The sequence below is a fragment of the Octadecabacter sp. SW4 genome, from assembly GCF_008065155.1.
Lineage (GTDB): Bacteria > Pseudomonadota > Alphaproteobacteria > Rhodobacterales > Rhodobacteraceae > SW4.
Genome location: NZ_CP042819.1, coordinates 2377396 through 2602425, shown reverse-complemented (window position 1 = coordinate 2602425; position 225030 = coordinate 2377396). Strand labels below are relative to the sequence as shown.

Below are 225030 nucleotides of genomic sequence, written 5' to 3'. Positions count from 1 at the left end.
GCAACATCCCGCGCATACGGGCGCGTTTGCGATGGGCCGCACTGTCCATGCGAGCATTCACCAGCGCAAGAGGAATGCCGCGCGCATGGGTTTGATGCACAAGGCGGGGCCAGAGATCCTGTTCACTCCAGACCGCCAGATCGGGGTGCCAGTGATCGAGAAAGGCCGTGACCGGACCGGCCAGATCAAGCGGCAGGAACTGATGCGTGGTGCGCGGTGGCAGGTTGTCGGCGAATACCCCGCCGGACGACCGCGCCGTCGAGGTCACGAGGAACGACAGATCGGGGCGGGCGGCGTGCAGCGCGGCGATCAACCCGCGCAGGGCCATGACTTCGCCCAGTCCCACGGCGTGCAGCCAGATCAGCGGACCATCGGGGCGGGGCGCAGATGCACGGCCGCGTTTTTCAGACCAGCGCGCCGGGTCTTCCTTGCCGCGTTTCAGGCGGCGGCGCAGGATCAGCGGGCAAAGCGGGCTGATCAGGGCCGTGAGCGCTAGATAGGCCCGCAATCCCGTTCCCGTTTCAGCCGGTGTGGTCATGGAACCGCTTTTGCATGCTGGCCGACCAGAACCCGTCATCCTTCAAGATCCCGACAAAGCGCTGGGCGGCGCTGCCGCTGCCAAAGGCGGTGTGGCGTGGATAGGTTTTGCCCCATTCGTCGTTCAGAAAGCCCGCGATTGTCGCCGTGTCTGACGCCTGCGCGGTGAACAGCGACGGGGCCTGTGCACGGTTTGACTGGCGTGTGCCAATATCAAGGCTGGGCGTGCCAAGAAACGGAGCCTCGCGCACGCCTGCACTGGAGTTGCCAACCATGACGGCCGCGTTTTTCATCAGTTCGGAAAAATGCGCGAAACGCATGGAAGGGATCACGCGAAAACGATCACGCGGCAGGGCATCAATCGCCGTAAAAATTTCGTCGGACCCCGGGTCATTGTTGGGCGCGATCAGTACGAAATTGCGCCCTGATGCGTCAAGGGCACCAAACAGGTCGCGTGCCTGCTGGCCCATTGTTGCGGCTTCGCTGGTGACCGGATGAAAGACACAAATGCCAAAGTCGCCCGACGGAATATCGTAGTGAGCACGCACGTCATCCATGCTGACACCCGACGGGGTTGAATGAAAATCAAGCTCGGGGGAGCCGATCACATGGATCGCCTCGCGCGGTTCGCCCAAGGCCATGACCCGGCGCGCGGCATCCTCGGAGCTGACGAAATGATGGGCGGCCAGTTTGGTGTTACAATGGCGGAACACCTCGTCGATGGTGCCCGAAACCTCGCCGCCCTCGATATGGGCGGACCGGATATAGTTGGTTGCCGCCACAAGGGCACAGGCCAGGGCCTCGATCCGGTCACCGTGGACAACGATCAGGTCAGGCTGATGCTCGGCGACAAAATCGGAAAATCCCATCACGGTCTTGGCCAACACCATATCTTGCGGATCGCCCATGCGCTGGTTGAGGAATTCATGCACGGCAACCCCCGCCATGCGCTGCACTTCCAGTTTCGTCATCCCATAGCGGTCAAGCGTGTGCATCCCGGTGACGAAAAACGATACATCAAACCCCGCATCACGGGTTGCGGCGGCCAGCGGTTCGAGTTTGCCAAAATCGGCACGCGTACCGGTGACGAAAAGGATGGATTTGGTCATGGTTCGCCTTACTTGGGACACGCGGGGCGACCATAGCTGGGCACCGCAAGACTGGCAACGCACGGCGTGGACAATCAAAAAACGCAGGCATAAGGTTCGCCCGAACACACCGGAGGCCAAAGTGACCCAGACCCGCACAGTTATCTGCATGAAGTGGGGCACGCTTTATTCGACGGCTTATGTGAATGTGCTGTATCGTGCGGTGCGCGCGCAATTGACTGGCCCGTTCAGGTTTGTCTGCTTGACCGAGGACGCAGCGGGTCTTGATCCGGCGATTGATGCCTTTCCCATTCCCGAAATGGGCCTTGCGGAAAGCCATTGGAAAAAGGGCGGCTGGGCCAAGCTGAGCGTCTTCAAAAAAGAGTTGTATGACATCACCGGGCGCTGTCTGTTCATTGATCTGGACAGCGTCATAACCGGTCCGCTGGACGACCTGTTTGATTACGGTGGCGATATTGCGGTGATCGATGTTGGCGAAAACTGGATCAAAAGCCGGCACAACGCGCGGCCGATGGCCGGGACGGGCGTATTTACCTTTACGGCAGGCGCACACCCCGAGTTGTTTGACCGCTTTGTCGCCGACCGCGACGCGATGGTCGCGAAATACCGGATCGAACAGATCTATTTGCAGGGCGAGGTGGCCGATGGCACGCTTGCGTTCTGGCCGCTGGAGTGGGTGCTGAGCTTTAAGTATCACCTGCGCCGCCCCGTGGGTCTGGGTGCAGTGTTGCGACCCGCACCGCCCCCCGCCGCCACGCGGATCGTCGCATTCCACGGCGAACCGCGCCCGATTGATCTGGTGCGCGCGGGGTGGTGGGGAATATTCCCGCATGTGGGTCGCGGCCGAGTGAAATGGATGATGGATTATTGGGCGCGCTATGGTGGCGATCTGGATCAAGACTAATTATGTTGAGTGAACGGATCAGCTCATTCCCACGCCGCTATCTTTGGCAGGCACCGCGCGCATTTTTTTTCAAATTGTCTCGCAATTCCGATGCGCGGATGGGACTTGCACTGAAAGGGCGGACCGTTGCGTTGATTGGGAACGCCCGCAGTCTGCTTGCGCATGATTATGGTTCCGAAATTGACGCACATGACCTTGTTGTTCGCCTTAACCGTGGGTTCGTTGTTTCGCCAAAAGCGCAAGGCACGCGGACGGATATTGTTTCACTAACGCCGACCCTGACCGAAGATGAAATCGAACAGCAATTTGATCCAACCTATATGGTGTTGTTGACACCCAAGTTGCGCCACCTTGTCATTGTGCGCGGATCAAACCTCAAGAAAGTCTTGTTCTATCCGCACCGCTACTGGATTGCGGACCGCCAAAAAATTGGCCGCCGTCCATCGTCGGGGTATATGATGCTTAGCTATATGTTACGCCTTGATTGCGCGGCATCAATCACCCTTTATGGGTTCGACTTTGGCGCTACCGAAACCTATTACAACCCACCCAATTACGAGACACCGCATGATTTCGCCGCCGAGGGACGGATTATCCAGGGCTGGGAGTCTGAAGGCCGCATTCGGATTGTCCGCAGCTAGCTTTTGCGCCCGGATTTTCGGGCGCGGTTCCATTCGCGCAAGCGGGCATAGCGTTTGTCACCGATTACGTTGTGCAACCAGTCGCCTAATCGCTTCCCCGCTTTGCGTTTTGCGGCGATGCGCGCGCCGACGGCCTTGCCGCGTTGCAATAGATCGGCGGGTGCCTCGCCTTGCACGGCGGCTGTTTTGATCGCGCCCCAGCTGGGATGCGAGGCGTAATTTATGTCCGGTTCGACCTCGGTGGTCATGTAACCTTCGAAACCAGTGTAATCCAGAAAACGGTCCACGGCTTCTTTCACCAATGGCCAGTCATCGTGGTAGTCATCGCCTGCGATCAGGCCGCCGATCTTTACCTTGCGCGCCCATTGCCAGATCGTTTCGCCGCCTTCCTGACCGGAATGTGCGTAGCCGTCGATGTAAATGAAATCGAGGCTTTCGTCTTCGAACAGATCATAGGCCTCGGCAAAACTCATCCGAAGGAGTTTATATGGCCCGTGTAGCCCGACCTTGCGCAGGGCTGTCTTGTACTGGTCAACATCATGGGTGTCGGCATACATATCGACGCCAAAGAATTCCGCGAACCGCCCCGAGGCGACCATGCGGGCGGAATAGTCGCCTGCCGCAACGCCCAGTTCGACACCAATCAGACCGTCACCTTTGATCAGGTTCAATATGTCATGGCGATGGTACCCGGCCAGTTCACGCATCGCTCAAATCATCCCACGTCAACTGCTGGTTCCGAGCCACCGCGATTTTCAGCGTTTTGCCCACGACCTTGTCGAAGTCATAGCCCGGGATGGCGCCTGATCCGGGGCGGCGCGCCCAGATGTCGGCTTCGGTGATGACGTGGCCGGCGGACAGGTCGGCGTCGGCGACGACGGACGCGCGCGCAAAGCGGTAGACGTCTTCTTCGGGGCCGGTGCGCTGCTTTTCGTTGTGCAGGGCGGTGTGGATTTCGCGGGACCGGTCGATCAGGTATTTCAGCTCGGCCGGGTCCATCGAGCAGATCACATCGGGGCCCTTGCGATAGCGCGTGTCGGTGTAGTGGCGTTCCAGAATGCAGGCGCCCAAGGCGACCGAAGCCAGCGCCATATCCGGCCCGATCGAGTGATCGGAAAAGCCCACATGCGCCTTTGGAAAGGCGTTTTGCAGCTCTGTCACGCCCTTGAGGGACACGATTTCGGGTGGTGAGGGATAAAGGTTGGTGCATTCCAACAGCGCATACTCGACCCCCGCAGCATCAAGGATCGCGACACTTTCGCGCATCGTTTCAATGGTCTGCATGCCCGTTGACATGATGATCGGCTTGCCGAAACCGGCGATATGGCGGATCAGGGGCAGGTTGTCGGCCTCGCCCGAGCCGATCTTGAAGGCCGGCACGCCGATCCCGTTGAGGAAATCCGCGGCGGCGCGGCTGAACGGGGTCGAGATATAGATCATCCCCAGGCTTTCGGCGTAGTCCTTGAGCTTGATTTCGTCCTTAAGCGGCAGGGCGCATCGGGCCATGACCTCCCAGATGGAGACATCGGCGTTGGGCGGAAATATCTGTTTGGCTTCGTCAGTCATTTCGTCTTCGACGATGTGGGTCTGGTGCTTGATACATTCGCAGCCCGATAAATGCGCAAGCCGCACCATTTCCTTGGCCACGGCCAGATCGCCGCCGTGGTTGATGCCGATTTCGGCAATGACCAATGGCGGGTGTTGGGCGGAAATTTCGCGGTGTGCAATCTTCATTGGGCGCTCCGGTGGTTGTTGGCATGGTGATGCCACGGCGCGCGCAGCGGTGCAATCTTTGGCTATTTGCGCCAGCGTTTGTGCACCCAGAACCATTGATCCTTGTGAGCGGCGATACGCGCCTCGAGCCGGGCCGTCATATCACGCATCATCGTCACCGGATCACTGTGGGCGATGGGGGCTTCGATCACGATATCAAAGGTTACGCCGTCGGCGCGGCGTGTGCCAAAGATGGGCACCACCAGGGCATTGACCCGCAACGCAATGTCAGCCGCGGATGTGGCTGTCGGGGCGGGGTGGCCCAAAAAGTCGATGTCGTCAAAGGCTGTGCTGCGCACATCAAATAACAACACGCCCATGCCGCCATCACGCAGCATACGCACAAATCCCATCGTGCCGCGCCGTCCTTGCGGAAAGACGGGGCCGGAAATGCCTTCCATCGTGCTGGCATAATGTGCGTTGAAATAGGTGTTCGACATGGGCCGGTATAGGCCGCCGACCGTATAGCCCAAAGCGTGAAGGGCATGGCGCGGGGCCTCGAAGTTGCCAAAATGGCCGGTGACGAAAATAACCGGCCGCCCTTCGGCCTTGGCCTTGGCCACGGCGGCAAGGCCGGGACCGGACACCGGCATCTGCGCCACCCGTTCACCAAATGCAGGGTGCGAATAATTTTCGATCAGGGTGCGGCCAAAATTGTTGCAGACGCGGCGCGCGATGGCGCGGCGTTCATCGGCAGGCATTTCGGGATAAACCAGCGCCAGTTGGTCTTCGGCGCGCTGGCGGTATCCGGCAAGAGGGGCGACGATCTGTTCAACCGCCCAGCCCAGAAACCGCAGCCGCACATTGTACGGCAGCACGAGCGCCGCGCCGATCAGGCCACGCAGGAACAGGTTGGTAAGCCACTGGCCCCACGTTCCTTGCGGGGCAGATGTGTCGCTGGTGTCGCGCATGAAAACCGTGCCTAAATTCAGTTCCTCAGGACTTAGGCAAGCTGGCGGGTAAGGGCAATACTAACGACGCAGGGACATGCGCGCCAAAAGCCCGTCCTTGCGCACATACTGGTGGTAGATCGCCGCGCCAATATGGCCGATGATCAACACAATAAGGGCTGTCGAGGTAATGCCGTGCAGGGTGCGCGCCGAACCTGTGAATATGTCGGGCAGGGGCGCCCCTGATCCGCCGAACACGATATCAGGCAGGTCCGCGCCCCGCGCTGTGACGATGCCGGACACTGCCATGATGAACACCAGAGCATAAAGCACCCAATGCGCCCAAACCCCTGCTTTATTGAGGATTTCATTCCCGATATCGGCATGGGGCGGCGCTGCGCTGCGCCAGCGGACGATCACGCGCAGGGTCATCAGTGCCAGGATCGCCAGCCCCAGCGACAGGTGCAGGCTGAGGCTGAACAGCTTGCCGGGGTCGCTGTTGGGCGTATTTGCCAGCAGCACTTTGCCACCAAACAGCGCGCCGATGATCATCAGCGCAAGCAGCCAGTGCAGTGTGGCAAGGGTGCGGGAATAACGTGTTGGCATGGGCGCAGTCCTTATGTGGTTTGCCACATCATATCGCAAACATGCCATTTCTGAAAAAATAAAAGCCGCCCACGGCGGGGCGGCTTTCGGATGCGCTGTGGCGTCGTTTAACGGCGGCGGTCGCGGCGCGACGACATCGGCTGGAAAGCCACGCCGACATGCGCTTCGCAATAGGGTTTGCCCGCTTGCGAGGGCAGGCCGCAGAACCAGAAATCTTCGGTCGCGGGGTCGCCCACGGGCCATTTGCAGGTCTTTTCGGTCAGTTCCATCAGGCTGATCTTTTTGGCCGTGCGTTCCACGGCGTTGACCTTGGCCAATGCCTCGGGCGAAATTTCGTTCGCGCTGGGCTGGGGCGGCAGGGGCTGACCGGCAGGGATGATCGCGCGGCGTGCGGCGGACATCGGGCGCGGAGCGGCGGCCTGTGTCTGCATGATCGGCTTGCCGTCATCCTCAGCTTCAGCTTCGGGTTCGACGGCGGGGGCCGCTTTGGCCTTGGGGGCGGGCTTGGGCTTGGCAGGTGCCTTGGCCTTGGCATCGGCCTTGGGCGCGGCTTTGGCGGCGTTTCCGCCCGATCCGGCGCGGTTGGACAGGCCAAGGCGGTGCACCTTGCCGATCACGGCATTGCGCGTCACGCCGCCCAGTTCCTTGGCGATCTGGCTTGCGGATTGGCCTTCGCCCCACATTTTCTTGAGGGTTTCGACCCGATCATCGGTCCAGGACATGCGGTTTCCTTTGCTTGGGCAATGCCCTGCGCGCGCGTTGGCAGCAATTGGGGCTTGAGAATTCTTACGATCCCCTATTCTAAGCACACAAGCGCGGGATACAAGGACCGCTGACGCGAAAATCCGAGGAATGACATGAACAAGACACAAGATCACAGCCCCAGCCCAATGGGTGTGCGCCGCTTTGGGTGGCTGAACTGGCTTGGGACGTGGACACTGGCCCAGCGTGAAGTGCGCCGTTTCATGAATGTCTGGAGTCAGACCATCATGGCCCCGCTGATCAATGCCGGCCTGTTCCTGATGATTTTCACCATTGCGATCGGTCCACAGCGCGGCGATGTGATGGGCGTGCCTTTCATGCATTTTCTGGCACCGGGCATTTTGACGATGACCGTGATTCAGAACGCCTTTGCCAATACCTCGTCGTCGCTGGCCAGCGCCAAGATACAGGGCAATATCGTCGACACCCTGATGCCGCCCCTGTCCGCGGGCGAACTGGTGGCGGGCTATGTTGCAGGCGCGGTTGTGCGCGGAGCGATGGTTGCGGTGGTGATCGCGCTGGGCGTTGTGCTGTTTCTGGGCGTCGGCATGGCGCATCCGGTGTGGGTGGTCGTGTTCACGCTGTTGGGGTCGGTTTTCATGGGCGGATTGGGGCTGATCGCGGCGACATTCGCCAACAAGTTCGACCAGTTGTCGGCCATCACCAATTTTCTCGTGACTCCGCTCGCCTTTTTGTCGGGCACATTCTATTCGATTGATGCCTTGCCCGCGCCGCTTCAGGCCGCAAGCCATTGGAACCCGTTTTTCTATATCATCGACGGCGTGCGGTTCGGGATGCTTGGTGTGTCGGATTCATCGCCATTTCTGGGGTTGGCGGTGGTCAGTGCGGCGGCGGCCGTCGTGCTGGCGATCTGCTGGAACTGGTTTCGGATCGGTTACCGGCTCAAGGCCTAAGTGCGCCCGCCAAGGGTTGCGGCGACGCGCCGCAGTCTTGCGCGGGTCACGCTTTCGCGCCACGCCAGCAGCCCCGCGCCACCCACGATGATTGCTGCACCAATCCACGAGACCGCATCGGGCACAACATCGAATATCAGCGCGTCATAAAGCGTGGCAAAGATCAGCGTCATATAACTGAAGGGCGTCACAAACGAGGCATCCGCCCGCGCCATCGCGTTGACAAAACAGGTCTGCGCCGCGGCCATCATCACGCCCAATCCGGCCAGTGCCGCCCATTGGCCTGCGGTGGGCATCACCCAGACAGGGATCACGGCCAGCGAGGCAATGCACAGCCCGATCGCATTATTGACCAGCAGGATCTGAAAGGGCGGTTCGCGGTCGGCCAGCTTTTTGATAAAGATCAGCTCCAGCCCCATCACCAGCGCCGCACCCAGGGCGAGCAGGGCCGCTGCCTGAAACGTATCCGGCCCCGGGCGCAGCAGAATGACCGCGCCGAACATGGCCAGCGCGGCGGCGATCCAGCGCCATTTGCCAACCTTTTCACCCAGCAGCGGGATGGCCAACAGCATCCCGAACACGGGGTTCAGGAAGCTGATCGCCGTGGCGTCCGACAAGGGCACATAGGCCACAGCCGCAAACATCAGCGTGACCCCGCCCCAGCCGCTCAGGGTGCGCGCAATATGCAGTGGCAGGGCAGGGCGGCCCAGTTTCGGGCGCATCACGAGAGCGAGGCTGGCCAGCGCCAGAAAGGCAAAGACAAACCGCCCGTGGCTGATCTGCAGCGGGTGCAGGGGCGGGCCAAGCGTATCAGTGCCAAGGGATTTCGCCATCAAAGTCGTCCCCGCGATAAAGGCGGTGGCAAGCAACATCAGCGCCACGGCGGTCGCAGGGTTCTGGGGCGTTCTGGACATGAGCCAGCAATGACGTGGCGCTGGCGGCGCGGCAAGCGCGAAATGATCCTGCACACGGCGCTTGGTGACATTGTCAGATTACGGTGCACCGGCCTGACAGACATTCAGTCCCGGTACCCGTGGCACGCACCGGACGCTGCCTTGGTGGCACAGCACGTCTGGCACTGACGGGTGCGCCGCAATGCGTGGTCCGTTGCTTTTGCCGCGTGGCACAGGGCACCTCACCTGATGAATTAGGGCTTTTCTTGCGGTGCGGTTTGCCCTAACCCTTGCCCCATGACCAACGCACTGACCCAGACCAGCACCCGACGCCGACGCTAACCGCGTCGTCTTTTTCGCTGTCTGGTGGTCTGCGCCGTCATTCACCCTCGTAAATCCCGTCATAAACATTGACTTGGCCTTGCCGCTCCGGCACCAACGGGCCTTCATTTTTGCAAAGGTTTCACGCGATGATCCCCTCTGTTTTGCCTACCTATAACCGCGCCCCCCTGACATTCGTCAAAGGCGAAGGCAGCTGGCTGACCGAGGCCGACGGGCGACGTTTTCTTGATCTGGGGGCTGGCATTGCGGTGAATTCGCTGGGTCATGCACACCCTGATCTGGTGCAGGCGTTGACGGATCAGGCGGGCGCGCTTTGGCATACCTCGAACCTTTACCACATTCCCGCCCAGCAAAAGCTGGCGGATGCGCTGGTGGAACATACCTTTGCCGACACGGTGTTCTTTACCAATTCGGGGACCGAGGCCTGCGAATTGGCCGTCAAGATGGCGCGTAAATACTGGCATGATCAGGGGCAGGAGCGCACGACGATCATCACCTTTGAAGGGTCGTTTCACGGCCGGTCGGCCGCAGGCATCGCTGCGGCAGGGTCGGAAAAGATGACCAAGGGCTTCGGCCCGCTGCTACCCGGTTTCAAGAGTCTGCCCTGGGGTGATCACGATGCGCTGAGCGCGGCTGCGGCTGATCCATCCGTGGGCGCGATCCTGATCGAACCGGTGCAGGGCGAAGGCGGTATCCGCCCGCTGCCCGATCAATGCCTCAAGGGTTTGCGCGATCTGTGTGATGAATACGGGTTGCTGCTGATCCTCGATGAGGTGCAATGCGGCATGGGCCGCACGGGGCGGTTGTTTGCCCACGAATGGGCGGGCATCGCACCCGACATCATGATGGTCGCCAAGGGCATCGGCGGCGGCTTTCCCCTTGGTGCGGTGCTGGCCACTCAAAAGGCCGCGATCGCAATGACTGCTGGCACCCACGGGTCCACCTACGGCGGTAACCCCCTGGCCTGCGCCGTGGGGGCTAAGGTAATGGAGATCATCGCAACGCCCGTGTTTCTGGCCGAAGTGAACCGCAAGGCCGGCCTGCTGCGCCAGAAACTTGAAGGGCTGGTCGCGGCGCATCCTGACGTGTTTACCGGCGTGCGTGGGGCGGGGCTGATGTTGGGGCTGCAATGCAAGGCCACCAACACCGATATCGTCACCGCAGGCTACGGCGCGGGCGTCCTGACCGTGCCTGCCGCAGATAACGTGATCCGGCTTTTGCCCGCACTGACCATCGCGGATGATGATATCACCGAGGCCGTCGCGCGACTTGACCGGGCCGCGACACAGGTTGCAGGCAATGGCTGATTATACCTTCCGCCCCCTTTCCCGCGCGGACAGAACGATGTTCTGTGACTGGCTTGCCCAACCGCATATCGCAGGCTGGTGGGAAGACGGCGTAACCGAATGGGCGCTGATTGACCGGGACTGGGACCTGCCCTGTCTTGCGATGCGCATCGTGGAAACCGGCGGCACGCCCTTTGCCTTTGTGCAGGACTATCCTGCCCACCACTGGCCCATGCCGCAATATGACGATCTGCCTGCCACGGCGCGCGCCCTTGATACCTTTCTGGGTGATCCCGCCTATCTGGGGCTGGGCCACGCCAGCGGCTATCTGCGTGCGCGCGCGCAGCATTTGCGCGGCTCATGTCCGGTCGTTGCGGTTGATCCCGACCCCGCCAATACCCGCGCCATCGCCGCCTATCGGCGCGCCGGGTTCACGGCCCATCGCAAGACCCCTTCCGAGGACGGCGATCCGGTGCAGGTCATGCTCTATCACTAGCTTCTTCTGTTCAGAAAAACTCCGGGGTCCGGGGCAGCGCCCCGGACCGACATTCCAGGAAAGTCCGACATGAACCATTTTCTCGATATTCTCAAAACCGATCCCGCCGACCTGCGGGGCATGATCGACGGCGCACGCGCCATGAAAACGGCGCGGGCGGGCAAACCCAAGGGCACGCCTGATGCGGACCAGCCGCTTGCGGGGCATATGGTTGCGCTGATCTTTGAAAAACCCTCGACCCGCACACGGGTCAGCTTTGATGTGGGCGTGCGCCAGATGGGTGGTGAAACGATGGTCCTGTCGGGCGCGGATATGCAGTTGGGCCACGGCGAAACCATCGCCGATACGGCGCGCGTGCTGTCACGCTACGTTGATCTGATCATGATCCGCACCTTCGAGGAACAGACCCTGCTGGACATGGCCGAATATGCCACGGTGCCGGTGATCAACGGGCTGACGGACCGCACGCACCCCTGCCAGATCATGGCCGACATTCTGACGTTTGAGGAACACAACGGCCCGATCAAAGGCAAAAAGGTTGTCTGGTCAGGCGATGGCAACAACGTTTTTGCCAGCTTTGCCCATGCGGCCAAACAGTTCGACTTTGACCTGACCTTTACCGGCCCCGAGACCCTGCAACCCGAAGCCGCGCTTGACGGGCTCTATACGACCGAACGTGACCCGATGAAGGCGGTGCAGGGGGCTGATCTGGTGGTGACGGATACCTGGGTTTCCATGCACGATCCGCAATCGGCGCGCGAACGCCGCCACAATCAATTGCGCGGCTATCAGGTGAATGATGCGCTGATGGCGCAGGCCAAGCCTGACAGCCTGTTCATGCATTGCCTGCCCGCGCACCGCGACGACGAAGCCACAAGCGCCGTGATGGACGGCCCCCATTCGGTGATCTGGGACGAGGCCGAAAACCGGCTGCACGCGCAAAAGGCGGTGATGCGCTGGTGTCTGGGCGTCTAGGGGGCGTTACGGTGTCACGCAGCCGTTTCGCCGACGCCTAAGCGTCAGACAAAGACCGCACTCAGCCCTAGAAAGATCAGCGCCGACATCAACGCGGCGGCGGGCACCGTGATGACCCAGGCGGCGACGATTGTCATGAAATGGCTGCGGCGCACAAGTTTGCGGCGGCGGCGCTCCTCGGGGGCGATGCGCATGACGTCGGGGTGTTTGGCGTTGGTGCGGCGAATGCGCCGCTCGGCATGCCATTCACGGTAAAAGCCAACGCCGAAAATGCCACCCACGGCGATGTGGGTCGATGAGACGGGCAGGCCCAGCCAGCTTGCGATGATAACGGTGATGGCCGCCGAAAGGGCCACGCAGTAGGCCCGCATCGGGTTCAGCTTGGTGATCTGGCTGCCGACCATGCGGATCAGCTTGGGGCCGAACAGCACAAGGCCGAAACTGATCCCCATCGCGCCGATCACCATGACCCACAGCGGGATCGTCACCTTGCCGGCGAATTCGCCGAATTGTTCGGCATGGACAATCGCGGCCAGCGGGCCAACCGCGTTGGCCACATCATTGGCACCATGCGCGAACGATAGCAGGGCCGCGGAAAAAACCAGCGGCAGTCCGAACAGTGCCTTGAGGGATTTGTTGCGGTTTTCCATCCCCTCGGATTGGCGGCGGATCAGCGGGGCGGCCGCCACATAGGTCGCGGCCCCCACCGCCAAGCCGATCAGCAAGGCGATGCCAAGGTCGATCTGAACGACCCGCTTGAGGCCTTTCATTGCCAGATAGGTGGCAAAGACGCCGGCCATGATGCCGATCAGAACCGGCACCCATATGCGCGCGGCGGCGATCTTGTCGTCGCGGTAAACGATATTATGCTTGATGAAGGCCAGAAACGCGGCGGCGATCGCCCCGCCCAAAACCGGCGAAATCACCCAACTGGCAGCAATCAGCCCCATGTTGGGCCAGTTGACGGCGGCAAATCCGGCGGCGGCAATCCCGGCCCCCATGACGCCACCCACCACCGAATGGGTCGTGGAGACCGGCGCGCCGACCCATGTCGCAAGGTTCACCCACATCGCCGAGGAAATAAGCGCGGCCATCATCGCCCAGATGAAGACGCGCGAATTCGAGACGCTTTCAGGGTCGATAATGCCTTTGGAAATGGTTGAAACCACGTCACCGCCCGCAAGCAGCGCGCCGGCACTTTCAAACAGGGCCGCGATGACAATCGCACCGCCCATCGTCAACGCATTCGCGCCCACGGCCGGCCCCATGTTGTTGGCCACGTCATTGGCGCCGATGTTGATCGCCATATAGGCGCCAAAGGCGGCCGCGGCGATCACGATCAATGAGGTCGGCTGTTGGCCAAAGAACAGCGCCGCACCAAGGGCCGCTACCACGATGAACGCCAAAGCAACGCCAAACCCGACCATAGGCCGCGCCACATATTGGGTGGCGTATTCCACATGGGCGATGCGGCCCAGATCCTTGTCCAGTGTTTTCCACTGATTTCCGGGCGCGCCGTTTGTCATCCTGTCCCCCGACCCGTGGCCCTTTGCGGGTGCTGTCACACGGCTGTTACATTTCCTTAGGCGCGGGCCTAGCGGGACTTGGAAGGGATTTCAACGGATTCGGTGCGGATCGCGGCGCGGTCGTGCGCTCAGAAGTTGCGCAAGATGTCGCGCAGCCCTTCATCGTCGACCATTTCGGCAGCAACCTGGGGTGAAACCCAGCGCCGTTTGCGCTTGTCGGCCTCGGGGAAGTCATTTGCGACCTTGATCGCGCGGGCCGCATAGACCGAAGTTTCACAATTTGCCTGCGCGCCGGAATCGTATCGCTTGAGTGAGGCATAGCTGCCAATCGCGTCCGGGTCGGCATCGGCCTTTCTGACGCCGCCTTCTTCCCAGGCCTCCTGAACGGCGGCTTCGGCCGCATCCAAGCCGTCAATCGGCCACCCCTTGGGCAAAATCCAGCGGCCACGGCTGCTGGTGACGAGTAAAACCTCGCGGCCATCCTTGCCATCGCGATAGCAAAGCGCCGCCACCTGCAATTGTGGCGGGCGGCGCAGGAACGGGGCGATCACTTCGGCAAAAGCCGAGCGGAAAAGAGAAGTCATATCGAAAACTGCCGTTTCATTTTTTCTTTATTAACCGACATATAACACCAAAACGTTAATATTACAAATAACGGCCCGGTGAAGGGCTTGTGCGCAATGGTCAGCGGGTTAGGTTTGCGGCCACGCAATGGGGAATCGCATGGGCAAATCACTGGCAAATCTGGGTCTTTATGGCCTTGGCACGATGGGGAGCGCGCTGGCGCTGAATATTCTCGACAACGGCTTTGCGCTGCATGTGTCCAACCGCACTGACAGCGTGGTCGCCGATTTCGTCGACGAGGCGGGTAACTTGGCCGCGCGCCTGACCCCGCATAACGATCTGGACCAGATGGCACGCGATATGCCCAGCCCGCGCGCGATCATCCTGATGGTGCCAGCGGGCGCGCCCGTGGATGACGCCATTACCCGGCTGATTCCGCTTCTGGACAAGGGTGATACGATCATTGATGCGGGCAACGCCGATTTCAACGACACCCGCCGCCGCACCGAGACCGTCGAGGCCGCTGGTCTGACATTTATCGGCATGGGCGTGTCGGGTGGCGAGGAAGGCGCGCGTCACGGTCCTTCGATCATGGTGGGTGGCACTGCGCAGGCCTGGGATGCGATTCGGCCGATGATTGATGCGATCGCCGCGAAATTTGATGGCGCGCCCTGCGCCGATCACCTTGGCCCCGACGGGGCGGGGCATTTCGTCAAAACGGTTCACAACGGCATCGAATACGCCGATATGCAGCTCATCGCCGAAGTTTACGGGCTGATGCGCTATGGCGCGGGGCGCAATCCGGCTGATATCGGCAAGGTCTTCGCGGCGTGGGACAAGGGCCCGTTGCAAAGCTACCTTGTTGAAATCACAGGGATTGTCTTGCAGGCGGTGAGTGGTGACAAGCCCGCCGTCGATATCATCCAGGACAAGGCCGGTCAAAAAGGGACGGGCCGCTGGACCGTGATTGAAGCGCTGAAAATGGGCCAATCCGCCAGCACCATCGAAGCGGCTGTGGCCGCACGCGGCTGGTCGGCGGAAAAGGAAACGCGCAGTGTGGGCGAAGGTATTTTGGGTGGCCATCGCGGCGCGGTGTCCTTGCCCGATGGCGATTACGAACAGGCGCTGCTGGCGGCGCGCATCATCGCCTACGCCCAAGGGTTCCGCATTCTGTCCGCCGCGTCCGAAACCTATGACTGGGCGCTGGATTTCGCACGGATCGCCGAGATCTGGCGGGCGGGGTGCATCATCCGGTCGGCCTTGCTTGATGATATTTCGGCGGCCTTTCGCGGGGACATGCCACAGGGGCAGTTGTTCCTGACCCCAGCCTTTGCCAACACATTGAAAGCCGCCATCCCGGCCCTGCGGCGTGTGGCCGGAGCGGCGATCGCGGCGGGCCATCCGGTGCCCGCCCTGACGGCGGCGCTGGCCTTTGTCGATACCATGGCGCAGGCGCGTGGCACGACCGATCTGGTGCAGGCACAACGCGACTTTTTCGGGCGGCATGGCTTTGAACATATCGATGGGCGCAAGGGCCAGCACGGCCCTTGGTGGGACTAAAGAAAGCGCTGGAAAAAGCTGTAGCCGCCGCCGACAAAGAATGTCGCGGCGGTAAAAAAATAGGCCCCGGTCGCCAACAGGGCGCGTTTGCGTGACAGCGGGTGCTCAACCTGGGCCAGCATGTCGGACGATGCAAGGCTGTGCACCCCCAGCAGCGCAAAAAAGAGCAACACATAAGACTGCATGCCGATGGCCGTAATTACCAAGGCGGCGGACATGGCGATGGCCAGCAAATAGGCCAGCGGCGGCCAGAACGCATGGGCGATCACCCGCATCATATGCCCCCCATCGAGCGGCCAGACGGGCAGCAAGTTAAAGAAATTCAAAGCGCCCGTGACCACCGCGAAGGTGGACAGGAATACCGCAGCCTGTTCGCTGATGTCCCACATGATGCCTGACAGACCAAGGGCCAGTATCATCGGTCCCAACCCGATGGCGGGCCCCATGAGCGTGATAAAGAAATCCTTTTCCTGACTGTCGGGCATCGTGTCGGAAATCGCCACGCCGCCCATCAGCGGGATCAGGCGAAACCGTGCGTCGGCATGGCCTGCCACCCGAAAAGCCGCCACGTGGCCGTATTCATGGATCACGACGGCAATGATGATCGCGATGCCAAACAGTGGCCCGAAAAACCACATCGCCGCGGCGACAGACAGCGCGCCAAAGGCCAGCCCCCGCAGGTCCATCCCGACAATTTTCGTTTTGCGCGGGGCGAACAGCCCGCCGCGCAGGGCATAGGCTGTGGCAAGGCACATCAGAACGCCAACGACGATCATCAGCGTTGCCATTGTGTCAGAGGTTCTCGATCTGGGGCATGCCGATGACATGCAGGCCGCCGTCAACGTGGATTACTTCGCCTGTCGTGAACGCGCCTGCGTCCGAGGCCAGGTAAACCGCCGTGCCGCCAATGGATGCCAGCGTGGCGTTGGCCTTCATCGGCGCGTTGGCCTCGGCGTATCGGAATGTGCGGCGCGCGCCTGCGATGGCCGCGCCCGCCAGCGTTTTCATCGGACCCGGTGATATAGCGTTGACGCGAATACCTTGCCCGCCCAGATCGGTTGCCAGATAGCGTGTGGCGCTTTCCAGTGCTGCCTTGGCCACGCCCATGACGTTGTAATTGGGGGTGACCCTGGTGCTGCCCTCATAGGTCAGCGTCAGCAGCGTGCCGCCATCGGGCATGATTTCGGCCGCACGGCGCGCCACGTCGATAAAGCTGTAGCAACTGATCGTCAGCGAGTTCTGGAAGTTCGCGCGGCTGGTGTTGGTGATCCGGCCCGTCAGTTCCTCCTTGTCGGAATAGGCGATGGCGTGGACCACGAAATCAATCTTGCCCCATTCCTGTTTCAGCATCGCAAAGGCGCGGTCCATCGAGGCATCGTCGGTCACATCGGTTTCGACCAACAGGGTGCTGCCGATACTTTCGGCCAGTGGCCCGACCCGTTTCAGCAGATTTTCACCCTGATAAGAGAACGCCAGCTCCGCACCTGCCTCGGCCATCGCCGCAGCAATTCCCCAGGCAATCGAGCGTTCGTTCGCGACACCCATGATCAGGCCGCGTTTTCCGTTCATTGTTATCATTATCCGCTCCTCGCCAATTGGAACAGGTTTGCGCCGGAAAGGGACGCAAGGTCAAGGTTTCGGCGTGGGATTGGGGTTGGGGGATGTATGGGGCGGGCTGCTCATCAGACCGGCGCCTGCGGCTTGAGGCCGGTCTGGGTGTTGGCCGGGTTGCGGGTTGGGCTGGCGACCTTGGTCCGTCGGGAAGCGAAGGTCGTCCTTGAGCCCAATCCGCTAAACCGCAGATCCGGGCTCGATTGTTTGCGCTCTTCAGGAGTTCGCACCGGCGGGGCGCGGACGAATGGGTACGAACAAGTACGATACCTCCCGCCGATCGCTTGCATGGATCGCACCGGTTACGGTCATGTCGGGCGTCGATGCCGGCCTCGTGCAAACATAGAACTCTGTTCCCGTTGCTTCGATGATCCGGTCATCACCGTGGGAAAGCTGGGTCTTGAGACCACTCACATAGTACCCGTCGGGGTTCTCAAGCACTGGTCCTGTGAGTAGTATTTCGTTTGAATGTCCGACACCGCAAAACGTTTCGGTCGCCGACTGTGCGGTCGCTTGAGTTGAAATGACTGCTGAGGTGATTAAGCTAAAAATTGCGCGTTTCATCTTATGTCCTTTCCTTGTTTCAAATGCCTGGATCGAGCCCGTGCTTGTCGATGAGCCGACCGGCCTGTAGTAATGATGGTGCTAATCGTGAGGTGAAATGTCCCGAAACCGCGACGAAATCGCGACGAAATTTGCTGGTACTCTGTTGCTGGGTGCCTTTGTTTTTGAATGCGCCAACGGGGAACTGCGTGAAGGCACAGGTGCATCGGTGACACTCCGGAATCAAAGCATTCAGGTTTTGCAATTTCTGGCACAGCACAACGCGGCAGCAGTTGGGAAGGAAGACTTGATTGCGGCGGTTTGGGGTGACACACATGTCACCGATGACAGCCTTGTTCAGTGCATCTCGGAAATTCGGCGAGCGCTTAAGGATACCAACCAAACCATCATTCAAACGCTACCGCGGAAAGGCTACAGGCTGAATGGCACATGGGTGCCAGATGCACCTGTTCTACCCAAGTACGCCCATCATCGCGGCGTCTTCATCCGGGCATTCAAAAGCATTGTCAGCAACAACGAACATGTGGCGTTTGCGGAAGGCTTAAGCGAGGACTTGATTACGCGCCTTTCCATGCTGCGCAATCTCGACGTTACAGCCGAGCATTCAGGATATTCCTTCAAGAACAGAAACGCGCCGTCACGCGATGGCAATCCTGATTCTGAGACGGTTCTTATGGGTTCGGTTCGTATTTCTGGCAACAAAGTGCGCGTAACCGCTCAGCTATTGAAGCAAGCGACCGACGAAATCATCTTCTCGCGCCGCTATGACCGGGAGCTTGAAGACATATTCGAAATTCAGGACGACATCGCTGGAAACATTATAGCGGAAACTCAGATCGCGTTGACCGAAGGCGAGGCTGCCAGGATGGCTCATCGTCGCACGCGAAGCGTTAAGGCCTGGGAACGATTTCATCAGGCTGTGCTTGAACATTTCAAATACACTGCAAGCGGCAATACCGCCGCCCGGCATTTGTATCGTGAAGCCCTTCGTCACGATCCCGCCTATCTTGATGCGCGGGTTGGGGAAGCATGGACCTATTGGTTTGATGGGCGTTCAAGCCACGTCTTTGATCCCGATCAGTCCCTGAGGAAGTGCCGTAATCTTGCGGACTCACTTGTCACTGTCGCCCCCGACATGCCGGATGTAATTCAATTGGACGCCGCCCTTCTTGTGTTGGAGGGCGACTTTGATCGGGCGACCAAGCGGGCCGATGAAGCCTTTCGGGCGGGGCCAAGCTTCTTGTACACGCGTGCGATAACGGCTTGGGTTCACCTCTATGCCGGAAACTTCGAACGGGCCCGGGAAATATATCGCGAACACATCAGTGCCTCAGAATACGTCGCCGATGACACGCTGTTTTATTTTGCGCAATGTCTCAGCCTACTTGGTGAACATGACGAAGCCGTCTCGCTTGCGGAGGATTATCGTCGCCGCGTTCCAGGCACGGTCTATGGGTATACCTTGCTGGCAACGGCACTTGGGCTTGCTGGCCGGAAGGAGGCTGCGCGGGCGACCATCACCCAATTGCAGGCAGCACATCCAAGTTTTTCGCTTGAGACGTTTTGTCGGCACGAGCCGTTTAAGGATCAGTCATTAACCGAAATGCTGGAGTCCGAGCTTCGCGAGGCTGGACTTACCTAGGGGTCAATGTTCGTTTCGTCCGCTCACCAGACCTTGGCTCCCCGCACGGAGTCAAGGCGTAGCCGCCGTGCATCGACAGGCCGCCCCGCCGGGTTGGGGATTTGGTTGATGTAGGCACGATGCTGATAAGTAGGATGTGCTTGGCGACCATAAAGTGCCGCGTAGATAGGTCAAATCGTCACCCCGGGGCCTGTCGCTGCACGGCGCGCGTTGGACCTAGCCGCGAAACCTGCTCAGCAACATCGATCCGTTGGTGCCGCCAAAACCAAAGCTGTTCGTCATTACCGTATCCAGCCCTGCGTTTTCCACCAGCGATGTCGCGATTTCGGCAGCGTCCAGCGCGGGGTCAAGCGTTTCCACATTGATCGAGGGCGCGATGAAGTCGCCTTGCAACATCAGCAGGCAATAGATGGCTTCCTGCGCGCCGGTCGCTCCCTGCGAATGGCCGGTCATGGATTTGGTCGAACTGATCGGCGGTGTGGCGCCTTGGCCAAAGACGCGGCGCACGGCCTCGACCTCGCCCACGTCGCCAACGGGGGTCGATGTGCCGTGGGCATTGATATAGCTGACGCTGCGCCCTTCGGGGATCGTTTCAAGGGCGAGACGCATCGCGCGTTCGCCGCCTTCGCCGCTCGGAGCGACCATGTCGTGGCCGTCAGATGTGGCGGCATATCCGGTGACTTCGGCGTATATTTTGGCACCGCGGGCCTGGGCGTGTTCAAGGCTTTCCAGCACGACGATCCCGCCACCGCCCGCGATCACAAAGCCGTCGCGGCCCGCATCAAACGCGCGCGAGGCCTTTTCCGGTGTGTCATTGTATTTGCTGCTCATCGCGCCCATCGCGTCAAACAGGCAGGACAGGGTCCAGTCCAGTTCTTCGCCGCCGCCCGCGAACATCACGTCCTGCTTGCCCATCATGATCTGTTCGGCGGCGTTGCCGATGCAGTGCAGGCTGGTGGAACAGGCGCTGGTGATCGAATAGTTGATGCCCTTGATCTTGAAGGCCGTGGACAGGTTCGCGCTGATCGTCGAGGACATGCATTTGGGCACGGCAAACGGCCCGATCCGTTTGGTCGCACCGGTGGTTTCCACGACTTTGTGGGCGGCAAACATTGCGCTGGTCGATGGCCCGCCGGACCCGGCGACCAGCCCCGTGCGCGGGTTGCTGATCGTGGTCTCGTCAAGGCCCGCATCGGCGATGGCCTGGGTCATGGCGATATGGGCATAGGCGGCCCCCGGACCCATGAAGCGCAGGGTGCGTTTGTCCACATGTTCGGTCACGTCGATCTTGAGGGTGCCGGCGATCTGGCTGCGAAACCCGTGTTCGGCCATTTCCGGGCTGGCGACGATGCCGGATTTGCCTGCACGCAAGGAGGCTTCGACCTCGGCGGCGGTGTTCCCGATGGGGGATACGATCCCCAGACCTGTGACGACGACGCGGCGCATGGCTGCTCCCTTACTTGGCTTCGACTTTGTGTAGGCGAGAGGGGAAGGCGGGGCAAGTGGGGTGGGATGTTTCCCCTCGTTGCTAAACGCCACCTGCCAAATCAAGGATTTGGCAGCGCCCGAACCGCCCCCACGGGGCGGGCGCTTACGCCCACCCCTCGGTTCGGGCGCGGCGGTGCGGTTTTGAGAAAGATCTAGTCAGATGGTTAGAGTGGATTTCGATCTCACAAAAAAAGTGAGGTGAAAACTCGCCCTACAGCGTTAAGAAAAGCAGCTAAAGGGGAAGTCTCTAGCAGGGATCGCCGTGCTAAATACTATCTTGGAAAGCGAAACCAAGCGCGAAAAGTAGTGCAACGCTACAGGCAAGCCACAACACTGCACGGGACCATTTCCAGCGCAAGTCCGGCCAAATCTCACCGTTAATAAAACGCATCAGATTGGCTTGGACGCTATTTGAATCGCCGATGCCCATCCCATTATTGGAAGCTCTCATCACTTTCAACAACAGGACGGCTTGAAGATAGAAAGCGACGGCGAAAGCAAGCAATGCGTTTCCAAAGAGAACATACATGAAGAACTTCATTGCTTGTTGCTCCTATCTTGGTTGCACGGGCTGCCCTCAACTCTCACTCAACGCCACCTTCATATCCTTGACCTGATAGATCACCTCACCGTCGGCCTCGACGATGCCATCAGCGACGCCCATTGTCAGGCGGCGGGTCTGGATCGCTTTGGTGAAATCAATCTTGTAGGTCAGCATTTTGCGGTCGGGGCGGACCATGCCGGTCAGTTTGACCTCGCCCACGCCCAAGGCATAGCCGCGCCCCTGCCAGCCGCGCCAGCCAAGGTTGAAACCGGTCAATTGCCACAAGCCGTCAAGACCCAGACAGCCGGGCATGATCGGGTTGCCGGGGAAGTGGCATTCAAAGAACCAAAGGTCGGGGGTGATGTCGAATTCGGCGGTGATGTGGCCCTTGCCGTGGGCACCGCCATCGGCACTCACATCCGTGATCCGGTCCATCATCAACATGGGCGGGGCGGGAAGCTGGGCATTGCCGATCCCGAACAGCTCGCCCCGGGCGCATTTCAAAAGGTCGTCTTTGTCAAAGCTGCTTGGATAGGTGGACATATACGGCCCCGTTTTGGTGTTACATTCCAAGGCGGTCTAGCACCGTGGCGCGCGCTGGCGCAAGGCTGACTGCGGGTGCCGCCTGGCGGGCGTGGGTCGATTTACAATTGAAACTGTCAGGTTTTCGCCCATATTGTCAGGCGACAGGAGCGCAGGATGCCCATGACACAGGACACAATCACACGCGGAACGCAGTGGCTGACGGACGCGGGCCTGCGCCCCACCCGTCAGCGGGTGGCGCTTGCGACCTTGCTGGTGGGCGACGGGCAAGACCGGCATGTGACTGCCGAGAGCCTTTTTGACGCCGCCGGTGCCGGCGCCGAAAGCGTGTCATTGGCCACTGTTTACAACACCTTGCGGGCGTTTTGCGATGCCGGGTTGTTGCGTGAAATCACCGTGGACGGCGCGAAGAGCTATTTTGACACCAATATGACGGATCATCCGCATTTCTATTGGGAAGATACCGGCACCCTGTCGGATGCGCCTGCGGACCAGCTTGAAATCAACCGCCTGCCGCGCGCGCCTGTAGGGGCCGAGATAGCGTCGGTCGATGTCGTGATCCGGCTGCGGCGGGGGTAACGTGGGTCAAGACCCACCTTACATTATTAACCCGCCGTTTACCAAATTAACCCGCCGTTTACCAAACGCGCGCCATCCTGCCCCGATGAGCCGTTATCGCCGTCTATACGTTCCCGGTGCGACCTACTTTTTCACCGCCCGCCTACTTGATCGCCGCTCGGATCTACTTGTGCGCGAGGTGGGGTTGCTGCGCACTGCCGTCGCGCTGACCCGCAAACGCTGGCCATTCCAGATTGACGCGGCGGTGGTCCTGCCCGAAGTCGTGCATATGATCTGGGTCATGCCCGCAGATGACGCGGATTTCTCGAAACGTTGGCGGTTGTTGAAATCGGCGTTCTCGCGCCATGTTGCGCCCGCTATCAATCTGCCCGCAGGATATGCGGCGCGCGGTGAAAAGGGGATTTGGCAGCGCAGGTTCTGGGAACATATGATCCGCGACGCTGCCGATCTGGACCGTCACCGCCGCCTTATCCATAGCGCACCCGTGCAGGCGGGTCTTGTGGCGCGGCCGCAGGACTGGCCGTTCAGTTCCGTGCACCGGGATGGGGTAGTGCATGACCAGCGGCATGCGTTGCTGGCGTAAGGTGGGTCCTGACCCACGTTACCCTAAAACCACTGCCCCGGTTCCATCAGCCCCAGATCCAGCAATTGCTGCGAATGCCAGTTGAACTGCGCCGAGTTATGCCAGCGGAAGGTCTCGATATCAAAGGTGCTGCCCGGATTGCGTTTCAGCGCCTTGGCAGTGCGAAACGAACAGATCGCCGCTGTCAGGTTATGGTGCCAGAGGCAGGCGTAGGTGTTGTATTCAGGATCGTTGAAGGTGTGATCGGCACTGATTTTCAGGCCCGGTTTCACCTTGAACAGCGCAACCCGGTCGATCTTGCGGCGCGGCGCGGGGATATGTTCCTCGAACCGCCAGCGCAGCCCGCCAAAGAAATCAAGCTGGCGTTCAAGATCATTGCTCCAGCGGTCCTTGCGCGCCAGGGCGTAATAGCCCGACTTGTCCAGATGCGCGTCCTCAAGCGACACAGCCGACGGATGCTGCCCCAGATCGCCGGCATATAGATCGACGACATAGGTCAGGATCGTGTCGCGCCGTTCTTCGACGTTAAAGGCGATCATTTCACCCACGGTCCGATTTTCGCAAAACGGATGAAACAGGTATTCGGCGTTATAGCAGTAATAAAGCCAGACATTCGGCCCGGCGATGCGGATCGTTCCGTTGACGACCGTTTCAAGGGCCGCGTCGGACAGCGGGTCAAAGGTTACGCGGTGCACACGGTCACGCAGGTCCTTGGCGATGGTGATATCGTCGCTTGCAAAGGCGATCACCGATTTGAAACCGGCGTCCAGATGGTGGCGCAGGGTTGAATCAACCTCGACGCTGTCTTCGATCAGGATCAGCGCAACGGGGCCTTTGACCACAAGCGCCTGACCGGATTTGAAGAAGGCATCTACACTGTCGAATTGCATCGGGTTATTCTGTTTCCGCGTCTTTTCGCCAAAGTCTGTCAAATCGGCCTGCATTGCAAGCGCTCGCCGCTACCTGTAGGAACGCCGCCAATCCTGCCAGTGTTATCAGAGACCCATATCATGTCCGACCCTAAGAAGCTGTTTATCAAAACATACGGCTGCCAGATGAACGTCTATGACAGCGAGCGTATGGCCGAGGCGCTGGGCGGGAATGGCTATGTGCAGACCCAGTCGGCGGATGAGGCGGATATGATCCTGCTCAATACCTGCCACATCCGCGAAAAGGCGGCCGAAAAGATCTATTCCGAGCTGGGCCGCCTGAAAGGGTTGCATGATGCCAAGCCCGATCTGAAAATCGGTGTGGCCGGGTGCGTTGCGCAGGCCGAAGGCGAAGAAATCATGCGCCGCCAGCCGATGGTTGATCTGGTTGTCGGGCCGCAAAGCTATCACCGCCTGCCCGCGATGGAACAGGCCGTGGCGCGTGGCGAAAAGGCGCTCGATACCGAGTTCCCCGAGGAGGACAAATTCACCGAACTGGCGTCGCGCCCCAAGGCTGCCCGCGGCCCCACCGCATTTTTGACCGTGCAAGAAGGCTGCGACAAGTTTTGCGCCTTCTGTGTGGTTCCCTATACACGGGGTGCCGAAGTCAGCCGCCCCGCGGATCGTATCGTGCAGGAAGCCCGCGATCTGGTGGCCGCTGGGGTGCGCGAAATCACCCTGCTGGGCCAGAACGTGAACGCCTATCACGGCCACGCGGATGGTCTTGCCGGGCTGATCTGGGAAATGGACAAGATTGACGGTTTGGCGCGTATCCGGTTTACCACCTCCCATCCCAACGACATGGACAGCGCGCTGATCGACGCCCATGCAAGCTGTGACAAGCTGATGCCCTATCTGCATCTGCCCGTGCAGTCGGGCAGTGATCGCATCCTCAAGGCGATGAACCGCAAGCATACGGCCGCCGAATATATCGACCTGATTGCCCGTATCCGCGCCGCCCGTCCCGACCTGTTGCTGTCGGGCGATTTCATCGTCGGGTTTCCGGGCGAAACCGATCAGGATTTCGAGGAGACGATGGCGCTGGTCCGCGCCGTGAATTACGGGCAGGCCTATTCGTTCAAGTATTCCACCCGCCCCGGCACGCCCGCCGCCGAAAAGCCGCAGATTGATGACGGATTGGCGACCGAGCGCTTGCACAGGTTGCAGGCGCTTTTGACCGAGCAGCAGCGCGCGGCGCAGGATTCAATGGTCGGGCGCGACGTGTCGGTCCTGTTCGAAAAGAAGGGCCGCCTTGCGGGCCAGCTGATCGGAAAATCCGAATACCTTCATGCGGTTCACGCCATCGCCCCCCCGAAGCGATCGGCGAGATTCGAAAAGTGAGAATCGTCGAGTCGGTCACGAATTCGCTGCGTGGCGCCTTGGTGGCCTAGTTTCACATTGTGTTAACTTTGGCGCGCAAACCATTCGGATTGTGGCGTTATCCGGGTTGTCCACAGGACAATCTGGCGCGAATATCGCGATTGTTGCGAATTGAGACACAATATGTGGTGAATAGTCCTTTCTTTTCGACTCAAAATTGCTAACCATTGGACACGTATAGAGTTTGTCTTGCGAGGGCGTGGTAACAGGCGGCCGTGCCGGACGTTTTTCGAAGGGGTGTGCCAAGATGAAGTCAAGAACCGGCAACATAATGCCGACCAGGGGCAACCCTGACACATCAAAGGCACGCGCAATGGCTGTCATGGGGGATCTGGAATGCCAAATCTAATGAAATATCTCAGGCTGGGCCTCGCGGCCATAGCCGTAATCGGGGCCTTGACGCCCGCTTTGTCGGCGCAGCAGCGCGGCGAGCAATCGGGACGCATTCAGTGGGGCATCTGGGTCGATCCGGATGGCTGCATGCACTGGATGGCCGATGGCGGCATCGAACAATATCAGGTGAACCGCCTTGATCCGGAAACAGGGCGTCCGGTCTGCATGAAGGTGAACAGCTGCTTTATCGGCAACACCGATACCATGTTCGAAACCGACAGCGCCCGATTGACGCGTGCTGCGCGCGCCCGCCTCCAAGAGGTCTTTACCCAAGCTGGCGTCGGCGGTTATGCCGTCTACGGTCACACCGACAGCCGCGCATCGCTTGCCTACAACCAGTCCCTGTCCGAGCGTCGCGCACGCGCCGTGGCCGATGTTGGCCGCAGTGTCGGTGCCGTAATCGAACGCGAAATGGGGTTCGGTGAAACACGCCCGATTGCCACGAACGGCACTGCTGCCGGAATGGCGCAGAATCGTCGTGTCGAAGTAATCTGCTACAGGTGGTAATCATGAAAAATATGAAAATAGCAGCTTTTGGCGTGGTGGCATTCGGTCTTTCGGCTTGTGTGACGTCTGAAGGTTTCGAAGGCGTGCGTGGATTCCAGGGCCCTAACGATTACATCGCGGTTGCGGGCGATCTGGGGCGTGACGCGGGCGGCAACTTCAATGACAATGCCGGGATAGCGGTCACACCTGACGGCTGTCAGGCGTGGATCATTGATGACGGTGTCGAGGGGCGCGCAAGTAACCGTCTTGATCCGGTTTCCGGTCTGCCTGTCTGCATCGGTGAGCCTGGCGTGGTTTACGGACCATACCAGAGCGGCACGCCGGGCATTCCCGATCGGGTGCCCGGTGAACCGGTCCCGGTCCGCGTTGAAACGGTGCCTGTGCTGCCCTACACGGGCCAGTATCAGGCGGTTCACTAGGTTTCGATGTCGCACCAGTGACGCGTTCGTGTTAATCGCAAGAAAAGGGCCGCTGCGGATGCTGCGGCCCTTTTTCGTTTCAATTATGTGACAATTTCCGATGGGTGCTTGCGCCCGCCTGCGCATCTTGCCACGATGAAAACAGGCACCTGATCCAAGGAGATATGATTGGCCACGCGCACCCATCCCGCCGACACCGCCCCGCCCGCCGAGGTGCTTCTTGAATTTCCCGACAACTTTTTGCTGATTGATTTATGTGGCGAATATGATCGCAACCTGACGGCCATTGAATCCCGTCTTGGGGTGCAGATTTTGCGTCGTGGCAACCAGCTTGTGATCATGGGCGAAGACGACGTGCGCGCGGAAGCCGCCGATGCCCTGCGCGGCCTTTATGCGCGCCTTGAGGCGGGCAAGACCCTTGAGACAGGCGATATTGACCGTGAGTTGCGCATGGGCAGGTCCGAAGCGGGAACAGGCCCGCAATCGGGTGACCAGATGGATCTGATCCCCGCGACACGCGTCGAAATCAAGACCCGCAAGAAACTGGTCGAACCGCGCACGGATGCGCAAAAGGCCTATGTGAAATCACTGTTTGCCAATGAGTTGGCGTTTGGCATCGGCCCTGCCGGCACCGGCAAAACCTATCTGGCTGTGGCCGTAGGTGTGAACATGTTTATCAACGGTCATGTGGATCGGATCATTTTGTCGCGCCCGGCGGTCGAAGCGGGGGAAAAGCTGGGCTATTTGCCCGGCGATATGAAGGACAAGGTCGATCCCTACATGCAGCCGCTTTATGATGCGCTGAACGATTTTCTGCCGGGCAAACAGGCCGCCAAACTGATCGAGGAAAAGCGGATCGAGATTGCACCGCTGGCGTTCATGCGCGGTCGCACGCTGGCCAATGCCTTTGTGGTGCTGGACGAGGCGCAGAACGCCACAACCATGCAGATGAAGATGTTTCTGACCCGTCTTGGCGAAGGCTCGCGCATGGTGGTCACAGGGGACCGCACCCAGATCGATTTGCCGCGCGGTGTGCCGTCGGGCCTGCGCGATGCCGAACGTCTGCTGAACAGCATTCCCAGCATCAGCTTTAACTACTTCACCTCCAAGGATGTGGTGCGTCACCCGCTGGTCGCCGCCATCATCGAGGCCTACGAGGCGGATGACCCAGCCACATGAGCGTTGACGTCATCATTGAAGACAAACGATGGCAGGCGGCGGGTCTTGCCGGGTTGGCGAGCGAGGCCGTGGCGGCGACCTTTGCCGATCTCGGTGTGCCGGATGCCTGCGAGATCAGCCTGATGGGCTGCAATGACGCCCGCATCGCCGATCTGAACGCCGATTTTCGCGGCAAGCCCACCCCGACCAATGTGCTGTCATGGCCGTCCGAGGAACGCGGTGCCGACATTGACGGGGACCAGCCCAAACGCCCCGCCGATCCCGAACTGGGCGATATCGCCATCGCCTATGACACCTGTGCGCGCGAAGCCGCCGATGCCGGGCGCACGATGGCCGCCCATTGCACCCATCTGATCGTTCACGGAACCCTGCATTTGCTGGGCTATGATCACGAACGTGACGCGGATGCCACCCTCATGGAAGGCTTGGAAACACAAATACTTGGCAAACTGGGCATTGCCGACCCATATAGGATCACGTAACGCATCACGCTTGGCCGCATATTCGGCCCTTTAACTGGTAGGAGAAGATGGGCGACACGACCGAGGGGTCCTCTAGCGCTGCGCAAAGCGCGCAGACCGACCCGACAGAGATAAGTAACCGCGGCTTTTTCAGCCGCATTATTGATGCGCTGAGCCCAGCCGAATCCCAAGAGGATGATGCCAGTAATGGCGCGCGCGCCGACAGGTCTGGCGCCCCTGTTCCGGGCATGTTGAACCTGCGACGGATGCGGGTCGAAGACGTTTCGATTCCCAAGGCCGATATCGTGGCCGTGCCCGCAACGATTTCCAAGAACGATCTGGTGCAGGTGTTTCGCGAAAGCGGGCTGACCCGGCTGCCCGTCTTTGACGGAACACTGGACACGCCCATCGGGTTTGCCAATCTCAAGGATTTTGCGCTGACCCACGGATTCAACGGCAAATCCAAGGTGTTTGATCTGCGCGCGCTCGTGCGCCCTTTACTGTTTGTTCCGCCGTCGATGCCATTGGGTGTGCTGCTGCAAAAGATGCAGGCAGAGCGCATCCACATGGCCTTGGTCATTGATGAATACGGCGGCACCGACGGGCTTGTGACCATCGAGGATCTGATCGAACAGGTGGTTGGCGAAATCGAGGATGAACACGATCTGAACGAAGACGAACTTTGGCTGCGCGAAAAGCCGGGCGTCTACATGGCCGAGGCCAAGACCCCGTTGGAGGATTTCGAGGACGAGATCGGCATGACCCTGACCGATCACGATGAAATCGACGAGGAAGAAATCGACACGCTTGGCGGGTTGGTCTTCATGCTGGCCGGTCATGTGCCATCGCGCGGCGAGATCATCGAACACCCCGATGGGCCCGCATTCGAAGTGATCGAGGCCGACCCCCGCCGTATCAAGCGCTTGCGCGTGCGTTTGCCCAGCGCGGCTGATGGTTGATCCTGTGTTTGCCACGCGTGTGATGGGCTTGCATTGGGCCGCGCGCGGCGCAGGCTTTGCGGTCTTGGGTGCTGTCATGGCCCTGGGGCAAGCCCCCTATGATCTGCCCGTCGTGTTCGTGATCGGGCTTGGTCTGGTCTTTGCCCTGTTTATGTCCACCCGCAGCGCGCGGGGGCGGCTTGGCTGGGCTGGGCCCTGGGCTTTGGCTATTTTGCCCATGCGCTGCGCTGGATCGTCGAACCCTTTATGGTTGATGCCGCACGCTATGGCTGGATGGCCCCTTTTGCGTTGTTCCTGATGGCGGCGGGTGGTGCGTTGTTCTGGGCGGTGGCGTTTTGGCTGGCGCGGCGGATGGGTGGCAAGGGGCTGCGCCTTGTCATTGCCTTGGCTGTTGCGCTGACGGCGTTTGAATACCTGCGCGCCACGATATTTACCGGCTTTCCCTGGGCCAATATCGCCCAAGCCATGCTTGATACCCCGGCGGCGCCATTGCTGGCGATCATCGGGCCGCACGGTGTGACGCTGGCCCTGCTGTTGGTAATCGGCCTGTCCATATGGGCGGCCCGCGAAATCAACACCTTGGTTTACCCACTCGCGATTGTTGTCGTGGTCGCGGTCATTTATTTGTCGCCGGCCCCGCAACCCGTTGTCGCTGCCGTTGATGCGCCAATTGTGCGCCTGATCCAGCCCAACGCACCGCAGGACCAAAAGTGGGATCCGGCCATGGCGCCGGTGTTTCTTGAACGGGCCGTCAGGATGACGGCCGAAGGCGCGACGCCTGACCTGGTTGTCTGGCCCGAAACCTCGGTGCCCTATCTGCTCGAATATGCCACGCCTGTGCTTGCGGATATCTCGGATGCCGCGCGCGGCGCCCCCGCAGTGATTGGTATTCAGCGCCGCGAAGGGGTCGGGGAATTTTACAATTCGCTGGCTGTGCTGGGCCGCGCGGGCGAGGTGCGCAGCCTTTACGACAAGTCCCATTTGGTGCCGTTCGGGGAATATGTGCCCTTTGGCGATCTGATGTCGCGGTTCGGGATTTACGGGATGGCCGCCACCGAAGGCGGCGGTTTCAGTGCCGGTGCTTCGGGCCAGATCGTTGATCTGCCCGGTATCGGTCTGGCCCGCCCGCTGATCTGCTACGAGGGGATCTTTGCCGAGGAAATGAACGCCACCGATCCACGCCCGCGTCTGCTGTTGCTCATCACCAATGACGCATGGTTCGGCACCGGGGCGGGGCCGTATCAGCACCTTGCCCAGGCGCGGATGCGCGCGATTGAACAGGGGCTTCCTATGGTGCGGGCCGCAAATACCGGTGTGTCTGCCATGATCGACCCCCGTGGCCGTATCACCGGACGGATCGCGCTGAATGAAACCGGATCGCTTGACGTGGCGCTGCCGCCCGTTTTGCCGGTCACGCGTTATGCCCGCTGGGGTGATTGGCCGGTCGTGGTGTTGCTGCTGATCGCCAGTTTGATCGGGATTGCCACGCGCAAGCGTTTGACCATTGACGAAGGCACTGACGCCCCCTAGGTCCGATTCAGTAATAACGTTGTCACAACGGCTTCCTGACGTGGCAACCTGAACCTAACGGAGCACTTCCCATGACACGTCCCAACCATATCTTTACCTCGGAATCTGTGTCCGAGGGCCACCCCGACAAGGTCTGCGACCGCATTTCGGATGCCGTTTTGGACGCCTTTCTGGCCGAAGAACCCGAAGCCCGCGTCGCCTGCGAGACATTCGCCACCACCAACCGTGTCGTGATTGGCGGCGAGGTGGGCCTGTCTGACAAGGACAAGCTGCACGACTATATGGGTCGGATCGAGGATATCGCCCGCGCCTGCATCAAGGATATCGGCTACGAGCAGGAAAAGTTCCACCATGCGACCGTCAAGGTCACGAACCTGCTGCACGAACAATCCGCGCATATTGCGCAGGGTGTTGATGCGGCGACGGGCAAGGACGAAGGCGCAGGCGATCAGGGGATCATGTTCGGCTATGCGACAACGGAAACCGATGCGCTGATGCCCGCGCCGATCCAGTATTCCCATGCCATCCTGCGCCGTCTGGCCGAAGTGCGCAAGAACGGCACCGAACCCACGCTTGGCCCCGATGCGAAATCGCAGTTGTCGGTGATCTATCGCGACAGCAAGCCGGTTGGCGTGAGTTCGATCGTGTTGTCCACGCAGCATCTGGATGAAAACATGACCAGCGCCGATGTGCGCGCCGTCGTGGAACCCTATATTCTGGACGAGCTGCCCGATGGGTGGGTCACGCCCGACACCGTCTGGCATGTGAACCCCACCGGCAAGTTCGTGATTGGCGGGCCGGATGGCGATGCGGGCCTGACGGGGCGCAAGATCATCGTTGATACCTATGGCGGCGCCGCACCCCACGGCGGTGGCGCGTTTTCCGGCAAAGACCCGACCAAGGTTGACCGATCAGCCGCCTATGCGGCGCGCTATCTGGCGAAAAACATCGTCGCGGCGGGTATGGCGGAACGCTGCACGATCCAGTTGTCCTATGCGATTGGCGTGTCGCACCCGCTGTCGATCTACGCCGATACGCACGGCACTGGAGATATTGACGCCGCTTTGATCGAGGCGGCAATTCCGCGCATCATGGATCTGACCCCGCGCGGTATTCGTGAGCACCTCAGCCTGAACCGCCCGATCTATCAACGCACCGCAGCCTATGGCCACTTTGGCCGCGCACCCTCGGACGACGGCGGCTTTAGCTGGGAGCGCACCGATCTGGTCGAGGCGCTGAAAAAAGCGGTCTGAGCCAAAGCACAAAAAGAGATTCCCAATCGCCCCGTGCCCGTCTAGGTTCGGGGCGTTTTCGGAGGCGATAATGATCACAGGTGCGTGCCATTGCGGCACCGTTACATGGCAGCTTGCCGGCACCCCCGACAGCGCGACCGCGTGCAATTGCACGGTCTGTCGCCGCTACGGTGTGCTCTGGGCCTATGATTACGACGGGATCGGTATTCACCACACAGGCGACACGCGCGCCTATATTCGTGGTGACCGCGAGATCGCATTTCACTTTTGCCCGACTTGCGGCTGTGTCGCGTTTTGGCGCGGTATCCCGCCTGACGCGCTGGGCCGCCACCGGATTGCGGTGAACCTGCGTTTGGCCGAACCGGATGCGGTCGCCGAAATCCCGATCCGGCATTTTGACGGCTTAGGCAACTTTGTCGATTTGCCAAGCCGTGGCAAATGCGTCGCGGATTATTGGAGCTGACAAGATGAAGAAATCGCTTGGCTATTACATCGGCTATTTTGCCATCTGCTATGCCTTCAGTCTGATCGCCGTGATCGCACTCGCCGCCGCGATGTTCCGGTTTGCACCCGGTGTCGCGTATTATCTGTTTGGCGGCTCGGCCAGCATCGGGATCGTCGTCGCCTTGTTGATTGCTGCGCCGATGCTTTTGGCGGGCAAGTTCTTTCGCACCGAAGCCCGTGGTTTTGGTCTGGGCGAGGGGTGGAAACTGGCGCTGATCGGGGCAGGGGTGATTATCTCAATGACGGTTGCGGCGATGGTCGTTGCGAACCTGATCGCCTTTGGAACGCCAGCGGGGCGCAGCGATTGGCGCGCCCTGGCACAAGATCCCGCCACAACGGCGCTGTTCGTGGCGATCGTCTATGTCGTGATCACCCTCACGACCCGGCTGTTCATGTGGCTGGGTATGCGCAATGAGGTCAAGCGCGCGGGCTTGTAACGCGTCACCCCTTCGGGCTAAGGGCTGCGCCATGACTGATAAACACCCCTCGGGCGCCCCGTGGCGCAATTTCTATGGTCGCTTCAAGGGGAAATCCCTGCGGCCCAAGCAAGAGGTCTATCTGCAGGAAGACCTTGAGGCGCTGTCGCCCGGTGCGATTGGCTGGGATGTGAACCCCGACCGCACCAGGATTGACCCGGCGGCGCTGTTTGGTGGCAAGGACGTCTGGCTCGAAATCGGGTTTGGCGGTGGGGAACATCTGGTGCATCAGGCCGCGACCTACCCCGAGATCGGGATTATCGGCTGCGAACCCTATATCAACGGCGTTGCCATGCTGTTGGGTAAAATTCGCGCGGCGGGCGTTGATAACCTGCGCGTCCATCCCGGTGATGTGCGCGACATGTTTGACGTGCTGCCGGATGCATCGATTTCAAAGGCGTTTCTGCTTTATCCTGACCCCTGGCCCAAGGTGCGCCACCATCGTCGCCGGTTCGTCACACCCGAACATCTGGAGCCGCTGGCGCGGGTCCTGAAACCCGGCGCGGAGTTTCGCGTGGCGACCGACATTGCCGATTACGTGCGCCAAACACTGGAGCAGGTGCCGCAGTTCGGCTTTGACTGGCTGGCCGAGGGGTCGAATGACTGGCGCCGGCCGTGGTCCGACTGGATATCGACGCGCTATGAACAAAAGGCGATCCGCGAGGGCCGTCCGCAGCATTATCTGACATTTCGCAAGCGATAGGGCGGACCCTTCGGGGAAAGCTATTCTGGAAGAAAAAGCGGTGATGGACCCTGCCGCAACGCTGGTCTAAACCTGCGCCACCTGAATGAAAGAGAGTGATATGTCTGGCCACGGCACCCCGATCCCGATGACGTCGCGCAAGTCCGGCCCCCTCAAGGGTGTGGCCGATGTGCCCGGCGACAAGTCGATCTCGCACCGGTCGTTGATCCTGGGCGCGATGGCCGTGGGCGAGACGCGGATCACCGGGTTGCTGACAGGCGAGGATGTGCTTGATACCGCCAAAGCCATGCGCGCCTTTGGGGCGGATGTGACGGATCATGGCGATGGCAACTGGTCGGTTCAGGGGGTCGGTGTCGGCGGGTTTGCCGAGCCCGAGCAGGTCATTGATTGCGGCAATTCCGGCACCGGCGTACGCCTGATCATGGGGTCGATGGCCACTTGTCCGATCACAGCGACATTTACCGGTGACGCTTCGTTGAACGGGCGGCCAATGGGGCGGGTCACGGACCCGCTGGCGCTGTTTGGCGCACGTGCATATGGCCGCGTGGGGGGCCGTTTGCCGATGACGATCGTCGGTGCGGCTGATCCTGTGCCGGTGCGCTACGCCGTGCCGGTTCCGTCAGCGCAGGTGAAATCGGCCGTGTTGTTGGCGGGGTTGAATGCACCGGGCCAGACGGTTGTGATCGAGAAAGAAGCGACCCGCGACCATACCGAGCGGATGCTGGCGGGTTTTGGTGCCGATATCACCGTTGAAGATACCGATGAGGGGCGCGTGATCACCCTGACGGGTCAGCCGGAACTGAAACCGCAAGACATTATCGTGCCGCGTGATCCGTCTTCGGCGGCGTTTCCGGTGTGTGCGGCGCTGATCACGCAAGGGTCGGATGTGCTGGTTCCCAATATCGGGCTGAACCCGACCCGCGCGGGTCTGTTCACCACGCTTCGCGAAATGGGCGCCGATCTGACCTATGAGAACGAGCGCACGGAAGGTGGCGAGCCTGTCGCCGATCTGCGCGCGCGCTTTTCACCCGATATGAAGGGTATCGACGTGCCCCCCGCCCGTGCGGCGAGCATGATTGATGAATATCCGGTGTTGTCGGTGGTTGCGGCTTTTGCCAGCGGCCAGACCGTGATGAAGGGCGTCAAGGAACTGCGCGTCAAGGAAAGCGACCGGATTGATGCGATGGCCAAGGGGCTGCGCGCCGCCGGAGTCACCGTAGAGGAGGGCGAGGACTGGTGGACCGTGACCGGAGCCGGTCATGGAAACGTTGCGGGCGGTGTGACAGTTGCCAGCGTGCTGGACCACCGTATCGCGATGTCGTTCATGGTGCTGGGCATGGCGACCAACGAACCCGTTTCGGTGGATGATGGCGGCCCGATTGCCACGTCATTTCCGATATTCGAACCGCTGATGGCCAGCCTTGGGGTGCAGATCGTGCGCACCAACCGCTGACATGCCCCAGGAGCCGTCAAAACCGAACTGGCGCGCCCGTGTTGTCGTGGGTGTGTTGGTGCTGATGGCGGGGATTCGCGCGTTTGAAATGTGGGTCGGTGGCGGGCAGCCATTCTAGGGGGCGTTATGGCGTTTACAGTAGCGATTGATGGACCTGCGGCAGCGGGCAAGGGCACGATCTCAAAGGCTGTGGCGGCGCATTTCGGCTTTGCCCATCTGGATACCGGTCTGCTTTATCGCGCCGTCGGTGCGCGGGTTTTGGACGGGGCTGATCCGGTTGTGGCAGCCCGGGATTTGCAGGCCCAGGACTTGGATGGTGATGCTCTGCGCACCGCCGAGATTGCACAGGCTGCCAGTCATGCCGCGGCGATCCCCGATGTGCGCGCGGCGTTGGTGGATTTCCAGCGCGCTTTTGCGGTCCGCGATGGCGGGGCGGTGTTGGATGGGCGCGATATCGGCACGGTGATTTGCCCCAAGGCGGATGTGAAGCTGTTTGTGACGGCCAGTGCCGAGGTGCGCGCGCGCCGCCGGTTTGCCGAGCTGACGGGCAAAGGGGCGCGGACGGATTACGCGACAGTTCTGGCCGATGTGAAGGCGCGCGATGACCGCGACAGCAGCCGCGCCACCGCGCCTCTGTTGGCGGCAGATGATGCCGTGCTGATTGACACCTCTGACCTGTCGATTAATGCGGCGGTGGCCCAAGCCATCAAGGTGGTGCAGGCCGCGCTAGATATGTGAACGGGCGCTGGCGTGTTCAGGCGCGTCAAGGTGCGGGATGGTGTTGAACGACACCAGATAGGTGCCATCCTCGCGGATGCGAAAGCGGTGCAGCGACGAATTCCAGATCGGCAGCAGCACATGCGCCATCTGTGCAGGTCCAAGCCCCAAAGCCTGGCGCATGACCATCGCGATCACCCCGCCCGAGGTGACGCAGATGACCCGCTTGCCGGGTTTTGCCGCCGCAGCCAGGGCATCGAAAATCCGCGATTCAAACAGGGCAAAGGGCTCTGTGCCATTGATCGTTGCCGCGTGCCACGCCGCAAGGGTTTGCGGGATGTGATCGGCGAAATCATCCTGTGAATTTGGCGGGGCTACCCCATGCGTGATTTCGATATCGCGGGCGAGGGCGAAGTAATCCATCTCGTTGAGGCGCGCATCTTCGATGTCTGGCAGCAGCCCCATTCCGGCGGCGGTTTCACGGTGGCGGCGCATCGCCCCGGTCAGCGTCAGATCGAACCCGTCTTCATGGGCGCGCAGCCAGTCGCCCAGCAGGCCCGCCTGTCGATGGCCAAGGTCCGAGAGGCGGTCATACTCTGCCTCGCTTGTTGCGCCGGTATTGGCCTGTCCATGCCTGACTAAGTAAAGTTCACCCATGCCGCCGTCATGGCACAACCCGCCGTCAGGTGGTAGGGGAGAAGCGGAAAATTGGCCAGGAAAGGGGCGTCATGGCTGAACATATCGTTGATCTGGATACATGGCCGCGCGCGGCGCAGTTCCGGTTTTTTCGCGCCTATGCACAGCCACATTACGCAACTACCGTGCGGATTGATGTCACCGATCTGATGCAGGTGCGCAAAGGGCAGGGGGTGAACGTGTATCGCGCCTGTCTTTATGCCATCGGCGCCGGGCTGCACGCTGTGCCCGAACTGTGCATGCGTTTTCGCGGCGATGACGTGGTGCGCCACGACCGGATTGCCCTGTCGATGACGGTGCCGACTCAGGCGGGGGCTTTCAACTATGCCTATGTCCCGTTTGCGCCGGATTTTTCAGCGTTTGACGCGCAATGCAAATCGCTGATCGCGGCGGCTGCGCAGACCAGCGCGTTGGGAGCCAATAGCGGTCAGCGCGATGATGTGGCCTATCTGTCTTGCCTGCCGTGGCTGGATTATACGAGCATCAACAACGCCTTGCCCGGCCCCGATGACTGCATTCCGCGGGTGTCATGGGGCAAGATCGTGCCGCGCGGCGATGGCTGGGACATGGCGATGACGCTCGAGGTGCATCACGCGCTGGTCGACGGGGCGCAGGTCGGGGCGTATTTTGATGCCGTGCAGGGGGCGTTGGACGGGATTTGAAAAATCGGAGGGAGACGAGATGAGCGACATTGACGAGATCACCAGAGAGGTTTTGGATTTCTGGTTCGTGGAAACGCCAGCCGCCAAGCGTTTTGCCACCGACCCCGCCTTTGATGCGGACTTGCACATGCGGTTTTACTGGATTTACGAGGATATCCAGACCGGCGGGCATGAACGCTACATGGGATCGGCCAACAGCATCCTTGCGGCGATCATCGTTCTGGATCAATTCAGCCGGAACATGTTTCGCAACCAGCCGCAGGCCTTTGCCGAAGATCACCGCGCGATTGCCTTGGCGATCTACGCCGCCGATAACGGGTTGGACCAAGAGATTGCCGAGGGGCGGCGCGCGTTTCTTTACATGCCCTTCATGCATTCCGAAAACCCCGCCGACCACGACCGCGCGGTGATGCTGTTCACGGGGTTGGGCAACGACACGTTCCTTGAATTCGAGCTCAAGCACAAAGCGATCATTGATCAGTTCGGACGATACCCGCACCGGAACGCGGTCTTGGGGCGCGAAAGCACCGAGGCAGAGCTGGCGCATGTGGCGGAGCATGGGGGGTTTTGAGGGGGACTAGTCGCGACACTGAACGATCTAAGAGCCAGGAAATTGACGCTGCCTTGCCGTTCAGTTCGCGCGAACACCGCTTCGGTTGCATTTTTGGCACCTTCACGCGACGATTTGGATCGTTTCGCCTAAGTGCCACCGAAATGTTTGGCGTTTGCTGAAATGGACAGCTTATAAGTTGGTGCATAGCAATATCGGGATAGTGACAATGAACAAATTTCTTTCTTCGACATGTTTGATCTTGCTGGCGACGACGGCGCAGGTTTCCGCGCAGTCAATGATCGATGCAGAGCTTTCCTTTGCCTACATCAACGCGCCGGATGATAGTTTTGACTATCAATTGCAGGGGGGTGGGTCGGCCGAATTCAGCGCCGGACCGATTTCGTTTCAGACCGACGTCCTCTTTTACAAATACGAGGGGGTAAATGATTGGGCCCGGTCTTATGGCCTGCACGCCTTCTATGAAGTTGCCCCCGGCCTTGACGTTGGCCTTGCCTACGCAGATGACGACTACGATTATGGGATCGCATATTTGGAGGCAAAGTATGTGTCGGGCAGCAATGCCTTTGAGGGATATTATGGTGTGGTCGTCGACAACGAAGACGATACGTATTTCGGCATAGAATACACACGCAGCCTTGGTGCCATCGGCTCGATGACCGATGTCGACGTGATTGTCGGCTACGCGGTCAACTACTACGAAGGTTCGCCCAGTGTTACGAACCCCTATGTTGGCACGTCGATCGGGCTGGGAAGCGGGTTTTCCGTGGATGCGCGATATGCGTCGATGGACAGTGGCGACTACCGCTACGTTACGCTGGGTGTGACCAAGACATTTGGCGCAGGCACAACCTTTGGCCAACGTGGTTTTGCAGGGACATTCCCGGGCTATTAATCAAGGCGAACGCCGGCAATTTGGGGCGTGGCCGTTTTGGCCGCGCCTTTTTGCTGCGGCGTGGCTGCCCCCTTGCCCCCATCCGCAAAAGCGCCTATACGCGCGCCTGTCAAAGCAGCGGAACAGTTGCAAGGCGGGCAGGGTCGGAACTTCCGGCCCTTCGTTCGTTTCGAAAGCCTTGACAGATTGAAACCCAAAGTCCGGCGGAGACGACCGCTTGGCCAACAACGACCGTAGGAATTACACGCCACATGGCTCAGAACACATCTATGGAGGAATTCGAAGCCCTTCTGAACGAAAGCTTCGAAATCGACACACCGTCCGAAGGCTCGGTTGTCAAAGGCAAGGTTATCAGCATCGAAGCTGGTCAGGCCATCATCGACGTCGGCTACAAAATGGAAGGCCGCGTTGACCTCAAAGAATTCGCAAACCCCGGCGAAGCGCCCGACATTTCCGTTGGCGACACTGTGGAAGTGTTCCTGCGTCAGGTCGAGAACGCCCGTGGCGAAGCCGTCATTTCGCGCGAAATGGCCCGCCGCGAAGAAGCCTGGGATCGTCTTGAAAAAGCATACGCTGACGAAGAGCGCGTCGAAGGCGCAATCTTTGGCCGCGTCAAAGGCGGCTTTACGGTTGATCTGGGCGGCGCGGTTGCGTTCCTTCCCGGGTCGCAAGTGGATGTGCGCCCGGTGCGCGATGCCGGCCCGCTGATGGGCCTCAAGCAGCCGTTCCAGATTTTGAAAATGGACCGTCGTCGTGGCAACATCGTTGTGTCGCGCCGTGCCATCCTTGAAGAATCCCGCGCCGAACAGCGCGCCGAAGTCATTGGCAACCTGACCGAAGGTCAGGAAGTTGACGGCGTGGTCAAGAATATCACCGAATATGGTGCGTTCGTTGATCTGGGCGGCGTTGATGGTCTGCTGCACGTCACCGACATGGCATGGCGCCGTGTGAACCACCCATCGGAAATCCTGTCGATTGGTGAAACGATCAAGGTGCAGGTCATCAAGATCAACAAAGACACGCACCGCATCAGCCTTGGCATGAAGCAGCTGCAGGACGATCCCTGGAATGCCGTCGAAGCAGCCTATCCGCTCGAGAGCGTGCACACGGGCCGCGTGACCAACATCACCGACTACGGCGCATTTGTCGAACTTGAGCCCGGCGTTGAAGGTCTGGTTCACGTGTCGGAAATGTCATGGACCAAAAAGAACGTGCACCCCGGCAAGATCGTGTCGACCTCGCAGGAAGTCGAAGTCATGGTGCTGGAAATCGACAGCGCCAAGCGCCGCGTTTCCCTTGGCCTCAAGCAGACCCAGCGCAATCCTTGGGAAGTGTTTGCAGAAACCCACCCCGAGGGCACTGAAGTCGAAGGCGAAGTCAAGAACATCACCGAATTCGGTCTGTTCGTCGGCCTTGAAGGCGACATCGACGGTATGGTTCACCTCTCTGACCTGACATGGGAAGGCCGCGGCGAAGACGTCATCGGCGATTTCCGCAAGGGCGACATGGTGCATGCGAAAGTCACCGAAGTGGACGTCGAGAAAGAGCGCATCAGCCTCTCGATCAAGGCGATGGACGGCGATCCGTTTGCCGAGGCCGTTGGCGGCGTCAAGCGCGGTTCGATCATCACCGTCGAAGTGACCAAGATCGAAGATGGCGGCATCGAAGTGTCCTACGAGGGTATGACATCCTTCATCCGCCGTTCTGATCTGTCGCGTGACCGTGCCGAACAGCGCCCCGAGCGTTTCGGCGTGGGCGATAAGGTCGACGTGCGCGTGACCAACATCGACCCCAAGACACGCCGTCTGGGTCTGTCGATCAAGGCACGCGAGATCGCGGAAGAAAAAGAAGCCGTCGAGCAGTTCGGATCCTCGGATTCCGGTGCGAGCCTTGGCGACATTCTTGGTGCGGCTTTGAAGGGCGACGAGTAATCGTCACCCGCCAGATTTTGGAAACGCCCCGCGCCGCAAGGTTGCGGGGCGTTTTCCGTTTCAGGTGCGAATCGCCTGAATTTGCTGCGTTGCGGCAAGCGCGCGATGCCAAGGCTCCGCTAGGTCAAGGCCGCCGTTCAAACGATCTTCCCCTCTCAAAAATGGCCCAAAGGCGGAAATTTATGGATTTCGGGTGAAAACGGACTATTCCTTGCGTGCCCTCTTGGGCCTATAGTCAGGCAGGACAGGCGGGGCCAACCCGCGGCACAAAAATCCTGCCTAGGGGGGCAATCATGATCCGCTCGGAATTGATCCAACGTATTGCAGACGAAAATCCACATTTGTATCAGCGGGATGTCGAAAAGATCGTCAATACGATCTTTGATGAAGTCATCGAAGCGATGGCAACCGGCGACCGTGTTGAACTGCGCGGCTTTGGCGCATTTTCCGTCAAGAAGCGCGATGCCAGAGTGGGGCGGAATCCGCGCACCGGTGAATCGGTCAACGTCGAGGAAAAGCACGTGCCTTTCTTCAAGACCGGCAAGTTGTTGCGCGACCGTCTGAACGACAACTAAGGACGACCACATGACTTACATTCGCTATGGCTTTTGGGCCGTCGTTGGCCTGTGCCTGATCGCTGTCGGGCTTGCCAACCGCGCCCCCACCGAACTCAGCGCGATGCCAAGGGCTCTGGCGGATGCGCTGGGCCTGTCGCCGACCGTGACGCTGCCGCTGTTCGTGCTGCTGTTCCTTGGCGTCGGCCTTGGTCTGTTGATCGGTTTCCTGTGGGAATGGATCCGCGAATACAAAGAGCGCGCCGCGTCGCGCGCCAAGGATCGCGAACTTGCCGCCCTGCGCCGCGAGATTGCATCTCTCAAGGATGAAAAGCACGAAGGCCAGGACGAGGTTCTGGCCCTGCTCGACAAGGCCGGCTAGCGGCCGATGACCTCTGGCATTCAGGTCAAGATTTGCGGGTTGCGGGACAGCGATGGTGTACGCGCGGCCGTCGATGCTGGCGCGCGCTATCTTGGCTTTAACTTTTTCCCGAAATCGCCCCGCTATGTGACCCCGCAACAGGCGGGGGAACTGGCGGTGCAGGTTCCCGTTGGCGTTGCCAAGGTCGGGTTGGTGGTGGACGGTGATGATGCGCTGCTGGATCAGATCACGGCACTGGTGCCGCTTGATTTCATCCAGTTGCACGGCCACGAAACCCCTGAACGCGTGGCCCAGGTGCGTGCGCGCTATGGCCTGCCGGTGATCAAGGTTCTGGGCGTTGCGCAGGCAAGCGACCTTGATCCGATAGACGCCTACAGCGCCGTCGCCGACCAGTTGCTGATTGATGCAAAGCCGCCAAAGGGGGCTGTGCTGCCCGGTGGCAATGGCGTGGCCTTTGACTGGAAACTGCTCGCGGGGCGCAAATACTGGACGAAACCCTGGATGCTGGCCGGCGGGCTGACGCCCGAAAACGTGGCCGAGGCGATCAAGCTGACGGGCGCGCGGCAAGTGGATGTGTCCAGCGGCGTTGAAAGCGCGCCGGGGGTCAAGGACGCTGCCCGGATTGCGGAATTTTGTGCCAAGGCGGGCGTGACTTGACCGGCGATCAAAACACTACGGGCACGACTGCTCGGATCACACATGCAGTGATCCTGATGACGCCGGGCAGGTTATCGTGTTCTGTACTGCCGAACCGATCCGCGTAACGGTATCGCCCGTCAAATCCTCCTGGCGTATTTGACGCAGACTTTCGATGAAAGTCTGATGCGCTTGCGCTTTACCACTGCGGCACAGCGCGCTACATCTCGCGCTAACCCCCGGGAGAAGCGCGATGAACGATCTTTTCAATTCCTTTATGACTGGCCCAGACGAAAATGGCCGATTTGGCGATTTTGGCGGCCGCTTCGTGTCCGAAACCCTGATGCCGCTGATCCTCGCGCTTGAGGCGCAATACGAACACGCCAAGACGGACGAGACATTCTGGGCGGAAATGCACGATCTCTGGACCCATTATGTTGGCCGCCCCAGCCCGCTTTATTATGCCGAACGGCTGACGCAGCATCTGGGTGGCGCCAAGATCTATCTGAAACGGGACGAGCTGAACCACACCGGCGCGCATAAGATCAACAACGTGCTGGGCCAGATCATTCTGGCCCGTCGTATGGGCAAGACCCGGATTATCGCCGAAACAGGTGCGGGCCAGCACGGCGTTGCCACGGCCACGGTCTGTGCGAAATTCGGGTTGAAATGTGTGGTCTACATGGGTGCGCATGACGTTGAACGCCAGGCCCCCAACGTGTTTCGCATGAAGCTGCTGGGCGCTGAAATGGTCCCTGTGACCAGCGGGCGCGGCACCCTCAAGGACGCGATGAATGACGCGTTGCGCGATTGGGTCACCAACGTGCGCGATACATTTTATTGCATCGGCACGGTCGCGGGCCCGCATCCCTATCCGGCGATGGTGCGCGATTTTCAGGCTATCATCGGCAAGGAAGCCCGTGAACAGATGCAAGCCGCTGAAGGACGCCTCCCCGATACGATCATCGCCGCCATTGGTGGCGGGTCCAATGCGATGGGCCTGTTTTTCCCGTTCCTTGATGACAAGGATGTCAACATCATTGGTGTCGAGGCAGGCGGGAAAGGCGTGAACGCCAAGATGGAGCATTGCGCATCGCTGACGGGGGGGCGCCCTGGGGTGCTGCATGGCAACCGCACCTATTTGCTGCAAGACGATGATGGGCAAATCCTTGAAGGGTTTTCCATCAGCGCGGGCCTTGATTACCCCGGTATCGGCCCCGAGCACGCCTGGCTGCACGAGATCGGGCGGGCGCAATACGTCTCGATCACCGACAAAGAGGCGCTCGAGGCGTTTCAGCTTTCTTGCGAGATGGAAGGGATCATTCCCGCGCTTGAACCCAGCCACGCGCTGGCCCATGTGATGAAAATCGCACCTACTCTGCCCAAGGACCACCTGATCATCATGAACATGTGCGGCCGTGGCGATAAGGATATCTTTACTGTCGCGCGCGCCCTGGGCTTTGATATGGGCGACTTCTAGACCCTTCAGCACGCGCAATACGGGCCGTTGCATCACGCTGCAGCGGCCCTTTTACTGTCTAAACTTCGGTTTAGCTGTGTCGATCATGGGTTTACCTGGCGCTGGATAAACGGATGATCAATGGCGCAATGCCGCCAGACGTCTTTTGTTTGGTCCAAGACGTGCACCCCGCATGTCCAACCATGGAGACTGACATGAAAAAGACCCTTCTTTCGACAACCGCCGCGCTTGTTCTTGGTGCGGGCATCGCTTTTGCACAGACATCAAGCGATCAGATTATCGCTGACCTTCAGGCCCAAGGCTTCACCCGGGTGGAAATCACCAACGGCCCGACGCAGATCAAGGTCGAAGCAATCCGCGGCACCGAAAAGCTTGAAGTCATCTATGACGCGGCGACAGGCACAATCATCAAGCAAGAGATGGAAACGGTGGGTGCCGGTGATGACACAACCCCCGGCGTGGAAATCGATAGCGAGTCCGAAGACTTTCTTGATGATGACGACGATGACGATCACGACGATGATTACGACGACGATTACGATGATGATCGCGATCACGACGATGACGACGATGACGATGACGACGATGATGACGACGATGACGATGATGACGATGACGATGATGACGATGACGATGATGACGACGACGACGATGACGACGATTGATCGTCGCAATACTCACGGAACGATCACCCCCTGCCGCACGGCAGGGGGTAACGCTTTGAGGCGAAACCGATGATACGAATTCTTGCTGTCCTGCTTGTCCTGCTTGGCGCACCTGCATTTGCGCAGACGCCGCAGGATGTGGTGATCGACCAGCTGCAATCGCAAGGATACACAAGCATTACCGTCAATCGGACCCTTCTGGGGCGTATCCGAATTGTCGCGATCAGCGAGGCCTATCGGCGCGAAATCGTGATGAACCCGAACACGGGCGAAATATTACGTGATTATTGGGTTGTGCTGGAGGATGGTGGCGGCCTTGGTTCACTGCTTGAACGCCGGGGCGATAATGGCGGCTATCAAGGTGGTGGGAATGGCGACGACGATGATGATGACGATAATGATGATGATGATGACAATGATGACGACGACGATGATGATGATCACGACGATGACGATGACGATGATGATGACGATAATAACGATGATGATGACGACGATGACCAAGACGACGATTGATCGCTGACGGATGAAGCAAGGACCGCTCCTTGTTGCCTTGGTGGCCGCGCAGATTGTTTGCGCGGGCTTTTTCCTGTTTACGACCCTGTCAGCCCTGTTGGGGTTTCCACCGATCAGCTGGCGCGCGCGCGAACTGATCGAGATCGCCGCCGCGCTTGGCTTGATCGTCGGCGCGGTGATGGGGGCCGTTTTGGTTGCGCGCGCCCTAAGACGCACCGCCAAAGTCGAGGGTCAACTGCGGCTCGCTTCGGGGGCATTCATGGATGTTCTGGACGAAAGATTTGCCGACTGGGGCCTGACCCCCGCCGAACGCGATGTGGCGCTTTTTTCGATCAAGGGTATTTCCACCGCCCACATCGCGCAAATGCGCGACACGTCCGAAGGCACCGTCAAGGCCCAAACCAACGCGATTTACCGCAAGGCAGGCGTGTCGGGCCGCCCGCAACTCCTGAGCCTGTTTATCGAGGATTTGATGGGGGGACCGTTGCCGACCGGCGCGCAAGACTCCGACGACCCCCTTGGTGACAATTCAGTAGCCTAATCTGCCGTATAGGCCTCAAGCACCGTCATGGGAACAATCTCGAGCGCGCGTTCATGGGTCGCGGCAAGATTGACGCGTGGCGCGCAGTTTTCGTCGTGGGCTTGCAGGAAACGACTGGCGCAAAGGCACCAGTGATCACCCGGTTTCAACCCCGCAAATCCGAATTCGGGGCGCGGCGTTGTCAGGTCATTCCCCAGATACTTTGAGAATGCCAGAAACTCGGCCGTCATCACGGCGCAAACGGTGTGGCTTCCCTGATCAGCCGCGCAAGTGTCGCAGGCACCGTTACGAAAGAACCCGGTCACCGGATCCAATGAACAGGGGATCAGGGGTGCGCCGAATACGTTGCGGGACGGGTCCATATCCATCCTAAAGCCCCCGCGCGATCTGGCGAAAAATCGCGATGTTCTGATCGGTGACACCAGCCTCGCGAAAGGCACGATCAGCGGCGTTGACGACGATGACCACGCCGCGCGCCGTGTCGATATAGATATATTGCCCATAAATCCCGTGCGCCATTGCGACACCTGCGTCAGCCCCCTGCGGAATCCGCCACTGATAGCCATAGCCGATTTCGCCCGGCGCCGTGGGTGCGCTGGGCGCGATGCTGTCGGCGATCCAGGCGGCAGGCACGATCTGGTTGCCGTTCCATTGCCCGCCCTGTGCGATCATCGCGCCGAAACGGGCGTAATCACGGGTCGACATATTCAGACCGCCCAGCACAAAGGCCACGCCATAACCGTCCGTGATATAGTAGGGGCTGCCTTCAAGGCCCAGCGGGCGCAGCACCTTTTCATTAAGCAGATCAGGCAGGGACCGCCCCGTTGCCCCGCGCGCGACCATCCCGACAATATGCGTATCAATCGACACGTATTTCCATTGCGCACCCGCATCGGTGAAACGCTGATCAAGGCCCGCCGCAAAGCCGTCCATCGACCCGCCAAGCCCAAGGACGCGGCCCATCTTGTTAATATCGCTCCAGAAATCAAGATAATCCTCGTCAAAGACCACGCCGGACGACATCTGCAATACGTTGCGCAGCGTCGCCCCGTCATAGGCCGATCCGGCCAGGTCGGGCGCGTATTTCGTGACCGGATCGTCGATGCTGGCAATCGCGCCCTCGTCGATCAGAATGCCGATCAGGGCTGACAGAAACGACTTTGCCACCGACCAACTGATCCGCTGATCATCGCCATCGCCGCCCAGATAATAGCTTTCGTGGCGCAACCGACCGTGCTGCAAAATGACCAGACCGGTGACGCTGCGCGCATCGATCCAGTCCTGCACCGCGATGGGCAACGCATAGGGGGCGCCAACCGGCAGAGGCGACACGGGCCCGCCGCCGCGTGGCATATCAACCGTTTCGAACAAGCGGCGCATGTCAGTGAAATTGGTAACGATTTTTTCTTGGGAAAAGAGGCTGTTGACGGCCAGAAGGCGCGCCAGTCGCTCGCGCTGCCAGATGCCCAATGCCAGCGCCAGCACCAGCGACACAACGAATCCGCGCAACAACCATTTCAGAAATGTTTTCATCGGTGTCTCACTTTTCGGGCAGCCTGTCACGCGGGTCCGATTCCCGCAATCACGACTCTGCGTTCAGGGGGCCGTCCATCGGATCCAGCGACCATGAAAATCGACGCGGCCCAGTTGGATCGGGGTGCCGTCGCCGGGCCAGATGCGCAGGGTCAATGCGGCCCCTGGCGTTTTGTCATCACCCTCCATGGCCAGCCATGCCAGTGGCGCGGTGTCGCTGGCGCGCAGGCCCGCGGCATTGATCAACGCGGCGCCACGGGCTTGCACGGCGGGTGGAAAATACTGCCAGGCAATCGTGTGATAGATCAGGTGCAGATATCCGTCGCGGGGGCGGGCCAGTCGCGGTTCTAGCCAGTCAATCGCATCGCCCTTGTCGGGCATTCGCGCCGGGGCCAGCGCGGCGGTCGTCAGTGCCATACGTTCCGGCTGATCGGGCCAGAGATAGGCGCGCAGACGCAGGCTGTCGCGGTGTGGATCAAGCGGATTCAGGTCAACGCCCGCGCGCTCAACCACCTGTGGTGTGGTGCCTGGGGGCAGGGGGCCGTCCCAGTCGGGGTGTAGGGTCAGGATCGGATCGGGCGCGCCCAATTTCTGACCCTGCGCGACCATCGCATAGCGGTCCCAATTGAGGTTCAGCCCCGCACTTGCGCCCAGTTCGGATGTGACCATCGGCAGATTGAACCGTGCGCCCAGCCAATGGCCAGCGGCGATCAAGGCCGCTGATCTGCGCACTTCGTTGGTTTGTGGCGGGGACTCAATGAAGGCATTTATGAAATCGGCTTCAATCACCAAAGCATGCTTTATTGCTTTCCAGAACCTAATATCACCAACTGAGTATGGTGGATATACATCAGCAAGGTCTACACGATCTTCAAGGCGCAGCGCATGCAGCGCAGCGCAGACCCGCAAAGGCACGCTTTCACCGCCCGGTGTCAGATCGCCTGCCCAGTTGAACATACGCCGGGTCAGGGCCGTATCCGGCTGCAACTGGTCGGCCAGCAAGTTGCAAAGCTGCGCCATGAATGGCGACCAAAGCTGCGCCATGAATGGCGACCCAAGTGTCGCGCAATTGACGGCCTGAACCCGGAATGCTGCGCGTAAATCGTCCGGGTCGCGGGTCACTGGCGGAACTTGTCGGCAAGCTTTTGCAGGGCGCTGCGCGTGTCCTGGGGTGGATCGGCGGCGGGTGGCAGGGCCGGTTTTGCCTTGGGCGTTGTGGTGGATGAGCGTGCGGGCGCAACCCGCAGGGCGACCGCGTTCAGCGCGCGCGGCCCGTCCCCTTCGGCCAATGCCACGGCACCGTCCGACAGCCCGCGCAACACATCATCAAGCCATTCAGCGTCCGCCTTGGCGAAATCGTGCAGCACATATCCCGGCACCGCGTCCTTGTGGCCCGGATGGCCCACGCCCAGGCGCACGCGATCATAGTGCGGCCCGATATGCTGATGGATCGAGCGTAGCCCGTTGTGGCCCGCGTGGCCGCCGCCCGCCTTCAGGCGGACCTTGGCGGGGGCCAGATCAATTTCGTCGTGAAAGACGGTGATGTCGGTGCTGTCGAGCTTGTAAAACCGCATCGCTTCGCCCACGGACTGGCCTGACAGGTTCATGAAGGTTCCGGGTTTCAGCAGCACGATCTTTTCGGACCCCAGTCGGCCTTCACTGACCTGCCCCTGAAACTTGGCGCGCCAGGGCGCAAAGCCGTGATCGGTGGCGATCTGGTCGACGGCCATAAAGCCGATATTATGACGGTTTTGCGCGTATTTCGCGCCGGGATTGCCAAGGCCTACAAACATTTTCATGGGCGCAAACTAGCGGTGATCATGGGGCCTTACCAGCACCCCGCAACGAAAAACGGGGCCCCGAAAGGCCCCGTTTCCAAAAATCAGTGTCGTGGAACGATTTATTCCTCGGCCGCCGCGTCGTCGCCAGCAGTTGGCACGTCGTCGGCTGCGACTTCTTCTTCGGCCTCATCCTCGTCATCGGCGGACCGCAGGCTGGAAGGTGCCTGAATGTTGGCGATCACAAAATCGCGGTCGATGGTTGGCTTGACGCCTTTGGGCAGATCAATCGACGAGATCGTGACCGTATCGCCGACTTCAAGACCGGTCAGGTCAACGATGATATGTTCAGGAATATCGCCCGCAGTTACCAGCAGTTCGATTTCAGGGCGCACAACTGTCAGCACGCCGCCCTTTTTGATGCCGGGTGCCGCGTCTTCGTTGACGAATTCAACCGTCAGGAACAGCGCAATTTTCGACGTGCGCTTGAGGCGCAGCAGGTCAAGGTGCGTTGGCAGGTCTTTGACGACATCGCGCTGCACGTTGCGGCAGATCACACGGACGTCTTCCTGGCCCTCGACCTTGAGGTTGAACAGGGTCGACATGAAGCGGCCGGCGCGCAGGCGCGTCAGCAGCGGGTTAAAGGGGATCGAAATCGGCAACGGATCGGCGTCACCGCCATAAACGATACCGGGAACGTTGCCCGCGCGGCGGGCGGAACGAGCCGCACCCTTGCCTGTGCCGGTGCGGATGTCAGCGTGAAGATCAGGAATTTTACCTGCCATTGTCGTGTCCTTTACATATCTCGCGCATCCCCGGTGTTGCTTGGGACCCGCTTTCAAATATGGGCATGACATTGGCGTCAAAATCCCAGTGAAGTTGGGCGTATAGGGCAGGATCAGCCGTTTGAAAAGATGATTCTGGCTTGTGTCGGCCGGTGGGCCATGTCTAATCGCGGCTATGTCCGTTGTTAGCGCTCTCATATTGTCCCGCCGTCCTGCCTCTGCCTTTGTGGTGGTTGGCTTGTTTTGGGGCGGGTTTGCGGCCTATGTTCCTGTAATAAAAGAGCAATTGGGCGTGAATGACGCGCAGTTCGGCACGCTTTTGCTGGGCTCGGCCTTTGGGCTTGTGTCGTCGATGTTTCTGGCCCCGCGGGTGGACAGAATCTTGGGGGCAAGGGGCATGCAATTCGCGGCGATCCTGTTGGCCTTCATCTGGCTGTTCCCTGCACAGATCACAACACCTGCGTGGTTTTTCGTCGCCTTTGTCGGTGTGGGCCTGTGTTCCGGCTTGCTTGACGTCATCATGAACGCGCGGGTGAGCGAGTTGGAAGGGCGCACGGGCCGCAGCCTGATGAACGGTAATCACGCCATGTTTTCGGTGGCTTATGCCACGGGCGCATTGATCACAGGTGCCGCGCGCGAAGGCGGGCTTGACCCGCTTTGGGTGTTTGGCGGCATGGGGGTGGTGACGCTGGCGATCGCGGCGCAACTGCGCATGGATGTCGATACGGTTGAACCGGCTGACGGTCTGCGTGGGCGTTACCCATTGATCCCGATCATTGTGTGCGGCGGGATTGTTCTGGTTGCCTTCATGTCCGAGGCCACGGTCGAAGCATGGTCGGCCCTGCATGTGGAACGCACCCTTGGCGGGGGTGCGGCCGAGGGCGCGCTTGGCCCCGCGATGCTGGGGATCACGATGGCGTTCGGGCGGTTTTCGGGGCAGGTCGTGTCGGAAAAACTGCGCGAAGTCACGGTGGTCTTCTGGGCCTCGCTGATTTCCGCAAGTGGCGCGTTGATCGCGGCTTTCGCGCCGACCCCTTTGGTGGCCTATATCGGCTTTGGCATCCTGGGGCTGGGGGTGTCTGTGATCGGCCCGATGGGACTTGCGCTGGTCGGCAAACTGGTTGCGCCACACCACCGGACCGAGGCGATCAGCAAGGCCGCCGTCATGGGCTTTTCGGGCTTTTTCCTTGCGCCCGTGTTCATGGGATATCTGAGCCAGGCAATGGGCCTGCGCGTGGCATTTGCCTCTGTCGCGTTGTTATTGGTGATGGCCGCGCCGCTGTCGCTGGTCGCCGCACGGCTGCGCATGGCAATCAAGGCCGCCTAGGCCCACGACCCTTGAAAATCCTTGGGAACCAACAGGATATCGCGGCCCACATCGTGAATATCGCGCTTGCCGCAGAGCGCCATTGTCGTATCAAGTTCCTTGTGAATGACGTTCAGTGCCGTAGTCACGCCCTTTTCGCCCATCGCCCCAAGACCATAGACAAAGGCGCGCCCGATATAGGTGCCCTTGGCCCCCATCGCCATCGCCTTGAGGACGTCCTGACCTGACCGGATTCCGCTATCGAGATGCACTTCGACCTTGTCACCGACCGCGTCAATGATCGCGGGCAGCATACGGATCGACGACAGCGCGCCGTCCAATTGCCGCCCGCCGTGGTTGGACACGACAATCGCATCCGCGCCCAGTTTGGCGGCCATTTTGGCGTCTTCGACGTCCATGATCCCCTTGAGGATCACCTTGCCGCCCCACATTTTCATCAATTCGGCGACGCGCTTCCAATCAAGGGCATGATCGAAGGCTTCGGCGATCCAGGACGACAGGGACGACGGATCAGAGACACCCTTGGCATGGCCGATCACATTGCCGAACGTGCGCCGCTTGGTTTGCAACATCTGCAATCCCCAGGACCATTTGGTTGCAAGGTTCGCAATACTGGCCATTGTCAGTTTCGGCGGGGCGGAAAGCCCGTTCTTGAGGTCTTTGTGGCGCTGGCCCTGCACTTGCAGATCAAGCGTGATGACGATGGCGCTGCACCCCGCATCGCGCGCGCGATCAAACAGGCGGCGCATGAAATCATCGTCCCTCAGGGTATAGACCTGAAACCAGAATGGTTTGGTCGTATTTTCCGCCACGTCCTCGATCGAGCAGATCGAGAGGGTCGACAGCGTGAAGGGCACGCCGAACTTTTCCGCCGCCTTGGCGGCCTTGATTTCACCATCGGCGCATTGCATGCCCGTCAGCCCAACAGGGGCAAGGGCCACGGGCATCGCCACATCCTGCCCGATCATCTGCGTCTTGGTCGTGCGGTTCGTCATATCCACCGCTACCCGCTGGCGCAGGCGGATTTGGTCAAAATCCGAGGTGTTTTCGCGAAACGTTTGTTCCGTCCAACTGCCGGTTTCGGCGTAGTCGTAAAACATTTTCGGCGTGCGGCGCTTATAGATGCGTTTCAGATCGTCGATTGAGGTGATGACGGGCATGGCAGGGCCTTTCGCGCGATATTGGTGAGGTTCTGTTACCAATTTGCCAAGGTTTGGGCAAGAACCATCAACGCCGCACAAGGACGCGACGCGCGCAGCCTCCGGCGGAAATTATTCTGGAAGAAAAAGGGGATCAGGCGCGGTGTGCGCCGTCGGCGAGGGATTTGACAAAGGCCAGGACATCGGCGGGGCTGTCGCCTTTGCCAATCCGTTCGACGATGGCTGACCCGACCACGGTGCCATCGGCCACGGCGGCGATATCTTGTGCCGCTTCAGGCGTGCGCACGCCAAAGCCGACGATCACGGGCAGGTCGGTCTTGGCTTTGATACGCGCCACTTCGGGGGCCACATCTGCGGCTTGGGCTGCTGCCGCACCAGTGATGCCGGTGATCGAGACATAATAGACGAAACCGGATGTGTTTTGCAGCACTTTTGGCAGGCGTTTGTCGTCCGTCGTGGGGGTGGCAAGGCGGATGAAGTTGATGCCCGCGGCCTGCGCGGGGATGCACAATTCGCTGTCCTCTTCGGGGGGCAGATCGACGATGATCAGCCCATCGATCCCTGCGGCCACTGCGTCCTTGAGGAAGCGATCGACGCCGCGCGAATAGATCGGGTTATAATAGCCCATCAGCACGATCGGCGTCGTGTCGTTTTCCTTGCGCAATTCACGCGCGATTTGCAGGGTCTTTTCCAGGGTTTGCCCGGCCTCCAACGCGCGCTGGCCTGCCAGTTGGATCGTCGGGCCGTCGGCCATCGGATCGGTAAAGGGGATGCCAAGTTCGATGATATCCACGCCCGCACCCGGCAACCCGCGCACGATCTCGAGCGAGGTGTCATAATCGGGGTCGCCCGCCATGACATAGGCAACAAACGCCTTTTTGCCCGCGGCCTGAAGTTCGGCGAATTCGGCGTCGATCCGTGTCATGTCTGTCCCCGTGCAAATCACAGGCGGTGTGCGTCATGAGGGCGGGAAAATCAAGGGGTGCCTTGCGGTGTTGCCAGCCGCGCCGTAGAAGCGCGCAAACAATCAAGCCGGAGTCATGCAGATGGGTTTCAAGATGGGTATCGTGGGTTTGCCGAACGTGGGCAAATCGACTTTGTTTAATGCGCTCACTCGCACGGCGGCGGCGCAAGCGGCGAACTTTCCGTTTTGTACGATTGAACCCAACGTCGGCGATGTGGCTGTGCCCGATAAACGGCTGGACCAACTGGCGGCGATTGCCGGATCGAAACAGATCATTCCCACCCGCATGACATTTGTGGATATCGCGGGCCTTGTGAAGGGCGCCAGCAAGGGCGAGGGGCTGGGCAACCAGTTTCTGGCCAATATCCGCGAGGTGGACGCGATTGCCCATGTGCTGCGCTGTTTCGAGGACGGCGATGTGACCCATGTCGAGGGGCGCGTTGATCCGGTCGCCGATGCCGCCACGATTGAAACCGAACTGATGCTGGCCGATCTGGAAAGCATCGAAAAGCGTCTGGTCAATATCACCCGCAAGGTGCGCGGCGGCGACAAGGAAGCGGTGCAACAGGAACGTCTGCTCAAGGCCGCCCAAACGGTGCTTGAAGACGGCAAACCCGCCCGTCTGGTCGAGGTTGACGCAGATGACGCCAAGCAGTGGAAGATGTTGCAACTGCTCACGACCAAGCCGGTTCTTTATGTCTGCAACGTGGGCGAGGACGAAAGCGTGTCCGGCAATGCCCATTCCGCTGCCGTTGCCGAAATGGCCGCCGCCGAGGGCAACGCCCATGTCATCATCAGCGCCCAGATCGAGGAGGAAATCAGCCAGCTGGACGCCGATGAGGCCGAGATGTTCCTGACCGAAATGGGTCTGGCCGAGGCCGGTTTGGACCGCCTGATCGAAGCGGGATATCAGTTGCTGCACCTTGAGACCTATTTTACCGTTGGCCCGAAAGAGGCCCGCGCCTGGACGATCCGCGCAGGCACGACCGCACCCAAGGCCGCCGGCGTGATCCACGGTGATTTCGAAAAAGGGTTCATCCGCGCCGAGACGATCGCCTTTGATGACTTCGTCAGCCTGGGCGGTGAACAGCCTGCCAAGGAAGCCGGTAAAATGCGCGCCGAAGGCAAGGGCTATATCGTCAAGGATGGCGATGTGCTGCACTTCCTGTTCAACACCTGATTGGGCCGGATGGGGGCGCGCGTCGCTGGCGTCACCACCCCGCGCCCACGAAGATACTGCAAGCTGCCCTTTTTCGACTTGCCCCCCGCCACGCGCGTCACTAAACGGGTCAGCGGAGACGTGGCCGAGTGGTCGAAGGCGCTCCCCTGCTAAGGGAGTAGGCCCGGAAGGGTCTCGAGGGTTCGAATCCCTTCGTCTCCGCCACTTTAATCATCTAAGTCGTTGTTTTTAATTGATAAAACAACGATCTGGTGTTTTTGATCCCCCACCTGATCCCCCACATCGTTCTGGAACTGGCTGGAACTAGATTTGCTCTGACGTTTCGTTGGTCGATCTAAATTTCGGCACAGTATTGTAGCCTCGCTCAGGATCGTTTGCCCCGTGCTCAACGATCAGAGCCATTTCTCGCCGCCCAACTTCTACTTTGTCGGGGCCTTCAAACAGGATTTCTCGACGTATGGTGAAGTCTCTCAGTTCATCTTTAGTGAAGTCGGCTTCGACGCGGGCAAAATTCCAGCTCCCAAAGTACCGTATCGTATGCCCATCTTTGCCAATATCTTTCCCGATGTAAATTTTTCCGTTTGGGAATGTGATTTTGTAGACCACATAGCTGAACTTGCGTGCCATGATTTGGGACCTTAAGTTTGCCACTTTCGTCGATCTATCCATTGATCAAGTCTAGAAGTTGATCATCTGTCAGCGCTTCATTGTAAGCGATCTCAACCATCCGCACTCCGTTTTCAGCGCATAGCTGTCTTTTCTTCGCGTCTCTCATGCGAGTGGCTTGAAAGCCAGCATCGCCCCCAAACTGACTGACTGGCGCGTAGTGCTGTTCGCCGTTGTATTCAACGGCGACTTTCAAACGCGGGATCCAAACGTCAAACCGTTGCCGTCCTAGCCAACTTGGCGAGCCTTGATGGATAATTTCTTCATCTGGAAAAAGCGAAATTATCCTGTTGAGAAGTAGTGCTTCGCCAATCCACCCCTCCCCAATTTTCGGTATCCCTAGCCGCTCTCGAAGCGCGTTCTCACCTGCGCGCCAGTCCCCATCGTGTTCAATTGCTGCGACATGGCGGTATTCGTGATACCGAGACATGAGTGAAGAGATTTCACCTTCTTGGTTCGTGCTCAATGATGTAACGGGCACGCCACGGCAAAGGTGACATACGCCATCGCGCTGTTCTGCTGTTTCAATTAACTTTTGGATGGGGCCTCGGTCATAATTTGTCCTTACTAAGAGTTTCTCAACGGCGCACGACATGCAAGAACACCAAAAACCGTCGCCGCAGATACCACAATAGAAACTAGGTATGATGCCTTGCTGTGGGATTAGCGCACACTTGGGGCAACTACAGCTTCTTGGATCTATGTCTCGCCAAGGAAAGATATCCGCAGGAACATAGACTTCTAGAAACGAAACCGTAAGTCGCTTCCACTTTTTCATCCGTTTAATCTTGATAGCAGGCGGGATACTCTTACTGGCCTCGCACAGCGTCATAAAGCCAGAGAGATCCCCAACTTTTTGATCTTGCTCAAGATCAATAGCTTCATCAAAATCAAGAGGAAGGTCGATCACTGGCCTTATTCCGACGATGCGAACAAGTTCCTGTTCCATAATCGTAGCTAGGTTGCGTTTATTTGCTTCTAGCCAAAAGGGCGACCAAACCGAATGCCCTCGAGACGTGAACTGGATCTTAAGTAGGTTTTGACCGAAAACCTTTTGGAAAGCCGTGTCGATATGATTGGTTGCAGTATCTACCAGCGCTCTCTCAAAGTGATCATCACCAACCATGTAGCGAAAATCTTTCGTTTCTTGACTGTCTGCATTGATTTTTATGCGTGTCACTTTTTCGCCTAAAGCTTGGTCTGGCTAAATGGCTAACATGATAACGTGCTACCCGCCTACTATGAAGTGTGGCGCGGGCAAACCCGCCGCCCAATGCTGCTAATCGCGCTAGACCGCTAGTCGATCAGGCCCTGCGTACTTATCTTTCAAATTTCGCTCCAATACCAATAGGGCCTCTCCCAACGCGTCTTTTTTTTGATTATATTTAGGATTGCCACATCAAACTCCTTGTTGGAATTCTGGCCAATAGCGCCATGCAAGTGGAGCATGGGTAATTCTTCTGGGTAAGTGTCTTTGCTGTCCATAAAGAAGCTCAAGGCTTGTAAATGTTCGTCTGCAATTTGAATCAACGTGCTCTCATCATTAAACTGTTTATTTTCATGGCGTATTGCTTGTTCTAGCGAGGTGAGTTTCGTTGAACCTTTACGTTTTGGGAAGATCCAGCAACATCGGATATTTGATGCTACATAGCGCTCAGTTCGGAGCCGATACTCATTTAAGGTCTGACTGGATAGCTGAACTTCAAAGGCTATTTTTGCGTTGTTGTGATCGGTAACCATAACGTCTGCTCGCCATTGTGAACCTTTAGGGCAGGTCCCAGCTTCTTCTAGATCGGCTTGGTAGCCAAGACGGCGCGCCGCTTTCGCAACGTCAATTTTCAGACGTGTATGAGCGTAGCTTTCTGGCTCAGGCTTCGCTCCTTCAAAGCCGGGATGATGCGCAAAGTAACGAAGCCCTCTGATTGATACCTTTGGAACTGCTGGCCACTCGCTTTGGGGCATCAGATAGGTGCCGATGACCTCACGGCGGATCTCATTCCACTCATCGCTACTGACAGAAAAAGCTTCTATGACTTCGCCTGTCCTACGCTTTATTGCAATCTGTCCCAAAAGCATGACCTCGCACGACCAAGATAAGTACTAGATGTTCGTTTTTCGTGCATGTCAAATTAAAGAACTCGCACGGTTTTGGAATTTGGCCGTTATTCTCTTCCAGCCTCCTGAGAGGCTTGTTATTGACCTTCAAAAGAAAAAAGCGGCGAGCCAAAACCCGCCGCCCAATGCTGCTAATCGCGCTAGACCGCTAGTCGATCAGGCCCTGCGTACTTATCTTGTAAACAAGTTTTCGAGCGCTGCCACGTATCACGGAACCTTCTTCCATAGGCACAAGCCACCCTGCATCCTCAAGGGTTTTCAGGGCAGCCTTTGCAGTTTTCAACTCGCGCAAACTGTTCGGACCAGACTGCACCACCTCGCTTGGCAAGATCTCTTGGTGTGGCCACGTATCCAGCAACCACACTCGCAGGCGCTCTGCCTTCGCGGTTTCTGCTGAGACGATTGCCGCGTCTGACAATCGCAGAGCCTCGCCAAGATAAAACCGTGCCAGATCTACTGCATGAGACATCGTGAGTGGCTCTACCTGCTTGGCCTCTATATCCTCCCAGAGGGTCAAAACCGCTGCAATCCTTGCCGCTTGCTCTGGTGACTTGGAGGCATAACCAGTTATGCCCACATAGGCCCCGCCATTGCCCATTGCCGCTTCAATTTCATCATAAAACTGAGCTAAGATCTCGCGGGCCTGATCGGACAGAGGCAGGAGTCTTGGAGACAAAGCTGACGTGCTATCATCCATCGGCAAGGGTGTTTCCAGAATAGCTTTCAGCCGTCTTGAGAACTTGCCCAGCGCGGTTGGATCCCTTCGCATAGCTGCATAGAACCGAGTGCCAATTGTGCTCGTTGGTTCCGTAATCAGAAAGCGCGGCAAAAAGCCTGTATCTGCTGTCATCGGGTCTGCCATAAAGTCGCGCAGCACCGCTGGTTGTGCCATCAAGTGAATGGCCAGCCTGCGCCCATAGAGCACACTAGAGCCATCGCCAGCTCTTGTGCGCTGGATAGGGTTTCCCTGCCAAAGGTCATTAAACGCGGCGAGGGTCTTGGTGCGTTGGTCCTTCGCCATTGCAAAGCCGCCAAGGAACTGTCCCCCTTCGTCTGAGAACAGCCCTAGGCTTGGTTGCCCCTCTCCCAGTTTGCGCACCAACCCTTCATAGGTAGGTTCAGACACGGTGCGGTCTGTAGACGGCGGGGGCGTAGGTTCTGGCCCAAGGGCATCCAAATCGGCTTGCGCACCCGCTGAACTTGTTTTGTCTTTGGCCTTCCCGCATTCTTGTAGCAGCTTTTTGCGCTGGGCGTCCCAAACGGCATGTGCGTTTTTCCAGCACTCCAGTTCGTTGCGCTGGGCATCTGCTTGTTCTTTTTCGAATGTCCGCACGGCTTCCATTAAAGGGCCGTCACAACTGGATTTCCTCTCACCCGACGCCGCAATTGTCAGGCAATAGAGAGAGACTGCCCGCTGACCGCCAAGCGTCTCTACATCGGCAAAACCCTGTACGGCCAGTGAGGCAACCGCCAACGCTGACTGCGCGGGAATGGCGAAAGGCGCTTGAGTTTGCCCCTGCACTGCCTCTACGGCTTCCCTGAGTGGCCCCAGCGCATGAACTGGATATGGTGCGCCTTCTGGAATTGTGCGCAACAGTGGTTGTGGCCCTTCGGCCTTAAATTGTTCTGGGGTGATTGCGTTCATGCTGCACCGCCTTTCATGTTCAAATAATCATTCCAATCTTGTCCTTGCGGGGCGGGGAGTAGGGACACCTCCCACCCTAACTGGCTCGCTCGTTGGGCTAATGCCTGCGCCGCTCTGCGCCCAGCGCCATTGTCATCACTGTCAGAGGCAATGATCATTTTGTGAGGCAAGGCGGGAAGTGAAAGCGCTTGCATCCCAGATGTAGAAAGCGCCGCCCAGATCATTGAAGGGCCATCAAGAAGGCCAGAGGCAAGCGATAGGGCCGTCTCTATCCCCTCGGCAACAACCAACGGCCCATTGCCATCACACACGCGCACAGCGCCGCCCTTGCAGCTTCCGAGCATGGCTCTGTTTGGCGAAAGTTCCGCTTTTGACCCGCCCGAACTCAGATAGGTTCGATGCACGGCAAAACCTTCACCGCCTTCGATCTGGCCTATCATAGCCGGAATGCGTTGGGCGCTGTGGTGCCAGCATGAGGGATTGAACCGCAGAGTTTCAGGCAAGGCGCAGGTGATCCCGCGTTTGCGCAGATAGGTTTCCGCCAAGGTGCCTGCAATCGGCTGGGCGCTATCCCAGGCTTGCCGCGCTTGGGTTGCACGTTGGGTTAGTCTCACTTTTTCTTGCCTGCGCCGTTTCGCCTGCTCTGCTGGATCGGGTGGCGTATAGGTTCCGCGCCCTTCAAGCAGCCCCATGCCTTTGAGCGCCTCCAGAATGTCCAAGAAGTCACAGCCCGCATGGCAATGCGCCAAGATCTGGCCTTCTGATCCATTAGAGAGGCTAAGCGCAGGGGTTTTGGTGTTGTGGTGCGCTGGGCAGAAGGCAAGGCCATAGCGACCGTGCCAGCGCCCTTTGAGTGCCGTAGTCAACGTCTTTGCATCCGTCATTGCACGCCCCCATCGAAATAAGTGAGCGCGCGCAGAGTTTGACGCTTAGGTTCGTTTGCTGTATCTTTATGTTCAATCGCCAGTGACCATTGGCAAGAAATTTGAGCTGGATCCTGCTGCAACAGGGTTCGGCTCTTTTCGTTAGTATGTCTCATGATCAAACCTCATTGCGAAGTTTGAGGCCATCAAGCCAGCTAACAATATCAGCTTCACGCCATCCAACGGCACGTGGTCCCAGCTTAACCGCTTGGGGGAAGGTGCCTTTCGTCATTCCAGCGTAAATAGTCGATCTGGAAAGCCCTGTGCGGCTTTCTACTTCGGGTCGTTTGAGTATTTTAGTCATGTTCATTCCTTTCTTTTTGAGAACATGACAGGTCAACTAGACAAAAAAATCGTGGCTCGAAAAGTGTGAGTTACAGCCGCTCTAACTTTCCATACGCCGCCAAATCGAAGCATAATAAATCTTCTTCACAGCATCGCCTTTGATCGGTTTTCGCCCCAGTGCTTCGCCAGATATCTCAGCAACCGCATCGCACGCGTTTACGGAGCTTTCAGTTTCTGGATTTCTAAATATCGGTACGCCTTGATCGTGAAGGAATTGAACCGTGTTAGCGATTGCTTCGTGTACTATCTCCACACTAAGAACTTGTCGTTTCCGAGTTTTGACTTTTGTAATGTCGCGGCTTGAAACTTTTCCGATCCAACGGAACAGCAATGGGTGAAGCGTAAAGGTCGTTTCGCCGCTGTTTGGCATAGGTTCACCAGTCAACGCATATTCGCAAAATGTCTTGAGGCCCTCAAAGTAGTCAGGATCTTCAGTTGCTCTGAAAATCATTTCTTCTGCTGCGCCCTTTCCAATCTCAAGCGTGCTACCTTCAAGCCGGTTTTCACGTGCAATAGAAACCAAGTTAATGAAACTAACGGGCCTTTCCCAGAAGTCAGCTGTGGGCGAGCGCCGTTTTGCGTCATAAAGAAAGTGTGACGCCGCCGCAGTTTCACACAAGAGGTCCCAAGGCGGGTTCCCATTATAAGTTTTCAGAACTGCGAGCTTTTCATGAAATGCAATGGCACGCTTTTCCATCTCGATGTCAAACGGATGTGTTGCCCTGATCTTGCCACCATCGGTCATAGAGCGTCTTTCGCTAAATATGCCGCCCAATCATCCATCAGAACACGCCGCTTTTCAAACAGATCTGAACGCGCATAGGCCGCTTCGGAGGCATCCTTGATGCTATGGGCCAACGCAGCTTCGGCCACTTCGCGGGAGACGTCTGTCTTTTCTTGCGCCCAAGTTCGAAAAGAAGTCCTGAAGCCGTGAACGTCAACGTCAAAGCCAAGTTCTTTGACCAACTTGGAAAGCGTCATATCCGAAAGGGGGCGGCCCTGCTTTGTTCCTGCAAAAACGTAGATCCCGCCATCGTTCAGCTCTTTGGCTTCGTGAAGGATATCAACGGCACGTTTGCATAGGGGAATTCGATGTTCGCGCTTCATTTTCATGCGCTCTGCTGGAATGATCCATTCGGCCCGATTAGCGGAATTAGCAGGATTAGCGGGGCTGCGCATATCTGGATAAATTTCATCCCAAACTGCTTCACGTACTTCGCCAGAGCGCGCCGCTGTCAGGATCAAGAATTCTAGGGCCAGCTTCGTTGTGCGCCCAGCGCCAGAGGCTTTCACAACCTCTATGCAATCGGCCACATCGGCATAGGGTAATGCCTTGCGGTGCTTCACGGCCTTAGTCTGTTTGGGCAGTGCCTGTTCGATGTTCTGTGCGGGGTTGTCCTGCCGCCAACCTTGAGCAATGGCCCATTTCATCACGGTCCCGATACGTTGACGAACGCGCCTTGCCGTTTCCTGTTTGGTAAGCCAGATCGGCGTTAGAACGGCAAGCACATCTGCTGTTGTGATTTCACCGACCTTGTATTTACCTAAGGTTGGAAAGGCGTAGGTTTCCAGCGTACTGATAAACTGCGCGGCATGTTTGGCGTTCGACCAGCTTGGCTTGTTCATCTCATGAACTTTGTGGGCCGCCTCCTCGAAGGTCAGCACGTCTTGAGCTTCGCGCTTTGCCTTTAGGGGATCTCCTCCAGACCGTGCAAGCTTTCGGTTCTCTAGGGCCGCTTCGCGGGCCTCAGACAAAGGTACAAGATCAGCGCTGCCTAAGCCCATCTCGGTGCGCTTGCCCCTTATGTTAATTCTCTGCACCCACTGCTTCGCACCGTTGGGTTTAACAAACAGGTATAGGCCGTTGCCATCGAAGTGCTTGCCCGCTGCGGTGGTTGAGCGAACAAACGCGGCTGTTAGAGCCTTCTTGGGTGTTCGAATTCCTGAACTAGGCACAGTTTGATCCCCCTAATGATCCCCCATTATGGAGGGGAATACAGCGCATCTGTTAGGAAGTCACCGGAAAAATAGTCAATTAAGCCACTATTAAATAAGGCTTTGTTGGATCACATGAGAACTCATAAGAAGTTCCAATGGCGGACTTCGTCTCCGCCATTGCCCATTTATTTCATTGGATAATTTCGAGTTCTGGGTAATCTACCCACGAACTACCCACGCCACAGACCGGGCCACAATCGTCCCGAAAGGGGCTTCGAACGCTCACGAAAGCGTGATCGAATGTCGCAAGCTAGAAGGTTGGTTCAAAGCCTTCGCGCTCGAATGTGCAGAGTTCGTCAGCTTCTAGCGCATTAATCATTGGGACGTCGTAGAGGCGGCAGTAGCTTCCCCGGCTGGCATGAAGACAACCCGCGCATCCTTCTACCAATGCCTCGTGAACGCCCTTAGCATGAATGCGGTCGTGGCAGTCGCCGCACAGGGCGACAAGTTCGAACAGAAATTCGTGGCCCCAATGCTCATAGCTAAGGTGATGGACTTCTTTAGTCGGTGACCGTCGGCAACCCTCACAAAGCCCTTGTGCCCGATCCATTACGCGTTGCCGAAGTTCGCGCCATTCGGGCGAAGCTAGGTACGCATTGTGTGCTTGCCTATAGTAGCTTTCGCCTTGCTCTTTCGCACGCCAACGTCGCAACTGAATTTCGACGTACTTTTGGTCAATCTTTGCTTTTGCTGCGTCCCTCTTTGCGTCGTAGGTATCGCGCATAGCGTCGTCTATTTCTGGCAATTCATCTGCGTCAGAAGGGCGCTTTACAGGGTTCCCAACCCGCAAGCCACAATCCAAGCACTGCATTCGAAACACAGGGGCACCCCCCTTGTTCGTACCGCGCCGCAATTGCTGCCGTTCGTGCCCGCATTCTTGTGCCGACCATTCGGAGAATTCCTTAGCCCAACGTTGCGCCAAATCGACGTCTAAAGGTGCTTGCTTGCCGTTGCGCGGGTCCGTTACTCGCATTTTCGCTCCTGCGCTTTTCTTGCGCTAAGTCTATGCGATGCAAAGCTTTCGATCCAGCAAACAAGGCGAACGTTTGCGAAGTAGAAAGGCCGCGCCTCTATGAGACGCGGCCCCGGCGCGGTCCATGACGCGCCTAAGCACCGGGGAATAGGCCGCAAGCTATTCCGCGCCTTCGCAATCTCTTGCCGTCTACGGGTGCTTGCACAGGTCCGCGACGGTCTGACGATCTGCGACGGGGATTTCCCACAGCGGGACGCACAGTCGGGCCACGGCGTCCAGGTCGATATCGGCCAGCCCTTCCCCGTCCAGTACGTCTAGGATGGTCTCTGCCGTCGCGGTCCCTGTCCGCATGTTAGTGAACCCCCCCGTTCCCTTCATCATGAATGCATACGATTGCATAAACCGTTCTGTGGGGTCAGGGGAAGCGATACCTCGACCGTATTCATGCTGCGATGCCACATGTAAAGTTGCCAATTCTGGCGTCAGTGGGGCCTTGCATACCTAGAGCCGAATCTCTTGCAAACGTATTCAATCGTGGCTAACCTGAACGGGCGTCAGGCTTTGGCTGACGTCGAAATACCAAAAAGGTCAACGCCACTTTGGTGAAGCAGGCCTACCTATCAACGGGAGAGATCGGAATGATTTTCAAGACAAAAACGATGGTTGCCGCCTGTGCGTTGATCGCATCAGCGGGCGTAGCCTGGGCGGATGCAGACGCGGGGTGCGGGATCGAATCGGGCTCGGTCCGCATACTGTCCAACGACTTTGCGGCGTTGCAGGTGATTGGCGAGGCGGCGGAAACCTGTGCCACCGACACCGTCGAAGTGTCCCGCAACCAGACCGAAGAACACAGGAACATCCAGGTTGCTGCACTCACCGCCGATCCCGCGACCTATACGGTTGCGATTGTCGCGACAAGTTCGATCGTGCCGCTGCTGAATGATGACCTGATCCGCCCGCTTGACGATCTGGTCGCTGAATACGGTGCGCAATTACAGGAAAGCCAGCTGATCCGCGTGGACGGCAAGATCATGGCGGTTGCCTTTATGGCCAACGCACAGCACCTGTTCTACCGCGAGGATATCCTGGCGGAAAACGGCATCGAGGTGCCGACGACCTATGCCGAGATGTTCGCGGCTGCCGAAACCCTGCGCGCCAATGGCGTGATGGAATCGCCGCTGTCGTCCAACTACATGCCCGGCTGGAACGTCGCTGCGGAATTTGTGAACACATACCTTGGCACCGGCGCTGACTTCTTTGTGCCCGGCACCGCCGAACTGGCCATCGACAACGCAGACGGCATGGCCGTGCTTGCGGCGATGAAACAGATGACCGACTATATGAGCGCCGATTGGGCGACATATGACAGCAATGCGCAGAAACCTGTCTGGGAAGCTGGCGAAGTTGCGCTGTCGATCACGTGGGGTTCGCGCGCTGGTGGTTACATCGCTGACGATAACCCGGCCCCGGAAATTGCCGCCGCAACACAGTTTGCCGCTGCACCAACTGTCGGCGATGTGCCCGGTGCCGCGCTGTGGTGGGACGGATTCACCATTGCCAAGAACATCAGCGATGAAGATGCCGAGGCCTCCTTCCGCGCGATGATGGTCGGCATTTCCCCTGAAATGATGCAGGCAAACCGTGACGCCGCAGTCTGGCTGATCGAGGGTTACGAGCCGTCACGCGCAGCCAGTGGTGTGATCGCCGACCTGCAGGGTGGGGCGCGTCCTTATCCGATGCTGCCATACATGGGTCTGCTGCACACCGCACTGGGTGACAACCTTGTTGAATACCTGCAGGGGAGCGAAAGTGCCGAACAGGCAATCGCTGATATCACCGCTGCCTACACCGCCGCGGCAACCGAAGCCGGTTTCCTGAACTAAGCGATTTGCGGGGGGCCACCGGCCCCCCGCGTCCCCCCAGTTAATGCGATAGCGGCTTTGCCACACTGCATGGGCAAGGCAGGAGGATAGTCATGCCACACAAGACGTTTCTGGCTTTCATCTGGCCCTCTCTCTTTGCCATGATCCTGTTCATCGCCATCCCGATTTTCTCGGTCGGGTATCAGTCACTCTTTATCTCGCACGAACAGATCATGATCGAGGGCGAGACCTGTGGCCCGTTTGGCTGCACCACCGAACTAAGCGTCGACGTGGCGGCAATGGCCGAACTGCGCGAAGCCCGGCCGCAGGGGCGTTACAACGGTTTGGGCACCTACACGAACGCGACGCACCTTGCCGTTGACGAAGTCACCGAGATCGTCGCCACCAGTGAAAACTTTGGCGAAATCCGATCACGGATCATGAATTTGCCATTCTACAAGGCGCTGGCCTTTACGCTGGCCTATACGTTCATCGTCACGCCGCTGGTGATCATCCTAGGCTTCATCATCGCCGTGGTCGTCAACTCGATCCCGGCGATGCTGAAGGGGCCGGTGATCTTTTTCTCGCTGCTGCCGATGATCGTGACACCGCTGGTAGGATCGCTGGTGTTGTTCTGGATGATCGACAGTCGCGGGATTATCGGGGCCTTCTTGCAATATCTGTTTGCCGACCCGTCGCTGTCACTCAAGGCGTCGCCGACGCTGACCTGGATCACGTTGTTCGTTTACGGGGTCTGGCATTCGGCGCCCTTTGCATTCGTCGTGTTTTACGCAGGCTTGCAGACCGTGCCGCAAGACACCCTAGAATCGGCGATGGTCGATGGGGCGAGCCGCTGGGAACGTGTCCGTTTTGTGATCATCCCCTATCTGATGCCGCTGGTGACGTTCATTGCGCTGATGCAGTTGATGGACAACTTCCGCGTCTTCGAGCCGATCATCGGCTTTTCCGCCGCCGCGAGCGCGACCTCGCTCAGCTACCTGATCTACAACGATCTGCGGGCGGCTGAATCGCCACTGTTTGGTTCGGCGGCGGCGACATCCATGCTGACGATTGTCGGCGTCGTCATCCTGCTGTTGCCGGTGCTGCGCCGCAACTGGCGCGAATTCAACCGCAAGTCCTGAGGGGGGAGGCAAGACCATGTCGGACAAACTTCATAAACGGCCACTCCCGCTTGTCGCGCTTTCGACCGGGTTCGTGCTGTTCTGGCTTTTCATCGCGGCCTTTCCGTTCCTGTGGACCATGTGGGGATCATTCAAGGTCGAGGGGGATTTCTTTTCCCGCGCCGACTGGATGAATGCGATCATCGGGCCTGTGACCCAACGCCAGACCGGCGGGGCGTTCACGCTGGGTGGCTACGAGGGCGCATGGATTGAACAGGAATTCTGGCGCGCCGTGGTGAACACGGCCATCGTCACGGTTTCAGTGGTGATCATATCGCTGACTCTGGGAACGCTGGGCGGTTACGCACTGGCACGGTCCGGTTTCAAATATACCTTCTGGCTGTTGATGGTCGCGCTCGTGTTTCGGGCGATGCCCCATGTGACGCTGGTGTCGGGCTATTTGCTGCCCTTCTTTCAGTTGAACATCTGGGGGTATCTGCCGACGACGATCGTCGTGCTGGTGGCAATCAACCAGCCGTTCACCCTGTGGATGCTGCACAGCTTTTTCCTAAGCATCCCCAAGGATCTGGACGAGGCCGCGATGGTCGATGGCTGCACCCGGTTTCAGGCGTTCCGCCTTGCGATCATTCCGGTCATGTGGCCGGGCGTGGTGACAACGGGACTGTTCAGTTTCCTGCTTGCCTATAATGACTTTGCCGTCACATCCATGCTTCTGACGCAGGAAAACGCGACGATGATTCCACGCATCAGCAGCTTCCTTGGGTCCACCCAGGAAGAGGGCAAGGTGATGTATGCGGTTGCCGCCGTTGTGTCGGCGATCGTGCCGCTGTTCGTGCTGATTTTGTTTTTCCAACGCCAAATCGTGAGCGGTCTGACCGCTGGCGCCGTCAAGGGATAGGGGGCTGACCAATGGCCAGACTGCAACTCAAGAATGTCAACAAGCGCTGGGGCGCGTTTGTTGGTGTCGACAACTTTGATCTCGATATTGCGGATCAGGAATTTCTGGTATTGCTGGGGCCGTCAGGCTGCGGCAAATCCACGACGATGCGGATGATCGCCGGCCTTGAAGACATCACCGAGGGCGAGATCTGGCTGGGCGACCGGATGGTCAACGACCTTGAACCCAAGGATCGCGATATTTCGATGGTGTTCCAGTCCTACGGGCTTTACCCGAACCTCACGGTTTACGAAAACATCCGCTTTCCGCTGCGCGTGCGCAAGGTGCCCAAGGCGCAACACCACGAGATGGTGATGAAGGCCGTGCAGATGGTCGAGCTTGAGGATTTCATGGATCGCCGCCCCGCCGATCTGTCGGGCGGGCAACGCCAGCGCGTGGCGCTGGGCCGTGCCATCGTGCGCAAGCCCACGGTGTTCTTGATGGATGAACCGCTGTCGAACCTGGATGCGAAACTGCGCGTCAGCACCCGCGCGCAAATCAAGAACCTGCAATCGAAACTGAAAACCACCACCGTTTACGTGACCCACGACCAGATCGAGGCCATGACCCTCGCTGACCGTGTGGTGGTGATGAACGCAGGTAAAATCCAGCAGGTTGGCACACCGACCGATATCTATGACATGCCCGCCAATACGTTCGTGGCCAGCTTTATCGGCTCGCCCGCGATGAACCTTGTCGAAGGCAAGCTGGAGGGCGGCGTGTTCAAAGGCGACGGCATCGAGGTGACGGGCCTGCCCGGCGGGCCGTCTGGCAACATCACCCTTGGGTTCCGCGCCGAGGATGCGGAAATCGTCGCAAGTGGCGGCCAGATCGCCGCGCCGATGTATTCCATCGAATTGCTGGGCGAGGCGTCGATGATCACATGGCGACTTGGCGGTGCCTTGGTGTCGGTCAAGACCCACAAGGATTATCGCGCCGAGATTGGCGAGGTCGTGAGCGCCCGCATCCCCGCCGACATCTGCCACCTGTTCGACACTGCCAGCGGAGAAAGGATCGCCCTGCCATGACCCCAACCGAACAAGCCGAGGCAACCCGTCAGGTCATCTTGCGGATGGAAGCGGCGCTGGCCGACAATTCCAACGATATGGCAGCACATTTCCACGAGGATTTTCGCTGGATCGGCAATCAGGGCTGCGGCACGAAACCGGGCTTGCAGGCGTTTCGTAACAACTGGCAATTGCCCCTGCGCGCCGCCTTTACCGAGCGCGATTATAAAACCGACCGCTTTATCTGCGAAGGCGAGTGGGCGTCCTGTTTCGGCCATATCGAAGGCACGCACTCGGGCGTTTTCATGGGTATCGAACCCACGGGGAAACGCGTGAAAATCCCCTACATGGACTTTTGGAAAATCGAGGATGGCCGGATCAAGGACAACTGGGTCTCGGTCGACTTCGCCTATGTTCTGGCGCAGTTGGGCCGCGATGTGTTTGATGGCCACGGCTGGGAACATTTTGACGATGGCTCCAAAACACCCTCGCACCCAAGGAAACCGGTATGACAGTGACCTATCTCAAACAGGGTAAACCCGAAGCCGAGCGCGCCGCCGATGACAGCGCCGTGCGCGCCACCGTCGAAGCGGCCCTGGCCGATATCGAAGCGCGTGGTGATGCAGCCCTACGTGAAATGGCGGAAAAGTTCGACAATTACAGCCCGCCCAGCTACCGCCTGTCTGACGGCGACATCCAGCGCATCATCGCCAAGGTATCGGACCGCGAAATGGCCGATATCAAATTCGCGCAGGAACAGGTGCGCAAATTCGCCCGGGCCCAGCGGGACTCCATGCATGATATCGAAGTTGAAACCATGCCCGGCGTGTTCCTTGGCCACAAGAACATCCCCGTGCAATCTGTCGGCTGCTATGTGCCCGGCGGCAAATTCCCGATGGTCGCGTCGGCGCATATGTCGGTCGCCACGGCTTCGGTCGCGGGGGTGCCGCGCATCATCGCCGCGACCCCGCCCTTCAATGGCGAACCAAACCCGGCCGTGATCGCCGCGATGCATCTTGGCGGCGCGCATGAAATCTATGTCCTGGGTGGCATTCAGGGGATCGGTGCGATGGCGATCGGCACCGAAACGATTGATCCGGTGCATATGCTGGTTGGCCCCGGCAATGCCTTCGTGGCCGAAGCCAAGCGCCAGTTGTTTGGCCGCGTCGGCATTGATCTGTTTGCCGGTCCCACCGAAACGATGGTGATTGCCGATGAAACGGCTGCGGATGCCGAACTCTGCGCGACTGATCTGCTGGGGCAGGCCGAACATGGCTATAACAGCCCCTGCGTCTTGCTGACCAATTCGCGCAAACTGGCCAAGGCGACAATGGCCGAGATTGATCGCATTCTCAAAATCCTGCCCACCGCCGACACCGCCCGCACATCATGGGAAGACTACGGCGAAGTGATTGTCTGTGACACCTATGACGAAATGCTGGCCGTCGCCGATGATATCGCGTCCGAGCACGTGCAGGTCATGACAGACCGCGACGACTGGTTCCTTGAACACATGACATGCTACGGTGCGTTGTTCCTTGGTGCGCGCACAAATGTGGCCAATGGCGACAAGGTGATCGGCACCAACCACACCCTGCCCACGAAAAAGGCGGGGCGGTATACGGGCGGGCTTTGGGTCGGCAAGTACCTGAAAACACACAGCTATCAACGCATCAGCACGGATGAGGCCGCCACAATAGTCGGCGAATACGGCTCGCGCCTGTGCATGCTGGAAGGCTTCGTCGGCCACGCCGAACAATGCAACATCCGCGTGCGGCGCTACGGCGGGATCAACGTGCCCTATGGCGAAGGCGCGCCTTACCGCGAGGCGGCCGAGTGACCCTCCCGCGCACCCCATCCATGCGTCTTGATGGCAAGCGTGCGCTGGTCACGGGGGCTTCGTCCGGGATCGGGCAGGCCTGTGCTGTGGCCCTGGCCGAGGCGGGGGCGCATGTGGTGTGCGTTGCGCGCGGTGCCGACAAACTGCAAGACAGCGTTGATGCAATGACGACCGAAGGCTGGTCCGCCGAGGCGCTAGCGCTGGATATCGGTGATCTGGCCGGGCTGAAGGCGGCGATTGAAGCGCAGCCCGCGCTTGATATTGCCGTCAATTCGGCGGGCACCGCGCGCCACGCGCCCGCCCTTGAAACCACCCCCGAAGATTATGATGCCGTGATGCATCTAAACCTGCGTGCCGCCTATTTCCTGTCCAGCTTTGCGGCTGCGCGGATGCCGGACAACGGGGGCAGTATCATCCATATCAGCAGCCAGATGGGCCATGTGGGCGGGATTGATCGCGCGGTCTATTGTGCGTCAAAACACGGGCTCGAAGGTATGGTAAAATCTATGGCGATCGAATGGGGGCCGCGCCAGATCAGGGTCAACACGATTTGCCCGACCTTCATTCGCACGCCCCTGACAGCCGCCACATTCGACAACCCCGCGCGCGCAGCGTGGATCGCCGACAAGATCAAGCTGGGCCGCGTTGGCGAGGTCGAAGACATCATGGGCGCGGTGCTTTATCTAGCCTCGCCCGCGTCGGCGCTGGTGACCGGCACATCGATGTTGATCGATGGAGGTTGGACAGCAGACTGATGGCAAATGATCGCGTGACATCCCAACAAGTTGCCGCACGTGCGGGCGTTAGCCAATCGGCTGTCAGCCGCGTGTTTACACCCGGTGCCAGCGTGTCCCAAAGCACGCGCGAAAAGGTCGAACGCGCGGCAATGGCGCTGGGCTATCGCCCCAACGTTCTGGCGCGCGCGATGATCACCGGCAAAAGCCGGATTATCGGCCTTGTCGTCGCTTATCTGGACAATCAGTTCTACCCGCTGGCGGTTGAACGCCTGTCGGTTGCCTTGCAGGCGCAGGGCTATCATGTGCTGGTTTTCATGGCCGCGCCCACCGTTGGCGATGTGCAGGGCGTGATGAAGGAAATCCTTGATTATCAGGTCGATGGGATCGTTTTGGCGTCGGTTTCCATGTCATCAGAGCTGGCCGAGCGTTGTCAGGACCATGGTATTCCGGTCGTGTTGTTCAACCGCGAGCAGGACAATGACACCATGTGTTCCGTGACCACCGACAATTATCGTGGCAGTTTCGAGATTGCCCAGCATTTCGCAGCCCTCGGTCACACCAGGATCGGCTATATCGCCGGGTTCGAGGGGGCCTCGACCCAGCGCGACCGCGAGGCGGGTTTTCGGGACGGGCTCGCCGAGGCTGGGCTGACCCTGCATTCGCGCGAGGTGGGTGCATTTGAATACGGCACCGCCCGCGCTGCCGCTTTGGAGATGTTTGCCGGCAGCGATCGCCCCGATGCGGCTTTTGTGTGCAACGATCACATGGCCTTTGCCGTGCTTGATGCGCTGCGATTGAAGCTGGGTTTGCGCGTGCCGCAGGACGTCACGATTGCCGGTTTCGATGACGTGCCAATCGCCGCCTGGCCCGCCTATGATCTGACCAGCTACCGCCAGCCGATCAACCGTATGGTGGCGCAAACCGTCGATGCCCTGTTGATCCGGATCGCCGACCCAAACGTGCCTGCGGACAAGATCAAACTCGAGGGAAAGCTGATTTTGCGCGGCTCGACCCAAAGCGCGGCGGGATAGGAAATGCGCGGCTTTGATCCCAGGTGGCAGGACGTCCCCCACTATATCATCGGCATTACCAGGCAGATCTGGGAGGCGCGGCACATCGGCGCGCTGCGTGATCTTTATGCCGATGGGTTGGTCGTGCGCTCGCCTGCCTCGGTGGTGGTGGACAACAGCAATATCATCGCGGCGACAATGGCGACACTGGCCGAATTTCCCGACCGCGAATTGCTGGGCGAAGACGTGATCTGGTGCGATGACCCCCAAGGCGCGACCAAGACATCGGATGCTTATGTGTCCTCGCACAGGCTGGTTTGCACTGCGACCCATGCTCACGCGGGGATGTATGGCGCGCCGACTGGCAAGCGGGTGACTTACCGTATCCTTGCCGATTGCGCGATCCGTGACGGGGCGGTTTACGACGAATGGCTGGTGCGCGATCAGGCGGCGATAGTGTCGCAAATGGGGTTTGACGTGGTTGACTGGGCCCGTGACCTGATCGCGCGCGAAGGCGGGCCGGACAATTGCGTGCCTCCCATGACACCCGCCAATGACGTGGTCGGCCCTTATGATCGTCAGGGCAACGATAACGAATGGGGCACCCGCTATGCCGATACGATCCGCGCGATCATGGCGGCTGAAATGGACGTGATCCCGCGCGCCTATGATCGCGCCGCAAATCTGCATTACCCCGGCGGCCAAAACGGCCTGGGTTGGCGCGACGCCGATAAATTCTGGGTGGGCCTGCGCGCCGCCTTTCCTGACGCCGCCTTCAAGGTGGAACATGTGATCGGGCGCGACGATCCGATGATGCCGCCCCGCGCTGCGGTGCGCTGGTCGCTGCATGGCAAGCACGCAGGCTGGGGCCGGTTTGGCACGCCCACGGGCGCCGAGGTTTATATCATGGGGATCAGCCATGCCGAATTTGGCCCCTTTGCGGGCAACGGGGCGTGGGGCGATCCGACCATCCGGCGCGAATATACCCTGATCGACGACACCGCGATCTGGAAACAGATTCACCTTCAGACAGGAGCCCACCCATGAAGGGGTTTTCCAACAAATTCAAAGACCTGCCCGACTATATCGTCAAGATCACCAAAGAGATTTGGGAAGATCGCGGGCTGGCCACCTTGCACCACTATTACGCTCAGGACATTCCCATGCGATTCCCTTCGGGCCTTGTGCGCGGCAATGCAGGTGTGATCGACGGAACGCTGGCAACATTGGCCGAATTTCCCGACCGTGAATTGCTGGCCGATGATGTGATCTGGTCGGGCAACGAAGACGACGGGTTCCTGTCGTCGCACCGGTTGCTCACGACGGGGACGCACACAGGCCACGGCGCGTTCGGCGCGCCGACGGGCAAACGTTTCACGATCCACGCGATCGCCGATTGTGCTGCCCGGAACGATGTCATCGACGATGAATGGCTGATCCGCGATGTGGGCGGGATCGCCCGTCAGCTGGGCTGGCGCCCAAGCGACTATGCGCAGTATCAGATCGCCCAGGAAGGCGGGCCCGACACCTGCCAGCGCCCCTTTCATCCCAGCCATGACGTGCAGGGGCCATATACGGGGCGGGGCAATGATAACGCATGGGGCAAGACCCTTGCCACGATCCTGCAACGGATCATGGACAAGGATTTCACCGTGATCCGCAGCGATTATGACCGCGCCGTCAAAACCGAACATTGGGGCGCGCGTGGCGGCTGGGGCTGGGATTTTGTCGAAACCGACTGGATGCGCCTGCGGTCGTCCTTTCCGACGGCTGACTTCAAGATCGACCATCAGATCGGGCGCAATGACCCGGGCCTTCCCAATCGCGCCGCCGTGCGCTGGTCCTTGACGGGCAAACATGCGGGGCGGGGTTCTTTGGCACCCCCACCGGTGCCGAGGTGCATATCATGGGCATCACCCACGCCGAATGGGGCGAACGGGGGCTGCGCCGCGAATACACGCTGATCGACGAGGTCGCGATCTGGAAACAAATTTTACTTCATACAGGACAAACACAATGACACCCGCCGACATGGAGTCCCGCATCGTTCGCTATGGCGACCTGCAACCTTGCAAAACAGCCTTTATTGATGCCCACACGCCCGGTTCGGATCAAAAGGAAAACTTTACGATCATCGGTGGCGGTGTGTCCGAAAGCCCCGATCAACACGTGCATATCGCGATCCCGCACGGGTTCAACATCGGCGCGGCCGGTCAGCCGCCCAAGTGTCGCAATTCGCTGCACGATCATCATACCGCCGAAGTGTTCTTTGTCCTGAAAGGCAGGTGGCGGTTCTTTTGGGGCCGCTATGGTGATGCGGGCGAAGTGACGCTGGAGGAAGGCGATATTTTCAACATCCCCACCGGCATATTTCGCGGCTTTGAAAACATCGGCACCGATTACGGGATGATCATGGCGGTGCTGGGTGGCGATGACGCCGGTGGTGGTGTGATGTGGGCGCCGCAGGTGATAAAGGATGCGGCCGATCACGGGCTTATCCTTGGCGAAAACGGCAAGCTTTATGACACAAAGCGCCAGCAAAAACTCCCCGAAGGCGTGAACCCCATGCCTTTGATGTCAGAGGTCGAACTGGCAAAACGCCCCGAACCCACCACCGCCGACGTGCTGCCGAACCATGTGGCCCGGTATTGGGATCTGATGGCGCTGGCGGACCGCAAACCGGTGACGGTCGTGGGCGAACACGGCGTGCTGCGCGACAAGCCGGGATTCGAGATTGATTTCATCACCCGCGGGTCCGCCAGCGCGGCAAAGCACAGCCACAAATACCCGTCCGTGCTGATGCCCATGCGCGGGCACTGGCGGGTGACGTGGGCGGGGTCGGATGAATATGAAAGTGGTGCCGCCACCCTTGCCCCCGGTGACACGATGTCGGTGCCCGAAAACCTGCCTCACGCAGCCGAGCCCTCGATGACCGGCGAGGCGAGCCTTTATCGCGTCGTCGCCACCGGCGATCCGGCCGGGCTGACATGGCAAAGTTAACACCGCCCCATGCGTATGGGAGCCATACGGTTTCCATACGCTTTCCATATCAATTCCATACGCTTTGAAAGGCCGCCCATGTCCAGGATATTAACGACCCATGTCGGCTCGCTTCCGCGCACGCAGGATGTGGTCGATTTCATTTTTGCGCGCGAGAATGGCAAGGATTACAGTCAGGCGGATTTCGACGCCTGCATGACGGCAGCCGTGTCCGAAACCCTGCGCAAACAGGTTGCTGCGGGCGTGGATATCGTCAGTGACGGCGAGACCTCCAAGATCAGTTATGCCACCTATGTCAAAGATCGCTACACCGGTTTTGACGGGGATAGCCCGCGCAACGCACCTGCCGATCTCAAAAAATTTCCCAGTTTTCTCAAGCGCTTGTCTGACGAAGGCGGCAGCCCGCAATACGCCCGCCCCATGTGCGTCGGCGCGGTCAAATCCAAAGGGCAGGGCGAGCTGGAAAAAGATATTGCCAACCTCAAGGCGGGCATGGCCGAACATGGTGCAAAACGCGGGTTCATGAACGCGGCCAGCCCGGGGGTGATTTCGCTGTTCCTGCAAAATGATTTCTACACCACGCGGGACGAATATCTGGCCGCGCTGGCCGATGCGATGAAGGCGGAATATGAAACCATCGTCGCCGCGGGACTGGACCTGCAACTGGATTGCCCCGACCTTGCCCTGTCCCGCCACATGCTGTTCAACGACCTGTCGGACGATGAATTCCTGCGGATCGCCGCCAGCCACGTAGAGGCATTGAACCACGCGCTTGCGGATATCCCCGAAGACCGTGTGCGCATCCATATCTGCTGGGGCAATTACGAGGGGCCGCACGTTTGCGATATCCCGATGGCCAAGATGTTTGACACGCTGATGTCGGCCAAGGCGCGCTATACGTTGTTTGAAACCTCCAACCCGCGCCACGGCCATGAATGGGCCGTGTTCCGTGATCGCGCCGCCGATATTCCCGACACCAAAGTGTTGGTGCCCGGGGTCGTGGATACGACGACGAATTTTGTCGAACATCCTGATCTGGTGGCCGAACGGGTCGCGCGGTTTGTGGATATCGTCGGTGCAGAGCGTGTGATCGCAGGCAGCGATTGCGGCTTTGGCACCTTTGCCGGCTACGGCGCGGTTGATCCCGATATCGCCTATGCGAAGCTGGCGGCGCTGGCCGAAGGGGCCAGGCGCGCGTCATGACACCGCTTGTGCTGCTGCCCGGAATGATGTGCGATGCGCGACTGTTCGCGCCGCAAATCGCAGCATTTTCGGGTCAGCGCGCGGTGCAGACGGCTCCGATTGGCGGTGCCGACACGATCTCGGCGCTGGCGGCGGATGTCCTTGCCCATGCCCCGCCCCAGTTTGCGCTTGCGGGCCTTAGCATGGGCGGGATCGTAGCGATGGAGGTGATCCGCCAAGCGCGCGATCGTGTGCTTGGGCTGGCCTTGCTTGATACCAACCCCAAGGCCGAAACACACGATGTGGCTGCACGGCGCGCCCCGCAAATTGCATCCGTGCAGGCAGGGCGACTTGCCACTGTCATGCGCGACGAAATGAAGCCGAATTACCTGACCGATGGGCCACAGCGGGCGGAAATTCTGGCGCTATGCATGGCGATGGCTGACAGCCTCGGGCCGCAGGTTTTCATCAACCAGTCCCGGGCATTGCAGATGCGCCCTGACCAGCAACAGACGCTACGCGGCGTCGCCTGCCCAACACTGATCTTATGCGGGCGCGATGATGCGCTTTGTCCTGTCGCGTATCACGAATTAATGCATGGCCTCGTGGCGGTCAGCACCCTGCGCGTGATTGAAAATGCGGGCCATCTGCCGACGTTGGAACGGCCCGAACAGACCATTGCCGCCCTTGCGCGCTGGTTAGACAGCGTCGACGGTTAACCCTGCCGATCCGCCCATGCTGAAGCGGAGGCATCAACCCCAAGCCTGCGTGGCGGGGTTTTCGTGTCGTGGTTCCGTGCCGTGCGAGACTCTGAGTGTTGTGACCGGGAATGCTTAGCCTGGCTTGGTGGCTTCGCAAACGTATTCAAACACGCATATCCGTGCAAATCCGCGGCCAGATTCCGCACGTGTTGCATTTGAACCGCAGGTCGCGGTTTTGCCACATTCGCGCCGCCATATCCCCAGAAACGTCAGATAGACCGCCCGTGAAATAACGCGAAATCTGCGCCCTTTGAATGCGCATGCCAATGCAAAGAGGGAATAGTTTGAATAATTTTACGATCACGGAAACAGATGGTGTCGCGCAGGTCGATGTCGCCGACGGCGCTGATATCAACGCGGCCCTAGCGGCGGTGCAGGCCTATGTTGCGGCCAACGGCACAGCGACATCCGGCGTTGTGAATGTGACCGCTTCGACCAGCTTTTCCGAAACCCTGATTGCGCAGGATAACGTCGCCCTGAACATCAATTCAGGCGTGACCCTGACGCTGGACACGGCGATTTCGGGGCCAGCCTATGATCTGTCAGGCACCAGCTTTGCAGGGCTGACAGGCAGCGGCACATTGGACGTCAACGGAAACGCGGGAACGGCTGTTCTGGGCACTGCCGCCCATGATGTGCAGATCGGCAATATCGGGGGTACCGGAAGCCCGCCTGATCAACTGACGATCGAAGGGTGGAAATACGGTGTCGTGATCGAATCGAGCGCCACCGAGGCGGCGACGGACATCACCGTCGAAAACCTTGAAATCAGCGGCCCAGCCGCCACGGATGTCGTCTATCCGTTCTTGATCACCAATCGCCCCGGCCTTGACGGCCCGATGGTCCAAGGGCTGTCGGTCACCAACATGCTGGTTGACGGAGCACAGCCCCTTGGGCCGGGCGGCGAGATGATTGGCGGAGAGTTTTCCGCCAGCAACGGCTTTACGGCCGATCAGGTCGTGCTGCAGGGCGTGAACAACGCCACGCTGACAAATGTATCGTCACTGAACGGTGGCGAGAACGGTTTTACGGTCTCGTGGAGTTCCACAAATGTGACCTTGATTGACAGCACGGCGACAGGTTCGGACGCTCACGGTTTTAACCTTGGCAGTGCGGGGCTGGCAATTGACGTTGCGGATTCATCGGGGCTGTCGGAAGGCATGTTGATCGTTGGCGCGACGTCAGGGGCCACGGCGACGATCATGGGCGTGTTCGATAATCGGATTTGGGTCTCGGGTACCTTTGGAGCGCAGTTTCTGGCGGGCGAAGACCTTGCGCTGGTGTCGGCCCCCGGAACGGCGCTGACCACTATAACACAGCCCTACCCAACGTCGAACGTCACGGTGATCAACGGCACGGCCAGTTCCAACGGGCTGGCCGCGGGTCAGCCGGTCGATGCCAATGGCGATCCGGTGACCTTTTCGGACTACTACATCCAGCAGGCGAATAATGTTGTGGTGTCGGGCAGTTCTGCCAGCATTGGCCATCTGGACGCGAATGGAAATGTTGTCACGAATTACGGTGTCTATGTAGCAAACGCGACCTATTCGCTGGGTGATATGACCTACGTGAATTACGGCAACGGCCAGATTGCCGTCGCCGAATTTGGCACGGCAACGCTTGTGCCGGTGACAGGCGTCCCGCTAAGCACGATTTCGGGAACCGGCGGGGATGACACGATCAACGGCACCGATGGTGCTGATCAGATCACCGCAAGCGATGGCGATGATCTGATCGACGGGCGCACCGGCGATGACGTGATCACAGGCGGCGCTGGCAATGACAGCCTGCTGGGGAATGTGGGCGCTGATCTGTTGCTGGGTGGTGAGGGCGCCGACTGGCTAAGCGGTGGTGCGGATGCCGATACGCTGCAGGGTGGCGCAGGCAATGACGATATCATGGGCGGTGACGGCGCAGACTTGCTTTGGGGCGAAGTCGGTGATGACACGCTCAATGGCGGTGATGGCGATGATACGCTGTTTGGCGGTGACGGCGCCGACATCCTAGGCGGCGGCGGCGGGCAGGATCTGCTCGACGCGGGATTAGGTGACGACACGTTGAACGGCGGCGATGGTAACGACGTCCTGTCAGGTGGGGCGGGTGCAGATATCCTTGCGGGCGGGCTTGGTGATGACACTTTGAACGGTGGCGATGGCATCGACGATCTGATGGGCGGTGCGGGTCAAGACACGCTGTATGGGGGCGCTGACGACGATATCCTGGCCGGTAACGATGGCGACGACGCCCTGTTCGGAGAGGATGGCGCAGACGACCTGACCGGTGGCACTGGCAATGATACGCTTTTCGGTGGCGTAGGCGACGACGTGCTGTCGGGTGGTGACGATGCAGATGATCTTTCCGGTGATGCAGGCGCGGATATCCTCAACGGTGGGAGCGGCGCTGACACCCTGTGGGGTGGCGCTGACAATGATAGTCTGACAGGTGGCGAGGGTGCCGATATCCTGACAGGCGGGACGGGCGATGACTGGCTTGCGGGCAACGATGGCAACGATGTCATGGATGGCGGAACTGGCCTTGATGCGCTTTATGGCGGGGCCGGGAACGACTTGCTGGCGGGCGGCGACGGTGCGGACCAAATGAATGGCGGGACCGGAGACGACACGCTGCAGGGCGGTATTGGCGATGACTGGCTTCAGGGTCTTGATGGCGCCGATACGCTGACAGGTGGGGATGGTAACGACACGCTGGACGGTGGCACAGGCGGCGACGATATCAACGGCGGCACGGGCCGCGATCTCTTGACTTACGCGACCTCGGCGACCGGCGTTGCAGTCGATCTTACGGCGGGTGTCGGCACCGCTGGCGATGCCGCAGGCGATACCCTTGCCGGTCTTGAAGATGTCATTGGCAGTGCTTTTGATGATACGATCCGTGGTGACGAATTTGCCAATAATATTCAAGGGCTTGACGGCGACGATACCCTGGATGGCATGGCGGGTGATGACACGCTGGTTGGCGCGACGGGCAGTGATCTTTTCCTTGGCGGCGACGGGGCTGACAGCATGGCGGGCGGCGGCGGATTTGACACCGTCAGCTATGCCAGCTCGGGCAGCGCGATTATCCTGGATCTGGCGAATAGCACGCGCAACACGGGGCAGGCGGCAGGCGATCAGTTTTCCGGAATCGACGCATATATCGGCACGGCGATGGGCGATGACATGTCGGGCACAGGCGGAGCCAACAACCTTGACGGTGGCGCAGGTGACGACACGCTGGACGGGCGTGGCGGGGCGGATACCCTTTTTGGCGGCGCGGGCAATGATTTGCTGATCGGCGGCATTGGTGGCGATGCGTTGTTCGGTGGCGAGGGCATAGATTTTGCAAGCTACGCCGATGCGACCTCGGGTGTGACCGTGGATTTGCGATATGCGGAATTGAACACCGGATTTGCCGAAGGCGATACCCTTGTTGGGATCGAAGGGCTGATCGGTTCGGACATGGTTGACAATTTGTTGGGAAATAGCGGTGACAACACCCTTGATGGCGGGCTTGGCAACGATCGCCTGAACGGTTGGGGAGGTAATGATTTCCTGTTGGGTGGCGACGGCAACGACATTCTTGACGGTGGTGCGGGCGACGACCAGCTTTATGGTGACGACGGCAGCGATCTGATCGATGGTCGCACCGGCGATGATACGATCTTTGGTGGTCTGGGCGACGATGCGATCCGTGGTGGTGGTGGCAACGATAGTATCAGTGGCGGTGACGGGGCCGATCACCTTGTCGGTCATGGCGACGCCGATGTCATGGACGGCGGGATAGGTGATGACACGATCTTTGGCGGGACGGGCGAGGATATCGTTACCGGCGCATTGGGCGCGGATTCGGTTTATGGCCAGGGTGGCAATGACCTGCTTTATGGCGGTGATGGTGACGACCTGATGCAGGGCGGTGCGGGCAATGACCAGATGTTCGGCGATGATGGCCGCGACCACATGTCGGGATCGGGTGGCAACGACGAAATTTTTGGCGGTGCGGGGGGCGATAGCCTTTATGGCGGCGCGGGCAGTGATACGATTGATGGTGGTGACGGCGACGATGTCATGACGGGCAGCGTTGGCCACGACACGATTTACGGCGGCGCGGGTAATGATAGCGTCAATGGTGGCACCGGAAACGACGTTCTGATCGGTGACGGCGGCGGCGATACGCTGCGCGGTGTTGATGGCGATGATCAATTGACCGGTGGTGCGGGCGCAGACAGACTGTTTGGTGATCTTGGTGCCGACACGCTTGATGGTGGCGACGATGACGACACCCTGCGCGGCGGCGGCGATAACGATACGCTGGATGGTGGCGCGGGCACAGATACCCTGTGGGGCGACGTCGGTGATGATGTGATGACGGGCGGCGCGGGGGCTGATGTCTTTGTGTTCCGCAACGGGTTTGGCAACGACCGCGTGACCGATTTTGCCAACGACGGCGTTGAAAAACTGGATATGCGCAATATCACCGGGCTTGATAGTTTTGCTGACCTGACGCTTGCCGAGCAGGTTGGTGGCGTTTTGGTGACGATTGGCACCGACAGCATCCTGCTTGAGGGGCTGACGGCGGCAGATCTGGATGCGGGCGATTTTCTGATCTAGGCGCGCGGCATGATCTGCAACATGCGGGCGCGGTAGGCTTTGATCTCGGCCTCCGGTGCGACCCGCCCCGTGAATGTCAGCAGATAGTCGGGGATCGCGGCCATCCGCGCGGCCAGCGGCTCGTGCAGGTCAGCATCGTTATAGCCGATCTGCATGTAATAGAGCACCCGTGCGCGGATCAGGCTTTCGCCCGCGCCATAGCCATAGCGCGTGAACATCCCTGTCAGCGCCGCGATCCGCTGATCATCCGATTGCATCAGGACATCATGCACCTTGACGGTACGCTTTGCCCAGTCGCGCACCGCGAAATCCAATTGCGTATCAAACTGGGTCGGGTCGATGAAACAGGCAAAGACATTGCACACAGCCGCCGTGATGGTTGGTGCATCGGTTTTTGCAGCCTCCACCAACAGGCGCGTGTTTGTTGCCAGCCAATGATCAAGCAGCGCATCCATCAGGTCTTGGCGACTGTGGAAATACCAATAGAAGCTCGAGCGGGACACGCCCAATCTTTCCGCAAGTGTCAGGATTTTCACCCTTTCGGCCCCGCCTGACAACAGTGCATCCATCGCCGCGCGCAACCAATCGTCGCGCGTGACCTTGGTGTTGCCTGTCAGGGTTTCGGTCATGCGCGCATGGCCTGACCTGCGGGGTCATAGGGGGACGGCGCAATGACCCGCGCCGGGTGTTCCACACCGACCACGTGTAACGTAAGTTCGGTGCCTTCGCGCGCCATATCGGCGTTCACGAGGGCCATCGCATAGGATTTCCCCAAGGTGTGCCCGAACCCGCCCGAGGTGACAAAGCCGACCTTGTCGCCCTTATGCCAAACCGGTTCGTAACCACTGGCATCGGCGTCTTTTGCATCCACTTCGAGCGTCACTTGCACCTGCGCGGGGCCAGTGCCATCGCGTTCGGCCAGTGCCGCCTCGCGCCCGATGAATGCAGGTTTGTCCCAGTCGATCCAGCGGTCCATCGCCGTCATGCCCGGCGTGTAGCCTTGGGTGAATTCCGCCGACCAGATACCATAGGATTTTTCCAGCCGTAGCGACAGCAGTGCATTAAATCCAAACTCGATCATGCCGTGATCGGCGCCTGCAGCCAGCAGCGTTTTGCGCAGCGTTGCGTGATCGCCCATGCGGCAGTGAATTTCATAGCCCAACTCGCCTGTTACCGACAGCCGCCCGACCTTGCAGCGCAGCAACCCGATGTCAAAGTCCCCGCAGCCCATGAAAGGCAGCGCGCCCACGTCGTCATCGGTCAGCTTTTCGATCACTGCGCGGGATTTGGGCCCCGAAAGGGAAAACCCGGCAACTTCGTCACCCAGATCGCGCAGCGAAACATCCGCGCCCATATGATCGGTGAACCAGCGCATGTGCCACGCGCGCAGATAATAGCTGCCCATGATCCACCATGTCCCGTCACCCCAGTTGAACAACGTAAGATCACCCTTGAGGCGGCCATCCTGCCCCAAGGCCACGGCAAGGCGTGCGCGGCCCGGTTTCGGCAGTTTGGTGGCAAAGATCGTGTTCAGCCAGTCTTCGGCCCCGGCGCCGGACACTTCGAACCGCGAAAAGCCCGAGATATCAAGCAGGCCAACATGTTCACGCACCGCCCTGCATTCGTGCGCCACGATATCAAAGGCGTTCGAGCGTTTCAGTGAAGGCGTTTCCTTGAACCCCGGGGCAGCGAAATAGAGCGGCACTTCGAGATCCCAGCTTTGGCCCCACTGGCAGCCCGCGGCGGTCATATCGGCGTGGGCGGGGGCCGTTTTGATGGGCCGTCCTGCGGGCAGTTGTTCGTTGGGGTAGGTCATCACGAACCGGCGAGTATAGAACTGTCCGGTGGTTTGTTTGATGTATTGCTTGTTTTCCGCCCAGATGCCGTAGCGGGCGACATCCATGCCGTAAACGTCCGCTTCGGGTTCGCCGTAGATCATCCATTCGGCCAGCGATTTGCCAACGCCGCCCCCTTGCAGGAAACCGGCCATGACCGCACAGGCGGACCAATAGCCGCGCTTGCCCGGCACGGGGCCGACCAGCGGGTTGCCATCGGGCGAGAATGTGAAGGCACCGTTGACCCATGTTTTCACGCCCACCTCTTGCAGGACGGGGTAGCGCTCAAAGCCCATGATCAGCTCGCGCTCGATCCGGTCGGGGTCTTCCTGTTGCAGTTCAAACCCGTAGTCCCAGGGCGCGCCGTCCATCATCCAGTGCTGGTGATCAATCTCGTAAATGCCCAGCAGCACGCCTTTCTGGTCCTGACGCAGATAGGTGAACCCTTCGAGGTCGACAGTCATCGGCACCTCGAAGTCAATCTCCTCCAAGGCAGGAATCGTGTCGGAAATCAGATAATGGTGGTTGAGCGGCGAGACGGGCAATTCAATGTCTGCCATCCGGCCCACTTGTTTTGCCCAAAGACCGGCGGCGTTGACCACATGTTCGCAGTTGATCGTGCCCTTTTCGGTGACGACTTGCCAGCCTTCGAGCGTCTGGTTCAACTCCAGGACACGGTTGTGTTCGATGACGGTCGCGCCGTTCTTTTTGGCGGCTCCGGCATAGGCATGTACCGTGCCTGTGGTGTCGATATACCCTTCACGGTCGGCCCACATACCGCCCAGCAATCCTTCGCCTGACATGATCGGGTTCAGGGCGACCGCTTCGTCGACATCCACAAGGCGACAGTCTTCGATGCCGATAGATTGGAACGTGCGATAGGCCGATTGCAGCCATTCCCAGCGTTCCGGCGTGCCCGCCATCGTCAACCCGCCCGTCATGTGCAGGCCGATGTTCTGGCCACTTTCCTTTTCGATCTCGGACAGCAGATCAATGGTATAGGCTTGCAATCGTGCGATGTTGGGGTCGGCGTTCAGGGCGTGAATGCCGCCCGCGGCGTGCCATGACGATCCGGCGGTCAGCACCGAACGTTCAATCAGGCAGACATCGGACCAGCCCATCTTGGCGAGGTGATACAACACCGACGTGCCAACAACGCCGCCCCCGATAACAACGACCTTGTAGTGCGATTTCATGGCTGCGCCTCCGTGACCTGCGATTCCTGTCAGATCATGCGTAGGGCAGGAGAAATGCGTCGTCTAGACATTTGTGTCCAGTGCCTGCGCGCAGGTGATTCCACTGTAGGTTGCGCGCGCTTGGTTGTGCAAATCAGCCTGACCGCATTCCCGCGATGCGCACACAAATCAAGCAGACAAGGGCTATGAGAACATGCCGCAAGGTCATTTTGGCAAGGCCTCTTGCCATTTGGGCGCAGACGGCAAAGGATCGTTCCATTCGTGCGACACGCACGCTTCAATGCTCCGGAAATTTTGTCAGACGCTGCGTTTGGCAACGGATTCAATAAGAGGGAGAAATCAGATGACTTTGAAATCAACTTTGCGCGCAACCACGGCGGCTGCGCTGATTGCGATGGGCGGGGCCGTTTGGGCCGACGGCCATGCAACCCACCCTGAAACCGGTGTAACACTGGCAAGCGACCAGTCGTTCACCTATTCAATCCTTGACGACTTTCCGTCAATCGACCCGGCCTTGGTCGAGGACGTAGAGGGCGCATCGGTGGCCCGCGACCTGTTTGAGGGCCTGATGACCGAAGACGCGACCGGCACCGTGAAGCCCGGTGTGGCGACGGGTTATACCGTGTCCGACGATGGTCTGACTTATACATTCACCCTGCGCCAGAACGCCAAGTGGTCCAACGGTGATCCGGTCGTCGCCGGCGATTTCGTCTTTGGGATGCAGCGTGCTGCCGATCCTGAAACCGCGTCGGAATATGCGTGGTATCTGACCGTCATGGGCCTTGCAAATGCCGAAGCCGTGACAGCTGGCGAAATGCCTGTCGATGCTTTGGGCGTATCGGCACCTGACGATTATACGGTCGTGATGACGATAGATGCACCGCGTCCCTACTTTCCGCAGATGACGACCTTCCCGACAACTTTCCCGGCCCACCGTGCCACCATCGAAGCCTATGGCGATGACTGGACCAAGCCGGAATATATGGTGTCCAACGGCGCTTACACTCTGGCCGAATATGTGCCGCAAGAGAAGCTCGTGCGGGTGCGCAACGAGATGTATTGGGACAACGAAAACACCATCATCGACGAAGTCACCGCCCTGATCATCAATGACAGCAACGCGGCCCTGACCCGCTATCTGGCGGGTGAAATTGATTTCGTGATGGACGTGCCCGCGGGCCAGTTCCCGCGCCTGAACACCGAATACCCCGGCGAGGCGCTGAGCTTTCCAAATTCGTGTTCATACTACTACCAGTTCAACCAGTCTGAGTCTGGCCCCGAAGCGTTGAAAGATCCCGATGTGCGCCGCGCACTTTCGCTTGCGGTGAATCGCGATGTGATCGTGGACAACGTGCTGGCGGGTGGTCAACGTCCGGCCTGGACCTTTACCCACTGGGCGATCAACGGATGGGAACAGCCCGATATTCCTGCGGCCGACATGACGCAGGAGGAACGCAACGCCCTTGCACAAGAGCTGCTGGCCGAGGCCGGTTACGGCCCCGACAATCCGCTGTCGCTTGAAATTCTGTATAATACCTCTGACAGCCACCAGTCCGTGGCTGTGGCCATTGGCCAGATGTGGAAGCAGACGCTGGGTGTTGAAACGACACTGGCCAATCAGGAATGGGCAACCTTCCTTGATACGCGCGGCGAGCAGAACTATGAAATCGCCCGTTCGGGCTGGTGCGCGGATTACAACGAACCAAGCACCTATATCGATCTGCTGACCTCAGGGTCGAACTATAACGACGGCAAGTTTGTCGATGAACAAATCGACGCCCTTGCCGAAGAAGCCAGGACGTCCGACGATCCGATGTCACTTTATCAGGAAATCGAGCGTATCGCCTCTGAGAACACCTACTTCCTGCCGATTTATCACTACGCATCGGTGCGGATGAAGGCGCCCGATCTTATGAACTGGCCAACCGAAAACCTGTTGCAGAACTGGTATTCCAAAGACCTTTACATCGCCGCGTCTGAATAACAGACGGCCGAAGATCACCCGCGCCGCCCCTTGGTGGCGCGGGACCTTTTGGGGGACAATTTGATGTATAGCTTTATTGCAAAACGGTTCGCGATTGCTGTGCCGACCTTGCTTATCCTTGTGATATTCTCGTTTATTCTGATGTTTGCGGCCCCCGGCGGCCCCTTCAGCAATGAACGCCCGCCACCCCCTGCCGTGCTTGCCAATATCGAGGCGCGTTATGGGCTGGACCAACCTTACGTTGTGCAGATGTTCAACTACGTCAAGAACATCGTGCTGTATTTCGATTTTGGTCCGTCGTTTCAATACCGTGACCGCACGGTCAATGATGTGATCGCCCAGGGTTTCCCTGTCACGCTGACCTATGGTGCGTGGTCCGCGCTTGTGGCTGTTGTGGTTGGTGTCAGTCTTGGGATTGCCGCGGCCCTGCGCCAGAACACCTGGCTTGATTATCTGGCGGTCGGGATCACCATCGGGGCGCAGGCCTTGCCGAACTTTGTCATGGCGCCGGTGCTGGTGCTGGTCTTTACGCTGGGTTGGTTCTGGTGGACCGGCGCGCCGCTGCTGCCGGGGGGCGGATGGGCGGGCGGTGTGTTCATCGATGGCGCCTGCAACGCAAGTGACAACTTTTGTTTCAGCGTTCCCTGGGGTGGATCAATGCGGTTTGACTACCTGATCTTGCCGGTTATCGCCCTGTCCACATCCTATATGGCGTCGATTGCAAGGATCATGCGCTCAAGCATGCTTGAGGTGATGAACTCCAACTTCATCCGCACGGCGCAGGCCAAGGGTTTGCCGATGCGCCGGGTGATTTTCCGTCACGCACTCAAGCCCGCGATGCTGCCGGTGATTTCCTATCTTGGACCTGCGGTGGTGGGGATGATCACAGGTTCGGTCGTGGTCGATGTGGCTTTTTCCACAGGCGGGATCGGGCAGTTTTTCGTGAACTCGGCCTTTAGCCGTGACTATGCCGTCATCATGGGGATCACGATCCTTGTGGGGGCGCTGACGATCCTGTTCAACCTTGTGGTCGATGTGCTTTACGCATGGATCGATCCGAAAATCCGGTATTAGGAGGCGTGCGCGATGTTCAACAAATCATCCGTTGCCGCCGTCGAAGGCATTGCCGAGCTCAGCCAGATCGAAGGTCGTTCGCTGTGGCAGGACGCGCGCCGGCGCTTCTTTCGCAACAAGGCGGCCGTGGCCGGTTTGATCGTGCTGATCGCGATCGGCTTGTTTGCGCTTTTGGGCGGATTTTTCGCGCAATACGAACCCGATTACGTGGATTTCAGCCTAATGGGGGCCAATGCCTATATGGGCGTGCCATCGTTTGAAACCGGCCACTATTTTGGCACAGATATCGACGGGCGTGACCTGTTTGCCCGCACCGTGCAGGGCACCGGCATTTCGCTGATGGTTGGCATTGTCGGGGCTTTGGTCGCCGTGGTGGTCGGCACGCTTTACGGGGCGACCGCAGGATATGTCGGCGGGCGCGTTGACGGGGTCATGATGCGGATCGTTGATATCCTGATGTCGATTCCATTCATGTTCGTGCTGATCCTGATGCTGGTGATCTTTGGTCGCTCGATCCTGATGCTGTTTATCGGCATCGGGTTGATTTCATGGCTGAACATGGCGCGGATCGCACGCGGTCAGACGCTTACCATCAAGAACAAGGAGTTCGTCGAAGCGGCCGTGGCGACAGGCGTGTCCCCGGTGGTGATCGTCTTGCGCCATATCGTGCCGAACCTGCTGGGGATCGTGATTGTCTATGCAACCCTGCTTGTGCCGGAAATGATTATCTTTGAAAGCTTCATTTCCTATCTTGGCCTTGGGGTGCAGGAACCGATGACCTCGCTTGGTGCATTGATCAATCAGGGGGCGGCGCAGATGAACAACGGCACGCTTTGGATGCTGATGTATCCGCTGTTCTTTTTCTTGATTACGCTGTTTGCCTTCTTCTTCGTGGGTGATGGCCTGCGTGACGCGCTTGACCCAAAGGATCGCTAGGATGAGCCTTCTTGAGATCGAAGACCTGCGCGTCACCTTTCAGACGGCTGATGGCCCCGTGAATGCCGTGAACGGGCTGTCGTTCGAGATCGACAAGGGCGAAACCCTCGCGATTGTCGGCGAAAGCGGCTCGGGCAAAAGTCAGGCGGCCTTTGCCGTCATGGGGCTGCTGGCGCGCAACGGGGCTGCGACCGGCACGGTCAGTTTCGACGGCACCGACCTGCTGGGCCTGACGTCAAAGCAGCTGAACAAGGTGCGCGCGCAGGACATCGCCATGATCTTTCAGGATCCGATGACCTCGCTGAATCCCTATATCCGCGTCAGCGATCAGATGGCCGAGGTGCTGCAACTTCACAAGGGCCTTAGCAAACGCAAGGCGGTGGCCGAAGCCGTGCAGATGCTGGACGCAGTGCGTATTCCTGACGCCAAGGCGCGGATCAGCATGTTCCCGCACGAATTTTCCGGCGGGATGCGCCAGCGGATCATGATCGCGATGGCCTTGCTGTGCCGTCCACGCTTGCTGATCGCCGATGAACCGACCACCGCTTTGGATGTGACCGTGCAGGCGCAGATCATGGACCTGCTGGCCGAAATCCGGCGCGAGTTTGGCACGGCGATTATCCTAATCACGCATGATCTGGGGATCGTTGCCGATGCCTGTGACAAGACGCTGGTGCTCTATGGTGGGCAGATCATGGAGCAGGGCGCGACGACGGATATTTTTGCGGCCCCCTCGCATCCTTATACGCGCGGGTTGCTTAGGGCGGTGCCGCGGCTGGATCGTGACGATGAAGAATTGCAAACCATCGCCGGTGAACCACCCGACATGTCGCGCCTGCCTGCGGGGTGTCCGTTTTCGCCGCGCTGTGCGCAGGTATTGCCGCATTGTTCCGCGATACGGCCGAACCTTGATGTTTTTGACGCAGGCCGGATGCGCGCCTGCCACCTTCCCGTCGCCGAGGTGCTCTGATGGCCCCGATCCTGTCTGTCCAAGACCTGAATGTGACCTTTGATGTGCGCCGCCAGGGGGCATGGCCGTGGACGCCATCGCAACCCCTGCAAGCGGTCGGCGGCCTATCGTTTGATCTGCAAGCGGGGGAAACTCTGGGCGTTGTTGGCGAAAGCGGCTCGGGTAAATCGACGCTGGCGCGCGCGATCGTCGGGACCGTGCCGACCTCAAGTGGCAGGATCATCTGGAAGGGCGACGACCTTGCCGCGATGACAAAACAGGTGCGCCGCAAGCACCGGCGCGATGTGCAGATGATCTTTCAGGATCCGCTCGCGGCCCTGAACCCGCGGATGAACGTGGGCGAGATTATCGCCGAACCGCTGACCACCCACGAACCCCATATCAGCCGTGCCGAGGTGAAACGCCGCGTAGGCGAATTGATGGAACGCGTGGGCCTGCTGCCCAATCTGGTGAACCGTTACCCGCATGAATTTTCCGGTGGCCAGTGTCAGCGGATCGGGATTGCCCGCGCACTGATCCTGAAACCGGAACTGGTGATTTGCGATGAACCGGTGTCGGCGTTGGATGTGTCGGTGCAGGCGCAGGTCGTGAACCTGCTGCGCGAACTCCAGCGCGATATGGGGCTGGCGATGATCTTTATTGCCCATGACCTGTCGGTGGTGAAACATATTTCGGACCGGATTTTGGTGATGTATCTGGGCCGCGTGATGGAGTTGGCCAAGGCACGCGAATTGACCCGCGAACCGCGCCACCCCTACACGCAGGCGCTGATTTCGTCGGTGCCGATCCCTGATCCGGTGGCCGAAAAGGCGCGCCATCGCCCGATCCTCGAGGGCGAGTTGCCATCACCCCTCAGCCCGCCATCGGGCTGTGTCTTTCGCACCCGTTGCCCCAAGGCCCAGCCATCCTGCGCGGGCGATCTGCCCGTGATGCAGGATGTTGGCAACGATCACCACGTGGCCTGCCCCTTTCAGGAGGTGCAAAAGGTATTGGTCACAACGGATTAGCCCTGCGCCAGACGCAAGGCCGCGTCCTGAAATTGTGTGGTGATTTTTTGTTCCGCCGGGCTTAGGTTGTTTGTGGGAGGAAAAACCTAAACGACTTAGGAGTTTTCCAAATGGCACTTGCCACAACACACAAACATTTCGACCTATCCGCCATCGGCGCCGCATTTGCGCGCCCCTTCAGGGCTATTTTTCACGGCCTGATCGTGTTGGCCGAAGCAGACAGCCGCATGGTTCAAGTGCGCAAACTTAACGCATTGAGCGATGAAGACCTCGCAGCGCGCGGCACCACGCGCCAGGACGAAGTCAGCCGCATCTTTCGCGCCTCGCTTTATATCTGAACGCTGACGTTGGGGTGGGCGATGCTTGGCCTAATAGTCGCGCTCAAAGAAGATCCCGACGCTGGTTTCACCATCGGCGCCAAAGCTGCCGCGCCCTGAAACGTCGTCGGTGATATCAAGGTTGAGGTTGATTTCCGACGTCCCGTCGCTGCCGATGGTGATGTCGGTATAGACATTGTCCGAGATATATTTGCCCGCGCGCACGGCGGCATTTCCGGCCTCGTCGGTGGTGAAATCCAGATTGTCCAGATCAAGCCCTTCGCGGATTTGCCCGATCAATCCGCCGTCGCCGCGTCCTGCCAAGGTGCTGATTGCGGCGGCAAGTTGAACCGCCTGAAGCGGACTGATCGACGCCAGATCGCGCCCGAACAATAGCTGCGACAGCACTTCGTCTTCGGGCAGTTGCGGGCTGCTTTCGAACCGCACCTGGGGCGAGGTGGCCGGCCCTTCGACAATGACGCTGACCAGCGTGCCGGTGTCGGCAGTTGTCGTGGCTTGGAGTCGGATATAGGGCGTGAAATCGCCCTGAAGCTGGGCATAACCTTCGGTCAGATCGAAGCGTTGTTGCAGGATATCAAGCCGCCCGCGGACCAATTCGAACCGCCCCGTGGCGATCACGTTGTTGCTGTTGCCGCTGAGGGTCAACTGCCCGCCCAACTCGGCATCAAGCCCGCGCCCGCGCACGAAAATTTGTGATGGCGCACTGATTGTCAGGTCGAGCGGGTACCCCGGCCCGCTGCGGGCCTCGCTTGCGGGGGGTGTGCCTTGGGTTGTCAGGCCAGCACGCCCAAGGGTTGCGACCACATCGCGCGGCGGGGCGATATGGGTCACTTCGGGCAATTCGCCCAGACTGCTGATTTCCGACGATGGCACGCGCACCTCGGCGCGCCCAAGCGTCAGCCCGCCTGCTACACGCGCGCCCCCGGCGATGGGGCCGACAAACGTGATGTTGCCGCCAACGGTCGTTTCATAAAGCTGCGGGTCACGCAGCACGATCCGGTCCAGGTTCAGCGTCAGGTCGGCGTTTCGTTGCCCGCCAAGCGTGACAGGGCCGGACAGTGTCAGGGTGCCGCCCGCACTGCTGTTCGCGTTCAGTGAAATCTGCGCCGCTCCGCCCGCTAGCTGGACAGTGCCCGCGATTCCCTCGAGCGATTGTCCCAGGGTCGGTGCGGTCAGGCGTCCGTCAGAAATACGCACAGGGCCGGACAGGGCGTTCAACCCAACGGGACCATTTGCACGCAGATCGAAATCGGCCCGCCCGCTGATCTGGCGCGGCGCGATATAGGGGTTGGCAAACCCCAACGGGGCCGAGCCGCTGATGCTGAGATCGGTGCTGCCTGTTGAGCTGATTGTGCCGGTTGCCCGCGCGTCCGTGCCGCCCGGTCCGGTGGCATCAACGCTGATCCGCCACGGCGATGTGCCGCTTTGGGTCGCGGTGCCGATGGCGGTGACGGGGCCGTTGAACTCGGGGGTGAACAGGGCGATATCGGCAAGACGCAGATCAAACACAGCGTCCGACGATGCGCCGTCTGTCGAAATGCCCGCTGTCCCCGTGAGGTTTGGAAATTTCAGTTGCAGGTCTTGCACGCCGATGCGTCCGTCGGCGCTGCGTGTCACATCGGCGCGCAGGCTGCCCGTGCCGCGCATCGCCGTGGCAAGAGCGGGAAGCCCCAGCGATAAATCCGTCGCCAGCGACTGGACCTTGGCGGTGAATGCGCCATCGGCCAGCGTGCCGTCGCCCGTCAGAGCAAGCGTCGCGCCACCCGACAGCGACCGCCCCACAAGGCCGCCATAGGGGGCAAGGTTGCTGATCCGTCCGGTCAACCGCGCGGTGGTGGCATAGTTGCCGTCCGCTGGCCCGATGCGTGCCGTGATATTGGTGATCAAATCGGGGCCGCTTAGCGCCCCCTCCACGTCATAAGACCCGGTGGAATCCTGCACGACCGCACCGTTGAAATTTGCCGCGCCACTTAGGCCAACGCCAAGGCGTTCCAGCGCCGGAAGCGTCAGATCCAGCGCGGCGGCAAGACCCGTTGGTGTGATGTTCAAATCGCCCGTGGCGATCAGCCCGCCTGTGCGTATATCCAGATCAGTGATGCGCGTGCCGATCGTGTCGCGCTGCGCGTTCAGGGTCAGGCGGCCATTTCCGCTCAACAGCGGATCCACTTGCGCGATGCCGATCTGCAGATCACTGGTTGCCGCCAGCAACGACAGATCAAACGTATCGTCAAGCGGCGTGACTGTGCCGGAAAGCAAAACCGATCCTGACCCGTTCAGCGACTGCCCGACCAGCTGCGAGAACCGCGCGAAATTTCCAACCCGCCCGCCAAGCGAAAGATCGGTCTTCAAGCCCGCGTCCAAACCGGCAATCGTCGCCGTGACCCCAAGGTCCATGTCATCGCCAATCAGCCTCATGCGGGAAATGCGTAAGGGCTCGCCTTCGATCAGGGTCGCGCCGATATCGCCGCGCAGCTCCGTTCCGATAGCGGCGGCAAGGGCGGGATCAGAAAGGACAATACCTGATGCGTCATAGGACATATCCAGATCGACGCGGCCGACCGGAACCCCGTCGCCCGCGGTGATCGTGCCGCCGCCGTCAAGCGTCAGCGCGGCGATGGCAAGATCGGGGCGCGTCAGGCCTTGCAGATCAAACGATCCATTCCATGCATTGCCCGCCGCCGCGTCAAACCGCAGCGACAGGTCCATCGCGCTGACGGTCGTTTCCGCGCCGCCCAGTGGCAGGCGCACCGGCGTGCCGCGCCGATCACCAATCTGGCCGGTGATATCGAAGGCTTCGGGCCAGCCCTCTGTCCCAAGGGTCAGTGCACCGCTGATCCCCAAAGACCGCGTTGCCAGATCAAAGGCCGTAAGGTCAAGCCGCCCGTCACCGAATGCTGTGCCCTGGGCCGTCAGCGTCGACGCCGTGCCAAAAAACGCATCAAATTCGTCGGCGACAAGCGGTGTCAGATCGCCGCGCAGGGTGGTCGAGAAATCGCGATCCACCGGTGTCGCATCATCAGCTTCGCGCGTGCCCGCGGTTGTGAGTTGGAACTGCCCCGACAGCCGTTCTACACCCTGCGTCGCAAGGCTAAGGTTGGCTGTGAAATCGCTGAGAGGGGCATCGCCTTGCACGCGCAGGGCCAGTGCGGGCGTGTCGGGAATATTCAGCAAGGTGGCCGCAATGCCGTTCGCGCCCTCGTCCAGTGTCAGCAATATGGCAAGGGTTTCGGTGGCGTTGTCATAGCTTGCGTCGATGTCGAACCGGCCATCCTGCCCGTCGATGCGCAGGGCTTGGATATCGGCACTGCCAGCACCGTCGATCAGGCTGAGGCTTGCTGCGAAGGACACCGCCAGCGGCTGGCCAAGAACCCCGGCGCCAAGGGCGATTTCATCGGCGGTGATTTCGCCGATTTCAACCGAAACGGGCAGTTCTGGCAACGAAAAGGGTTCGGCGGCAGCCGAGGGTGCGTCGGTCTGCCCAGTTTGGGGCAGGCGTGTCATTTCAATGCTTTTGGCGCTGAGGGTCTCGACCTCGATCCGCCCGCTCAGCAGGGCCGAGCGGGACCAATCCAGCGTCACATCCTGCATGGTGAACCAGATGCCGTTGTCGTCAGCGATGGTCATCTTGTCCAGCGTGGCCTGCGCACTGAGCGCGCCTTCGAAACCCTCGATGCGCACATCGCGGCCTGCGCCTGACAGGCTGTCCTGGATCAGTTCGGCCAGGAAACCCGGGCCATCGTCGCTCACGTCTTGGGCCGTGGCCAGGCCCGGCGCAAGGCTCAACAGGCCTATCAGGGCAATCCAGCGCATCAAAACGCCTGCCCGATCCCAAGGTAGATCTGCACGGCGGACCCGCCCGTATCGCCCCCGACAGGGGCCGCGATATCAAGCCGGATTGGGCCGATCCCGGTGTTGTAGCGCACCCCGACCCCTGCGCCTGCGTGCCAATCGCCGTTTTGCAGCGGCACCGAATCCGCGCCGATATAGCCCACGTCATAAAACCCGACGATACCGATGGTGTCGGTGACATCCACGCGCGCCTCGATCTGCGCGCCCAAGAACGAGCTGCCGCCAATTTCAACGCCACCACCCAGATCGACATTCAGCGATTGATAGGGCTGGCCACGCACCGTGCCGCCACCGCCCGAAAAGAACAGCAGGTCCGAGGGCACATCCGCTGCATCCGCCCCGATCAGCGACCCAAGTTGCCCGCGCAACGCAAGTGTCACCCTATCGTCGGTTCCAAAGCTGCGGTAAATGCGGCCATCGCCGTAAATGCGCCCGCCGTTGTCGCTTCCTGCCAGTCCGACAAACGGAGTGATTTCCGCGTTGGCGTAAAACCCCGTGGTCGCGTCAAGCGGATCGTCGCGTTTGTCCAACGTCCCCTCAATGGGCAGGGTCAGCAGGGTATAGCGGCGATCACCCAGATCATCGCTGACTTCGCCGCTGCGCAGGCCAAGCCCGACCTCGAGGATAAATTCCTCGCGCACGCGGCGGATCAGACCGGCTTCGGCGATAACCTGGCGCAAGAAATAGTCCGGCTCGTCCAGCTGCATCAACTCCAGATCGGCATAGAAATCCACATCGGGCCGCAAGGTGCCTGGCCGCAGAAAACTTGCCCCCAGCGTGTAGTCAATACCCGCCGTTTCGCCTGCAAGGCCCGCAATTTCACCCTCCACGCGGAACCGTTCAGCCCCGCCCAATAGATTGCGATGCATCCAGAAGGCCGACAGGGTGGCACCGTTGACGGACGAGTATTCCGCACCAAACCCAAGCCGCCGCGGCGTTTGCTCGGATATTTGCGCGGTGATCGGCAAGGTGTTTCCCGCCGCAATGTCGCCTTCGGAAAATGCGACCGAGCGCAGGGCTTCGACGCGGCGCAGCCGCGCCTGTGCACGCTCAAGTTCGGCGGGCGAATAGACGCCGCCAGTGGGCAGGCCAGCGATTTCCACGATCCGTTCAGGGCGGATGTTTTGCACCCCGCGCACGATCAGCGGCCCAAATGTCAACTGCGGTCCGGGGTCGATACGCACACGGGCATCCAGCGTGGCATCGCTGTGGCGGGCGGTGATTTGCTGGTCCATGGGTGCGGCCTTGGCATGGCCTTCGTCGCGCCAGGCATCGACGCCCACCAGCACCGCGTCGCGGATCGTATCGGACCGGGCGGGACGGTCTGTGGCAAACCCCTCGGGCATGATGGTTCCGACGGGGACGGGCAGCACTTCGGCGCGCCCAAAGGTAAAGCGCGGGCCGGGGTCAACGTTAAGGGTAATCACGCCGACACTTGCGGGGGAATCCAGGGGGGCGATACCGGATGCCTCGCGCCCATCGATCAGGATCGAGATCGCGCCGCCATAATATCCCTCGCTGTAAAGCCCTGTCAAAAGCCGTTGATAATCGGCGCGCGCTGCCGCGACATAGTCTTGGGCCACGGCACCTTCGTCGTCGCGCGTCAGGCTTATCGTCAGGGATGCAGCGCGCAGGGCCGCGCGCAGATCGTCACTGGCATCGGGCGCATTCAAACGCACCTCTTGCGCCTGTGTGGCTGCCCCGGCCAAGCCCAGAAAAGTCGTTGCTATGATGGCTGGCCAAGCTGCTCGCATGATCGCCCCTGTCTTTGTGCTATCTTTATCTTACCCCGACGGGAACTAAAACGCATATCCTTGTGATTAGGTTCCATTCGGGCGGGAAACGGCCCGATTGCGGCGCGATTGGACTTTACCTGTTGTTGCAAGGCGCTAACCTTGCGGCATGGGATATTTGATTGATAATCTGCAATACGCCAATTGGTCGGAAAAGATTTTTCGCCAGATGCGCAAGGGCGGCGTGGACGCGGTGCATGTGACCATCGCCTATCACGAGAGTTTCCGCGAGATGGTGCTGCAACTGGAACGGTTCAACCGCTATTTTGAACAGTTCCCTGATCTGATCTTCAAAGGCACGACGGGGGGTGATGTGCGGCTGGCCCATGAAACCGGGCGCACGGCGATCTTTTTCGGGTTTCAAAACCCCAGCCCGATCGAGGACGATATCGGCCTTGTGGAAATCTGTCACCAGCTGGGGGTCCGGTTCATGCAGCTGACCTATAACAACCAGTCCCTGCTGGCGACCGGCTGTTACGAAGATCGCGATACCGGTCTAACCCGCATGGGCAAGCAGGTGGTGGGCGAAATGAACCGCGTTGGTCTGGTCGTTGACATGTCCCATTCGGGCGAACGGTCCACCTTGGAGGCGATTGACCATTCCACCCGCCCCATTGCCATCACCCACGCCAATCCCCACTGGTGGCACCCTGCATTGCGCAATAAATCCGATGATGTGCTGCGCGCGCTGACAAATGCGGGCGGGATGCTGGGTTTTTCCGTCTACCCGCATCATTTGCGCGGTGGATCAGATTGCACGGTGCAGGATTTTTGCGAAATGGTGGCTGAGGCTGCAAACCGTTATGGCGCGCGGCATCTGGGGATCGGTACCGACTTGTGTCAGGATCAACCTGATAGTGTGGTGGAATGGATGCGGGTGGGGCGCTGGTCCAAGGTGATGGATTATGGCGAAGGGTCGGCCAGCGATGCCGGTTTCCCGCGGATGCCAGGCTGGTTCAAGGACAACCGTGATTTTGGAAATATCCGCGATGGGTTAGCTGCCGTCGGATTTGATGTGGGCGAAGTTGACGGGATCATGGGTGACAACTGGCTGGCGTTTTATGACGACAGTTTTGGGCCTGACGATGCTTGACGATCACGCCCCCCCAATACCGCAGCGCCCCCTGCGCCCGCCGACCGACGTCATGCGGCTGCGCCGGATGGGGGCGGGATTTCCCACGCGATTGTCGTTCCTGCGATCCGTCACGCGCCGGATGGGGGCCGAGGGCGCGCAGGTCACGCGCCCTGTATGGGAAATGGACGCAGACGGGTTTGGCCACGCCGTCTATTGCGTCGATTTTGGCGGGCATACCTATTCGCTGGTGGCAGTGTCTACTGATTTGCCGCCCGATCAGCGCACCGACCGCGTGATCGCAACCGCTTGGGATACGTCCTATGTTTTGTATGATGGCGTGCCGGACGCGGACGAAATTGCCCGAATTTGCCGCGCCGCGCCGCAGCAAGAAGCCGCGCGCTTTGACCCGCGTGATCTGGTCCTGAGCCGCGCCAACAAATCCGTGCGTTTGTTCGCCCATGTGGTCGAAGCCCTGCGCGCAGGCAGGCAACCTGATGCGGGCATGATCCGCGATGTCGGTTACCTGATGCGCACCACTGCCGTTTATGGCAACGGCAAGTTCGGGATCGCGGATCGGGACAAATTCGGGCAAAGGCCGGGAATGTCCGGCCCTTTTGCCGCTGAAATGCTGACCGTCTGGCTGATCCGTGGTTTCACCCACGATCTGGTCGAACATGTGGGCGGCGCCCCCCTTGATCGCGCCCTGAAACGCCATCTTGGGATCGGCAATGCGACGGGCCTTGGCATGGCGCCGTTTCTGGTGTCGCACCCGCTGTTGCTGGATGCGTGGATGCAGGTGCGCGAGACCGCTCTGGCCCGCGTGCGCGCGGTTGAAACGCTCACACCCGGGCAGATCACGCGTGTTTACGAATTGGTCATGCGGGCGGCGCAACATCTGGCGCAATGGCAGGTGCCTGACCGGATTGCGCAGGGCCGGATCGATGTGACTCGCCGCGAATGGCCCGAGGTGGCCGCGCATCTGACGCCCGACTTTATGGGTGGTGCGGCGCCGTTGGATCGGTTGGTGTGTGACAGCGCGCGCTGGTCCATTGACACGCAGGAACTGATCGCGGCGCTGGTGCTGGAACCCTTTGGCGACCTGATTGATGGGTTGACCGATTGCATGTCCACGCCCTTTGTGCCTGTCCTTGATCCGGCGATGGCCTGCGCCGATCTGTCAGCCCTGATTGCGCGAGATTGGCAGTGGGCGGTTGATACCGATTTTGACGATCCGCACCACTGCGCCCAGTTCTGGTATGTGTCCGAGGCCAAACAGGAACCCCGCCTTGGCTCGCGCTTTATCGAAGAGGGGGCAGCGCTGGAAAGCCCTCTTGATATCGCGCGTCAGGTGAAGGCATTGGCGGGGGCGCTGCACGGCCAAACCGGCCCGATTGCCGCGGTGCTGGCCGCGCACCCGGAACATCGTGCGGCGGCGCGCCGTGTGCAGACACTGGCACGCCATCCTTACGCCGAAATCCGCGACAATCTTATTGGCGATGACTGCCTGCCGATTGATATGCTGCGCTGTAAGCTGGCGTTCTTTGGCGCGGCCAAGTTTGATCCCAAGTCTGACCGCTGGACGCGGATCACGCTGGCGCAAGGCGCGCCTTTGGCGGACGAATTGCACAATGCCGATGACTGGTGGCTGCCCACCTTTGCGTCATGATGCGGTCCCTTAACGAGGTGCAGGGCATGGTCCTCAAGGCGGCGCGCGGGGCCGGTGTCCCCTTGGGCCACTGCGAGGACATTTCCGCCGCCATGCCCGACTATATCGCGCTGGGCGGGGATATGTCTGCGCTTGTGGCCGCCTTGCAGCGTCCGCATGAACCCTGGACCGATAGTGGCGGTGCCATGATGGCTGGCCCGACGGCGATTGATCTGGCGCGGGCGGGGCAGGGCGCGCAGCGGATCAACCGGGCCGATCTGCCGCTGTTGGTGCTTGCACTTGTCATTAGGGCAAACCGCTTTGGGGCGGGGCTGATATGTGATGTGCAGGGCGATTGCGTGGTGATTGCCGCTGGGCAGGGGGCGTCGGTCGATCTGCCAGCCGGACCGGTCGACATTGATGGGGGCGCATGGGCGGGCCTGGCGGCCCTTGCGGCGCTGACCCTTGTGCCGGAAACTGAAACCTCGCGCGCCGCCGGGGCAGGGGCAGGTCTGACCGACAACGATTAGGCGAAGGGATCGTCGGAGTATGCGACACCCGCCAAATACAACCCATCGGGCGGACAGACAGGGCCACAGGCTGCGCGATCGCGGGCGGCCAGCGCCGCGCCCACGTCATCGGGGGACCAAGCCCCCGCGCCGACCCGTTCCAGCGTGCCGACAAAACTGCGCACCTGATTGTGCAGGAACGAGCGCGCGCGGACGTGAAAGTGAAACTCCTGATATCCGTCCCGGGCGATGTCCGAGATCGTCAATTCATCCAGCGTGCGCAGCGGGCTATTGGCCTGACAGATCGAGGACCGAAAGGTTGTAAAATCGTGCCGCCCCAGCAATTGATCCGCCCCCGCCTGCATCGCCGCCCCGTCCAAAGGGTGTGGCACGCGCCACGCTTGCCCTTTTTCAAAGGTCAAAGGCGCGCGCCGTGCGATCAGGCGAAAGACATACCGCCGCTCAATGGCCGAAAACCGCGCGTGCCAGTCATCCGCCACCACGGTGCAGGCTGTTATGGCAACAGGGTTGGGTTTGAGGTGGTAATTCAGCGCCTCGGACAGGCGGAACGGCTCCCAGTTGCGGGTCAGGTCGCAGTGCGCCACTTGTCCGGTTGCATGCACGCCCGCGTCCGTCCGCCCCGCCGCGGCGATCGTGTGGGGGCCATCCTCAAGCCGCGCCAAGGCCGCCTCGATCGCGCCCTGCACTGATGGCTGGTCGGCCTGACGCTGCCAGCCCGAAAACCGGCCGCCATCATATTCAACCTTGAGGGCATATCTGGGCATGGGGTTCGCATAGGGGGAAGGGGGGGCGAAATCAATCCCTACACATCCCCCCGCGCGCCACCTATCTTGGGGATGACTAGGGAAAGGTGTGTTCGTGGGGTTAGGGTCTATCGCAGGCGGCATCGCCGACCAGATCGTGCGCAGCGTCGAGGGGATCACCGATACGGTGACCGCACCCTTTAGCGAACCTGTGATACGTTTGGGCGTCACGGGCCTGTCGCGCGCGGGCAAGACGGTGTTCATCACATCGCTTGTGGCGAATCTGATGGATCGCGGGCGGATGCCGCAACTGGTCGCTGCGGCCAATGGCGCGATCCAGACGGCCTATTTGCAGCCGCAACCGGACGATACCCTGCCGCGTTTCAACTACGAAGCGCATCTGGCGAAACTAACGGCCAAATCCCCCGAATGGCCGCAAGGCACGCGCCGGATCAGCGAATTGCGCCTGTCCCTGCGGGTGCAGCCGACGGGGTTGTTGTCGGGCCTTCAGGGGCCGCGCACGGTACATCTGGATATTGTCGATTACCCCGGTGAATGGCTGTTGGATCTGGGGTTGATGGACAAGGATTTTGCACAGTGGTCGGCTGATACCCTTGCACGGATGCAGGGACGCACCGAGGCGGCGGATTTCCTGGCGCTGCTGGCAAATACGGATGGGGCGGCACCGCTGGATGAAAGCACCGCGCAGACGCTGGCCGCATCGTTCACCCAGTATCTGCAAAGCGCGCGCGCGGCGGGCTTTTCCGATTGCACGCCGGGGCGGTTCCTGCTGCCCGGTGATCTGGAAGGCTCGCCTGTGCTGACGTTCGCGCCGCTGCCTGTGGGGGATACCCCGCGCCGGTCACTGGGCCGCGAATTCAGCCGCCGCTATGACAGCTACAAACGTAACGTGGTGCTGCCCTTCTTTCGGGATCATTTTGCGCGGATAGACCGCCAGATCGTGCTGGTCGACGTCTTGGGCGCGATCCACGCAGGCCCGCGCGCAGTTGAAGACATGCGCGCCACGATGGCTGATATCCTTGGGGCGTTCCGGCCCGGGCGCAACGCGTTCCTGTCGCGTATTTTCCAGGGGCGGCGGGTCGAGAAAATCCTCTTTGCCGCGACCAAGGCCGACCATCTGCACCACATGCAACACCCGCAACTGACGGCAATCGCCCAAGCCCTGCTGCGTGACGCCAAGGACCGCGCTGATTTTGCAGGGGCCGATACCGCCGCCATGTCCATTGCAGCATTGCGCACCACGATCGAGGATCAGATCAACCACGATGGCCGCACGCTGGACGTGGTGCGTGGGCAGTTGCTCGAGGGCGGCAAACAGGCGGCGTTTTATCCCGGTGAACTGCCGAGTGACCCCGCGCATCTGCTTGGTCCTGCCCGCGGGGGGGCTGAAAAATGGCTTGATGCGGATTACAGCGTGATGAATTTCGCACCTGCGCCGCTGACCCTGAAACCGGGCGACGGGCCGCCCCATATCCGGCTGGACAAGGCCGCACAATTTCTGATCGGGGATCGGTTATGAGCAAAAAATCCGGCCCCGTGCTGATTGACCTTGAGGGCGAAAAGCCCGACCTGACACCGGCAACGGCCCCGCTGTTCCGGATGTCGCCCCGCAAGGCGCAGCCATGCAGCAGGTGGCGGTTCTGGCGGCGCGCCGCCCGTCGCGTTTGGCGCGGTGGTTCTGGTCGTTACTGGTCGCGATTGTCGGGTTTGCCGCGTCAATTGCCGCCTGGGATTTCGTCAACGGATTGCTGGCGCGGTCGCCGATATTGGGCGGGATCGCGATGACGCTGCTGGCGCTGTTCTGCAGTGTCTTGCTGATCATCGCCCTGCGCGAACTGGCTGCATTCAGTCGATTGCGCCGCGTGGACCGGATTCAGACCGCCGCCGCCGCCGCGCTCATCAGTGGTGAGGTCAAGGACGCGCGCGCCGTGTTGGGGCAGCTTGAAACGCTCTACAAGGGTCGCGCCGATACTGAATGGGGCCGCGAACGGCTGGCGGAACGAAGCGGTGATGTGCTGGATGGCGACGGGCTGATCGGGTTGGCCGAGGCCGACATTCTGGCCCCCCTTGATCAGCGTGCCCTGCGTGAAGTCGAGGCCGCCGCGCGACAGGTGGCGATGGTTACGGCGATTGTGCCGCTTGCGCTGGCCGATGTGTTCACGGCCCTGACGGCCAACCTGCGAATGATCCGGCGCATTGCCGAGATTTATGGCGGGCGGTCGGGTGTGCTGGGCAGTTGGCGCCTGACGCGCACCGTGCTGACGCATCTTGTAGCGACGGGCGCGGTGGCGGTGGGCGATGATTTGATCGGCTCGGTCGCGGGGGGCGGGGTTTTGTCGAAGGTCTCGCGCCGTTTTGGCGAAGGGGTTATCAACGGCGCTTTGACCGCCCGCGTCGGCGTCGCCGCGATCGAGGTGTGCCGCCCGCTGCCGTTTCATTCGGTCAAGCGGCCAGCGGTCACGGCGCTGGTGAAACGTGCGCTGACGGGGTTGTTCGGGGCGGGATCAAAGTGACCCAAGGCGCCCCAGCGGGTTGATCATCGACCCGCGCACAAGCGCCGTCAGAAGGCGCGGCACGGGTGGGATCATCGACACCGGAAATAACACACGGTCGCGCAGCAGTGGCAGGATACGGCTGTCGGATTGGTATTGCGGTGTGAATGCCCAACTCATCGCCTGATAGATCGCCACATGCCAGCGCCGTGCGCGCGCATAGGCGGGCAGCGCGGCTTGCAGCGGATGCAGGCGCAGCGCCTCGGCCAACGCCAAAGCATCGAGCAGCGCCATATTCGCCCCTTGCCCCAGTTGCGGGCTGGCCCGGTGCGCGGCGTCACCGATATGGGCGATCCTGTCGCCGAAGGGGCGGCGCAGGGTGCCGTGGCTATAACGCGCCATCGTCATTTGGCCGGTGTCGGTGATCTGCTCCAGAAACGGCGCGATAGCGGGCCAAAGCGCGATAGCCTCGTCCTTCCAGGCGTCCAATCCGCGCGCGGTCCAGGCTGCGTGACTGTCCGCAGGCATGGACCAGAAAACAGCGGCCTTTGGCACCGTTTCGCCGGGCATTGTGCCGATAGGTAACGCGCCAATCATCCGATCCGCGCGCCGGTATTGCTGCGAGAGCTGGTCATGGGGCAGGTCCGTTTCGGGCCAGTCCACGGTGCCCCAGATCGCCCCATAAGACAGTGTGCGCGACACCAGTGGCGACAAGGGCGATGATGCCCCCGCAGCGTCAATCACCAGATCAAACGGATCGGTTCGGGTGCCATCTGCAAGGATCAGACGGCGGGTGTCGTTGGTGGCGTCCGTTACGCCCGCGATGGCGGCTGAGGGAACAATCGTCAGGCTGTTGCGTGTCAGGGCGGCCTGCAAAATTGCATCGAACAGGGCGGCACGGTGAATGGCCAGCCCGTGGTTCACTCCGGCGGAGCGATCATACCACACATCCAGCACGCGCCGGCCATGATCGGCCTCGTGGCCCAGCATCCGGTTGATGGCGTTGCCTTTTTGGCGGGCCATGTCACCTGCGCCGATCCGGTCAAGCACGGCTTGGCCCACGGGTTGGATCACAAGGCCGGAGCCCACCGGGCGGGGGGCATCGAAGCGATCGAAAACCGTCAGGCTGTGGCCTTGGTCAGCCAGCAGGGCTGCGGCGGCAAGCCCGCCTATTCCGGCCCCGACGATAGCGATATTGAGTGGCATGGCGTCCCAGTCTTTACGCCCGTCCTAGCCGCGCCATACCGCAGGATGCAAGCGCGCAATCGTCGCGGTCAGTCGTTCGCGGCGCGATACCACGCGATGATGATCGCGCGCGCCTCGCTGTCCATCTGGATCGCGTTGGGGGGTGGCATCGCCCGGCTGACGCCTGCGTGCAGATAGATTTGGCGGGCGTGGCGGGCGACATCGCCTTCGGTTTCCAGCAGCACGCCCTTGGGCGCCCACTGCATGTTGTTCCAGACAGGTTCGCGGGCGTGGCACATGGAACAGTTGCCGATCACGGTGTTGTAGGCATCCTCGAACCCTGCCGCTGATGCATAACGTTCCTCGTAGGCTGTCAGTTCGCGCGCCAGGGAGTCCTCGTAGGTGTCGCCACTGCGCTGGGTGGACAACCACGCGATGATGATCATCAAAAGCACGGTGACACCCCATGTCCAATGCGGCCCCTTGCCGGTCTTGTGCATGGTGTTGAAATAGTGGCGGATCGTCACGCCGGTCAGAAAGATCAGCGCGGCGATGATCCACGAATACTGTGTGCCAAACGACAGTGGATAATGGTTGGCCAGCATCAAGAACACGACAGGCAGCGTTAGATAGTTGTTATGGGTCGAGCGGACCTTGGCAATCTTGCCATACTTGGCATCCGGCGTGCGCCCCGCCTTGAGATCGGCAACGACGATCCGCTGGTTCGGCATGATCTGGAAAAACACATTGGCCGTCATGATGGTGGCCGTGAATGCCCCCAGATGCAGCAGGGCAGCGCGGCCCGTGAAAATCTGGTTATAGCCCCACGACATGATCACAAGGATCGCGAACAGCAGCAGCATCAGCAATGTGGGCGTATCGGCGAGCCTGGATTTGCACATCGCATCATACAGCAGCCAGCCGATTGTCAGTGACCCTGCCGAAATCACGATCCCCTGCCACAGCGCCAGATCGACCTTGGTTGGGTCCAGCAGGAACAACTCGCCGCCGACCCAATAGATGATCATCAGCAGGGCGGCACCCGACAACCAAGTCGTGTAGCTTTGCCATTTGTGCCATGTCAGGTGCTCGGGCATCTCCGAGGGCGCAACAAGGTATTTGACCGTGTGATAAAATCCGCCGCCGTGGACTTCCCATTCTTCGCCGGACGCCCCCTTGGGCAGGGCGTCATTGGGTTTCAACATCAGATCAAGCGCGATGAAATAGAACGACGCGCCGATCCAGGCCATCGCCGTGATGACATGCAGCCAGCGGACGCTGAACGCGATCCAGTCCCACAAGATTGCCAGATCATACATGGTTGTCCCCTTTGGATTCGTATTTACCATCACCCTAGGCGCGCGGGCATTGTTCTGCTATTGTCCCTAAAGACCAAGCAGCATCAAAAAAAGCAAAACAATGTCCTATCTGGATAATATCCGCACCTTTGTCCGTGTCTATGAACTTGGCAGCATGTCGGCGGCGGGGCGCGATTTGCGTGTATCGCCTGCGGTGACGTCTTCGCGGATTTCCCAGCTCGAGGAACATCTGAGCGTGCGCCTGTTCCAGCGCACCACCCGCAGCCTGACGCCCACCGAACAGGGCCGCGCATTCTACGGCGGAGCGTGCGAAATTCTGGAGTCCGTGGACAACGCCGAGGCCCAGGTCGTCAACATCACCGAAAACCCCAAAGGCGCGCTTTATGTGGCGGCCCCCTTGGGTGTGGGGCGCAGGCTACTGGCACCGCAAGTCCCTGATTTTCTTGCCAGTTACCCCGAGGTCAGTATCCGCTTGCGCCTGACAGATCGCAAGGTTGATCTCACGACCGAAGGGCTTGATCTGGCGTTCTTCCTTGGCACGCCCGAGGACAGTAACCTGCGTATTCGCAAGATTGCGGATGTGGAACGGGTGCTATGTGCGTCGCCCGCCTATATCGCCAAACACGGGCATCCGGCGTCGGGCGATGATCTGATCAACGGCAACCACGAATGCCTGAATTTGCGCTTTCCTGGCGCGACCGAATTTCACTGGCGGTTGGTCACGCCTGATGGTCCGAAACGGTTTCGCATCGCCGGGCGCTATGAATCCGATGATGGTGATGTGCTGACCGATTGGGCGCTGGCGGGGAACGGCATCGCCATGAAACCCGTGTTCGAGGTGGCCGAACATATCAAGGCAGGGCGGCTGGTTGCGGTCGCGACGCAGACGCCGCCTGAACCGATCCAGATGGCCTGTTTGTTCACCCACCGCCGCCGTCAGGACCCGAAAACGCGGCTGTTCATGGAGTTCGTGATCGAAAAGATCAGCGCGGCGGTGCGTGACAGCGAAAAGACCGCTCAGCTGCCGCGATAGGTGGAATACCCGAATGGCGACAGCAGCAGTGGCACGTGATAATGCGACGCCTCACTCATGCCGAACCGCAGCGGGATCACATCCAGAAAACGCGGGTCTTCGGGTGGCGTGCCGGTGGCATCAAGGTAGGCGCCTGCGTGAAAGACCAATTCATAGGTGCCGGTTTCAAACTTGTCGGCAGGCAGGATCTGTTCATCCGTGCGCCCGTCATCATTCGTGGTCAGTGCGATCAGGTGGGTGCGCATCTCGCCGTCGATCCGGTAAAGGTCGATGCGCAGCCCCCGGGCGGGACAGCCGCGCGCGGTATCAAGAACATGGGTGGTCAGGTATCCGGTCATGGCGCTTTCTCACGTTGGTTGCTGATCTTATAGGCAGACATGGGCTCGCTGTGCAAAGAATGGGCTGCAATAGGCTCTTTATCGGATTATTTGAAAAACAACGAGATTGTTTTGATCTATCACTATGACAACGACGAAGGGACATTTCCGTGAACCGCTATCCCCGTGACATGACCGGATATGGAGCCACCCCTCCTGCGCCCAACTGGCCCGGTGGTGCGAAAATCGCCGTTCAAATCGTGCTAAACTACGAAGAAGGCGGGGAAAACAATATCCTGCATGGCGATCCCGCCTCGGAGGCATTTCTGTCGGAAATCACCGGTGCTGCGCCCTGGACCGGACTGCGTCACTGGAACATGGAATCGATTTACGAATATGGCGCGCGCGCCGGATTCTGGCGCCTGCATCGGATGCTGTCTGACTTGCCCGTCACTGTGTATGGCGTGGCGACTGCTCTTGCCCGCGCGCCCGAACAGGTCGCGGCGATGAAATCCGCGGGGTGGGAAATCGCCAGCCACGGCTTGAAATGGGTCGAACACAAGGAGATGCCCGCCGATGAGGAACGTGCCCAGATCGCCGAGGCGATCCGCCTGCATACCGAGGTTATCGGGCAAGCGCCGCGCGGCTGGTATACGGGCCGCTGTTCCAATAATACCGTCGATCTGGCGGCTGAAACGGGGCAGTTCGCCTATGTCGCGGACAGCTACGCCGATGATCTGCCCTACTGGGTGCGGGCCGGTGGCCGTGATCAGTTGATCGTGCCCTACACGATGGATTGCAACGACATGCGGTTCGCCATTCAGGCCGGTTTCACCACTGGCGACCAGTTCGAGAGTTATCTCAAGGACAGTTTCGACACCCTTTACGCTGAAGGTGAGGCGGGCGCGCCCAAGATGTTGTCAATCGGCCTGCACTGCCGTCTGATTGGCCGTCCGGGGCGCGCCGCCGCCCTGCGCCGCGCGATTGAACATTTCAAGTCCCATGATGGGGTCTGGTTTGCCACCCGATTGCAGATCGCCGAACACTGGGCCAGGGAACACCCCGCGACGACGCAGATCCGCCCCTCGGAAATGGACTGCGACACCTTTGTGGCGGAATTTGGCGGTATCTTTGAACACAGCCCGTGGATTGCGAAAGGCGCACATGCGCTGGAACTGGGGCCGACCCACGACACCGCGACTGGCGTGCACAGCGCCTTGGCCCGCGTGTTCCGCGCGGCCAGCCAAGAGCAGCGCCTTGGCGTTCTGACAGCCCACCCCGATCTGGCGGGCAAGCTGGCGGCGGCGGGCAAGCTGACCGCCGAAAGCACGTCCGAGCAGGCAGGCGCGGGGCTGGATATGCTCACCGATGGTGAACGCGAGACCTTTCAGGCCCTTAATGCGCAATACGTTGCGCGCCACGGGTTTCCATTCATCATCGCCGTGCGTGATTATGACAAAACGTCGATTCTGGCCGCCTTTCACCAGCGTATCGAAAACGACCGCGCCACCGAGTTTGCCGAGGCCTGCAAACAGGTGGAACGCATCGCCGAGTTGCGCCTGATCGAAAAGCTGGGCAGATGAGCAAGGTGATCACCATCCAGCCGCTGACGGCCAAGGCATTCGCCCCCTTCGGCGATGTGCTTGATGCCGCAGGCGCGCCGGACAAGATGATCAATGCGGGGATGTGCGGGCGCTATCATGACCGCGCCACGCTGGATTTCAGCGATGGCAAGGCGGGCATCAGCCTGTTTCACGCACAAACCCGCCCCTTTCCGATCACGCTGGATATGGTCGAACGTCACCCGGCGGGCAGTCAGGCGTTTGTGCCGATGACGCAGCATCCCTTTGTGGTGGTCGTTGCACCCGACGCAGGCGGCACACCGGGAACGCCGCTGGCCTTTATGGCAGCGCCCGGCCAGGGCGTGAACTATTTTCGCGGCACATGGCACGGCGTCCTGAGCCCGCTTCATGAACCGGGGTTGTTTGCCGTGATTGACCGGATTGGCGCAGGCGCAAACCTCGAGGAACATTTTTTCACGACCCCGTTCACCATCGTGGACGGCAATAACTAGCCAGCAAAAAGACTGGCCAAACGTATCAACAGGAAGGGACTGAAAATGACTGATACATCCATCGGGACAGCGGAGCAGCTTCGCGACCCAAACTATACACCGGCGCTTCACCGCGCCATTCCACTGGGCATCCAGCACGTGCTGGCGATGTTCGTTTCCAACGTCACACCGGCGATCATCGTCGCAGGTGCGGCCGGTTTCGGGTTCGGATCAGGGTCGCCTGATTTCCCCGAACTGCTTTATCTGATCCAGATGTCGATGCTGTTTGCCGGTATCGCAACGCTGTTTCAGACAATCGGGGCCGGCCCCGTTGGTGCGCGTCTCCCCATCGTGCAGGGGACATCCTTTGCCTTCCTGCCGATCATGATTCCGCTGGTGGCAGGCAAGGGTGTGGATGGGCTTGCGGCGCTGTTCACGGGCGTGATCATCGGCGGTATCTTCCACGCTTTCATCGGCACGGTCATCGGCAAGATCCGTTTTGCCCTGCCGCCCCTGGTAACAGGCCTGATCGTGACGATGATTGGTCTCGCACTTGTGCGCGTAGGTATCCAATATGCCGCTGGCGGGGTTCCCGATGCTGACGCTCATGCACTCGAGCAAGCCAAAGCCTTGATCATGCGTGAAGTTGATGGTGTCTCGGGACTAAACATGTCCGAAACGCCATTGTCTTATGGCTCGCTGCTGAATTGGTCGGCCGCACTCATCGTGATCATCGTAACATTGGGCCTAAAGTTTTTCACGCGCGGTATGCTGGCGATTTCCGCTGTTCTGATTGGTTTGGTCGTTGGCTACATCTATGCATTAGCCATCGGCATGATCAGCTTTGGCGGTGATTTCGGCATCGCGGCAAGCTGGAACAATGCAGCCGCCTTCGCACTGCCACAGCCGTTCAAATATGGGTTTGAATTGTCTGCCGCCGCGATCATCGGTTTTTGTCTGATGGCGTTTGTATCGGCGATTGAAACCGTGGGCGATGTGTCTGGTATCACCAAGGGTGGTGCGGGCCGCGAGGCAACCGATACCGAAATTCAGGGCGCGACCTATGCTGACGGTGTCGGCACGGCAGTGGCCGGTATTTTTGGCGGTTTTCCGAACACATCCTTTAGCCAGAACGTTGGTCTGATCGCCATGACCGGCGTGATGTCACGCCATGTGGTGACCTTTGGGGCGATCTTTTTGATCATCTGTGGCCTGATCCCCAAGGTTGGCAGCGTCATCCGAACCGTCCCCATCGAAGTGCTGGGCGGAGGTGTGATCGTGATGTTCGGTATGGTTGTCGCCGCCGGTATCTCGATGCTGTCGGACGTGAACTGGAATCGCCGCAACATGGTGATCTTTGCGGTCGCCCTGTCTGTCGGTCTTGGTCTCCAGCTTGAACCGGGAGCGGTGCAATATCTGCCTGAATGGCTCAAGGTGCTGGCCGTGTCCGGCCTGCTGCCTTCGGCCCTGATCGCGATTGTGCTGAACTTGGTCCTGCCCGAGGAACTGTCTGATGAATCCGTCGAGGAAGTCTCCGGCGGCCTTGCCGGTCACGGCCAAGGGTCGTTGCCTCACGACTAGGCGGGCGCCAACAAGACGAAAAGCCCCCGGTCAGAAAACTGGCGGGGGCTTTTTGTTGCGGCTCGTTTTACCAGGCGCCGGGAGTTTAGGGGTGTGATCTCAGGGCTTCGCTGCCGTTTGCCCATTCAGATCCCAAAGTCCTTGATGCCTCAGGTGGTTCGTATAGCTGTTGGTGCGATGAACGTATCAGCAAGAGGCGCAGACATGCATCCACTCAAAGGGAGAGTCGCGTTGGTCACGGGCGCGTCAGCGCCGCACGGGATTGGTCGCGCCATCGCTCTTCGGCTTGCGCAAGACGGTGCGGCGGTGGTTGTGACAGACATTGCCGGAAACGTGGATATCGACGGAAAACCAGTGCAGCGAGCAGAGCTGCTGCAAGGTGTCGTGTCAGAAATCTCGGGCGCAGGCGGCACGGCATTTTCCGCGCTTTTGGATGTCACAAATGCCGATGATATCCAGACCGCAATCGGGCAGGCGATCGCAAAGTTCGGGAAGCTGAATATCGCCGTCAATAACGCGGGATCACTCGCGGGTTCGGACAGTTTCCTATCCACGACGCCTGAACAGTGGCGATCAAGCTTTGATGTCAATTTGCTCGGCCCGATGATGGTTTCCCAAGCCGTGATTCCGCAGATGCGTGACATCGGCGGCGGTCGGATTATCAACATCGGGTCGACGGCTAGTCTGGGGGCCGAGCCGGGCTTTGGCGCTTACACGACAATGAAACACGGGCTGGTTGGCCTGACAAAAACGCTCGCGGCTGAGTTCGGGCCGGACGGCATTTTATGCAACACAGTCTGCCCCGGTTATATCGCGACAGACATGCATACCGCAGCAAACACGCGCTTGGCGGCTGAACGTGGCATATCGGTCGCGCAAATGAAAAGCGAACGATACGCGAATGTCGCCCTCAGGGATGCAGGCCTACCCGAAGATGTGGCCAATGCAGTTGCGTATCTTGCCGGGCCGCAAGCGAATTACGTCACAGGCATAAACCTTTCGGTCACTGGGGGTGTTCCGTTTGGCATTTGATCATGGCGGCTTGGTCGTTTGGACGCTGGGCAGTCGTCAGCTGGCAAGCCGTTGCGAAGAGCGAAATAGACTACCAGATCGGCGGGCCACAATGCATGTCCGCCTGATCTGGCATACATCGCCACATTGATCTGGGCATCGAAAAACATAGCGTGTCATCGCGCCAGAAACCTAAAAATCGACCTCGATCGCGATCCCCTGCGCCACGGCCAGTTCCACCACGGATGCGGCCACGGCAAGGTCTTGCAGCCCCACGCCCGTGCCATCAAACAGCGTGATTTCATCGTCGGATGTGCGCCCCGCGTGGGTGGCGTTGATCACCTCGCCGATCTGGTGCACGTCGCTTTCCTTGATCAGCCCTTGGGCCACGGCGTGCTGTGCCTCGCCGATGCTGATTGATTGGGCGACTTCGTCGGTAAAGACGGTGGCGCGGGCCAGCAGCGCGGCTTCGACCTCTTGCTTGCCTTTGGTGTCGGTGCCCATGCAGGCGATGTGGGTGCCTGGCGATATGTGGTCGGCCATCACCGTGGGCGCGAACGTCGAGGTGATTGAAATGATCACATCCGCCTCGGTCATGCGCTCCAGCTCCACGGCCTCGAAGGGCACGCCCGCCTCGGCCGCAACCTTGGCGATATTTGGCAGCATTTCAGGGTGGTAATTCCAGCCGATGACCTTGTCGAAATCGCGCTGTTCCAGGGCGGCGCGCAGTTGGAACGTGGCCTGATGACCGGCCCCGATCATACCCATCACCTTGGCGTCCTTGCGGGCCAGATGCTTGATTGACACCGATGATGCAGCAGCGGTGCGCAGGGCCGTCAGGTAGTTGCCGCCGACCATTGCCGCAACCTTGCCGGTGTCGGGATCGAACAGGAAAACCGTGGACTGATGGTTAATCAATCCGCGCTTTTCCAGATTGTGCGGCCAATAGCCCCCCGCCTTGAGGCCCAGCGTCATCCCTTTGCCGTCAAACCCGCCTTTGAAGCCATAAAGGGCATCCTCGTGGCCAATCGCCTCGCGGATGACGGGAAAGTTGTAGGCCTCGCCTGCGGCCATAGCGGCAAAGACCCTTTCGACGGCATCAAAGGATGCGGCGCGGGTCAGCAGGTCGGCGATTTCGCGTTCGGGGACGATGAGCATTGGGGTGGTTCCTTGGGTTGCGATTAGGGCAGTCGCGCCCCGGACTTGATCCGGGGCCTCGTCATGTTGCAGAGGTCCCGGCGCGAAGGCCGGGACGTGAGGTGTGGTTTATTCCCCACTCCCTTGGTCAATAGGCTTTGCCACGAGCCGATACAGGCCAGACTGTTTCAACCTTGCCGTCGCGCACACCGACATACCAATCATGCACGTTGCAGGTCGGGTCGCAGTGGCCGGGCACCAGTTTCAGCTTGTCGTTCACGTTCAGCGCGCCTTTTGGGTCCATCACCACGCCGTGTTCGTCCGAACATTTGACGTATTCCACGTCATCGCGGCCATAAACGGTGGGCAGACCGCTATCGACCGACTGCGCCTTGAGGCCCGCATCGACAATGGCCTTGTCCGCCTTGGCGTGGGACATCACGGTGGTCAGGATGAACAGCGCATTTTCCCATTCGCCCTGATCAATCCGGTTGCCGTCCTTATCAAGAATCCGGCCATAGTCAGCATCCATGAAGGCATAGGAGCCGCACTGGAGTTCGTTGAAAACCCCTGAATTGCTTTCGAAATAATACGACCCCGTGCCGCCGCCACCGACGATATCGCAGTCCAGCCCGTTCGCCTTTAGCCCGGCTATCGCATCCTTGACCATGTCGATGGCGACTTGGGTTTTCTCCTGTCGGTCATCATAGGTGTCCAGGTGCTGCATTGCGCCCTGATAGGCCTGAATGCCCGCAAACTTCAGACCTTGGGCGGTGTCGATCATCTTGGCGATGGTCACGACGTCCTGGGTCGAGGTCACGCCGCAGCGGCTCGCGCCACAGTCGATTTCCACCAGCGCTTCGATCTGGGTGCCGTGCTTTTGGGCGGCGGCAGACAGATCGGCGACATTGGCGGGGTCATCGACACAGACCAGAACACGCGCGCCCAGTTTAGGCATCCGCGCCAGACGGTCGATCTTGGCCGGGTCTGTCACCTGATTGGAGACCATGACATCCTTGATGCCACCGCGCGCGAAAACTTCGGCTTCGGACACCTTTTGGCAACAGACACCGCAGGCGCCGCCGAGGCTTTCCTGTAGCTTTGCCACATCAACGGACTTGTGCATCTTGCCGTGCACGCGGTGGCGCATCCCGTGTGATCTGGCGTAATCACCCATCTTCTTGATGTTGCGCTCAAGCGCGTCAAGATCCAGCACAAGCGCTGGTGTCTGGATATCGGCTGCGTCCATGCCCGGTTTGGCGGGGATGTCATAGCCGACCTCAAAGTCTTCAAAATTCGGGTGCTTGGTCATGGTGTTTCCTTGGCAGGGTGGGTTGAAGCCCACGTTACGGATTGTGCGGTAAGGTGGGTCTTAACCCACGTTCCAAGGCAGGCGATCCAGATCGACATTCCCGCCAGTGATGATGATGCCGACGCGCTTGCCCGCGAACCGGTCCTTGTTCTTGAGGATCGTTGCCAGCGGCACAGCACTGCTGGGTTCCATGACGATGCGCAGGTGTTTCCACGTCAGCTTCATCGCCTCAACGATTTCGCTTTCCGAAGCCGTCAGGATATCGGTCACATGGTTTGACACGAAATGCCACGTCAGCTCTTTCAGCGGCACCAGCAAACCATCGGCAATCGTCTTGGGCGCATCGTCGGCGATGATATGGCCCGCCTTGAAGCTGCGATAGGCGTCGTCGGCCTGTTCCGGTTCGGCGGCGATGATCTGCACGTCGGGTGCCTGATGCGATAGCGTCAGACAGGTGCCGGAAATCATTCCCCCGCCACCGATCGGCGCAACGACGATATCAAGCCCGTCGGTCTGTTCCATGAACTCGCGCGCGCAGGTGCCTTGGCCGGCGATCACGCGCGGATCATTGTAGGGATGTACGAAATCACCCCCCGTTTCGGCCTGCACCCTCGCAAATGCCGCCTCGCGCGAGCTGGTCGAGGGCGCGCATTCGGTGATCACCCCGCCATAGCGCGCGACGGTGTCTTTCTTGGCATGCGGCGCGGTGCTGGGCATGACCACGTTGCACGGGATCCCCCGCAGTTTGGCGGCATAGGACAGGCAGGATGCGTGATTGCCCGACGAATGGGTCGCCACGCCGCGTTTTGCCTGTTCATCATCCAGTCCGAAGACAGCGTTTGACGCGCCGCGCACCTTGAACGCGCCCGGTTCCTGAAAGTTCTCGCACTTGAAGAACAGTTCTGCGCCGGTCACCTCGTTCAGATAGTCAGAGGTGCGCACCGGCGTGCGGCGGATATGCGGCTTGATGCGGTCGTGCGCATCCAGCATGTCCTGATATGTCGGGATATACATCACGCGGCGGCCTTTTTGCCTGCACCTGATCCGTGGCGGTAAAACTCCTGCGCCGCCGCAACACCGGACCCCAGTTTGATGTCCAGCCCCAGATCGACCATGACCATTTCGGCCACGCCGAGGCCCGACAGCATCATTGCATCCGTAAGGCTGCCCAAGTGGCCGATGCGAAACACCTTGCCTGCTACCTCGCCCAAGCCCACACCAAAGGCCATGCCGTATTTTTCAGCGGCGACGGTGACAATATCGGTGGCATTGAAGCCTTCGGGCGTTCTGATGGCTGACACAGAGTCGGAATAGACCTCGGGTGAGACCGCGCAAAGCTCAAGCCCCCACGCCTGCACTGCGTGGCGCACGCCGGTGGCGATCCGGGTGTGGCGGGCAAAGACGTTTTCCAGCCCCTCGGCCTCGATCAGTTCAATCGCGCGTTTGAGGCCGTTCATCAGCCCGACCGGGGGCGTGTAGGGAAAGGCGTTGTTGTCATAACCTTTTTGCATGTCTTTGACGTCGAAAAATGTGCGCGGCAAGGTCGCGGTTTCGGTGGCTTTCATCGCCTTGTCGGAAAACCCGACGATGGCCAGACCCGCGGGCAACATGAACCCTTTTTGCGAGCCGGTCACGGCGACATCCACGCCCCATTCATCCATGCGGAAATCCATCGACCCGATGGAGGACACGCCATCAACGAACAGCAGGGCAGGGTGGCCTGTCGCGTCCAGCGCGCGGCGCACGGCGGCGATGTCGGATTTCACACCGGTCGCCGTTTCGTTGTGAGTGGCCAGCACGACCTTGATGGTGTGGGCCTTGTCGGCCTTGAGGATGGTTTCATACTGGTCGGCGGGCAACCCGTGCCCCCACGCCGTCTCCACAACCTGCACGTCCAGCCCGTGACGCTGGCACATGTCGATCCAGCGGTGGCTGAACATGCCGTTGCGCGCCGCCAGCACCTTGTCACCTGCGTTCAGGCAGTTTGACAGCGCCGTTTCCCAGCCACCCGTGCCGGTCGATGGAAAGATGAACACATGTGCCGAAGTTGATTTCAACACGCGACGCACGCCCTCCAGACAGGGATGCAGGATCCTGCCGAATACCGGCGAGCGGTGGTCGATCGTTGGCATGTAACAGGCCTGACGGATTGTTTCGGGCATATTTGTCGGGCCGGGAATGAATACAGGGTTCTGAAAGCTCATGTCGGTCTCCTGGACTGGTTAAACAAAGTCTAGGGGGTCACTGCGCGAAAGGAAATTTTTTTGAAATTGTTTTTCATTTTTTGAGATGATATAAAAATACAATGATCTCAGTGGTTTGATTTTTTCAAACTGTGAAACTTGTTTTCAATTTGCAGAGGGGGCAGTTGATTGTCATGGCAGATAGTCCGAAATCAGAGCCGCGGCGCGCCCGTGGTCGCCCGCGCGACTGGGACGATAAGACAGCCCAGAACACCATCAAATCGCTGGACCGCGCGATGGAGGTGTTTGAATACCTGAGTGAGGATCAGGGCAAGGCGCTGAGCACACTGGCCGATGAAATGGGTCAGTCGCCCGCAACGGTTTATCGAATCCTTGTGACGCTTGAAGGGCGGGGACTGGTTGAATTTGATGCGGCCGCGCAGGTCTGGCACATCGGTGCGCGCGCCTTCGTGATCGGTGCGCGCTTCCTGCGCCGGAGCAGTCTGGTCGAACGCGCCCGCCCGATCCTGCGCGACCTGATGGAGGCGACCGGCGAAACCGCCAATATCGCGGTAGCACAGGGGGATATGGTGCTGTTCGTGAGCCAGGTCGAAACCCACGAAACGATCCGCGCATTTTTCCCGCCCGGCACGCTATCACCGATGCATGCCTCGGGCATCGGCAAAGCTTTGCTGGCGCAGATGGAAGAGGCGCGGCTGACACGCACCCTCGCCGCGCCGATGGAACAGTTCACGCCACGCACGCTGGTCGACCCTGGCGCCCTGCGCGCGGATCTGGCCCTGATCCGCACCCGTGGATATGCGATCGATGGCGAAGAAAAAAACCTTGGGATGCGCTGTATCGCCGCCCCCGTTTTTGATGTGAACCAAGAGGCGGTGGCAGGCATTTCCGTGTCCGGCCCGATCAGTCGCGTTGGCCCCGATGACGTTACCAGCCTTGGCGCCTATGTGATCACCGCCGCGCAAAGGCTGACGCAGGCCATCGGCGGCGCGGCTTAGCGGCGGGGCAATGTCATGTGCCGGTTCACGTCCTTGTAAAGCAGATAGCGGAACGGCCCCGGCCCGCCCGCATAACAGGCCTGCGGGCAAAAGGCGCGCAACCACATGTAATCGCCCGCTTCGACCTCGACCCAGTCGGTATTGAGCCGATAGGCGGCCTTGCCTTCAAGCACATACAGCCCGTGTTCCATCACGTGCGTTTCCAGAAACGGGATCACCGCACCCGGTTGCAGGGTCACGATGGTGACGTGCATGTCATGGCGCAGGTCGGTCGGGTCAACGAAACGGGTCGTTGCCCATTTGCCATCTGTGTCGGGCATCACGGTCGGGGTGATATCGTTCTCGTTGGCGATGATCACCTCGGGGGTGCCCAGGCCCGGCACGGGGTCATAGGCCTTGCGGACCCAGTGAAAGCGCAGCATTGCGTCTGTTTCGTTGTGCAGTGTCCAATCGGTCGCGGGGGGCAGGAAGGCATAGCCGCCTTCGGTCAGCGTGTGCGTCTGCCCATCAACCGTCAGACTGGCACAGCCTTCGACGATAAACAGCACACCTTCGGCACCGGAGTCCGCTTCGGGTTGGTCCGATCCGCCACCGGGCGCGACCTCCATGATGTATTGCGAAAACGTCTCGGCAAAGCCGCTGAGGGGGCGGGCGATCACCCAAAGGCGGGTCTTGTCCCAGAATGGCAGAAAACTGGTGACGATATCGCGCATCGTCCCCTTGGGGATTACCGCGTAGGCCTCGGTGAATATCGCGCGGTCGGTCAGCAACTGCGTTTGCGGCGGATGGCCACCGGTTGGGGCGAAATACTTGGCCGACATCACGAATTCCTATGACTGGTAATGTGTTACACTATGTGGGCCATTGCACTGCGCTGACCACCCGCAAACGCAGGACAGCACCTTTTGGGATGTTTTGATAATCGGGCACTGGGCGCGCAGTGTCGTGCCTGCGCGGTCTTTACCCCGCGACCTTGCAGGCCTATAAGCCCGCCATGCGTTATGGTTTTGCCATCATCCAGCGAATTATTACCCCGGCACTCTGACATGAGGTGCCGGGCCAAGGTGTTTGAGATATCGCACCGCCCCCATCCGTATTTTTCCAAGATCAAGACAAAGGACGCCTGAAATGTGCGCCGACACCCCTGAATACAAAGACACCCTGCACCTGCCCAAGACTGATTTCCCGATGCGCGCTGGCCTGCCCAAGCGCGAGCCTGAGTGGCTGGAACGCTGGGCCAATCTGGATGTTTACGCCAAGCTGCGCGAGAAGGCCCGCGCACAGACCCGCCCGCCCTTTACGCTGCATGATGGCCCACCCTATGCCAACGGCCATTTGCACATCGGCCACGCGCTGAACAAAATCCTGAAAGACATGGTCGTGCGAAGCCAACAGATGATGGGCCGTGACGCGCGCTATATCCCCGGCTGGGATTGTCACGGTCTGCCGATTGAATGGAAGATCGAGGAGAAATATCGCGAAAAGGGTCTGGATAAGGACGCTGTCGATGTTGTGGAGTTCCGTCAGGAATGTCGCGATTTTGCGAGCGGTTGGGTCGATATCCAGCGCGAGGAATTCAAGCGGTTGGGCGTCACCGGTAACTGGGACGATCCGTATCTGACGATGAATTTCCACGCCGAACGAGTGATTGCCGAGGAATTCCAGAAGTTTCTGATGAACGGGACGTTGTATCAGGGCAGTAAACCCGTGATGTGGTCGCCCGTCGAAGAAACTGCACTGGCCGAGGCCGAGGTGGAGTATCATGACAAGGAAAGCTTCACGATCTGGGTGAAGTTTGCGGTTGTGTCTGATGGTGAACTGTCCGGTGCCAACGTCGTGATCTGGACCACCACGCCGTGGACAATTCCGTCAAACAAGGCGGTGGTGTATGGTGAAAACTACGCTTACGGCCTTTACGAAGTCACTGACACGCCTGACCAATGTTGGGCCGAAAAAGGCGAGCGTTTCTTGTTGGCCGACAAGCTGGCAGCGGACGTATTCGCCAAGGCGCGCCTTGAAGACGGCATGTGGAAACGTGTGCGCGATGTGAGCGCTGATGAACTGTCTGGCCTGTCCTTGCAGCACCCCCTTGCTGGTGCCGAAGGCGGGAATGGCGAATGGGATGATCTGCGCGATTTCCGTGCCGCTGATTTCGTCACCGACGAAGAAGGCACCGGTTTCGTTCACTGCGCGCCAAGCCACGGGATGGAGGAATTCGAGCTTTACCGTGACCTTGGCATGCTGGCCGATGTCATCACCTATAACGTCATGGACGATGGCACCTTCCGCGAAGACCTGCCGTTCTTTGGTGGCAAACGCATCCTGCGCGAAAAGGCCAAGAAAGGTGATTGGGAAGGCGATGCAAACGCCGCCGTGATCGCCAAGCTGGCCGAGGTGGGCGGGCTTCTGGCGCGTGGCAAGATCAAGCACAGCTACCCCCATAGCTGGCGCTCCAAGGCGCCGATCATCTATCGCAACACGCCGCAATGGTTCGCCGCCATCGACAAAACCGTGGGCGACGGCCAAGACACCTATGGCACGACGATCCGCGAACGCGCCCTGCGCAGCATCGACGAGTTGGTGACATGGACGCCGGAAAAGGGCCGCAACCGCCTGTTTTCCATGATCGAAGCGCGCCCCGATTGGGTGCTGTCCCGTCAGCGCGCCTGGGGTGTACCGCTGACCTCTTTTACCAAGGTGGGTGCAAAGCCGACCGACGACGATTTCCTGCTGCGTAATGCCGAGGTCAACGCGCGTATCGTCGATGCGTTTGAAGTCGAAGGTGCAGATGCCTGGTATAAGGAAGGCGCGAAGGCACGCTTCCTTGATGGGGTCGTGAACCCTGATGACTACGATCAGGTCATGGATATTCTGGATGTGTGGTTTGATAGCGGATCGACACACGCTTTCACCCTGCGCGACCGCGAAGACGGGTCCGAGGACGGGTTGGCCGACCTGTATCTGGAAGGCACCGACCAACACCGTGGCTGGTTCCATTCATCGATGTTGCAAGGCTGCGGCACGATGGGCCGCGCGCCCTATCGCGGTGTGCTGACCCACGGGTTCACGCTTGATGAGAAGGGCATGAAGATGTCCAAATCCATCGGCAATACCATCGTGCCCGAAAAGATCGTGCAGCAATATGGCGCGGATATCCTGCGCCTTTGGGTGGCCCAAACCGATTATACCAACGACCAGCGGATCGGTGATGAAATCCTGAAAGGGACCGCCGACAGCTACCGCCGTTTGCGCAACACGATGCGTTACATGCTGGGGTCGCTGGCGGATTTTTCCGAGGCCGACCGCGTCGAACCCGCCGATATGCCGGAACTGGAGCGTCTGATCCTGCATCGCCTGTCCGAACTCGACGAGGTCGTGCGCAAGGGCTATGCAAAATACGATTTTCAGGGTGTGTTCCGTGCCGTGTTTGAATTTGCCACGCTGGACCTTTCGGCGTTCTATTTCGATATCCGCAAGGATGCGCTTTATTGTGATGGCAACACCGAGCGCCGCCGCGCTGCGCGCACGGTGCTTGATATCCTGTTTCACCGGCTGACGACCTGGCTTGCGCCCGTGCTGGTGTTCACGATGGAAGAAGTCTGGCTCGAACGGTTCCCGGGCGATGACAGCAGTGTGCATCTGGTCGATATCCCCGAAACGCCTGCCGCGTGGCGTGACGATGCGCTGGCCGCGAAATGGGCAACGATCCGGCGCGTGCGCCGCGTGGTGACGGCCGCATTGGAAGTGCAGCGTCAGGACAAGGTGATCGGGGCCAGCCTCGAAGCGGCACCCGTCGTGCATGTGGGCGCCGACGAAGCGGCGATCCTGCGCACCGTCGCCTTTGACGATCTGTGCATCACCAGCGCGATTTCCGTCACCGCCGATCCGGCCCCCGCCGAGGCGTTCCGCCTGCCCGAGGTGGACGGCATCGGCGTGGTGTTTGAAAAGGCCGCTGGCGAAAAATGCCAACGCTGCTGGAAAATCCTGCCCGATGTGGGCACGCACGCCCACGCCGGAGTGTGCGGGCGTTGCGACGAGGCGTTGAATGACACCGCGTAACGACAATTGGAAAGCCCGCTGCGAGGCGGGCTTTTACGATCAGACGGTGATGAAAACGCTGGGCGTGACAATCGTCAGCCTTGCCCCGGGCCGCGTTACGCTGGCGATGCTGTTTCGCGCGGATTTCACCCAACACCACGGCTTTCTGCACGCGGGCACTGTCACCACCGTATTGGACAGTGCCTGTGGCTTTGCGGCGTTTACCCTCATGGCTGCTGATGCAGAGGTGCTCACGATTGAATTCAAATCCAACTTCATTGCCCCCGCCAAGGGCAAGCTGTTTCGCTTTGAGGGCGAGGTGGTGAAATCGGGCCGCACGATCACGGTGACGCAGGGACGCGCTTTTGCTGATGACGTGCTGATCTCGACCATGCAGGCAACAATGATGGCGGCAAGCCTTTGATCTAAAGCGCGTGAAACGGATTGCGGCGCAGGCCACTGCGCGCGATGCTGGGGCATGTTTCGATTGACCGTATCCACGCAATTCGGCCCGCTGACCCTGATCGAAGAGCAGGGGGCGATTGTGCGCGTGGAATGGGATGGGGATCATCACGACGACACCCCGATATTGGCCGAGGCCGCGACCCAGTTGCGGGCCTATGACGCGGGTAATCTGACGCGGTTTGATCTGCCATTGCGCGTCGCGGGGTCAGATTTTCAGCGCGCGGTCTGTGATCAGATGCGCGCGATCCCCTTTGGTGACACGGCGACTTATGGCGATATCGCCCGCGCGTTGGGTCAGTCGGCGCAGGCGGTGGGCCGTGCCTGTGGCGGCAACCCGATCCCGGTGATCATCCCTTGCCATCGGGTGATGGGGGCCAAGGGGCTGACGGGGTTTTCGGGCAAGGGCGGCGTTGAGACCAAGGTTGCCCTGCTGCGCCACGAAGGGGCGGCGGGCCTGCTGATCTAAAGCTTTTCGCGATACATCACTTGCTGCAACGCGCCCGCGCCCAGCAGGTAAACCGAGGTGATCATCAACCCCCAATTCGCCCAGCTTTGCGGGTGAAACTCGACCCATGCCGCCCAGCCCGCGAATACCGTCCAGGCAAGCGCCATCGGCAGGGTCACGATGCGCCAGCGTTCTGTGCGCACGGGGTGGACAAATTTGATCGGCAGGAACATCGCCACGGCCAGAATCGCCACCAGCGGCAAGATCACCCAAAATCCAGGCTTTAGCGCAAACAGCACCAGAACGACCATGTTCCAACACCCCGGAAAGCCGGAAAACGAATAATCACGCGTCTTCATCCGCGTATCGGCGAAATACATCGCGCTGGCAAAGGTGATGACGATAATCACGATCCAACCGGTCCAGCCGGGCAACAGATCGGTGTGTTTGAACAGTGCATAGGCAGGCACGAACACATAGGTCAGGTAGTCGATGATCAGGTCGAGCAATTCACCATCAAATTCGGGTGCATTGGTGTTCACATCGTATTTGCGCGCCAGTGGTCCGTCGATCCCGTCCACGAAAAACGCGACAACCAGCCAAAGGAACATCAGGCTCCATTCTTCGTCAACAGCGGCCAAAAGGGCCAGCATCGCGAAAATGGCGCCCGTGCCTGTAAGAAGGTGAACGAGAAGAGCTTTGGTGCTGAGTGTCATTTGGCTGTCATGTCCGAATTATCGATGCGGGGCAATCAAGAATTAGAGGCCGATTTGGGATGCGCCGCGTCATAGACTTCCATCAGGCGGGCGGTATCGACGGCCGTGTAGGCCTGGGTCGTGGACAGGCTGGCGTGGCCCAGCAATTCCTGAATGGTGCGCAGATCGCCGCCCGCAGACAGCAGGTGTGTCGCAAAGGAATGGCGCAGCGCATGGGGCGTGGCCGTGGCAGGCAGGCCCAGTTGCAAGCGGGCGTGTTCCATCACCTTCTGGATCGCGCGCGGGGCCAGCGGGCCACCCCGCACGGCGCGAAACAGCGCGCTATCGGGTTCGACGGGATAGGGGCAGGCATGCAAATAGGTATCAACCGCAGCGCGCGCGGCGGGGAGGACCGGCACGATGCGTTCCTTGCCGCCCTTGCCGGTGATACGCAAGACATCGGGCAGGGGGGCGTCACGCCCGCATAGCCCCAGGGCTTCGGAAATACGCAGGCCGCAGCCGTAAAGTAGGGTAATCACAGCCGTGTCGCGCGCCGCAACCCAAGGGTCGCGCGCCTGCAATTCAACGGTGTCGATCATCGCGCGGGCCGCATCCTTGGCCAGTGGTCGGGGCAGCTTTTTCTGAAACTTGGGCGAACGGGTCGACAGCACGGCGGTAGGTTCAAACCCTTCGCGTTCGGCCAGCCAGCGGTAAAACGACTTCACGGCAGAGAGGGATCGCGCCAACGATCGGGCCGCAACACCGCGCCCACGTTCATGGGCCATCCATGCGCGCATATCGCTGACAGAAATGGCTGAAATCGGCCCCAGCCCCTGCTGCCCGCCGTGATGCTGCGTCATGAACGCCAAAAACCCCAGAAGGTCGGTCTGATAGGCAGTCAGCGTGTTGTCGGCGGCACCATTCAGTGCCTTCTGGTGATCCAGCCAGCCTCGCAGGGCATTCGACAGGGCGGGGGAGATCACGCGCCTATGACAGCCAACGCCGCATGGCACGTTCAAACACGCCGCCAAAAAAGGTCAGCAGATCAGTGCCTTGTTGAGGGGTGAACTGGTGCGGGTCTTCGGCCCCCATGATCAACATGCCGGGCAGACGACCATCACCAAGGTCCAGCTTGATGCAGGCCTCCGAGCGGATGTAGTCGGATTTGTCGCCAAAGATCGTATGATTCTCGGGCTGAACCTGACGCAGGGTGACCTGGCGCACGGGCATGTTGCGGCCCTGCATCACGTAGTCGTCGACAAAGCCCGGTTCACAGACGTTCAGCACATCTCCAAGGCGGGAAACGGCCGGATCGTCGGTGCGGGATACAGATTCCAGCACAAGGCGCACGCAATCGACGCGCAGGATCGCGGCCACATCGGTGTTCAGATCCCGCAGGAAACTTTCAAACTTGGTCGCATCCATCATCCGCAGGACCGCGCGGTGGATCTGGTTGGTGCCGGCAAGGTTTTCATAAGCGGCGGCGATCACACTGCGATGGGTGTCTTCAAGCCGGTCAAGGCGCGCCTCGAGCCGTTCCATCGCGATGCCGCGCAGATCGACGATATTGCCGCCCAGAGATTTTTCGTTCGCGGCGACAAGCGCGCGCATGATGTCCTGGTCTTCCAAAAGCGATTCAGGGTCGGACATAATCCGATCCCGAACCTGATCATCCATCAGGGGTTTGCTGCTCATGCCGTCACTCATTGTTATATATTTGCGCCTGTATAACAGACCTGTTTGCCTTTTGCGCCTGTTTTTTTGTTACCGGACAAAGTGTTGTAGCTGTGTCGCCTGGCCCCGACAGGTTGGGTCGGGGCCGCTGGTGCTTACAAAATCTTGATACCGGCTTTTTTGACGTCGGCCATGAATCCGTCCAACCCCTTGTCCGTCAGCACGTGGTTCGCCATCGCCTTGATCACGTTCGGCGGCGCGGTGGCGACATCGGCACCGATCTTGGCGCATTCGGACATGTGGTTGGCACTGCGGATTGACGCTGCCAGAATCTGCGTTTCAAAGCCGTAGTTGTCATAGATCGTGCGGATATCCTCGATCAGTTCCAGCCCATCAAGGTTGATATCATCCAGACGCCCGATGAAGGGGCTGATGAATGTCGCACCGGCCTTGGCGGCCAGCAGCGCCTGATTGGCACTGAAACACAGGGTCACGTTGACCATATTGCCTTCGTCGCTCAGCACCTTGCAGGCCCTGAGACCATCCCAGGTCAGCGGCACTTTGACGGCGATATTTTCGGCGATCTTGGCCAGCTTGCGCCCTTCGGCGATCATGTCGTCGGCCGTCAGGGATACGACTTCGGCCGATACGGGACCGTCAACGATGCCACAGATTTCCTTGGTCACGTCCAGAATATCGCGGCCCGATTTGGCGATGATCGAGGGGTTGGTTGTTACCCCGTCCACCATACCAAGGTCGTTGAGTTCTGTGATCGCTGCGATGTCGGCGGTATCTACAAAAAACTTCATGTTGTCTCTCCGGTGAAGGGTGGCGTTTGCTGATCCAGCGTTTAACCTATGGTGGGCGTGGCTGAAACCCCTTGAGCGAGGTATGACATGGATATTCAGGTGTGGGTGGCCTTTGTGGCGGCGTCGGTCGTGTTGTTGATGATTCCCGGTCCGACAATCGTGTTGGTGCTGACCTATGCGCTGACACAGGGGCGGCGCGTGGCCGTGGCCTCGGCGGCGGGGGTGGCGACGGGTGATCTGATCGCGATGACCGCGTCGTTGCTGGGGTTGGGCGCGGTTGTTCTTGCTTCGGCCACGTTGTTTACGGCATTGAAATGGGTCGGTGCCGCCTATCTGGTTTGGATGGGGGTCGGCATGATCCGCGCGGCAGGCGGGCAGACCTTGGGCCGCCTTGCTGATGTGCCGGATTTGACCCCGCGCCGCGTGTTCGGCAATGCAATGATCGTCACCGCGCTGAACCCGAAATCCATCGTGTTTTTCATCGCTTTCGTGCCGCAGTTTCTGATGGTGGATCGCCCGCTCGCGCCACAGTTTGCCGTGCTGATCGCCACGTTTGTGACGCTCGCCGCCGTCAATGCGCTGGCCTATGCACTGTTGGCTGATGGCATGCGCGCCACGATCCGCCGGTCGGCCGTTCTGGCGTGGATGACCCGCGCGGGTGGCGCTGTTCTGATCGCGATGGGCCTGCTGACGGCGACCCTGCGCAAGGCGACCTGACCCGTGCCAGAGTTCTTTCACCAAGGTGATTTGGTCGGCGTGCTGACTGCACAACCGCTTGACCGTATTCTTGATTACAAGGCGCCCGAAGGTGGCTGCATGCTGGGCGCTTTCGTCGAGGTGCCATTGGGGCCGCGCAAGGTGCTGGGGGTGGTCTGGGGGCCGGGCCAGGGCGATTTTGATTATGCCAAGGTTCGCAGCGTGATCCGCGTTCTGGACGTGGCCCCGATGCGTGCTGAAATGCGTCAGTTCCTGACCCGCGCCGCCGAATATACGCTGACGCCGATGTCGGCGATGCTGCGCCTTGCCACGCGCGCGCCCAGCTTGGGTGATGCGCTATCCATGCGCAAGGTGTTTCGCCTTGGCACCGGCACGCCCGATCGCATGACCGACGCGCGCACCAAGGTGCTGGAGGTGCTGCGCGATTACGGCGGGCTGTCGTTCACCTTGGGTGAACTGGCCGAATTGGCGGGGGTGACGCCATCGGTGATCAAGGGATTGGTGAAACTGGGCGCGGTCAGCGAAGAAGACGCACCGCGCGATACGCCTTACCCCACGTTGGACCCCGATTATGGCGGCAAGGAACTGACGGCGGATCAGGCCGCGGGCGCGGAGGTGCTGAAACGTGCCGTGGTGTCTGGCGCGTATGGCACAACCTTGCTGAAGGGCGTGACCGGATCGGGCAAGACCGAGGTATATCTCGAGGCGGTGGCCGAATGCCTGCGCGCGGGGCGGCAGGCACTGGTGTTACTGCCGGAAATCGCCCTCACTTCAGAGTTCATCACGCGGGTCGAGGCGCGCTTTGGCTTTAAACCCGCCGAATGGCATTCCGGTGTCACCATGACCGAACGGCGTCGCTGCTGGCGCATGGTCGGGCAGGGGGCGGCGGGGTTGGTGGTTGGCGCGCGATCGGCCTTGTTCCTGCCCTACCGCGATCTGGGGCTGGTCGTCGTCGATGAAGAACACGACACATCCTATAAACAAGAGGACGGCGTGCTTTATAACGCGCGCGACATGACGGTGCTGCGCGCCCATATCAACAACGCCCACGTGGTGCTGGCCAGCGCGACACCCAGTCTGGAAAGCTGGGCCAATGTCGAGGCGGGCAAATATGCGAAACTCGAACTGACCGCGCGGTTCGGGGCTGCTGTCATGCCAAAGATGGGCGCGATTGACATGCGGGTCGAGGATTTGCCGGGGGGGCGGTGGGTTTCACCCACCCTACGTGCGGCAGTGCAGGCGCGGCTGGAAAGGGGCGAACAATCGCTGCTGTTCCTGAACCGGCGTGGCTATGCGCCCGTCACGATTTGCCGTGCCTGTGGCCATCAGATCGCCTGTGATCAATGCGACGCGCGCATGGTCGAACACCGATTTCTGAAACGCCTGATGTGTCACCAATGCGGCGAGACCAAACCGATGCCGACAGTCTGCCCCAGCTGCGAGGCCGAGGACCGTTTGTCACCCGTTGGTCCCGGTGTGGAACGCATGGCCGAAGAGGCCACAGCGCTGTTTCCCGATGCGCGGATCGCGGTGCTGTCGTCGGATCATTTCGGATCGGCGCGGGCGTTAAAAGACCATATCGCCGCGATCACGCGGGGCGATGCGGATATCATCATCGGCACGCAACTTGTGGCCAAGGGCCACAACTTTCCGTTGCTGACCCTCGTGGGGGTGATTGATGCTGATCTGGGCCTGCAAGGGTCTGACCTGCGCGCCGCTGAGCGCACCTTTCAACTGATGCGGCAGGTGGCCGGGCGCGCTGGCCGGGCCGAGGCGCCGGGCGAGGCCTTGATGCAGACCTTTCAGCCCGAACACCCCGTCATTCGCGCGATTTTGGGTGGCGACGAGGAGGCGTTCTGGAGCGCCGAAGCCGCCGAGCGCAAGGCCGCTGGCGTGCCGCCCTATGGCCGGATGGCGGGGATTGTCCTGAGCAGTCCGAACGTGCAGGAGGTGTTTGATCTGGGCACCGAAATGGCGCGCAACGACGCACCGTTGCGCAAGATCGGTGCGCAGGTGTTTGGGCCCGCGCCAGCACCCATCGCCCGGATCAGGGGGCGGCACCGTGTGCGTTTGCTGGTCAAGGCGGACAAGGGCGCTCCGCTGCAGGCTGCACTGGCTGCATGGGCCGCGCAGTTCAAGCTGCCCGGCACTCTGCGCATGGCGATCGATATCGACCCGCAGAGCTTTTATTGATTAGGTTCCCACGTTGTGAACAGTGTTTCCAGTTGACCGCTTTGAGTCCACTTTGACCGATGCTGCGGCTAACACGAATGTCCGGTAACTCTGGACAGGCAAAAACCTGCATCAACGGGTTTTGTTTTGGACGGGGTTTGTGGCACCGTCAGTGAAGGTGGTTTTTTGGTGTTCCAAAAGCGAGGGTTTTTGGAACGTCCTTAGATAATATCTAAGCAGACTTTGCTGCCATTTGCGCATGCCATTTTCTGATAGTGTGCTAATTCTGCTGGAGGCAGGCACGCATTCGCCCCAAAGTACGTTTCATGAGGCGTGTAAGAACCTCGCGATCTTTGTCTTCTGCAAGTAAAGGCTTTGCGAGGGGGCCGACAGACAACCCAAGCATGATAACTGCAAGCCTCAGCTCATCCATTTTATCTCGATACTTTGGGTTATTGACCTGTTCCCAGACCTTCTGGATGTCATCCTCAACGAGGTAGGCGGACTTCTCATTTTGATCAGGAAGTTGAATTTCGCTAAGCTTTTCAAGAGCGTGTTCGCGCAATGCTAAATACACTCGGCTTTGCCGAGGATCATCATAGACTCTTTGAAACACCACAAAAAATGCTGCAAATGCTGCTTCCAGTCCAAATTTTGTTGCGTTGAAATTCTTTATAGCAATCAGGGAGAACGACCCAAACTGAACATAAGGCCCACCTTTCGGCATCTCACTTGAGAACGCCTTCTTGAACTCAGCTACATTAACATCAAACTCTTCTAAAGCCTTCGTAATGTTATTATCAGCGTGTTCTCTAAGCTGCCTTTTGACGTCTTTGCTTGGAGATGGTTGTGCTGCGATTTTTGGTTGTGCTTTTAGAAACAGCCAGTCACTGCATCCTAAGATGCACGCCCATACCAGCGGGATTGCATACACATCACTAGCACTACGATCTTGCTCCCAAATGTAGGCAAGTAATGCTGCTGATGCAAAACCGGCCAGCAAAATAGTTCTGCGATAGGGGCGCAGCGGATGAATGAATTCATGTGCTAGAGGAATTAGAGCTGCGGCGACCAGTAGAAACCAAAAGAATACTGTGCTTGCCAAATCGTAATATCTGAGGGCATCCGAAATTGTTGGTGTAAGTAAGAGCGAAATCGCTGCCCATGCCACCAGCAGTACTATCCATGCCCGTGAATATCTCATCTCTGTTCATTGCCCTTTATAGACGGCTAATTATTCGCCACGTGTTTTTGTGCTCGTGAGTCCTACCAGCGTCAACATTTCTTCCCAAAAACCACCGTTTGTTGAACGATTCACCAGACCGGACATTGGCGCAAGCGCAGCGAAAGCCCGCAAAGTCCCGCAAAGCAGACCTCAAGCGCAAACGGCGGCAACAGGCACGTCCTTGCTAGGTAAGATAAAACCGCAGCGGTTTCGTCGCGCTGCGCCTCACCACGCCTTTGGCTTCCAGATCAAGCTGCACGCATTTCACCCACCAGCCCGCCGTCGCCCCGCCGGGAAATAAATCATCGGGCAACAGGGTTTTGGCGGCGTCTTTAATTTCGGCTGCTGTCATGCCCGGCGCATCATGGGTCAGCGTGGTCAGCATCGCTGCTTTCATCGCGTTGTATTTCGCGGCATCGACGCGGCTGGTGAACCCGGGTTGGTTAATGTTTTCGACCGTGATCTTGACGTCTGCCATTCTGTCCTCCCGTATTGGGGCCAGCATTGCGCGGCCAAGGTGGTGTGGCAAGGCACAACCCCCCTCGTAATATCGCAGGAAAAGGCGTAATCGGACGCCATGAGACAACCAATCCCCTTGGCCCAGGCGCGCCATTTGCCGTTCTGGCGCCGTCCGATCACGTTGCTGTTCCTGACAGCCGCCGCCATGCCGGTTGCCTTTGCGACATGGTCGGCTCTGCTCAATAATTTCGTGATCGAAGTGGCGAGCTTCGACGGGGCTGACATCGGCCTGCTTCATACGGTGCGCGAAATTCCGGGGTTTCTGGCGGTTGGGGTGATTGCGCTACTGATGTTTTTCCGCGAACAGATATTGGGGTTGATCGCATTAGTGCTGCTGGGTGTGGCCACGGCGGTGACGGCGCAGTTCCCGTCGATGGGTGGCATCCTGACGATCACGATGCTCTCGTCGATCGGATTTCACTACTTTGAAACGGTCAACCAATCACTGCAGCTGCAATGGATCGACAAGGCCCGCGCGCCGCAAATGCTGGGCTGGATCATGGCGGCTGGATCGGGCGCGACCCTGTTGGCCTATTTGCTGATCGTCGTGACCTGGGACCGGTTCAATCTGTCCTACAACTTCGTCTATATGGTGTCGGGCGGGTTCACGGTGTTTGTGGGCGTGTTCTGCCTGCTGGCCTATCCGCAATTCGAAAGCCCGAACCCGCAGTTGAAAACCTTTGTGCTGCGCCGCCGCTACTGGCTGTATTATCTGCTGCAATTCATGTCGGGCGCGCGGCGGCAGATTTTCGTCGTCTTCGCGGGTTTCATGATGGTCGAAAAGTTCGGGTTTGCGGTGCACGAAGTCACGGCACTTTTCCTGATCAATCTTGTGGCCAACATGGTTTTTGCTCCCGTCATGGGGCGTGTCGTGACTGTGTTTGGTGAACGCAACGCGCTTGTGTTCGAATATGTCGGGCTGGTCGTGGTGTTTCTGGCTTATGGCGGCGTGTATTTCTTTGGCTGGGGCGTTTTGCTGGCGTCAGCGCTATATATCGTGGACCACCTGTTTTTCGCGCTGGCACTGGCGCTGAAAACCTATTTCCAGAAAATCGCCGATCCCGGTGATATCGCCCCCACGGCGGCTGTTGCCTTTACAATTAACCATATTGCAGCGGTGTTTTTGCCTGTCTTGCTGGGCCTGTTGTGGTTGGCGTCACCTGCGGCGGTGTTCATTCTGGCGGCAGGGATGGCATTGGTGTCGCTGATTCTCGCGCTGATGATCCCGCGCGACCCGACACCGGGCAACGAAACCATCTTTCATCGCCCACGTGCGGTGATTGCCTAAACAAGGACACCCCATGCCGACTTTTACTGCCCTCACGACCCTTGCAGGCCAGGCGGACGCCGAACGCCTTGGCGAAGCGATGGAACGGATGACGCCCGAACCCACCGGCATCGGTGTTTTCGAGGTCGAGGACGGCAGCGACACGTGGGAGGTCGGCGGATATTTCATCGACCAGCCGGACGAAACCGAACTGGCGATCCTGGCGGCAACATTCGGCGCGAAACCCTTTGTGGTGTCCGAACTGCCGGAAACCGATTGGGTCGCCCATGTGCGGCGCGAATTGTCGCCCGTCGCGGCGGGGCGGTTTTTCGTCTATGGCAACCATGACGCCGATAAGGTGCCAACCGACAAGGTCGCGCTGTTGATCGAGGCGGCGATGGCCTTTGGCACGGGCCATCACGGAACGACACTGGGCTGCCTGCGCGCCTTTGACCGGTTGCTGGATCAGGGCGTGGTCCCCGCCAAGGTGGCCGATATCGGTTGCGGGACGGCCGTGTTGGCGATGGCCGCGGCCAAAGTGTTGGATGGGGTCGTTGTTGCTTCCGATATTGATCAGGTGGCCGTCGACGTGGCCCTTGCGAATATGGCGGCCAACGATCTGACGGGGCGGGTGCCTTGTGTCGAGGCTGCGGGCTTTGCCCACCCCAAACTGACCAGGACGGCACCCTATGATTTGGTGTTTGCCAATATCCTGAAGGGGCCGCTTGTGGCGCTGGCACCGGATATGGCGCGTCACGTTGCGGCAGGCGGGCGGGCGATTCTCTCGGGGATTCTGAACGAACAGGCTGACGATGTTCTCGCGGTTTATATCGAAAACGGGTTCAATCTTGACCATAGGGAAGAGATTGTTGATTGGACCACCCTAACTTTAAGAAAAGAAACCTAAAAATAAGGGATAAGTTGCCATAATTGGCTGGATTGCCCCAGTTTTGCCACAATTTGGGGCGATCTTAATTGGACGTGGTGGGGGCCTCGTATTCGGAGGCTGCTATGGGCACTGTCCATCTCCCGTTTGAAAAACGTCTGCGCGCAATTACGCGTCGGCATGACCGCATGAACCGCGCTGGCGTGGTGCATTCCGTAAATCATGATGGCTTGATCATTGCCAAACCCCGGCGTCGCGCCTTGCGCTTTCCGCTGCGCGGTCTGTTGTTGCTGATCGCTGCGGGCTTTGCGTTCAAGGGGTATCTGTTGGCCGATCTTGGCCCTGCAACTTACAATGACCGTGTCGGCGTTCTGCAAGCTGGTACGATCGTCGAACAGGGCGGCGCATGGTTGATGCAGGCTGATCCGGTTACGGTCTGGTCTGCGGACATGATCAACACTTACCTGCGCTAATCAGGTTTCGAAATGTGAAAAGGCCGCGCTCCATTTCGGGAGCGCGGCCTTTTGGTGTTTCGTGGATCGCTGATTTAGCGCTTGGCGCCGCGCGTCGCGATCATGTCGATGTCGCCAGCGCACAGGCCGATGTCGTCCAGTTCGCGCGCGGACAATTTCGACAGCGAATTACGTGTGACGCGCGCGTCGTTCCAGTCAGCGATTGCGCCGATGGATTCTGCGACAAAACGGTTCACGCGATTTACAAAGCGCGGTGTGGTTGCGAAGGAGCGGGAGGTGTCGATTGCGGCCATGTTCAGTTCCAGTATCGTTTGGCGATGCGGGGCATCGGATGTGTAAAAAATGCGTTGTTCTGAGCCGCACTTAGGAGGCAAATCGCGACAAAACCAGTGCCAAGTTTGCATGGGTGATATGCGTTTCCGGCATAGCTATTCTTTGGCATAACATCCTGAAAAAGCGACATAAAAAAGACATTTTCGACGTCGCGATCAGGCTATGATATGACGCAAATAGACGTCGTTTTCGCAGGTTTTTGCAATGCGGTCGCAAACAAAGTCATTGGCCTATGTTCGCGTTTTGTGCTATCGCCTGAAAAAAGACGAACAAAAAGGGGCGGTTATGCGGGTATTGGGGATCGATCCAGGGCTGCGCAACATGGGCTGGGGCGTGATTGACGTGACGGGATCGCGTCTGGGCCATGTGGCCAATGGCGTCTGCAAAACAACCGGCAGCGATCTGGCCCAGCGGCTGTTGCAATTACATCACCAGTTAAGCGAAATCATCGCTGCCCACGCGCCCGATGCCGCAGCGGTCGAACAGACGTTCGTGAACAAGGATGGTGCGGGCACCCTGAAACTGGGGCAGGCAAGGGGGATCGCCATGCTTGTTCCGGCGCAGGCGGGCCTGTTGGTCGGTGAATATGCCCCCAATGCGGTGAAAAAGGCCGTTGTTGGTGTGGGCCATGCGGACAAGGCGCAGATTGCTCATATGGTGCGCCTTCAGCTTCCCGGTGTGGTTCTTGCCGGACCGGATGCTGCCGATGCCCTTGCCATCGCAATTTGCCACGCGCACCATCTGCAATCAGCGGGCCATTTGACCCGCGCCGTGCAAAAGGCCAGCGCATGATCGGCAAGATTTCGGGACGGATTGATTATCGCGCGACGGATCACGTGTTGATCGACGTGCGCGGTGTTGGCTACGTGGTTTATGTATCCGACCGTGTCATGGCTGCGCTGCCCGGCAACGGCGAAGCTGTGGCGTTGTTTACCGACCTTTTGGTGCGCGAGGACAATTTACAGCTGTTCGGCTTTACCACGTTGGTCGAAAAGGAATGGCACCGCCTGTTGATGGGCGTGCAGGGGATCGGCGCGAAAGCCTCGCTTGCGATCCTTGGGGCTTTGGGCGCGGATGGGGTCAGCCGCGCGATTGCTTTGGGTGACTGGGCCGCGATTGCCAAGGCCAAGGGCGTCGGCCCCAAGACCGCGCAAAAGGTCATTCTGGAACTGAAAGACAAGGCCCCCGGCGTCATGGCGATGGGCGGCACAGTGGCACAGGCGCTTGGCACCGCCGGGCCTGCGGATGACGCGGTTATCGAAACCCCCGTCGCCGCGATGCCCACGCCAGACAACAATGCGCAATCCGAAGCGCTCTCGGCCCTTGCCAACCTTGGCTATTCCCCCAGCGATGCGGCGGGCGCCGTGGCTCAGGCCGCCGGAGACACCCCACCCGCCGACACTCCCGCCCTGATCCGCGCAGCCCTCAAGCTGCTGGCCCCAAAGGGGTAGGGGATGGAATTCCGCGATCTTTTGAGCGTCAACGGGGTTGATCCGTCAGCTGTTGCCCTCGCTTTGCACAAACCCAAAGGCGACGATGGTCGTCGCGCCCTTTGTGCGATGGCTGAAGATGACCTGCCCGCGTTTGACGCCTATCAATCGACCCATCCGAATATTCAGCAGGCAACGTTGGCGCGAATGCCTTTGATGGCCTCGTTTGTTTTGCGAATACCCTCTGAACTCACTTTTGTCGGACTCTACCGACAGACAGGAAGTAGCGAGGCAACCATTCAATCCCTGCAAAACGACGCCGATTTCATGCGGATGCGGCGTTGTATCGACCCGGCGGCTTCTGGCCCTTATGAAGGGCTAGATGCAATCGCGGGGCGTTTGAAATTCGACCTTGTTGCGGATGATCGTTTGGCCGAATTGCGTGGGCGTCTGGTCGTCGCGGATCCCGGTGCACGCAACTACATGCGGCTTGCGAAAAAAACGTCCCTGCCCGTAATTGAAGTGATGCGCCGCCCATCCCTCGTGCCGGATTTCCCGTCTTGGGAGCAAGTGAGTTTGAGCACCGCAGATGTCCGCAATCTACCACGGGAATGGGCGCAACAACTGGCGGCTTGGCGCGGAATATACCTGATCGTCGATGAAAAGGACGGTGCGCGCTATGTCGGGTCGGCCTACGGTGCGGAAAACCTTTGTGGACGTTGGCGGGCCCATGTGGCGGGGCCGAAAGGGGTCACAAAAGAGTTGTCAAGGCGCAGGACAGACAGCTTTCGATTCAGTATCCTTGAATTGTTGTCACCTGCGGCGGACATTCGGGAAGTGACCCAAAAAGAGCGAAGCTGGATGGCGCGCTTGAGCACAATCGACTATGGCCTGAACACATGACCGAACCCGACCCAACCCTGCGCCCCGAGCGTCTGTCCGAAGATCACGACCGTGCCTTGCGGCCACAGGTTCTGGACGAATTTATCGGTCAGGCCGAGGCCCGCGCGAACCTCAAGGTGTTCATCGAAAGTGCGCGCAAGCGCGAGGTGGCGATGGACCACACGTTGTTTCATGGTCCCCCCGGTCTGGGCAAGACCACGCTGGCGCAGATCATGGCGCGCGAATTGGGCGTGGGGTTTCGCATGACATCCGGTCCAGTTCTGGCCAAGGCGGGCGATCTGGCGGCGATCCTGACCAATCTGGAAGCGCGCGATGTGTTGTTTATTGACGAAATCCACCGGCTTAATCCGGCGGTGGAGGAAGTGCTTTATCCCGCGCTCGAGGATTTCGAACTGGATCTGGTGATCGGCGAAGGCCCTGCCGCGCGCACCGTGCGCATTGAATTGCAGCCCTTCACCTTGATCGGGGCGACCACCCGTATGGGCCTGCTGACCACGCCACTGCGCGATCGTTTCGGCATCCCGACGCGGCTTGAGTTTTATAACGTCAAAGAGCTGCACGAGATCGTCACGCGCGGTGCCCGCCTGATGGGTGCGCCCGCCACACCCGATGGTGCGCAGGAAATCGCCCGTCGCGCCCGTGGCACGCCGCGCATCGCCGGGCGTTTGCTGCGTCGTGTCGTCGATTTTGCGGTGGTCGAAGGGGACGGCACCGTGACCCATGACATCGCCGACCGCGCCCTGACGCGTCTGGGAGTTGACCATCTGGGGCTGGACGGCGCGGATCGCCGCTACCTGCGCCTGATCGCCGAAAATTATCAGGGCGGCCCTGTGGGGATTGAAACCCTGTCTGCCGCGCTCTCGGAAAGCCGCGATGCGCTTGAAGAAGTGATCGAGCCGTTCCTGTTGCAGCAGGGTCTGATACAGCGCACTCCGCGCGGGCGGATGCTGGCGCAAAAGGCCTGGACCCATCTGGGGATGGATGCGCCACGGCCCGGCGATTTGTTTGAATGACGGGCGCAAAACTTTTAAGCCTCCGGCGGGAGTTGTAGTGCCAAGATGAAGATGAGCCCTGAAGCTGTTGAAGCGTTTTTCACCCGCACCGACGGTAGCTATCTGTTTGCCCGTTGGGGCCGTCCGATTGCGCCGGTGATCTTCGGGGTGGAAGACGCCGTACTGCCTGTTTTGAAAGGTGGCATCAAGGCTGTGGTGGCGATGGCGCGTCACGAGATGGCCGAGACTGACCCGGAACTCGGCGTTAATCTGATGCTGTTCTTTTGCGCCGATTGGGATGAACTGGTGGCGGTCAGGGATTTGGACCGCCTTGTGCCGGAACTGGCCGATCTGGTCGGTCGGTTGAAGGCGGCGGATGCCAATCAATACCGGATTTTCCGGTTTGACGCGGCGGGTGCGATCAAGGCCTGTTTCGTGTTCTTGCGCATGGATCAGCACTTGGCGGCAGTCCCGGCGGACAGGCTTGCCCTGTCCCAGGCGGTGCAAAGCATCTTGTTGTGGTCGGACGGCGCGTTTCAGGACCAATCACCGCTGGCGCTGATTGATGGCGATATCGCCGTGATCCGCCCCGAAGTGGGCGCGCTGATCCGTGCCGCCTATGATCCGGTCATGCCGGTAATGGCGCAGGATGCCAGCCATGCACTGCGGCTGGCAGCACGGGTGGAGGCCAGCCAATGACCCATCGTTTCAAGATCCGCGTCTATTATGAGGATACCGACCTTGCGGGGATCGTCTATTACGCCAATTACCTGCGCTTTATCGAACGCGCGCGCAGCGAGTGGGTGCGCGGCCTTGGGGTGGATCAGGTGGCATTGAAGGCCGATGAGGGGGTCGTTTTTGCCGTGCGCCGCATCGAGGCGGAATATCTGGCCCCGGCAAGGTTCGACGATGAGGTCGAGGTCGTGACGCAGGTTGAGGCCGTTACCGGTGCCCGTCTGGTGCTGAACCAGGATGTCATGCGCGCCGGTCAGGTGCTGTTTTCCAGCATCGTCACACTGGTTGCCTTGAACGAACAGGGCGCGCCCGTGCGCTTGCCAGCGAATTTCCGCCGAAATCTGCATTGAAATACGCGTGAAAACGCAGGCGTGATGCTGGTTTGGTTGGATTTCCCCTGTCGAATGCGATAGCTGTTAGGGCAATCAGAGGCGAAACCGCCCGAAACCAATGAGCAGGCAAATGGAAGCAGCATCCGACTTTACCATGTGGGCTTTGTTTGCCCGCGCGACACTTATCGTCAAATTCGTCATGATCATGTTGGTTCTTGCGTCCGTCTGGTGCTGGGCCGTGATCGTCGACAAGTGGATTCAATACCGCAAGGCCCGCGCCGAAGCGGCCGTGTTTGACCGCGCCTTTTGGTCGGGCGAACCGCTTGATGCGCTGTTTGACAAGATCGGAGCGCAGCCCAAGGGCCAGTCGGAAAAGATATTCGCATCCGGCATGTTGGAATGGCGGCGCAGTCACCGACAGGACGGCGGGCTGATCGCGGGGGCGCAGGCGCGCATTGACCGCTCGATGGATGTGGCCATTGCCAAGGAAGCCGGGCGTTTGCAAAAGGGTCTGCCGGTCTTGGCCACTGTCGGGTCCACGGCCCCCTTTGTTGGCCTGTTTGGCACCGTTTGGGGCATCATGAACGCCTTTATCGAAATTGCCGAACAGCAGAATACCTCGCTGGCGGTTGTCGCCCCGGGGATCGCCGAGGCCTTGCTGGCCACCGGTCTGGGCCTGTTGGCTGCGATTCCCGCCGTTATTTTCTATAACAAGCTGAGCGCCGACAGCGACCGGATCGTCAGCGGCTACGAAGCGTTCGCAGATGAATTTGCCACCATCCTCAGCCGCCAGTTGGACAGTTGATATGGGTGCCGGTGTCATGAAATCCGACGATGGGGGTGGCCAGCGCCGGCGCCGTCGCACACGCCGCACGCAACCGATGGCGGAAATCAATGTCACGCCTTTTGTGGATGTGATGCTGGTGTTGCTGATCATCTTCATGGTCGCAGCCCCGCTACTGACTGTGGGCGTGCCCGTGCAACTGCCGGAAACCGCTGCCAATGCCCTTCCCAGCGAGGAGGAGGAGCCCCTGACAGTGACCCTCACGGCCGAGGGCGCGTTGCTGATCCAGAACACCGAAACGCCCGAGGCTGATTTGATCGCCCGTCTGCGCGGGATCGCGGCGGAACGCGACAGTGACCGTATTTATTTGCGTGCAGATGGCACCAATGCGTGGAACCGCGTGGCCGAGGTCATGGGGGCCTTGAATGCCGCCGGTTTCAACAATATCGGCTTGGTGACGGATATCGGTGGCCCCGTATTTGACGGGTCGGACGGGTAGCAGCACCATGAGTGTCGGCACAACCATATCAGGTGTTGGACATACGGCACTGATCGGCTGGCTCATCCTTGGGTGGGGTCTGCAATCGGACCCGTTGCCGTTTGAAGTGACCGAGGTGTCGATCGTGTCGGGGGCCGAATTTGCGGCTCTGACCCAAGGCGTGCAACCCGACCAACCGGGTGAAACGCCTGCAACGCCCGACGCGCCAGCGATTGACGAAACACCCCCCGCACCCGAGGTGGACACCCCGCCCGAGGTGGTGACCCCGCCCGAACCCGTGCCCGCGCCCGCCCAAGAGGACGCCCCGATTGCGCCTGAACAGGCCCCGCCGCCGCAGGCCGATGTGACCGATACGCCGCCGGACGTGCCGACCGATGTGGCGACCCTCGTGACGCCGCCGCCGTCGACCGACGTAGGTGTCAGCCCGCGCCCGAAACCACGCCCTGCGCCCCGTATCGCGCCCGAAGCCATTGCGCCGCCGCCCGAAGATGTGGCGATAGCGGACGTGGATCAGACCGCGCCCAATCCCGATGCGGCCCCGGCCGAGGATGTGCCCGAAGCCGATGAAACAACCGCGCAGGAAGAATCCGCGCCCGAGATCGTGACCGAGGCGGAAACGCCTGCCGCGGCACCCGAGCGATCGCTGCGCCCCCAGACGCGGCCCAACCGGCCCGCCGCGCCCGCAAGCGACAGCGAAACCGCAACGGCGACCGCCCCTGCGGAGGATGATGCGACCGCCGCCGCAGTCGAGGCGGCCGTGGCCGCTGCGACCGAAGCCGCGACCGCGGCGCCGCAAACCGGCAATCAGGGCGGCGGAGAGTTGAGCGCGGATGCCAAAAACGGCTTCCTGCGTCAAATCGGCAGTTGCTGGAGCGTGGGCAGTGCCGGCACGGATGTGCTGAGCACCGTCGTCACGGTTGGTTTCAGCATGACCGAGGATGGCCGCCCTGATACCAATTCGATCCGGCTGGTATCCTTTACCGGCGGCACGCAGAGTTCCGCCGATATTGCCTTTCGCATCGCCAAGTCGGCCTTGGTCAGGTGCACCCGCGACGGTTATGATTTACCACGTGACCAATACGACACTTGGCGAAATATTGAATTGACCTTCAATCCAGAGAGAATGAGGACAAGATGATTGTGCGTTTGATGACCCTTTTGGCTGCGCTGATGCTTGGCACGCAGGCTTTTGCCCAGGCACCGCTGCGGCTGACACTTGAGGAAGGCGTGATCGAACCGCTACCCTTCGCGGTGCCGACCTTTCAGGCGGAAACCGCCGGGTCGGAACAGATGGCGGCCGATATCAGCCGCGTTCTGGCCGAGGATTTGATCGGCACGGGGCTGTTTCGGCAAATTCCCGCCAGCGCTTTCATCAGCCAACATGCGACGTTTGGCCAGACCGTCGCCTTTGCCGACTGGCGCGCGATTAATGCCCAGGCGCTGGTGACGGGGGCCGTGGCGGTGAACGGGACGCAACTGGTCGTCAAGTTTCGCGTTTACGACGTATTTTCGGGTGCTGAAATGGGCGACGGGTTGCAATTTGTCGGCACTACGGATGGTTGGCGGCGCATGGCACACAAGGTTGCCGATGGCGTCTATACCCGCATCACGGGCGAAACCGGATACTTTGACAGCCGCGTCGTGTTCGTGTCCGAAACCGGCCCCAAGGACAACCGTGCCAAACGACTGGCGATCATGGATTATGACGGCGCAAACGTGCAATTCCTGACCGACAGCAGCGCCATTGTGCTGGCCCCGCGGTTTTCGCCCTCGGGTGACCGCGTGCTATACACCAGCTATGAATCCGGCTTTCCGCGCATCAACGTTTTGGATGTGGCCAATGTGGGCCGCCAGCAGTTGACCACGCAGGCGGGTGAAATGACCTTTTCCCCAAGGTTTTCGCGCGATGGGCGGCAGGTGATCTACTCTCTGGCCAATGGCGGCAACACCGACATCTGGCGCACCGATCTGGCCACCGGGCAGCACAGCCGCCTGACCAGCGCGCCCAGCATCGAAACCGCGCCGAGCTTTTCGCCTGATGGCACGCAGATCGTATTTGAAAGCGACCGCAGCGGTTCGCAGCAGATTTACATCATGCCCGCATCGGGTGGCGAACCACGGCGGATTTCCTTTGGGGACGGGCGCTATGGCAGCCCCGTTTGGTCACCGCGGGGTGATCTGATCGCATTTACGAAACAGAACGCCGGGCGTTTCCATATCGGCGTGATGCGCACCGATGGCAGCGAAGAACGCCTGCTGACCGCGTCGTTCCTTGACGAAGGTCCGACATGGGCACCCAACGGCCGGGTGATCATGTTCAGCCGCGAAACCCAAGGGTCCGACGGGACATCGTCGATCTATTCGGTGGACATCACGGGGCGCAGTCTGCGCCGTTTGGCGACCTCTGGCGGGGCGTCCGATCCGTCCTGGGGGCCATTGCAACCCTAGGAACAATACCGTGATTTCCATGACCGCAATCACATGATACAGTCTGCTCAAGAACGAGCAAAAAGAACACAGGACAGTCAAATGAAAATCATGATCAAAGTCGGTTTGCTGATTGCAGGCCTTACCATTTCGGCCTGCACCAGCGCAGACCGTTTCGACACGACCGATACCGTTGATCTGACCGGCGGCGCAGGCGTCACAACCGGCGCGCTGGACGGATCAGGCGATCCGCGCAGCCCCGCCTATTTCAACCAGACGATCGGTGACCGCGTGCTGTTTACCGTTGACAGTTCCAGCCTCTCAAGCACGGGCATGGCGACACTCGACGGGCAGGCGCAGTGGCTGTTGACCAACTCCGACTATCTGGCCGTGATCGAAGGTCACGCCGATGAACGGGGGACCCGCGAATACAACCTTGCGCTTGGTGCGCGCCGTTCCAACGCTGTACGCGAATACCTGATCTCCAAGGGTGTGCCATCGTCGCGCATTCGCACGGTCAGCTATGGTAAAGAGCGCCCGATTGCGGTTTGTTCGGAAAACACCTGCTATGATCAGAACCGCCGCGCGGTGACGATCATTTCGATCGGGCAGACCAGCTAAACGCGTATCGGGGGACGAGGGATGATCCGTCTGCACAAATGGGTTGCGATTTTGGCGCTGTCGGCTGTGGCTGGCGGCGCCTTTGCGCAAACCCGCGAGGAAACCTTGGCCGATATCCGGCAGCAGCTGACCGTGCTCTATATGGATATCCAGACCCTCAAAACCGAACTGTCGACAACAGGCGCGCCTTTGGGCGGCGTTGCTGGCAATTCGCCGCTTGAACGCCTGACCGCGATCGAAGCTGAACTTCAACGTTTGACATCGGCGACCGAACAGCTTGATTTCCGCGTTAGCCGGATCACGCAGGACGGCACCAACCGGATCGGCGATCTGGAATTCCGGCTTTGTGAACTGGAAGAGGGCTGTGATATTGCCGCGCTGGGCGACACGCCCAGCCTTGGTGGTGTTGATGCCGAACCCACCGGTCCCGGCCCTGTTGCGCCGCCCCCTTCGGGTGGGCCGTCATTGGCGATTGGCGAACAGGAAGACTTTGAGCGGGCGCAGGCGGCGCTCGCCGCTGGTGACTTTCGCAGCGCCGCTGACCAGTTTGCGACCTTTGTCACGACCTATCCGGGCGGACCGTTAGCGGGACAGGCGCATTTCTATCGCGGTGAAGCCCTGACCGGCTTGGGCGAAACCACCAATGCCGCGCGCGCCTATCTGGAAAGCTTTTCCGGCGAATCCGAAGGCCCGGTGGCCCCGGATGCCTTGTATAATCTGGGCAAATCCCTTGGCGCGATCGGCCAGACGCAGGACGCTTGCATCACCTTGGCCGAAGTCGCCGTGCGGTTCCCCGGCAATCCGGCTGTGCTGGCTGCGCAGTCAGAAATGCGGAACCTTGGCTGTTCGTGACCGCGCAAACGCTTGATCAGCAGTTTGCGGGGGCGATGGGCGATCTGCTTGGCCCCGATTTTCCCGATACGCTTGGGTTGGCCGTGTCTGGCGGTGGCGACTCGATGGCGATGCTGGCGCTGGCGCATGGATGGGCGCGGGTCTGGGGCGTTGGCCTGCGCATTGTGACGGTCGATCACGGATTACGCCCCGAGTCAGCGACCGAGGCGGCGATGGTTGCGACTGAATGTGCCGCACTTGGCCATCCGCACGAAATTGTGAAATGGCGGGGTTGGGACGGGCAGGGCAACCTGCAAGACGCCGCGCGGCGCGCGCGTCTGGCGTTGATCGGTGGCTGGCGCGGCGATCTGCGTCATGTCCTGATGGGCCACACGCGTGACGATTTGGCCGAAACATTCCTGATGCGCGTGCAACGCGGGTCAGGCGTGGACGGGTTGGCGGCAATGGCACCACTGCGCGACGTGCCCCAGGGCTTTGCGATTGTGCGCCCGTTGCTGGGAATGCGGCGCGCCGACCTGCGTCATTATCTGCGCACCTTGCAGATGCCTTGGGTCGACGACCCAAGTAACGATGACCCGCAGTTCACGCGGGTCAAGGTGCGCCAAGCCATTGAAACGCTTGATCTTGATGTTGACCGCCTTGCGGACACCGCGCGCGCAATGGCGCTTGCGCGTGACGCCCTGCGGGAGCGTGCGGTAGATGTTGCTGGCAGGGTCGCCAAGGTGGTGGGGGGCAGTGTGGTGTTTGACCGCGATGCGCTTGCACAGGTCGAGCTTGAGACGCAGTTGCGGCTTTTGGCAGCGGCGGCGCAGTTCGTCTCGTCGCATCCTTATCGCCCACGCCGCGCGCCCCTTGAAGCCGCGCTGGAGGTCGCCCTTTCAGGTGGCACCGCAACCCTGCACGGAGCGTTGATTGTCGCGAAAGGTGCGAAAATCATCGTGGCGCGCGAATTGGCGGCGGTGGCGGGGCTGGCATCGCCCAGTGATCAAATCTGGGACAGCCGCTGGCAAATCACTGGCCCCCACGCCCCCGATCTGGTGATCCGCGCGCTGGGCGAGGGCATCACAAACTGCCCTGAATGGCGCGAAATTGGCCTGCCGCGCGGCGCGCTGATGTCCTCTCCTGCCATCTGGCGGGGAGATTCCCTGATTTCCGCCCCGATTGCGGGCTACAATCCCGTCTGGACGGCGCGGATTGTCGCGGATTTCCAATCCTTTCTGCTTTCGCATTGAACTAAGCCGCAAGGTCTCTATTTTAGATGAGTGGCCTGTGGCGACTCCCGCCCATGTGCCAAACCTACGTTTAGGAGAATTGCCTTGGGCAACGCGCGCAATCTGGCCGTTTGGGTCGTCATGTTCCTTCTTATTCTGGCGCTGTTCAATTTGTTCAGCAGCGGCACTGGAACCACGGCGGCCAACGCCAAGAATTATTCCGATTTTGTGAGTGCCGTTGAAAACGGCGCCGTTGCAAATGCAACGCTTGATGGTGAACAGATCCGCTATCGCGGCACGGACGGTCGGGACTATGTCGTGATCAAGCCCGATGACGCCGAAGTCACCAACCTTTTGATCAACAACAACGTGCCATTGACGGCAAAAAGTCAGGAAACCAACGGGTTTACCTCTTTCCTGATCGGCTTGTTGCCGTTCCTGCTGCTGATCGGTGTGTGGATATATTTCATGAACCGGATGCAGGGTGGCGGCAAAGGCGGCGCGATGGGCTTTGGCAAATCCAAGGCCAAGCTGCTCACCGAAAAGCAGGGCCGCGTCACCTTTGACGAGGTTGCGGGCATCGACGAGGCCAAGGAAGAACTGGAAGAAATCGTCGAGTTCCTGCGCAACCCGCAGAAATTCAGCCGCCTTGGCGGGAAAATTCCCAAGGGCGCGTTGCTTGTCGGCCCTCCCGGCACAGGTAAAACCCTGCTGGCGCGCGCCATCGCGGGCGAGGCTGGTGTGCCATTCTTTACGATTTCGGGGTCCGATTTCGTGGAAATGTTCGTCGGTGTCGGTGCATCCCGTGTGCGCGACATGTTTGAACAGGCGAAAAAGAACGCCCCCTGCATCGTCTTCATCGACGAGATTGACGCTGTGGGTCGTTCGCGCGGTGCCGGTTACGGCGGCGGGAATGACGAGCGCGAACAGACTCTGAACCAGCTGCTGGTCGAAATGGACGGGTTCGAAGCCAACGAAGGCATCATCATCGTCGCCGCGACCAACCGCCCCGATGTGCTTGACCCTGCATTGCTGCGTCCGGGTCGTTTTGACCGTCAGGTACAGGTACCAAACCCCGACATCAAGGGCCGCGAGAAAATCCTTGCCGTGCATGCGCGCAAGGTGCCGCTTGGCCCCGATGTTGATCTGCGCATCATAGCCCGTGGCACGCCCGGTTTTTCCGGTGCGGATCTGGCGAACCTTGTGAACGAAAGCGCGCTGATGGCCGCCCGCGTCGGGCGCCGTTTCGTGACTATGCACGATTTTGAAAGCGCCAAGGACAAGGTCATGATGGGGGCGGAACGTCGTTCGATGGTCATGACCGAGGACGAAAAGAAACTGACCGCCTATCACGAAGCAGGCCACGCGATTGTCGGGTTGAACGTGCCGCAGCACGATCCGATCCACAAGGCGACGATCATCCCGCGTGGTCGCGCGCTGGGTCTGGTGTTGTCTTTGCCTGAACGTGACCAGCTTTCGGTCAGCTACACCAAATACACCTCGAAGATCGCGATGGCGATGGGCGGGCGCGTGGCCGAAGAACTGATCTTTGGCAAGGAAAACGTGACATCCGGTGCATCCAGCGACATTCAGCAGGCGTCCAAGATTGCCCGCGCGATGGTCACGCAATTCGGCTATGCCGAGGAGTTGGGTTTCGTTGATTACGCCAACGAACAGAACTCGTTTCTGGGCAATTACGGTGGTGGCACGAACCATTCCGCCGATACGCAAAAGATCATCGATGACAAGGTCAAGGAAATCATCGACACCGGCTACGAAACCGCCAAGCGTATCCTGACCGAAAAGGCCGACGAGCTTGAGCGTTTGGCCCAGGGTTTGCTTGAATACGAAACCCTGACCGGCAACGAGATCACCAAGGTGATCGCGGGCGAGCCGTTGAACCGTGGCGATGATGCTGATGACACGCCCCCATCGGGCGGCAGTTCGGTCACGGCGATTCCCAAGACCAAGCCGAAAAAGCCGAAATCTGACGGCGGGCTGGAGCCCGAACCGACAACCTAAGCGGCGCGCGAACAAAGCCCCGATGCCAAACCGGCCTCGGGGCTTTTTTGCGCAGGTTTCGGGGTTGAGGGGGCAGGGGCGCTCTGCCATCTTGCGGCAAAGTCAGGAGCCCGCCATGCCCGCATTGAAACCAACCGATATAACCGCGACCGTGACATGGCTGGGCGCGATCATGGACGATGATCTCACTGCCATGATGGCGCAAAGCTACGACCGGATTGACCTGACATTTGCAGGGGTCGAAGGCGCGTTTCATGCAGGGCTGACCCGCCCATCATGCAGCCGGGTGACAGCGCAGTACCCCAAGGGCACCGACATCAGGAACGAACGTCAACTCAGCATCGTCAGCGAAGAAGAACTGGCGCTGATCGCCGCCGATATGGGCGTGAACAGGATTGACCCTGCGCGGATCGGCGCAACGATGGTCATTCGTGGCATTCCCGATTTCACTCATGTGCCGCCGTCCTCGCGCTTGCAAGCGCCCAGCGGTGCGACCGTGGTTGTCGATATGGAAAACCGCCCCTGCATCTTTCCGGCGAAATCACTGGACGTGGTGCATCCGGGCAAAGGCAAGGCGTTCAAGCCTGCCGCCAAGGGCAGACGCGGGGTGACGGCTTGGGTCGCGGCGCAGGGCGCGGTTGCGGTGGGCGATACCTTGACGCTGCACATCCCCGATCAGCGGGCATGGGCGCCCTAGATGCACAGCCCGGACACTCCGACGATTCCGGCAGGCAAAATGTCGCAATCGCTTCGCGCCTGACCGGCGCAGCCCGCTATAGCTGTTTCAACGAAATACGGGCATCTGCCCGATGACAGGGAAATCACCACAATGGCCTACAAATCCGACATCGAAATTGCCCGCGAAGCCAAGAAACGCCCGATTCAGGAAATCGGCGCGAAACTGGGCATCGGCAGCGATGATCTGCTGCCCTATGGGCACGATAAGGCAAAGGTCAGTCAGTCCTTCATCAACTCGGTGCAAAAGAACAAGAACGGCAAACTGATCCTTGTCACCGCGATTAACCCGACCCCTGCGGGCGAGGGCAAGACCACGACCACCGTCGGTCTGGGGGATGGTCTGAACCGGATCGGAAAAAAGGCCGCCGTGTGTATCCGCGAAGCATCATTGGGGCCGAATTTCGGCATGAAGGGCGGGGCTGCCGGTGGTGGCTACGCGCAGATCGTGCCGATGGAGGATATGAACCTCCACTTCACGGGCGATTTTCACGCGATCACGTCAGCGCACTCGCTGCTGTCGGCGATGATTGACAACCACATCTATTGGGGGAACGAGCTGGAAATCGACACGCGTCGCGTTGTCTGGCGCCGCGTTGTCGACATGAACGACCGCGCCCTACGTCAGATCACGGCCAGCCTTGGCGGTGTGGCAAACGGTTTCCCGCGCGAGGCCGGTTTTGACATTACCGTGGCCTCGGAAGTCATGGCAATCCTGTGTCTGGCCAAGGATTTGAAGGACTTACAGCAACGTCTGGGTGATATGATCGTCGCCTACCGGCGTGACCGCAGCCCCGTCTTTGCCCGCGACATCAAGGCCGATGGCGCAATGACGGTCCTGCTGAAAGATGCGATGCAGCCCAACCTTGTGCAGACGCTGGAAAACAACCCCGCCTTTGTGCATGGTGGCCCCTTTGCCAATATCGCGCACGGCTGCAACTCGGTCATTGCGACAACCACGGCACTGAAAATCGCGGATTTTGTCGTGACCGAGGCCGGTTTCGGGGCTGATCTGGGCGCCGAGAAATTCATGAACATCAAGTGCCGCAAGGCCGGTCTCGCGCCCGATTGCGTGGTTCTGGTCGCCACCGTGCGCGCGATGAAAATGAACGGGGGCGTGGCCAAGGCCGATCTGGGCGCTGAAAACGTGGATGCCGTGAAATCCGGCTGCGCCAACCTTGGCCGCCACATCGGCAACCTGAAATCCTTTGGCGTGCCTGTGGTCGTGGCGATCAACCACTTTGTCACCGACACCGACGCCGAAGTGCAGGCCGTCAAGGATTACGTGAAAACCCAAGGCTCCGAAGCGATCCTGTCGCAACACTGGGAACATGGTTCCAAGGGATCCGAAGCGCTGGCGACCCGCGTGGCCGAAATTGCCGAAAGCGGTGTCAGTGCATTCGCCCCGATCTACCCCGACGAAATGTCGCTTGCCGACAAGATTCAGACCATCGCCAAGCGAATTTATCACGCCGACGAGGCGCTGATGGATAAGAAAATCCGCGATCAGCTGAAGCTGTGGGAAGAGCAGGGGTATGGCAACTTGCCGGTCTGTATGGCGAAAACCCAGTATTCCTTCAGCACCGATCCCAATCTGCGCGGCGCGCCCACGGGCCATTCGGTGCCGGTGCGCGAGGTGCGCCTGTCAGCGGGGGCCGGTTTCGTGGTTGTCGTCTGCGGCGAGATCATGACGATGCCCGGCTTGCCGCGTGTGCCGTCTGCGGAAAATATCCACCTTAATGACGACGGCCAAATCGAAGGGCTGTTTTAAGGGGCACCGATCATCGCTATTCGCAAGGTGGGGTTGCGACCCCGCCACCACCGCATCAAGGAACCGATATGTCAGCCAAAATCATTGACGGCAAAGCATTCGCCGCAACAGTCCGTGAAAAGGTCGGCGCGCATGTGGCCCGCCTGAAAGAAGAACACGGGATCACGCCGGGGCTGGCCGTGGTGTTGGTTGGCGAAGACCCGGCAAGCCAGGTCTACGTGCGCTCAAAGGGCAAGATGACGGTCGAGGTCGGCATGGCCTCTTTCGAACACAAGCTGGATGTGAACACCTCGGAAAGCGACCTGCTGGCATTGATTGCGCAGCTCAACGCCGATCCGAAAGTTCATGGAATTCTCGTGCAGTTGCCGCTCCCTTCTCATCTGGATTCCGATCTGGTGATGAACAGTATTGATCCGGCCAAAGACGTGGACGGTTTTCACATTTCCAATGTGGGCCTGCTGGGGACGGGGCAGAAATCAATGGTGCCCTGCACGCCGCTGGGGTGCCTGATGATGCTGCGCGATCATCACGGCAGCCTGTCGGGGATGAACGCGGTTGTGATCGGGCGCTCCAACATCGTCGGCAAGCCGATGGCGAACCTGCTGCTGGGTGACAGCTGCACCGTCACGATTGCCCATAGCCGCACCAGGGACTTGCCCGGTGTTGTGCGTCAGGCGGATATCGTCGTGGCGGCTGTGGGGCGGCCTGAAATGGTGGTGGGTGACTGGATCAAACCGGGAGCCACGGTGATAGACGTGGGCATCAACCGGATCGACAAACCCGAAGGTGGCACGCGCCTTGTCGGTGACGCGCATTTCGACAGTTGCGCTGCGGTGGCAGGGGCCATTACGCCCGTGCCCGGCGGTGTCGGGCCGATGACAATCGCCTGTCTTTTGGCCAATACGATCACCGCCTGTTGCCGCGCCAACGGTCTGGCCGAACCCGAAGGGTTGACTGCGTAAATCACACAGATCGAAAGGTTTTGCACGATTTTGCAAATACCATTTGATTCCATCGCGTTACTCTCTACCTATTAAACAGGTTAGCTGGGGTAACTGACTGGTGCGTGTGTTTAAAAAGTTTGCGGCGGGTCTGCGAAGCGAGGTTTTTCAGCCCGCACCACTGATTGTATGGGCGATCGTGACAGTGATCCTGGCGGTCACCGGGCCGTTTGACACCTATAATGCAATGGATATCTGGGGCCGTGGCGTTTACTGGTTCACGGTCGTGTCCGTCAGTCACATTCTGGCGGTCTGCGTGCGGGTGTCTGTTACTATGGTCTTGACGGGACAACCGCGTTTGCGGCGCGATCTGGTCGGCGCGTTCATCTTTGCCGTGGTTTTCACACCTTTCCTCTACTATTATTCGATCTTAACCGCTGGCAGCCGCGAATTGCTGGGCCTGTCGGCGTTTCGCATGTGGGGCGTTGTTTTGATTGTCGCGCTTTGCATCACCTTGTTGCGCAATTTGAATATGATGTCTTCGGCCGCCACCGAGATACCGCGCCCCCGTCTGCTTGATCGTATCGAGGGTGACCATGACGCGGATTCCATCGTGCGCTTGATGGTCAATGATCACTACGTCGAGGTGCTGTTGACCAGCGGTGTGACCCATCGTTTGCTGATGCGCTTTGCCGATGCTGTCGCCGAGATGGCGGGAACCGAAGGCTTTTGCGTGCATCGGTCCCATTGGGTGGCTCGCGCCCATATCGGCGAGGTGATCCACAAAAAAGGGCGGGTTTTTGTGTGCACAAGTGACGGCGCGCAGGTGCCTGTCGGCCCGAAGTATCGCGTGAACCTTGTCGCGGCGAATTTCCTGACCGAGTAGTGCGCGGCGTGCACCATAGCGTTTCGCCTTAACACTGAAGCGCTTGTCCGCTGCCTCTCCCTTCGGTCGAACGCGAAAAGCGATGTGCGGTGTCTCGATGTAAAGTTGAAACGCTTTAGTGCACGATTTTTTCTTCTTTGACGAACATGTTTGCCCAGGCCCGGTCCACCAGATCGGGGTTCATTTGATAGGGAATCCCTTCGAATTCGCAAATCGCAATGATCTGGTCGATCAAAAAGATCGGCTGATAGTTGGCATAGATGTTGTCGATGGTAGGGTATTTCTTTTTCAGCAGATGAACCAGTGATGCCTCGTCGAGTGGCATTTTGCGCTTGCGTGCGACCATCGCAAAAATCTTGAGGAAATCTTCCTGCTCCGGCCCGTCGATCTTGATCTTGAAAAAGATACGGCGCAGGGCCGCTTTATCGAAAATCTCGTTCGGGTGGAAGTTGGTGGAAAAGATCACCAGCGTATCGAATGGCACTTCGAACTTTTCGCCCGACTGCAGGGCCAGAATATCCTTGTTTTCCTCCAGTGGAACGATCCAGCGGTTGACCAGCGCCTGTGGCGGTTCGGCCTGACGGCCCAGGTCATCGACGATGAAAATTCCGCCTGTGGCCTTCAACTGCAGCGGTGCCTGATAGGTGCGCGCCGTCGGGTTATAAACCAGATCAAGCATCGACAGCGAAAGTTCACCACCGGTGATCACGGTTGGGCGTTCGCACAGCACATAGCGCGTGTCGAACCGCCCCGAGGTGCGGCGCAGGGAGTTCGGATCATCCAGGTCTTCTTCGGCGGCGGAATGTACGATCGGGTCATAAACGGTGATCACCTGACCGGAATATTCAATCGCGCGCGGCACATATATCTTGTCGCCCAACGCATCCCTGATACCGTTCGAGATCGAGGATTTCCCGTTGCCGGGCGGCCCATACATCAGGATCGAGCGGCCCGAACCAACCGCAGGCCCAAGGTGGTCCAGCAGTTCGCCGGGCAGGATCAGGTGGCCCATCGCCGCCGTCAGCTGATCACGTGTCACCTGAATGTTGCGGATCGACTGGCGTTTGACCTGTTCGCGGTAAACATCAAGCGGCACAGGCATCGCGCCAAAATATTCCGACTGCGCGACAGCGTCCAGCGCGCGCGCCTTGCCCGCATCCGTCAGCTGATAGCCCATTTCGCTGCCGTTGTTGGCGTTCAGCGTGCCTGTCGCCTCGAGCAGGCGCTGGGTGCGTGCCAGATCGACCAACTCCTGCGTTACGGGGACAGGCAGGCAAATCACCTTGGCAATTTCCGTGACCAGATCAAGGTTCATGCGGAACATGGTTTTCAACAGGATATCACGCATCATCGCCATCGGCAGTTGCATCCCCGCAAGGGATTTCGGCGCCGGAGGGGCCATCACGTTGGTTGCTTGCATATTCATGTCGGTCTGCCCGTTTGTCGTTTGTTTGTGGCACATGCGCCGCTTTGGCGGGAATGTCGCCAAATCAGACACAAAGCCTTTTGCCTCCCCCCTATTGCCTGACTATTGTGGCGAAAAAATGGACAAACCATTGCAAGGGGCAGGCATGACACGACCAAATCCAGTTACATTTTTCGCGTTTCTTTTGGCGATCCTTGTTGCGATGGGCGGCGCGGCCCTGATGAAGGGCGGGTTCTTCATTGGTCGCCACGAAGGCGACACCCTGCATCTGGTGCAGATCGTGTTCCGCATGGTCGCAGGGGAGGTTCCGCACGTTGATTTCATGACCCCGATCGGTGCCTTGGCCTTTTGGCCGATCGCATTCTTTGTCGAACGGGGCATGGGGATCGGGATGGCGATTCTTTGGGCGCAGGTGGCCTTTGCCGCCTTTATGCTGCCCGCCCTGTGGTGGGTTGGCTACAGCCGACTGTCGCGCGGTGTCGCGCTGCTGTTTGGCCTGATCGTCATGGGGCTGCTTTTGGCGCTTGTATACGGTGAAGCACAGCGCAGCATTTCGTTTTCGATGCATTATAACCGCTGGGCATGGGCCGCGACCTTTATCGCCGTTGTTGCGGCGCTGCTGCCGCCTGTTCATCCCAACAGGCCCGCCATAGATGGTGTTGTGATCGGCACCATGATGGCCGTTCTCGTGATGATCAAAGTGACCTATTTTGCGGCTTTTGCCTTGCCTATTATCCTTGCGTTGGTGCTGGGCAAACGCCTGTCGACGCTGTTGTTTGCTGTGCTGACCGGGGGTGCGATTGCCGTGGCGATCACGCTGTTTGTCGGCGTTGATTACTGGCTGGCCTATATCGGTGATCTGCAGACGGTCGCAAATTCCGATGTGCGTCCACAGCCGGGCGAACCGCTGAGCGCGGTGATGGGCGCGCCCGCCTATATTGCCGGATCGCTGGTGGCGATTGCGGGCGTGATCTTTGTGCGCCAGTCCGGGAGGGCGAACGAGGGGCTGATCCTGTTGCTGCTGGTGCCGGGGTTCTTTTACGTGACATTCCAGAATTTCGGGAACGATCCACAGTGGCTGTTGCTGTTGGGTGTGGTGTTGCTGGCATTGCTGCCGACCCCGGATGTGACCAATTCAATGGGGTTGAACCTGCGCACGGCACAGTTGGTCACGGCGGCGATGGCGTTGGCGCTGATCGCTCCGTCGTTCGCAAACATGCTGTATAGCCCGTTCCGGCACCTGCGCGTGGACGAAACGACCTATGCGCCCATCCTGCCCCGTGGCGGCATTCATACAGATCTGCAAACGGCTGATCTGCGCGCCTTGCGCGTTGACGGACGGGTGGCGCTGGACGGTGAAGGGTCGGGCCTTGAACAGTTCCGCGAGGCGGCGCGCCGTGACGAACAGGCGCAGTTCATGGGCGAGGTATTTCCCTATTGCACGACCGAATTGGGCCTGCCTGCCATGTTTGACGCCGTGACCCGTGATCTTGAGGAGGTCGGGCTGGCCGAGGGCAAGCGTTTGCTGGCTGCCGATCTGTTTTCGTCGTATTGGCTTTATGGATCGCTTGAGCGGCTCGAGGGAGGAGCACCGTGGTATTACGGTGGCTTGCCCGGCTTTGAATCAGCGGATTACCTTTTGGTGCCGTTCTGTCCCGTGTCGCATGACTTGCAGGTGATGATCCTGAAGGCCGTGACCGAACGGGGCACCGACGATCTTAGGGAAATTCGCCGCACGCCGCTTTATATACTGTTTGAAAAGACCGGTTAAATTAGCGGAATCGCCAGGTAAAACGCCAGCGCCGCGCCCAAGGGAAATCCCATCGGAAAGCGTTTTCCCGATGACCAGCTTTCCCATTCGGGGACCAGTTTGCGCAGGGGCGATACCTTGACCAGACGGTGTACCAGATAGCCACCGGCTGCGCAGGCCGCGAGAATATAAAGCATCACTGGAAGGTCAGACAGGGCCACGAAGGGAGCGGCGGCAGCGGCGAATTTCGCATCGCCCGCGCCCAAGACGCCAGCCGCGTTCAACACCATGCCGATCACCAGCATCACGACCAGATTCAACCAGCGCCACGCGTAAACCTCCAGATCCAGCGTGATCAGACCGGTGACTGCGAATACAGCGACCAGAGCATAAACCGCGACATTGGGGATTTTCATCACCCGCATGTCGTTCCAGGCGACAAAGATGCAAATGGGCAGCACGAATGGCAGATACCACAAAGCATCGCTGGCGGAATGGGCAACCTGCACGTGCTTAGTTCGTGACGTTGTCTTCCAGCGCCCGCAGGCTGCGCACTGCGGCCTCAAAGTGCTGGGGATGGGTGTCGATGGCTTCGCGCAGCAACCCGCGCCCGATCGTCACATCGTTCTGTTTGATGGCCGAAAGGGCCAGCGTATACAGCAATTGCGCGCGCTCGATCTGGGTCATCTGGATGACGGGCAGGTCGTATTTGCGCTGCGCCCCGCGCGCCAGAACAAGGTTGTTCTTGGCGGTGAACAGGCTGCTGTCCTGGCGGATCGCATCGCTGAACAGGCGCTCGGCACCGGCATAATCGCCGCGCGTCAACTTGGAAAAGCCCCAGTTGTTGAACACGCCCGCGGGCTGCGTCGTCAGCCCCGCCGCGGTTTCGTAAAAGCTGTCGGCGTTGTCCCATTCCTGATTGCTATCGGCGATCATCGCTTCAAGGCGGTAACGCTTGTAGGTTTCGTGGGTGGGGGGGACGCTATCAAGGGTGACTTCGGCCGCGTCCCACTGATTGTCGCGGATCTGGGCATCGGCCAGATCGACGCTGTCATCCAATGTGGCTTCGGGATGGGCGACAACGGCCTCCCATGCGGGGATCGCATCGGCGGGGCGCTGGGCGCGCACCAAAGACGTTGCAAGACCGCGCATCAAGTCGATCCGCCCGGGATCATTCTCGCTGGCGCGCGCAAAGTAGTTCACCGCCTCATTGGGGTCCCCAACCGTCAGCATCACATCGTTGAGATTGGTTTCATCGACAACGTTCACATCGCGCAACGCGCGGTTCACCTGGGTGTCACCGGATTGATTGCCACAAGCCGTCAACACGACAGCACCTGCCAGCGACAGGGATATCAGGATAGGGTGGCGCATTTTTGCGTCCTTTTACTGCTTTTGCCTCAGGGTGCGGAAAGGATCACGTAGTCGCCTGTGCCGCGCCGCACCAATTCGAATTGTTGACCTTCATTAGGATCTTCATAGCCTGGATTGTCCAATTTTGCGAGTGCCAAGCGCAAGTTGTCGCGAATCTGGTCGGAATTGCCATTATCCGTGGCAAAAGCGCGACGAAACACTTGCGAGGCTTCGGCGATATTGCCCCGTTCCATCAGGATCACGCCCAGATTGTTCCATGCGGCGGCAAAATCGGGGTCTTCATCCACGGCGCGGCGCAGCAGGGTTTCGGCCTGTCCCAGTCGCCCCAAGCGCAGATTTGCGGACCCAAGCGCCGAAAGCGTGTCCACGTTCAACCCCTGTTGGCCCGCCGCGCGGGTATAGGCATCAAGCGCAAGCTGGTATTCGCCAGCCGCCATCAACCGGTGTCCGACGATCAGCCCGTCAACATCCGACGGTCCCGCCACACCGGGCGCATAGACCTGCCCATCGACACGCCCAAAGCCGCCCGGTGCACAGGCGGCGAGGGCGGCAATCACCGCGATCATTGCAATTGGTCCTGGCGTCATGGCCCTTAGAAGTTCGCGTTACCCAGTGTTACCGCGATGTTAAAGATCGACGGCCCGATCAAGATGATCAGAAGCGGCGGAACCGTCAACATCATCGTGGCCAAAGTCATCTTTGTGGGCAGTGTGTTGGCCTTTTCTTCGGCGCGCATGACCCTTTTGTCACGCATTTCACCCGCATAGACGCGCAGGGCTTCGGCGATCGAGGTGCCGAATTGCTGGGATTGGATCAACACGGTCACGAAGCTGGCGATATCGGTCACGCCGCAGCGCTCGGACATGTCACGCAGCACGGCCTGTTTGTCCTTACCGGCCTTCATCTCGTGGGCAACCACTTCAAATTCGTAGGCAAGGGCAGGGAAGCCGGATTTCAGCTCGCGGGCGACGCGGATGATGGATTGATCCAGCGATTGACCCGCTTCGACGCACACCAGCATCATATCAAGGCTGTCGGGAAAGCCGTTGACGATTTCTTCCTGACGCGCGGACTGGCGGCGCGTGACCCAGTACTTGGGCGTCATATAGCCCACGACACCGGGGATCAGGATCGACAGGATCGTCGCCTTGGTCGATGGTTCGCCCGTCGAGGAGGCATAGATCGCATAGGCGACGCCGGCCAAAAGCAGGCCCACACCCATCGCAAACTGGGCAAAGTGATACATCCGCACCGCGTTCTTGGTGCGGTAGCCGGCCTGCATCAGTTTCAGCCGGATCGCGGAGTATTCTTCCTCGTCCTGTGGTTCCAGAAAGTTGGAATACTTTTCCAGCTTGTCCTTGCCACCACCTGCGCGCAGCTTTTCAGCCTTTGAAAGCGCCGAGTTTTGCGCGCGCGTGCTGGCGCGCAACTTGTCCAGCGGATCGACCTCTTTCTTGAGCATGGTCGGCAAGACCAGCAAGATCATCAAAACGCCCAGCATGCCCACCACGATCAGCGGGCCAAACGGGCCCAGCAAATCGGTCAGCATCGTGGTTATGGTATCGAGGATTTCCATAGTCTGGTCCTTACACCTTGATATTCACAAGTGTTTTCATGACGATCACGTTCACCGTCAGGAACGCTGCCACCACAAGAGCGGCAGGGATAAACACCGAAGTTTCGCGCACATCGTCGTAGTAGTCGGGCTGGATCACGTTGATCCCGACCAGCGCCAGCAGCGGGAAGACGGACAGGAACATGCCTGACCATTTCGCCTCGGCGGTAATGGCCTTGACGCGGCGGAACAGTTTGAACCGCGCGCGGATTACCTTGGCCAGACCGTCCAGAATTTCAGCGAGGTTACCACCCGCCGTTTGCTGGATGGTCACCGCCACAGCCAGGAATCGCATATCCTGCATGTCCATGCGTTCGGCCATGTGTTTCAGGGTTTCACCCATGTCGCGGCCATAGGCGGCCTCGTCCGAGATCATGCCCATTTCGGTGCCCAGCGGATCGGGAACTTCCTTGGCGACGATCGCGATCGCCGAAGAAAACGGATGCCCAACGCGCAGGGACCGCACCATCAGTTCAACAGCATCGGGCAGTTGTTCTTCGAGCAGGGCCATGCGTTTCTTGGCCTTGTTGTTGATCCAGACATAGACGCCGCCAATGCCCATCGCCGCCGCAACGCCCGCGCGGATCTGCACGCTGGCGCCGGTGCCGACGGTGAGACCGATAAAGGCCATGACGCCAAGGGCGGCCATCACCATGATCAGTTGCGGCGGAGTGAAGGCGATGTTGGCCTTTTGCGCCTTGCTGGCCAGGATCGAATAAAGCGGGATGCTTTTCGATTTCATGTGCTGGGACATTTCCTTGCGGAGTTGTTCAAGCACCTGTTCGCGGCCTGCGCCCTTTTCAAGCAGTTCAAGCCGGCGGTTGACCTTGTTGTTCAGGCTGATGGATTTGCCAAAGACGGTCAGATACAACCCTTCGACAAGCACCAGAATAGCCACGAAAATGAGGCCATAGATGATGGGTTCGGCGGAAATCGTCATAGCGTTTACTCCGCGACCATAGGTTCAAAGATAGCGGCGGGCAGGTCATAACCCCACAGCTTGAAGCGATCCGAGTAGTGCGAGCGCACGCCGGTCGCCGTAAAGTGGCCGATGATCTTGTTGTCCGGTGTCAGGCCGACACGCTGGAAGCGAAAGATCTCTTGCATGGAAATCACATCACCTTCCATGCCGGTGATTTCGGTGATCGAGGTCATGCGGCGCGACCCGTCCTGCAAACGCGAGGCTTGCACGATCAGGTTCACAGCCGATGAAATCTGGCTGCGCATTGCCTTGAGGGGCATCTCAATCCCGGCCATCGCGATCATGTTTTCCAGACGCGACACACCATCGCGCGCCGAGTTGGCGTGGATTGTGGTCATTGATCCGTCGTGGCCGGTGTTCATGGCCTGCAACATGTCGATCACTTCCTCGCCGCGGGTTTCACCAACGATGATCCGGTCGGGGCGCATACGCAGGGCGTTTTTCAGACAGTCGCGCTGGCTGACGGCACCCTTGCCTTCGACGTTGGGCGGGCGGCTTTCCATCCGGCCCACGTGGGTCTGTTGCAGTTGAAGTTCAGCCGTGTCCTCGATCGTGAGGATGCGTTCGCTGTCATCAATGAAAGACGACAGGGCGTTCAGCGTGGTCGTTTTACCCGAACCTGTCCCGCCTGATACGATGACGTTCAAGCGCGTGGACACGGCGGCCTGCAAATAGGCAGCCATTTCTTCGGTAAAGGCGCCGAACTTGACCAGATCGTCAATCGCCAGCTTTTCCTTTTTGAACTTACGAATGGAGACGAGGGAGCCATCGACCGCAACAGGTGGCACCATCGCGTTGAAACGCGAGCCATCGGCAAGACGCGCATCGACGTAAGGATTGCTTTCATCGACGCGACGACCAACAGCCGACACGATCTTGTCGATGATGCGCAGCAGGTGGCGTTCGTCTTTGAACGTAATATCCGTCAGTTCCAGTCGACCGTCGCGTTCCACAAAAATTTGCTGCGGACCGTTCACGAGAATATCATTGACGCTGTCGTCTTTCAGCAGTGTTTCCAGCGGGCCAAGACCTGTGACCTCAAAGAACAGATCCTGATTCAGGGACTGGCGTTCGTCGCGGTTCAAAACGACGCCCATTTCCTCGAGCGTTTCGGTGGCAATCGCGTTGATTTCCTGACGCAAATCATTCTCGGACGCATTTTCCAGCGCCGAGAGGTTCAGGTTATCCAGCAGCGCCTTGTGCAGCTCGAGCTTGATCTCGCCCAGCCGCTCTTTGCGCTTTTTCTCTTTGTCTTGGGGCGCGGCTTGCGCGGCGACAGGTTTGGCCTTCATCAATGATGGCTTGGGTGCCCCGGCGGCGGGCATCGGTGTCACGTTGCTGGCAGCCTTGGCATCGGGTTTCTTGTATTTGGAGAACATCTGGTGCCTCTTAATTTGTTACGGCGACGTCGGCCGTGTTGACCTCGTGGACAGACTTGGCCAGCTTTGCGATTTCCTTGCGCAGCGGGTTTTTCGGGATGCCTTCGGCCAATGGCGCGCCGTGATCGGCGTTTTGCGCGACCTGTTTGCCACCGTCGGGCAGTTGCACTTCGATGGAAATCCCAAGGGATTCGGCCAACCGCTTGACGCGGCTTTTGCCGTTCAGATCGGTGAACTTGGGCGCGCGGTTCAGCACGAACCGCAGTTTTTCAAACGGCAGTTCTTCGCCCTGCAACGCCCGCTTGAGGCGCAGCGTGTTCTGGGCCGAACGCAGGTCGATTTCAAGCGTCGCGAAATAGACATGCGCGGCGTGCAGCACGGTTTCGGACCATTCTACCATCGTCGAGGGCATGTCGATCACGACATAGTCGAAATTGGTGCGGGCCATTTCGATGATGCGTTCCACATCAGTCGGGCCAATCAGATCAAGCGGGATCAGATCGGTGGGCGCGGTCAGCACATGCAGCTTGTCTTCATAAGACAACAGCGAATGCATGAAGCTTTCGCTATCCATCGATTCCGTGTCCGACAGCATTTCGAACACTGATTCGCGGCGTGGCAGGTCCAGATAGGTAGAGGTGCTGCCAAATTGCAGATCAAGATCAATCAGGCAAACCCGTGGCGGCTTGTCCTTGTCGATGTTGGCCAGTTCCCATGCCAGGTTCACCGCGAGCGTTGTCGCGCCCGTGCCACCGGCCATGCCGTGAACGGGAATCACAACCCCGTTGCGGTCGCCCGTCGCCTTGAGCTTGTTTTGCATCTCGGGGGCCACGGGGGCCTCGGCGGGTTCGGCCAGCACACGTTCGATCGCGCGGGCCAGTTCGTTTTCCGGCAAGGGGTAGGGGACGAATTCGTCGCCGCCTTCGCGCAGCAGCTGGTGCAAAGACGCGGGGCTGACATCTTCGGCGATCAGTATCACCTTGATTTCACGTGTTTTTGCGGCCGCGATGATGTCGGTGATCAGGGACAGATCAGCTTCGTCCTCTTCGTCCAGCGCCACGGCGATGAATTGCAGTTCTGCCGCTTCGGGCTGTTCAAGAAAGGCGAGCGCGTCACCAAAGCCAAGGTCGCCCCAGTTTTCACCAAGGGTTGCTTCCATGTCTTCGATCAACAGATCGAAGATCTGAACATCGCGGCTAATCGTGCACGCCACGATTGGTTGTGGGTCGGGCTGCAATACTGCGTTGCTACTCATTGCCTTACGTCCTTTGTTACCGGGCAACGGACGGGGACGCTGATTTACCGGTCGGCCCTGAATTGGCCGGGGCATATCCCCACCGATGCCCATGCCCTTGTCGGGGCTTGGGTCTCTCGATTGGGAACAACTTGCTTGGGAAACGTGACCAGATTGGGGCCAAAAAACTCCAATTGTGCGAATTCTCGCGACGATCACGGGAAATGAAGGGGGTTGTTTCACGGATTGTCGCGAAAAAACAAAAAACGGGCCACCTGGACCCGCTTTTTGCCGGAGATATTCTAGAGCTTAGGGCGCAAGTTGCGCGCCGCGTCCGCCTGTCAGGGTCGATGGAGCCGCAGCACTGACAACGTAATCGCGGAAAACAACCTCGCCGTAGCGACCATTCATGATGGTTGGGTGGTTTTCGACGAATCCCGATACTTCGGTCACGGTGCGGCGATTGCGGCGTTCGCGCCCTTCGGTGACGACCAGCGGCTGGGTTTCGCCAAAGGATACAACAGCCTCAAGCCGGTCGCGACCAATGCCCTGACTGGTCAGATAAAGCACCACGGCCTGGGCACGTTGCAGCCCAAGACGGCGGTTATAAGCCTGACTGCCGACAAGGTCCGTGTGGCCATAGACCTTGAAGCGCACTTCGGGGAATTGGCGGATCCACTGGGCCTGTTCGCGCAGGGTTGCGCGGGCCTGTTCGTCCAAAGCCGTGGAATTGAACGGGAAATTCACGGTCGTTTCCACTTCGGAGGCAAAGCGCCGTGCCAGATTGATCGTGTAGGTGCTTTGTCCGGTCTGAACGAGCGTGTTGTTCATGGTCGAATTGCCAAAGCTGCCCGTGTCGATCTGGCTGCCCGCCTCGCGGTCGAATGTCGGGAAATAGGTGTTCCCGCTGGTGCAACCCGCAAGTAAGACCGCGATTGCCGCTGTCGCAACAAGATGTTTCATCGGTCTCATCCCTTTTTAGTCAAGCACGTAGCCATATGACCCGCTGAAGTCCTGTCTTGCAACCTCTCCGGCGCCACCAGTTGTGGGGCCTTCGCCTGCGGCGACACGGCCGAACAGGAACAGGTCACGCTCGGAAGGCGGGCGAACACGGTCGGTGGGCAGGGCCAAGGCCTCGCCACGGGTCGGTGTTACAAGATGCGGTGTCACGATAATCACCAGTTCGGTCTGCTGACGCGAGTATTCGGCGCTGCGGAACAGGGCACCAAGCACCGGGATGTCACCCAGCCAAGGCACCTGGCCGTTCAGGTCGATAAAGTCGTCTGACAGCAGGCCTGCGATTGCAAAGCTTTCGCCATCGCGCATTTCGACGGTGGTTGATGTTTCGCGGCGTTTGAACGCATCAACCGTAAAGCCGCCTTGGGTAAACCCGTTGGTCGGGTCAATCGAAGACACGGCGGCCAGAAGTTCAAGGTTGATGATGTCGCCATCCACCACGCGCGGTGTAAAGTTCAGCTCGATCCCGAAAGGTTTGTATTCAATCGTGATCGCGCCATTGTCCTGGGCGACGGGAATGGGGTACTCGCCACCGGCAAGGAAACTTGCCTCTTGTCCCGAAAGGGCGGTGAGGTTCGGTTCAGCCAATGTGCGCACCACGCCGCGCGCTTCAAGCGCCTCGAGGAGGATACCGACTTCGAGACCGCCGGCGTTAAAGCCGAACAGCATCGCGCCGTTGTTCTCGTTTGCGCCGGGCAGAGTGCCTGTCAGCGTGCTTGCCGCGCCGCCTGCGGTCACAGCCCCACCGGTGCCGCCCGAAATCCCAAGATCACCACCCAACGCCGTGCCACCAAGGGCCAGCGAGGAGCTGAGCGATTTGGAAACAGAGCGCTGCATTTCCGCGAAACGCACACGCAGCATCACCTGTTGGGTGCCGCCGACGCTCATGAGATTGGAGACGCGTTCAGGTGCGTAGCGGTTGGCCAGTTCAAGCGCGCGATCAAGGCGGGCAATGCTGGACACCGTGCCGGACAGGACGATCCCGTCATTGGCGGTGCGCACTTCGATGTTCTCGCCGGGCAGGATCTGCCCAAGACGTTCTTTGAATTCTGCAATGTCGGGGGTCACATGGACTTCGACATTGGTAATGAGGCGACCATCGGCGCCCAACAGGGTCAGCGTTGTGCGCCCCGGTTCCTTGCCCAATACATAGATCGTGCGATCCGAGAGCGAGGAAATATCGGCAATGCCGGGGTTGGCAATGCTGAGTTCCGTAAATGGAACGTCGCTTTCCACGACAACAGCCCGGTTCATGGGAACCTGCAGCGCACTGGATGGAGAACCACGCATGACCTGCAACGTTTCAGCGGGCGCCGTTGTCGGCGCCGCTGCAAATGCAAGTGTAAGGCCCGTCAATGCGGCCTTGATAAATCTGTCATATTTCATGTGACCTGCCTCTGTGATCACGCCCAAAAAAACGCGGACTTTTGTCCGTCATTGGGGCGACGATGGCCCACTCGCGCAAAAATAGCAAGAATCAATGCGTTGCGGGGCGACTCTTATGTGGATAACGCGCAACAGGTTGCCGCGGCGTCATGGAAAAGGCGCGCCTTTTTGACAGGCGCGCCTTGTTGTTGGATGTCGGTTTTCATCAATTGGTGCAGGGGATTGGCACATCAATCGTTTCAGCGCCGCGGCGTGTGCGGATCGAACACCCCTGTTCTTCCACAGCCTCGGGAACGACGGCTTGTTCGACGATCCCCAGCAACGCGCGCTGGTCAACTTCGATGGCTTCGACCACGCTGTCGTCTTCGCGGCCCACCAGGGAAAGTGACAACCGGCCCGATGATTGAGCTTGTGCCAGGGCCGCGACTTCTTGCGGCGTGACCTGCACGGTGACGGTGCGTGCAACGTTGGCTTCGCCACGGTTGCTTTCGGCGGTCTGGTCGACAGCGATGATTTCGACACCGGTTTCGATCAGCTTGGTGACATCGCCGCCGCCACGTGTGGCACCTTCAATGCGACCGGTCCAATAGACGTCAACGCGGTCACCCGGGTTCAGAAAGCCCGATACGCCGGAGGCCACATCAACACGGATCGTAAAGGCACGCATACCACGGGCAAGGCGCGAGGTCAGGCCTGCATCTTCGCCCGGTTCGGTGACTTTGATCGCGATGATCGGTTCGTTTTCTTCCAGTTGGCGCAAGACGACGCGTAGCTCGTCCCCGCCTTTGGGGAACAATTCTTCCTGTGTCATGAACACGCCTTCGGGCAGGAAGGGTTCAGCATATTTAATGAACTGAATGTCGGCGGTGGTGATCACCTCGCCATAGGCCATTTGCCGGTTGACGGCGAGCACATCGACAGTTGCGACATTCTGCGCGGCGGCGGCGCGTTGCGCGGCCAGCTCTGCGTTTTGTTGCTCAAAGTAGCCCTGGACCATGTAGATTGCAAAACCCGCGAGGGCCATGCCTACAATCAGGACCAATCCAAATACGGCTCTCATAACATTATCCTTTCAGGACCAACTCTTTTGCCTCTCCGCGCCTTGTGGCACGGTTGAAACCGACACTCGCACGCAATTGCGGCGATTTCGTGCCAAGCGGGGGGCTTTGGCGTGAAAATTCACGCGCATTTGTCGATCAATATTCGAGGATTTCCTGACTGGTCAGGCGGTTACCCACACTGTTGGAGTGATCGATAGCACCGGCCCCGATCGTCGCAATAATGGCGAGCGCGAGCCCGATGATCGCGGCTGTCAGCACGACCCAGTCAACGGTGATCGCACCGTCGTCTTGGGTGTGAAACTGTTTTACAAAGTTGAACATGATCGTCTCCGTCAAATTGGGTGTTGGGTTGTCTTGCTATGGTTTTGTCGCGGTAATGTGGCAGGAACACGTTGGGTGGGTGGCAAATTGATGCTTTCGCACAAATGCTGGCGCGCAAACGAAAAGGACCGCACCCAAGGGTGCGGCCCATTTCGACATGTCACAACGTCTTAGTTGTAGTCGACGATTGTCTGTGCGGTGAGCTGCGAGCTGATCTTGTCGCCCAGGGCAGTTGTGCCGTTACCGACCGAAGTCAGCACTGCGATACCCAGACCAACGATGGCGGCTGTCAGGACAACCCAGTCAACGGTCACGGCACCGTCTTCGTCGGCGCGGAAGTTTTTGATGAAGTTAAGCATTTGTATTCTCCAGAATGCGGGGTTGATTAGTTGTAGTCGACGATGGTTTGTGCGGTGAGCTGCGAGCTGATCTTGTCGCCCAGAGCAGTCGTGCCGTTACCAACGGATGTCAGGACAGCAATGCCCAGACCCACGATGGCTGCAGTCAGCACAACCCAGTCAACAGTAACTGCGCCGTCTTCGTCGTTGCGGAAGTTCTTGATAAAGTTAAGCATTGTATGTCCCTCCTCAGGGTGTCGCTCAGTTTCACTACCTATCCGGATCAGCCCGCACCGGCCTCTTGTTGGTGCAGTCCCCGTCTTGGATGGGCATATATAGCCAGCCGAATGGGGCGAGACTTTGACCGATTTCGTGCATTTTTTGACGAGCGAGATTTTCTGGGAAATTCATGGTTAATGAATTGTTTTTATGTGTAAATTTTTTTCTTCAGTCGGGGCTAGGTGGTTTTTATCGTCGCGCAGGCGTGTCCAATAAAGCGCAACACATTTGCATTGTTCACAGATCGGTGGTCAGACATCGGGATCTTTGCGATAAAGATGCCAATAAGAAACGAGGCAGGGGCACGAATCCGCATGAAGCGGCGCGTCACACTATATACGGCCCTTGTGGCTGCGATGTTGGCAGCGCCGACATTTGCTGAGGTCAACCGCCTGCAGCCGGATTTTACGTTTCGCCGTGTGACCGTGCCCACTGCGGGTGCAGGCAACCGGATTACCGTTCAGATCGCGCCTTCAGCACCGTCGGGTCCATCGACGCCTGCGCGGGCGGGCGAAGGCGGCGCGGCTCCGGTGTCCCGTGGTGGCAGCGCCGGAAATGTCGCGCCGATCAGCGGGCTGGAATGGTTCTGGCTGGCCGTTTCTCCCAAGATCGAAGATAGCGGGCCCGGCCGACTTGCCCTTGCCCTGCGTGAAATGGGCAACGCCCCCGAAGGCGAAGCCGTGCCCGCCCCGCGCATGCAAACCATGACCGATATCGCCAATACCCACGGCCTGGACATTCTGCGTCACACCGTCGGCACCGAGGTATCCCCCGCACTGGTTCTGGCCGTGATCGCCGTGGAAAGTGCTGGCCGTGTGGATGCGCAAAGCGGCGCAGGCGCCCAGGGGTTGATGCAACTGATGCCGCCCACCGCCGCGCGTTTCGGCGTGGCAGATAGTTTTGACGCGGCCGATAATATCAAGGGCGGCGTGGCCTACCTTGCATGGCTGATGGAAGAATTTGACCGTGACCCGATCCTTGTGCTGGCCGGGTATAATGCGGGCGAGGGGGCCGTGCGCACCAACGGCGGCGTGCCGCCTTACGCCGAAACCCGCGCCTATGTGCCCAAGGTGCTGGCCGCCTGGCAGGTCGCGCGGGGGCTGTGCATGACACCGCCCGAACTTGTGACGGATGGCTGCGTTTTCGCGATGAACGGGGGCTAGCTTGTCTGATAAATTGCCGCTGGTGCTTGATGTTGATGGCACATTTTTGAAAACCGATATGCTTTTGGAAAGCTGGTGGGCGGGCATGGGGCGCGACCCGATGGCGACCCTGCGCGCCAGTTTCGGCCACTTTCGCGACCGCGCTGCGCTCAAGGCCGAACTGGCCCAGATCGCGCAGATCCGCACGGATTTGTTGCCGGTGAACGCGGATGTGGCGGCGATGGCGGCAACCGCGCAAGACGAAGGGCGCGAGGTCGTTCTTGCGTCGGCCTCCGATGCCAGCCTCGTGCAGCCCTTGGCGGATCACTATGGCATGGGCGGGCGTATCTTTGCGTCAGACGGGCATGTGAACCTCAAGGGGGTGGCCAAGGCCGATGCACTGGTCGCGGCCTACGGTGAGGGAGGCTTTGATTATGCTGGCAATGACGCCTCGGATATGGCCGTGTGGCGGCATGCGGATACGGCGATTGTCGTGGGCGGCGTCAGTGGCACGTCCAAGCTGACCAATGTCACCAAGGTATCCGGCGGCTGGGCCCCGCGCGACCTGATCCGCGCCCTGCGCCCGCACCAATGGGTCAAGAACGTGTTGTTGCTGTTGCCGATGCTGGCGGCGCATGAATTTGGCCTTGCGACCCTTGGCCTTGTCCTGCTGGGCATTGCGGCGTTTTCGGCTGCGGCGTCGTGCATTTATATCGTCAATGACCTGCTTGACCTCGAGGCAGACCGGCTGCACGCGACCAAATGCCGTCGCCCGTTCGCGAGCGGGGCGGTGCCGATCACGGTGGGCATGGTGGCCTGTGGCGCGTTGGGGGTGATTGCGCTGGGGCTTGGTGCCTTGCTGGGCGGTGCATTCCTGTTGGTGGTCGTGACCTACATGATCCTGTCGCTGGCCTATTCGCTGCGCCTCAAGCGGATGCGCTGGATTGATATCGCGGTGCTGGCCACCCTTTATACCCTGCGCGTCGTCGCAGGGGCGGCGGCAAGCCGTGTGGATGCCTCGGTCTTTATGCTGATCTTTATCTTTCCGGTCTTTATCACGCTGGGCTGCGTCAAACGCATGACCGAACTGGCGCTGGCCACCGATGACGAACGCCTGCCCGGGCGCGGGTATGGGCGCACGGATCGCGGCGATCTGCTGAACATGGCGGCGATTGGCATGGTTGGCGCGCTGGTGATCTTTTTCCTGTATAGCCATAGCGCGCAGGCACAGGTGCTGTATCCGACGAAATGGCTGATGTGGGTCGCGCTGGTCCCGATTACAGGCTGGCTGTTCCGGATGATCCGGCTTGGCTATCTGGGCAAGCAGGATTACGACCCGATTGTCTTCGCCCTGCGCGACAAGCGCGGGATCGGGCTGTTGCTGATGACACTGGCGCTGATGTTCTATTCAGCGGGGATCTGGCAGCAGTTGTTTGGCTTTTAGATCGACATCTTCTTGAAGATCGGTTCCGGCACGTTGCGGATCACCAGCATGATCAACCGCCAGATTCCTGCCGTATAGATCACGTTGCGCTCCTTGCGCAGACCTTTGGCGATGTCTTTGGCCGCAGCTTCGGGGGTTGTCATGAAAGGCATGGACTCCATCCCCCAGGTCATCGCCGTATCCACAGGGCCGGGTTTGACAGTCATCACATGCACGCCGGACCGCCCCAGACGGTTGCGCAGGCCCGACAGATAGGTGGCAAAACCGGCCTTGGCCGCACCGTAAACATAGTTGCCCAACCGCCCGCGATCCCCCGCGACAGAGCCGACACCGACGATGGCTCCGCCGCCGCGGACCTCCATCATCGGAGCAAGGCGTTGCAGGAACTGGGCCGGGCCGGTGAAGCTATCCATCACCACGCCGTCAATCATGGCCGGGGTTTCGTCGATCACCGCTTGATCGGGCATAGAGCCGGTGAAAACGGCGGCGTTCAACATGCCGTGTTGATCGGCGGCCAGATCAAGGATCGGTTGAAAGGTCTTGGCATCGCGCACATCAAGGCGCAGCACATGGGCATCCGCCGCGCCGCGCGCGCGCAGGTCCGCCGCCGTGCCTGCCATATCGTCCATGTCGCGGCCACACAGGATAAGGGTCGCGCCGGTTTCGGCACGGTCCCGCATAAAGGCGCGGGCGATGGCGGATGTGGCGCCAAGGATGATCCAGGTATCGCTCATGTCGCGCTCCTCAGTTGCAGTCGGCGGGTCATATCGGTGGCCAGCGTGCCCTTGGGGTCGGCCTTGGCCACGGCCTTTTGCCACTGGGGCAGTTCGGGATACATCGCCGCCATTTGTTCGGGTGTCGCCAACGCGTCCTTGGCCAGATACAGACGTCCGCCTGCGGATGTGGTCATGTCCTCAAGCTCGCCGATCAGATCGCGGGCGGCGGCGCGATTGGGGAAATCAACGGCCAGCGTGTAACCCTCCATCGGGAAAGACAGATACCCGGCGCGGCCTTCTCCCATGCGTTTTAACACGGCAAGGGGGGATGCCAGCCCACTGCCGGCAATCTTGTCCAGCATCCCGCGCAAGGCGCCGGCCTGATCCAGCGGCACAACGCATTGAAACTGATGAAAGCCACGTTTGCCATAAAGCCTGTTCCAGTCGTGGATGCGATCCAGCGGGAAAAAGAAATCCTGAATGGGCTTCACCACAGTGCGCCCGTCGGCAGGCACACGGCGGTAGTAGGCCGCATTGAACGCGCGCACGATGGGTTTTGACAGGGCGAAATGCGGGGCATTGAAGGGCACGGATTTGGACGGTTTGGGTTTGGGGACAAGCCCTGCGCCTGTCTCGCCTTCCTCCAGAATACCACGACCAAGGGCCTCACCGCGCGCCGTCGCATCAATCCAGCCAACGGTATAAGTGGCCTGCGAGGCATCCAGCAGGGCGATATGTTCGTCCCAGCCTTCGGCGCGCCGTTCGGTCACCATCATCACATCGCCCTTGCAGGCCAACATTTGGATCGCGGCGCTGAGGATCACACCGGTCTGGCCCAAACCACCGATCGTGGCCTGCCAGAGGGTTGTGTCCTTGGGGGTGATCCGGCGCTGTTTGCCGCTTTGCAGCAAGGTGATCGCGGACAGATGCTGGCCAAAGCTGCCGATATGGTGGTGGTTCTTGCCGTGCACGTCCATCGCCACACAACCGCCAATCGTCGCAAAGCCGGTGCCGGGCATGACCGGGGGCAGCCAGCCTTTGGGTGCGAAAAGGCGGGCCAATTCGCCGATGGTCAGGCCGGATTCAACGGTGACGATGCCGGATGTCGCATCGAAATCCAGCACGCGGTCAAGGCGGGTCATGTCGATGACGCGCCCGTTGTCATTGAGGGGTGCGTCGCCATAGCTGCGCCTGTTGCCGATGGCAGGGGCGGTGGGCAGCTTGGCCAGAACGCTGGCACGTTCGGGGCGGGCGATATCGCCCGTGGCTGTCAACGCACGGCCCCAGCCAGCGTAGGTGTCGGTTTTCCAGGTCATCGTTCAGCTTTCTGATGCGGTGCGGGTCGAGATGCGTTCGGCCAAGGGAAAGACCAAAAGGCCGATAACGATTGCAAACCAAAGGGTTGTGACGCGGATGATGGCCGTGGCGGGCACAGAGACTTCAAGCGGGATACCTTCGAGTGCGAGGAGCGCGACCATCGCCGCTTCGGCCCCGCCAACACCGCCCGGTGCGCCGGTAAGGCCGCCTGCGAGGGTCGAGAATGTGAAGATCGCCAGCGCCATGAAAAAGCCGATGTCGGCCCCCATCCAGACGAGAAGCAGATGAAACGCATAGCCTTCTGCCGCCCAGCCGATCAGGCCAAGGGCAAGGGCGCCGGTGACGATTGGCGTTGTGGTAAAGGCGCGCAGGGACCGCGCCGCCGTGCGGACACGGGCAAACAAGCGCGGAAACAGGCCGGTGCTGCGATAGGTCAGCGTCGTGAGGGTGGCCAGCAGACTGGGGCGCGTGGCGATAAAGGCGGCTGTCAGCGCGAGTGCCGCGACGGGCAGGGCAAAGGCGATGCCACCCGTGCCGAATGCCAGCCCGATGGCAAGGATCACGGCCATTGCCGCCAGATCCGAGGCCCGATCCATCAGCACCAGCGGGGCCGTGCGTTCCACCGCCCAGCCAGTTTCGCGCTTGAGCCAGCGCATGCGGATCAGCTCTCCGACGCGGGCGGGGGTGACGGACATGGCAAATCCGCCAAGGAAATGGCGCGTGTCCTGCACCAGCGTTGTTGGCAGCCCAAGGCGGCGGGCGAACATATGCCAACGAAGCGCGCGAAACAGGTAGTTCACCAGTGACAGCGCCAGCAAAATCGCGATTTGCAGCCCTGTGATGCGGGTCAGCTGCGCCTTGGTTTCTTCCCAGCCGGTGGCATAGGCAAGGCTGGCAAGACCGGCGATGACGAACCCGAAAAGGACCGCCAAAAGCGCGATATCACGCCAACGACGCGCCTTTTGCGGGCGTGTTGCGGGGATCGGGACCGGATCTGTGCTGCTCATTATCATTGACGCCCGTTTAGCGACAGAATGGGGCAAGAATATGGAGTTGTTGCCACTTCGGAAACGGTTTTTTAGCCAATCAAGCGGAGGCGCTGCCGCGCCACAGTTTATAAGGGCGCGTTGTGGATGATCATGCCAGATTTAGCGTCCCGTCGGTGGCCTCGCAGCCTCCGGCGGGAGTGTTTTTGAACAGAAGAACTAGACGATTGTGGCGTCGGTCGCGGCGCGCAAGTCGTCCTCGGAGACGCCTTGGGCGCATTCGACGATCTTGAGGCCGCCTTCGACCACGTCCAGCACGCCAAGGTTGGTGATGATCCGGTCGACGACCCCCTTGCCGGTCAGCGGCAGGGTGCATTCTTTCAGCAGTTTGCTGTCGCCGTGTTTGTTGGTGTGGTCCATCACGACGATCACGCGGCCCACGCCAGCGACCAGATCCATCGCGCCGCCCATGCCTTTGACCAGCTTGCCGGGGATCATCCAGTTGGCGAGATCGCCGTTTTCGGCTACTTCCATCGCGCCAAGGATCGCCGCGGCGATCTTGCCGCCGCGGATCATGCCGAAACTGGTGGCGCTGTCGAAATAGGCTGTGCGTCTGAGTTCGGTGATGGTTTGTTTGCCCGCGTTGATCAGGTCGGCGTCTTCGTCGCCCTCCAGCGGAAACGGGCCCATGCCCAGCATGCCGTTTTCCGATTGCAGGGTGATGTCCTTGTCGCCGACATAGTTCGCCACCAGCGTCGGGATGCCGATGCCAAGGTTCACATACCAGCCGTCTTGCAGTTCTTCAGCGGCGCGCTGCGCCATTTGATTGCGGTCCCACATTATGCTGTCCTCACGGTGCGTTGCTCGATCCGTTTTTCGTGATCACCTTGGATAATGCGATGCACATAGATGCCGGGCAGGTGGATTGCATCTGGGTCAAGGCTGCCTGTCGGCACGATTTCTTCGACCTCGACAACGCAGGTCTTGCCGCACATGGCGGCGGGCGGGTTGAAGTTGCGCGCGGTCTTGCGGAACATCAGGTTGCCGGTTTCGTCGGCTTTCCACGCTTTGACGATGGCAAGATCGGCAAAGATGCCGTTTTCCATGATGTAGGTCTCGGGCGCGCCGTCAGGGCCCGTGGGGAAATCCTTGTGTTCCTTGCCGTCGGCAATCACGGTGCCAACGCCGGTTTTCGTGTAGAACCCCGGGATACCACAGCCGCCTGCGCGCATCCGTTCTGCCAGCGTGCCTTGGGGGTTGAATTCCAGCTCAAGTTCGCCGCTCAGATACTGGCGCATGAATTCGGCGTTTTCGCCAACATAGGAGCTGATCATCTTTTTCACTTGCCGGGTCTGCAACAGGATGCCGATGCCAAAATCATCGACGCCCGCGTTGTTGGAGGCAAATGTCAGATCCTTGGTGCCAGCGTCCTTGATGGCCGCCAGCAGCAATTCGGGAATGCCGCACAGGCCAAAGCCGCCTGCCGCGATGAACATGCCGTCATGAAGCAGCCCATCAAGGGCGGTTGCGGCATCGGGATATATTTTTTGCATGAAGAGCCCCTCGCATCGGTTCGCACCGTTGTTGCGTCCGACGCGGGGAGAGTCAATGAGATTGCTGCGCTGCAGCGGGCGTTATTTGGCCGTAGACTTCGCCTTGGCGACAGTTTTTTTAGCGGCGGGTTTCTTGGCGGTGGCCTTCTTTTTCGGGGCCGCCTTCTTGCGCGTGCCCTTTTTCGCCGCCTTTTCGGCGATCAGGTCAACCGCCTGTTCCATTGTCACGGCCTCGGGGTCGCTGTCCTTGGGAAGGGTCGCGTTGATCTTGTCCCATTTCACGTAGGGGCCATATTTGCCTTCCATGATCGCCACGGGGCCGCCATCGGGGTGTTCGCCCAGATCATGCAGGGTTTTGGCCGCACCGCCGCGTCCGCCGCGCGCGGCGACCTTTTCCGCGAGCAGCTGCACGGCGCGGTTCATCCCGACGGTAAATACCTCGTCCAGACTTTCGAGGTTGGCGTTGGTTCCGCCCCGTTCCGAGGTGCTTTCGGCGTGTTTCAGGTAGGGGCCATAACGGCCGATATTGGCCCAGACATTCACCCCGTCTTCGGGTGGGGGCCAATCAGGCGGGGCAGGGACAGCAGTTTGACGGCTGTTTCAAGGTCCACCTCTTCGGGGGGCCATTCCTTGGGGATGGACTGGCGCGGCGGCTTCTTGTTGTCGTCGCTGACCTCGCCGCGCTGGGCGTAGGGACCAAAACGGCCCTTGTGGATCCAGATTTTATCACCCGCATCTTCGCCAAGCAGTTTTCCTTCGGGCGGGATGCCGGCCGCGTCATCGCCGCCGGGGGGGCCAAATGCGCGGGTGTAGCGGCATTCGGGATAGTTGGAACAGCCGATGAAGGCACCACCCGATCGCGCCGTGCGCATCGACAAGCGCCCCTCGCCGCAGTTGGGGCAAAGGCGCGGGTCGGACCCGTCTTCGTTGGGTGGAAAGATATGCGGCGCCAGAACGTCGTTGATTTTTTCCAGCACGTCGGTGATGGAATTATCCATCGCCTCGTCGATTGTGACTTTGAAGTCGGCCCAGAAATCGGCGAGAAGCTTCTTGTAATCCGCATCGCCCGCGCTGACGTAATCCAGTTCTTCCTCAAGGGAGGCGGTGTAATCGTAGCCCACATATTTGCGGAAATAGTTGGTCAGGAAGGCCGTGACCAGCCGCCCCTTGTCCTCGGGGATGAGGCGGTTCTTTTCCTTGCGCACATAGTCGCGGTCCTGGATGGTCGTGACGATCGATGCGTAGGTGGACGGGCGGCCGATACCCAGTTCTTCCATGCGTTTGACCAGCGTCGCCTCGGTATAGCGGGGCGGTGGTTGGGTGAAATGCTGTTCCGGCGTGACCGATTTCTTGGTCATCCCTTCGCCCGTGGCCATCTGCGGCAGGCGCTTGTCATCGTCATCGACCACATCATCGTCGCGGCCTTCCTCGTAGACGCGCAAGAACCCGTCAAATAGCACAACCTGACCTGTGGCGCGCAGTTCCACCTGCCCGTCAGCGCTGGCGATATCGACGGTGGTGCGTTCCATCCGCGCCCCCTCCATCTGGCTGGCGATGGTGCGCTTCCAGATCAGGTCGTAAAGCTTGCGCTGGTCCGGGTCGGCGATTTTCGCCTCGCTCGCGTCTTTGGACAATTCCGTCGGGCGGATACATTCGTGGGCTTCTTGCGCGTTCTTGGCCTTGTTTTTATAGACCCGCGCACTGGCTGGCACATAGTCGGCGCCGTATTTTCCCTTGATCGCATCGCGCGCGGCGGTGACGGCTTCGGGCGCCATGTCAATGCCGTCGGTCCGCATGTAGGTGATCAATCCGGCCTCGTATAAGCGCTGCGCGGCATTCATGGTCATGCGTGCGCCAAAGCCGAATTTGCGGCTGGCCTCTTGCTGCAGGGTCGAGGTCATGAAAGGGGCTGACGGATTGCGGTTGGCTGGTTTCGCTTCGACCGATTTGACCGTCAGGTCGCGGGATTTCACCGCCGTTTCCGCCATTTCCGCCTGTGTCGCATTTTCGATGCTGAATTTTTCCAGCTTTTCGCCGGCAAGCAGGGTCAAGCGTGCCTCGACCGTCTGACCGCGGGGCGTGTCGAGCAGGGCTTTGACGCTCCAGTATTCGCGGTTGTTGAAGGCTTCGATTTCCATCTCGCGCTCGACGATCAGGCGCAGGCAGACCGATTGCACGCGGCCCGCGGATTTCGCCCCGGGCAGGCGGCGCCATAGCACGGGCGAGAGTTTGAAACCCACCAGATAGTCCAGCGCGCGGCGGGCCAGATAGGCGTCGACCAGGGGTTGATCGACCTGGCGGGGGTTTTTCATCGCCTCGGTCACGGCGGCCTTGGTGATGGCGTTGAACACCACACGACTGACGGGCGTATCCTTCTTGATGGATTTGCGTTTGCGCAGGGCTTCTTCAAGGTGCCAGCTGATCGCTTCTCCCTCGCGGTCGGGGTCGGTGGCGAGGATCAGGTTGTTATCTTTGGCCAAGGCATCGGCGATGGCCTTGATGTGCTTTTTGCTGTCGCTTGCGACTTCCCACTGCATCTCGAAATCGTGATCGGGATCGACGCTGCCATCCTTTGGGGGCAGGTCGCGCACATGACCGTAAGACGCCAGAACAGTGTAGTCATCGCCCAGATATTTGTTGATTGTCTTGGCCTTGGCCGGGGATTCAACGACAACGACTGGCATGGGAATCCTTCATAAACGAACAGGGGCACTGGCGCGGCAACATGTGGGGGGGCATGCGGGATTGTCAACGGCCCTTGTGCAACTTGCCTGCCAAGTGGCGCAAATCATTGGGCCTGTGGCCCGGTGTTCAGTTGACCCGCGACAGCAATCCGCCGGGCTGGCGCAGGATCTTGCCATCAAGTTCGAGGTCCAGAAGAACCGGCGCGATTTCCGTCGCGGGGCGGGCCAAATCACGGATCAACTGATCTTCGGCCAGAGGCGAGGGACCAAGCTGCGACAGGATGCGGTTGTGCAGTTTCGCTGTGTCGCGCAGGCTGGGTTTGTGTGGTGCGGCGGGGGCAGCCGGGGCCAATGGCAGTTCCGCTGTCTGCGGTTCTGCAAGGGGGGCAAGGGCGTCAATCACGTCCTGCGCGCCCCGCACCAATGTCGCGCCGTCGCGCAGCAACATGTTGCACCCCGATGCGCGCGCATCAAACGGGTGGCCCGGCACCGCCAGCACATCGCGCCCTTGGTCCAGGGCGTTGCGCGCGGTGATCAGGCTGCCGGATTTTGCAGCGGCTTCGACCACGACAACGGCCTTGGCGAGGCCGGAAATGATCCGGTTGCGTGCGGGAAAATGCCGCGCCTGGGGTTGTGTGCCCATCGGTTGATCGGACAGCCGCAACCCGCGCAGGGCAATCTGGTCGGCCAGATCGCTGTTTTCGGCGGGGTAGACTACATCGACACCGCCGGCCTGCACCGCGACCGTGCCGCCATCAAGGGCCGCAAGGTGGGCCGCGGCATCAACGCCGCGCGCCAAGCCAGAAACAACGACAAAGCCCGCCGAGGCCAGATCGGCGGCCAAATGCTTGGTCATCCGTGTCCCCAGCGACGACGCATTGCGCGCGCCGACCATCGCGATCAGCGGGCGTTTGAGCAGGGCGGTATTGCCGATGCACCACAAAATGGGTGGCGGGCTGTCGATGTCGGCCAAATGGGTGGGGTAGTCGGGATCGCCGATGCAAAGCATCCGCGCCCGGGCCCGGCGCGCGGCCTTCATTTCGGCCAAAACGACCCCTTCGGGACAAATTTCATAATCTGTGACGCCAGCGGCGCGGGCAACCTCGGGCAGCGCATCAAGGGCGGCGCGCGCGGTGCCGTGTTCGGCCAAAAGGCGGTAAAACGTCACGATCCCAACGCGACGCGAGCGCAACAGACGAAGCCAGTTCAGCCGATCATCTTCCGTGGTGGGTGGGAGTGGGGGGTGAGTGGAAGAAAGTCGTTCTTCGGTCATCTCCTGTCCTCCGCCTGTTGCAGAATCAGGTTTAGACCTTCTGGGTTAACGAGAGGTGAAGACGCGCAATACCGCCAATTATTTGAATTGCACCATCCCGCAGCGCACGAAAAAATCGGCGATTTCGGATATGGAAAACGTATGGAAAGCGTATGGGAACCATAAGTATAGGACCCCTATCAGAGTGATGTGCACGCGGTAGCGTCTGTCGCGTCCTGATCCAGCGGCACCAAGAGTGCTGCCGGGGCGAGCCAGCGCAGAAATATCCAGTACAAACCGCCCATAAGAGCCCCGCCAGGGGCCATGAATTCAGGAGATTCCAGAAACATACCGCAAAGCAGACCGATCACAGCGCCGGCAAGCGTCGAGACAAGCCATCCAGCATATCCCCGGGCCATCGCAAGAATTGACAGCGGAACTCCGACCAACAGCCCGGCCCAAGAAACAGGCGGCGAAAGAGTCAGGAGAATTCCGAGTAAATATGCTGGCGTGGCAAAGTTGGGCGGCGTGTCGCTACCCCCGAGAATAACAGCGATAAGCGTTAACAAGGCCCCGCCAACAGGAACGATCAGAAACACCAAGGTCACGAGCGCCACATAGACCATCGGGGCCACATACCGCTGCCCGCCGACGGGGGTGTTGATCGCGGGCCAGCGGGTCATGGGGTGGCCAGCGGTGTTGGTTGGGTGGCGGGGATGCCGATGACGGCGGGATGCAGCATACGGATTGTGGCCCAATAGATCAGCCCAAGCAGCAGGCCTGCGATGGCGATGGGAAGGTCAGTGGCGGGGCTGGAAATGTCGCGCAGTTCGATGTCAGTGCCGACCTTTGTCAGAAAACCTGTGAAATAGCCTGTGTAGAAACCGACAATGGCTGCAACGCCCCATCCGGCGCGGCCAGTGCGCGCAAGGTAATTGCTAATCGGGATCAGGACGAGAAGCAGGATCCACGAGAACAGGAACGACCCTATGAGGGTTGCAGCGGCCATTGCGGTGGCGCTGTATGCGGTGCTGCCCGGGACAAAAAGCGCCTCGTTTACGGTCCAGAGGCCGCGACCAAGAATCGGGCCGCCAAGCACGACGGCGAGGCTACCTGTGACGACTGGCCAGCGTGCGAGTCGGAGTCCGCCGCTGTGGGCAAACCCTGCCGGATTGGTGCGCCAGACTGGAAGGCGCGCCGTTATCAAGCCGCCGCGCCACCCACGGTCAAGCCGCCGATCATCAGACTGGGCTGGCCGACACCTACGGGCACCCATTGGCCTGCCTTGCCACAATTGCCGATGCCGGGGTCGAGCGCCATGTCGTTGCCGATGCCCCGGATTTGTTTCATCGCCGTGGCACCATCACCGATCAGGGTGGCGCCTTTGACGGGTGCGCCGACCACCCCGTTCTTGACGCGGTAGGCTTCGGTGCAGCTAAAGACAAACTTGCCATTGGTGATATCGACCTGTCCGCCACCAAAGCCGACCGCGTAAATCCCGTCCTTGAGGTCAGCCACAAGGCTGGCCGGATCGGTATCACCGCCCAGCATGTAGGTGTTGGTCATGCGCGGCATCGGGATATGGGCGAAACTTTCGCGCCGTCCGTTGCCGGTGGGGGCGACTCCCATCAGGCGGGCGTTCTGGCGGTCCTGCATATAGCCGACCAGCTTGCCGTCCTCGATCAGCACGTTTCTGGCCGATGGTGTGCCTTCGTCATCGACGGTGATGCTGCCACGCCGATCGGGGATCGTGCCGTCATCCAGCACCGTCACACCTTTGGCGGCCACCTGCTGGCCCATCAGGCCGGCGAAGGCACTGCTGCCTTTGCGGTTGAAATCGCCTTCCAGCCCGTGGCCCACGGCCTCGTGCAGCAAGATACCGGGCCAGCCGTTGCCCAGAACCACATCCATCACACCGGCAGGGGCGGGTTCGGCGTCAAGGTTCACAAGGGCGATACGCAGGGCCTCGCGTGCGACAGGTTCCCAAGCCTCGCGCCCGATCAGACCGATCAGGCCCGCACGGCCACCGCCGCCCATGCCACCGGATTCGCGGCGTCCGTCCTGTTCGACGATGACGTTGATGTTTACACGGGACATCGGGCGGATATCGGTCACCACCGTGCCTTCGGGGCGCAGGATCACGACCTCTTGGTGCGCGGCGGCAATCGTCGCGCTGACCTGCACCACGCGGGGATCAAGGGCGCGGGCAAAGGCATCAATCTCGCGCAGGACGTCGATTTTCGCGGGAAAGGTCGTTTCGGTCAGGGGGTCGCTGTCGGTGTAGAGCTTTTGATTGGTGCGGGGCGGGGCATCGGCCAGCGTGCCGCCGCCTTGGCCCACGGCCAGGCGGGCGGTCGCCACGGCGCGGCGCAGGGCATGTTCGTCCAGAGTGGTGGAATGCGCATATCCCGCGGTTTCACCACGCACGGCGCGCAGGCCGAATCCCTCGGAGGCGTCATAGCTGGCGGTCTTGACCCGCCCATCGTCGAAAGCCAGGACTTCGGCGCGGCGACGCTCTAGAAATAACTCCCCGTCATCGGCCCCGGCGACCGCTTCGCGCAGCAATGACAGGGCCGTATCTTGGTCAAGATTCGTGTCAAATGGGCGAAAAGGGTCGGTGTTCATGGGGCGGTTTCCTTGTTTGAGCTTTGATCTAGGTCAAAAAGCGTCCGTTTGCCGCAACTCGGGTTCTTGAGTTACTGCCCACGATATGGGATGACCGCTTATGGATACAACGGGATTCCGTGCCGGGGGCGGCAATGCGCCTTTCGCGGAGAACTCACGACAGGTGCCGCAGGGCACCATCAAAGCAGGGTATGATATGCGAATGACCAATTTCGTCACCAAGCTCGGGGCCGCAGCAGGCACCGCACTTTTCGCCACGGGTGTGGCGGCTCAGACCGCCATCGAGGATCTGGAAATCGTTGGCGCGCCGACAGACGGCGAAATGGGCTTTCAGCCCGCGGCCACGGAACTGGCCCGCGATGTGCAATGGCTCGACGGGATGCTGCTGGTGATCATCACGCTGATCACGCTGTTTGTCACCGGGCTGCTGGCCTTTGTGATCCTGCGCTACAACCGGCGCGCCAACCCGACTGCGGCAAGCTTTACCCATAACTCGCCTCTGGAAGTGGCCTGGACGATCGTTCCGGTTGTGATTCTTGTGTTTATTGGCGCGTTTTCCTTGCCCGTCCTGTTCAAGCAGCAGGAAATCCCCGAGGCCGATATCACCATCAAGGTGACCGGCTACCAGTGGTATTGGAGCTATGAGTATCTGGATGAAGGCGTGTTTTTTGAAAGCTACATGATCGGCTATGGCGAGGGGAACCTGAACGAGGGGATTTCGGCGCAGCTGGCCGAGGCTGGCTATTCTGACGATGAATTCCGCCTTGCGACCGACAATGCCGTGGTCGTGCCGATCGGTGCGACGGTGGTGATGCAGGTGACGGGTGCGGATGTGATCCACTCGTGGACGATCCCGGCGTTTGGCGTCAAGCAAGATGCGGTGCCCGGGCGTTTGGCGCAACTGTGGTTCGCGGCGGAACGCGAAGGTATCTACTTTGGCCAGTGTTCCGAACTTTGCGGCAAGGATCACGCCTTTATGCCCATCACCGTCAAAGTCGTCAGCCAAGAGGTATATGATGCCTGGTTGGCTGGCGCGCAGGAAGAATTCCCTGCCTGAAGGGGTGGGTGGGTCAAGACCCACCTTACCCGCAGTCCTGTAAGGTGGGTGGTCACCCACTTTTTTTCGCAAGGTGGGTTTCAACCCACGCCCCGATAGGAACACCATGACAGACGCAAGCCTGCCAGAGACAAAGCAACAGGAGGCGCAGATGGGCGACTATTTCGCCCTTCTCAAGCCGCGTGTGATGTCTTTGGTCGTGTTCACGGCGCTGGTCGGTCTTTTGGTCGCGCCCGTGGCGGTGCATCCCTTCATCGGCTTTGTGGCGGTGCTATGCATCGCGGTGGGGGCCGGGGCATCGGGTGCTCTCAACATGTGGTGGGACGCGGATATCGATGTGCTGATGAAGCGCACGGCAAAACGTCCGATTCCGTCGGGGCGCGTGCAACCGGGAGAGGCCCTGGCAATTGGCCTGGCCCTGTCCGGCTTTGCGGTGATCCTCTTGGCGCTGGCGGCAAATTTCCTTGCCGCTGGTCTGCTGGCCTTTACGATCTTTTTCTACGCGGTCGTCTATTCCATGTGGCTGAAACGCGCGACACCCAACAATATCGTCATCGGCGGTGCGGCGGGGGCCTTTCCTCCGATGATCGGCTGGGCCGTTGCCACGGGCGGCGTGTCGGTCGAAAGCGTGCTGATGTTCGCCCTGATCTTCATGTGGACGCCACCGCATTTCTGGGCGCTTGCCCTGTTCGTCAAATCTGATTACGGCGATGCGGGCGTGCCGATGCTGACCGAAACGCATGGCCGCCGCGTCACCCGTAATCATGTGCTGGGTTATACGATTGCGCTGGTGCCTGTGGCGCTGGGCATCGCCTTTACGTCGATTGGTGGGCCGGTCTATCTGGCCACGGCCCTGGTCTTGAATGTGTGGTTTCTGAAGGGCGCCTATGACATCTGGCGCCGCGTTGAAACGGACGCCGAGGCGGACAATTACGCCCTTGAAAAGCGCGTGTTCAAAATCTCGCTTTATTATCTTTTTCTGCACTTTGGTGCGCTTTTGGCCGAGGCAGCGTTAAAGCCTTGGGGTTTGGGAGGCTGGTAATGGCAATTCGGGTTGAACATGAAATCCATCAGCGCCGCCGCGGTCGCAACCTTGGCGTGTTCGTTTTGCTGATCGGCCTGATCGCGATCGTCTTTGGCTTGACCGTCGTCAAGGTGACGAACGTGGAAAACATCGCGCAGATGGAACGTTTTGACCATGTGGTGCGCCCGCAGCTTGAGCCCGCCCCCGAGGGAGGCGCGCAATGATCCTGCCCCAAATTCAAGGCCCCAAGCGCACGCTGGTGCAGACTGTGGCGGTTGTCTTGTTGATGGGTGGCCTCGCCTGGGCCTCGGTGCCGTTTTATGACTGGTTCTGCCGCGTCACCGGTTTTGGTGGTGCAACGAACGTCGCCGAAGCGGGCAGCGATACGGTTCTTGATCAGACGATCACGATCCGTTTTGACGGGAGCCTTGAACGCGACATGCCCTGGACCTTCAAACCGGTCGAGCGGGAAATGACCCTGCGCATCGGCGAAACAGGCCTGGCCTTCTATGAGGCAAGCAACCCGACCGATAAGCCCATCGCCGGGCAGGCATCCTATAATGTCACCCCCTACGAGGCCGGCGGATTTTTCGACAAGATCGAATGCTTTTGTTTCACCGAGCAGGTGCTGCAACCGGGTGAAACCGTGCTGATGCCCGTGACCTTCTTTGTGGACCCTGCCATCGTCGATGACCGCGAAGGGCAGTATGTCCACACGATCACGCTCAGCTATACATTCTACCAGATCGACCTGCCCGAAGATGACACGCAGGCCGCACTTGCCCCTTTGACACCGGCGGAGACACCCGCCATAGATTTGAACTAACGACCAAGCCCGAATGAATGGGCCCCGCACTTGGGACAGAGGAAGACCAACATGGCGCACGAAAAGAACCACGATTATCACATCCTGAACCCCTCGATCTGGCCACTGCTGTCGGCGCTGGGCGCGTTCATCATGCTGTTTGGCGCTGTCATGTGGATGCAGGACAACGGCCCGTGGATGTTTCTGATCGGTTTTGTCGGCGTGCTTTACTGCATGTATGGCTGGTGGGCTGACGTGATTGTCGAAAGCGAAGTGGGCGATCACACGCCGGTTGTCCGCATCGGCCTGCGCTATGGCTTTATCATGTTCATCATGTCCGAAGTGATGTTCTTTGCCGCCTGGTTCTGGAGCTTTTTCAAACATGCGCTTTACCCGATGGGCCCGGAAAGCCCGCTGGTTGACGGTGTCTGGCCGCCCGCAGGGATCGAAACGCTGGACCCGTGGCACCTGCCGCTGATCAACACGCTGATCCTGCTGTGTTCGGGGGCTGCGGCAACCTGGGCGCACCACGCGCTTGTGCATGAAAACAACCGCCGTGATATCAAGCACGGCCTGATCCTTGCCATTGGGCTGGGCGTGATCTTTACGGTGTTGCAAGCCTATGAATACAGCGAAGCAAGCTTTGGTCTTGCGGGCAATATTTACGGCGCAAACTTCTTTATGGCGACAGGTTTCCACGGTCTGCACGTGATCATCGGCACGATCTTTTTGACCGTCTGCCTGTTGCGCGTCTATGCGGGTCACTTCACCCCCGAAAAGCATATCGGCTTTGAAGCCGCCGCCTGGTATTGGCACTTTGTTGACGTGGTCTGGCTGTTCCTTTTTGCCTCGATCTATGTCTGGGGTTCCTAAGACGGCTGACAGGGGTTGACCCTTTGCCAGCTTTGCACAAGACCTGAGACGCGCGAGATCCCCTCGCGCGTTTCGCATTTCAACAGCGGAGTGATCCCCGTATGGCGCGTTTGATCTTTCCAATTATCCTTGGCCTTGGTGGCATCGTTGTCCTGCTGTTTCTCGGATTCTGGCAGCTTGATCGGCTTGGCTGGAAAGAGGGTATTCTGGCCGACATCAATGCCCGCATGACCGCTGCGCCGGTTGCAATTCCCGCTGACCCGAACGAAGCGGATGACGAATATCTTGCGGTGAATTTTGCCGGTGTTCCGGTCGGCGATGAACTGCATGTGCTGACGTCGGGGACAGCCCAGGGGACGGGCTACCGCGCCATCACCGCCCTGCAACTTGATGATGGGCGGCGCATTCTGCTGGATCAGGGATTGATCGCGCTGGAGGCCAAGGACGCGCAGCGCAGCTTTGCGGCGCTTGAAGGGACGGGCAATCTGGTTTGGCCAGATGATGTGAATTCATCGACACCTGCACCCGACCTTGACAAGAATATCTGGTTTGGGCGCGATGTGGAGGCGATGGCCGCCATCCTTGAAACCCTGCCGATCATGGTGATTTTGAACAACGCAACCGGATTGGATGCACGGGTCGCGCCCTTGCCCGTTGACTCTGCCGGAGTCAAAAACGATCACCTGAACTACGCGATAACGTGGTTTTTGCTGGCTATCGTCTGGGCCATCATGACCCTGTTTTTGATCACGCGCATCCTGCGCAACAAGGATTAAGATGCAATACATTTCGACCCGCGGGCAGGCGCCCAAGCTGACGTTCGAACAGGCGATGATGACGGGCCTTGCGCGGGACGGCGGGCTTTACGTGCCTGAAACGATCCCGACCGTGTCGGCGGATCAGATCGCCGCGATGGCAGGGCAATCCTACGAGGATATCGCGTTTAGGGTGATGCGCCCGTTTATCGGTGATACCTTTACGGATGCCGAATTTCGCGCGCTGATCGATGCGGCCTATGGCGGTTTCGGCCACGCGGCGCGCGCGCCCTTGGTGCAACTGGCCCCCAATCATTTCCTGCTGGAATTGTTCCACGGCCCTACTTTGGCCTTCAAGGACTTTGCCATGCAGTTGATCGGCCAGATGTTTCAGGCGTCGCTGTCACGCTCGGGCGAGCGGATCACGATTGTCGGAGCGACTTCGGGTGATACGGGGTCAGCGGCAATCGAGGCGTTCAAGGGGCTGTCCAACGTTGATGTGTTCATCCTGTTCCCGCACGGGCGGGTATCGGACGTGCAGCGCCGCCAGATGACCACGCCGCCGCAGGCCAACGTTCACGCATTGGCCGTCGACGGGGATTTCGACGATTGCCAAGCGGCCCTGAAGGATATGTTCAACGATTTCGCCTTTCGTGACGACGTCCGCCTGGCGGGTGTGAACAGCATCAACTGGGGTCGTGTCCTGGCGCAGGTGGTCTATTATTTCAGCAGTGCTGTCAGCCTTGGTGCGCCGCACCGCAAGGTCAGTTTTACTGTGCCAACGGGCAATTTCGGTGACATCTTCGCAGGCTACATCGCCAAGGAAATGGGCCTGCCGATTGACCGACTTGTCATTGCCACGAACCAGAACGATATCCTGCACCGCACCTTGCAAAGTGGCGAGCAGATCAAACAGGGCGTGATTCCCTCGATCAGCCCGTCGATGGATATTCAGGTTTCGTCCAACTTTGAACGCGCATTGTTTTATGCCTACGGTCAGGATGGTGCTGTGGTTGCGCAGCAGATGGATGATCTGAAGGCGAAAGGCGGGTTCCAGATCAGCCAAGGTGCCTATCAGATGCTGCGCGACACCTTTCGATCGGGCCGCGTATCCGAGGAGGAGACGCTGGCGACCATCGGCGGGCAAGTGGGCGTGACCAATGAAATCTTCTGCCCGCATACGGCCGTTGGCGTGCGGGTTGCCAATGATCATTTGGGCAGGGTGCCAATGATCACACTGGCCACCGCCCATCCGGCCAAATTCCCCGATGCGGTCGAAAAGGCCACGGGCACCCGCCCCGCGCTGCCCCCTCATATGGCCGACCTGTTTGACCGCGATGAACGGGTCACCCGCGTTGCCAACGACCTGTCCGCCCTGCAAGCCCTCATCAAAGAACGGATCACCGCGTGAGCGTGCAACTTCATACCCTGTCCAACGGTCTGCGGATCGTCACCGAACATATGCCCGGCCTGAAATCCGCCTCCCTCGGGATTTGGGTCAACGCGGGCGGGCGCAATGAAACCGTGCAGCAAAACGGCATCGCGCATTTCCTTGAGCATATGGCGTTCAAGGGCACCAAGACCCGCAGTGCCCTGCAAATCGCCGAAGCCATCGAAGACGTGGGCGGCTATATCAACGCCTATACCTCGCGCGAGATGACGGCCTATTACGCGCGCGTCTTGCAAGATGATGTGCCGCTGGCCCTGAATGTGATTTCCGATATCCTGCTGAACCCGGTCTTTGACCCGGCCGAGATCGAGGTCGAACGCGGCGTGATCCTTCAGGAAATCGGGCAGGCACTCGATACGCCTGACGATATCATCTTTGATTGGCTGCAAGAGGTCGCCTATCCTGATCAACCCATCGGTCGCACGATCCTTGGGCCAGCCGAAAGGGTCAGCGCCTTTAACCGCGACGATCTGGCCGAATTTGTGCGCACCAACTACCAGCCCGGCCAGATGATCCTGTCCGCCGCCGGTGCCGTCGATCACGATACAATCGTCAAACGGGCCGAAGAATTGTTTGGCCATCTGGATGCCGGCCCCGCGCAGGCGTTGATCGTGCCCGCTCAGTTTCAGGGCGGCGAGCGCCATGAGTTCAAATCGCTTGAACAGGTGCACTTTGCCCTCGCGCTGGAAGGCCCGGCCTATAACGATCCCGAAATCTATACTGCACAGATATATGCCACGGCCCTTGGTGGCGGCATGTCCTCGCGGTTGTTTCAGGAAGTGCGCGAAAAGCGCGGGCTGTGCTACACGATCTTTGCGCAGGCCGGGGCCTATGCCGATACCGGCATGACGACGATCTATGCGGGCACTTCGGCGGATCAGATCGGCGATCTGGCCACCATCACGATGGATGAAATCAGGCGTAGCGCCGATGACATGCGCGCCGATGAGGTTGCGCGCGCCCGGGCGCAGATGAAAGCGGGGCTGCTGATGGGGTTGGAAAGCCCGTCAAACCGCGCCGAACGCCTGGCGCGGATGGTGTCGATCTGGGGGCGGGTGCCGCCGCTGGAAGAGGTCATCGCGCGGATCGATGCAGTGACGACGGGTGATGTCAAAAGTTTCGCCACCGATATGGCGACACGGTCGGGCGCGGCCTTGACCATCTATGGTCCGACCAAGGCAACGCCTGATCTGGCAAGTCTGCGCGAAAGGCTCGCCGCCTGATGCTGCGTCCCAAACGCAAAGTCCGCATTGAGACCGAACGGCTGACACTACGCCCGCCGGTCCATTCGGATTTTCGCAGTTGGGCGGCCTTGCGACAGGCCAGCGTCGATTTTCTGACACCGTGGGAACCGGCATGGGCCGCTGACCACCTGAGCCGCAAGGCCTTTACCAACCGGGTCTATTGGGCGCAGCGGTCAATCAGTAGCGGCACCGCCGTGCCGCTGTTCCTGATCCGGCGCGACGACGACGTGCTGTTGGGGGCAATCACGCTGGACAATATCCGCCGTGGCCCCGCGCAGGCGGGCACGACCGGTTACTGGATTGGCGAACCTTATGCGCGCCAAGGCTATATGCGCGAGGCGATCGGTGCGGTCGTGCATCATGCTTTTCAGATCCTGGACCTAAGCCGGATCGAGGCCGGGTGCCTGCCCGAAAACACCGCATCGCGCAGCCTGCTGGAAAAATGCGGTTACAAATACGAGGGCGTTGCGCAAAGCTACCTCCAGATTAACGGGCGCTGGCGCAATCATGTGCTTTACGCCAATCTGCGCAGCGACAGGCGCGGCAAAACGGATGTGGGGTAAGCCAGCATGTTGAACGGCGTGACCGCAGAGTTCGAGGCGCATTTGCGCGCGCAACTGCCGACTGCCACGTTTCGCACCGACAGCGCACCCTATCTGCAAGAGCCGCGCGGGCGCTGGTCGGGGCAGGGGCTGGTGCTTGCGCCCGCCAGCACGAGCGAGGTCTCGCAGGTTGTCAAAGCCTGTGCGCAGGCACGGATCGGCGTTGTGCCTTATGGGGGCGGCACAGGTCTGGTTGGCGGGCAGTTGCAACCCGACGGCCCTGCGCCAGTCGTGCTGTCACTTGAGCGGATGACGGCGATCCGTGCGCTCTATCCGTCCGAAAATGTCATGGTCGTTGATGCTGGGGTGATCCTGGCCGATATCCACCGCGCGGCGGCCGAGGTTGACCGAATGTTCGCGCTTTCGCTCGCCTCGGAAGGATCAGCACGCATTGGCGGGCTGCTGTCGACCAACGCAGGCGGCGTGAACGTGCTGCGCTATGGCAATGCGCGTGCGCAGTGTCTGGGGCTGGAAGTCGTGCGCCCCGATGGCACGGTCTGGCAGGGTCTTTCACGGCTGCGCAAGGATAATACCGGCTATGATTTGCGCGACCTGATGATCGGGGCGGAAGGGACGCTGGGGGTGATCACGGCCGCGGCCCTGCGTTTGGTGCCGGTGCCTGCGCAGGTCGGGGCGGCGGTTTTTGCCGTGCGCTCGCCGCAGGCGGCGCTGGAACTGCTGGCGCTGGCGGGTGCGCAGCTTGGCGATACGATTTCTGCCTTTGAACTGATGCACCGCCAGGGCCCGGATTTCCTGTCCGAAGTCGGGCCGGATGTGGCGCTGCCCTTTGTCGATCAACCCGACTGGATGGTGCTGATTGATCTGGGCTTGCCGCGCGGGGTGTCGCCGGACGCCGCCTTGGGCGATCTTTATGCCGCTGCCGACAGGGCCGGGCTGGTCACGGACGGGGTGATTGCGCAGTCGCTGGCGCAGCGCGCGGCATTCTGGGCCCTGCGCGAAAACATCCCCGAAGCGAACCGCCGGATCGGATCGATTTCGTCCCATGATATTGCGGTGCCGCTGTCCTGTATCCCCGATTTCATCGCACAGGGTGGCAAGGCCCTGGCGGCGCTTGGGGATTTCCGGATCAACTGTTTCGGCCATCTTGGCGATGGAAATCTGCACTACAATGTCTTTCCGCCAAAGGGATTGTCGCGCGGCGATTTCCAAGACCGCCGCGATGCCATCAAGGCGACCGTGCATGATCTGGCGCATCGATTTGGCGGTTCCGTAAGCGCCGAACACGGGATCGGCCGCTTGAAAGTGGATGATCTGGAACGCTACGCCGACCCCGCCAAGCTGGAGATGATGCGCGCGATCAAGGCGGCACTTGATCCGCAGGGCATTATGAACCCGGGTGCGGTGCTGCGCGGCTAGCGGCGCAGGCCGGCCAAGAGCGTCTCAGTCGCCGTCAAAGGCGCACAGGGCATGCACGTCCATGCCCAGTTTTTCCAGACGCGCGCGACCGCCCAGATCGGGCAGGTCGATTACAAAGGCGCAGCCGATCACTTCAGCGCCAAGCCGTTCGATCAGTTTGATTCCGGCCTCGGCGGTGCCACCGGTTGCCAGCAGATCATCGACCACCAGCACCTTTGCGCCCGCGTCCAGTGCATCGTCGTGCATTTCCATCACCGCTTCGCCGTATTCCAGCGCATAGGCCTGCTGAATCGTCTTGCCGGGCAGTTTGCCTTTCTTGCGGATCGGCACGAAGCCTTTGCCAAGCTGGTGCGCGATCGCCCCGCCAAGGATAAAGCCGCGCGCCTCGAGCCCGATCACCACGTCGATATCCGCGCCCGCATATGGGTGCAGTAGCTGATCAACGGCAATCCGGAATCCGCGCGCATTGGCAAACAGGGTTGTCACATCGCGAAACATGATCCCCTCGTGGGGGAAGTCGGGGATCGTGCGGATATAGTCTTTGACGGTTTTCATGGGCTGTCCTGCGGGGTCAATTGCTGTTGGAATAGTGGCGCGCGATGGCCATTCGGTCCTGGGGGCCAAGTTTGCGCACTGAATTGGAGTCTTCGGAGAAGATCGAGCGGTCGTTGTAGAACGGATTGCGAATATCGGTCAAAAGCCCAAGGCCTTGGGTGAGTTCTTCGAGCATGATTGAATCGGCTTCGTCCAGCGGGATGTCACTGGCAAAGACGATCACGGCTTCGGTGATTTCAAGGCCGTTATTCCACCAGACCTGCACGATTGCGGCCCCGATTGGCACGCCCTCGAGTTCGTGCACGCCGATACCGGTGATGTCGTCACCTGCCACGATGTCTTGCAGATAGATCGAGATATCGGCGCTGGCGGATTTGTAGGTCCGGCGCAGTTGGATCGTGCCAGTGGTGTTGTTGAGCTGCTGGATCGCCCGATCAAGCGAGAACGACAGGGCGCGTTCCAGCCTGGCCGGATAGGTTGCGGGCACCGGTTGAAAGGCGACGGTGATCGCCTCGCCGTTCTGGGGCACCCAGCGCACATATGGCGCCTGACATTCGCCGCCCGGTCTGGCACCGCAGGCGACGGTATTGTAGAAATCATCGTCCGTCAGGGGGCCGTTGCTGGCAATGAATTCCTGCGCCGAAAGGGGCAGCGCAATGGCGATCAGCAGGGCGGCGAGATATTTCACAGCACCCGCCCCGCCACCGCGTCCAGTTTGCTGACAAGCGCCGGGTCGCGTTTGTCGGGCGCTGTCATGATCGCGTGCTCAAGGGCCCGGTCGCAGCCGCAAGGGCAGTCGGTGCGTGCGCCCCCAAGCAGGGCGGGCAACTGGCTGATCAGGCTGCGCCCGTTGGCGGCGTTTGCGCCGAGGGTGGCGATAATGTCGCTGATGTCGACTGCGCCGTGATCGGGGTGCCAGCTGTCAAAATCGGTGATCATCGCAACCGATGCGTAACAAATTTCGGCCTCGCGGGCGAGCTTGGCTTCGGGCATGTTGGTCATGCCGATCACATCACAGCCCCAGTCCCGATACATCCTGGATTCCGCAACGCTTGAGAACTGCGGCCCTTCCATCGCCAGATAGGTGCCACCGCGATGGGCGGTGATGTCCGCTGATGTGGCCGCGGCCGAAAGCAAGTCGCCCAGGCGGACACAGGTCGGCTGGGCCATGCTGACATGGGCCACACATCCCGACCCGAAAAATGATTTTTCGCGGGCGATGGTCCGGTCGATGAACTGGTCCACGATGACAAAGTCGCCGGGCGGCATGTCTTCGCGAAACGATCCGCAGGCGCTGACGCTGATGATATCCGTCACGCCCAGCCGTTTCAGCGCGTCGATATTCGCGCGGTAGGGCACGGTTGACGGCGCGTGGACATGCCCGCGCCCGTGTCGCGGCAAAAACGCCATGTCGACCCCGTTCAGCCTGCCTGTCAGGATTTGATCTGACGGCGCCCCCCACGGGCTTTCGACCGTGCGCCAGGTTGCCCCGCGCAGTCCCTTGATATCGTAAACACCTGATCCGCCGATGATTCCGATGATCGTCTGGGGCATGTTGGTGTCCTCTCGCGCATAGGTTGCCCGCAGTTTGGCGCGCGTCCGTTCAAATGAAAAGTGGCCAAGGTGCAAAAATGACGTGTGATGCCAGCAACACCGTGCAAAGCGGTGGTCAAGGCGCGTGACATTGCGCCGCGCGCCCGATAGGTGAGGGCCAAATCCGTAAAACAGGTGATCCCTTTGCCCAAAGCCATGCTCGCGGCCTTTGCCGAACGTCTTGATGCCCACGATCTGAAACCCACGACCAAGGGGCTGACGCCGTCCGTGCTGCGCATCGAAATCCTGTCGGGCCTGACAGTCGCGCTGGCACTGGTGCCCGAGGCTGTCGCCTTTGCCTTTGTCGCCGGTGTGCATCCCTTGGTCGGGCTGTATGCGGCGTTTATCGTCGGGTTGATCACAGCGCTGATCGGTGGCCGTCCGGGGATGATTTCGGGTGCCACGGGGGCGCTGGCGGTTGTGATGGTCAGCCTTGTGGCGCAGCACGGCGTTGAATACCTGTTTGCCACGGTCATTCTGATGGGGCTGATCCAGCTTTTCGTTGGGGTGATGCATTGGGGACGGTTTATTCGCCTCGTGCCGCATCCGGTCATGCTGGGCTTTGTGAACGGTCTTGCGATCGTGATTTTTCTGGCACAGCTTGGCCAGTTTCAGGTGCCCGGATCGGCCGAGGGCGGCGGTCACGGCATGGCCAGCGGCGAATGGCTGACGGGCGCGCCGCTGTTCCTGATGCTGGCGCTTGTGGCGCTGACGATGGCGATCATCTGGATCATGCCGCGGATCACCAAGGTCGTGCCGGCGCCCTTGGCCGGGATCGGGATTGTCGCGGCGATTGTGATCGGCTTTGGACTGGAGGTGCCGCGTGTCGGCGATCTGGCTTCGATCAGCGGCACGTTCCCGCCGTTCCACATGCCTTTCAGCTTTGGCGGAGCGGGCGGCTTCGGCCTTTATGGTGATTTGCTTGCGCCGTTCAATTTGGAAACGCTATATATCATCGCGCCCTACGCCGTAATTCTGGCGGCGATTGGCCTGATTGAAAGCCTGCTGACCCTGAACCTTGTTGGTGAAATGACCGGCAAGCGCGGCGGGGCGTCGCAGGAATGTATCGCCCAAGGGGTCGCAAACACCGTGACAGGTTTCTTTGGTGGCATGGGCGGTTGTGCGATGATCGGCCAGTCGATGATCAACGTGAAATCGGGCGGGCGCACGCGCGTCGCCGGTATCGTTGCGGCGCTGTTCTTGCTGGCCTTTATCCTGTTCGCCAGTGGCCTGATTGAACAGATCCCTCTGGCCGCGCTGGTGGGTGTGATGTTCATGGTGGTGATCGGCACATTTGCGTGGAATTCGCTGAGGATCATGCGCAAGGTGCCGCTGACGGATGCCTTTGTGATCGTGTTGGTCACGGTCGTGACGGTCTGGACCGATCTGGCTACGGCCGTGGTGGTTGGCGTGATCGTCTCTGCGCTCGCCTATGCCTGGAACAACGCCCAACGCATCCATGCGGTCACTCGCGAAAGCGCATCTGAAAAAGGGGCCAAGGTCTATGAGATCGAGGGGCCGCTGTTTTTTGGGTCGACCGATGGTTTCAATGAAATCTTTGACGTCGAGAATGACCCCAACACCGTGATCGTGGATTTTAATCGCAGCCGTGTTGTTGACCAATCGGCGCTACAGGCGATCGAAGCCATTGCCGGGCGCTATGAAGATGCAGGCAAGCAAATCCGCCTGCGTCATTTGTCGCGTGATTGCCACAAGCTGCTGTCAAAGGCCGGCCACCTGATGGTCGATAGCGACGACGATCCAGACTATGAAATCGCTGTCGATTATTCGGTGCGCACGGGCGTCTTGGGCGGCCACTGATCAGGCTGTCAGAACGTCGATCAGGCGGCGCGTTGTCGTGGCTGGATGGCGCGCCGGCGGCGTTTCAAGCACCAGCGCCTTGCCGGTCGCAACTGTCTGTGGGAACGGCTGGCACAGGCTGCCATCATCCAGCGCGTGTTGCACAAGGCTTGCGTGGCCCATCAACACACCCGCGCCCGCCTTTGCTTCGTCAAATGCGATCGCGTAAAGTGAAAACTGTGGGCCGCCCGACAGTTGCGTGCCTGTCAGGCCCGCAGCATTGCCCCAAAGCGGCCAATCCCCGGCCCAGCTTTGATCATGCAGCAAGGTCTGGCGCATCAGATCTTGCGGTGTGCAGATTTGCGCAGCAAGTGCGGGGGCGCAGACCGGAAAGATGGTGTCATTTTCCACAATGACTTTGCCCTGTGCGCCGGTCTGGTCGCGAATGAACAGGCTGGCGTCGAATAATTCGCGCGCGAGGTTGGGCGGCGTTTCCGTCACCGTGACCGAGATTTGCACATCGGGCAGGGCCGCACGGATGGCGCGCAGCCGTGGCGACAGCCACAGTTGCGCAACGCTCGGCATGGCGGCGATATGCAGGGTCCGGTGGCGGGCGGTATGGCGCAGATCGCGCACGGCGTGTCCCAATGCGTCAAAGGCAGCGCCAAGGGTCGGGACCAATGCCTTGCCGGCCGCCGTCAGCGACACCCCCTGCGCGTGGCGTTGAAACAGGGCGACCTGCGCCCAATCCTCGAGCGTTTTGATCTGTTGCGACACGGCACCGGCTGTCACGCAAAGCTCTTCGGCGGCGGCGCTGAAACTGCCAAGCCGGGCGGCAGCCTCGAAGGCGCGCAGGGCATTGAGCGGCGGTCCCTTCGGGCGCATGGGTGAGACGGACATATATTACCCCTAGAAAATCTAATGCCATAGTCTGAAATTCTGGTTTGCAGTGCAAGGCCAAGTTGGGAACTCTGCTGCCAATCAACAGAGGATCGAAATCATGACCATCGCGCGCAGGGCCTGGGTGCCGGAACATAGCGAAACGCTTGTGCAGGGAATTGCCAGGCAGACGGCGGGGGCTGCGTCGGGCGATATCCTGACCCGGATTGACAATCTGGCCGCGCGCAACCGCGCCATCCACGAGCGCGAGTGTTTCAACCTCAACCCTGCTACCAACGTGATGAACCCGCGTGCCGAGGCCTTGCTGGCGTCTGGTATCGGCTCGCGCCCCTCGCTGGGCTATCCGGGCGACAAATACGAAATGGGACTTGAGGCAATCGAGGAAATCGAGGTGATCGCCGCCGAACTGGCCGCCGAGGTGTTTCAGGCGGATTATGCCGAAATCAGGGTGCCTTCGGGTGCGATTGCCAATCTTTACGGCTTTATGGCCACCTGCAAGGCGGGCGATACCATCATCGCGCCACCGGCCAGTATCGGCGGGCATGTGACCCATCATGCCGCAGGTTGCGCGGGGCTTTTCGGGCTGCGCAGCCTGGACGCGCCCGTCAATGCGGATGGATATACCATTGATGTGAACGCCCTGCGCGATCTGGCGAAACGCGAACGCCCCAAGCTGATCACTGTAGGCGGCAGCCTGAACCTTTTTGAACATCCCGTTCGCGCCGTGCGCGACATCGCCGACGAGGTGGGCGCCAAGATCATGTTCGACGCCGCCCACCAATGCGGGATCATCGCCGGGCGCGCCTGGTCAAATCCGCTGGCCGAGGGCGCGCATTTCATGACCATGTCTACCTACAAAAGCCTTGGTGGGCCTGCGGGCGGGTTGATTGTGTCGAATGACGCCGAGATGACGCAGCGCCTTGATGCAATTGCCTTTCCGGGGATGACGGCCAATTTTGATGCGGCCAAATCTGCGGCTTTGGCGGTCACGATGCTGGATTGGCGCGACCACGGACAAGCCTATGCGCGGGTGATGATCGACATGGCGGTGGCGCTTGCCCAGGCGCTGGACGGGCGGGGCGTTCCGGTATTTGGCGGCGCGATGGGGTTCACTGCGTCGCACCAGTTTGCGCTGCGCGCGGCCCCCTTCGGGGGCGGTCAGGCGGCGTCGAAAAAGCTGCGCAAGGCGGGGTTTCTGGCCTGCGGGATCGGCCTGCCGATTGATGCGGTAGCGGGTGATATGAACGGGCTGCGCTTTGGCACGCCTGAATTGGTGCGCTGGGGCATGACGGCCGCAGATGCACCGCGCCTTGCAGATCTGATCGCGCGCGCGCTGGCCAGTAATGACCCCGCCGCGCTGCTTCCTGAGGTGTCAGACTGGCGGGCCAGTTTCGACAGGCTGCATTTTGTAACCTAATCTGCCTCGGGGCGGGCCATGCTGAAAACCTCGTGCACGGCAGCATAATCGGTATAGCCAAGGCGGGCGAGAGGGCTGAACCGCGTCACGTCAAAGACCCCGTCAACGATGCAGTTGTCGCGCAGATGAACGCCTGTGACCTCTCCGAAGACGACGAAATTGGCGGCACCGTCCAACTGCACGATCTGGGTTAGTTTGCATTCCAGAACGGCGGGCGCGGCGGCGACATAGGCGCAGTCAATCGTGCGGCAGGTACCCTTTTCCAGACCCGCGTCGGCAAATTCGTCAACCCCGCGCAGCCACGGCCCGCTGGTGCGGTTCATCGCCTCGCGCAGGGCGTATTCGACGATATTGAGGGCGAAAACGCCTGTTTCACGGATGTTGGCCACGCTGTCTTTTGTATCGCCACGATCCGCCTTGGCGCTGGTGGAGGCAAACATCACCTGCGGCGGTTCATAGGCCACCGCGTTGAAGAACGAATAGGGCGCAAGGTTGTCGCTGCCATCCGCCGCGCGCGTCGAAATCCAGCCAATCGGGCGGGGCGCGACGATGGCACTGAACGGATTATGAGGCAATCCGTGGCCCTGATCTGGTTCATAAAACATCCTGATATCCTGTTTTACCCCGCAGCCCGCTGCGGGTGTCCATGCGTTTCAGGCAGCCATAACCTGTTTGCAATGAAAGCAAAACAGAGGTTCAACATCATTCATGGAAATCGCAATCGAAACCGATGATGACTGGTGGGAAGTCGAAGCGCTGTTCGACCTCAGCTTTGCGCCCGGGCGCGAGGCCCTGTCGTCATACCGGTTGCGTGATGGTGTGCCACCCGTGGCTGACCTTTGCCTTGTGGCGCGCGAATACGGCATTGTTGGCGGCGCGATCCGCAACTGGCCTGTGCGGGTGGGGGGCAAACCTGTGCTGTTGCTTGGCCCCGTTGCCGTTCACCCGACACGTCAGGGAGAAGGGTTGGGTGGCTACCTTATGCAGGCCGCAATCGAAAAAGCCCGCAAACTGGGCTGGAAACGGGTGATGCTGGTTGGGGATGCGCCCTATTACGCGCGATTCGGCTTTGTGCGACTGTCCGGCGTGATCATGCCGCCGCCGACCAACCCTGATCGGGTGCTTGGGCTGGAGCTTGAAAGCGGTGCGTGGGATGGGGTCGGCGGCGCGGTTGCGCGCTTTAACGATTGAAAACGGCGTGCCGCGTGCCAATCTATCAGGGATGGACAACGATCTGCCCGAGATGAAACTGGTCAACCCCGAACCGGCCTTGGCCCCGCTGGATGAGATCGCGCGGGCCCGTGTCGCGGCCCTTGCTGCGCGCCAATACCGCGCCAATGGCGTGATCATGCAGGTGGTCAACTTTGTTGGTGGACAGGTCGACGACGGGCTGAAACTGCTGCCCGCCAAGACCCGTCAGCAGGTTGAGGGGGCCGCAAAACACGCACTGCGCTACGCATATGATATTGCCGGGCACACGCGCGGCGGGATCGGCGAGAAGTTGGTCGGCAGCGACCGCGCTCATCGCGCCCTGGCGACGGCTTCGGGTGCTTTGGGCGGCTTTGGCGGTTTGCCGACGGCTCTGGCGGAACTGCCCGTCGCGACCACCGTGATTTTTCGCGCCGTGCAGGGCGTTGCACAGGCCCACGGCGAAGACCCGATGGCAGAGGAGACCCGCCTGGAATGCCTACGCGTTTTCGGGTCGGGCGGCCCGGGCGATCAGGATGATGGTATCGACACCGCCTTTATCGGCGCGCGTCTGGCGCTGTCTGGGGCGGCTGTGAACGGGCTGATCGCCCGTATCGCCCCGCGCTTTGCCGCCATACTGTCACAAAAGCTGGCCACGCAGGCCGTGCCGATCCTTGGCGCGGCGGCGGGGGCGGGCACAAATTACGCTTTCATGACCTATTACACGGAAATGGCGCATGTGCATTTCGGGCTGCGTGCCCTGGCGCGTGAACACGGTGCTGATGCAGTTTTGACCGCCTTTCACGCGGATCTGGTGGCGCAAAAACTGCCGGTCAGACGCGCCTAGTTGCCTGAGTTCTGATCGCGCAGCCAGTCCGAGATCGCGCCGCGCACGGATTGATCACCGCGCGCCCGGGCCGTGTCGATTACGGCTTTGACCTCGCCCAGATCACTGCGGCGCAGCAGGTGTTTGACCGGCCCGACGGAAGCCGGACGCATCGACAGCACCCGCAAACCAAGGGCCGCGAAACACAGCGCCTCAATCGGGCGGCCCGCGTCTTCTCCGCAAAAGCTCAGCGGGGTATCCGAGGCATCGCAGCGCTGAATGATCTGTTCAAGGAAGCTTAGAAAGCTGACGTTCAGCGTGTCATAGCGCTTGCGCACCCTTTCGTTTTCGCGGTCCGCCGCAAAAAAGAACTGTTTGAGGTCGTTGCCACCAATCGACAGAAAATCGACCTCCTCAAAGAAAATCTCGGGGGCAAAGGCCAGGCTGGGCGTTTCCAGCATCGCGCCGATTTCGACTTTTTCCGGCAGGGGGCGGCCCAGGACCTTTTCACGCGCCATTGCCTTGTCCATTTCACTGCGTGCGGCGCGGAATTCTTCCATCTGGGCGATGAACGGGAACATCACCGCCAATGGACGCCCGTTGGCGGCACGGATCAGTGCTTGCAACTGCATCCGCAACACGCCCGGCTTATCAAGACCCACCCGGATCGCCCGCCAACCCATCGCCGGGTTAGGTTCGTCGTTGGGTTTCATATAGGTCAGAACCTTGTCGGACCCGATATCGAGGGTGCGAAACGCCACACGTTTGCCGCCCGCGGCATCCATCACCCGTGAATAAAGCGCTGACAATTCAGCCCGTTGGGGCATCTTGTTGCGGATCAGGAACTGCAACTCGGTGCGAAACAGCCCGACACCTTCGGCCCCAGACCCCGCAAGCGAGGGCAGGTCGGCCATCAGCCCCGCGTTCATGTGCAGGGCGATTGTCGTGCCGCATTGGGCCTGCGCGGGCAGGTCGCGGATGGAGGCATAGCGTTCCTGCGCGCGGGTCTGCATCGCGATCTTGTCTTGGAAGGCGGCCTTGACGGCATCGTCGGGGCGCAGGTGCACGATCCCCTGTTCGCCATCGACCAGCATCGCATCGCCGTTCAGGGCTTCGGTCAAGACGCCCTTGGCGTGGATCACCAGTGGGATCGCCCAAGCACGTGCAACAATTGCCGCGTGGCTGCCAACTGACCCTTCCTCAAGCACGATCCCGCGCAGTGTTTTTCCATAATCGAGCAATTCACCGGGGCCGATATTGCGTGCAACAAGGATAGGGTTTTCAGGCATTTCCACGCCCGTGTCCTTGCCCTGGCCGGTCAGGATGCGCAGCAGCCGGTTAGAGAGATCGTCAAGATCGTGCAGGCGGTCGCGCAGATAGGCATCGCCGGACCCGCTCATGCGTGCGCGCGCCAGCGATTGTTCCTTTTCCACGGCCGCTTCGGCGGACAAGCCGTTGTCGATATCCGCTTCCATCCGGCGCATCCAGCTGCGCGAATTGGCAAACATCCGGTAGGCTTGCAGCACTTCGACCTGTTCGGCGTCCACAGTGGCCGTCTGGTCAAGCATTTGATCGACGGAAATGCGCAGCGTGTCGATAGCGTCGCGCAGGCGCGCGGTTTCGGCCTCGGGATCGTCGGAAATCGGGTTGGTCACGACAACACGGGGTTCATGCAGATAGACGTTGCCCGCGACAGCACCTTCCTGGCCAACGGTGCCACGGATCATGACGGGCTGTTGGTGACGCGCCGAGAGGGCCGCGCCATCGCCGACAAAAGCACCCAGTTCGGTCATTTCGGCGATCACCATTGCCACGACCTCGAGGGCATATACCTCGTCGGCGGAAAACTCGCGCGCATCACGTGATTGCACGACCAGGACGCCCAGCACATCGCCAAGGCGCTGGACCGGAACGCCGCAGAACGACGAAAACCGTTCCTCGCCGGTTTCGGGCATATAGCGAAAGCCTTTGGCGGCGGGGGCGTCTGCCTCGTTGACGGTGCGTTTTGACCGCGCGACACGGCCCACAAGCCCTTCGCCAAGGCGCATGCGGGTCTGGTGGACGGCTTCGGCCTGCAAACCCTCGGTGGCGCAAAGCTCGAGCGTTTCACTGTCGCGGAACAGATAGATCGAACAGACTTCGGTCTGCATCGAGCCGGCGATCAGACGCACGATTTCATCAAGGCGCGCCTGTCCGGCACTGTCCTTGGCCATCGCATCGCGCAGCCGTCCCAGCAGCTTGCGGCTTTCGGTTTCAACCCTTTGTGGCATTTGGCCCCCAGTTCATTGCCCTACCTATAGGCGAGTCGGCGTCCGAGGGGGAGAGGAAAGGTTGCCCGCGCACTGCCCGAAAATTGGGCAGTTTGCGGTTGCTTATGGTGTCAGAAGGTCTGAAAGCGCGCGCCGCGCCGATGTCACATCAGCCAGCGTATAGCCATCAAGCGTTGCAAAAAACGCCTCTTGCGCCTGTGCCAACGGGTCGCGCAGCCCGCAGGCGGGCAGAATCAGGCAGGTTGATGTCGTGCCGAAACATTCCACCACCGGGCCATTGCGTTTTACGGCGCGCACGACCGCACCGATGCTGATCTGGTCGGGCGAATGGGCCAGCGTCAAGCCGCCGCCGCGCCCGCGTTCGGACTGCACGAAACCCGCATGCGCCAGTTCCGTGGCGACCTTGGACAGGTGGTTGTCGGACAGATCAAACAACGCCGCGATATCCGATGTGGCGACCCGTTCAGGCGCGCGCACCGCAAGGGTCATCAGGATGCGCAGGGCGTAGTCGGTGAATTTATCTAGATGCATGGGGTATATTTAGCATTTGTAATGCGTATTTAAAAGCGCTAGTTAATCCGCATCTCAAATACCACATAAGGGCACCTGATGACATTTTCTCAAGCCGTTTTATGGCCCGGCACCAAAGTTTGCGAAAAGATGGGCTTGAACCCCGAAGGAGAAGCCGCGTTGATCCGCTGGATGGTCAACACGCTGGTCTATCTGAGCGTCGCCCTGGCTATCGTCTGGATTGTCGTCGCATGACCCTGCCGCCGCGCATTGCCGTCAGCGAGGCGCAGATTGATGCGGTCGTGACGCGGTTTTACGCGCGCGTGCGGGCCGATGCGACCCTTGGCCCCGTCTTTGCGGCGCATATCACCGATTGGCCGACCCACGAGGAAAAGATCGGCCGGTTTTGGCGTAACGCATTGTTGTTGCAGCAGGTTTATGACGGCAACCCGATGCAGGTCCACGCGCAGGCCGGCAATGTCCGCACGGCGCATTTCCCCGTCTGGCTGGCGCTGTTTGATCAGGTTTTGACCGCAGAACTGCCGCCCTTGTTGGCGCGGGGTTGGTCAGCGCGGGCGCATAGGATCGGACGGGGATTGAGCTATGGATTGCCGCAGCAACAGGCGGATGACGTGCCGCGGTTCGGCGGGGTTTAGGGTTTTCAGCAGTCAGATTGAGGGCAGTCCGCGACCGCGGGTGGGGGTGAAGCCCCCGCCCATGGGGGCGGTCGGGGGCTGCCCGGCGGTGCCGGGCGAAGAAAATAGTATTGGATGGCCGGAAACTTCAAGGCGGCGGCCCACCTAAGGTGTCCACTAACCAGCTAATCCAAACCATTCAAACGCAGTCTTCTTCAAGATCATGGCCAGAATGGAAGCAAAGAAAGCAGGATAGAAAACCCTGATAAGTACTGCGCTCAAGGTCCCTAATGACTGTGGTTTAAGAAAAGCAATTCGGATTACTTCTTTCTGAAGCACGTAGGGTTTCCCCTGCCGCGCAATCCTAGATTGATAAGCGGTTGTCCCGACCGAAAGGGCAATTGCTGAAACAATTCCCGCTCCACCTATGGCAACCAGAGTACCCGAAAATAGAAACGCAGTAAGCCACAAGCAAAACACGACAGTCCAAGGGGCCCTAACTACCACATTCATTTGGACGTCATCCCTGTTGTTGGGAAACCGAAGACCGCGTTGGTGCCCTAAGCCTTCTCCAACTCGAACGCGTCATGCAGGGCCTGCACGGCCAGTTCCATATATTTGCGGTCGATCAGCACCGAAATCTTGATCTCGGATGTGGTGATGACCTTGATGTTCACGCCCTCTTTGGACAGGACTTCGAACATCTTGGCGGCGACACCAGTGTGGCTGCGCATGCCGATGCCGACGACCGAGACCTTGGCCACGCCTTCGTCGGCGACCAGATCGTGAAAGTTGATGCTGCCGCTTTCCTTGGCTGCATTCATCGCCTTTTCGGCGCGTTTCACCTGATCGACGGGGCAGGAAAACGTCATGTCCGTGCGCCCTTCTTCGGAAATGTTCTGGACGATCATATCGACGTTCACCCCTGCCTCTGACAGGGGCATGAAGATCGCGGCGGCGATGCCGGGGCGGTCGGCCACCGAAATCAGTGTCATTTTCGCTTCGTCGCGGGAATAGGCCACACCGGCCACTACGTTGGATTCCATGATTTCCTCCTCGTCACAGACGAGAGTGCCGGCCTCGTCGGATTGTTCTTCGAATGATGACAGCACCCGCAGGCGCACCTTGAAGCGCATGGCCAGTTCCACTGACCGTGTTTGCAACACTTTCGCGCCCAAGGACGCAAGTTCCAGCATTTCCTCGAACGCGATCTTGTCCAGCTTGCGGGCCTTTGACGTGATGCGCGGATCGGTGGTGTAAACGCCGTCGACATCCGTGTAGATATCGCAGCGCTCTGCGTTGAATGCAGCGGCAAAGGCGACAGCGGTGGTGTCTGACCCGCCACGGCCCAGCGTTGTGATGCGCCCTTCGGGGCTGACGCCCTGGAAACCGGCAACCACCGCCACGCGCATACCTTCGCCGAACTTGGCCATGATATTGTCGGTCGGGATGTCCTCGATCCGGGCGTTGGAGTGGGCGCTGGTGGTCTTGACCGGCACCTGCCAGCCCTGCCAGCTGCGCGCGGGCACGTCCATTTCCTGCAAGGTCAGGGCCATAAGTCCGGCGGTGACGTTTTCACCGCTGCTGACCACCGCGTCATATTCACGGGCGTCATAAAGTGGCGAGGTATCGTTGACAAAGCCAACCAGCTTGTTGGTTTCGCCCGACATGGCAGAGACAATGACGATCACGTCGTAGCCCTTGGCCACTTCAACGCCCACACGCTTGGCTGCGCGGTGGATACGATCAACCGTGGCAACAGATGTGCCGCCGAATTTCATTACAAGAACGGGCATAACGCTCCCTTACTTAAGGTCGCAGCCCTCATAAGCGGCGCGGCGGTCAAGAGCAATGGGGCAGGTTCGGGGCGGGTGGTCAGGCGCTGGGAAACGGCGTCAAAAGGCGTGCGCGCGCCCGTTCCATGTTTCAAAACACCCTGTGGTGGCGGTGTTCAGGGTGGCAAAGCGTTCAAGAAGCCCTGCTGCGGCCTCGTCCACGGTGATCGCGGCCCCTGCGCCGCCCATATCGGTTTGCACCCAACCGGGGTGATAGATGCCCACGGCGATGCCTTCGGGCTTGAGATCGCTGGCCAGATTGCGCCCGAGGTTCAGCGCGGCGGCCTTGGAGGCGCGGTAGATATAGCTGCCGCCGGGGGCATGGGTGTCCGATGCCATCTGGCTGGAAATGATCGCAATGCGGGCATTTTGTGCCGCGCGCAGGTTGCGCAGCAACGTCTGGATCGTCATGAAAACACCGGTAACATTGGTCGCGAATGTATCGGCCCATTTGTCGGCGCCATAGCCGTGGTCCAGCGCATCACCTTTGTCCAGATAAACACCGGCGTTGCATACCAGCAGGTCGATCGGGCGGTCGCGCAAGGTCTGCGCCAAGGTGGCCAGCGATGCCGCATCGGTTACGTCCAGTTGCAACAGATCATCGGACACCGTGCGCGCAGTGCCAAAGCTCTGTTCGCCAGCGGCGCGGGATTGGTCCAGCAAGGCGCGGCCAATGCCACGGTTCGCACCGGTAATCAGGGTTGTCATGGGTCGGCCTCAATTCGTGTTGCGTTTGGGCATAAAGGGCAGGGGAAGGACGGGAATGCCATCTTCTAGCAGTTTGCGGGCATCCTCGGCGCGAGCTTCGCCGTAGATCGGGCGTTCGGGGCTGTCGCCATCGTGCATCTTGCGCGCCTCGCTGGCGAATTGCAGGCCGACGTAGTCCGATGTGGTCTCGACCTCGTGGCGCATTTTGGCAAGCGCTTTTTCGGCGTCAGTCTCTTTGGAATGCAAGGGGCCTTTGACAGTTTTGGCCAGGGGCGGGGCCATCAGCGCCTTTTCCACCTGGGTCGATCCGCAGGTCGGGCAGGTCAGCATACCGGTTGCGCGCAGGGTCTCGAAACCCGCACCTGACTGGAACCAGCTATCAAAGTGGTGGTCAGCACTGCATTTGAGATCAAAGCGGATCATGGCGGGGCCTGAAATGGAACGACACCCTATAGATAGAGCGTCCAAGGGCCGGTGCAAAGGTCGCTAAAGCTGGGTGGGGTCGAATTTCAGGATCATCTGCTGCAATTCAAGGTTGGATATCCGCGCGGCGGCCTTTTTGCGGCTGAACCACTTGCGGCGGCGCTGTCGGCGTTCGGGCCAGTCTGACAGCACCGTTTTCACCCGCAGCGCATAGACAATCGCAAGGCAGGGGGTGGTCCCGTCGGTGATTTCCTTTTCGTAGGTGAAAACACCAAGGGATTGGGCATGCATCTTGCCCTCAAGCCCGGCTTCTTCAAAGGCTTCGGTCGCGGCGGCCTTGGCTGGCGTTGTGCCATCCATTGGCCAGCCTTTGGGAATGATCCAGCGCCCCGCGTTGCGGCTGGTGATCAGGCAAAATTCGACCTTGCCGTTGTGAATACGATAGCACAGGGCGGCAAATTGTGTGCGCACATCGCTCTTATGTGCGCCGTCAAGTTTCATGCGGGGTTGCCCGCTTTTGTGAAGTGTCATCGCTTTCGCTGCAATTGTTTCACCGCCCGTGTATCCAACCTAAAGAACAAGCGGCGACTTGCAAACCCTTGAAACAGTTGCCCGACCCCTCTTGCCAATGCGGGGATGGGGGGCGATGTTTCGGCCATGAAATGGATGGGTGTCATAGCAGCGGCTTTGATCGGTTTGGCGGGTGGCGCGCGCGCCGAGACCGTTACCGTTTTCGCCGCCGCCAGTATGAAAGACGCGCTTGAGGATGCCGCGACGATCTGGAGTGATGCAAGCGGCCATGATGTGGTGTTTTCATTTGCCGCCAGTTCCGCCCTTGCCCGCCAGATCATGCAGGGCGCGCCTGCGGATATGTTCGTTTCCGCCAGTGCCGACTGGATGGATCAGGTCGAGGCGTCAAATCTGATCATTGAAGGCACACGCGCCGATATCGCCGGCAATCGCCTTGTGCTGGTGGCGGCAGGCGGGCCGCCGGTCGATCTGGCCGCACCCGCCGGTATTCTGGCCCGCCTTGGGGATCGCCCCCTTGCGATGGCGCTGGTCGATGCGGTGCCTGCGGGGATTTATGGCAAAGCGGCGCTCGACTCCCTTGGCCTGTGGGATCGTCTTGCCCCCCGTGTCGCGCAAACCGCCAATGTGCGCGCAGCCCTGCGTCTTGTGCAGATCGGCGAGGCGCCTTTGGGCGTTGTTTATGCATCGGATGCATTGGTCGCGCCAGAGCTGGTCATCGCGGCCACCTTTCCACCCGAAAGCCACCCTGCCATTCGCTATCCCGCAGCCGTCTTGCGCACCGCCAAGGCCGCCGAGGTGGCTGATTTTCTGCTTTTCTTGCGCAGTGTCGCCGGGCAGGAGGTGATGGTGGCGCACGGGCTGACAAGCGTGGCGCAGGATGGTTGATTTCCTTGGCCCCGCAGAATGGGCGGCCGTGTGGTTGTCGGTCAAGGTCGCGCTTTGGGCCACGCTGATCAGTCTGCCGCTCGGGATCGGTGTGGCGCTGTTGCTGGCGCGCGGACGGTTCTGGGGGCGTGGGTTGCTAAATGTCCTCGTGCATCTGCCATTGGTCATGCCGCCGGTTGTCACGGGGTATTTGTTGCTGTTGGGCTTTGGGCGCAACGGCCCCCTGGGGCAGGCCTTCGAGGACCTGTTCGGCCTGATTTTCGCCTTTCGCTGGACCGGCGCGGCGCTGGCGGCGGCGATCATGGGGTTCCCCTTGATGGTGCGCGCAATCCGGCTGGGCGTCGAAGCGGTCGATCGCAACCTTGAAGAGGCAGCGGCGACCCTTGGCGCATCCCGCCTGCGGGTCTTCACGACGATCACCCTGCCGCTGATCTTGCCCGGAATTATCGTCGGTGCGGTGCTGGGATTTGCCAAGGCGATGGGCGAATTCGGCGCAACGATCACCTTTGTGTCCAACATCCCCGGTCAGACCCGGACCATTCCGCTGGCGATTGATTTGTTGCTTGAGGTGCCGGGGGGCGAGCCGTTGGCCCTGCGCCTGGCGGTGGTCTCTATTGTCATCGCGATGGGCGCGCTGATTATATCGGAACTTTTGTCGCGGCGCTTGCGCGGGGGCGGGCTATGACCCTGCATGTTGAACTGAAACATGCCTTTGATGGCTTTGCGCTGGATGCGACGTTTGACGCGCCCGTCGGGTTGACAGCGCTGTTCGGCCCCTCGGGGTCTGGAAAGACCACGGTGATCAATGCAATTGCGGGGCTGTTGCGCCCATCGCAGGGGCGGATCACGGTCGGGGACAGGGTGCTGTTTGACTCGGTGGGGCGGATCAATGTGCCTGTGGCGCGGCGCGAAGTCGGCTATGTGTTTCAGGATGCGCGCCTTTTTCCGCATATGAGCGTTGCGCGCAATCTGGCTTATGGCGGGCAGCACAACGCGGATCAGGTGGTGCAAATGCTGGGGCTGTCGGGGCTGCTCGAGCGGCGACCGGACCGTCTGTCAGGGGGGGAACGCCAGCGCGTGGCGCTTGGCCGTGCCCTGATGCGCAACCCGCGTCTTTTATTGCTTGATGAACCCCTCAGCGCCCTCGATTCCCCCCGCAAAGCCGAGATCATGCCCTATCTCGAACGCCTGCGTGATAGCACCGATTTGCCAATCATTTATGTCAGCCATGATGTGTCGGAAGTTGCGCGGCTGGCCAATCATATCGTGCTGATGGATCACGGGCAGGTGCGCCTGTCCGGCCCGATTGACGATGTTCTCAGCAGCCCCGTAGCGGTGCCCTACCTTGGCGCAAATGATGCTGGGGCGGTGATTAGCGGGCGGGTGATGGCCTATGATGCCGGGGATCAACTGACCACCGTGACGATCAGCAAAGGGCAGTTGCTGTTGCCGGGAGAATTGGGACCGGTTGGGACACTTGTGCGCGTGCGCGTGCCCGCCCAAGAGGTGATCCTGTCGTTGCAGCGCCCGACAGGGATGAGCGCGCTGAATGTCATCAAGGCCGAAATCACCGGCATCACCCAAGGGCGCGGACCGGGTGTGGCTGTCGGTCTGCAATCCGGCAACGACAGGCTGTTGGCGCGGGTCACGCGCCGGTCAGCAGCGGCGATGGGTCTGGTCGAAGGCATGGAGGTCTTTGCCCTTCTCAAAGCAACCGCGATTGCCGCGCATGATGTTGCTACGGGCGACACAGGACGCGATCGGATGGCGCGATAACGGCATGCGGTGGCGCCGCGTTTCCCGGGCGAATTTTGTGCGATCAGGCGTGCCTTTGCCATCGCGAATGGCGCGTTCCTGCGCGGTCAAAGTTGGCTACATTGCATGGCGCGGAGGGGCGCGCCATTGAAGGTAAAAGGTATTTCCGCAGAGATCGATTTTGCGATCATGGCACCGTCCGTAATGTGACCTTTGCGTCGTCCATTGAGGTAGAAACGTGGTCGCGATGAACCCAAAAGCATGCTGTGCCAAGGCCCGAAGTATTGGGCCACTTAACAAGAAGTCGATCGGTGTCGCGTGACATTCTTGATTTCGGCCTTGCGCTTTTTGATCTGCGCGCGCCAAACCCGCCGATTTGATGGATGCCCGATTGCCGGGGCACTATGTGTCGCGCGCGTCGACTTGGTGAGGAGTTTTTTCAACTCATCTTGCTTGAGTCTTTCAAGAAAATATAGCGGGACAAAGAACTTCTGAAATCTGTCAACAAACACAGGCCAATGCTGGTCGTCGATTAACAGATCAAAGTAGACAAAGCCCGGGCTGGCCGTCAGATCCGTGAGGCGCTTTGCCTCGGCATCGGTTTCAAACTCAAACCGGACGCCATTTAGGCCAGCGCGCGTCACTTTGCCTTTGAACAGCTGGCTGTCTCCGCGAAGCTGGGCTGGAATGCGGCAGAACTTCTTGTGGTGCACAAATCCGACGATAAGAAGGACAACGTAGCGCAGCGAAAAAAGCAATCCCACAACGCCAGCCAGAAAGATGACCAACAGGCAAACTTTGAAGAAGCCTCGCATGTCTTCAATGAGTGCGGTGAGGTGACCTATGCGACTTGAACCAAGCCCGCCGCGAATCGCCTGGTCTTCCTGCTGCGAACCACAAACCAATTCGAAAAGCCCTTCTAAGTATTGGATATTTCGTACCAATGCGACCGTATTGGTGAGGTGCATCGTTCGTGAATACGCCTCGGCGGTCGCGACGAGCTGTTCGACATGCTGGACTTGGGTAAAGCGGTTAATTTCCAATAGCTGCTGTCCAACTTCGCGAGAGTCGACGGCTTGAACATGACGGGCCACGCGCCGCGCGCTTGCAGCCCCCTGCGGGGTCTGTCCAGTCACCAGCGATCGCATCTGTGCCGTCAAATCACCAAGCGGCTTGAAGTATCCGCACTCGGCGGCCACCGCGCTTGCCATCCACACGTAAAGGAAAGCGCCGCAAATCGGTGCCAGATAAAAGTTGCGAGTTTTTTTGGTCATTCAATTCCAGCTTTTCATTTGGCGAGAAACCCACGCCAGCCGAAAGTGCCTGTTAAGAATGAATAATTCGTTGTCTGCAGTTTCTACCTGAGCGCCCGGGTAACCGAAGGCCGCAGCCCTGACTTGCAGCCGGAAGGCCATATTGCTCACCAATGCCGTCTGCCCGCCCGTCAACTGGCCAAATGCGGCGGCTTCTCGCTGTCTAGGGTGTCGTTTTGTGGCACTCTCCATAGTTGGAATGCGCTGAGCAGAACGGGTTCTCCAAGGGGAGGCCACAAGAAACCGCGATGAGTTTGAAATGTGTGAAAACGCTGGAGGCGAGTACCGGAATCGAACCGGTGTGCACGGATTTGCAATCCTAATTACTCCACTGATTTTATTGGGCTTCTTTGCAAAATGATCCGTAGAGCGCCTGTGGCATATCAGTGGGTTACCTGCTCAATGTAAAATGAAAGGCACGTCAGTCTACAAGCCCCAATTGCCGTGCGATGGTGGCACTGTCGTAGTAATCTCGTCCCTCGACCACCATTCCATCTGCGACCCGCATCACGGAACAATAGCGCGACTCCTGCCGCCTTCCGCTTGGCTCGAATGTTCCAAGGGAAGATTCGAGCGGACCCGTGTGGGTGCCGCGATTAACGAATTCGACGACAGCCCGGTCGCCATCCACTATCACATTCGTAACCTTCACTTCCCCATCGGGAAAAGCCCTACGCCAACGTTCGTAGTCCATTCGGTAACCTTCGGGTCCGATTTGCTTCTCGTCACGGGCAACGTCCTCGAATTTGCAGTCGTCAGATATCACTGCAACGCCGCGGTCTGGATCGCGCATGTCCCAAGATTCATGAAACTGGCGGACAATTTTTTCAGTAGGATGCATTTCTGGAAATCCTTCTTTGTGGTGCCGTCGGCGATCGGGCATAGTTTTCCTAATGATCTAAGACTCGGGGACCCAACTATGTCAATTCTGGCCGACAACGCCGCGATACCGAACTAAATCATGGACTGGTTGCCATTTTACAATCAAACAGCACGCGGAAATCACGCAAGTGATTGTTTTTAAATGGAGGCGAGTACCGGAATCGAACCGGTGTACACGGATTTGCAATCCAGAAAGACAGGAAGCAAAAACAACGGCTTAGGGGTGCAAAACACCCCCTGACAAAATGTGAACAAAAAGCGAAAGTTTCAACGCTTATTGCGCCCCAGAATGCTCACAGTAACGCTTCTAACCTTGAGGCATTGGAATGAGCTGGCGCATAGCGAATGAATGCGCAGAGCGCCGCTTTGGCAGCGCTGCGCGCAAGCAGATCATCATGTTCCTGGCCGACAAGGCGAGCGATGACGGCTCGGGTATCTGGTGCTCCAAGGGGACGATCCAGCGCCACACAGAGCTCAGCGAAAGCACGGTGAAGCGCACCATCATCGACTTCCTGCGCGAAGGCATTCTGATCGAGACAGGGCGGCGGCACTGCAAGAACGGCTACACGGTCATTTACCGTATCGTTCTGGAACGCGTGGCCGCGCTCGAACCCACGGCGGAGCCCGACATTGAGACGGGGGTCACTGTGAACCCCGTCCAGCCTGAACCCGGTACGGGGTCCACGGTGAACGGGGTACGGGGTTCACGGTGGACCCCAAACCATCCTAAAACCATCCATAAACCACCTACGCGCAGGCGCGAGGCGGCGGAGGAGGTTGAAGATCTTGAATCTGAGAAGATCCTGGCGGCCTATCCCGAAGACAGGGTCCGAGACCGGCGAACCGGTCTGCGCTTGATCGCAGCCGCCGTGAAAGCCGGGGTAAAGCCCGATGATCTGCTGCAGGCGGTCAAGGCCTATGCGAAGGAAAGTGACGGCTACACGCGCAGCAAGGTTTGTTTCTCAGACAACTGGTTCAAGATGCGCCGATGGGAGAAGGGCCTTGCCCAGATTCAGGCGGACCGCGAGAAGGCGCGAGAGGCCGAAGCCAAAGGTCGTGCCAGCCTCACCGAGTGGATCCACGAGCGCCATCCCCTGTGTCGTCACATCACCAACCGGCAGGTCGAGGACTTAATTGCATCGAAGCTGGTGACGCCTGAGCAGGTTCGAGCTGCGGGGCTGCAGGCATGAGTGCGGCTCGATTGTTACGCTATGGCGTAAAAATCGAATATTTACGTTGCAGCGTAATTTGTTTTGATTTACGCTCTGCCGTAAAAGGAGCCACATCATGGACCTCACAGCAAGAACGGCCGAGCAGATCGGCGAGGCATTCCGCCGGACGCGAAAGGCGCGCGGCTGGACCCAAAGCGATATCAGCGCGCGCACGAATTTGCGCGTTGCGACGATTTCATCGCTCGAGAATGGTGACGCGGGAACCAAGCTCGCCACAGTGCTCGCTGTCATGGCGGCACTTGGGCTTGAGTTCCGATTGGTAGAGCGCGGTGGCTCGCTTGAGATCGAGGATATCTTCTGATGGCCAAACACGGGCGTAGTGGCACGATGCAAGTGCTTCTGAACGGACGGTTGGTAGGGGCTTTGCGTCTCGCAGGCTCAGGCGCAATCAGCTTCACCTATGATCCGAGTTGGCTGTCGTGGGAACACGCCATGCCTATCTCGTTGTCACTGCCTTTGCGCGAAGAGGCGCACCAAGGCGGCCCTGTCATTGCCTACCTGGAAAATCTGCTTCCGGACAATCAGGCGATACGTGAGCGCGTTGCCGCTCGGGTGCGTGCAGGCGGCACGGACGCATGGCACATGCTAGAGAAGATTGGGCGCGATTGCGTGGGGGCCTTGCAGTTCGTTTCGGGTGAGATCCCCGAGGTTGGCGCGCTCGAGGGCGAGCCCGTTTCTGAGGCGCAGATTGCGGATATGTTACGCAACCTCGCAAGCGCTCCGCTTGGCTTGGACGAGGAGGACGACTTCCGCATTTCCATTGCAGGCGCGCAGGAGAAAACTGCGCTGCTGCGCCATGAGGGCGCGTGGATCCGTCCATCTGGGCTTACCCCTACAACCCATATCCTCAAGACCCAGCTTGGCGTTCTGCCCGCAGGGATCGATTTGTCTGACAGTGTTGAGAACGAATTTTTCTGCATGAACCTCTGTCGCGCCATGGGCATGAATGTGGCTGAAGTCGAGATTGCCGACTTCGAGGACGTGCGCAGCCTTGTGGTGACGCGGTTTGATCGGCGCTGGACCAAGGATGGCCGCTTGATCCGCCTCCCGCAGGAAGATTTTTGTCAGGCACTCTCGGTCCCACCCAGCCAGAAATACCAAATGGATGGCGGGCCGGGGATCACCGAAGGGATCGGGTTGCTGACTGGCAGTGATGACCCCGAGGCGGATCAACGCGTGTTCTTCCGCGCGCAGGTGCTTTTTTGGCTCTTAGGAGCGACAGACGGGCACGCAAAGAATTTCAGCATCGCATTGCGCCCCGGCGGTTTCCGTATGACCCCGCTTTATGACGTGCTGAGCGCACAGAAAGCTGTGGATGACGGTCAAATCCGCCAGAACCGGATGCGCCTCGCTATGGCCGTCGATGGACACTACCGGATCAACGAGGTGGTGCTCCGCCATTTCCTGCAGGCTGCGAAGGCGGCAGGTTTTGGTGTGGCGCTGGCGGAAGAGGTCTTGTCGGGCGTTGCGTCTGAGCTCGAACCCGCCTTGGACAAGGCACTAGCAGAACTGCCGGATGGGTTTCCACAGCCATTGGCGGAAGCTATTGCTGCTGGCGTGCGACGTCGGGCGATTGCCTTTCATGCCGTATGATCCGCAGATCATTTTTCCGGTTTATGGTCGGTAGATCATATTTACTGCGAGCAATCTGCAGGCCCAGTACACGAGTTGCAGCGTTCCAGGCCAGCTTTGACGAGCCAACTCAGAGATTGACGGCCAAACTCAGATCCACAACGCCGTGTTTCTGATTGCTGAACATAAGCGGGCAGCCGTGCCAGACGCGGCGCAAGCACCGCTTCAACAAGAAAATTCCCCTGCGCCAGCGCATTCCTCGCGAGGCAAGTTTCTCGCTGACAGCCCCTTGGTGCCTGCTTTGGTCATGTTCATCGAAACACTCAAAGTGAGGATCAAAAAATGGCTACTCAAACTCTGAAACTGAACGTCAAATCCGGCGAAAAAGACGGCAAGAACTACTGGGACCGCTGCGGCGTCCTCTTCGTCAATGCCGACGAAAGCGGCAACATCACTTCGATCAACGTCAAACACAGCATGTTCCCCGAAGTCGAGATGGTCGCCTTCCCGCGCCGCGATGATGATCCGGTCACCGAGTGACCTCAGTGCCGGGGCGGGTCTCCCGCCCTGGCTTTCTGCAAGGGCCAAAAATCTTAGATGCAGTTGGGCTTTCCAGTTTTATTTCAGAGGGATACTGACCAAAGCTAAGGCCATAGAGTGGGAAAGCTTCTACATCATCTCGCGCGTGAACTGTGATCTGGATTTATGAGTCGAGCTATAGCTTAATGGCAAAAAAGTGCTCCATTGTTCTTGTGATTGGGGCCAATTCACTACAGTGCTATTGGTGAGCCATGGCCCGCACAAAAGATCAGGGGACGGTAGAGATCAGGCTATGTGGCCGTTGGCGTAAACCTATGCGCCAACTTCTGAGATTCTTGCGTGATAGAAGTCTTGAAGTGCACAAATCCGATTCTGGTCTAGCACCTCACCACTGATAATCTCGCCGAGTTGTTCTTCTACTGTTGCCTTAGTCGTCCATGGCGTGGATGGCTCGTTGGTCAGCCAGCGGTCTCGGATCGCAGCGCTTGCTGCTGACCTGTAGTTCATGGTTGCAAACTCTGGGGCATTGGAGAAGATAAGCCGCATACCCAGTTGCTTGAGGCGGATGTCGTCTAGTTGAGCGACAATTCGAGCGCGGTCACGCCAGTCGGCTGCGGTGAAATCTTCAAGGGCCTGTTTGTCATCGGCGCTATAGAAGCCGTCATAGATCAACTGTTCGACGTGTTGGCCGGGCTCTTTATCCGCATAGCGATCGGCCAAAGCCTGCCCCACTCGTTTATGAAATTCAGGGTGTGCAGAAACTAGCTGGGCGAGCGAACTGTGCGCAGCGCTGGGGTTGGCAACTGGGAATACGCTCGGAACTTTGTTCATCGCAATCGTCCGTATCAGTTTGGGAGATGCAGCGACCGCTTTGGCAAGATCTCGATCATTGGCATGGATGATAGACGCATCACAGAGGTCCAGATCGAGAAATGCCACAGAGTTACGGTTCTGCGGGTTTGTACCTGCATATGCACCGAAATAGGATCGTGGTGGCGCCGCGCCAAATCGTTCGATCAGGCGCACGGGATGCCCGCTTTGTAGCAATCGATCAACTTGGTGTTTATCGCGGTTCAACAAGCATTGATCCCATACGGCAGGGGCGCGTTTGCGAATGAGTGATGCCATATGGATTGTTGCCTCTACATCGCCGAGGGCATCATGGGCGTCATGATTGGCAAAGCCGTTGGAAGGGGCGAGACGGTCCAGTTTGAAACTCTCGCGACCAAGATCATCTATTGGCCATTCGAGGGCGTCTGGCACGCGCTCCCGGACAGCGTAGATCACCTTCATGAGGTCTAGCCGGTCATTGTTGTCAAACTGGGTTTGATACAAGCTGGGATGAAGATTTTGATAGAATGACTGCCTAAGAAACTCTTCGTCAAAAGCAAGTGTGTTGTATCCGGTCCATGTCGCCGGAGCCCAGCGTTTGATCAGGTCGCTAATCTGATGCGAAAACTCGAACCAGGATGGAAGAGCAGGGTCCATCAGCTGATCTGGCGAGACACCTGTCACAGCGAGAGCCCAAGGGGCTGGCAGAATGTGCGGCGCGAGCCTGCAGCGAATATCCACGCGCTCAACTTGGTTGAAGTCGTCATCCGTCAAGATCGCCGCAAACTGTAGGGGTTGGTCGAAAGCGGGTGATGTCCCCGTGGTTTCAAGGTCGTAAAATGCAAACATACGTGACTACTACCTGCCTTCTTCCGCCAAAGTCCAATTCCTACTGACCGTCGCGACGAAAGCCTAAGTGTGTCTTATCTAGCTGGGAATTCTCACACCAGCCTTGAGCAGGGTCTGAGCAAACTCCCGAAAACTCGGTCCTTCATTGCTGAAATTGAGAGTATTCAAGTCTAAGACTTCCTGATCAAATGCTTTCTGCGCCACTCGCCGAGGATCGGTCTCTATCATGTAGCGGGATTTTAGGTACAGAAGTCGGACGTCATTATCTGCTGAGTGGTCGATGATGGAAACATCGAAGGTATCGAACTCGACTTTCACCCGGGTCATCAAACGCGGCAGAAATGATGTCTCAAAATCGGCATAGGTTAGGGCAGTCAGCTTACGGCTGTTTATGTGTATTCTTAGCAGAGTTGTTTCGGACAGATCACCCGCCAGCCGTTCCGCGAGTGCAACATACCCTCGAAGCCTGACAGACAGTTCCTGGAGTCTGTCAGTGGAAAATTGGAATTTGCCGTGTTCTAAATGTCCGACCCCGGTAGCTACTGCAGCTGCGGCATCTTCTAAGAGCAGGTCTTGGTTGCCGATTGAATAGAGAAGCGCTTGTCCAGATTGTCTGACGTCAGCGCTCGTGGGACAGATTTGAGGATTTGAATAAGGGAGGATTTCGGGTTCATCTTATCGATTAGGAGATCGAGATGACGAAGAGGCCCCAGACATCGAAAGATGCTGCCGACAAGGTAGTTAAGAACATCCGTCGCAAAACCCGGCAGACCTATTCAGCTGAGGAGAAGATCCGCATTGTATTGGCAGGCCTGCGTGGCGAGGAGAGCATCTCGGTGCTGTGCCGCCGTGAAGGGATCGCGGAGAGCCTGTATTATAGCTGGTCTAAGGAGTTCCTTGAAGCTGGCAAGCGCCGGTTATCGGGTGACACAGCGCGGCAAGCCACGTCGCCAGAGGTTAAGGAGTTGCGTTCAGAATCCTTGGCTTTGAAAGAATGCGTTGCCGATCTGACCCTTGAGAACCGTCTGCTCAAAAAAAGCATGACAGGGGCTGGGGAGTTCGAAGAATGAGATACCCCGCGTCCGAAAAACTGGAGATCATCCGCACCGTTGAGGGATCGCATTTGCCGGTCAAACAGACACTCGACATGCTGGGCATCCCGCGCACGACATTCTATCGATGGTACGATCTGTATGTCGACGGCGGCCTGGACGGGCTGGCTGACAGACCCCCACGTCCAGGATCGGTCTGGAACCGCATCCCGGATGCCCGCCGTGATGACCTGATTGAGTTTGCACTGGAACATGAAGCGCTGACCACCCGGGAACTGGCCGTCAAATACACGGATGAGAAGCGGTATTTTATATCTGAATCATCGGCTTACCGCATTCTCAAAGCTGCTGATCTGATTACTGCCCCTGATTATGTAGTGATCAAAGCGGCGGAGGAGTTCAAAGACAAAACCACGGCCATCAACGAGATGTGGCAGACCGACTTCACCTACTTCAAGATTATCGGTTGGGGTTGGTACTATCTCAGCACGATCCTGGACGATTACAGCCGCTACATCATCGCCTGGAAGCTCTGCACAAACATGCGCGCGGAGGACGTAACAGGCACGATCGAGCTGGCGCTGACGGCGTCCGGTTGCGACCAGGCCGTCGTGCGCCACAAACCGCGTCTGCTCAGCGATAATGGCTCGTGCTACATCTCTGGCGATTTGGCTGAATGGCTGGAAGGCCAAAAAATGAAGCATGTCCGTGGGGCACCATTCCACCCGCAGACCCAAGGCAAGATCGAACGCTGGCATCAGACCATGAAGAACCGGGTTCTGCTGGAAAACTACTACTTGCCCGGCGATCTCGAACGCCAGATCGGCACGTTTGTCGACTATTACAACAATCAGCGCTACCATGAGAGCCTGAACAACGTCACACCCGCCGACGTCTACTTCGGGCGCGACAAAGCCATTCTCAGGGAAAGGAAGAAGATCAAGAAACAGACAATCCGCCAACGCCGCTTGCAACATCAAAAACAAGCCGCATAATCAATCACACAAACGAGCCAGAGCCTCCAATGCTCAAGCCGCTCTGATGTCCCATTTTATATGACGACGGACACATTGTTGCCGCCTCCGGTGCCGCCAAAGGCGATGATCGGGCTGGCGATACGGGCTTGCAGCTCCTCAAGTTCGGCTTGCCGCCGCCGCTCGAGCTCCTGAAGGCGCAGTTCTTCGGCCGTGGGTCCGGTTGGTGCTGGCGAGCGCGGGGCTTCTAGGCGTGCAAGCTCTAGATCATTTTGCAGGCGCTGGATTTGCCGTGCGCGTTCTTCCAACTCTTCGCGCAAAGCGGCTTGCGTCGCAGCGGCTTCGCTGCGCAGAGCATCGATCTCTGCGCCCAAGGTATCCAATGCTTCTGTATCGACGGCCGGAGCCTCAGGTGCTGGCGCGTTGCGCAGGGCTTCGAGCTCGGTGCGCATGGCGTCCATTTGCGCGCGCAGCTCTTCTGTCTCGCTGTCTGGTTCTGGCTCCGGCGGTGGGGTTGTGTCAATCGTTGCAGGCGTGGGCTCGAGCGCACCAAAGCCCGGTCCCGCCGCTTGGAACTCATCTGGGGCGGCGGTTTCCAAGCTTTCGGGTTCAGAGCCGCCAGAGAACAACAGCAATAGACTTCCAAGGGCAGCGATTGTCGCAATGCCGAGGGAAATAGTGAGAGCGGACGGACGTGCCTTTGGGTTTTGTGGTTTTCCTTCAAGCGCTTCGAGGCGTTTCTTAAGCTCAGTCGTTTCACTCATCGTGGTTTGCCTCGCTCATCTCTTGCACGCAAATCTCGTCCTCACCGAGCCTGAGCACCCATCGAGCGCTGACACCTGAGACGCGGATCACGCCATCTGGCCGGGCCAGAGCATTGACACTGCGCTCATTACCGCCGGACCATCGAAAGATCGCGGGCAAAGGCGCGTTCGCGGCAAAGCGGAAATAGGTGAAGGTGCCGTCGTCCCAAATTTCGCGTGGGGTGATCTCGGATCGCGCGCTGACGCCATAGGCGTGGTTTGCAGGTTGGCTTGCAGCCACACGCGATTGCTGGGGAGCGGACTCGGGATAGGTGAAACGGATGACGTAGAAGGTCGGCGAGCTTGCCTCGGTGACATTGAAATAATAGCTGCGCCGATTGGTATAGACGGTGATGTTTGTATGAGCGCCGCGTGTGACGGGCTTGATTGCAAAAGCCTGGCCACCGGGCACGCCGTCCAAAAGGAACCCTTCAGTGTCGCCTGCGATGATCGAGCGGATGGTCTCGCCTTGGCCAAACTCGATGCTGGTCACGTGGGTCAGGCTGGTGCGGATGCGGTAGACCTGCCCGTCCTGATAGGTGGCCAGCCGGACACGGGCATCATAGGGGCCTTGGCGCGGCTGGGTTTCGGCGTTGGCTGTGCCAGCAAGCGGTACGAGGAAAGCGAGGATCAGGAAAAGGCGGCGCATGGGTTACTCCAGACGATCCGAGCGGATCGCGTATTCGGTGACGGTGAAGCCGAAAGGGTTCTGCCAGACATCGTCGATCGACCGGCTATTCTCGGGCCGAAACTCAAACATCAGCGTTGCGGTGAAGAGCCCGTTTTGACTGCCTCGCGGTGAGGTGAGCCGCTTGCGAAGGCGCACCTGGGCGCGATTGGCGCTGATATGGGTGATCGACAGAACCTCGACTTCAAGTCGGGCATCTGTGCCGTAGCTGTCGGGCGGATAGGCTTCGTGGCCGCTGGTCCAAAGCGCGCGCAGCCCGGCGGCGGCTGCGCTGTCCGACTGATCCAGGACCCGCCGCACGCGCACATCATTGTCGAGCTGATTGTATGTCTCTCGATCAATGACATAGCGGTAGACCTGTGCCTCGATGATAGCGGGGCGTTCCGTGAGTGAGACCGCTTCAACCATGGCATTGGGGAGGGCCATGCCGGTTTCGCTATCAAAGGGCACGATCATGGGCGGCGGGTCCACGTCGAACAGAGCGACAAGAGCAGCGGCGAGACAACCTGCCATGCCAAACGCCATGCCTGTCAGCCCTAATTTCTGCCACATGAGCTCCCGTCGTCGTGCGCCGTAGACGAGCTCTTCTTCGATGATTTCTGCCTCGCTACTCATGGGGTCAGTCCGCACGCAGGTCTGGCAGGGTAAAGTCCATGTAGCGGCGCTCTTCAGCCAGCGTGGCGGCATCGGCAACGCCGGATTGACCCGCCCCCACGGTCTGGATGGCTTCCAACTCCCACATGCGCGTCATGGCGATCGCAAGCTCGGCGGTGACGCGGGTGTTGTGATCGACCGCTTCCTTGAGCGTTTCCATGTTAGGGATCAGGGAAACCAGCTGCTGGACCCGCTCAAGAGATTGCGCGGCCTCGTCATAGCTGTTCTCGGCCGCCGCTGACATAACGGCCCCTGTGCCCGCCTGGCTGGCAATTCGCTCAGCCCCCGGATTGCCGCTGCTGGCCATGTCAGACAGGCTGTCTTGATCGAAGCCTGCATCTTCTAGGGCTTGCGTCATGCGGCCTTCCATTTGAGGGGCCGCGTTGCCGATGAGACCGCTGAAATCGCCGCTTTGGATTTGCCGGATGGTGCCAAGGAGATCGCCGAATTCCTGATCGAGAAGCCCGTCGAGATCGCCACCCATTGCCATTTCGATGATATCCGTCGCTCCGGTCAGGGCGGCGTAAGTCTCGTTGAGCGTGTCGAGTTGCTGCTGCACCAGGTCGAGTTGTTCGAGAAGCGTGTCGAGCTGGTCGGTCTGGATCCCAAAATCCTCCAACATCTGCTGCAGCTGGCGAATTTCCTGTGCGATGTTGCGCGTGTCGACCGTGGGGACACCTTGGGCAGACAGGGGTGAGGCAACTAGCAACGCGCAAGTGGCTACGGTGGAAAGAAAACGGATCATCGGAGGGCCTCCAGATCGAATTGCATGAAGTCTTGTTCGCGGGCCTGCGCGGCCGCCATGGCCAGCTCTGCCGCGCTAAGCGGGCGGGTATGGGCGGCCTTGAGGCGCGTGCGGATCGCGATCAGGCGAGCGAGTTCAGCCCGCGCGTAGGTGTTGAGCGACATGGCCGCGTGAATGTCATCTATCTCACCAATGCGGGTGATGATGTCCTGCACCCGGAGCGCGGCCGCTTGCACCGACACCAAGGAGTAATCGCCGTAGACCCCTGCGCCGAAAGAGGTCAGGCTCATCGTGGAGTTGGCGAGCAGAACCGGATCAATCGTGCCGAGTGCATCAACACCGCCGACGCGTGCAAGGTAGAGATTGTAGCGCTCGGAGATCACCTGAACGTAGTGTTGGGTTTCGGCAAATGGCGGCACGCCGCTGTAGCGCTGCACATTACCCGGACCAGCATTGTAAGCCGCGAGCCCATGAATGATGTTGCCGTCAAACATGGCCAGCATCTGCGCCAGATAGCGCGCGCCGCCGGTGACCTGGATGTAGGGGTTTTCGTAGTAGGCTGGGTAAATTCCGAGATCCTGTGCTGTGCCCGGCATGATCTGGGTCAGGCCGAATGCACCAACAGGGGAGCGCGCGCCAATGGCAAAGCGGCTTTCTTGCCAGATCAGCGCCTGCAACAGACAACGCCATTGCTTGGGCGATAGGCCCGCCGCGCGCACGCCGGACATATTGTGCGTTTCCTGAGAAGCACGAATGATCAGCTCTTCGATCGAGCCAGAGGCATCGCCAAACATCTGGGCTGCGCCTGGGTTTGGGTCGACCGAACCATAGAGCGTGTCTGCGGCGCTTTCAGGCGATGAACCAGCTTCCAGGCTCGCGACCAGTGCGCCTGAGTTCCCGCTGGCAAGCGTCGCGGCATCGAGAATGTCTTCCAGCGCTTGGAATTGTTCTTGTTCGAGCTCTTCAAGCTCTTCTTCTTTGGACAGCCGGTCCCGTTGCAGCGCCAGATCCTGCTCGCCCTGCTGCAACACGCGCTCGCGCTGCAGGAACATGCCCGCATCAAAGGTCGGCACGCCTTGGGCATGGGCCAATGGCGCGTTGAGCCACACCAGACCCGCAAGGATATGCGGGCGGAGGCTATTCATGCAGCGAACCAATCGGCCCGAGCAGCTCGAAATTGCAATTGCTGCGGCTGACTTCGGCAAAAGAGTTGAAGCATTCAGCTTCGGACGGCCGGTATTCCGCGCAGGCTGTCAGGGTCAAAAGGGTGAGGGTCAGCACGCAAAGTCTACGCATCAATTTGTCTCCAAAATTCTGGATTCTGGCGGTAATCTGCGCCGACCAGCGCTTCGCCTTTTTCCATGCCGCCAAGGATCGTGAGGTAGGGCCCAAGGGCGCTGAGATCAGCGTCAATTACCACCGAGCCTTGATCATCGCGCACCAGTGCAAGACGGGAGTTGCTGCCGGTGCCGAGCAATACGCTGAGCTCTTTCTCAGAAAGTCCCAGCATGGTGTAATCGCTGGCCGAGGCGCGGATGTTGGGAAGCAAGAGCTGCGTCGGCACAGCCTCGACAATCGTCTTGCCGGTGCGGGTCTTTTCAAGCTGGCTTGCGTATTGGGTCATCATCACAACGACGGCATTCTGTTTGCGCGCCGTGACCAGCCAGTTGCTCAGCCGGTCGGCAAAATACGGGTTGTCGAGCGCTTTCCAGGCTTCATCGATGATGATCAATGTCGGTTTGCGATCCTCGATCACGCGCTCCACCCTCCGAAACAGGTAGGAGAGGACCGCCATGCGCTCTTTCTCGCTTTCGCTGTCGAGAATGCCGGTCAGGTCGAACCCGACGACATCACCATCGAGCGAGAAGGTATCCTCAGAGCTTTGCCCGAAAATCCAACCGTAGCGGCCATCAGCGGTCCATTCCTGAATCCGTTCGAACAGATCCCCTTCATCTGCCCCCGCCACAAAGAGCGAGGCCAAATCCTGCCAGTTGCGAAGGGCGGCATCGCTCGCTCCAGCGTTCTGGCGCACCACCTCCTGAATGCGGTTGATCTGAACAGGGCTCAGGGGTTTGTCGGTGCGATGCAGCAGCGTGGCCAACCAATCGGAGAGCCAGGCTTGCCCGCGCCCGTCGATTTCCGTGCGCAGGGGGTTGAGACCGGTGGCTTCACCCGCCTTGATTGCGCTGTAGCGCCCACCATTGGCCCGCACCGCCATTTCCATGCCAGCGCGATAGTCGAAGACAAAGACGCGCGCGTCGCAGCGCCGGGCTTGGGTCATGAGGAAGGCCGACAACACCGACTTGCCAGAGCCAGGACGGCCGAGGATCAAGGTGTGTCCGCCGGTAGGCTCTTTGTCTGGCTGTCCCGTCTCATGGTAGTTGAACAGGAAGCCCGAACGCTCCGGCGTCGGGAAGAGAGTGATCGGCTTGCCCCAAGGCACTTTGTGTCCGGGTTTGCCCATTTGACCGCGATGCAGCGCTGCGAGGTCGGCAAAGTTCGTATTGGTGATGGCGGCCTTACGGCTGCGCATCTGCCCATTGCCCGGATGCTGCGCGAAATAATGGGTCCGAGCCGCAAAGCTCTCATTCACCAGATTGACGCCTTCACTGGCCGCGATGTTGCGCACCTCGGCGGCGATTGCTTCCAGCTTTTCCTCGGTCTCGGCGAAAACCGCCACCGTCATGTGATGATCGCCAAAGCTGAGGCGCTTGGATTCAAGATCGTCCAGCGCGTCTACCAGTTCTTCAGCAAGGGAAATCGCACCATCATCACTGGCCTTCATCAGACGCTGTTGGCGCTTGATCCGGCTGGCCATGATGTTGCTGTTGATGGGCGTGAAGGAATGTGTGACCACCATGTCGACAGGCAGGTTCAGTTCATCGAACATGGTGCAGCTGGTTTTGGCTGGGTAAGTCTTGATCGCAAAACTGGTGCCAAACCGCTTGCCCGCCGTCCCATCGACGAGCGTGAAGCCTCGCCCCTGAAACGTGACGCGGGTGTTGGCTACATCTTCGGCAATGACGCCAAAGCGGGATTTTGCGAAGAGCGGTCGCTCTTGGCCGATATTGAGCGCGCCAAGGAACCCGAGTAGCTCGCCGCATTCAGCGCCGAGCAGGCGCGGGCTCATCTCAGAAAAGGACGAGAGCAGAAACCCGACGACCTCGTCGAGCTTGCGCAGTTGCTTGGCTGTCTGGTCTTTCATCTGTGCGATGGAGTCTGAACGTTTCAGGCGCAGCCGCGCGCCGAGGCGCGGACGTTTCAGTACAGTGAGCGTGAGAGTCTTGTCCCGCAGACCTGCACGCGCCATTGCCATTTGCCAACGGCTGTCCAGGGCTTGGGCAAACCCCTCATTGGGAACCGGTGGTAAGGCGGTCCCGATCGCTTTTGAAACCTTGTGGACGTAGAAACTGTACTCCGGCCCGATCTGCGCGATGATCGCAGCGAAGAGCGCGCGGATCTTTTCCAGATGAGCGTCATCGCTGGTCATGCTGTTGACGCCATCAAGGCGGATACACTGGAACAAAGCATTGCCGCGCGTGCGGATTGTCACGTCATTCACGAGGCTGACATAGGGCAGCATGCTGGCCATTGGACGCTCTTTGCGCGCCCAGTCTGGCAATATGGCAATATCATCGGAAGAATCACGCAGCATAGCTGTCCCCCGAATGGATCTTGCGATTTGGCGTCGGGGGCGTTTCCTGCAGCGCGGTGACCATCACCTCAAGAAAGGCCGGGTCCCAGTCAGCGGCTTTCCACAGCACAGGATAGGCCAGTGCGGCAATGATGATCACCGGCCAGCTCTGAACCCAGAGAAAAAGCAACACAAACCCGAACAGCCAAACCATGGCATACATGATCGGCAAGCCGATGAGCTTTGGCGGCCGGATCAGACCCAGGAAGAGGCGGGTTTGCGTTGCCATGCCGAATTTATGCGCCCCAGATGGCGGTCACGATGGTCGGTGCAGCTGCGATCCCTGCAATGGCGACCAGAACCCAGAGGGCTTGGCGGAAATCCAGAATGCCAAAGAGCCAGGATAGGAACACACCGATGAGGGCCAAAGTGCCAATCACAATGCCCAAGGGACCGGTGATTGTGTCGACGATGCCTTGCAGCAGGTTCTGCACCGGCGAGAGGTCGATGCTCTGTGCAAAGGCGGGGTTGGCTAACATCAAACTGGCCATAGCCAGCGACAGGATTATGCGGATTTGTGTGTGCATCAGGAGGCTCCAGTCAGTCGGTCACGCACGGCTATGACGCGGCGCACGTGATTTTGGGTTTCTCGGTAGGGAGGGATGCCGCCATAGCGCGCGACCGCGTTCGGCCCTGCATTATAGGCGGCAAGCGCAAGCTCAGGCGTGCCGAACTGCGCCAGCATCATGAGAAGGTAACGGGCAGAGCCATCAAGATTGGCCTGCCAATCATGCGGATCAACACCAAGCTGCGCGGCCGTCGCGGGCATCAGCTGTCCGAGGCCAATCGCGCCTGCGGAACTGCGTGCATTCGAGCGATAGGCGCTTTCGATCTCGATATTGGCTTGGAAGAGTGCCTGCCACTCGGTCACCGACAGACCGGCGCGGCGCAAAGCCGGGTGCCCGCCATACCGATGCGCCGTGCTTTCAAGAGCTGCGAGGATTTCAGGTCGGGGAACTGCGCGGGCGGGTGCAGGAGGGGGATCTACAGGCTCTGGCGCTGCAAAAACGATCAGCTCTGGTGGGTTTGCACCAATCCCGTCGACATAGTTTTGAGCAAAACCTGATTGGGGAGCTTTGGTCTCCAGCTGGCCATCGGCCCGCATGGAAAGCACGAAGCCTTCAGAATAGGCGGGTGCAGCAAGTAATGCTGCGAGGACGGCAAGTGGCTTAGCCCGCGTCGTCCAGCTTGTGTGAGGCGATCTTGCCTTCAAGCATCGGGATCGAGACGATCGAAACACCAAGGCCCGCAAGGAAGCTGGATAAGCCGTTGATCGTCTTGAACTCTCGGGCTGCCATGTTGTTGCGCGCAGTGACGAGCAGGCGACGCGTCTCGCCATCTGGCGAGACGCAATGCACGGTCCAAACCCCGGACCACTGAGCACCTGTACGTTTGGGCGTAACCCGGCACACAACATCCGCCGAATGATCCTCGGCAAGCAGCGTGCGCAGCCCATCTTCACTGACAACATTTGGGGCGTCTTGCATCAAATTCATAGGACCGAGCCTTGCAGAATTTCGCATGAGCCCGGCAGTCCCTCATGGACTACCGAACCGATACAATATTATAATCATGCAATCAATAGGTGCATTTTGAGTTTTTGCGCCATTCATGCGTTGAAACGAATTTACTGCAACGGAGTGGCTGAGCCAAGATAATATGGCGCTTTTGAAACAAACATTGGCGGTTATGATCGTTCTGAGCTGGAGTTCTGCCTCGATCGCGGGCAGTTGTCTGCCGCCTGTGCCGCCCTGGATGCCGACCAATGCACATGACGTGCAGGCCTATGCAGATCTGTTGCAGCGTGATGCGGAGACGTTTTTTACCGATGTCGAGCGGTACTTCCGTTGCCTGGATCAGGAGCGACGGGAGGTTTTTGAGCAGGTTAGGGACTTCACCGAAGACTACGCGCGCGTTTTGGAGCTTCTGGACGGCGTGAGGAAATGACACCGGTCCTCGAGTAGGGAAAGCTGGCGCTCAACAAAGCTGCGGCGAAGGTCTCCCATGCGGGGTAAAGTGTGAATTCGCCGCGCCAGCCTCAACAACCGCTTTCTGAGTATTGCGACCGCAGCGAAAAACACCAAGGGCGGAGACCGGACGTTCGCTGCGCGCTGGCGGAACGGCTGCACTGCGCTTGGAGCGGCGTTAGCAAATTGGCGAACCATGAAGGCCACTTGCTCGCGGTGCGCCGCGTCGCCGCCTCCCACGGATTAGAGACGATGCTGCCATTGCAGCCCGCATCCTGAACTTTCGCTGCAATGCGAAATTCAAAGTTTCTTGAGCGCGCAGGATGCGGGGCCAAGCCGCCATCCCGCAGCTTATCAATCGTCTTTTCTGTATTGCGCTCCCCGCGCCTAAAGACGATCGAGTTCTGCAACAAGGCTTTCGACCGCTTCAGCGGCTTGGCTCAATGAGGCCCCGCTAGACGGTGTGGCGCAGGCGATCAGCTTGCTCTCGGCGGTTTGTGCAAGCTCGCCGATAAGTGGAAATCCCAACGTTGTGGCGACCCCGGAAATCTTGTGTGCGAGACTCGTCGCCGCCTCCAGTGCAGCACGATCGTCTGGGCAGGATTCAATACAGTCCATCAGTTCGTCGAGATCCTGGACCTGTTGTTCTGCGCGGTCGATGAACCGTTTTCGGATCTGAACGACTGATGCATCGAATGCCTGTTGGAATTGCTCGGTGCTTGTCATGGAGCGATAACCTGGGTTTTGTTGGGATCAAGCTGCAGCGCTGTGGCGGCTTTCGGTGGCACCGGAGCGACGAGCCATCAGCTGCGGGCTGTGCAACAGACTCAGCCGGTTCGGGGCGGACCAGAGGCCGGGAGAATAGATTTCCCCCATCTCGAACGTGATCGGGCAGGAGCGCCCAGACGCCAGGATCGGAGGGGTCTGGTCAATCTCGAACTGGATCGACTTGAGAATTTCGTGATCAATCGCTGATCCGGAACCGTTGACCACCGCGACGAATCGCCCATCGCCGACATAGGTGACGAGGTGATTGGTATGCTTGAACCCCTCGGCGATGGCGTAAGCTGCATCTGACAGGATGTCATACATCTCCGTAGGATCGCATTGGGCGTGAACCGTGCTGAAGCCGGATATAGAGAACGCGACCGATTTGCTTTTCAAGGTCATCCAGTAGGTGAGTTGGAGCAGGTAGTTTTCCATAGCTGTCATGCTGATTACGCGCGGAACGTCATGGATAGTGATAGGATCTTCGGCTGCGAACTTGGCGCCAACACCGGTGCGTGATTTAAGAAGAGCCACTTCCGTGGCGGCCTCCTCGACCTGATGCGACTGTCGCGACAACCGATCTGCAATGCCGATCCGCACCCCGAGTTCGACCGGATCGAACGGCTTGTTGATGTAGTCCATCGCGCCCGCGGCGAAAGCGCGGTCAATGAAATGGCGCTCCTTCATGGCCGTGATCATCACGATCGGCGCGGTCGCATAGAGCGGCATCGCACGGACCATGCTGCACAGCTCGATTCCGTCGATACCGGGCATTGCGATGTCGAGCAGAAAGGCGTCGAAAGGGGCGCTCGACTCCTCGATGACCTTGAGAGCCTCGGCCCCCGAAGTCACCGAGATCACGTCAGTGTAGCCAGCTCCGCGAAGTGCGGACGCGAGAATCTCCAGGGCAAGATCGTCGTCGTCTACCGCAAGGATTTTCATAACGTTCCTCCGTTCGATTGCTGGTTTTGATCACCCAAGGGGGCAGATTGTTTCGCATCCATGAACACAGCTTCCACAAAGAATGTGATGAAAGTTGGGCGAAACATTCTGAAGTTGCATTTTTTTGATCGGCTCTCTCACGAGACGCTGACGCTGCCGGCCTGCCAGATTTCCCGGAGGTGTCCTGCAAGCTCCATCGGGTCGAAGGGCTTGGTTATCACGTCCAGTGCACCATTGCGGCGCAGGTTGTCTGCCATGTCTTTCTGGACGCGGGCGGTCATGAAAACGACCGGCACGTCGCTCAGGCCGGGGAGTTTTCGCAATTCGTTGAGCGTCATTTCACCATCCATGTCGGGCATCATGTAGTCCAGCAGGAACAGGTCGGGGGCAAACGCCTCGGCCTGTTCGATCGCGTCCTGGCCGCAAGCGCATTGCAGGACTTCGAACTCACCGACCATTTCAAGGGCCATGTTCGCGATCTCGCGAATGTCCTCGTCGTCGTCGACGTGAAGTATACGTTTCAACTCTGTCATGCCACTTAACTCCTGGACCATGCCACTTTCCATATTCCGACAACAATAACTCTTGATTGTTGCGATTGAAGGGCAGGAAAGCGGCAGTCTCGAGTTCATTGCTAGGCGGCGTTGGACTGGCACGTCACCTCGGCTAAAGGCTTGTCGCCCACATCCTCGTTGGATGCTTCGTCAATCGGCAGCTTGACGAAGAATGTCGAGCCTTTGCCGAGTTCGCTGTCGAAGCCAATCTCGCCTTTATGTGCCTCGACGATTTTCTGAGAAATCGTCATGCCCAAGCCGGTTCCTTTGCGGGTCACGCCATCAGCGCTTTTCAGTTGCGAGAAGGTCTCGAAGACGGCGTCGCGCATTTCCTCTGGTATACCGGGGCCATTGTCAGAGATGAAAATCCGCC

General features: G+C 59.7%; 229 protein-coding genes, 2 tRNA genes, 3 pseudogenes and 1 riboswitch (2 of these 235 cut by a window edge). Of the genes and pseudogenes, 123 read left to right on the top strand and 111 right to left on the bottom strand.

All coding sequences use genetic code 11. The features are described from left to right. Together FTO60_RS12845 and neuC are read right to left on the bottom strand one after the other, a co-directional pair. Positions 1–538, bottom strand: partial view of a 3-deoxy-D-manno-octulosonic acid transferase gene (locus FTO60_RS12845; RefSeq protein ID WP_172623896.1) — the 5' end (the start) only. Its footprint begins 740 nt before the window's first position; 538 of the gene's 1278 nt are visible here — the first part of the coding sequence; its start codon is at positions 536–538; its stop codon lies beyond the left edge, outside the window. Continuing rightward, positions 522–1646 carry a UDP-N-acetylglucosamine 2-epimerase gene (neuC, locus tag FTO60_RS12840; protein ID WP_148056329.1) on the bottom strand — a complete coding sequence of 375 codons (1125 nt, stop codon included), beginning with the start codon at positions 1644–1646 and terminating at the stop codon, positions 522–524. The genes FTO60_RS12845 and neuC overlap by 17 nt, the downstream gene beginning before the upstream one ends. Before the next feature lie 121 nt (positions 1647–1767). Here neuC and FTO60_RS12835 point away from each other — a divergent pair, with 121 nt between their 5' ends. Next, positions 1768–2550, top strand: a complete 783-nt coding sequence (locus tag FTO60_RS12835; RefSeq protein WP_148056328.1) for a glycosyl transferase — start codon at positions 1768–1770, stop codon at positions 2548–2550. Positions 2551–2648: 98 nt separating this feature from the next. After that, positions 2649–3191 (top strand): glycosyltransferase family 29 protein, encoded by a 543-nt coding sequence (locus tag FTO60_RS12830; RefSeq protein WP_172623895.1) that lies wholly within the window; start codon positions 2649–2651, stop codon positions 3189–3191. Here FTO60_RS12830 and FTO60_RS12825 read toward each other — a convergent pair. From FTO60_RS12825 to FTO60_RS12805, 5 genes are all read right to left on the bottom strand, one after another. Beyond that, a complete protein-coding gene (locus FTO60_RS12825; RefSeq protein WP_148056326.1) occupies positions 3188–3898 on the bottom strand; it encodes a class I SAM-dependent methyltransferase in 711 nt (236 codons plus the stop codon). The two genes, FTO60_RS12830 and FTO60_RS12825, sit on opposite strands and share 4 nt — an antisense overlap. Further along, on the bottom strand, positions 3891–4925 hold the full coding sequence (locus FTO60_RS12820) for an N-acetylneuraminate synthase family protein (protein ID WP_148056325.1): 1035 nt from the start codon (positions 4923–4925) through the stop codon (positions 3891–3893). The genes FTO60_RS12825 and FTO60_RS12820 overlap by 8 nt, the downstream gene beginning before the upstream one ends. A 62-nt stretch (positions 4926–4987) precedes the next feature. Next, the gene (locus tag FTO60_RS12815) at positions 4988–5875 is read right to left on the bottom strand and encodes a lysophospholipid acyltransferase family protein (protein WP_148056324.1); all 888 of its coding nucleotides are present in this window, start codon (positions 5873–5875) and stop codon (positions 4988–4990) included. Positions 5876–5935: 60 nt separating this feature from the next. Continuing rightward, positions 5936–6460 carry a cytochrome b gene (locus tag FTO60_RS12810; protein ID WP_148056323.1) on the bottom strand — a complete coding sequence of 175 codons (525 nt, stop codon included), beginning with the start codon at positions 6458–6460 and terminating at the stop codon, positions 5936–5938. A 107-nt stretch (positions 6461–6567) separates the two neighbouring features. Continuing rightward, a complete protein-coding gene (locus FTO60_RS12805) occupies positions 6568–7182 on the bottom strand; it encodes a GcrA family cell cycle regulator (protein WP_148056322.1) in 615 nt (204 codons plus the stop codon). Between the two features lie 135 nt (positions 7183–7317). Here FTO60_RS12805 and FTO60_RS12800 point away from each other — a divergent pair, with 135 nt between their 5' ends. Beyond that, positions 7318–8136 carry an ABC transporter permease gene (locus tag FTO60_RS12800; protein ID WP_254696805.1) on the top strand — a complete coding sequence of 273 codons (819 nt, stop codon included), beginning with the start codon at positions 7318–7320 and terminating at the stop codon, positions 8134–8136. On the opposite strand, the gene FTO60_RS12795 is transcribed toward FTO60_RS12800, so the two are convergent. Continuing rightward, the gene (locus FTO60_RS12795; RefSeq protein WP_148056321.1) at positions 8133–9050 is read right to left on the bottom strand and encodes a DMT family transporter; all 918 of its coding nucleotides are present in this window, start codon (positions 9048–9050) and stop codon (positions 8133–8135) included. The genes FTO60_RS12800 and FTO60_RS12795 overlap by 4 nt on opposite strands. A 449-nt stretch (positions 9051–9499) precedes the next feature. Here FTO60_RS12795 and FTO60_RS12790 point away from each other — a divergent pair, with 449 nt between their 5' ends. The 3 genes from FTO60_RS12790 to argF all read left to right on the top strand — a co-directional run bounded on the left by FTO60_RS12790 (position 9500) and on the right by argF (position 12128). Beyond that, complete coding sequence (locus FTO60_RS12790) at positions 9500–10678, top strand: aspartate aminotransferase family protein (protein ID WP_148056320.1); 1179 nt, start codon at positions 9500–9502, stop codon at positions 10676–10678. Continuing rightward, positions 10671–11153, top strand: a complete 483-nt coding sequence (locus tag FTO60_RS12785) for a GNAT family N-acetyltransferase (RefSeq protein WP_172623894.1) — start codon at positions 10671–10673, stop codon at positions 11151–11153. The genes FTO60_RS12790 and FTO60_RS12785 overlap by 8 nt, the downstream gene beginning before the upstream one ends. A 69-nt stretch (positions 11154–11222) precedes the next feature. Continuing rightward, the gene (argF, locus tag FTO60_RS12780; RefSeq protein ID WP_148056318.1) at positions 11223–12128 is read left to right on the top strand and encodes an ornithine carbamoyltransferase; all 906 of its coding nucleotides are present in this window, start codon (positions 11223–11225) and stop codon (positions 12126–12128) included. Between the two features lie 44 nt (positions 12129–12172). Here argF and FTO60_RS12775 read toward each other — a convergent pair whose 3' ends face one another. Both FTO60_RS12775 and FTO60_RS12770 read right to left on the bottom strand, forming a co-directional pair. Further along, the gene (locus tag FTO60_RS12775; protein ID WP_148056317.1) at positions 12173–13654 is read right to left on the bottom strand and encodes an inorganic phosphate transporter; all 1482 of its coding nucleotides are present in this window, start codon (positions 13652–13654) and stop codon (positions 12173–12175) included. A 128-nt stretch (positions 13655–13782) separates the two neighbouring features. Then, positions 13783–14238, bottom strand: coding sequence for an NUDIX hydrolase (locus tag FTO60_RS12770; protein WP_148056316.1), 456 nt, complete (start codon positions 14236–14238; stop codon positions 13783–13785). Between the two features lie 139 nt (positions 14239–14377). On the opposite strand from FTO60_RS12770, the gene gndA reads away from it, so the two are divergent. Further along, positions 14378–15778 carry an NADP-dependent phosphogluconate dehydrogenase gene (gene gndA, locus FTO60_RS12765; RefSeq protein ID WP_148056315.1) on the top strand — a complete coding sequence of 467 codons (1401 nt, stop codon included), beginning with the start codon at positions 14378–14380 and terminating at the stop codon, positions 15776–15778. Here the strand turns inward: gndA and FTO60_RS12760 are convergent. From FTO60_RS12760 to FTO60_RS12750, 3 genes are all read right to left on the bottom strand, one after another. Then, the gene (locus FTO60_RS12760) at positions 15775–16566 is read right to left on the bottom strand and encodes a metalloprotease (RefSeq protein WP_172623893.1); all 792 of its coding nucleotides are present in this window, start codon (positions 16564–16566) and stop codon (positions 15775–15777) included. The two genes, gndA and FTO60_RS12760, sit on opposite strands and share 4 nt — an antisense overlap. A gap of 4 nt (positions 16567–16570) precedes the next feature. Then, on the bottom strand, positions 16571–17359 hold the full coding sequence (locus FTO60_RS12755) for an enoyl-ACP reductase (RefSeq protein ID WP_148056313.1): 789 nt from the start codon (positions 17357–17359) through the stop codon (positions 16571–16573). Between the two features lie 246 nt (positions 17360–17605). Further along, positions 17606–17953: a hypothetical protein gene (locus tag FTO60_RS12750; RefSeq protein ID WP_148056312.1), complete on the bottom strand. Its 348-nt coding sequence runs from the start codon at positions 17951–17953 to the stop codon at positions 17606–17608. 97 nt (positions 17954–18050) lie between these two features. Here FTO60_RS12750 and FTO60_RS12745 point away from each other — a divergent pair, with 97 nt between their 5' ends. Further along, complete coding sequence (locus FTO60_RS12745; protein ID WP_148056311.1) at positions 18051–19595, top strand: winged helix-turn-helix domain-containing protein; 1545 nt, start codon at positions 18051–18053, stop codon at positions 19593–19595. Between the two features lie 216 nt (positions 19596–19811). On the opposite strand, the gene fabB is transcribed toward FTO60_RS12745, so the two are convergent. The 3 genes from fabB to fabA form a co-directional block, all read right to left on the bottom strand. Continuing rightward, the gene (fabB, locus tag FTO60_RS12740; RefSeq protein ID WP_148056310.1) at positions 19812–21041 is read right to left on the bottom strand and encodes a beta-ketoacyl-ACP synthase I; all 1230 of its coding nucleotides are present in this window, start codon (positions 21039–21041) and stop codon (positions 19812–19814) included. A gap of 307 nt (positions 21042–21348) precedes the next feature. Continuing rightward, positions 21349–21624 (bottom strand): hypothetical protein, encoded by a 276-nt coding sequence (locus FTO60_RS12735; RefSeq protein ID WP_148056309.1) that lies wholly within the window; start codon positions 21622–21624, stop codon positions 21349–21351. A gap of 36 nt (positions 21625–21660) precedes the next feature. Continuing rightward, positions 21661–22170: a bifunctional 3-hydroxydecanoyl-ACP dehydratase/trans-2-decenoyl-ACP isomerase gene (gene fabA / locus FTO60_RS12730; protein ID WP_148056308.1), complete on the bottom strand. Its 510-nt coding sequence runs from the start codon at positions 22168–22170 to the stop codon at positions 21661–21663. A 162-nt stretch (positions 22171–22332) separates the two neighbouring features. Here fabA and irrA point away from each other — a divergent pair, with 162 nt between their 5' ends. Together irrA and FTO60_RS12720 are read left to right on the top strand one after the other, a co-directional pair. Then, entirely contained in the window at positions 22333–22749 is a 417-nt protein-coding gene (gene irrA, locus FTO60_RS12725) for an iron response transcriptional regulator IrrA (protein ID WP_148056307.1), read from the top strand. Between the two features lie 85 nt (positions 22750–22834). Further along, on the top strand, positions 22835–23332 hold the full coding sequence (locus FTO60_RS12720) for a transposase (RefSeq protein WP_148056306.1): 498 nt from the start codon (positions 22835–22837) through the stop codon (positions 23330–23332). A gap of 23 nt (positions 23333–23355) precedes the next feature. On the opposite strand, the gene FTO60_RS12715 is transcribed toward FTO60_RS12720, so the two are convergent. Continuing rightward, complete coding sequence (locus FTO60_RS12715; protein WP_148057153.1) at positions 23356–24222, bottom strand: hypothetical protein; 867 nt, start codon at positions 24220–24222, stop codon at positions 23356–23358. A gap of 120 nt (positions 24223–24342) precedes the next feature. Between FTO60_RS12715 and miaB the strand changes: the two are divergent. The 14 genes and pseudogenes from miaB to FTO60_RS12650 all read left to right on the top strand — a co-directional run bounded on the left by miaB (position 24343) and on the right by FTO60_RS12650 (position 36216). Beyond that, a pseudogene (gene miaB / locus FTO60_RS12710) lies at positions 24343–25652 on the top strand (tRNA (N6-isopentenyl adenosine(37)-C2)-methylthiotransferase MiaB). A 337-nt stretch (positions 25653–25989) separates the two neighbouring features. Then, positions 25990–26541, top strand: a complete 552-nt coding sequence (locus tag FTO60_RS17975) for an OmpA family protein (RefSeq protein WP_302849691.1) — start codon at positions 25990–25992, stop codon at positions 26539–26541. A gap of 2 nt (positions 26542–26543) precedes the next feature. Then, on the top strand, positions 26544–26960 hold the full coding sequence (locus FTO60_RS12700; RefSeq protein ID WP_148056305.1) for a hypothetical protein: 417 nt from the start codon (positions 26544–26546) through the stop codon (positions 26958–26960). A 168-nt stretch (positions 26961–27128) separates the two neighbouring features. Next, positions 27129–28139 carry a PhoH family protein gene (locus FTO60_RS12695; RefSeq protein ID WP_148056304.1) on the top strand — a complete coding sequence of 337 codons (1011 nt, stop codon included), beginning with the start codon at positions 27129–27131 and terminating at the stop codon, positions 28137–28139. Next, entirely contained in the window at positions 28136–28621 is a 486-nt protein-coding gene (gene ybeY / locus FTO60_RS12690; protein WP_148056303.1) for an rRNA maturation RNase YbeY, read from the top strand. The genes FTO60_RS12695 and ybeY overlap by 4 nt, the downstream gene beginning before the upstream one ends. 47 nt (positions 28622–28668) lie before the next feature. After that, on the top strand, positions 28669–29559 hold the full coding sequence (locus FTO60_RS12685) for a hemolysin family protein (protein WP_148056302.1): 891 nt from the start codon (positions 28669–28671) through the stop codon (positions 29557–29559). After that, on the top strand, positions 29552–29857 hold the full coding sequence (locus FTO60_RS17745; protein ID WP_172623892.1) for a hypothetical protein: 306 nt from the start codon (positions 29552–29554) through the stop codon (positions 29855–29857). Before FTO60_RS12685 ends, FTO60_RS17745 begins: the two co-directional genes overlap by 8 nt. Further along, positions 29743–31089 carry an apolipoprotein N-acyltransferase gene (lnt, locus tag FTO60_RS12680; RefSeq protein ID WP_148056301.1) on the top strand — a complete coding sequence of 449 codons (1347 nt, stop codon included), beginning with the start codon at positions 29743–29745 and terminating at the stop codon, positions 31087–31089. Before FTO60_RS17745 ends, lnt begins: the two co-directional genes overlap by 115 nt. Positions 31090–31105: 16 nt before the next feature. After that, a riboswitch (SAM-SAH riboswitch) is annotated at positions 31106–31154 on the top strand. A 6-nt stretch (positions 31155–31160) separates the two neighbouring features. Continuing rightward, a complete protein-coding gene (gene metK, locus FTO60_RS12675) occupies positions 31161–32342 on the top strand; it encodes a methionine adenosyltransferase (RefSeq protein WP_148056300.1) in 1182 nt (393 codons plus the stop codon). A 70-nt stretch (positions 32343–32412) separates the two neighbouring features. Beyond that, the gene (locus FTO60_RS12670; protein ID WP_148056299.1) at positions 32413–32805 is read left to right on the top strand and encodes a GFA family protein; all 393 of its coding nucleotides are present in this window, start codon (positions 32413–32415) and stop codon (positions 32803–32805) included. A gap of 4 nt (positions 32806–32809) precedes the next feature. Beyond that, a complete protein-coding gene (locus FTO60_RS12665) occupies positions 32810–33283 on the top strand; it encodes an ABZJ_00895 family protein (protein WP_148056298.1) in 474 nt (157 codons plus the stop codon). Positions 33284–33314: 31 nt separating this feature from the next. Then, on the top strand, positions 33315–34025 hold the full coding sequence (locus FTO60_RS12660; RefSeq protein WP_172623891.1) for a tRNA (guanosine(46)-N(7))-methyltransferase TrmB: 711 nt from the start codon (positions 33315–33317) through the stop codon (positions 34023–34025). A 100-nt stretch (positions 34026–34125) separates the two neighbouring features. Continuing rightward, positions 34126–35478 (top strand): 3-phosphoshikimate 1-carboxyvinyltransferase, encoded by a 1353-nt coding sequence (gene aroA, locus FTO60_RS12655; protein ID WP_148057151.1) that lies wholly within the window; start codon positions 34126–34128, stop codon positions 35476–35478. Between the two features lie 126 nt (positions 35479–35604). Continuing rightward, positions 35605–36216, top strand: a complete 612-nt coding sequence (locus FTO60_RS12650) for a d(CMP) kinase (protein ID WP_148056296.1) — start codon at positions 35605–35607, stop codon at positions 36214–36216. Here FTO60_RS12650 and FTO60_RS12645 read toward each other — a convergent pair. Beyond that, positions 36205–36852 (bottom strand): histidine phosphatase family protein, encoded by a 648-nt coding sequence (locus FTO60_RS12645; protein ID WP_148056295.1) that lies wholly within the window; start codon positions 36850–36852, stop codon positions 36205–36207. The genes FTO60_RS12650 and FTO60_RS12645 overlap by 12 nt on opposite strands. 71 nt (positions 36853–36923) lie before the next feature. Between FTO60_RS12645 and FTO60_RS12640 the strand changes: the two genes are divergently transcribed. The 11 genes from FTO60_RS12640 (at position 36924) to FTO60_RS12600 (ending at position 45724) form a co-directional block, all read left to right on the top strand. Next, the gene (locus FTO60_RS12640) at positions 36924–37553 is read left to right on the top strand and encodes a chloramphenicol acetyltransferase (protein ID WP_148056294.1); all 630 of its coding nucleotides are present in this window, start codon (positions 36924–36926) and stop codon (positions 37551–37553) included. 19 nt (positions 37554–37572) lie between these two features. Beyond that, positions 37573–38124 carry a DUF924 family protein gene (locus tag FTO60_RS12635; RefSeq protein WP_148056293.1) on the top strand — a complete coding sequence of 184 codons (552 nt, stop codon included), beginning with the start codon at positions 37573–37575 and terminating at the stop codon, positions 38122–38124. A gap of 208 nt (positions 38125–38332) precedes the next feature. Continuing rightward, positions 38333–39019, top strand: a complete 687-nt coding sequence (locus tag FTO60_RS12630) for a hypothetical protein (protein ID WP_172623890.1) — start codon at positions 38333–38335, stop codon at positions 39017–39019. Between the two features lie 251 nt (positions 39020–39270). Next, a complete protein-coding gene (gene rpsA / locus FTO60_RS12625; protein ID WP_148056291.1) occupies positions 39271–40950 on the top strand; it encodes a 30S ribosomal protein S1 in 1680 nt (559 codons plus the stop codon). A gap of 293 nt (positions 40951–41243) precedes the next feature. Next, positions 41244–41525 carry an integration host factor subunit beta gene (gene ihfB / locus FTO60_RS12620; protein ID WP_148056290.1) on the top strand — a complete coding sequence of 94 codons (282 nt, stop codon included), beginning with the start codon at positions 41244–41246 and terminating at the stop codon, positions 41523–41525. Positions 41526–41535: 10 nt separating this feature from the next. Then, a complete protein-coding gene (locus tag FTO60_RS12615) occupies positions 41536–41886 on the top strand; it encodes a lipopolysaccharide assembly protein LapA domain-containing protein (protein ID WP_148056289.1) in 351 nt (116 codons plus the stop codon). A 6-nt stretch (positions 41887–41892) separates the two neighbouring features. Continuing rightward, the gene (locus FTO60_RS12610) at positions 41893–42543 is read left to right on the top strand and encodes a phosphoribosylanthranilate isomerase (RefSeq protein WP_148056288.1); all 651 of its coding nucleotides are present in this window, start codon (positions 41893–41895) and stop codon (positions 42541–42543) included. Between the two features lie 232 nt (positions 42544–42775). After that, positions 42776–44002, top strand: coding sequence for a tryptophan synthase subunit beta (trpB, locus tag FTO60_RS12605; RefSeq protein WP_148056287.1), 1227 nt, complete (start codon positions 42776–42778; stop codon positions 44000–44002). A 194-nt stretch (positions 44003–44196) separates the two neighbouring features. Next, positions 44197–44667, top strand: coding sequence for a PepSY domain-containing protein (locus FTO60_RS17740; protein WP_172623889.1), 471 nt, complete (start codon positions 44197–44199; stop codon positions 44665–44667). Positions 44668–44736: 69 nt separating this feature from the next. Next, positions 44737–45183: a PepSY domain-containing protein gene (locus FTO60_RS17735; RefSeq protein ID WP_172623888.1), complete on the top strand. Its 447-nt coding sequence runs from the start codon at positions 44737–44739 to the stop codon at positions 45181–45183. A 10-nt stretch (positions 45184–45193) separates the two neighbouring features. Beyond that, a complete protein-coding gene (locus tag FTO60_RS12600; RefSeq protein ID WP_148056286.1) occupies positions 45194–45724 on the top strand; it encodes a helix-turn-helix transcriptional regulator in 531 nt (176 codons plus the stop codon). Here FTO60_RS12600 and FTO60_RS12595 read toward each other — a convergent pair. From FTO60_RS12595 to FTO60_RS12575, 5 genes are all read right to left on the bottom strand, one after another. After that, positions 45721–46092 carry a DUF2237 family protein gene (locus FTO60_RS12595; protein ID WP_148056285.1) on the bottom strand — a complete coding sequence of 124 codons (372 nt, stop codon included), beginning with the start codon at positions 46090–46092 and terminating at the stop codon, positions 45721–45723. The two genes, FTO60_RS12600 and FTO60_RS12595, sit on opposite strands and share 4 nt — an antisense overlap. Position 46093: 1 nt before the next feature. Next, the gene (locus FTO60_RS12590) at positions 46094–47257 is read right to left on the bottom strand and encodes a serine hydrolase (RefSeq protein WP_148056284.1); all 1164 of its coding nucleotides are present in this window, start codon (positions 47255–47257) and stop codon (positions 46094–46096) included. A gap of 63 nt (positions 47258–47320) precedes the next feature. Continuing rightward, the gene (locus FTO60_RS12585) at positions 47321–48379 is read right to left on the bottom strand and encodes a DUF2332 domain-containing protein (protein WP_148056283.1); all 1059 of its coding nucleotides are present in this window, start codon (positions 48377–48379) and stop codon (positions 47321–47323) included. Further along, complete coding sequence (gene pth / locus FTO60_RS12580; RefSeq protein WP_148056282.1) at positions 48376–49056, bottom strand: aminoacyl-tRNA hydrolase; 681 nt, start codon at positions 49054–49056, stop codon at positions 48376–48378. Before pth ends, FTO60_RS12585 begins: the two co-directional genes overlap by 4 nt. Positions 49057–49157: 101 nt before the next feature. Beyond that, complete coding sequence (locus tag FTO60_RS12575; RefSeq protein WP_148056281.1) at positions 49158–49820, bottom strand: 50S ribosomal protein L25/general stress protein Ctc; 663 nt, start codon at positions 49818–49820, stop codon at positions 49158–49160. Between the two features lie 175 nt (positions 49821–49995). Between FTO60_RS12575 and FTO60_RS12570 the strand changes: the two genes are divergently transcribed. Further along, positions 49996–51147, top strand: a complete 1152-nt coding sequence (locus FTO60_RS12570; RefSeq protein WP_148056280.1) for an MFS transporter — start codon at positions 49996–49998, stop codon at positions 51145–51147. Here the strand turns inward: FTO60_RS12570 and FTO60_RS12565 are convergent. Then, the gene (locus FTO60_RS12565; RefSeq protein ID WP_148056279.1) at positions 51144–52307 is read right to left on the bottom strand and encodes an alpha-hydroxy acid oxidase; all 1164 of its coding nucleotides are present in this window, start codon (positions 52305–52307) and stop codon (positions 51144–51146) included. The genes FTO60_RS12570 and FTO60_RS12565 overlap by 4 nt on opposite strands. Before the next feature lie 133 nt (positions 52308–52440). After that, positions 52441–53232 (bottom strand): tryptophan synthase subunit alpha, encoded by a 792-nt coding sequence (gene trpA / locus FTO60_RS12560; RefSeq protein WP_148056278.1) that lies wholly within the window; start codon positions 53230–53232, stop codon positions 52441–52443. Positions 53233–53353: 121 nt separating this feature from the next. Here trpA and ychF point away from each other — a divergent pair, with 121 nt between their 5' ends. Next, positions 53354–54451, top strand: a complete 1098-nt coding sequence (gene ychF, locus FTO60_RS12555; RefSeq protein WP_148056277.1) for a redox-regulated ATPase YchF — start codon at positions 53354–53356, stop codon at positions 54449–54451. 114 nt (positions 54452–54565) lie between these two features. After that, positions 54566–54655, top strand: a tRNA-Ser gene (locus FTO60_RS12550). 99 nt (positions 54656–54754) lie between these two features. On the opposite strand, the gene FTO60_RS12545 is transcribed toward FTO60_RS12550, so the two are convergent. The 11 genes from FTO60_RS12545 to FTO60_RS17725 all read right to left on the bottom strand — a co-directional run bounded on the left by FTO60_RS12545 (position 54755) and on the right by FTO60_RS17725 (position 63467). Beyond that, positions 54755–55078: a GIY-YIG nuclease family protein gene (locus tag FTO60_RS12545; RefSeq protein ID WP_148056276.1), complete on the bottom strand. Its 324-nt coding sequence runs from the start codon at positions 55076–55078 to the stop codon at positions 54755–54757. 34 nt (positions 55079–55112) lie between these two features. Further along, positions 55113–56297 (bottom strand): hypothetical protein, encoded by a 1185-nt coding sequence (locus FTO60_RS12540; protein WP_148056275.1) that lies wholly within the window; start codon positions 56295–56297, stop codon positions 55113–55115. Between the two features lie 146 nt (positions 56298–56443). After that, the gene (locus FTO60_RS12535) at positions 56444–57187 is read right to left on the bottom strand and encodes a competence protein CoiA family protein (RefSeq protein ID WP_172623887.1); all 744 of its coding nucleotides are present in this window, start codon (positions 57185–57187) and stop codon (positions 56444–56446) included. Between the two features lie 193 nt (positions 57188–57380). Next, positions 57381–58877 (bottom strand): YfjI family protein, encoded by a 1497-nt coding sequence (locus tag FTO60_RS12530; RefSeq protein WP_148056273.1) that lies wholly within the window; start codon positions 58875–58877, stop codon positions 57381–57383. Beyond that, on the bottom strand, positions 58874–59761 hold the full coding sequence (locus FTO60_RS12525; protein WP_148056272.1) for a toprim domain-containing protein: 888 nt from the start codon (positions 59759–59761) through the stop codon (positions 58874–58876). The genes FTO60_RS12530 and FTO60_RS12525 overlap by 4 nt, the downstream gene beginning before the upstream one ends. Further along, the gene (locus FTO60_RS17730; protein ID WP_172623886.1) at positions 59758–59916 is read right to left on the bottom strand and encodes a hypothetical protein; all 159 of its coding nucleotides are present in this window, start codon (positions 59914–59916) and stop codon (positions 59758–59760) included. Before FTO60_RS17730 ends, FTO60_RS12525 begins: the two co-directional genes overlap by 4 nt. A gap of 2 nt (positions 59917–59918) precedes the next feature. Next, positions 59919–60104, bottom strand: coding sequence for an AlpA family transcriptional regulator (locus tag FTO60_RS12520; RefSeq protein WP_148056271.1), 186 nt, complete (start codon positions 60102–60104; stop codon positions 59919–59921). An 81-nt stretch (positions 60105–60185) separates the two neighbouring features. Beyond that, on the bottom strand, positions 60186–60890 hold the full coding sequence (locus FTO60_RS12515; protein WP_148056270.1) for a hypothetical protein: 705 nt from the start codon (positions 60888–60890) through the stop codon (positions 60186–60188). Beyond that, positions 60887–62101 (bottom strand): site-specific integrase, encoded by a 1215-nt coding sequence (locus FTO60_RS12510; protein WP_254696804.1) that lies wholly within the window; start codon positions 62099–62101, stop codon positions 60887–60889. Before FTO60_RS12510 ends, FTO60_RS12515 begins: the two co-directional genes overlap by 4 nt. Before the next feature lie 292 nt (positions 62102–62393). Continuing rightward, positions 62394–62867 carry an HNH endonuclease gene (locus FTO60_RS12505; protein ID WP_148056269.1) on the bottom strand — a complete coding sequence of 158 codons (474 nt, stop codon included), beginning with the start codon at positions 62865–62867 and terminating at the stop codon, positions 62394–62396. A 438-nt stretch (positions 62868–63305) separates the two neighbouring features. Continuing rightward, positions 63306–63467, bottom strand: coding sequence for a hypothetical protein (locus FTO60_RS17725; RefSeq protein ID WP_172623885.1), 162 nt, complete (start codon positions 63465–63467; stop codon positions 63306–63308). Between the two features lie 287 nt (positions 63468–63754). Here FTO60_RS17725 and FTO60_RS12500 point away from each other — a divergent pair, with 287 nt between their 5' ends. The 14 genes and pseudogenes from FTO60_RS12500 to FTO60_RS12435 all read left to right on the top strand — a co-directional run bounded on the left by FTO60_RS12500 (position 63755) and on the right by FTO60_RS12435 (position 81201). Continuing rightward, the gene (locus FTO60_RS12500) at positions 63755–64999 is read left to right on the top strand and encodes an ABC transporter substrate-binding protein (protein ID WP_148056268.1); all 1245 of its coding nucleotides are present in this window, start codon (positions 63755–63757) and stop codon (positions 64997–64999) included. A gap of 92 nt (positions 65000–65091) precedes the next feature. Continuing rightward, positions 65092–66120, top strand: coding sequence for a carbohydrate ABC transporter permease (locus FTO60_RS12495; protein ID WP_148056267.1), 1029 nt, complete (start codon positions 65092–65094; stop codon positions 66118–66120). A 16-nt stretch (positions 66121–66136) separates the two neighbouring features. Beyond that, positions 66137–67018, top strand: coding sequence for a carbohydrate ABC transporter permease (locus FTO60_RS12490; protein ID WP_148056266.1), 882 nt, complete (start codon positions 66137–66139; stop codon positions 67016–67018). Positions 67019–67029: 11 nt separating this feature from the next. Beyond that, positions 67030–68085, top strand: a complete 1056-nt coding sequence (locus FTO60_RS12485) for an ABC transporter ATP-binding protein (protein WP_148056265.1) — start codon at positions 67030–67032, stop codon at positions 68083–68085. Continuing rightward, entirely contained in the window at positions 68082–68576 is a 495-nt protein-coding gene (locus FTO60_RS12480; protein ID WP_148056264.1) for an ester cyclase, read from the top strand. The genes FTO60_RS12485 and FTO60_RS12480 overlap by 4 nt, the downstream gene beginning before the upstream one ends. Beyond that, positions 68573–69904, top strand: a complete 1332-nt coding sequence (gene hisD, locus FTO60_RS12475; RefSeq protein ID WP_148056263.1) for a histidinol dehydrogenase — start codon at positions 68573–68575, stop codon at positions 69902–69904. Before FTO60_RS12480 ends, hisD begins: the two co-directional genes overlap by 4 nt. Continuing rightward, positions 69901–70659, top strand: coding sequence for an SDR family NAD(P)-dependent oxidoreductase (locus tag FTO60_RS12470; RefSeq protein ID WP_172623884.1), 759 nt, complete (start codon positions 69901–69903; stop codon positions 70657–70659). The genes hisD and FTO60_RS12470 overlap by 4 nt, the downstream gene beginning before the upstream one ends. Beyond that, positions 70659–71672 carry a LacI family DNA-binding transcriptional regulator gene (locus FTO60_RS12465; protein WP_148056261.1) on the top strand — a complete coding sequence of 338 codons (1014 nt, stop codon included), beginning with the start codon at positions 70659–70661 and terminating at the stop codon, positions 71670–71672. The genes FTO60_RS12470 and FTO60_RS12465 overlap by 1 nt, the downstream gene beginning before the upstream one ends. 3 nt (positions 71673–71675) lie before the next feature. Beyond that, positions 71676–72698, top strand: a complete 1023-nt coding sequence (locus FTO60_RS12460) for a nuclear transport factor 2 family protein (RefSeq protein ID WP_148056260.1) — start codon at positions 71676–71678, stop codon at positions 72696–72698. After that, a pseudogene (locus FTO60_RS12455) lies at positions 72695–73671 on the top strand (ester cyclase). Before FTO60_RS12460 ends, FTO60_RS12455 begins: the two are co-directional and overlap by 4 nt. Continuing rightward, positions 73668–74651, top strand: coding sequence for a cupin domain-containing protein (locus FTO60_RS12450; protein WP_148056259.1), 984 nt, complete (start codon positions 73668–73670; stop codon positions 74649–74651). The pseudogene FTO60_RS12455 and the gene FTO60_RS12450 overlap by 4 nt, the downstream one beginning before the upstream one ends. A 78-nt stretch (positions 74652–74729) precedes the next feature. Beyond that, a complete protein-coding gene (locus tag FTO60_RS12445; protein ID WP_148056258.1) occupies positions 74730–75854 on the top strand; it encodes a cobalamin-independent methionine synthase II family protein in 1125 nt (374 codons plus the stop codon). Next, positions 75851–76552 (top strand): alpha/beta fold hydrolase, encoded by a 702-nt coding sequence (locus tag FTO60_RS12440; RefSeq protein ID WP_148056257.1) that lies wholly within the window; start codon positions 75851–75853, stop codon positions 76550–76552. The genes FTO60_RS12445 and FTO60_RS12440 overlap by 4 nt, the downstream gene beginning before the upstream one ends. A 326-nt stretch (positions 76553–76878) precedes the next feature. Continuing rightward, positions 76879–81201, top strand: coding sequence for a calcium-binding protein (locus tag FTO60_RS12435; RefSeq protein WP_172623883.1), 4323 nt, complete (start codon positions 76879–76881; stop codon positions 81199–81201). Here FTO60_RS12435 and FTO60_RS12430 read toward each other — a convergent pair. Both FTO60_RS12430 and FTO60_RS12425 read right to left on the bottom strand, forming a co-directional pair. Continuing rightward, positions 81198–81830: a TetR/AcrR family transcriptional regulator gene (locus FTO60_RS12430; RefSeq protein ID WP_148056255.1), complete on the bottom strand. Its 633-nt coding sequence runs from the start codon at positions 81828–81830 to the stop codon at positions 81198–81200. The two genes, FTO60_RS12435 and FTO60_RS12430, sit on opposite strands and share 4 nt — an antisense overlap. After that, positions 81827–84232, bottom strand: coding sequence for an FAD-dependent oxidoreductase (locus FTO60_RS12425; protein WP_148056254.1), 2406 nt, complete (start codon positions 84230–84232; stop codon positions 81827–81829). The genes FTO60_RS12430 and FTO60_RS12425 overlap by 4 nt, the downstream gene beginning before the upstream one ends. Before the next feature lie 343 nt (positions 84233–84575). On the opposite strand from FTO60_RS12425, the gene FTO60_RS12420 reads away from it, so the two are divergent. The 6 genes from FTO60_RS12420 (at position 84576) to FTO60_RS12395 (ending at position 90541) form a co-directional block, all read left to right on the top strand. Next, complete coding sequence (locus tag FTO60_RS12420) at positions 84576–86216, top strand: peptide ABC transporter substrate-binding protein (protein ID WP_148056253.1); 1641 nt, start codon at positions 84576–84578, stop codon at positions 86214–86216. 63 nt (positions 86217–86279) lie between these two features. Continuing rightward, positions 86280–87290, top strand: coding sequence for an ABC transporter permease subunit (locus FTO60_RS12415; protein WP_148056252.1), 1011 nt, complete (start codon positions 86280–86282; stop codon positions 87288–87290). Between the two features lie 12 nt (positions 87291–87302). After that, complete coding sequence (locus tag FTO60_RS12410; RefSeq protein WP_148056251.1) at positions 87303–88226, top strand: ABC transporter permease subunit; 924 nt, start codon at positions 87303–87305, stop codon at positions 88224–88226. A gap of 1 nt (position 88227) precedes the next feature. Beyond that, positions 88228–89196, top strand: coding sequence for an oligopeptide/dipeptide ABC transporter ATP-binding protein (locus FTO60_RS12405; RefSeq protein WP_302849690.1), 969 nt, complete (start codon positions 88228–88230; stop codon positions 89194–89196). Continuing rightward, complete coding sequence (locus FTO60_RS12400; protein ID WP_148056249.1) at positions 89196–90203, top strand: oligopeptide/dipeptide ABC transporter ATP-binding protein; 1008 nt, start codon at positions 89196–89198, stop codon at positions 90201–90203. The genes FTO60_RS12405 and FTO60_RS12400 overlap by 1 nt, the downstream gene beginning before the upstream one ends. Before the next feature lie 110 nt (positions 90204–90313). After that, the gene (locus FTO60_RS12395) at positions 90314–90541 is read left to right on the top strand and encodes a hypothetical protein (protein ID WP_148056248.1); all 228 of its coding nucleotides are present in this window, start codon (positions 90314–90316) and stop codon (positions 90539–90541) included. 30 nt (positions 90542–90571) lie between these two features. Here FTO60_RS12395 and FTO60_RS12390 read toward each other — a convergent pair whose 3' ends face one another. Both FTO60_RS12390 and FTO60_RS12385 read right to left on the bottom strand, forming a co-directional pair. Further along, positions 90572–94351 carry a translocation/assembly module TamB domain-containing protein gene (locus FTO60_RS12390; RefSeq protein WP_148056247.1) on the bottom strand — a complete coding sequence of 1260 codons (3780 nt, stop codon included), beginning with the start codon at positions 94349–94351 and terminating at the stop codon, positions 90572–90574. Continuing rightward, positions 94351–96144 (bottom strand): autotransporter assembly complex family protein, encoded by a 1794-nt coding sequence (locus FTO60_RS12385; protein ID WP_148056246.1) that lies wholly within the window; start codon positions 96142–96144, stop codon positions 94351–94353. The genes FTO60_RS12390 and FTO60_RS12385 overlap by 1 nt, the downstream gene beginning before the upstream one ends. Before the next feature lie 148 nt (positions 96145–96292). Between FTO60_RS12385 and FTO60_RS12380 the strand changes: the two genes are divergently transcribed. From FTO60_RS12380 to FTO60_RS12370, 3 genes are read left to right on the top strand one after another with little or no spacing between them, the layout of a single operon-like run. Continuing rightward, positions 96293–97276, top strand: a complete 984-nt coding sequence (locus FTO60_RS12380) for a membrane dipeptidase (protein ID WP_148056245.1) — start codon at positions 96293–96295, stop codon at positions 97274–97276. Continuing rightward, positions 97245–98924 carry a hypothetical protein gene (locus FTO60_RS12375; protein WP_254696803.1) on the top strand — a complete coding sequence of 560 codons (1680 nt, stop codon included), beginning with the start codon at positions 97245–97247 and terminating at the stop codon, positions 98922–98924. Before FTO60_RS12380 ends, FTO60_RS12375 begins: the two co-directional genes overlap by 32 nt. After that, on the top strand, positions 98921–99433 hold the full coding sequence (locus FTO60_RS12370) for a DUF3726 domain-containing protein (RefSeq protein ID WP_148056244.1): 513 nt from the start codon (positions 98921–98923) through the stop codon (positions 99431–99433). Before FTO60_RS12375 ends, FTO60_RS12370 begins: the two co-directional genes overlap by 4 nt. On the opposite strand, the gene truA is transcribed toward FTO60_RS12370, so the two are convergent. Continuing rightward, the gene (gene truA, locus FTO60_RS12365) at positions 99430–100197 is read right to left on the bottom strand and encodes a tRNA pseudouridine(38-40) synthase TruA (RefSeq protein WP_148056243.1); all 768 of its coding nucleotides are present in this window, start codon (positions 100195–100197) and stop codon (positions 99430–99432) included. The two genes, FTO60_RS12370 and truA, sit on opposite strands and share 4 nt — an antisense overlap. A 94-nt stretch (positions 100198–100291) precedes the next feature. Here truA and FTO60_RS12360 point away from each other — a divergent pair, with 94 nt between their 5' ends. Both FTO60_RS12360 and FTO60_RS12355 read left to right on the top strand, forming a co-directional pair. Then, positions 100292–101716 (top strand): YcjX family protein, encoded by a 1425-nt coding sequence (locus FTO60_RS12360; RefSeq protein ID WP_254696802.1) that lies wholly within the window; start codon positions 100292–100294, stop codon positions 101714–101716. A 103-nt stretch (positions 101717–101819) separates the two neighbouring features. Next, positions 101820–102710: a YcjF family protein gene (locus tag FTO60_RS12355; protein WP_254696801.1), complete on the top strand. Its 891-nt coding sequence runs from the start codon at positions 101820–101822 to the stop codon at positions 102708–102710. Here the strand turns inward: FTO60_RS12355 and FTO60_RS12350 are convergent. Both FTO60_RS12350 and FTO60_RS12345 read right to left on the bottom strand, forming a co-directional pair. Continuing rightward, on the bottom strand, positions 102702–103895 hold the full coding sequence (locus FTO60_RS12350; RefSeq protein ID WP_148056242.1) for an NAD(P)/FAD-dependent oxidoreductase: 1194 nt from the start codon (positions 103893–103895) through the stop codon (positions 102702–102704). The two genes, FTO60_RS12355 and FTO60_RS12350, sit on opposite strands and share 9 nt — an antisense overlap. 68 nt (positions 103896–103963) lie before the next feature. Next, positions 103964–105193, bottom strand: a complete 1230-nt coding sequence (locus FTO60_RS12345) for a urate hydroxylase PuuD (protein WP_148056241.1) — start codon at positions 105191–105193, stop codon at positions 103964–103966. Positions 105194–105293: 100 nt separating this feature from the next. Here FTO60_RS12345 and FTO60_RS12340 point away from each other — a divergent pair, with 100 nt between their 5' ends. Continuing rightward, complete coding sequence (locus FTO60_RS12340; RefSeq protein WP_148056240.1) at positions 105294–106226, top strand: LysR family transcriptional regulator; 933 nt, start codon at positions 105294–105296, stop codon at positions 106224–106226. Here FTO60_RS12340 and uraH read toward each other — a convergent pair. Beyond that, a complete protein-coding gene (uraH, locus tag FTO60_RS12335; protein WP_148056239.1) occupies positions 106211–106564 on the bottom strand; it encodes a hydroxyisourate hydrolase in 354 nt (117 codons plus the stop codon). The two genes, FTO60_RS12340 and uraH, sit on opposite strands and share 16 nt — an antisense overlap. A 149-nt stretch (positions 106565–106713) precedes the next feature. Here uraH and puuE point away from each other — a divergent pair, with 149 nt between their 5' ends. The 4 genes from puuE (at position 106714) to FTO60_RS12315 (ending at position 111209) form a co-directional block, all read left to right on the top strand. After that, positions 106714–108126, top strand: a complete 1413-nt coding sequence (puuE, locus tag FTO60_RS12330) for an allantoinase PuuE (RefSeq protein ID WP_148056238.1) — start codon at positions 106714–106716, stop codon at positions 108124–108126. Further along, entirely contained in the window at positions 108123–108617 is a 495-nt protein-coding gene (locus FTO60_RS12325; protein ID WP_148056237.1) for an ureidoglycolate lyase, read from the top strand. Before puuE ends, FTO60_RS12325 begins: the two co-directional genes overlap by 4 nt. 45 nt (positions 108618–108662) lie before the next feature. Then, positions 108663–110177: a uracil-xanthine permease family protein gene (locus FTO60_RS12320; protein WP_148056236.1), complete on the top strand. Its 1515-nt coding sequence runs from the start codon at positions 108663–108665 to the stop codon at positions 110175–110177. 204 nt (positions 110178–110381) lie between these two features. After that, positions 110382–111209 carry an SDR family NAD(P)-dependent oxidoreductase gene (locus FTO60_RS12315; RefSeq protein ID WP_172623882.1) on the top strand — a complete coding sequence of 276 codons (828 nt, stop codon included), beginning with the start codon at positions 110382–110384 and terminating at the stop codon, positions 111207–111209. 171 nt (positions 111210–111380) lie between these two features. On the opposite strand, the gene bhcD is transcribed toward FTO60_RS12315, so the two are convergent. From bhcD to bhcA, 4 genes are all read right to left on the bottom strand, one after another. Then, positions 111381–112346, bottom strand: coding sequence for an iminosuccinate reductase BhcD (bhcD, locus tag FTO60_RS12310; protein WP_148056234.1), 966 nt, complete (start codon positions 112344–112346; stop codon positions 111381–111383). A gap of 127 nt (positions 112347–112473) precedes the next feature. After that, the gene (gene bhcC, locus FTO60_RS12305; protein WP_148056233.1) at positions 112474–113637 is read right to left on the bottom strand and encodes a 3-hydroxy-D-aspartate aldolase BhcC; all 1164 of its coding nucleotides are present in this window, start codon (positions 113635–113637) and stop codon (positions 112474–112476) included. A 60-nt stretch (positions 113638–113697) separates the two neighbouring features. Next, positions 113698–114651, bottom strand: coding sequence for a beta-hydroxyaspartate dehydratase BhcB (bhcB, locus tag FTO60_RS12300; RefSeq protein WP_148056232.1), 954 nt, complete (start codon positions 114649–114651; stop codon positions 113698–113700). Next, complete coding sequence (gene bhcA / locus FTO60_RS12295; protein WP_148056231.1) at positions 114651–115841, bottom strand: L-aspartate--glyoxylate aminotransferase BhcA; 1191 nt, start codon at positions 115839–115841, stop codon at positions 114651–114653. Before bhcA ends, bhcB begins: the two co-directional genes overlap by 1 nt. 173 nt (positions 115842–116014) lie before the next feature. Here bhcA and bhcR point away from each other — a divergent pair, with 173 nt between their 5' ends. Next, entirely contained in the window at positions 116015–116839 is an 825-nt protein-coding gene (bhcR, locus tag FTO60_RS12290) for an HTH-type transcriptional regulator BhcR (RefSeq protein ID WP_148056230.1), read from the top strand. Here bhcR and FTO60_RS12285 read toward each other — a convergent pair. Further along, a complete protein-coding gene (locus FTO60_RS12285; protein WP_148056229.1) occupies positions 116836–117660 on the bottom strand; it encodes a bifunctional allantoicase/(S)-ureidoglycine aminohydrolase in 825 nt (274 codons plus the stop codon). The genes bhcR and FTO60_RS12285 overlap by 4 nt on opposite strands. 307 nt (positions 117661–117967) lie before the next feature. Between FTO60_RS12285 and ileS the strand changes: the two genes are divergently transcribed. The 3 genes from ileS to FTO60_RS12270 are packed head-to-tail and all read left to right on the top strand — an operon-like array spanning position 117968 to position 121808. Next, positions 117968–120898, top strand: a complete 2931-nt coding sequence (gene ileS, locus FTO60_RS12280) for an isoleucine--tRNA ligase (protein WP_148056228.1) — start codon at positions 117968–117970, stop codon at positions 120896–120898. After that, on the top strand, positions 120885–121301 hold the full coding sequence (locus FTO60_RS12275; protein WP_148056227.1) for a PaaI family thioesterase: 417 nt from the start codon (positions 120885–120887) through the stop codon (positions 121299–121301). Before ileS ends, FTO60_RS12275 begins: the two co-directional genes overlap by 14 nt. A 54-nt stretch (positions 121302–121355) precedes the next feature. Continuing rightward, positions 121356–121808 (top strand): methylated-DNA--[protein]-cysteine S-methyltransferase, encoded by a 453-nt coding sequence (locus FTO60_RS12270; RefSeq protein WP_148056226.1) that lies wholly within the window; start codon positions 121356–121358, stop codon positions 121806–121808. On the opposite strand, the gene FTO60_RS12265 is transcribed toward FTO60_RS12270, so the two are convergent. The 4 genes from FTO60_RS12265 to fsa form a co-directional block, all read right to left on the bottom strand. Then, on the bottom strand, positions 121805–122503 hold the full coding sequence (locus FTO60_RS12265) for a phosphatidylcholine/phosphatidylserine synthase (protein WP_148056225.1): 699 nt from the start codon (positions 122501–122503) through the stop codon (positions 121805–121807). The genes FTO60_RS12270 and FTO60_RS12265 overlap by 4 nt on opposite strands. 35 nt (positions 122504–122538) lie before the next feature. Further along, positions 122539–123465, bottom strand: a complete 927-nt coding sequence (locus FTO60_RS12260; RefSeq protein ID WP_148056224.1) for a tyrosine recombinase XerC — start codon at positions 123463–123465, stop codon at positions 122539–122541. 4 nt (positions 123466–123469) lie between these two features. Beyond that, positions 123470–124177 carry a DUF484 family protein gene (locus FTO60_RS12255; protein WP_148056223.1) on the bottom strand — a complete coding sequence of 236 codons (708 nt, stop codon included), beginning with the start codon at positions 124175–124177 and terminating at the stop codon, positions 123470–123472. 134 nt (positions 124178–124311) lie between these two features. Beyond that, positions 124312–124965, bottom strand: a complete 654-nt coding sequence (gene fsa / locus FTO60_RS12250; protein ID WP_148056222.1) for a fructose-6-phosphate aldolase — start codon at positions 124963–124965, stop codon at positions 124312–124314. A gap of 87 nt (positions 124966–125052) precedes the next feature. Between fsa and FTO60_RS12245 the strand changes: the two genes are divergently transcribed. After that, positions 125053–125682: a LysE family translocator gene (locus FTO60_RS12245; RefSeq protein WP_148056221.1), complete on the top strand. Its 630-nt coding sequence runs from the start codon at positions 125053–125055 to the stop codon at positions 125680–125682. 39 nt (positions 125683–125721) lie between these two features. Beyond that, positions 125722–127875, top strand: a complete 2154-nt coding sequence (locus tag FTO60_RS12240; RefSeq protein WP_254696800.1) for a primosomal protein N' — start codon at positions 125722–125724, stop codon at positions 127873–127875. Positions 127876–128134: 259 nt separating this feature from the next. On the opposite strand, the gene FTO60_RS12235 is transcribed toward FTO60_RS12240, so the two are convergent. Continuing rightward, positions 128135–129058, bottom strand: coding sequence for a hypothetical protein (locus tag FTO60_RS12235; RefSeq protein ID WP_148056219.1), 924 nt, complete (start codon positions 129056–129058; stop codon positions 128135–128137). 205 nt (positions 129059–129263) lie between these two features. Further along, entirely contained in the window at positions 129264–129557 is a 294-nt protein-coding gene (locus FTO60_RS12230) for a hypothetical protein (protein ID WP_148056218.1), read from the bottom strand. A 99-nt stretch (positions 129558–129656) separates the two neighbouring features. On the opposite strand from FTO60_RS12230, the gene FTO60_RS12225 reads away from it, so the two are divergent. The 3 genes from FTO60_RS12225 (at position 129657) to FTO60_RS12215 (ending at position 132224) form a co-directional block, all read left to right on the top strand. Continuing rightward, complete coding sequence (locus FTO60_RS12225; RefSeq protein ID WP_148056217.1) at positions 129657–130886, top strand: MFS transporter; 1230 nt, start codon at positions 129657–129659, stop codon at positions 130884–130886. Between the two features lie 13 nt (positions 130887–130899). Further along, on the top strand, positions 130900–131772 hold the full coding sequence (locus FTO60_RS12220) for a 50S ribosomal protein L11 methyltransferase (RefSeq protein ID WP_148056216.1): 873 nt from the start codon (positions 130900–130902) through the stop codon (positions 131770–131772). Positions 131773–131876: 104 nt separating this feature from the next. Then, positions 131877–132224 (top strand): hypothetical protein, encoded by a 348-nt coding sequence (locus tag FTO60_RS12215; RefSeq protein ID WP_254696799.1) that lies wholly within the window; start codon positions 131877–131879, stop codon positions 132222–132224. Positions 132225–132298: 74 nt separating this feature from the next. Here the strand turns inward: FTO60_RS12215 and FTO60_RS12210 are convergent, their stop codons facing one another. Further along, the gene (locus tag FTO60_RS12210; protein WP_148056214.1) at positions 132299–132517 is read right to left on the bottom strand and encodes a DUF1127 domain-containing protein; all 219 of its coding nucleotides are present in this window, start codon (positions 132515–132517) and stop codon (positions 132299–132301) included. A 325-nt stretch (positions 132518–132842) separates the two neighbouring features. Here FTO60_RS12210 and ruvC point away from each other — a divergent pair, with 325 nt between their 5' ends. From ruvC to FTO60_RS12120, 18 genes are all read left to right on the top strand, one after another. Beyond that, positions 132843–133349, top strand: a complete 507-nt coding sequence (gene ruvC, locus FTO60_RS12205) for a crossover junction endodeoxyribonuclease RuvC (RefSeq protein WP_148057147.1) — start codon at positions 132843–132845, stop codon at positions 133347–133349. Further along, the gene (ruvA, locus tag FTO60_RS12200) at positions 133346–134008 is read left to right on the top strand and encodes a Holliday junction branch migration protein RuvA (RefSeq protein WP_148056213.1); all 663 of its coding nucleotides are present in this window, start codon (positions 133346–133348) and stop codon (positions 134006–134008) included. Before ruvC ends, ruvA begins: the two co-directional genes overlap by 4 nt. 3 nt (positions 134009–134011) lie before the next feature. Continuing rightward, positions 134012–134890 carry a GIY-YIG nuclease family protein gene (locus tag FTO60_RS12195; protein WP_148056212.1) on the top strand — a complete coding sequence of 293 codons (879 nt, stop codon included), beginning with the start codon at positions 134012–134014 and terminating at the stop codon, positions 134888–134890. Continuing rightward, positions 134887–135903: a Holliday junction branch migration DNA helicase RuvB gene (gene ruvB / locus FTO60_RS12190; protein WP_148056211.1), complete on the top strand. Its 1017-nt coding sequence runs from the start codon at positions 134887–134889 to the stop codon at positions 135901–135903. Before FTO60_RS12195 ends, ruvB begins: the two co-directional genes overlap by 4 nt. Before the next feature lie 51 nt (positions 135904–135954). Continuing rightward, the gene (locus FTO60_RS12185) at positions 135955–136581 is read left to right on the top strand and encodes a hypothetical protein (protein WP_148057146.1); all 627 of its coding nucleotides are present in this window, start codon (positions 135955–135957) and stop codon (positions 136579–136581) included. Beyond that, the gene (gene ybgC / locus FTO60_RS12180) at positions 136578–136967 is read left to right on the top strand and encodes a tol-pal system-associated acyl-CoA thioesterase (protein WP_148056210.1); all 390 of its coding nucleotides are present in this window, start codon (positions 136578–136580) and stop codon (positions 136965–136967) included. Before FTO60_RS12185 ends, ybgC begins: the two co-directional genes overlap by 4 nt. A gap of 112 nt (positions 136968–137079) precedes the next feature. Beyond that, complete coding sequence (tolQ, locus tag FTO60_RS12175) at positions 137080–137754, top strand: protein TolQ (protein WP_172623881.1); 675 nt, start codon at positions 137080–137082, stop codon at positions 137752–137754. Position 137755: 1 nt separating this feature from the next. Continuing rightward, positions 137756–138232: an ExbD/TolR family protein gene (locus FTO60_RS12170; protein WP_148056209.1), complete on the top strand. Its 477-nt coding sequence runs from the start codon at positions 137756–137758 to the stop codon at positions 138230–138232. Positions 138233–138239: 7 nt separating this feature from the next. Beyond that, complete coding sequence (locus tag FTO60_RS12165) at positions 138240–139370, top strand: cell envelope biogenesis protein TolA (protein WP_148056208.1); 1131 nt, start codon at positions 138240–138242, stop codon at positions 139368–139370. After that, entirely contained in the window at positions 139367–140680 is a 1314-nt protein-coding gene (gene tolB / locus FTO60_RS12160; protein ID WP_148056207.1) for a Tol-Pal system beta propeller repeat protein TolB, read from the top strand. The genes FTO60_RS12165 and tolB overlap by 4 nt, the downstream gene beginning before the upstream one ends. Before the next feature lie 81 nt (positions 140681–140761). Continuing rightward, positions 140762–141280, top strand: coding sequence for a peptidoglycan-associated lipoprotein Pal (pal, locus tag FTO60_RS12155; RefSeq protein WP_148056206.1), 519 nt, complete (start codon positions 140762–140764; stop codon positions 141278–141280). A gap of 21 nt (positions 141281–141301) precedes the next feature. Beyond that, positions 141302–142132: a tol-pal system protein YbgF gene (gene ybgF / locus FTO60_RS12150; protein WP_148056205.1), complete on the top strand. Its 831-nt coding sequence runs from the start codon at positions 141302–141304 to the stop codon at positions 142130–142132. Continuing rightward, the gene (gene tilS / locus FTO60_RS12145; protein ID WP_254696798.1) at positions 142129–143364 is read left to right on the top strand and encodes a tRNA lysidine(34) synthetase TilS; all 1236 of its coding nucleotides are present in this window, start codon (positions 142129–142131) and stop codon (positions 143362–143364) included. The genes ybgF and tilS overlap by 4 nt, the downstream gene beginning before the upstream one ends. 84 nt (positions 143365–143448) lie before the next feature. Continuing rightward, positions 143449–145365 carry an ATP-dependent zinc metalloprotease FtsH gene (gene ftsH / locus FTO60_RS12140; RefSeq protein WP_148056204.1) on the top strand — a complete coding sequence of 639 codons (1917 nt, stop codon included), beginning with the start codon at positions 143449–143451 and terminating at the stop codon, positions 145363–145365. A gap of 115 nt (positions 145366–145480) precedes the next feature. Continuing rightward, entirely contained in the window at positions 145481–146062 is a 582-nt protein-coding gene (locus FTO60_RS12135; RefSeq protein ID WP_148056203.1) for an MOSC domain-containing protein, read from the top strand. 132 nt (positions 146063–146194) lie between these two features. Further along, positions 146195–147871 (top strand): formate--tetrahydrofolate ligase, encoded by a 1677-nt coding sequence (locus FTO60_RS12130; RefSeq protein ID WP_148056202.1) that lies wholly within the window; start codon positions 146195–146197, stop codon positions 147869–147871. A 68-nt stretch (positions 147872–147939) separates the two neighbouring features. Next, entirely contained in the window at positions 147940–148833 is an 894-nt protein-coding gene (gene folD, locus FTO60_RS12125) for a bifunctional methylenetetrahydrofolate dehydrogenase/methenyltetrahydrofolate cyclohydrolase FolD (protein ID WP_148056201.1), read from the top strand. Positions 148834–149011: 178 nt separating this feature from the next. After that, positions 149012–149698: a LytTR family DNA-binding domain-containing protein gene (locus FTO60_RS12120; RefSeq protein WP_172623880.1), complete on the top strand. Its 687-nt coding sequence runs from the start codon at positions 149012–149014 to the stop codon at positions 149696–149698. Between the two features lie 115 nt (positions 149699–149813). Here the strand turns inward: FTO60_RS12120 and FTO60_RS12115 are convergent, their stop codons facing one another. Further along, positions 149814–151124: an ATPase gene (locus tag FTO60_RS12115; protein ID WP_148056199.1), complete on the bottom strand. Its 1311-nt coding sequence runs from the start codon at positions 151122–151124 to the stop codon at positions 149814–149816. A 145-nt stretch (positions 151125–151269) separates the two neighbouring features. On the opposite strand from FTO60_RS12115, the gene FTO60_RS12110 reads away from it, so the two are divergent. Beyond that, positions 151270–152895, top strand: coding sequence for a DUF2029 domain-containing protein (locus tag FTO60_RS12110; RefSeq protein WP_148056198.1), 1626 nt, complete (start codon positions 151270–151272; stop codon positions 152893–152895). Here FTO60_RS12110 and FTO60_RS12105 read toward each other — a convergent pair. The 13 genes from FTO60_RS12105 to FTO60_RS12045 all read right to left on the bottom strand — a co-directional run bounded on the left by FTO60_RS12105 (position 152892) and on the right by FTO60_RS12045 (position 163817). Beyond that, positions 152892–153383 (bottom strand): prepilin peptidase, encoded by a 492-nt coding sequence (locus FTO60_RS12105; RefSeq protein WP_148056197.1) that lies wholly within the window; start codon positions 153381–153383, stop codon positions 152892–152894. The genes FTO60_RS12110 and FTO60_RS12105 overlap by 4 nt on opposite strands. A 4-nt stretch (positions 153384–153387) precedes the next feature. Continuing rightward, the gene (locus FTO60_RS12100) at positions 153388–154248 is read right to left on the bottom strand and encodes a lipopolysaccharide assembly protein LapB (protein WP_148056196.1); all 861 of its coding nucleotides are present in this window, start codon (positions 154246–154248) and stop codon (positions 153388–153390) included. 26 nt (positions 154249–154274) lie between these two features. Continuing rightward, positions 154275–154835, bottom strand: coding sequence for a tetratricopeptide repeat protein (locus FTO60_RS12095; protein WP_172623879.1), 561 nt, complete (start codon positions 154833–154835; stop codon positions 154275–154277). A 5-nt stretch (positions 154836–154840) separates the two neighbouring features. Continuing rightward, complete coding sequence (locus FTO60_RS12090) at positions 154841–155824, bottom strand: type II secretion system F family protein (protein WP_148056195.1); 984 nt, start codon at positions 155822–155824, stop codon at positions 154841–154843. A gap of 10 nt (positions 155825–155834) precedes the next feature. Beyond that, a complete protein-coding gene (locus FTO60_RS12085) occupies positions 155835–156803 on the bottom strand; it encodes a type II secretion system F family protein (RefSeq protein WP_148056194.1) in 969 nt (322 codons plus the stop codon). A 5-nt stretch (positions 156804–156808) separates the two neighbouring features. After that, positions 156809–158224, bottom strand: coding sequence for a CpaF family protein (locus tag FTO60_RS12080; RefSeq protein WP_148056193.1), 1416 nt, complete (start codon positions 158222–158224; stop codon positions 156809–156811). A 10-nt stretch (positions 158225–158234) separates the two neighbouring features. Beyond that, complete coding sequence (locus tag FTO60_RS12075) at positions 158235–159479, bottom strand: AAA family ATPase (protein ID WP_148056192.1); 1245 nt, start codon at positions 159477–159479, stop codon at positions 158235–158237. Between the two features lie 288 nt (positions 159480–159767). Further along, positions 159768–160421: an OmpA family protein gene (locus FTO60_RS12070; protein WP_148056191.1), complete on the bottom strand. Its 654-nt coding sequence runs from the start codon at positions 160419–160421 to the stop codon at positions 159768–159770. 15 nt (positions 160422–160436) lie between these two features. Continuing rightward, positions 160437–161861 carry a type II and III secretion system protein family protein gene (locus FTO60_RS12065; protein ID WP_148056190.1) on the bottom strand — a complete coding sequence of 475 codons (1425 nt, stop codon included), beginning with the start codon at positions 161859–161861 and terminating at the stop codon, positions 160437–160439. A 205-nt stretch (positions 161862–162066) separates the two neighbouring features. Further along, a complete protein-coding gene (gene cpaB, locus FTO60_RS12060) occupies positions 162067–162921 on the bottom strand; it encodes a Flp pilus assembly protein CpaB (protein WP_148056189.1) in 855 nt (284 codons plus the stop codon). 136 nt (positions 162922–163057) lie between these two features. Continuing rightward, the gene (locus FTO60_RS12055) at positions 163058–163243 is read right to left on the bottom strand and encodes a hypothetical protein (RefSeq protein ID WP_148056188.1); all 186 of its coding nucleotides are present in this window, start codon (positions 163241–163243) and stop codon (positions 163058–163060) included. 170 nt (positions 163244–163413) lie between these two features. Beyond that, entirely contained in the window at positions 163414–163602 is a 189-nt protein-coding gene (locus FTO60_RS12050; protein ID WP_148056187.1) for a Flp family type IVb pilin, read from the bottom strand. Between the two features lie 26 nt (positions 163603–163628). Beyond that, the gene (locus tag FTO60_RS12045; RefSeq protein WP_148056186.1) at positions 163629–163817 is read right to left on the bottom strand and encodes a Flp family type IVb pilin; all 189 of its coding nucleotides are present in this window, start codon (positions 163815–163817) and stop codon (positions 163629–163631) included. A gap of 357 nt (positions 163818–164174) precedes the next feature. On the opposite strand from FTO60_RS12045, the gene FTO60_RS12040 reads away from it, so the two are divergent. Next, positions 164175–165023 (top strand): lytic transglycosylase domain-containing protein, encoded by an 849-nt coding sequence (locus tag FTO60_RS12040; protein ID WP_148056185.1) that lies wholly within the window; start codon positions 164175–164177, stop codon positions 165021–165023. 1 nt (position 165024) lies between these two features. Then, the gene (locus FTO60_RS12035; RefSeq protein ID WP_148056184.1) at positions 165025–166446 is read left to right on the top strand and encodes a UbiA family prenyltransferase; all 1422 of its coding nucleotides are present in this window, start codon (positions 165025–165027) and stop codon (positions 166444–166446) included. On the opposite strand, the gene FTO60_RS12030 is transcribed toward FTO60_RS12035, so the two are convergent. From FTO60_RS12030 to tldD, 10 genes and pseudogenes are all read right to left on the bottom strand, one after another. Beyond that, a complete protein-coding gene (locus tag FTO60_RS12030) occupies positions 166443–167180 on the bottom strand; it encodes an SDR family NAD(P)-dependent oxidoreductase (protein ID WP_148056183.1) in 738 nt (245 codons plus the stop codon). The genes FTO60_RS12035 and FTO60_RS12030 overlap by 4 nt on opposite strands. Further along, entirely contained in the window at positions 167177–168478 is a 1302-nt protein-coding gene (locus FTO60_RS12025) for an FAD-binding oxidoreductase (RefSeq protein WP_148056182.1), read from the bottom strand. Before FTO60_RS12025 ends, FTO60_RS12030 begins: the two co-directional genes overlap by 4 nt. Positions 168479–168481: 3 nt before the next feature. Further along, complete coding sequence (locus tag FTO60_RS12020; protein WP_148056181.1) at positions 168482–169486, bottom strand: lysylphosphatidylglycerol synthase transmembrane domain-containing protein; 1005 nt, start codon at positions 169484–169486, stop codon at positions 168482–168484. Between the two features lie 198 nt (positions 169487–169684). Then, entirely contained in the window at positions 169685–170308 is a 624-nt protein-coding gene (locus FTO60_RS12015; protein WP_148056180.1) for a 3-oxoacid CoA-transferase subunit B, read from the bottom strand. Then, on the bottom strand, positions 170305–171018 hold the full coding sequence (locus FTO60_RS12010) for a CoA transferase subunit A (RefSeq protein ID WP_148056179.1): 714 nt from the start codon (positions 171016–171018) through the stop codon (positions 170305–170307). The genes FTO60_RS12015 and FTO60_RS12010 overlap by 4 nt, the downstream gene beginning before the upstream one ends. A gap of 81 nt (positions 171019–171099) precedes the next feature. Beyond that, positions 171100–173702 (bottom strand): annotated as a pseudogene (gene topA, locus FTO60_RS12005) (type I DNA topoisomerase). Positions 173703–173829: 127 nt separating this feature from the next. Continuing rightward, complete coding sequence (gene dprA, locus FTO60_RS12000) at positions 173830–174975, bottom strand: DNA-processing protein DprA (RefSeq protein WP_148056178.1); 1146 nt, start codon at positions 174973–174975, stop codon at positions 173830–173832. 179 nt (positions 174976–175154) lie between these two features. Then, entirely contained in the window at positions 175155–175637 is a 483-nt protein-coding gene (locus FTO60_RS11995; RefSeq protein WP_148056177.1) for a hypothetical protein, read from the bottom strand. Further along, positions 175634–175963, bottom strand: coding sequence for a hypothetical protein (locus tag FTO60_RS11990; RefSeq protein WP_148056176.1), 330 nt, complete (start codon positions 175961–175963; stop codon positions 175634–175636). The genes FTO60_RS11995 and FTO60_RS11990 overlap by 4 nt, the downstream gene beginning before the upstream one ends. A 194-nt stretch (positions 175964–176157) precedes the next feature. After that, positions 176158–177579, bottom strand: coding sequence for a metalloprotease TldD (tldD, locus tag FTO60_RS11985; RefSeq protein WP_148056175.1), 1422 nt, complete (start codon positions 177577–177579; stop codon positions 176158–176160). A 202-nt stretch (positions 177580–177781) separates the two neighbouring features. Here tldD and coxB point away from each other — a divergent pair, with 202 nt between their 5' ends. From coxB to FTO60_RS11935, 10 genes are all read left to right on the top strand, one after another. Beyond that, the gene (gene coxB / locus FTO60_RS11980; RefSeq protein ID WP_254696797.1) at positions 177782–178636 is read left to right on the top strand and encodes a cytochrome c oxidase subunit II; all 855 of its coding nucleotides are present in this window, start codon (positions 177782–177784) and stop codon (positions 178634–178636) included. Positions 178637–178742: 106 nt separating this feature from the next. Next, positions 178743–179678: a heme o synthase gene (gene cyoE, locus FTO60_RS11975; RefSeq protein WP_148056174.1), complete on the top strand. Its 936-nt coding sequence runs from the start codon at positions 178743–178745 to the stop codon at positions 179676–179678. After that, positions 179678–179884, top strand: coding sequence for a hypothetical protein (locus FTO60_RS11970; RefSeq protein WP_148056173.1), 207 nt, complete (start codon positions 179678–179680; stop codon positions 179882–179884). The genes cyoE and FTO60_RS11970 overlap by 1 nt, the downstream gene beginning before the upstream one ends. Further along, positions 179881–180486: a cytochrome c oxidase assembly protein gene (locus tag FTO60_RS11965; RefSeq protein WP_148056172.1), complete on the top strand. Its 606-nt coding sequence runs from the start codon at positions 179881–179883 to the stop codon at positions 180484–180486. The genes FTO60_RS11970 and FTO60_RS11965 overlap by 4 nt, the downstream gene beginning before the upstream one ends. Before the next feature lie 51 nt (positions 180487–180537). After that, positions 180538–181338 carry a cytochrome c oxidase subunit 3 gene (locus FTO60_RS11960; protein WP_148056171.1) on the top strand — a complete coding sequence of 267 codons (801 nt, stop codon included), beginning with the start codon at positions 180538–180540 and terminating at the stop codon, positions 181336–181338. Positions 181339–181439: 101 nt separating this feature from the next. Further along, positions 181440–182114 (top strand): SURF1 family protein, encoded by a 675-nt coding sequence (locus FTO60_RS11955; RefSeq protein WP_148056170.1) that lies wholly within the window; start codon positions 181440–181442, stop codon positions 182112–182114. Position 182115: 1 nt separating this feature from the next. Beyond that, positions 182116–183504 (top strand): threonine synthase, encoded by a 1389-nt coding sequence (gene thrC, locus FTO60_RS11950; protein ID WP_148056169.1) that lies wholly within the window; start codon positions 182116–182118, stop codon positions 183502–183504. Then, on the top strand, positions 183501–184766 hold the full coding sequence (locus FTO60_RS11945; RefSeq protein ID WP_148056168.1) for a pitrilysin family protein: 1266 nt from the start codon (positions 183501–183503) through the stop codon (positions 184764–184766). The genes thrC and FTO60_RS11945 overlap by 4 nt, the downstream gene beginning before the upstream one ends. After that, positions 184766–185350, top strand: coding sequence for a GNAT family N-acetyltransferase (locus tag FTO60_RS11940; RefSeq protein ID WP_148056167.1), 585 nt, complete (start codon positions 184766–184768; stop codon positions 185348–185350). The genes FTO60_RS11945 and FTO60_RS11940 overlap by 1 nt, the downstream gene beginning before the upstream one ends. Positions 185351–185356: 6 nt before the next feature. Next, a complete protein-coding gene (locus FTO60_RS11935) occupies positions 185357–186766 on the top strand; it encodes an FAD-binding oxidoreductase (RefSeq protein ID WP_148056166.1) in 1410 nt (469 codons plus the stop codon). 24 nt (positions 186767–186790) lie between these two features. On the opposite strand, the gene FTO60_RS11930 is transcribed toward FTO60_RS11935, so the two are convergent. Genes FTO60_RS11930 through FTO60_RS11920 form a run of 3 tightly spaced genes read right to left on the bottom strand, consistent with a single transcriptional unit; the run spans position 186791 to position 188875 of the window. Beyond that, positions 186791–187321 carry an adenine phosphoribosyltransferase gene (locus FTO60_RS11930; protein ID WP_148056165.1) on the bottom strand — a complete coding sequence of 177 codons (531 nt, stop codon included), beginning with the start codon at positions 187319–187321 and terminating at the stop codon, positions 186791–186793. 16 nt (positions 187322–187337) lie between these two features. Further along, positions 187338–188009, bottom strand: coding sequence for a DUF2927 domain-containing protein (locus FTO60_RS11925; RefSeq protein ID WP_148056164.1), 672 nt, complete (start codon positions 188007–188009; stop codon positions 187338–187340). Further along, the gene (locus FTO60_RS11920; RefSeq protein ID WP_148056163.1) at positions 188006–188875 is read right to left on the bottom strand and encodes an S-methyl-5'-thioadenosine phosphorylase; all 870 of its coding nucleotides are present in this window, start codon (positions 188873–188875) and stop codon (positions 188006–188008) included. Before FTO60_RS11920 ends, FTO60_RS11925 begins: the two co-directional genes overlap by 4 nt. A 195-nt stretch (positions 188876–189070) precedes the next feature. On the opposite strand from FTO60_RS11920, the gene FTO60_RS11915 reads away from it, so the two are divergent. Beyond that, positions 189071–190735, top strand: coding sequence for a SulP family inorganic anion transporter (locus FTO60_RS11915; protein WP_148057141.1), 1665 nt, complete (start codon positions 189071–189073; stop codon positions 190733–190735). Here FTO60_RS11915 and FTO60_RS11910 read toward each other — a convergent pair whose 3' ends face one another. Further along, entirely contained in the window at positions 190736–191614 is an 879-nt protein-coding gene (locus FTO60_RS11910) for a LysR family transcriptional regulator (RefSeq protein ID WP_148056162.1), read from the bottom strand. A gap of 100 nt (positions 191615–191714) precedes the next feature. On the opposite strand from FTO60_RS11910, the gene FTO60_RS11905 reads away from it, so the two are divergent. Beyond that, positions 191715–193031, top strand: a complete 1317-nt coding sequence (locus FTO60_RS11905; RefSeq protein ID WP_148056161.1) for a serine hydroxymethyltransferase — start codon at positions 191715–191717, stop codon at positions 193029–193031. On the opposite strand, the gene FTO60_RS11900 is transcribed toward FTO60_RS11905, so the two are convergent. Then, the gene (locus FTO60_RS11900) at positions 193028–193636 is read right to left on the bottom strand and encodes a flavin reductase family protein (protein WP_148056160.1); all 609 of its coding nucleotides are present in this window, start codon (positions 193634–193636) and stop codon (positions 193028–193030) included. The genes FTO60_RS11905 and FTO60_RS11900 overlap by 4 nt on opposite strands. Before the next feature lie 103 nt (positions 193637–193739). Here FTO60_RS11900 and FTO60_RS11895 point away from each other — a divergent pair, with 103 nt between their 5' ends. Then, positions 193740–194222 carry a GNAT family N-acetyltransferase gene (locus FTO60_RS11895; RefSeq protein WP_148056159.1) on the top strand — a complete coding sequence of 161 codons (483 nt, stop codon included), beginning with the start codon at positions 193740–193742 and terminating at the stop codon, positions 194220–194222. Between the two features lie 31 nt (positions 194223–194253). Continuing rightward, positions 194254–195066, top strand: coding sequence for an EcsC family protein (locus FTO60_RS11890; RefSeq protein WP_254696796.1), 813 nt, complete (start codon positions 194254–194256; stop codon positions 195064–195066). Here FTO60_RS11890 and ptsP read toward each other — a convergent pair. Both ptsP and FTO60_RS11880 read right to left on the bottom strand, forming a co-directional pair. Continuing rightward, entirely contained in the window at positions 195063–197315 is a 2253-nt protein-coding gene (gene ptsP, locus FTO60_RS11885; RefSeq protein WP_148056158.1) for a phosphoenolpyruvate--protein phosphotransferase, read from the bottom strand. The two genes, FTO60_RS11890 and ptsP, sit on opposite strands and share 4 nt — an antisense overlap. Positions 197316–197417: 102 nt before the next feature. Beyond that, positions 197418–197846 (bottom strand): Rrf2 family transcriptional regulator, encoded by a 429-nt coding sequence (locus FTO60_RS11880; protein WP_148056157.1) that lies wholly within the window; start codon positions 197844–197846, stop codon positions 197418–197420. A 78-nt stretch (positions 197847–197924) separates the two neighbouring features. On the opposite strand from FTO60_RS11880, the gene FTO60_RS17720 reads away from it, so the two are divergent. Both FTO60_RS17720 and FTO60_RS11875 read left to right on the top strand, forming a co-directional pair. Continuing rightward, positions 197925–198080 carry a hypothetical protein gene (locus tag FTO60_RS17720; RefSeq protein ID WP_172623878.1) on the top strand — a complete coding sequence of 52 codons (156 nt, stop codon included), beginning with the start codon at positions 197925–197927 and terminating at the stop codon, positions 198078–198080. Beyond that, the gene (locus tag FTO60_RS11875; protein WP_148056156.1) at positions 198077–198481 is read left to right on the top strand and encodes a group III truncated hemoglobin; all 405 of its coding nucleotides are present in this window, start codon (positions 198077–198079) and stop codon (positions 198479–198481) included. Before FTO60_RS17720 ends, FTO60_RS11875 begins: the two co-directional genes overlap by 4 nt. Before the next feature lie 539 nt (positions 198482–199020). Here FTO60_RS11875 and FTO60_RS11870 read toward each other — a convergent pair. From FTO60_RS11870 to FTO60_RS11855, 4 genes are all read right to left on the bottom strand, one after another. Further along, positions 199021–200256, bottom strand: coding sequence for an aspartate kinase (locus FTO60_RS11870; protein ID WP_148056155.1), 1236 nt, complete (start codon positions 200254–200256; stop codon positions 199021–199023). A gap of 99 nt (positions 200257–200355) precedes the next feature. Next, positions 200356–201003, bottom strand: coding sequence for an SDR family NAD(P)-dependent oxidoreductase (locus FTO60_RS11865; protein ID WP_148056154.1), 648 nt, complete (start codon positions 201001–201003; stop codon positions 200356–200358). 9 nt (positions 201004–201012) lie between these two features. Next, positions 201013–201426 carry a DUF1178 family protein gene (locus FTO60_RS11860; protein ID WP_148056153.1) on the bottom strand — a complete coding sequence of 138 codons (414 nt, stop codon included), beginning with the start codon at positions 201424–201426 and terminating at the stop codon, positions 201013–201015. A 63-nt stretch (positions 201427–201489) separates the two neighbouring features. Beyond that, a complete protein-coding gene (locus FTO60_RS11855; protein ID WP_254696795.1) occupies positions 201490–201927 on the bottom strand; it encodes an NUDIX hydrolase in 438 nt (145 codons plus the stop codon). A gap of 156 nt (positions 201928–202083) precedes the next feature. Here FTO60_RS11855 and modA point away from each other — a divergent pair, with 156 nt between their 5' ends. From modA to modC, 3 genes are read left to right on the top strand one after another with little or no spacing between them, the layout of a single operon-like run. Beyond that, positions 202084–202842, top strand: coding sequence for a molybdate ABC transporter substrate-binding protein (modA, locus tag FTO60_RS11850; protein WP_148056151.1), 759 nt, complete (start codon positions 202084–202086; stop codon positions 202840–202842). After that, the gene (gene modB / locus FTO60_RS11845; protein WP_148056150.1) at positions 202835–203527 is read left to right on the top strand and encodes a molybdate ABC transporter permease subunit; all 693 of its coding nucleotides are present in this window, start codon (positions 202835–202837) and stop codon (positions 203525–203527) included. The genes modA and modB overlap by 8 nt, the downstream gene beginning before the upstream one ends. Continuing rightward, entirely contained in the window at positions 203524–204618 is a 1095-nt protein-coding gene (modC, locus tag FTO60_RS11840) for a molybdenum ABC transporter ATP-binding protein (protein WP_148056149.1), read from the top strand. Before modB ends, modC begins: the two co-directional genes overlap by 4 nt. Before the next feature lie 272 nt (positions 204619–204890). Here the strand turns inward: modC and FTO60_RS11835 are convergent, their stop codons facing one another. From FTO60_RS11835 to FTO60_RS11825, 3 genes are all read right to left on the bottom strand, one after another. Beyond that, positions 204891–205871 (bottom strand): hypothetical protein, encoded by a 981-nt coding sequence (locus tag FTO60_RS11835; protein WP_148056148.1) that lies wholly within the window; start codon positions 205869–205871, stop codon positions 204891–204893. Between the two features lie 312 nt (positions 205872–206183). Then, positions 206184–206248, bottom strand: a tRNA-Cys gene (locus FTO60_RS11830). A gap of 83 nt (positions 206249–206331) precedes the next feature. Continuing rightward, positions 206332–206751, bottom strand: a complete 420-nt coding sequence (locus FTO60_RS11825) for an ester cyclase (protein WP_172623877.1) — start codon at positions 206749–206751, stop codon at positions 206332–206334. A gap of 367 nt (positions 206752–207118) precedes the next feature. Between FTO60_RS11825 and FTO60_RS11820 the strand changes: the two genes are divergently transcribed. The 4 genes from FTO60_RS11820 (at position 207119) to FTO60_RS11805 (ending at position 210136) form a co-directional block, all read left to right on the top strand. Beyond that, positions 207119–207982, top strand: a complete 864-nt coding sequence (locus FTO60_RS11820; RefSeq protein WP_148056146.1) for a hypothetical protein — start codon at positions 207119–207121, stop codon at positions 207980–207982. A 97-nt stretch (positions 207983–208079) separates the two neighbouring features. Then, positions 208080–208325, top strand: coding sequence for a helix-turn-helix domain-containing protein (locus tag FTO60_RS11815; RefSeq protein ID WP_148056145.1), 246 nt, complete (start codon positions 208080–208082; stop codon positions 208323–208325). Then, complete coding sequence (locus FTO60_RS11810) at positions 208325–209617, top strand: type II toxin-antitoxin system HipA family toxin (protein WP_148056144.1); 1293 nt, start codon at positions 208325–208327, stop codon at positions 209615–209617. The genes FTO60_RS11815 and FTO60_RS11810 overlap by 1 nt, the downstream gene beginning before the upstream one ends. Positions 209618–209938: 321 nt before the next feature. After that, positions 209939–210136, top strand: coding sequence for a hypothetical protein (locus tag FTO60_RS11805; protein ID WP_148056143.1), 198 nt, complete (start codon positions 209939–209941; stop codon positions 210134–210136). A gap of 312 nt (positions 210137–210448) precedes the next feature. Here the strand turns inward: FTO60_RS11805 and FTO60_RS11800 are convergent, their stop codons facing one another. Continuing rightward, complete coding sequence (locus tag FTO60_RS11800) at positions 210449–211816, bottom strand: exonuclease domain-containing protein (RefSeq protein WP_148056142.1); 1368 nt, start codon at positions 211814–211816, stop codon at positions 210449–210451. Between the two features lie 78 nt (positions 211817–211894). Further along, positions 211895–212143 (bottom strand): hypothetical protein, encoded by a 249-nt coding sequence (locus tag FTO60_RS11795; protein ID WP_148056141.1) that lies wholly within the window; start codon positions 212141–212143, stop codon positions 211895–211897. 368 nt (positions 212144–212511) lie between these two features. Between FTO60_RS11795 and FTO60_RS11790 the strand changes: the two genes are divergently transcribed. Next, positions 212512–213863, top strand: a protein-coding gene (locus tag FTO60_RS11790) for an IS3 family transposase (protein WP_148056140.1) whose coding sequence is annotated in 2 segments (ribosomal slippage) — positions 212512–212848 and positions 212848–213863 — 1353 coding nt in all. Because the reading frame shifts where the segments join, the coding sequence is not laid out codon by codon here. A gap of 56 nt (positions 213864–213919) precedes the next feature. On the opposite strand, the gene FTO60_RS11785 is transcribed toward FTO60_RS11790, so the two are convergent. The 11 genes from FTO60_RS11785 to FTO60_RS11740 all read right to left on the bottom strand — a co-directional run bounded on the left by FTO60_RS11785 (position 213920) and on the right by FTO60_RS11740 (position 221913). Beyond that, positions 213920–214606, bottom strand: a complete 687-nt coding sequence (locus FTO60_RS11785; RefSeq protein ID WP_197738496.1) for a hypothetical protein — start codon at positions 214604–214606, stop codon at positions 213920–213922. Further along, positions 214599–215294 carry a TrbG/VirB9 family P-type conjugative transfer protein gene (locus tag FTO60_RS11780; RefSeq protein ID WP_148056139.1) on the bottom strand — a complete coding sequence of 232 codons (696 nt, stop codon included), beginning with the start codon at positions 215292–215294 and terminating at the stop codon, positions 214599–214601. The genes FTO60_RS11785 and FTO60_RS11780 overlap by 8 nt, the downstream gene beginning before the upstream one ends. A 3-nt stretch (positions 215295–215297) precedes the next feature. Beyond that, positions 215298–215948: a virB8 family protein gene (locus FTO60_RS11775; RefSeq protein ID WP_148056138.1), complete on the bottom strand. Its 651-nt coding sequence runs from the start codon at positions 215946–215948 to the stop codon at positions 215298–215300. 4 nt (positions 215949–215952) lie between these two features. Further along, complete coding sequence (locus FTO60_RS11770; protein WP_148056137.1) at positions 215953–216732, bottom strand: type IV secretion system protein; 780 nt, start codon at positions 216730–216732, stop codon at positions 215953–215955. After that, positions 216729–217877, bottom strand: coding sequence for a lytic transglycosylase domain-containing protein (locus FTO60_RS11765; protein ID WP_148057139.1), 1149 nt, complete (start codon positions 217875–217877; stop codon positions 216729–216731). The genes FTO60_RS11770 and FTO60_RS11765 overlap by 4 nt, the downstream gene beginning before the upstream one ends. Continuing rightward, positions 217870–218028 carry a hypothetical protein gene (locus tag FTO60_RS17715; protein ID WP_165821375.1) on the bottom strand — a complete coding sequence of 53 codons (159 nt, stop codon included), beginning with the start codon at positions 218026–218028 and terminating at the stop codon, positions 217870–217872. The genes FTO60_RS11765 and FTO60_RS17715 overlap by 8 nt, the downstream gene beginning before the upstream one ends. Further along, complete coding sequence (locus FTO60_RS11760; protein WP_148056136.1) at positions 218021–220387, bottom strand: type IV secretion system protein B4; 2367 nt, start codon at positions 220385–220387, stop codon at positions 218021–218023. Before FTO60_RS11760 ends, FTO60_RS17715 begins: the two co-directional genes overlap by 8 nt. Further along, on the bottom strand, positions 220377–220655 hold the full coding sequence (locus tag FTO60_RS11755; protein WP_108785957.1) for a type IV secretion system protein VirB3: 279 nt from the start codon (positions 220653–220655) through the stop codon (positions 220377–220379). Before FTO60_RS11755 ends, FTO60_RS11760 begins: the two co-directional genes overlap by 11 nt. A gap of 7 nt (positions 220656–220662) precedes the next feature. Continuing rightward, positions 220663–220953, bottom strand: coding sequence for a TrbC/VirB2 family protein (locus FTO60_RS11750; protein WP_108785956.1), 291 nt, complete (start codon positions 220951–220953; stop codon positions 220663–220665). Beyond that, positions 220953–221531 carry a lytic transglycosylase domain-containing protein gene (locus FTO60_RS11745; protein WP_108785955.1) on the bottom strand — a complete coding sequence of 193 codons (579 nt, stop codon included), beginning with the start codon at positions 221529–221531 and terminating at the stop codon, positions 220953–220955. Before FTO60_RS11745 ends, FTO60_RS11750 begins: the two co-directional genes overlap by 1 nt. A gap of 64 nt (positions 221532–221595) precedes the next feature. Further along, on the bottom strand, positions 221596–221913 hold the full coding sequence (locus tag FTO60_RS11740; protein WP_254696794.1) for a hypothetical protein: 318 nt from the start codon (positions 221911–221913) through the stop codon (positions 221596–221598). A 172-nt stretch (positions 221914–222085) separates the two neighbouring features. On the opposite strand from FTO60_RS11740, the gene FTO60_RS11735 reads away from it, so the two are divergent. Continuing rightward, positions 222086–222373, top strand: coding sequence for a hypothetical protein (locus FTO60_RS11735; protein ID WP_172623876.1), 288 nt, complete (start codon positions 222086–222088; stop codon positions 222371–222373). 407 nt (positions 222374–222780) lie between these two features. Here FTO60_RS11735 and FTO60_RS11730 read toward each other — a convergent pair whose 3' ends face one another. The 4 genes from FTO60_RS11730 to FTO60_RS11715 all read right to left on the bottom strand — a co-directional run. Continuing rightward, complete coding sequence (locus tag FTO60_RS11730; protein ID WP_148056133.1) at positions 222781–223119, bottom strand: Hpt domain-containing protein; 339 nt, start codon at positions 223117–223119, stop codon at positions 222781–222783. Positions 223120–223146: 27 nt separating this feature from the next. After that, on the bottom strand, positions 223147–224103 hold the full coding sequence (locus tag FTO60_RS11725) for a PleD family two-component system response regulator (protein WP_148056132.1): 957 nt from the start codon (positions 224101–224103) through the stop codon (positions 223147–223149). 137 nt (positions 224104–224240) lie between these two features. Continuing rightward, on the bottom strand, positions 224241–224636 hold the full coding sequence (locus tag FTO60_RS11720; protein WP_148056131.1) for a response regulator: 396 nt from the start codon (positions 224634–224636) through the stop codon (positions 224241–224243). A gap of 101 nt (positions 224637–224737) precedes the next feature. Further along, positions 224738–225030 carry the end of an ATP-binding protein gene (locus tag FTO60_RS11715; protein WP_172623875.1) on the bottom strand. 1441 nt of this gene lie beyond the right edge of the window, so the window shows 293 of its 1734 coding nt (coding positions 1442–1734); the start codon falls outside the window, past its right edge; its stop codon occupies positions 224738–224740.

Excerpts from the sequence above, each read along its gene's own strand:
- neuC (WP_148056329.1), bottom strand. The coding sequence starts at position 1,646 with ATGACCAAATCCATCCTTTTCGTCACCGGTACGCGTGCCGATTTTGGC.
- FTO60_RS12830 (WP_172623895.1), top strand. The coding sequence starts at position 2,649 with ATGGGACTTGCACTGAAAGGGCGGACCGTTGCGTTGATTGGGAACGCC.
- FTO60_RS12825 (WP_148056326.1), bottom strand. The coding sequence starts at position 3,898 with ATGCGTGAACTGGCCGGGTACCATCGCCATGACATATTGAACCTGATC.
- FTO60_RS12820 (WP_148056325.1), bottom strand. The coding sequence starts at position 4,925 with ATGAAGATTGCACACCGCGAAATTTCCGCCCAACACCCGCCATTGGTC.
- FTO60_RS12815 (WP_148056324.1), bottom strand. The coding sequence starts at position 5,875 with ATGCGCGACACCAGCGACACATCTGCCCCGCAAGGAACGTGGGGCCAG.
- FTO60_RS12810 (WP_148056323.1), bottom strand. The coding sequence starts at position 6,460 with ATGCCAACACGTTATTCCCGCACCCTTGCCACACTGCACTGGCTGCTT.
- FTO60_RS12805 (WP_148056322.1), bottom strand. The coding sequence starts at position 7,182 with ATGTCCTGGACCGATGATCGGGTCGAAACCCTCAAGAAAATGTGGGGC.
- FTO60_RS12800 (WP_254696805.1), top strand. The coding sequence starts at position 7,318 with ATGAACAAGACACAAGATCACAGCCCCAGCCCAATGGGTGTGCGCCGC.
- FTO60_RS12795 (WP_148056321.1), bottom strand. The coding sequence starts at position 9,050 with ATGTCCAGAACGCCCCAGAACCCTGCGACCGCCGTGGCGCTGATGTTG.
- FTO60_RS12790 (WP_148056320.1), top strand. The coding sequence starts at position 9,500 with ATGATCCCCTCTGTTTTGCCTACCTATAACCGCGCCCCCCTGACATTC.
- FTO60_RS12785 (WP_172623894.1), top strand. The coding sequence starts at position 10,671 with ATGGCTGATTATACCTTCCGCCCCCTTTCCCGCGCGGACAGAACGATG.
- argF (WP_148056318.1), top strand. The coding sequence starts at position 11,223 with ATGAACCATTTTCTCGATATTCTCAAAACCGATCCCGCCGACCTGCGG.
- FTO60_RS12775 (WP_148056317.1), bottom strand. The coding sequence starts at position 13,654 with ATGACAAACGGCGCGCCCGGAAATCAGTGGAAAACACTGGACAAGGAT.
- FTO60_RS12770 (WP_148056316.1), bottom strand. The coding sequence starts at position 14,238 with ATGACTTCTCTTTTCCGCTCGGCTTTTGCCGAAGTGATCGCCCCGTTC.
- gndA (WP_148056315.1), top strand. The coding sequence starts at position 14,378 with ATGGGCAAATCACTGGCAAATCTGGGTCTTTATGGCCTTGGCACGATG.
- FTO60_RS12760 (WP_172623893.1), bottom strand. The coding sequence starts at position 16,566 with ATGGCAACGCTGATGATCGTCGTTGGCGTTCTGATGTGCCTTGCCACA.
- FTO60_RS12750 (WP_148056312.1), bottom strand. The coding sequence starts at position 17,953 with ATGAAACGCGCAATTTTTAGCTTAATCACCTCAGCAGTCATTTCAACT.
- FTO60_RS12745 (WP_148056311.1), top strand. The coding sequence starts at position 18,051 with ATGTCCCGAAACCGCGACGAAATCGCGACGAAATTTGCTGGTACTCTG.
- fabB (WP_148056310.1), bottom strand. The coding sequence starts at position 21,041 with ATGCGCCGCGTCGTCGTCACAGGTCTGGGGATCGTATCCCCCATCGGG.
- FTO60_RS12735 (WP_148056309.1), bottom strand. The coding sequence starts at position 21,624 with ATGAAGTTCTTCATGTATGTTCTCTTTGGAAACGCATTGCTTGCTTTC.
- fabA (WP_148056308.1), bottom strand. The coding sequence starts at position 22,170 with ATGTCCACCTATCCAAGCAGCTTTGACAAAGACGACCTTTTGAAATGC.
- irrA (WP_148056307.1), top strand. The coding sequence starts at position 22,333 with ATGACACAGGACACAATCACACGCGGAACGCAGTGGCTGACGGACGCG.
- FTO60_RS12720 (WP_148056306.1), top strand. The coding sequence starts at position 22,835 with ATGAGCCGTTATCGCCGTCTATACGTTCCCGGTGCGACCTACTTTTTC.
- FTO60_RS12715 (WP_148057153.1), bottom strand. The coding sequence starts at position 24,222 with ATGCAATTCGACAGTGTAGATGCCTTCTTCAAATCCGGTCAGGCGCTT.
- FTO60_RS17975 (WP_302849691.1), top strand. The coding sequence starts at position 25,990 with ATGAAATATCTCAGGCTGGGCCTCGCGGCCATAGCCGTAATCGGGGCC.
- FTO60_RS12700 (WP_148056305.1), top strand. The coding sequence starts at position 26,544 with ATGAAAAATATGAAAATAGCAGCTTTTGGCGTGGTGGCATTCGGTCTT.
- ybeY (WP_148056303.1), top strand. The coding sequence starts at position 28,136 with ATGAGCGTTGACGTCATCATTGAAGACAAACGATGGCAGGCGGCGGGT.
- FTO60_RS12685 (WP_148056302.1), top strand. The coding sequence starts at position 28,669 with ATGGGCGACACGACCGAGGGGTCCTCTAGCGCTGCGCAAAGCGCGCAG.
- FTO60_RS17745 (WP_172623892.1), top strand. The coding sequence starts at position 29,552 with ATGGTTGATCCTGTGTTTGCCACGCGTGTGATGGGCTTGCATTGGGCC.
- metK (WP_148056300.1), top strand. The coding sequence starts at position 31,161 with ATGACACGTCCCAACCATATCTTTACCTCGGAATCTGTGTCCGAGGGC.
- FTO60_RS12670 (WP_148056299.1), top strand. The coding sequence starts at position 32,413 with ATGATCACAGGTGCGTGCCATTGCGGCACCGTTACATGGCAGCTTGCC.
- FTO60_RS12665 (WP_148056298.1), top strand. The coding sequence starts at position 32,810 with ATGAAGAAATCGCTTGGCTATTACATCGGCTATTTTGCCATCTGCTAT.
- FTO60_RS12660 (WP_172623891.1), top strand. The coding sequence starts at position 33,315 with ATGACTGATAAACACCCCTCGGGCGCCCCGTGGCGCAATTTCTATGGT.
- aroA (WP_148057151.1), top strand. The coding sequence starts at position 34,126 with ATGTCTGGCCACGGCACCCCGATCCCGATGACGTCGCGCAAGTCCGGC.
- FTO60_RS12650 (WP_148056296.1), top strand. The coding sequence starts at position 35,605 with ATGGCGTTTACAGTAGCGATTGATGGACCTGCGGCAGCGGGCAAGGGC.
- FTO60_RS12645 (WP_148056295.1), bottom strand. The coding sequence starts at position 36,852 with ATGGGTGAACTTTACTTAGTCAGGCATGGACAGGCCAATACCGGCGCA.
- FTO60_RS12640 (WP_148056294.1), top strand. The coding sequence starts at position 36,924 with ATGGCTGAACATATCGTTGATCTGGATACATGGCCGCGCGCGGCGCAG.
- FTO60_RS12635 (WP_148056293.1), top strand. The coding sequence starts at position 37,573 with ATGAGCGACATTGACGAGATCACCAGAGAGGTTTTGGATTTCTGGTTC.
- FTO60_RS12630 (WP_172623890.1), top strand. The coding sequence starts at position 38,333 with ATGAACAAATTTCTTTCTTCGACATGTTTGATCTTGCTGGCGACGACG.
- rpsA (WP_148056291.1), top strand. The coding sequence starts at position 39,271 with ATGGCTCAGAACACATCTATGGAGGAATTCGAAGCCCTTCTGAACGAA.
- ihfB (WP_148056290.1), top strand. The coding sequence starts at position 41,244 with ATGATCCGCTCGGAATTGATCCAACGTATTGCAGACGAAAATCCACAT.
- FTO60_RS12615 (WP_148056289.1), top strand. The coding sequence starts at position 41,536 with ATGACTTACATTCGCTATGGCTTTTGGGCCGTCGTTGGCCTGTGCCTG.
- FTO60_RS12610 (WP_148056288.1), top strand. The coding sequence starts at position 41,893 with ATGACCTCTGGCATTCAGGTCAAGATTTGCGGGTTGCGGGACAGCGAT.
- trpB (WP_148056287.1), top strand. The coding sequence starts at position 42,776 with ATGAACGATCTTTTCAATTCCTTTATGACTGGCCCAGACGAAAATGGC.
- FTO60_RS17740 (WP_172623889.1), top strand. The coding sequence starts at position 44,197 with ATGAAAAAGACCCTTCTTTCGACAACCGCCGCGCTTGTTCTTGGTGCG.
- FTO60_RS17735 (WP_172623888.1), top strand. The coding sequence starts at position 44,737 with ATGATACGAATTCTTGCTGTCCTGCTTGTCCTGCTTGGCGCACCTGCA.
- FTO60_RS12600 (WP_148056286.1), top strand. The coding sequence starts at position 45,194 with ATGAAGCAAGGACCGCTCCTTGTTGCCTTGGTGGCCGCGCAGATTGTT.
- FTO60_RS12595 (WP_148056285.1), bottom strand. The coding sequence starts at position 46,092 with ATGGATATGGACCCGTCCCGCAACGTATTCGGCGCACCCCTGATCCCC.
- FTO60_RS12590 (WP_148056284.1), bottom strand. The coding sequence starts at position 47,257 with ATGAAAACATTTCTGAAATGGTTGTTGCGCGGATTCGTTGTGTCGCTG.
- pth (WP_148056282.1), bottom strand. The coding sequence starts at position 49,056 with ATGAAAATGTTTGTAGGCCTTGGCAATCCCGGCGCGAAATACGCGCAA.
- FTO60_RS12575 (WP_148056281.1), bottom strand. The coding sequence starts at position 49,820 with ATGGCAGGTAAAATTCCTGATCTTCACGCTGACATCCGCACCGGCACA.
- FTO60_RS12570 (WP_148056280.1), top strand. The coding sequence starts at position 49,996 with ATGTCCGTTGTTAGCGCTCTCATATTGTCCCGCCGTCCTGCCTCTGCC.
- FTO60_RS12565 (WP_148056279.1), bottom strand. The coding sequence starts at position 52,307 with ATGCCCGTCATCACCTCAATCGACGATCTGAAACGCATCTATAAGCGC.
- trpA (WP_148056278.1), bottom strand. The coding sequence starts at position 53,232 with ATGACACGGATCGACGCCGAATTCGCCGAACTTCAGGCCGCGGGCAAA.
- ychF (WP_148056277.1), top strand. The coding sequence starts at position 53,354 with ATGGGTTTCAAGATGGGTATCGTGGGTTTGCCGAACGTGGGCAAATCG.
- FTO60_RS12545 (WP_148056276.1), bottom strand. The coding sequence starts at position 55,078 with ATGGCACGCAAGTTCAGCTATGTGGTCTACAAAATCACATTCCCAAAC.
- FTO60_RS12530 (WP_148056273.1), bottom strand. The coding sequence starts at position 58,877 with ATGAACGCAATCACCCCAGAACAATTTAAGGCCGAAGGGCCACAACCA.
- FTO60_RS12525 (WP_148056272.1), bottom strand. The coding sequence starts at position 59,761 with ATGACGGATGCAAAGACGTTGACTACGGCACTCAAAGGGCGCTGGCAC.
- FTO60_RS17730 (WP_172623886.1), bottom strand. The coding sequence starts at position 59,916 with ATGAGACATACTAACGAAAAGAGCCGAACCCTGTTGCAGCAGGATCCA.
- FTO60_RS12520 (WP_148056271.1), bottom strand. The coding sequence starts at position 60,104 with ATGACTAAAATACTCAAACGACCCGAAGTAGAAAGCCGCACAGGGCTT.
- FTO60_RS12515 (WP_148056270.1), bottom strand. The coding sequence starts at position 60,890 with ATGACCGATGGTGGCAAGATCAGGGCAACACATCCGTTTGACATCGAG.
- FTO60_RS12505 (WP_148056269.1), bottom strand. The coding sequence starts at position 62,867 with ATGCGCGATACCTACGACGCAAAGAGGGACGCAGCAAAAGCAAAGATT.
- FTO60_RS17725 (WP_172623885.1), bottom strand. The coding sequence starts at position 63,467 with ATGCGGACAGGGACCGCGACGGCAGAGACCATCCTAGACGTACTGGAC.
- FTO60_RS12500 (WP_148056268.1), top strand. The coding sequence starts at position 63,755 with ATGATTTTCAAGACAAAAACGATGGTTGCCGCCTGTGCGTTGATCGCA.
- FTO60_RS12495 (WP_148056267.1), top strand. The coding sequence starts at position 65,092 with ATGCCACACAAGACGTTTCTGGCTTTCATCTGGCCCTCTCTCTTTGCC.
- FTO60_RS12490 (WP_148056266.1), top strand. The coding sequence starts at position 66,137 with ATGTCGGACAAACTTCATAAACGGCCACTCCCGCTTGTCGCGCTTTCG.
- FTO60_RS12485 (WP_148056265.1), top strand. The coding sequence starts at position 67,030 with ATGGCCAGACTGCAACTCAAGAATGTCAACAAGCGCTGGGGCGCGTTT.
- FTO60_RS12480 (WP_148056264.1), top strand. The coding sequence starts at position 68,082 with ATGACCCCAACCGAACAAGCCGAGGCAACCCGTCAGGTCATCTTGCGG.
- hisD (WP_148056263.1), top strand. The coding sequence starts at position 68,573 with ATGACAGTGACCTATCTCAAACAGGGTAAACCCGAAGCCGAGCGCGCC.
- FTO60_RS12465 (WP_148056261.1), top strand. The coding sequence starts at position 70,659 with ATGGCAAATGATCGCGTGACATCCCAACAAGTTGCCGCACGTGCGGGC.
- FTO60_RS12460 (WP_148056260.1), top strand. The coding sequence starts at position 71,676 with ATGCGCGGCTTTGATCCCAGGTGGCAGGACGTCCCCCACTATATCATC.
- FTO60_RS12450 (WP_148056259.1), top strand. The coding sequence starts at position 73,668 with ATGACACCCGCCGACATGGAGTCCCGCATCGTTCGCTATGGCGACCTG.
- FTO60_RS12445 (WP_148056258.1), top strand. The coding sequence starts at position 74,730 with ATGTCCAGGATATTAACGACCCATGTCGGCTCGCTTCCGCGCACGCAG.
- FTO60_RS12440 (WP_148056257.1), top strand. The coding sequence starts at position 75,851 with ATGACACCGCTTGTGCTGCTGCCCGGAATGATGTGCGATGCGCGACTG.
- FTO60_RS12430 (WP_148056255.1), bottom strand. The coding sequence starts at position 81,830 with ATGACCGAAACCCTGACAGGCAACACCAAGGTCACGCGCGACGATTGG.
- FTO60_RS12425 (WP_148056254.1), bottom strand. The coding sequence starts at position 84,232 with ATGAAATCGCACTACAAGGTCGTTGTTATCGGGGGCGGCGTTGTTGGC.
- FTO60_RS12420 (WP_148056253.1), top strand. The coding sequence starts at position 84,576 with ATGACTTTGAAATCAACTTTGCGCGCAACCACGGCGGCTGCGCTGATT.
- FTO60_RS12415 (WP_148056252.1), top strand. The coding sequence starts at position 86,280 with ATGTATAGCTTTATTGCAAAACGGTTCGCGATTGCTGTGCCGACCTTG.
- FTO60_RS12410 (WP_148056251.1), top strand. The coding sequence starts at position 87,303 with ATGTTCAACAAATCATCCGTTGCCGCCGTCGAAGGCATTGCCGAGCTC.
- FTO60_RS12405 (WP_302849690.1), top strand. The coding sequence starts at position 88,228 with ATGAGCCTTCTTGAGATCGAAGACCTGCGCGTCACCTTTCAGACGGCT.
- FTO60_RS12400 (WP_148056249.1), top strand. The coding sequence starts at position 89,196 with ATGGCCCCGATCCTGTCTGTCCAAGACCTGAATGTGACCTTTGATGTG.
- FTO60_RS12395 (WP_148056248.1), top strand. The coding sequence starts at position 90,314 with ATGGCACTTGCCACAACACACAAACATTTCGACCTATCCGCCATCGGC.
- FTO60_RS12390 (WP_148056247.1), bottom strand. The coding sequence starts at position 94,351 with ATGCGCTGGATTGCCCTGATAGGCCTGTTGAGCCTTGCGCCGGGCCTG.
- FTO60_RS12385 (WP_148056246.1), bottom strand. The coding sequence starts at position 96,144 with ATGCGAGCAGCTTGGCCAGCCATCATAGCAACGACTTTTCTGGGCTTG.
- FTO60_RS12380 (WP_148056245.1), top strand. The coding sequence starts at position 96,293 with ATGGGATATTTGATTGATAATCTGCAATACGCCAATTGGTCGGAAAAG.
- FTO60_RS12375 (WP_254696803.1), top strand. The coding sequence starts at position 97,245 with ATGACGACAGTTTTGGGCCTGACGATGCTTGACGATCACGCCCCCCCA.
- FTO60_RS12370 (WP_148056244.1), top strand. The coding sequence starts at position 98,921 with ATGATGCGGTCCCTTAACGAGGTGCAGGGCATGGTCCTCAAGGCGGCG.
- truA (WP_148056243.1), bottom strand. The coding sequence starts at position 100,197 with ATGCCCAGATATGCCCTCAAGGTTGAATATGATGGCGGCCGGTTTTCG.
- FTO60_RS12355 (WP_254696801.1), top strand. The coding sequence starts at position 101,820 with ATGCAGCAGGTGGCGGTTCTGGCGGCGCGCCGCCCGTCGCGTTTGGCG.
- FTO60_RS12350 (WP_148056242.1), bottom strand. The coding sequence starts at position 103,895 with ATGCCACTCAATATCGCTATCGTCGGGGCCGGAATAGGCGGGCTTGCC.
- FTO60_RS12345 (WP_148056241.1), bottom strand. The coding sequence starts at position 105,193 with ATGTATGATCTGGCAATCTTGTGGGACTGGATCGCGTTCAGCGTCCGC.
- FTO60_RS12340 (WP_148056240.1), top strand. The coding sequence starts at position 105,294 with ATGTCCTATCTGGATAATATCCGCACCTTTGTCCGTGTCTATGAACTT.
- uraH (WP_148056239.1), bottom strand. The coding sequence starts at position 106,564 with ATGACCGGATACCTGACCACCCATGTTCTTGATACCGCGCGCGGCTGT.
- FTO60_RS12325 (WP_148056237.1), top strand. The coding sequence starts at position 108,123 with ATGAGCAAGGTGATCACCATCCAGCCGCTGACGGCCAAGGCATTCGCC.
- FTO60_RS12320 (WP_148056236.1), top strand. The coding sequence starts at position 108,663 with ATGACTGATACATCCATCGGGACAGCGGAGCAGCTTCGCGACCCAAAC.
- FTO60_RS12315 (WP_172623882.1), top strand. The coding sequence starts at position 110,382 with ATGCATCCACTCAAAGGGAGAGTCGCGTTGGTCACGGGCGCGTCAGCG.
- bhcD (WP_148056234.1), bottom strand. The coding sequence starts at position 112,346 with ATGCTCATCGTCCCCGAACGCGAAATCGCCGACCTGCTGACCCGCGCC.
- bhcC (WP_148056233.1), bottom strand. The coding sequence starts at position 113,637 with ATGACCAAGCACCCGAATTTTGAAGACTTTGAGGTCGGCTATGACATC.
- bhcB (WP_148056232.1), bottom strand. The coding sequence starts at position 114,651 with ATGTATATCCCGACATATCAGGACATGCTGGATGCGCACGACCGCATC.
- bhcA (WP_148056231.1), bottom strand. The coding sequence starts at position 115,841 with ATGAGCTTTCAGAACCCTGTATTCATTCCCGGCCCGACAAATATGCCC.
- bhcR (WP_148056230.1), top strand. The coding sequence starts at position 116,015 with ATGGCAGATAGTCCGAAATCAGAGCCGCGGCGCGCCCGTGGTCGCCCG.
- FTO60_RS12285 (WP_148056229.1), bottom strand. The coding sequence starts at position 117,660 with ATGTCGGCCAAGTATTTCGCCCCAACCGGTGGCCATCCGCCGCAAACG.
- ileS (WP_148056228.1), top strand. The coding sequence starts at position 117,968 with ATGTGCGCCGACACCCCTGAATACAAAGACACCCTGCACCTGCCCAAG.
- FTO60_RS12275 (WP_148056227.1), top strand. The coding sequence starts at position 120,885 with ATGACACCGCGTAACGACAATTGGAAAGCCCGCTGCGAGGCGGGCTTT.
- FTO60_RS12270 (WP_148056226.1), top strand. The coding sequence starts at position 121,356 with ATGTTTCGATTGACCGTATCCACGCAATTCGGCCCGCTGACCCTGATC.
- FTO60_RS12265 (WP_148056225.1), bottom strand. The coding sequence starts at position 122,503 with ATGACACTCAGCACCAAAGCTCTTCTCGTTCACCTTCTTACAGGCACG.
- FTO60_RS12255 (WP_148056223.1), bottom strand. The coding sequence starts at position 124,177 with ATGAGCAGCAAACCCCTGATGGATGATCAGGTTCGGGATCGGATTATG.
- fsa (WP_148056222.1), bottom strand. The coding sequence starts at position 124,965 with ATGAAGTTTTTTGTAGATACCGCCGACATCGCAGCGATCACAGAACTC.
- FTO60_RS12245 (WP_148056221.1), top strand. The coding sequence starts at position 125,053 with ATGGATATTCAGGTGTGGGTGGCCTTTGTGGCGGCGTCGGTCGTGTTG.
- FTO60_RS12235 (WP_148056219.1), bottom strand. The coding sequence starts at position 129,058 with ATGAGATATTCACGGGCATGGATAGTACTGCTGGTGGCATGGGCAGCG.
- FTO60_RS12230 (WP_148056218.1), bottom strand. The coding sequence starts at position 129,557 with ATGGCAGACGTCAAGATCACGGTCGAAAACATTAACCAACCCGGGTTC.
- FTO60_RS12225 (WP_148056217.1), top strand. The coding sequence starts at position 129,657 with ATGAGACAACCAATCCCCTTGGCCCAGGCGCGCCATTTGCCGTTCTGG.
- FTO60_RS12220 (WP_148056216.1), top strand. The coding sequence starts at position 130,900 with ATGCCGACTTTTACTGCCCTCACGACCCTTGCAGGCCAGGCGGACGCC.
- FTO60_RS12215 (WP_254696799.1), top strand. The coding sequence starts at position 131,877 with ATGGGCACTGTCCATCTCCCGTTTGAAAAACGTCTGCGCGCAATTACG.
- FTO60_RS12210 (WP_148056214.1), bottom strand. The coding sequence starts at position 132,517 with ATGGCCGCAATCGACACCTCCCGCTCCTTCGCAACCACACCGCGCTTT.
- ruvC (WP_148057147.1), top strand. The coding sequence starts at position 132,843 with ATGCGGGTATTGGGGATCGATCCAGGGCTGCGCAACATGGGCTGGGGC.
- ruvA (WP_148056213.1), top strand. The coding sequence starts at position 133,346 with ATGATCGGCAAGATTTCGGGACGGATTGATTATCGCGCGACGGATCAC.
- FTO60_RS12195 (WP_148056212.1), top strand. The coding sequence starts at position 134,012 with ATGGAATTCCGCGATCTTTTGAGCGTCAACGGGGTTGATCCGTCAGCT.
- ruvB (WP_148056211.1), top strand. The coding sequence starts at position 134,887 with ATGACCGAACCCGACCCAACCCTGCGCCCCGAGCGTCTGTCCGAAGAT.
- FTO60_RS12185 (WP_148057146.1), top strand. The coding sequence starts at position 135,955 with ATGAGCCCTGAAGCTGTTGAAGCGTTTTTCACCCGCACCGACGGTAGC.
- ybgC (WP_148056210.1), top strand. The coding sequence starts at position 136,578 with ATGACCCATCGTTTCAAGATCCGCGTCTATTATGAGGATACCGACCTT.
- tolQ (WP_172623881.1), top strand. The coding sequence starts at position 137,080 with ATGGAAGCAGCATCCGACTTTACCATGTGGGCTTTGTTTGCCCGCGCG.
- FTO60_RS12170 (WP_148056209.1), top strand. The coding sequence starts at position 137,756 with ATGGGTGCCGGTGTCATGAAATCCGACGATGGGGGTGGCCAGCGCCGG.
- FTO60_RS12165 (WP_148056208.1), top strand. The coding sequence starts at position 138,240 with ATGAGTGTCGGCACAACCATATCAGGTGTTGGACATACGGCACTGATC.
- tolB (WP_148056207.1), top strand. The coding sequence starts at position 139,367 with ATGATTGTGCGTTTGATGACCCTTTTGGCTGCGCTGATGCTTGGCACG.
- pal (WP_148056206.1), top strand. The coding sequence starts at position 140,762 with ATGAAAATCATGATCAAAGTCGGTTTGCTGATTGCAGGCCTTACCATT.
- ybgF (WP_148056205.1), top strand. The coding sequence starts at position 141,302 with ATGATCCGTCTGCACAAATGGGTTGCGATTTTGGCGCTGTCGGCTGTG.
- FTO60_RS12135 (WP_148056203.1), top strand. The coding sequence starts at position 145,481 with ATGCCCGCATTGAAACCAACCGATATAACCGCGACCGTGACATGGCTG.
- FTO60_RS12130 (WP_148056202.1), top strand. The coding sequence starts at position 146,195 with ATGGCCTACAAATCCGACATCGAAATTGCCCGCGAAGCCAAGAAACGC.
- folD (WP_148056201.1), top strand. The coding sequence starts at position 147,940 with ATGTCAGCCAAAATCATTGACGGCAAAGCATTCGCCGCAACAGTCCGT.
- FTO60_RS12115 (WP_148056199.1), bottom strand. The coding sequence starts at position 151,124 with ATGAATATGCAAGCAACCAACGTGATGGCCCCTCCGGCGCCGAAATCC.
- FTO60_RS12110 (WP_148056198.1), top strand. The coding sequence starts at position 151,270 with ATGACACGACCAAATCCAGTTACATTTTTCGCGTTTCTTTTGGCGATC.
- FTO60_RS12100 (WP_148056196.1), bottom strand. The coding sequence starts at position 154,248 with ATGCGCCACCCTATCCTGATATCCCTGTCGCTGGCAGGTGCTGTCGTG.
- FTO60_RS12095 (WP_172623879.1), bottom strand. The coding sequence starts at position 154,835 with ATGACGCCAGGACCAATTGCAATGATCGCGGTGATTGCCGCCCTCGCC.
- FTO60_RS12090 (WP_148056195.1), bottom strand. The coding sequence starts at position 155,824 with ATGGAAATCCTCGATACCATAACCACGATGCTGACCGATTTGCTGGGC.
- FTO60_RS12085 (WP_148056194.1), bottom strand. The coding sequence starts at position 156,803 with ATGACGATTTCCGCCGAACCCATCATCTATGGCCTCATTTTCGTGGCT.
- FTO60_RS12080 (WP_148056193.1), bottom strand. The coding sequence starts at position 158,224 with ATGTTCTCCAAATACAAGAAACCCGATGCCAAGGCTGCCAGCAACGTG.
- FTO60_RS12075 (WP_148056192.1), bottom strand. The coding sequence starts at position 159,479 with ATGAGTAGCAACGCAGTATTGCAGCCCGACCCACAACCAATCGTGGCG.
- FTO60_RS12070 (WP_148056191.1), bottom strand. The coding sequence starts at position 160,421 with ATGAAACATCTTGTTGCGACAGCGGCAATCGCGGTCTTACTTGCGGGT.
- FTO60_RS12065 (WP_148056190.1), bottom strand. The coding sequence starts at position 161,861 with ATGAAATATGACAGATTTATCAAGGCCGCATTGACGGGCCTTACACTT.
- cpaB (WP_148056189.1), bottom strand. The coding sequence starts at position 162,921 with ATGAGAGCCGTATTTGGATTGGTCCTGATTGTAGGCATGGCCCTCGCG.
- FTO60_RS12055 (WP_148056188.1), bottom strand. The coding sequence starts at position 163,243 with ATGTTCAACTTTGTAAAACAGTTTCACACCCAAGACGACGGTGCGATC.
- FTO60_RS12050 (WP_148056187.1), bottom strand. The coding sequence starts at position 163,602 with ATGCTTAACTTCATCAAAAACTTCCGCGCCGACGAAGACGGTGCCGTG.
- FTO60_RS12045 (WP_148056186.1), bottom strand. The coding sequence starts at position 163,817 with ATGCTTAACTTTATCAAGAACTTCCGCAACGACGAAGACGGCGCAGTT.
- FTO60_RS12040 (WP_148056185.1), top strand. The coding sequence starts at position 164,175 with ATGAAGCGGCGCGTCACACTATATACGGCCCTTGTGGCTGCGATGTTG.
- FTO60_RS12030 (WP_148056183.1), bottom strand. The coding sequence starts at position 167,180 with ATGAGCGATACCTGGATCATCCTTGGCGCCACATCCGCCATCGCCCGC.
- FTO60_RS12025 (WP_148056182.1), bottom strand. The coding sequence starts at position 168,478 with ATGACCTGGAAAACCGACACCTACGCTGGCTGGGGCCGTGCGTTGACA.
- FTO60_RS12020 (WP_148056181.1), bottom strand. The coding sequence starts at position 169,486 with ATGAGCAGCACAGATCCGGTCCCGATCCCCGCAACACGCCCGCAAAAG.
- FTO60_RS12010 (WP_148056179.1), bottom strand. The coding sequence starts at position 171,018 with ATGCAAAAAATATATCCCGATGCCGCAACCGCCCTTGATGGGCTGCTT.
- dprA (WP_148056178.1), bottom strand. The coding sequence starts at position 174,975 with ATGACCGAAGAACGACTTTCTTCCACTCACCCCCCACTCCCACCCACC.
- FTO60_RS11995 (WP_148056177.1), bottom strand. The coding sequence starts at position 175,637 with ATGACCCGCTGGCCCGCGATCAACACCCCCGTCGGCGGGCAGCGGTAT.
- FTO60_RS11990 (WP_148056176.1), bottom strand. The coding sequence starts at position 175,963 with ATGGCCGCTGCAACCCTCATAGGGTCGTTCCTGTTCTCGTGGATCCTG.
- tldD (WP_148056175.1), bottom strand. The coding sequence starts at position 177,579 with ATGAACACCGACCCTTTTCGCCCATTTGACACGAATCTTGACCAAGAT.
- coxB (WP_254696797.1), top strand. The coding sequence starts at position 177,782 with ATGACCAATTTCGTCACCAAGCTCGGGGCCGCAGCAGGCACCGCACTT.
- cyoE (WP_148056174.1), top strand. The coding sequence starts at position 178,743 with ATGACAGACGCAAGCCTGCCAGAGACAAAGCAACAGGAGGCGCAGATG.
- FTO60_RS11970 (WP_148056173.1), top strand. The coding sequence starts at position 179,678 with ATGGCAATTCGGGTTGAACATGAAATCCATCAGCGCCGCCGCGGTCGC.
- FTO60_RS11965 (WP_148056172.1), top strand. The coding sequence starts at position 179,881 with ATGATCCTGCCCCAAATTCAAGGCCCCAAGCGCACGCTGGTGCAGACT.
- FTO60_RS11960 (WP_148056171.1), top strand. The coding sequence starts at position 180,538 with ATGGCGCACGAAAAGAACCACGATTATCACATCCTGAACCCCTCGATC.
- FTO60_RS11955 (WP_148056170.1), top strand. The coding sequence starts at position 181,440 with ATGGCGCGTTTGATCTTTCCAATTATCCTTGGCCTTGGTGGCATCGTT.
- thrC (WP_148056169.1), top strand. The coding sequence starts at position 182,116 with ATGCAATACATTTCGACCCGCGGGCAGGCGCCCAAGCTGACGTTCGAA.
- FTO60_RS11940 (WP_148056167.1), top strand. The coding sequence starts at position 184,766 with ATGCTGCGTCCCAAACGCAAAGTCCGCATTGAGACCGAACGGCTGACA.
- FTO60_RS11935 (WP_148056166.1), top strand. The coding sequence starts at position 185,357 with ATGTTGAACGGCGTGACCGCAGAGTTCGAGGCGCATTTGCGCGCGCAA.
- FTO60_RS11930 (WP_148056165.1), bottom strand. The coding sequence starts at position 187,321 with ATGAAAACCGTCAAAGACTATATCCGCACGATCCCCGACTTCCCCCAC.
- FTO60_RS11920 (WP_148056163.1), bottom strand. The coding sequence starts at position 188,875 with ATGCCCCAGACGATCATCGGAATCATCGGCGGATCAGGTGTTTACGAT.
- FTO60_RS11915 (WP_148057141.1), top strand. The coding sequence starts at position 189,071 with ATGCTCGCGGCCTTTGCCGAACGTCTTGATGCCCACGATCTGAAACCC.
- FTO60_RS11910 (WP_148056162.1), bottom strand. The coding sequence starts at position 191,614 with ATGTCCGTCTCACCCATGCGCCCGAAGGGACCGCCGCTCAATGCCCTG.
- FTO60_RS11905 (WP_148056161.1), top strand. The coding sequence starts at position 191,715 with ATGACCATCGCGCGCAGGGCCTGGGTGCCGGAACATAGCGAAACGCTT.
- FTO60_RS11900 (WP_148056160.1), bottom strand. The coding sequence starts at position 193,636 with ATGTTTTATGAACCAGATCAGGGCCACGGATTGCCTCATAATCCGTTC.
- FTO60_RS11895 (WP_148056159.1), top strand. The coding sequence starts at position 193,740 with ATGGAAATCGCAATCGAAACCGATGATGACTGGTGGGAAGTCGAAGCG.
- FTO60_RS11890 (WP_254696796.1), top strand. The coding sequence starts at position 194,254 with ATGGACAACGATCTGCCCGAGATGAAACTGGTCAACCCCGAACCGGCC.
- ptsP (WP_148056158.1), bottom strand. The coding sequence starts at position 197,315 with ATGCCACAAAGGGTTGAAACCGAAAGCCGCAAGCTGCTGGGACGGCTG.
- FTO60_RS11880 (WP_148056157.1), bottom strand. The coding sequence starts at position 197,846 with ATGCATCTAGATAAATTCACCGACTACGCCCTGCGCATCCTGATGACC.
- FTO60_RS17720 (WP_172623878.1), top strand. The coding sequence starts at position 197,925 with ATGACATTTTCTCAAGCCGTTTTATGGCCCGGCACCAAAGTTTGCGAA.
- FTO60_RS11875 (WP_148056156.1), top strand. The coding sequence starts at position 198,077 with ATGACCCTGCCGCCGCGCATTGCCGTCAGCGAGGCGCAGATTGATGCG.
- FTO60_RS11870 (WP_148056155.1), bottom strand. The coding sequence starts at position 200,256 with ATGCCCGTTCTTGTAATGAAATTCGGCGGCACATCTGTTGCCACGGTT.
- FTO60_RS11865 (WP_148056154.1), bottom strand. The coding sequence starts at position 201,003 with ATGACAACCCTGATTACCGGTGCGAACCGTGGCATTGGCCGCGCCTTG.
- FTO60_RS11860 (WP_148056153.1), bottom strand. The coding sequence starts at position 201,426 with ATGATCCGCTTTGATCTCAAATGCAGTGCTGACCACCACTTTGATAGC.
- FTO60_RS11855 (WP_254696795.1), bottom strand. The coding sequence starts at position 201,927 with ATGAAACTTGACGGCGCACATAAGAGCGATGTGCGCACACAATTTGCC.
- modA (WP_148056151.1), top strand. The coding sequence starts at position 202,084 with ATGAAATGGATGGGTGTCATAGCAGCGGCTTTGATCGGTTTGGCGGGT.
- modB (WP_148056150.1), top strand. The coding sequence starts at position 202,835 with ATGGTTGATTTCCTTGGCCCCGCAGAATGGGCGGCCGTGTGGTTGTCG.
- modC (WP_148056149.1), top strand. The coding sequence starts at position 203,524 with ATGACCCTGCATGTTGAACTGAAACATGCCTTTGATGGCTTTGCGCTG.
- FTO60_RS11835 (WP_148056148.1), bottom strand. The coding sequence starts at position 205,871 with ATGACCAAAAAAACTCGCAACTTTTATCTGGCACCGATTTGCGGCGCT.
- FTO60_RS11825 (WP_172623877.1), bottom strand. The coding sequence starts at position 206,751 with ATGCATCCTACTGAAAAAATTGTCCGCCAGTTTCATGAATCTTGGGAC.
- FTO60_RS11820 (WP_148056146.1), top strand. The coding sequence starts at position 207,119 with ATGAGCTGGCGCATAGCGAATGAATGCGCAGAGCGCCGCTTTGGCAGC.
- FTO60_RS11815 (WP_148056145.1), top strand. The coding sequence starts at position 208,080 with ATGGACCTCACAGCAAGAACGGCCGAGCAGATCGGCGAGGCATTCCGC.
- FTO60_RS11810 (WP_148056144.1), top strand. The coding sequence starts at position 208,325 with ATGGCCAAACACGGGCGTAGTGGCACGATGCAAGTGCTTCTGAACGGA.
- FTO60_RS11805 (WP_148056143.1), top strand. The coding sequence starts at position 209,939 with ATGGCTACTCAAACTCTGAAACTGAACGTCAAATCCGGCGAAAAAGAC.
- FTO60_RS11800 (WP_148056142.1), bottom strand. The coding sequence starts at position 211,816 with ATGTTTGCATTTTACGACCTTGAAACCACGGGGACATCACCCGCTTTC.
- FTO60_RS11795 (WP_148056141.1), bottom strand. The coding sequence starts at position 212,143 with ATGACCCGGGTGAAAGTCGAGTTCGATACCTTCGATGTTTCCATCATC.
- FTO60_RS11785 (WP_197738496.1), bottom strand. The coding sequence starts at position 214,606 with ATGAGTGAAACGACTGAGCTTAAGAAACGCCTCGAAGCGCTTGAAGGA.
- FTO60_RS11780 (WP_148056139.1), bottom strand. The coding sequence starts at position 215,294 with ATGCGCCGCCTTTTCCTGATCCTCGCTTTCCTCGTACCGCTTGCTGGC.
- FTO60_RS11775 (WP_148056138.1), bottom strand. The coding sequence starts at position 215,948 with ATGAGTAGCGAGGCAGAAATCATCGAAGAAGAGCTCGTCTACGGCGCA.
- FTO60_RS11770 (WP_148056137.1), bottom strand. The coding sequence starts at position 216,732 with ATGATCCGTTTTCTTTCCACCGTAGCCACTTGCGCGTTGCTAGTTGCC.
- FTO60_RS11765 (WP_148057139.1), bottom strand. The coding sequence starts at position 217,877 with ATGAATAGCCTCCGCCCGCATATCCTTGCGGGTCTGGTGTGGCTCAAC.
- FTO60_RS17715 (WP_165821375.1), bottom strand. The coding sequence starts at position 218,028 with ATGCGTAGACTTTGCGTGCTGACCCTCACCCTTTTGACCCTGACAGCC.
- FTO60_RS11760 (WP_148056136.1), bottom strand. The coding sequence starts at position 220,387 with ATGCTGCGTGATTCTTCCGATGATATTGCCATATTGCCAGACTGGGCG.
- FTO60_RS11755 (WP_108785957.1), bottom strand. The coding sequence starts at position 220,655 with ATGGCAACGCAAACCCGCCTCTTCCTGGGTCTGATCCGGCCGCCAAAG.
- FTO60_RS11750 (WP_108785956.1), bottom strand. The coding sequence starts at position 220,953 with ATGCACACACAAATCCGCATAATCCTGTCGCTGGCTATGGCCAGTTTG.
- FTO60_RS11745 (WP_108785955.1), bottom strand. The coding sequence starts at position 221,531 with ATGCGGGCCGATGGCCAGCTGGAGACCAAAGCTCCCCAATCAGGTTTT.
- FTO60_RS11740 (WP_254696794.1), bottom strand. The coding sequence starts at position 221,913 with ATGCAAGACGCCCCAAATGTTGTCAGTGAAGATGGGCTGCGCACGCTG.
- FTO60_RS11735 (WP_172623876.1), top strand. The coding sequence starts at position 222,086 with ATGGCGCTTTTGAAACAAACATTGGCGGTTATGATCGTTCTGAGCTGG.
- FTO60_RS11730 (WP_148056133.1), bottom strand. The coding sequence starts at position 223,119 with ATGACAAGCACCGAGCAATTCCAACAGGCATTCGATGCATCAGTCGTT.
- FTO60_RS11725 (WP_148056132.1), bottom strand. The coding sequence starts at position 224,103 with ATGAAAATCCTTGCGGTAGACGACGACGATCTTGCCCTGGAGATTCTC.
- FTO60_RS11720 (WP_148056131.1), bottom strand. The coding sequence starts at position 224,636 with ATGACAGAGTTGAAACGTATACTTCACGTCGACGACGACGAGGACATT.